The following is a 198,526-nucleotide window of genomic DNA, read 5'->3' as shown; positions in this document are numbered from 1 at the left end:
TGTCTTCGGGCAGGACGGATCTGCGCCAGCACTGCCACTGGCAAGGAGACGGCCGATCTTCGGATAGACAAACCCCTGGACAGTGTGACGGACGACCAAGTCAAAACGCGTTCGGCCAAGTGCTTTGCGGCTACCCTGTCCCTCCGCCCTGGGACATTAATTTTGGTGATGGGACCGTTCGCCATGGCAGATGTGCAAGCAACCGAAAAAACACCGCAGGCGGAACGTCGGGCACTTGCTCGGCGCCTCCGAAAGTCCTGATGCACTCACAATTGCGGAAGACCGCATCGCATCAGGCCCACGGGTGCAACGGGCACCCGGCGTTCCGCACGCCCTCTCACAAGGGGGTGGGAATGCAAGCAACGACGGCGCCCCCGCGCTGCAAATAACAGGGGTGACGACGTATGTCTGAAGCACCGTGGCTGTTTGACATTCACACCCGCAACGACGCGCAGGCGTCAATGGTGTCCCTCCCCCTTTGCGGGGAGGGTCGGCCGATAGGCCGGGGTGGGGGGCCACAAGCGACGCCCTCACGTGGGACACCCCACCCGTCACGTTTGTTCGCTTCGCTCTCAAACGCGCCACCCTCCCCGCTCGCTACGCTCGGGGGAGGGGAAAGGAAGCCCTACACCTTCACCATCCGCTTGCCCCGGTTCTCACCGGCCAGCAGACCGATCAGTGCCTGCGGCGTGTTCTCCAGCCCGTCGATAACGTCTTCCTGGACCTTGAGCTTGCCGGCGGCGACCCAGGACTGCAGATCGGTCAAAGCCTTTTCGCGCTGGTTCATGTAGTCCATCACGATGAAGCCCTGCATGATCAGGCGTTTCACCACGATCAGGCCGGGCACGCCGCGCGGGCCGGTCGCCGAGGGCGCGCCGTCATATTGCGAGATGGCGCCGCAGCAGGCGATGCGGCCGTTGAGATTCATCTGGGCGAGACAAGCCTCGAGAATATCGCCGCCGACATTGTCGAAATAGACGTCGATGCCACCCGGCGCTGCCGCCTTCAGCGCCTTGAACACCGCGCCGTCCTTGTAGTCCACCGCGGCATCGAAGCCGAGTTCTTTGGTCAGCCAGTCGCATTTGTCCTTGCCGCCGGCGATGCCGATCACACGGCAGCCCTTGATCTTGGCAATCTGGCCGACGATGGAGCCGACCGAACCGGCCGCCGCCGAGACGACGACGGTCTCGCCCGCCTTGGGCTTGCCGACGTCCAGCAGGCCGAAATAGGCTGTAAGTCCGGCGATGCCATAGACGCTGAGCAGATGCGTCATCGGCTCCATTGATGGCATCTTGTTGAGATGCTTGGCCGGCACCGCCGCGTAATTCTGCCAGCCGGTGTCGCCGAACACGATGTCACCCGGCTTCAGCGCAGGCGACTTCGACGACACGACTTCGGCGATGCCGCCGCCCGCCATCACCGTATTGGCCTCGACAGCCGCGCGATAGGTCGCGCCGTGCATCCACGCGCGATTGGCCGCATCGAGCGAGATGTATCGCACGCGCAGCAGCGCCTCGCCGTCCTTCGGCTCGGGAATCGGACCCTTTGATAGTTTGAAATGCTCGGGCCCCAATTTTCCTGTGGGCTTTTCGACGAGCAGCACCTGATGATTGACGGTGTCGGTCATGGCCGTTGTCTCCCTGTTTCTTCCTTTGTCGAAACTTGTTGCAGTCACCGCGTACAAAACAATCAGACTGCACAGTTTTTGTAGTTGGCGATGACGCTATGCGGCAGCGCGGCATTCCACAACGGCTATTTGCCGCCTGATGATACCGAAACGGTATGCGGCTGACGAAGCTTGTTGCGCGCTCTGATCAATATGACAGACTGTCGCAGTTGGGAATGTGTAACGGGGGTCGGTATGTCGAACAGGTTTACGCAATACATTCTGATCGCGATGGCGCTGGGCATCGTGATGGGCTCGCTGGTTTTCAACTATTTGCCCGATAGCCGCGGTGAGATCGCGGCCGACGTCAATCTGATCGCCATGTTGTTCCTGCGCCTGATCAAGATGATCATCGCGCCTTTGGTCTTCGCCACGCTGGTCGGCGGCATCGCCCATATGGGCTCGGGCTCCAAGCTCGGCCGCATCTTCGCCAAGACCATGGGCTGGTTCGTCAGCGCCTCCTTCATCTCGCTGCTGCTCGGCCTCGTGATGGTCAACCTGTTGCAGCCCGGCGCGAATTTCCCGGGAACGCTGCCGGCTGCGGGGCAATCGACGGGCCTGCCGGTGTCGGCTTTCTCCATTGAAAAATTCCTGACCCATCTGATCCCGACCTCCATCGCGGACGCCATGGCGCAGAACGAGATCCTGCAGATCGTCATCTTTGCCGTGTTCTTCGCAGTTGCGATGGGCGCCATGCCGGAACGCTCCAAGCCGATGCTGCAACTGATCGATGATCTCGGTCACATCATGCTGAAAGTGACGGGCTATGTGATGCTGTTCGCGCCGCTCGCGGTGTGGGCGGCGATCATGGCGACCGTGTCGAAGAATGGCCTCGGTGTGTTGTGGAAGCTGATCGTCTTCATGGGCGGCTTCTATCTGTCGCTGGCGATCCTGTGGGGTATCCTCGTGGTGGTCGGCTTCATCGTCATCGGGCCGCGCTACAGCCATCTGCTGCGGTTGATCCGCGAACCCTTGATGATTGCGTTTTCCACGGCAAGTTCGGAAGCTGCCTATCCGAAGACGCTGGAAGGTCTTAACCGCTTCGGGGCCTCGTCGCGCATCTCCAGCTTCGTGCTGCCGTTGGGCTATTCGTTCAATCTCGACGGCACGATGATGTACTGCACCTTCGCCAGTATCTTCATCGCGCAAACCTATCACATCGAGATGTCGCTCGGCACGCAGCTCGCGATGCTGGCAACGTTGATGATCACCTCGAAGGGCGTGGCCGGCGTGCCGCGCGCCTCGCTGGTAGTGATCGCGTCGACGCTCAGCCAGTTTAACATTCCCGAAGCGGGCCTGTTGATGATCATGGGTATCGATACGTTCCTCGATATGGGCCGCAGCGCCACCAATGTGATCGGCAACTCGCTGGCCACGGCGGTGGTCGCGAAATGGGAAGGCGAACTCGCGCCCGAACATGAGCTGGGTCCCGACGATGTGGTGCCTGGCGACATGATTCCCGGAGAAATCCCCGCCCTCGGACATGGTTGAGGTGCGTGATGCGCTACTATCTGACCGGTTCGATCACCGGGCTTCTGGCAGCTTTGCTGCTGGCGACGACTGCGCAGGCGCAAGCGCCTGCGGAAGGGCTTAGCCCCACGCTGGCGGCGATCAAGAAGGCGCATGTGGTCAAGCTCGGCTACCGCGAGAGCTCGCCGCCATTCTCGTTCCTCGATCAGGCGGGCCGGCCGATCGGCTACAGTCTCGAACTCTGCGAGGCCATCGTCGAGGATATCGGCATCGAGGTCGACGATCCCCAGCTCAAGATCGAATATGTAAAAGTAACGTCGGACGATCGCATTCCCGCCGTGGTCGACGGCAAGATCGATCTCGAATGCGGCTCGACCACAGCCAATGCCGAACGCCGCAAGCAGGTCGCGTTCTCGCCGCTGATGTTCGTCGCCGGCACCAAGCTGATGGTGCCGAAAACCACCACGGGTACCGCGCCGACCGACTTCAAGGGCAAGACCATCGTCGTCACCAAAGGCACCACTAACGAACAGGCGATGCACGCGGTCGACAAGAAGTTCAATCTCGGTCTCAACATCGTGGTCTCGCCCGATCACGAGCAGAGCTATCAGATGCTGGTCGACGGCAAGGCCGATGCCTTTGCGACGGACGATATCCTGCTGTCGGGTCTGATCGCGCGGCACAAGTCGCAGGACAAATTCCGCGTGGTCGGCGATTACCTGTCCTATGATCCCTACGGCATCATGTTCCGCAAGGGCGAGCCGCAGCTTGCGGCTGTCGTCGAACGTGCGTTTCGCCGGCTCGGCTCTAATCGTGATCTGATCCCGCTCTACAACAAATGGTTCGTCGCCCGCCTGCCGACCGGCGAGCGCGTGGGCGTTTCGATCTCGCCGCAGCTGGAAGAGAGTTTTAAAGTGCTGGACGATTCAGCGGGCGGGACGAATTGAGGCTTAGCGTTCTTCATTAGGTCTGCGGTACTATCAAGTGTCGTCCCCGCGAAGGCGGGGACCCATAACCTCCGAGGCTGAGGTTAGAAACTACCGTAGCCACCGTGCCAAATCTTTTAATCGGCGTGTATGGGTCCCCGCCTTCGCGGGGACGACGGCTGAGAGGTCGCTCAATCTCTCAAAAAAACACCAGATCCTGCGCCTTGCCGCCGCGCAGCACCGTCGCATATTCGATCGCCGCGAACAGTCCACCCGCCACATAGATCTTGCGCGGCACGGCGCGCGCCAGTTGCTGGCTGAGGCGCACCGCGTCTTCCATGGCATTGGCCACATGAATGCGCGCGGCTGGATGGGCCTTGCGCGCTGCAGCGCCGACCACGCGCGCGTCTGCGCCCTTGTGATAGGCGCGGGTGCACACGATCGTATCGAAGACGGGCGCGAGATGCTTGGCGATATCGTCGACATTCTTGTCGCCGGACACGCCGAGCACCAGCAACCAGTTGTCATCGCCATGAATGGCGCGAAGGCTCTTCAGGGCCTGTGCCACGCCATCAGGCGTATGGCCGACATCGATGATGGTCAGGGGATCGCGCTGAACGATCTCGAGCCGTCCTGGCCATCTGGTATCGCGCAGCCCGGTCCGGACCGCGAGATCGATGGCGCTGGTGGTCGCATCCGGATGCATGCGCTGCATCCAGAGAATGAACAGCGCAGCCGCAATGGCGGCGTTGTTGAGCTGGAACTCGCCGGCCAGCATGAGTTCGAGCGCGCGCAGATCGAATGCGCCCAGCCGGCAGTTGAAGGCCTGAGCCTTGGCTGATGCAAAGACGTTACTGATCGTGATCTCGTCGCCGATATGCAGGCCGGTGACGTTGCGGTTGCGATTGTACTCGGCGAGATTGCCGCGCATGGGCAGGCAGTTCTCGCCGTAGACGACGGTGCCGCCCGAAATACAGGCATCGCTCTTGTCGCAGGCGATCAGCTCCAGCGAGTTGCCGAGCAGGTTGACGTGTTCGAGATCGACCGAGGTGACGCAGGTGATGTCGGCGCCGACCAGCCGAACCGGATCGTAGCGTCCGCCGATGCCCGCCTCGAAAACGGCGAATTCGCATTCGGTCTCCTGGAAATACAGGCAGGCCAGCGCGAACTGAGCCTCGAAGGCACCGAAGGTCTCATGCAGCGTGTGCTGCTTGAGATCTGCGATAGCAGTGGCCACGCGCAGGACAAGGGCTTCGAGCAACTCGTCATCGACGGGCACGCCGTCAATCTGGAAGCGCTCGTTGAAGCGATAGAGATGCGGTGACGTGAACAAGCCCGTCCGCAGGCCGAAAGCGCGTCCGATGCTGGCGCAGAATGCCGCTGTGCTGCCCTTGCCGTTGGAGCCGGTGACGACGACGGAATGTTTGCGCAGCCTGACACGGTCGATGGACAGCGCGTCGAGCAGCATCGCCAGCCGGGCGAGGCATAGGCCGTCGCCATATTTGGGCAGGTTAAACATCGAGCAGGCCAATCGCCGTAAATGTATGCCGCCAGATGCGCAGGATCAGATCCTCGCGACCGCTGTCTTCGAGAAAGCGGATCGAGGGATTGGCATTGACCTCGATTACGCGCAAGGCCGCAGCATCTCCGTCGATATCCGTAAACAGGTCGACCGCGCCAGCGCGCAGGCCCAGCGCCATGGCGGCCTGCAGCGCCATCGCAAAGGCAACAGTTTCGTTGCTCGGCGCCGCAAAGCTCATGCTGCCGCCTGCGCTGCGATTCATCCGGCCGGGAATCGCGCGTCGCTCGCCATATGGCAGCACGCGATCGAGGGAGGTGTCGTCGGGACCTGTGGCGGCCGAGGAAATCCCGTGGCGGTCCAGCGCGGACGTCTCCGCGGCGATCAATTGCCTGAGCGTCGCCTTGCCGTCGCCGGTCACAAAGGGCGCCGTCTTCTGCGCGCAATACACGACCTCGTCGTCGAGGATGAACACGCGATATTCCTGGCCGGTATAGATGCGCTGCATCAGGATTGCGTCATAATACTGCGCGACCTGCCTGAGATAGGCCATCAGCGCGTCGCCGCCCACGACAATCTCCGCAAAGTCGCCGCGCGATCCCATCAGCGGTTTGATGAAGGCCCGGTCGCCGAGTTCGGCGAAATGCCAGACGGCGTCAGCATGTTCGTGACCGGGCGGGCGATGGGCGCGATAACGCTCATGCAGGAAGAAGTATTTCCCGCCCAAAGTCGGGACGCCGGCGCGCTCCATCAGCACATTGGCGAAATACTTGTCATTCGCCAGCGTCGCAGCCGTGGCGTTGTTCTGCGGAAAGAACGAGCCGCGTCCGGCGCCGAAGGATGCGCTCCTGCCGTTGTGGCCGACGGTAAAGATCAGGCCCGTTCCGCCATCGACGTCGGCGAAATCCAGCCCGAACTGGCGGCAAGCGTATTCGGCATAGATCGACTGGTCGGGATAGGATGGGGGCTTTCCGCCCCGGATGTCGCGAAGGGATGTCATCAAGGACCAGGCCGACGATTGAACGAAAAGCCGCCTGCGACGACTTTAACGAGGTGGCCGGAAACTACCGGATCGGGATCGGGTGATCCAGCCGGATACCATTAACGGCGTCCGGCAAGAAACTGAACGAAACCTCCCATATCGGGTAATTTAATGTCGTGGCCAGATGGGCTGCTGCTGCATGGGTAACCTGCTTTGGAAATTAATCGACCGCCTCCCTCAGTCCGCAATTGCACTTCATGGCTTCTTTGACTAATTGTCATTCGCAGCTGCGAGAACCAAAATTAGCCAATAGCCGCAATGGTTTCTCGGCATCGTGACGCGGCAAACAATGGACTTGTTCTAAAAAAGCCCGCACTGGAAAATCAGATCTCATGAGCGCCTTTCACAGAGAGAAAGTTCTTTCCGTCCAGCATTGGACCGATACACTTTTCAGCTTCAAAGCCACCCGCGACACCTCGTTCCGCTTCCAGAACGGCCAGTTCGCCATGATCGGCCTGGAAATCGATGGCAAGCCGCTGCTGCGCGCCTATTCGATGGCCAGCGCGAACCACGAGGAAGAGCTGGAATTCTTCAGCATCAAGGTGCCGGACGGTCCGCTGACCTCGCGCCTGCAGAAGATCAAGGAAGGCGACACCATCCTGGTCGGTCGCAAGGCAGTCGGCACGCTGATCACCGACAATCTTTTGCCCGGCAAGCGCCTGCTGATGCTCTCCACCGGCACCGGCCTCGCGCCGTTCGCCAGCCTGATCAAGGACCCGGACGTCTATGAGCGCTACGAGCATGTGGTGCTCGTGCATGGCTGCCGTCAGGTTTCCGAACTCGCTTACGGCGAGCGCCTGGTCGCCAAGCTGGCCGAGGACGAGCTGTTCGGCGAGCTGATGAAGGACAAGTTCACCTATTACCCGACGGTCACTCGCGAGCCGTTCCGCAACCGCGGCCGGATCACGGACCTGATCGCGTCGTCGCAGCTGTTCAACGACATCGGCCAGGGCCCGCTTTCGATCGAGACCGACCGCATCATGCTGTGCGGCAGCCCGAGCATGCTCGAAGATCTCAAGATCATGTTCGAAGAGCGCGATTTCATCGAAGGCAGCGGCTCGAAGCCGGGCCACTTCGTGATCGAGAAGGCGTTCGTCGAGCGCTAAGGCAGCCCGAGACTATCAAAATTCACTGCACTGCAAAACCCGCGCTCCGGCGCGGGTTTTGTCGTCTGGGGCCCTCGCTTTTTGCAACGATTCATTGAGCGTGGCGCGATAGATTAGGCATTCTGGCGCGATGCTCTGCGGCAACGCGCTTGTGATGTTTGCGTCATCGGGTCTGTGTAACGCTAGCGCCATTCATGTCAGGCAGGATTTTTATGGAAACGTTGATGCTTCCCCTCTCGCCGCGCTTCATCGTTTTGACGATCTGCAGTGTCGCCACCTTGCTGCTGGTCGGCATTGGCATTCACGACCCGAAAGTCATCCCTCTCGTTGTCATCCCGGTCATCGTCTTCGGCGGCCTGACCATGCTCGGCATTCACGACGTGCTGCAGAAGGATCATGCGGTTCTGCGCAACTATCCGATCTCGGCGCATATCCGCTTCCTGCTCGAAGAAATCCGTCCGGAGATGCGGCAGTATTTCTTCGAGAGCGAGAAGGATGGCATGCCGTTCAGCCGCGACACGCGCGCGGTGGTCTATCAGCGCGCCAAGATGGTGCTCGACAAGCGTCCCTTCGGCACCCAGAAGAACGTCTACGAAGAGGGTTATGAGTGGATGCACCATTCGGTCGCGCCGCGGCCGCATGCGACTGAGCAGTTCCGCATCACCATCGGCGGCCCGGATTGCCTCAAGCCCTATTCGGCCTCGGTACTGAACATCTCGGCTATGAGCTTTGGTGCACTCAGCCCCAATGCGATTCGCGCGCTGAATGCCGGCGCCAAGCGTGGTGAGTTCGCGCATGACACTGGAGAAGGCGGCGTCAGTCCGTATCATCAAGAGAACGGCGGCGACCTGATCTGGGAGGTTGGCTCCGGCTATTTTGGTTGCCGCACGCGTGATGGCAACTTCGATCCCGACGCCTTCGCGAAGCTTGCCGTCAACGATCAGATCAAGATGGTCGAGCTTAAGATCAGCCAGGGCGCAAAGCCCGGCCATGGTGGCGTGTTGCCGGCGGCAAAAGTGTCGGAAGAGATCTCGCGCATCCGCGGCGTCGCCATGGGCGAGGACTGCATCTCGCCGGCCTATCACAAGGCGTTTTCAACGCCGATCGAGATGATGGAATTCATCGACAAGATGCGCCGTCTGTCCGGCGGCAAGCCCGCCGGCTTCAAGCTGTGCATCGGCCATCCCTGGGAATTCCTCGCGATCTGCAAGGCGATGCTGCAGACCGGCATCTATCCGGATTTCATTGTGGTCGATGGCAATGAAGGCGGCACGGGCGCGGCGCCGCTGGAGTTCATGGATCATCTGGGCATGCCGATGCGCGAGGGCGTCAACTTCGTGCACAATGCGCTGATCGGCATCGGCGCGCGTGACCGCATCAAGATTGGCGCCTCCGGCAAGATCGCGACGGCCTTCGATATCGCCCGCGCGATGGCGCTCGGCGCCGACTGGTGCAATTCGGCGCGGGGCTTCATGTTCGCACTGGGCTGCATCCAGTCACTGAGCTGCCACACCGATCGTTGTCCCACAGGAGTCACGACGCAGGACCCCACGCGCAATCGCGCGCTCGCCGTGCCGCAGAAGACCGATCGCGTTTACAACTATCACGAGGCGACGTTGCATGCGCTGGCTGAGCTGATCGCGGCAGCCGGGCTCGCTCATCCGCAGGATATTCGCCCGATCCATTTCTCGCACCGCGCCTCCAGTACCGACGTCCTGTCCTTCACGCGGATGTATCCGGCGCTGCGCCACAATGAGCTGGTCGATGGCACCGGCGACAAGCGTTTTCGCGATGCATGGGAGATGGCGCAAGCAAGCTCGTTCCTGCCGGCGGCCCTGGAACGTTCGGCCTAGATCTCGTAGCCCGGATATCGCTGCACTCATCCGGGCTACAAACGGCGCAGGATGTGTGGTCAGAACTCGCCGTGCAATCGGCCAGAGAAGATCGAGACCGGTCCGCGATCCTTGTTGTAGGCAGGGTTCGCAATCAGCTGGTAGTCGGCCGTGAGGGTGAAGTTCTTGTCGATGGCATAGGCGTAATAGGTTTCGAGAATGCGCTCGGTGCCGTAATTCAGCCGTCCGTCGCCGATCAGCAATCCGTTGCCGCCAGCGGCGAGGAAGTCGCGATGCGCAGCGGACAGGCCGTTGATCGCGCCGCCAAGGCCGATCGTGTCATTGGCGCGGCCCCAATGGCTACCCTTGATCGAGACGCCGGCAGAGACGCTGCGGTCGATATCGGTGAAGGACAGGATCTCGTTCTGGCCATCGTTCCAGCTGACGCGGCCGAAGATGCCGACGTCAGTGGCAACCTGCTGCTCACCGTTGACGTAGAAGCCGTATTTATCGCTGGCGCGGCGGATCGAGGACATCACGTCGTTGATATCCAGCGTGGGATCATTGGCCTCGATCGCCAGCGCGCCGCGATAGCTGCCGGTATTGCCGCGATTGATGAAGGCACCGACGCGCAACTTGCCGGGCTGGTCGAAGATCTGGTGACGCTCCTCGAATTCGACGACCGCGCCGCCAGTCTTGAACGTTAGGACGTCGTTGTTAGGCTGCGCCGGCACCTGAAACAGGCCGGCTCGGATCGCCCAGTCCTTGCGGTTCAGTTCAACGATGGCGCCGCGGGTGAAGCCCGGCAGGTCGGCTGGAAAGTCGTAAGCGGCCGATGACCACATTGCCCAGTTCATGAAGTCGGCGCGCGGATCCTTGGCGTAGGAATTGCCATCGAAGAAATCACCCACCGCGAAGCGTCCGACCGTGAGCGTGATGCGGTCGATATCGCGCTTGCCTGCCAATTGATTGGCGGCGTCGGGGACGTCTTCCTGCTCGCCGCCGAGGCCAAGCGTCTGGCGGAAGTAATAGCGCTGCATCCGAAAGCGCGGAAACGGCGCGCCGCCCTTTTGCGCCTCGCCATTGGGGAAGCCGGCGAGGCCGAGCGTGGAGTTGAGACCGAAGCCCTGCGCCAGCTCGGGATTGAGATAGAGCTCACCGCCCTGCCACAGTCGCCAGCCGAGGAACGCCGTCGTCGTAAAGGTCTCGCGCCCTTGGCCGCCGCCAGGAAGGCTGTTGGTGCCTTCATAGGGCGAGCGAATCCGCGGATAGGCGGATGCGATGAAAGTGGTCTGGGCGTGAACGTTCCAGTCTGTCGATTCCGGCAGCACAGTCTTGCCGGTGATGGGAGCTGACGGCAACCATGGCGGCGTGTCCCACAGCCGATAATTCAAGCCGACTTTGACGGTGTGAATATTCGGATCAACGCTCACATTCGGCAGTCCGGCATTGCCGAGGTCATAGGTCTGCCGCATCAAATCGAGATAGGCGTATTCGGCCTTCGCGGTCCAGTTGCCGCCAACGGCAAATTCGACGCCTGCGCCCGCGGTCCAGCCGAAATGATCGCGACTCGCGGAGGCGATGAGATCGCCGTCGGCATCGTTGAGATTGAGTTTGGTGCGTCCCCACGCCACGCCGCCGGTGACGTAAGGCATCAGCGCGCCGAAGGCGTAGCCGATGCGGCCGCGTGCGGTTGCAAAATAGTCGAAGGTCGTATGGAAAGGCGCCGGCATCAACCGCGCTGCGTCCTGCGGACTGCTGAACGTGGCGTCGGCCTCGAAGCCCAGCACGACGTTGTTGCTGAGCTGCCTGTTGTAGCCGATCTGGTAGCCACCGATCAGGCCAGTCGGCGAAGGCGGCAGGAAAACGCCCTGCGCGGGCAGCGCATTGCTGCCGGGACCAAAGCTGCCGCCGCCATAGCCGATGTGACCGCCGAGATAAAACCCGGTCCAGTCGTAAACCAGGCGGGGCGCTTTCAGCGCCAAGCCGGGCGGAATATCGGCCGCTATCGCAGAGCCATCGAACGCCAATGCGCCCAGCGCAAAACCGGCCAAAACGCGCTTCACGACAATACTCGCGATCGGTCGGGGTACTTCATGCGGCCGTCATTTCTCGCTTTAGGTCGCCGCCGATCATGCGACGAACCGTTTGATATTCCACAAAAATAGTCGATTCGCCCATAACAGTGGGGGTGTGTCGAAGGTCGTCATGAGACAAAACGAAACAGAACGAGCAACCCGTCGATTCTCGGACTATAATTGCAACTAATTCGCAATAGCAAGAAGCAACTGGAGAAGCATGTTTCAGTGGCAGCCGATCATGACGGTTGGATAACAGCAGCTGGCCGGCACGGCTCGAAAGGCATTTGGCGAGCGCAAAAAAATGACCCGCTCGGGGGGACAACCGAGCGGGTCTGGTGCGACACGGGGTGGATGAGGCGCCCGTGTCGGACGCAAATCCACGTCAGTCGATCAAGAGATTAGTAGTTGCAGGTCCGGACGCGGCCGACATAGTTGCCGTAGCCGTCATACTGGCGGACCCAGCCGCAGCGATATCCGTAACCGTAGTAGCCGTTGTTGGCGGCGATGGCGCTACCGACGACCGCGGCGCCGACTACACCGGCAGCGATGCCGAAGCCGATACCCGGGCCCTTGGCCTGAGCCTGCTGGGACGATGCCATGGTGCCGGCAGCGGTGAGAGCAACGAGAGCGAAAGCAGCAATCTTGGACTTGATCGACATGGGATAACTCCATCCTGTTGAAGTGCAGCCATCGTGGCCTGCATGCCAATCAGTCGGAGCCCAAACGGATCAGGTTCGAGGCCCGGTCGAACTATTTGGTTTCAGGCAAATTCTTTTGGTTTCAGAATCGTGTCGTCATCCGCGCGGAATATGTCGTCGCGTGAAGCGCGCAATCCGCGGTTAACCACATCTCACGCGCCAGAATCCGGTTCGCGATCAAACGCTGTCACGTCGAAGCGATGCATGTCCGCGAGCAATTCGCAGAATGCTTTTGCGCCGTGTGTCAGCAGTTTCTCGCCCTTGTCGGCTGATGCCTGCGTGGCGTCGCCAATAGCGCCGCTGGGATGGAGGTCTTCGGCCTGCCACGCGAATGGCGCGGGTCGGCTCGCCGACAGCCAGCGATAGGTCTTCTCCATCGCGATCGCTGACGACGCGAAATTTGCGATCTTGTCGTTGCGCACATGCTGCGGATAGCGCGCCAGCATGATCGATGTTTCCACGGCGCCGCCATGAATCCCGTGACGCAATTCTTCGTCGGTGAACAGGCCATCCGGCGCACCGAACCGATTCCATCCGGTGGTGGCGACCAGCATGCCGTATTCGGCGCGCAAGTCCTGCGCCGCGAGCGTCATCGCTGCGCTGTTGCCGCCGTGACTGGTGACGATCACGAGTTTCTGAACACCAGCGCGCGTGACGCTCTCGCCGATCGCTGTCCAGGTCTGCAATGCGATCTCGGTCGGCAGGGTCAGCGTGCCGGGAAAGGCGAGGTGCTCGGTCGAGATCCCCACAGGTTGAAGCGGCAGAAATGTCGCCGGAATATCGGCAGGCAGCAGGCGCTGGACCTCTGCAAGATAAGCCTCCGCAATCATGACGTCGGTGCCGAGGGGCAGATGCGGTCCGTGCTGCTCGGTCGCGGCCAATGGCAGCACTGCAATCCAGGAGGCCGGATCGCTCTTGGCGATGTCGGGCCAGTGAATGGCAGTCCAGTCGCGGGGCGGCATGTTGGCAGTCATCGAGGTGCGTTTCTTTGGTCAATTTTGCAGGGTAGTCTCGCAGCAGATTGCTTCCTATCATGGGCCATAACGGTCGACGGAGTCCAATATGAGCCCGATATCCCTGCTGCGCGCGTTAACCATTGCCGCACTGGCCGTGATGGCCGCGCGGTCGCCCGCTACAGCGGAAACCAGGCTCGACAAGGTCAGTTTCGGAACCAACTGGGTGGCCGAGGCCGAGCATGGCGGTTTCTTCCAGGCGGTCGCGGACGGCACCTACAAGAATTACGGGCTCGACGTCACCATCGTGCCGGGCGGGCCGAACGTGAACAATCGCATCCTGTTGATCTCGGGCAAGCTCGACTTCTTCATGAGCGCCAACACGCTGCAATCCTTCGATGCCGTCGCCAATAATGTGCCGGTGGTCGCTGTCGCGGCAATCTTCCAGAAGGACCCGCAGGTCTTTCTGGCGCATCCCAATCCCAAGGTGACCAAGCTCGAAGATCTCAAGCCGATGACGCTGCTGATCTCGAAGGAGGGCGTCGCCGGCTATTTCCAATGGATGCGATCCGAGCTTGGCTTCAGCGCGTCCAAGGTCAAGCCTTACACCTATAATGCGCAGCCTTTCATCGTCGACAAGAACAGTGCGATGCAGGGCTATGTTACGTCCGAGCCGTTCGTGGTCGAGAAGCAAGCCAATTTCAAGCCAACCGTGATGCTGCTCGCGGATTACGGTTTCGATGGCTATTCGACCTTGATCGAAACGCGCCGCGAATGGGTCGATAAGAAGCCGGACCTTGTCCAGCGTTTCGTCGATGCCTCGATGATTGGCTGGTACAACTATCTCTATGGCGACAACAAAGCCACCAATGAGGTCATCAAGAAGCTCAACCCGGAAATGACCGATGACCTGCTGGCCTATTCCATCGCCAAGATGAAGGAATACGGCATCGTCGACTCAGGTGATACGCTCAAAGACGGTATCGGCGCCATGAGCGAAGCGCGTGTTGCCAGCTTCTTCGACAAGATGTCACGCGCAGGCGTGGTCAAGCGCGACATCGACTATCGCAAGGCCTATACGCTACAGTTCATCAACAAGGGTGTCGGTCTCGATCTCCGGCCGAAGAAGTAGCCCGGCAGATGGTCGAACCTGCCTTGTCGTCGAGCGATGCCCCCACCGCCGTCCGCCTGCGCGGCGTCGCGAAGGTCTATGACAACGGCACCGTGGCGCTGGGGCCGCTTGATCTCGATATCCGCAAGGGCGAATTCGTCTCGCTGTTGGGCTCGTCCGGCTGCGGCAAATCCACCGCACTGCGCCTGATTGCCGGTCTGATCGCGCCGTCAGCGGGCACTTTGGATGTGGCCGCACACAGCAGCGGTCACGCCATCGGTTTCGTGTTCCAGGAGCCGACACTGATGCCGTGGAGCACGATTCGGGAGAATGTACGGCTGCCTCTGAAGCTGGCGTATATGCCGGATGCTCAATCGAGCGCGCGCGTGAACGAGGTGCTCGCACAGGTCGGTCTCGCGGACTTCGCTGACGCCTATCCGCGTGAATTATCGGGTGGCATGAAGATGCGGGCGTCGCTGGCCCGCGCGCTGGTGACCGAGCCGGATATCCTGCTGATGGACGAGCCCTTTGCGGCGCTCGACGAGATCACGCGCTTCCGGCTCAACAACGACCTGCTGGCGTTGTGGCGCGAACTCGGCAAGACCGTCATCTTCGTCACCCATTCGGTGTTCGAGTCGGTTTATCTGTCGCAGCGCGTTGTGGTGATGACCTCGCGGCCTGGTCGCGTCAGCACCGAATGCCGTATCGAATCCGCCGAACCGCGCGACGACGCGTTCCGCACCTCGATGGCTTATGCCGGCTATTGCCGCGATGTTTCGCAAGCACTGATGGCGGCCAGTGACGCGGCATTCAACGCGACAAAGGCGCGGGCATGAAAGGGCTGGAGCCACTGCCCACAGTCGATCGCGGTTCGGTCGTGCCGGGCAGCGATACGCAATGGCAGCGCATCGTCTGGCCGGTGGTCGTGTTTGTCGCCGGAATCGTTTTGTGGGATCTCGTCGTTCGGATCGGCGAAATCCCGCCCTATCTGCTGCCCGGTCCCGTGCTCGTCTTTCAGACGCTGATCGCCGATTGGTCGATCCTGTCTGAATCCCTCGGCGTGACGCTTCTGACCGCGCTCGAAGGTTTCATTGCCGCAGCTGTCGGCGGCATCGCGTTGGCGCTGTTGTTCAACCAGTCCAAATGGCTAGAATATTCGCTGTTGCCCTATGCCATCGTGCTGCAGGTAACGCCTGTCATCGCCATCGCGCCGTTGATGCTGATCTATCTGCCGCAGCAGACGGCCGTAGTTGTCTGTGCCTGGATCGTGGCGTTCTTCCCGGTGCTGGCCAATACGACGCTCGGTCTCAATTCGGTGGATCGCAATCTGGCCGGTCTGTTTCAGCTCTATCGCGCATCGCGTTGGCAGGTGCTGCGCTATCTGAAGCTTCCGGCGGCATTGCCATTCATACTTGGCGGATTGCGCATTGCGGGCGGATTGTCGCTGATCGGCGCGGTGGCGGCGGAAATCGCCGCAGGTGCGGCGGGCGCTGGTTCAGGCCTCGCCTATCGCATTTCGGAATCCAGCTATCGCCTCAATATTCCCCGAATGTTCGCCGCGTTATTGTTGCTGTCCGTTGCGGGGATTGTGATTTATATGCTGCTCGCGCTGGTATCCCACATTGTGTTGCGGCGCTGGCATGAGAGTGCACTGCGAAAGGAAAAATAATGGGGACGGGAATCTCTTCGGACAAAATCGACCTGCTGATCTACGGACCGACGAAGCCGCTGATCAATAACGGTTTCTCGGATCAGTTCGTATTGCATAAATATGAAACCCAGCACGATCTCGAACGGCTGCCGGCGGGTGTCGCCGAGAAAATCCGCGGTATCGCCGTAACTGGCCTGGTGCCAACCAACAGCGCCGTGCTGGCGAAATATCCCAAGGTCGAGATCATCTCCTCGTTCGGCGTCGGCTACGATCACATCGACGCGAAATATGCCGCCGAGAACAACATCCTTGTTACCAACACGCCGGATGTGCTGACCGAGGAAGTCGCCGATACGGCGCTCGGCCTGTTCATCGCCACTGCCCGCGAATTCATCAAGGCGGATAAATATGTCCGTTCGGGCCTGTGGCTGACACAGCCCTATCCGCTCACGGTCGGCTCGCTGCGCGACCGCAAGGTCGGCATGGTGGGCATGGGCCGCATCGGTCAGGCCATCGCGCGCCGTCTCGACGCCTCGCTGGTACCGGTGGTCTATCACTCGCGCAACCCCGCCGCTGGCGTCTCGCACAAGCATCATCCGAACCTGATCGAGATGGCGAAGGCGGTGGATACGCTGATCGTCATTACGCCGGGCGGACCGTCGACGGCCAATCTCGTCAACGCGGAAGTCATGCAGGCGCTCGGTCCGCGCGGCATCATCATCAATATCGCGCGCGGTTCGGTGATCGACGAGCCTGCACTGATTGCGGCCCTCAAATCGGGCACCATTCTGGCCGCTGGCCTCGACGTGTTTGCGCAAGAGCCCAAGGTGCCGGACGAGCTGAAGTCGATGCAGAACGTCGTGCTGCTGCCGCATGTCGGCTCGGCGTCGGTGGTGACGCGCAACGCGATGGATCAGCTGGTGGTCGACAACCTCAAGCTCTGGTTTGCCGGCAAGGCGCCGACGACACCGATTGCGGAAACGCCGATAAAGGGACGCTGATCGTGAGACTCGCGTCGGGGCGCTGTCGATACTTTGCGCTGGTAGTTGCCGGCGCGCTGCTCGTCGGCGCACCGGCGCGAGCGCAGGACGCTGCCACCCTTCGAAAAAACATGATCGGGCAGTGGGAGCTCTCCACCACCGAACGCAGCAAGACCTGCGTGGTGACGCTGAAGAACGACACGTCACCACAGGGGCTGAAGCTCGAACTCGAACCGGATTGCGCGAAGGCATTGCCCTTCACCAAGGACATCGCAGCCTGGAACATCAAGGGGCTCGATATCGTCCGGCTGCAGAATCCCACAGGCGAAGCGGTGATCGATTTCACCGAAGTCGAGAGCGGCATTTTCGAGGGCATTCGTACGGGTGAGGGCGTCTATATTCTGCAAAATCTGGCGGCAGCCCGCTCGCTGACCAAGTCGATGGACCAGATGATTGGCGACTGGTCGATGGTGCGCGGCAGCGGCCGCGTGGTCTGCGGTTTGACGCTGACCAATACCGAGACGACCCAGGATAATTTCGCCGTGTTCCTGAAGCCGCGCTGTGAACCCCTGGTGGCGAATTTCAATCCCAAACAGTGGCGCCTCGAACGCGGCGAATTGCTGATGATGTCAGCATCGGGCGAGACCTGGCATTTCGAGGCTGACGACAACGCGCAGTGGCGCCGTGTGCCGGATAGTGCTGATCCGCTCATCCTGCTGCGACAGTAAATTTATCGCTCTGGTGAAGGACGCGTACCACTGCGGCTGGGGCAGCGGATTCCGGAAGTCGTTATCTTCAGCGGATCGCTGCCAGCCAGGCGTAAGACTGTTCCTCCCGAAACTCTGTGGAGCGACAGTAGAAGACTGTTTGATATTGCACTGCGTGACCGGCCTGTCTGCCAAATTCGCTGAGTTCGAAATCTCAGTCGGGTTCGAACCTATTTCCGTTGTGAATGACCAAGATGAAATGGTTCAAACCCGATTGGAGGGTGAGATGAAATTTTTCGCCTTGGCTTTTTCGTGCCTTTTATTTTTCTCAATGCCTGCCAACGCAAATGACGCAGGCACCTTTAATGCAATGGTCGCATTGGCGAACAAGGGAGATGCAGAGGCGCAATATCATGTGGGCATGATGTACAATAATGGCATCGGCACACAACAGGACCGTAGGCAGGCCTTTGGGTGGTTTCAAAAATCGGCTGCGTCGAACGACCCGTTGGGAGCCTATAAGCTTGGTTGTTACTATGACGGGCAAGGCGCAGGCATCGTGGAGCCTGACTCGGATCAAGCTTTGAAATACAAGCTTGTTTCTGCCGAAGCCGGCTACGCGCTTGCGCAGCACGATGTCGCTAATCTGTATGACAAGCGAGGAAATTCAGAAGAAGCGCTCAAGTGGTGGAAGAGGGCGGGCGATCAGGGATATCCCGGTGCACTCTTTGGTTTGTCCCGTTTGTATTCTGCCGGAAAAGGAACGCCAAAGGATCTGTCTTTGTCGTATGCGTATTTCAAACTCTCGAAGCTGGCGCCCGCGAAAAATGTGAATGAGATGGCTGCACTGTTGTCCGAACAAGAACTCAAGAACGCAGAAAAACTGGTGTCCGAATGGAAGCCGCGGACAACTGCTTTAACACTCAAGGCAAAGAGTGGTATTCGAGCAGCAGAAGAATACGTCAAAACCACCAAGAACTAAGTGTTCTGATTGGCCTTAGATCAGCTTCAGCCCCTTAAGGCTGGCATGGCCGTGTTTGCCGACGATGATGTGATCATGCACCGCGATGCCGAGCGGTGCGGCAACATCGATCACCGCCTTGGTCATCTGCACATCGGCCTGCGACGGTGTCGGGTCGCCGGAAGGATGATTGTGCACCATGATGATCGCTGTCGCGGATAGTTCGAGGGCACGCTTCACCACCTCACGCGGATAGACCGGTGTGTGATCGACGGTGCCGACCTGCTGCACCTCGTCCGAGATCAACTGGTTGCGCTTGTCGAGGAACAGGATGCGGAATTGTTCCTTGTCGGCAAAGGCCATGGCCGTGCGGCAATAGTCGATCACCGTGGCCCATGACGACAACGCGGTGCGCTGTTTCAATTGCCCCCTGGCGACGCGGCTGGTGGCAGCGGCGATCAGCTTGATCTCGGTGATGGCGGCTTCGCCGAGGCCGTCGACCTCGCGCAGCCGCATGTCCGGGGCATGCACGGTCTCGGCGAAGGAGCCGAATTTCGTGATCAGCGATTTCGCCAGTGGCTTCACATCCCGGCGCGGCAGCGCACGGAACAGCACCATTTCCAGCAGCTCGTAGTCGCTCAGCGCATCGGCGCCGACGCTCCGAAAGCGCTCCCGCAGTCGCTCTCGGTGGCCATGATAATGTGGCGCTTCGGCAAGACCCGGCGGCACAGTCGGATCGATGGGGCTAACGGGCATGTGGCGCAAACGCTCGCATGGACATTATCCGCGAGCATGCCGTGCCCGGCTGCATTTGCAACTAGAAAGTGTTCGATGTCGTGTGGCGATTTGAAGTTTAGGCGGCGGGCGTCGGCGGCTGTTCGTTATGCCGCTTGGACAGCGTGAAAATCTCGACGCCGGTCGCCGTCACGCCGACGGTGTGCTCGAACTGCGCCGACAGCGACCGGTCGCGGGTCACGGCGGTCCAGCCGTCGGACAGAACCTTCACATGTGGCTTGCCGAGATTGATCATCGGCTCGATGGTGAAGAACATGCCGGGGCGCAAGGTCACGCCTTCGCCGGGGCGGCCGACATGGATGATGTTCGGCTCGTCATGGAACATGCGGCCGAGGCCATGGCCGCAGAAGTCGCGCACCACACTCATCTGCTGCGGTTCGACGAAGCTCTGGATCGCATGGCCGATGTCGCCGGTGGTATTGCCCGGCTTGACCACGGCGATGCCGCGCATCAGCGATTCATAGGTGACCTCGACCAGTCGCTCCGCCTTGCGGGCGAGTTCGCCGACGCCATACATGCGGCTGGAATCGCCATACCAGCCCTCGACGATGAAGGTGACGTCGACATTGACGATGTCGCCTTCCTTCAGCGCGCGGTCGCCGGGCATACCGTGGCAGACCACGTGATTGATCGACGTGCAGGTCGAATAGCGATAGCCGCGATACATCAGCGTGGCCGGAAAGGCGCCATGGCTGAAGGCGAATTCCCGCACGAAATCGTCGATCGCCGAAGTCAGCACACCCGGCTTCACCAGATCGGTCAGCTCGTCCAGGCACAGCGACACCAGCGCGCCGGCCTTGCGCATGCCAGCAAAAGCGGCGGGACCGTGCAGCTTGATCTGGCCGGTTTTGCGCTGGGAGGTTTCGGAGGCTTCGACGTAGCTCATCAGGTGATCTTGCCAGGCAGGATGCGACGGGAATGCGTGATTTGAGGCCCTAATTTAATGGCTGGGGCGGTCAGCGCAAGCCAAAGCAGCCCCTCCAGGACCTCATCGCTCGGTCCCCAAGCCGGCCATATTCATGGCTGAATCGGCACTCGGCCGGCCAGAACGATGCTGCCGTGGTCGATCCGGCAGGTATAGGCGACGGCTTCGACGCCTGCGTTGCAGGCTTTGTCGAAGGCGCTGCCATAGGCCGGGTCGATATCCCGCGCCAGCGCAAAAGCCGTGGACGAGCCGATCTGGACCACGAACAGCATCATGGCCCGGGCGCCTGTGGCAACCATGGCGGCCAGTTCGTCGAGATGGCGGGCGCCGCGCGCGGTGACGGAATCCGGGAATTCCGCCAATCCCGGCTGGCGCATCATGTGGACGTTCTTGACCTCGACATAGCAGGGCGACCGTGACGGGTGTTCCAGCAGGAAATCCACCCGCGACGCAGCGCCGTATTTCACCTCACGGCGGATGGTGTCGTAGCCGGCGAGTTCGGGGATCGCGTTGGCGGCGAGGGCCTCCGCGACAATGGCATTGGGGTGCATTGTATTGACGCCGACCAGTTCCGGGCCATTGCCGAAATCGGCTTCGATCAGCTCCCATGAAAAAGGCAGCTTGCGGGTCTTGCTCGGCGACTTCGACAGCCAGACCCGCGCGCCCGGCGCCTGCAGGCCGAGCATCGCGCCGGGATTGGCGACATGGGCGGTGATCATGCTGCCATCGGCGAGCTCGACATCGGCAAGGAAGCGCTTGTAGCGCCGCAGCAGCGTCGCCGGAACCAGATCGGCCTGTAGCTTCATCGGAACTACTCCGGACCGGATGCGACTTCGACAATGGTTTCGACCGGTAGTGCACCGCCACGGATCTTCAGCTCGCGGACCGGATAGGGCACGCGGATGCCCTCACGCTTGAAGGCATCCCACAGTCCCAGCATCACCTCGCTCTTCACGGCATCCATGCCGTCGGGCGAGTCAATCCAGAAGGTCAGTGAGAATTTCATGCCGGCTTCGGCAAATTCGGTGAGGATGCAGTTCGGCGTCTTGGCCGTATTGGCCCGTGGCGATGCCGTTGCGACGTCGATAGCCAGCTTGCAGACGACGCGCGGATCCGCATCGTAATTGGCGCTGAAATTGACCTTCACCAGCGTGTCCTTGTCCGTATAGGTCCAGTTCACCACCTTCTGGGTAATGAGGTCCTCGTTAGGGATCAGGAACTCGCGGCCGTCGCCCGCGGCGACCGAGATGTAACGCGTATTCATCGCACTGATGCGGCCGGAGCTGTCGCCGATGGTGACGAGGTCGCCGGGCTTCACCGATTTGTCCGCCAGCAGGATCACGCCGCTGATGAAATTGGCGACGATTTTCTGCAGGCCGAAACCGATACCGACACCGACTGCACCGGAGAACACGGCGAGCGCCGAGAGGTTGATGCCGACCGCACCCATGACGAGAGCGACGGCGAACACCATCAAGAGCAGGCGCACCAGCTTGATCAGCAGGACCTGGATCGAGGGCGTGAGGTCATGGGACTGCCTGATCCGGCCTTCCAGAAAATTGCTGGCAATATTCGACAGCCATAGCGCTACCGCGAGCAAGACTCCGAGCTTGATCAAGAGTAGCGGGGTCAGCCGGAGGCCGCCGAGGTCGATTCCGTTCGCATCCAGCATGGTGATGGTCGGCTGCAACTGGCCGACAATGCTGAGGGCCGCCACGAACCAGGCCGAGATCGACACCAGCCGGACCAAGAATTCGTTACGGATCACGCTGGTGACAAGCCGGATCACTAGCCACGCGAGTGCAAGCTTCGCGGCCACCGACAGCAAATAGCTGCGGCTCGGCCATGTCACGCTCAGCATGATCACGCGGTCGAGGGTCATCAGGATGGCAAAGGCGCCGGTGGCCGCGCTGCCGACGAGAATGCGCATGAACATGCGCAGCGGCGCCGGCCAGCCCATCGCCAGCGAGGTCATATCGACCCGTGAGCGGATTGCGGCCCCGATGGCGAAGGCAATGCCACCACCGGCCATCATCAGTCCGAGCTGCAGATAGAACCACGGCGAGGTTACCTCGGCGCCGAACGATCGTGCGGTTGCCAGCACGAATTCGTGGGTGTCGGTCAGGTCAAGCATCGCGCGGCTCTCGTCTTCGTGAATGTATCGTGTGGTGTGGAATCATCGCTGGACGGCGCATTTGATTCGGATGGGCAGAGATTCACACAAGCACCACGTCGACGCCATCGAGCGGAGCTTCTGCCTTGAGCAATTCCCGAGAAATATACCTGCAAATAGGTATCACGCAGAAAACGTTTGGCGTCTCGGGATGACGACGATAAGCATGGATTTACAAGTATTTCCGGCCTCGGAGCCTCATGGCGTCACTTGATTCCGTCAGCATTGCCATCCTTCTCGGCGCAGTTCTGGTCATGGCCGGCATCCTGTCCAGCCTGCTCGCGCTTCGCTTCGGCGCGCCCTTGCTGCTGTTCTTCCTGTTTATCGGCATGGTGGCCGGCGAAGCGGGCCCCGGCGGACTGCGGTTTGACGACGTCCATACAACCTATGTGGTCGGCTCGGTTGCACTCGCGCTGATCCTCTTCGACGGTGGGTTGAAGACACGATTTCAGGCCATTCGCGCAGTACTGGCCCCATCGATGGTGCTGGCTACGATTGGCGTGTTGTTGACGGCGTTGATCACGGCGCCGGTCGCCAAATATGCCCTCGACCTGAACTGGACCCAGGCGCTGCTGACCGGCGCGGTGGTGGCTTCCACCGACGCGGCGGCTGTCTTTCTGCTGGTCCACGCGCAAGGCCTGCGCCTCAGACCAAGGGTCGGCGCGACACTCGAAGTTGAGTCCGGAACGAACGATCCGTTCGCCGTCTTTCTGACCCTGACGCTGGTCAAGCTTCTGTCGCTAGGGGACGCCTCTGCCGGTCACGTGGCAATGGAATTTGTTCAGGAAGCCGTGCTGGGCACCCTGATCGGCGTCGTCGGTGGCCGGTTGGTTGTCCTGGCCATGAATCGCGTGGCGTTGCCGCAGGGGCTGCATGCGCCCTTCGTCTGCACCGCGGCTTTGGTGATCTTCGGGCTGGCTCAGATCGCTCACGCCTCGGGCTTTCTGGCGGTCTATCTTGCCGGCATCATCATTGGCAATCGTCCGACACGGGCGCATAATTCCGTGGTGACGTTCCTCGATGCTGCGACGTGGCTGGCGCAGATCGTGATGTTCGTCATGCTCGGTCTTCTGGTGTCGCCGGAGCGGCTGGTGGGCAGCATCATTCCGGCGGTCGGCGTTGCCCTGGTTCTGATGTTCGTGGCACGCCCGGTCGCGGTCTTCCTGTGTTTGCAGCCCTTCCGCTTCAACTGGCGCGAAAAGATGTTCGTTTCGTGGGTCGGTCTGCGCGGTGCCGTCGCAATCTTCCTTGCCTCGATCCCGATGCTGGTTGGTCTGCCCAAGGCGTCGTTGTATTTCGACGTCGCTTTCGTGGTCGTGATCATCTCGCTGTTGTTTCAGGGATGGACGCTGGCTTTTGCCGCCCGGAAGCTGCATGTCGCTCTGCCGCGCACCGACAGGGGGCCGCGCCGTATCGAACTCGATTTGCCAGGTCAGCTCGAACAGCAACTGGTCGGCTATGCCGTGCGCCCGAAGAGCCTCTACCTGAAACGCAACCTTATTCCGTCATGGTCGAAGCCGACGCTGGTCATTCGCGATGAGCGCATCCTGACGCCGGCGGAGGCCGAGCCTGTTACGGCCGGCGATTACATCTATCTGCTGGCGCCGCCGGAAAAGGCCGAGGCGCTGGATCGCTTCTTTGTCGACATGCCGCCCAGTACAGCACCGGACCCGCATCTGCTTGGTGACTTCATGGTGTCTGGTGAAATCACTCTCGGCGACCTTGCAGCGATCTACGGCATCGCCGTTGATCCAGCCCAGGCATCGCTGACGCTGGCGGATTATTTCGATATCCATCTCGATCATGCGCCGACTGTTGGCGCCGCCTTGCCGATCGACAGTATCGATCTCGTCGCGCGCAGCCTTGGCGGCGGGCGTGTCAACGTGGTCGGTCTGCGTCTGCCCGAAGATGAAGATCCCGCGCCGCCGAAGTTGACACGCAGGCAAGCCCTCAAGGCGAAACTGAAACGAGGCTGGACCACGCTGTCCGGCGCCTGATTGGCTCAGGCTGCCGGGATGATACGCGGCAGGATCTCGGTGCCACCGAAGGCCGCGACACGGCCACGCCTCAGCATCACGACCTGCGTCGCCAGTTGCCGCATCTCGTCGGCATCGTGACTGACGAAGACCATCGGCACATCGCCTGCATCGCGCAGCCGCTTGAGGTAGGGAAGGATCTCCGCCTTCCGCTCCTCGTCGAGCGCCCCCATCGGTTCGTCGAGCAGTAGCAGCCTCGGTTGAGATAGCAGCGCCCGTCCCAGCGCCACGCGCTGGCGTTCGCCGCCCGAGAGGCCACCGGGACGGCGATCGAGCAGATGTCCGATATCAAGCATCTCTGTAATGCGTGTTTCCTCAGCGGGATCGCGTGTCAGACGGTTCATCCGGCGACCGTAATCGAGGTTCTGTGCGACGCTCAGATGCGGAAACAGTCGCGCATCCTGAAACACGTAGCCGATGCGGCGCCGATGCGGCGGGACGTGGATGCGCGCGCTGCCGTCATAGAGCACGTCACTATCCACGGCGATGATGCCGCGATCCGGCTGCACGAGGCCGGCAATCATGCTGACCAGCGAGGTCTTGCCCGCACCTGAGGAGCCGAACAGGCCCGTCACGCGGCCTTCGCTGGTGAAGGCGACGTCGACTGAAAATTCGCCGAGTTGTTTGAACACATCAACGCGCAGCACGATCAGTTTCCGTGCAGCCGTTGCGTCGCGCGGCGCGCGAACCATTCCGAAGCGATAAGCGCCAGCACAGCGATGCCGATGGAGATCATCACCAGACGTGAGGCTGCCGCGTCACCGTCGGGCGTCTGGATCAACGAGTAGATCGCGGAGGAAATCGTCTGGGTCTCGCCGGGAATGTTTGAGACGAAAGTAATGGTGGCGCCGAATTCGCCGATGGCCTTGGCAAAGCCGAGGACCATGCCGGCCAGGACGCCGGGCAGCGCCAGCGGCAAGGTCACGGTCGCAAACACCTTCCAGGGCGATGCGCCGAGCGTGCTCGACGCCTGTTCGAGCCGCCGGTCAACCGCCTCAATCGAGAGCCGGATCGGCCGCACCAGCAGAGGGAACGACATCACGCCGCATGCAAGCGCGGCACCCGTCCAGCGAAAGGCGAAGACGATGCCGAGATGTTCGGCGAGCCAGGCGCCGAGAATGCCGCGCTTGCCGAGCAGCAACAGCAGCAGATAGCCGGTGACGACGGGCGGGAGCACCAGCGGCAGATAGATTATGGCGTCGATGATCGGCTTGCCCCAGAAGTCACGCCGAGCGAGTAGCCAGGCGACGCCGATTCCAATCGGCGTCGAGATCAATGTCGCGATCACGGCGACCCTGACTGAAAGCAGGATCGCCGTCCATTCTTCAGGGGAGATGTTGGACACGTGTCAGGACGTCGGCTTGACCAGGAAAGTGAAGCCGTACTTCTCGAGAACCGTCTTTGCGGCCGATGACCTCAGGAAGGTCAGGTAGTCGGCGGCTTCGCTCTTGGCGGTGGTGGTCGCAGCTATCGGATAGATGATCGCAGGATGCGAGTCCGACGGGAAGGTGCCAATGATCTTCACGCCCGGATCGATCTTGGCATCGGTCGCATAGACGATGCCAAGCGGAGCTTCACCGCGTGAGACCAGCGTCAGCGCAGCGCGCACGCTCTCGGCCATGGCGAATTTCGACTCGGCGGCGGTCCAGCTGCCGAGCTTCTCAAGCGCGGCCTTTGCGTATTTGCCGACCGGGACCGACTTCACATCGCCGGTGGCGATCTTGCCGTCGCCGGCGAGCTTGGCGAGATCGAAGCCTTGACCGATGGTGACGTTGTCGAGCTTGGCGTCCTTTGCGGCGATCAGCACGATGCTGTTGCCGAGCAGGTCGGTGCGCGTGGCGACGTTGATGTTCTTTTTGCCGATGGCGTAGTCCATCCAGTCGGTGTCGGCGGACACGAAGACGTCGGCCGGCGCGCCCTGTTCGATCTGCTTGGCGAGCGCCGAGCTTGCAGCATAGCTGGCGGTGATCTTCACGCCGGTCTTGGCAGTGTAGGCGGCATCGAGCTCGTCGAGCGCGTTCTTCATCGACGCTGCGGCGAACACGGTGAGGGTTTTGTCCTGCGCATGGGCAGGCGTGAAGGTCGATCCGAGCAGGATCGAGAACGCAGCGAAAAGTCCGGCAAAACGGTTCATGTGGCGCTCCATGCGTGAGCGCAGCGCAAAGTGCGCGCAACTCAGGCGTTGGTTGGGTGGGACATGCGACAGGCGGAAGCGCCGTTCCGGCAATCCCGAGGACTTACGGTCCGCAGGGGATATCGCTGGGGAATAATATCAGGCTGGCCAAGGGGGTAAAGGCCCTTGGGCGCGGAGGCCTCTAAGGCTGCCGTCACTCGGACGGCAGCACGGCCAGGCTGATGGTGTTTTCAGTCACGCCGCTGACCTGGATCACGAACGGACCTGCAGCAATCGTACTTTATGGTCTTGCGGATGCCGGTGCAGTCGGTCGCGCCGCTGAACTCCATCGGCTTCAGGATCTCACCATCCTGCACCACGTCGACCCACGCCGCCGACGACAGGCTGATGGTGTATGTGCCAGCCTTTGGCGCCTTCTGGAAGCGCGCAAAGCCTGCAAATGTGCCGTCTTTCGGCCTTCGCTCTGGGGACGTCGGCAGCTTCGCCTCAGCGGGTGTCTTCAAATCAAGGATCGCTGCGGCGGGAATTGCGAGGTCGGCGCCAGAGGCAATCTTGAGGCGATCCTGCGCCGTCTGTGCAGCGCGCTCCTTGTCGATCGGCCACTTGAATTTGTCACAGCCGCCTGGCTCGGCAGCCCATGCAGGCGCCGAACCGCGATCATGACGTCGGAGGCTTTCACCACGACGATGCATTTGCCGCCGGCCTTGAGCGCCAGATCGTCAACGGCTTCGTTGGTGATTGACGAGGTCACGACCTGGCCGCCGCCGATGTCGACGCGGACATGCGACGTGGTCGCGCCCTTGGTGACTTCGAGGACAGTACCCTTGATCTGGTTGCGTGCACTGATGCGCATGTTGGATCTCGCCGATTGGGCCGGGCAGCTGACAGCCGCGGCTGATCTGGAAGGAGTTCGGGAGGGGCGCCCGTTGTTGATCGTCGGCTTACGGCACAACGATGGCATGTTCTAACCCGGTTTCACGACAATGCGATAGCCAATCGGCCGATCACGGTGCCGTCAGAACCTGTCGGCACGCAGCCGGCATTTCTGCGAGCGTCATCGGTGGCTTCGGCTTGGGCGGAACCGGCGGCGGTTTTGGATGCAGCACGGCATCGCTGAACCAGTAAGCCAGATCGCCGGCGCTGCAGCCCTCGGAATCAGTCGGCGGTGGCTGGGATTCGCATTCGGCACTGCCGACCGGGCATTTGATGCGGACATGGAAGTGATAATCATGGCCGTACATCGGCCGCACCTTCGACAGCCAGCTGCGGTCGCCCTTGGCTTCGCGGCACAGCGCCTTCTTGATGGCGGCGTTGACGAAGATGCGTTCCACGCTGGGCTCCACCGCCGCGGCGCGGATCACCGGCAGATGGGACGGCGTCCAGGTGGTCGGATCGATGTCGAGCCGGTCGTGCCGCACCATCATCACCGCCGACATCTCCTCACGCTCGTTGCGCGAGAGCTGGCGGTTCGGCATCGGCGTCAGCCAGATATCGGCATCAAGCCCGACCTGATGGCTGGCATGGCCTGTGATCATCGGGCCGCCGCGCGGCTGCGACATGTCGCCGACCAGGATGCCTGGCCAGCCGGCGTTCTTGTTAGCCTTGACCGATAGCCGCTCCAGCAGCTCGACCAGTTGCGGATGCGCCCAGTTGCGATTGCGCGATAGCCGCATCACCTGCCAGGTCGGCCCGTTGATCGGCAGCGCTTCGGCGCCTGCGATGCAGCCCTTGGCGTAGAAGCCGACCACGCGCACCGGCGATTTCGTCGGCAGCACCTTGCGGCCGAATAGTTCTTTGGCGCCGATGGCCGGGTCGTTCGGATTGGCCAGCGGGGGCAGCGGTTTCAGATCGACGCTGCCTTTGGTTTGCGCCAACGCCAGCGGCGTTGAAGCAATGACGGCGGGCAGGAATATGAGGCTGAGAATCAGGCGAAGGCTCATGCTGCGACTATAGCTGAAGCTGTCGATGAGGTGAGTGACCTGCGGCACGCATGATTTTAACGCGCGGGTAACCATGTCTGACGCTGGCGCTTTTTTTTGCGTTTGGGTTTGCTGGTCCTCCCGTTGCGACCGGCTCAGCCGTTTTATCAGCGTTTCGAGCCGCTTGCGTCTCTCACTTGGCGGGGATGATCGCGCGTGACCTGGTAACGTCCAGACATGGGTAGCCATAGGCCCACGGTTTTTGCCTGTTGTGAAGGCATGGGATGTGTACAGGCGCGCAGTTCAGACGGTAATCGGTTGCTGTGAACGGGCATTGATACCGTTTTTTCAGACACTTCTTGCACATATTGTCACACGCGCGTTGCGAGTGGATCATTGATGCCGAAGTTCCGGCCTGAAGCGAAAAAGAAAGCGAAAGCCGGACTGGCGTCTCGGATCACCCGGCCGAGCCGGGCGATCGCGGCTGCTCCGAAACTGGCGCCGAAAAAGGGTCTTGTCAGCGGTCCCATTCGCGAGATCGTGCGCCAGCGTGCCCAGGCCGAGGCGGCGATCGCGGAAGCCCGCAAATCCCACGAGCGTCTGCGCGAGGCGATCGACATCCTGCCGCAAGGCATCGTGTTTCTCGATTCCGACGGGCGCTACATCCTCTGGAACAAAAAGTACGCGGAAATCTACAACCGCAGCTCGGATCAGTTCGTGCCGGGTGCGCGTTTGCAGGACACGATCCGCGTCGGTGTCGAGCGCGGCGACTATCCTGAAGCCATCGGCCGCGAGGACGAATGGATCGCGGAGCGCGTCGCCAAGCTGTTCCATCCAGGCGAACGTCACGAGCAGGTTCTGGCCGACGGCCGCGTTGTCCTGATCGAAGAGCGGCTCACCGAAGACGGCGGTGTCATCGGTCTGCGCGTCGACATCACCGAGCTGAAACAGCGCGAGGCGTCGTTCCGCCTGCTGTTCGAGAGCAATCCGGTGCCGATGATCGTCTGTGCACTCGATGACGAACGCATCCTCAGCGTCAACGACGCTGCGATCGAACATTACGGTTACACGCGTCCGGAATTCGAGAAGCTCACCATCCGCCAGTTGCAGGCCTTCGAGGCCGCCCCGCCCTGGGTCGGCGATCACGCCAATGACGAGCAGGCCGCACGAACCTGGAAACACGTCAAGGCCGACGGCTCGCTGATCGATCTGGCGATCTATTCGCGGCACCTCGTCTACAACGAGGAGCCAGCCGTGATGCTGGCGCTGATGGATATCACGGAGCGCAAGCGTGCCGAGATGCGGCTGGCTTTCATGTCGCATCATGATGGCCTCACCGGCCTGCCGAATCGCAACCTGCTGCGTCAGCGTCTCGACGAGGTCCTCGCACATACGCGGCGCACCGGCGAGAAGGTCGCGGTGCTGTTTCTCGGCCTCGACAACTTCAAGGGCGTCAACGACACGCTCGGCCATGGTATCGGCGACAAGCTGTTGCGCGGCGTGGCGCGGCGGCTGCGCTCGTCGTTGCGCGAGGAAGACGCGTTGGCGCGGCTGAACTCCGACGAATTCGCCATCATCCAGACCGGCATCAACCGTCCCGAGGATGTCGTGCTGTTGGCGCGCCGGCTGCTCGACGCCGTCGGTGAGACCTATCTGCTCGACGGTCATTCGGTGGTCATCGGCGCCAGCATCGGGATCGCGATGGCGCCGAGCGACGGCGACGAATCCGAGCGGTTGCTCAAGAACGCCGACATGGCGCTGTCGCGCGCCAAGAACGACTCGCGCGGCACATTCAGCTTCTTCGAGTCCGGCATGGACGCCCGCGCGCAGGCGCGCCGCAAGATCGAAATCGATTTGCGCTCCGCCATTCAGGACGATCAACTGCGGCCCTTCTACCAGCCACTTATCGATCTCAAGACCGGCCGCATCACCGGCTGTGAGGCGCTGGTGCGCTGGCCGCATGCGGAGCGCGGCATGATTTCGCCGGCAGATTTCATCCCGGTGGCAGAAGACACCGGCCTGATCAATGCGCTCGGCACGCAGATCCTGCGCCGCGCCTGCAATGAGGCTGCGCGCTGGCCTGATGAAGTGCGCGTCGCAGTCAATCTGTCGCCGCTGCAGTTCCGCGTTGGCAATCTGCTCTCGGTGGTGATGGATGCGCTGAAGCATTCCGGATTGCCGCCGCGGCGGCTTGAGCTTGAAATCACCGAGACGCTGCTGCTGGAAAAGAGCAATCAGGTGCTGGCGACCCTGCACGCGCTGCGCGCGCTCGGCGTGCGCATCTCGATGGACGATTTCGGAACCGGCTATTCGTCGCTGAGCTATCTCAGAAGCTTTCCGTTCGACAAGATCAAGATCGACCAGTCCTTCGTGCGTGATCTCGGCTCCAATCGCGATGCGCAGGCCATCGTGCGCTCGATCATCAGCCTTGGCATGGGCCTCGGTGTCACCATCACGGCGGAAGGCGTCGAGACAGAATCCGAACTCGCCTGCCTGCGCAGCGAAGGCTGCCATGAAGGGCAGGGCTTCCTGTTCAGCCGGGCGCGGCCGAATGAGGAGATTGTCGAGCTGCTGCGCGCTCAGGCCATTGCTGCGCCGGATGCGGAACTGTCCGTCCGCGCGCAGGTCGCATAAGGCACGCGCCGATCTCCGCTTCGGTGAGGGTGCGGACGACCCTTCATCCCGTTTCCCATTGCGAGAATGGAGCGCCGGGAGGCGCCAGGGGTTTGCGAGACCCCTTGAGGCTGGCCTTGCGAGGGCCGGCCCGCACGTCAGCACCGGCGGGATTGCGAGTCCCGCAGGGAAGACGCGCGCGTTACGACATCGGTGGGGGTGCGAAGCCCGCCGAGCGAACGCTGCGCCTCCCGGCGCTCCACCAGCAGCTGCCCGGATCACCGGGTCGCCGCTGCAGTCTGATCGATGCTGTGTGTCATGAGCACGCAGCAATCGAGCAGGCTGGAAGCGAGGTAACTCAATCTAGGACTAAAGTCAAGATCAGTTTAAGCTCGGAGGGATGCCGAAAAATCCCTAGTTGGAAATCTTCGCTTTCGAGCGCTTCACGATATTTTCCATCCGCGCAGAATCCTTGGCGATAACAGCTCCGAACTGATCGGGCTTGTCTGCGATCACGGTCAAACCAAGGCCTTCCAGGCGAGCCGAAACAGTTGAATCTCGCAACGCCTCCACGATCGATGCGTTGAGCTTCTCAATCACGTCCTTGGGGGTCGCCGATGGAGCGACAAAGCCGTACCAGTTGCCCGCGAGGAGATCGGGATAGCCTGCCTGCGGCGACGTCGGCACATTGGGCAGCTGTTTGCTTGGTTCAGGCGCGGTCACGACGATGGGCCTCAGCGCTCCGCTTTGTACCTGCTGGACCGTGTTCGACAGATTATCGCACATCATGGACACCTGACCACCGATGACATCCTGAAGTGCCGGAGCTGCGCCCTGATACGGGATGTGGACGGCATCGATGCCTTCGAGCACCTTCAGCGTCTCGCCGCACAGATGGCTCGTGCTGCCGATACCGGCTGACGCAAATGTCAGCTTGCCCGGCTCGGCCTTGGCCAGCGCCACCAGTTCCTTCAGCGAGTTCGCCTTGACCGAAGGATTGACGACCAGGATGTTCGGCGTCGAAGCGCCATTGGTGATGGGCGCGAAATCCTTTTCGGAATTATAGGCGGGCTTTTCATAGATCCACGGATTGATCGCCATCATGCCGGTTGTCGCGAGCAGAATCGTATAGCCATCCGCCGGCGAAGCGGCGACGCGAGCCGCCCCGATCGAGCCGTTGGCGCCGCCGCGGTTCTCGATGATCACGGTGACGCCGAGCGACTTCGACATCAGCGGAGCCACCAGTCGTGGAATCGCGTCCGCCGTGCTTCCAGCCGGATAAGGGACCACGATTGTGATCATTTTTTCCGGAAAGCCGGCCGCTGCCGCGCCGGGCACGCCCAAGGCGACAGGCGCTACCAGCGCCGCCAAAAGAAACGTCGTCCACTTCATCCGTAAATCCTTGCTTGGCATTCTGAAACTCCTGCATGACATCTTGGGAACCATGGTGTTGGCTCCTCCAGGCTTACTGGCGCTTCCACTGCCGCGGTTCTTATCCAGCCGAGTGACCGGTTGCCGTCGACATCGTCTCAGAGAGAGTTGCTGATCACCCAGGGCGGTGCTCAGCCACATGCAACGCACCGGCCCGCTCAAGCGAGTCGAGCATCGCGATCCGGCGCAATAGCGCTCGTGCCTTTTCCGGATCGGCGGCTGCTGCGCGAATGTCGTCGCGGAAACGCGCGCGATCGGCTTCGTCTTTCGCTTCGAGGTTCTTCTTGTTGCGGATGGTGTCGCCCTGAATGGCCTGCATCGTGACCGTCCGGCGCTGCAGATCGTAATCGGCGAGAATGCTCTCATCAGCCGTGCCGTTGATGACTGGGCCCAGCTTCGCGGTCAGGTTCAATGCATCATGAATGCCGCCATTCATGCCCATGCCGCCGAGCGGGTTGTTGATATGGGCGGCGTCACCGGCCAGAAACGTGCGGCCTTTCTGGAAATTCGCGGCGACGCGCTGGTGCACACGATAGAGCGTGGTGTGGAGGATGGGGGCGTCCAGCTCTGTGGGAACGATCCGCCGGATCGACGCCGTCACATAGGCTTCGGACAGTGCTTCCTCATCGGATGTTTCCGCGGCCACCGGCATCATCACGCGCCATGCGCCGAGGATACGCAGAAGGAAGTACCAGCGTTCGGGATCGGCGACATAGCTGACCGACGAGACGCCCGGCCGAAGCGCGGTGAAATCGACCGGTGTCGTCATCACCAGGAAACGCTCGGGCCAGGTGAAGCCCTCGAATTCCATATCCTGGCTGCGGCGGACGATGCTGTTCGCACCATCGGCGCCGATCAGCCAGGCGCATTCATGCGTGGTGTCGTGGCCGTTGGCCGTGACCACCACCTTGACGGTATCGCTGCTCTGCTCGACCGATCTGACCTCGCTGCCGAACGCGATCGAGAACAGCGGATTGCCGGACAGGGCATCCAGAATGATGCGCGTGAGCTTGAATTGCTCGGCTTGCAGGCGGAACGGATGCCGCACCAGATCGGAGATCGCCGCGAAATCGAATGTTCCGAGCACACCGTCCTCGGACGAGCTGTACTGCACTGTCGGTGCCTTCAGCCCCTGTGCAATCAACGTGCTGGCGAAACCGAGATTGTCGAGCATGTCCAGCGTGGGCGGATGGAACGTCGATGCGCGCGACTCGCTGCTCAGCGCGTCGTTCTTCTCGAGCACCAGAACCGGAATGTTCTGTCGCACCAGATCTGCGGCAGCCACCATGCCGACCGGCCCTGCACCGGCGATGATGACGGGAAGCTTCGCATTACTCATATCAAGACCTCTTGCGGGGATTTCAGGGAGCATCGGCTCTGATCGGCGGCCCCTCTAAGAGGCTGCCGTCATCATCTCTGTGGCTCTCAGGCGGGATCGTAGTAGTGCATTTCGAGAAGCAGGCAGCCGCCCTCGGATTTGAACGGACCATGCCACGCGCCTGGCGGTCTGACGGCGTAGGTGTAGCCGGCGAACGGCGTGCCGCCTTGCCCGTTCTCGTCATTGCCAACGATCAGGTCGCCGGAGACGAGAAAGACTTCTTCCCAGTGGTCGTGAACGATCTGCTGTGTGGTGAAGAGACCCGGAGGGAACTTCAGCAATCGCGTCCGGCTGCCGCGTTTGTTCGCGGTATCGAGCGATCCGGACAGGATCTTCTCCAGCGCGCCCGACGCGGGATCGTAGCCCTCGGGCAATTGCCAGCCGCTCTCCATGTCGAGCGTGTGGAATTCGTCATGCAATTTGTTGACTGCCACTGATGTGCTCCTTGAAGTTGATGACCGAAGCACCTGTGCGGGGCACCGCGCTGCAGTCTGCATGTCTTGAGACCGTTGCCGGGGCGTGACCTCGCCAGAGGTCGCTGCCGCCATGACTTTTGTCACCCGCGGGGAGATTGTTGCCTTGTGCTTAGGCGTGCAAACAATTTAATCTGCGGACGTCTTGCGTTTTTGGAATGAACTATGCGCCGCAGAATACCGAGCCTCGGCGCGCTGATGGCGTTCAGCGCGGCTGCCAAACACCTCAGCGTCACCCGTGCCGCCAGCGAACTCGCGCTGACCGAAAGTGCGGTGTCGCGCCAGATTGCGCAGCTGGAGACGCAGCTCGGCGTGAAACTGTTTCATCGGATCAAGAAACGCATCACGTTGACGCGGGCAGGGGCGGCCTACAGCACCCGCGTGGCGCAGACGATCGAGCGGATCGAGCGCGATGCGCTCGAGATCATGGGCTATGAGGCCGACGGCATGGTTCTGGACGTCGCGGCGCTGCCCACTGTCGGCGCCCAGTGGCTCATTCCGCGCCTGCCGGATTTCTATGCGCGTCATCCCGGCGTCGCCGTCAATGTGAGCGCGCGCAACACGCGCTTCTTCTTCAGCGAGACCGCGCTCGATGGTGCCCTCTACTTCGGCCAGCCGGACTGGCCCGGCACGCAGGCAGACCATCTGTTCGACGAAATTCTTCTGCCGGTCGGATCGCCGACGCTGATCGGCAGGCGCGGCGAATTGCCGCCGAGCAAGGTCGCCGAGCTGCGGCTTCTGCATCTCGTCACACGCGCCGATGCATGGCGTCGCTGGTTCGATGCTGCGGAGCTCGGCGGCACGAATGTGATCCGCGGGCCGCGTTTCGATATCCAGTCCACTTTGATCAGCGCGGCAAGCTCGGGTCTTGGTGTTGCCCTGCTTCCCGAATTCCTGATTTCCGACCAACTCAGGTCGGGCAAATTGAAGGTGTTGTCGAGCCTGACCCTGAAAAGCGTCGGCTCGTACTATTTCGCCTGCCCGGAGGAGAAAGCCGGGAATCCTTTGCTGCAGGCATTCCGGGCGTGGTTGCTGTCGCAAGCCCAGGCGTCTGCGCATCCCGGCTCCTCGCCAGGAGCTTTGCCAAAAGAGACTGGTCGCCTCGCGGATCGACGCAGCGCAACGACCGCAGGTGGCAAAGGATAATGATTGTGGGCTCTACCGCGCGCTCTCGTTGAGAGTCCAGTAACAGGTCTCCGGTCTGAACCGCGGCGTCTACCGGCAGCACGTGCTTTTGGACGATACCGGCGCGCAGCATGCACTGGCTTCCTTCTGCGCCTCCAGCCAGCGGTCGCGTGGCTTGCAACTCGCCGGACGCGGGGCAAGCGCCACCGTGAGAACGTCGCCCTGTATGCGCGGGGTATCCGCGCAGTGTAGTTGCATCGGCGCGATGCCATCGCTCACTTCGAAAGTCAGTCGCGCATTGATATCGAGAGCGACATGGTCGGAGACTTTCCGGATGATGGCGGCGAATTTAGCCGCCGTCATATGGGTCCGGCCACTTTCGACGATGTCCCACAACTGTACGAAGATCTCCGACCACGCTTCGGGATTGCCGCCGCAATCAAGTGCGGAAAAGGCGCCCGCCTTGACTTCGGTGACGTGGTAGCCCGCCTGAATGCTGTGACCGCTATAGGTGAACACCAAGGGCAATGCCGGTGCCGCGTCGCAGGCGGCGAGGAGCGCCCCGATGCTGATGTCGTCGGCGGCGATCTGCGGCGAAGGCGGAATTTCCGGCTTGGCAAGGTCCAGCATCGATGTTACTCCATGATTTGATATTTTTAGGATTATTGAAATATGGAAGAACGTCAAGCCCTGTCGGCTTTTGCAGCGCTGTCCCAGGAGACACGGCTTCGCATCGTGCGCCTGCTCGTGCAGGCCGGTCCCGCGGGGATGCCGGCCGGCGCCGTCGCGGAGGCGGCAGGCGTGTCGGCCTCGAATGTGTCCTTCCATCTGAAGGAGCTGACCCAGGCTGGCCTTGCCAGCGCGAAGCGGGAGGCCCGCTCGATTGTCTACACCGCCGATTACGACGCGCTGTCGGGCCTCATCCAGTTCCTGATGCGGGATTGCTGCGCGGGTCATCCCGACATCTGTATGCCGGCCACGGCGTCCGCATGCACCTCGGACAGCAAGGAGCTGTCACGTGCCTGATAGCGTCGACGTCATCATCTATCACAACCCGGATTGCGGCACCTCGCGCAACACGCTGGCCATGATCCGCAATGCCGGCATCGAGCCGCATATCATCGAGTATCTGAAGACACCGCCGTCGCGGGTCATGCTCGTTCAATTGCTCGCGCGCGCCGGCATGTCGGTGCGCGAAATCCTGCGCGAGAAGGGAACGCCCTATGCCGAGCTGGGCCTCTCCGACGCCAGTCTGACCGACGCACAGTTGCTCGACGCCATCGAAGCCCATCCGGTTCTGATGAACCGCCCGATCGTGGTCTCCGCGCTGGGTGTGAGGCTCTGCCGGCCATCTGAAGCGGTTCTGGACATCATGCCCACTCCACAGCTTGGAGCGTTCTCGAAAGAGGATGGCGACCGGGTCGTGGATGTGAGCGGCCAGCGGATCACAGGACAGCGTCATGACCAGTGAGGCCATCGGCAGGCCGGTTTCCGCTCCAGCCATGGGTTTGTTCGAACGCTATCTCACGATCTGGGTGGGCCTGTGTATCGTCGTCGGCATTCTGCTGGGCCGATGGATGCCGGCCGTTTTCCATGCGCTCGGCTCGGCGGAGATTGCACAGGTCAATCTGCCGGTGGCTGTTCTCGTCTGGCTGATGATCATTCCCATGCTGCTCAAGGTGGACCTCGGAGCGCTCGGTCACGTTGGCGCACACTGGCGCGGCATTGCCGCGACCGTCGGAATCAACTGGCTGGTGAAGCCGTTCTCGATGGCGCTGCTCGCCTGGCTGTTCATCGGCCATCTGTTCAGGCCGTATCTGCCCGCGGACCAGATCGACAGCTATACGGCTGGTCTGATTCTGCTTGCAGCTGCGCCTTGTACGGCGATGGTGTTTGTCTGGTCGAATCTGGTCGATGGCGAGCCGAACTTCACGCTGGGACAGGTCGCGCTCAACGACACCATCATGGTGGTCGCCTTCGCTCCGATCGTCGGCCTTCTGCTCGGACTATCATCCATTATCGTGCCCTGGGGCACGTTGCTGTTGTCCGTCCTGCTCTACATCATCGTGCCTGTGGCAATCGCGCAATTCTGGCGGCGCGCATTGCTGGCGAGGGGAGGCGAGGCGGCGCTATCGCAGGCACTGTCGCTGCTCGGTCCGGTATCGCTGGTCGCGCTCCTGCTAACTTTGGTGCTGTTGTTCGGCCTGCAGGGCGAGCAGATCACCCGGCAGCCGATGGTCATTGCGCTGCTCGCCGTCCCTATCCTGATCCAGGTCTATTTCAATGCCGGTCTCGCCTACTGGCTCAACCGCCGCCTCGGTGTCGCCTGGTGCGTGGCCGGCCCCTCCGCCCTGATCGGCGCATCGAACTTCTTCGAGCTCGCGGTGGCCGCGGCGATCGCACTGTTCGGTTTTCAATCGGGCGCGGCACTGGCAACGGTCGTCGGCGTTCTGATCGAGGTGCCGGTGATGCTCTCCGTGGTTCACATCGTGAAGGCGACACGGGACTGGTACGAGCGGGGAGCTGTGAACTGAGGTGGCAGTCGTTCGTTGGCAAGTCGTATCCGCGCTCGGTACGACGCAGACACTGGCATGGGCTTCCAGCTACTATGTTCCGGCCGTGTTCGCGGATCCCATTTGCGACGACCTGCATCTGTCCAGGACGTGGTTCTTCGCCATGTTCTCCGTGGCGCTGCTGGTGTCGGGTTTGCTCGGGCCGCTCGCCGGCCGCATGATCGACCGCAGCGGTGGCCGGGACGTGCTTGTCGCCACCAATCTGATGTTTGCGGCGGGGCTGGCCTTGCTTGCGGTTGCAACGGGACCGATCACGCTGGCCCTGGCCTGGCTGGTCATCGGCGCCGGCATGGGTTTCGGCCTGTATGAGGCTGCGTTTGCGACGGTTGCGGGATTGTGGGGACGACAGGCCCGCAGTGCGATCACCGGCATCACCCTGTTCGCCGGTTTTGCGAGCACCATCGGCTGGCCGCTCAGTGCCGCGATGATCGATGCCTTCGGCTGGCGCGGCGCCTGCTTCGCATGGGCCGCGTTGCACATCGTCATCGGTCTGCCGCTCAACCGCTTTCTCGTTCCGAAGGCGCCGCCGCATGCGCATCTGGATGAGCCTGCCGTCCCCACATCAGGCATTCCATGGGCGATGATCGTTCTGGCGGGCGTCTTCGGTGCGACCTGGTTTGTCACCACCGCCTTTGCCGCGCACATGCCGCGCCTGCTGGAAGCGCTCGGGGCCACCCCGGCGCAGGCCGTGCTCGCCGGGGCTTTGATGGGGCCTGCGCAAGTCGCAGCCCGGATCGGGGAATTCGGTCTGCTACGACATGCGTCGGCGATGATATCCGCACGCCTGGCCGCGGGCCTGCATCCCGTCGGCGCCGGATTGCTGATCCTGTTCGGAGCGCCCGTCGCGCTGCCATTCGCCCTTCTGCACGGTGCCGGAAATGGCCTGTTCACGATCGCGCGCGGAACGCTTCCGCTGGCGATGTTTGGCGCCGTCGGATACGGCATGCGAACCGGCTGGCTGGCCGCGCCGGCGCGCATTCTGCAGGGGGCAGCGCCGCTGCTGTTCGGCCTTGTGTTGGATCACGGTGGCCCGCGCGTCGCGCTGGCGCTCACAGGCGGGCTTACGTCGCTCGCATTCCTGGCGCTGTTTTGGCTAAGGACCCCAGCGGCGAAGCCGGCAACGAGTGCCATCGTTTAAAAAATGCGATGAAAACTAACGTGTCGCCCGGCCAGGCGTGCAATTGCGCGCCAGGCCGGGCGACGGCCGTTGTTGCTGATGCGAAAGACCCTCAGTCCTTCTTCACATACTGGCAGCCGCCATCCTTCATCGGCCGGAACACCTGATCGCCGGGGACTTCCGCGAGGACCTTGTAGTAATCCCACGGCGCCTTGGATTCTTCGGGCTTCTTGACCTCGAGCAGGAACATGCTGTGCACCATGCGGCCGTCCTCGCGCAGCACGCCGTTATCGGTGAACGCGTCGCGCACCGGCATCTCGCGCATCTTCGCCAGCACCGGCTTGGTGGCGCGGGTGCCGGCCGCCTGCACGGATTTGAGATAGTGCAGCGTGGCGCTGTAGGTCGCAGCCTGGTTCATGGTCGGCATCCGCTTCATCTTGTCGAAGAACTTCTTGCCGAAGGCGCGGGTGCGATCGTTGAGATCCCAGTAATAGGCCTCGGTGATGATCAGCCCCTGCGCCATCTTCAGGCCGAGCGAGTGGATGTCGGAGATGAACATCACGATGCCCGCGAGCTTCTGGCCGCCGGCGACGATGCCGAACTCGGACGCCTGCTTGATGGTGTTGATGGTGTCGCCACCGCCATTGGCCATGCCGATGATCTTGGCCTTGGACGATTGTGCCTGCAGCAGGAAGGACGAGAAGTCCGCGGTATTGAGCGGATGCTTGGCGCTGCCGACCACCTTGCCGCCCGCGGCGCGCACCACGTCGCCGGTGTCACGTTCGATGGAATGGCCGAACAGATAGTCCGCTGTGATGAAGTACCAGGAGTCGCCGCCCTGCTTGACGATGGCGCTGCCGACCGTGTGAGCGTTGCCATAGGTGTCGTAGGTCCAGTGCGCGGTATAGGGCGAGCACGACTTGCCGGTGATGTCCGACGACGCGGCGTCGGTGACGATCATGATTTTCTCGAACTGCTTCGACATCTCCATGCCGGCCAGCGCAGTGGCCGACGTCGGCATGTCGATGATCATGTCGACATTCTCGGCCTCATACCATTTGCGCGAGATGGTGGCGGCGACGTCGGCCTTGTTCAGCGCATCTGCGGTGACCAGCTCGATTGGCTTGTCGAACATCTTGCCGCCGAATTCCTCGATGGCGATCTTGGCCGCCTCGACATTCCCCTGGCCGCCGATGTCGGCATAGACCGAGGCGAAGTCGGCGAGCACGCCGATCTTGAGCGGAAGCGTGTTGGCTTGCTGGGCCAGCGCGGAAGCGCCGAAAAGCAGCGAAACAGCAAACGTCGTAGCCGCAACCGTGCGGTGCGCGATCATTCAATCCTCCCCAAATTTTATACGCGCCGTTTTCGGCGTCGTGACAGCAGCATGAGGGGAGGATGGCGGGGTGGCAAGGGCGGCGTGAGGGATGTTTGGTCGCAGAAATCTGCCGCATTGCGGCGGGCGGAAAATTGGACCGGCGGAATCCGTTCATTCACGGCGCTATTTGTTCCCGGACGACAGCCAGTTGTCGCCGCGCTCATTCAGCCTGAGATGACCTCGCTGAAGGCCTGCGCTTGCGGAGATGATAGGTCAGCGCCAGTCCGACGCAGTGACTCAGAGCTTGTTCCGGCACGGGATCATCGACGTGCAGCACGATGCTGCGGTTGCCTTCGAAGCTTAGCTCCGTTGGATACAATTCACGAAAGGTCGCGACCAAATCGGTCTGGCAGTGAAAGAACAGCGCGTACTGCGCTGTGGCCCCCATGCAATCAAGCCGGATGGTGCTGCCGCTTTTCGTCTCGCTTGTCAGATAGCTGGGCTGATTCCACTTGAGGGTCTCCTGCAGCGGACCGACGCCATCGATTTCCGCGGCAGTCTCGAAGATCAGTTGCCGGAGGGCCATAAGCCGGGCCTTGATCGCCGGAGGATGCTGGTCGAATGCTGCTTTGACAGCTGGATCTGAAAAACCTTGGGGAGGTCGCTTCGCCGTTCTGTTCGCATCCCGTATCGCAGTCATATGCGGTACCTCTGGTCAAAACGACGGGCGGTTGATCCTCAGCTATCCACCTTCAGCGCCGCGATAAATGCTTCCTGCGGGATGTCGACCTTGCCGAACTGCCGCATCTTCTTCTTGCCTTCCTTCTGCTTCTCCAGAAGTTTGCGCTTGCGGCTGATATCGCCGCCATAGCACTTCGCGGTCACGTCCTTGCGCAGCGCGCGGACGGTTTCGCGGGCGATCACCTTGCCGCCGATCGCCGCCTGGATCGGGATGACGAACATGTGCGGCGGAATCAGTTCTTTCATCTTCTCGACCATGGCGCGGCCGCGGCCTTCGGCGCGGGTGCGATGCACGAGCATCGACAGCGCGTCGACCGGCTCGGCATTGACCAGGATCTGCATCTTGACGAGATCTGCGGCCTTGTAGTCGGTCAGATGATAGTCGAACGAGGCGTAGCCCTTCGATATCGACTTCAGGCGATCGTAGAAATCGAACACCACTTCGTTGAGCGGCAGCTCGTATTTCACCATCGCGCGGGCGCCGACATAGGTCAGCTCTTTCTGATTGCCACGGCGTTCCTGGCAGAGCTTCAGCACGCTGCCGAGATATTCATCGGGCGTCAGGATCGTGGCTTCGATCCACGGCTCCTGGATCTCGGCGATCTTCACCACATCCGGCATGTCGATCGGATTGTGGATCTCGATCTCCTCGCCGTCGGTAAGGTGCATCTTGTAGATCACGCTCGGCGCGGTCGCGATCAGGTTGAGATCGAACTCGCGGCTCAGGCGCTCCTGGATGATTTCCAGATGCAGCAGGCCGAGAAAGCCGCAGCGGAAGCCGAAGCCCAGCGCAGCCGAGGTTTCCATTTCGAAGGAGAATGACGCGTCGTTCAGCCGCAGCTTGCCCATGGCGGCGCGCAGCGTCTCGAAGTCGTCGGCATCGACCGGGAACAACCCGCAGAACACCACGGGGATCGCGGGCTTGAAGCCCGGCAACATGTCGGTGACCGGCTTGCGATCGTCGGTGATGGTGTCTCCGACGCGGGTATCGGCGACTTCCTTGATGGCGGCCGTAATGAAGCCGATCTCGCCGGGACCGAGTTCGTCCACATTGACCATCTTCGGCGTGAAGTAGCCGACGCGCTCGACATCATAGGCGGCGTTGGTGCCCATCATGCGGACGCGCTGGCCCTTCTTCATGACGCCGTCGACGACGCGGATGAGGACGACGACGCCGAGATAGACGTCGTACCAGCTATCGACCAGCAACGCCTTCAGCGTGGCGTCGCGGTCGCCCTTCGGTGGCGGCAGCCGGTGCACGATGGCTTCCAGCACGTCAGGCACGCCCAGACCCGTTTTTGCCGAGATCATCAACGCGTCCGAGGCATCGATGCCGATGACGTCCTCGATCTGCTTCTTCACCTGCTCGGGTTCTGCCGCGGGCAGATCGACCTTGTTGAGGATCGGCACAATTTCGAGATTGGCGTCGAGTGCGTGATAGACGTTGGCGAGCGTCTGCGCTTCCACGCCCTGTGAGGCGTCGACCACCAGCAGCGCGCCTTCGCAGGCGGCCAGCGACCGCGAGACCTCGTAGGCGAAGTCGACGTGGCCGGGCGTGTCCATCAGGTTGAAGATGTAATCCTTGCCGTCGTTGGCCTTGTAATGCAGGCGGACGGTCTGCGCCTTGATGGTGATGCCGCGCTCGCGCTCGATATCCATCGAATCGAGCACCTGCTCCTTCATCTCGCGCGCCTGCAAGCCGCCGGTGATCTGGATCAGGCGATCGGCCAGCGTCGATTTGCCATGGTCGATATGGGCGACGATGGAGAAGTTGCGAACGTTCGAAATCGGGGAGGTTGTCATGCGCGCGGGATAGCATTCAGGCCCCGATGCGGCAACCTTAATGCGGGTTTCGGCCTGATTCCCGGCCCTGTTTCCGTCACGGCATCCTGATTTTACTCCGGCCCGAAACACGCTAGGCAGGGGCCCATGAGTACAATCGCTTCCTCTACCCCCGCCAAACGCCGGGGCTTGCTGTCGATCGGCCGCCGCGGCGCTGCGCGGCTCGTTGCCTGGGCGTGTGATCCGCAATTGAGCGTCCTGCTGGTGCTCGGCTTCACGATCGCCCATGTGGTGCTGTGGACCGCGATCCTGACCCAGGTAAAGGCGGCGCAGGACATCCATTTCGACGTCTCCGAGGGCTATGCCTGGGGGCAGAAGTTCCTGATGGGCTACGGCAAGCATCCGCCGCTGTCGGGCTGGATCTCGGGCGTCTGGTTCAAATTTTTCCCGCCGGTGGACTGGGCGACCTATCTGCTCGCCATGGTCACGGTCGGCATAGGCATGATCCTTTGCTGGGCGATCGCGCTGCGCGTGGTCGATCGCCGCCGTGCCTTTTTCGTGCTGCTGATGGTCGCGATCTATCCGATCTTCAATTTCAAGGGCTTCAAATACAATCCGGACCTGCTGCAGCTGGTAACTTTGCCGCTGGTGGTGCTGGCCTATTTGCACGCTTTCGAGAAGCGCTCGATTCGCTCCGGTGTATTGCTTGGCCTCGCCGCTGCGCTGGCGCTGATGACCAAATACTGGGTGGTGACGATGATCGGGGCCATCGGTCTGGCCGCGCTGATCCATCCGCAGCGGATGCTGTTCCTGCGCTCGCCGGCACCATGGATCGCCATCGCGACGATGGCGGCGGCGATGATTCCGCATCTCGACTGGGTGCGGCAGGTGGAATACGCGCCATTTCGTTACGCCGGCAATACCTATGCGATCTCGTCACGCTGGGAGAGTTTGCAGCTGGCGTGGGGCTATGTTGGCCACAATATCGCGCTGCTGCTGTTGCCGCTGGGTCTGGCCGCTGCGGTGCTGGCCTGGGGGCCACGCTGGTGGGCGTCGGTGGCGCGCGATCCCCGCGCATTCGTCAAGCGACCGTGGTCACTGACGACCAATCCCGGTGTCCGCAAGGATCAGGCCCTGAATATCTGGCTGATCCAGGCCATTGTCGCCGTCGGGCCGCCGATCGGTGCGTTGTTGTTCGACGTTTATATCAAGACTGATTGGGGTATCTCGCTGTTCTTCCTGGTGCCGCTGGCGGTCATTGCGATCCCGGCGCTGAAGATGCCGCGGGTCGCGCTGGTACGGCTCGCTGCGATCTGGCTGGTGCTGTCGCTGGTCACGCTCGCCGCCGCATCGCAGATCGCCATCGCGTCACTGCCGCGCGATGCCAACGGCAATTTCGCTCACATCTCCTACTCGCAACTCGCGCGCGAACTCACCGAAGTCTGGCACAAGCGCTTCCACACGCGCTGGAGCGAGGTCGTGGGCTTCGTCGATGTTGCCGAGCAGATGACGTTCTACAGTCCCGATCATCCGCTGCCGCTGACGCCTTACGAGCCGTGGCCGTCAGGCGTGACGTCGATGGCCGAAGCGAAGCGTAACGGCTTCATCGGAATCTGCATGGTCGGTGACTGGAAATTCGATCGCTGCGAAGCGTGGATGAAGGACAATCTCCCGAATGCCGAACGTATCGTGATGTCGACGCGACGCTTCTTCAAGGGCAATGTCGGCACGACCACGCGGTGGAATGTCTATGTGGTGGCGCCTGGCGCAATGAAATAGCCGTTCGCTGACGAAGCAGCTTTCGGCGAACCGCTACTCTTCGCCGAACTTGTTGGTCACAAGCTCGGTGATCGCATCCAGCGCCGCTTGAGCTTCGGCGCCTTTGGCAGTGACCGTGATGCTGGTCCCGGGTCCGGCGGACAGCATCATCAGGCCCATGATGGATGTACCGCCAACGGTCTCGCCGTTGCGTGTCACCGTGATGTCGGCATTGAAGCGTTCGACCATCTGCACGAATTTGGCAGAGGCGCGCGCATGAAGGCCACGCTTGTTGGTAATCGGAATCTCGCGGGAGACGCTGCCGGACACAGTCGTATCGTCTGGGCTGTCGCTCATTTGCCGGCGAGAACGCGGCTGGCGATGGTGACGTATTTGCGGCCGGCTTCCTGCGCCATGGCGATCGCATCGGGCAGCGTGCGCTCTTCGCGCACCTTTGCGAGCTTCACCAGCATGGGCAGGTTGATACCGGCGAGAACCTCGACCTTCGGCCGGCTCATGCAGGAGATCGCCAGATTCGATGGCGTGCCGCCGAACATATCAGTGAGGATGGCAACACCATCGCCGCTGTCGACGCGATTGACCGCTTCGATAATGTCGCTGCGACACAAATCGGAATCGTCTTCGGCGCCGATCGTCACGGCTTCAATTTGTTTTTGCGGACCCATTACGTGCTCAAGCGCCGCCTTAAACTCGTCGGCAAGGCGCCCATGGGTCACAAGTACTAGACCAATCATCGGAAACTCCTCGTGGGTGCTTTTGGTGCACCGCACGAAAGGGCCACTTTGACCATCCAGAGCCCCTATGCAAGAGGGCTCTTCGCGAATCTCCCTTAAATTGCACGGATGCGGCGGGAAGTAGCGCGGGTCTATTCGGTGGCGATAGTGGGACTAATATGGTTACCAATTCCCTTCGAGCAATCGTCCAAAGGTCGCACCGCGGCTAAACCATCGTTTGTAATAAGCGCGGCTACGACCAATGGTAGTGGTGAAAAGCCTGTCCCGACCGGGATTCGGGGCAATTCAACGCCCTCCAGTGTGGTTTTGAGCGCTTCCGGCTCTGGCAGGCGCGCAGCGTCGGTGGCGGCGAGATCGACCACCAGCCCGACGATGGCACCGGTAGCGCAGTCCAGACGCCGGATTCCCAGCCCCCTGACCTCAAGCAGCCCAACCAGTTCGGGCGCCGGCCGTACCCACAGTTTTCCATCCCTGACATCCAGATGCACCCGGTCGTCGCCGACCAGCATGGCCTCGGGAAGCTGTCCGCTCTGAGCGGCGAGGATCAGGTCGAATACCAGCCGCGATTTTCCGGAACCGGACGGCCCCCGGATCAGGACCGCGCGCTCATCGACCAGTACGGCGGAGGCATGGATGCTTTTGCCATCCGCGCTCATGTGGCCGGCAACCGTACCACGAAGCGCGCACCGAGCACCGGGATCTCGCCGTCGGCATTGGCCGGGCCGATGCGGTTCTCCGCCCAGATCGTACCGCTATGGGCTTCGACGATCTGCTTGGAAATCGACAGGCCCAGACCGGAATTCTGGCCAAAGCCCTGATGCGGGCGGTCGGTGTAAAAGCGTTCGAAGATCCGTTCGAGTGCATCCAGTCCGATGCCGGGGCCGTCGTCATCGACGACGATCTCGATCTTGCCTTTCAGGCGACGGCAGACGATCCGCACCTTGCCGCCCGGCGTCGAGAATGACTGCGCATTGGTGACGAGATTGGTGATGACCTGACCGAGGCGGGAATCGTGGCCCGGCACTGAAAAGGCGTCGGTGGCAGCGCCTTCGAAGCGGACTTCAACGCCGACGTCATGACCGAGCTTGGTTTCGTTGGCGACCGAGGTCAGCGTGGTCAGCAACCGTCGGACATCGACGGGCGCCGTGTCGTTGCGCTGGAGTTCGGCATCGAGACGGCTGGCGTCGGAAATATCCGAGATCAACCGGTCAAGCCGCCGCACGTCGTGTTCGATCACCGCGAGCAGGCGGCCGCGGCTGTTGTCGTTCTTTGCCAGCGGGAGTGTTTCCACGGCGGAGCGCAGCGAGGTCAAAGGATTCTTGAGCTCGTGGGAGACGTCGGCCGCGAACATCTCGATCGCCTCGATGCGGTTATAAAGCGCATCGGTCATGTCGCGTAGCGCTCCGGAGAGATGGCCGATCTCGTCGCGGCGGCGTGTGAAATCCGGGATCTCGACACGGGTGCGGATGCGGCGACGAACGCGTTCGGCGCTGTCGGCAAGACGTCGCACCGGACCTGCAATGGTCGATGCCAGCAGCAGCGACAGCACGATCATCACCACGGCCGCGACCGCAAAGACTTTCAGAATCGCCAGACGTTCGGCGGTCACCATCTGATCGATGTCGTCGCCCTGGGTCGACAGCATCAGCGAACCATGGACGGCGCGGAAGCGCTGCACTGGCACGGCGACCGAGACGATGACTTCGCCCCGTTCGTTGATGCGCACCATGCTGCTCTTCAGACCGTCGAGCGACTGTTGCACTTCCTGATAGCCGTTGCCGTTTTCCGGACCAAGTTCGCGATACAGCGGAAGGTCGCCGCGATTGAGCCAGGTTCGGACCGCGATCATTGTGCGTTCGGCAAAGCCGGGCTTTTCGGTGGTCGGGGGCGGCAGTTCGAAACGCAGCACATCACCGCGACCATAAAGGCTGCGGCTGTCGAGGATCAGCACGCCATCGCGGTCGTAAATGCGCGCACGAGTCTTGGTCGGGGAGATCAGCCGCCGCAGCACCGGCGCGACGCGCTCGGGATTGATCGGAAAATCAAGGCCGGAGAGTTCGTCCGGCACGCCATAGGTTTCGCCGGGCTTGAGATCCAGCAAGCGGTCGGGATCGATCGTGATCGTATTGGTTTCGACGGTGGCCGAAGCGGCAATGGCGCTGGCGATGATTTCGGCCTGTACCAGCAGGCTCTGCGCGCGTGCGTCGATCAGGCCGGCGCGAAACTGCGAGAGATAGAGAATGCTGGCGACCAGCGCGCAGAGGCCGGCGAGGTTGAGCGAGACGATGCGGCGCGTCAGGCTCGAAAAGGTCAGCGCAACGAAGAACTGCCGGGCACGGCGCAGCCAGTCGAGCGGGCGCTGCCAGCCGCGACGGGTGCGATCGGCATCGCCGCCTGTCGCATTCGGCGACGTGCCGTCGGCGTCCAGGCTTTCATCAGGCTGCGTACGATCCAGCAATGCCAAAACTGCCCGGTTGTTGTCGATATCTGCGATACGTCACGCGGCGCTCATTGTTGCGTGTGCGGATGCGCATTCTAGCGCAGCACGGCTGAGCCGTCAGGCCCCCAGCCGTGCCGCGGGAACCCTTACAGATCAGGTTTCCTTGAAGCGATAACCGACGCCATACAGTGTCTCGATCATCTCGAAGTCGTCGTCGACGACCTTGAACTTCTTGCGCAGCCGCTTGATGTGGCTGTCGATGGTGCGATCGTCCACATAGACCTGATCGTCATAGGCGGCATCCATCAGCGCGTTGCGGCTCTTCACCACGCCGGGGCGCGTCGCCAGCGCCTGCAGGATCAGGAACTCGGTGACGGTCAACGTGACCGGCTCGTTCTTCCAGGTGCAGGTGTGACGTTCCGGATCCATCCGCAGCAAACCGCGATCGAGCGCCTTGGCGTCGGTCTCCTTCGGAGCGGCAGTCGGGTCCTTCGGCGCGGCGCGGCGCAGCACGGCCTTGACGCGCTCGACCAGCAGACGCTGCGAGAACGGTTTGCGGATAAAATCGTCGGCGCCCATTTTCAGGCCGAACAGCTCGTCGATCTCCTCGTCCTTCGACGTCAGGAAGATCACCGGCAGATCGGACTTCTGGCGCAGACGGCGCAGTGTCTCCATGCCGTCCATGCGAGGCATCTTGATATCGAGGATTGCGAGGTCCGGCTGGCTCGTGCGGAAGCCATCGAGTGCGGAAGCACCATCCGTATAGGTCATGATGCGGTAGCCCTCGGCTTCCAGCGCGATCGATACGGATGTGAGAATGTTACGGTCGTCGTCGACCAGTGCGATAGTTGGCATGAGCCTGCTTTCCGAAGCGGGATGGGCTATCCGGCAGAATTCAACAATCCGCCGTATGAGGTGGCCTTAAGAACACAGTCAACGAGCAATGCAAGCTGGGCTGAAGTGTGGCCGAGTTCCCTGAACGCTTGAATGACGCGTGGGTTCCGTAGATGTATAGACCTCCCGGGGAAGAAGAAATAGCCACTTTTTGCAATGAAATACGGGATTTAACCATGCAGCCGACCCCTGATTTCGACCCCTCGCGCGTCACCCGGTCGCTGTTGCGGCGCAGTCGGCAGGGGGCGCTGGCTACCCTGGCCGTCGGTTCCGGCGATCCTTATTGTGCGCTGGCCAATGTCGCCAGCCACCCGGACGGGTCGCCGATTCTCCTGATTTCCCGGCTGGCGCTTCATACCCGCAATATTCTGGCCGATGCCCGCGTCTCGCTGATGCTGGACGAGCGAGCGCCGGGGGACCCCCTGGAGGGCTCACGCATCATGCTCGGAGGTATCGCGCAGGAGGCCAGCGACAGCGAAAAATCGCTGCTGCGTCGGCGCTATCTCAGCGTCCATCCATCCGCGCAAGTCTTTGTGGATTTTAAGGACTTTTCGTTCTTCCGGATCAAGCCGAAGAGTGCCCATCTGGTGGCCGGCTTTGGCCGCATTAACGACCTGAAGCCACAGCAATTCCTGACCGATCTCACCGATGCCGAAGGCATGCTCGAAGCCGAGGAGGGCGCCGTTGCTCATATGAACGCCGATCATCTCGATGCGCTTAATCTCTATGCAACGAAGCTTCTCCACGCAGACGCAGGCGACTGGCGGTGCACCGGATGCGATCCGGATGGCATGGACCTGCAGAACGGCGCGACGGTGATCCGGCTGGACTTTCCGCGGCGGATTGTCACTCCGGGTGCATTGCGGCAAGTCCTGAAGGAACTCGCAGAGCAGGCCCGCGCTTTGAAGAATTGAGCGGTATCAAGTGCCGTGCTGGAATAAACCAAATATGCGGACAGCAGCTTGGCATTTCACATCTTCGTCACTATTAGATCGCCGGGTTACGGCCTCGGTGGTTATAATGACGGCTACCGCTGCTGACGTGCGATTGAAGACAGTTGCACAGGTCGGATATGCGGACTCAAGGAGGAATATTCCGTGCAAGAGACGGGCGTACGCAACGGTGCCTATGGCGCCGACAAATTCGGACTGAAAAATCTCAAAGCGGTGAACTGGAATCTCGGCGCGCCGCAGCTTTACGAATATTCGCTGCGTAACGGCGAAGCCGAATTGTCGTCCGATGGCGCGCTCTGTGCTGACACGGGTGAATTCACCGGCCGCAGCCCGAAGGACAAGTTCACCGTCAAGGACGCTTCCACCGAACAGATGTGGTGGGCTGGCAATCAGGCGATCACGCCGGAGCAGTTCGAAGCGCTCTATATCGATTTCAAGAAGCACGCCGAAGGCATGACCCTGTTCGCGCAGGACCTTTATGGCGGCGCCGATCCGAGTTTCCAGATCAAGACCCGCGTGTTCACCGAACTCGCATGGCACTCCCTGTTCATCCGCACGCTGCTGATCCGTCCGGAAGCCGCTGCGTTGAAGGACTTCGTGCCTGAACTCACCATCATCGACCTGCCGAGCTTCAAGGCCGATCCCAAACGTCACGGCTGCCGCTCGGAAAACGTCGTGGCAATCGATTTCGCCCGCAAGATCGTCCTGATCGGCGGGTCTTATTATGCCGGCGAAATGAAGAAGTCGGTCTTCACCACGCTGAACTACTATCTGCCCGCCAAGGGCGTGCTGCCGATGCATTGCTCGGCCAATGTCGGCCCCGACGGCGACAGCGCGATCTTCTTCGGCCTGTCCGGCACCGGCAAGACCACGCTGTCGGCCGATCCGAAGCGCACGCTGATCGGCGACGACGAGCATGGCTGGGGCAAGGATGGCATCTTCAATTTCGAAGGCGGCTGCTATGCCAAGACCATCAAGCTCTCCGAAGAAGCCGAGCCCGCGATCTATGCGGCGAGCAAGCGCTTCGGTGCGGTGCTGGAAAACGTCGTGCTCGACGCCAATACCCGCCTGCCGGATTTCGATGACGGCTCGAAGACCGAGAACACCCGCTCGGCCTATCCGCTCGACTTCATCCCGAATGCGTCTCGCACCGGCCGCGCGCCGCAGCCGAAGAACGTCGTGATGCTCGCCGCCGACGCGTTCGGCGTGCTGCCGCCGATCGCCAAGCTGACGCCGGCGCAGGCGATGTATCACTTCCTGTCCGGCTACACCGCCAAGGTCGCCGGCACCGAGCGTGGTCTCGGCAACGATCCGGAGCCGGAATTCTCGACCTGCTTCGGTTCGCCGTTCCTGCCGCTCGATCCGTCGGTCTATGGCAACATGCTGCGTGACCTGATCGCCAAGCACAATGTCGACTGCTGGCTGGTCAATACCGGCTGGACCGGTGGCAAGTATGGCGTCGGTTCGCGCATGCCGATCAAGGTGACCCGCGCGCTGCTGACTGCGGCGCTGAACGGCTCGCTGCGCAACGTGGAATTCCGCACCGACAAGTATTTCGGTTTCGCAGTCCCGACCGCGCTGGATGGCGTGCCGTCGGAAATCCTCAATCCGGTAAACACTTGGAAGGACAAGGCCGAATTCGACGCGACTGCGCGAAAACTGGTCGGCATGTTCCAGAAGAACTTCGCCAAGTTCGAAGCCCAGGTCGATGCGGATGTCCGCGCCGCTGCGCCGGATGTGAAGCTGGCCGCGGAGTAAGTTGCTGCTTCAAGATTGAGTGCGAAAGGGCGGCCGCAAGGCCGCCTTTTTCATGTCAGGCAGAACCTATCAGTCATTATGCCTGGCCATGACGAAACCGTTAGTCGGAATGCGATGCACGACCAGCTAGAACGCGAAGGCTGGATTGCTTCGTCGCAAGGGTTCCTCGCAATGACGGCTGACAGGTAAGGACACTTCAAATGAAAAACGTCATGCTCACCTGGCCGTTCTGGGCGCTGCTGTCCGCGGGCTTTGCGGCGCTCACGGCGATCTTCGCCAAGGTCGGCATCGAGAACGTCAATTCGGACTTCGCGACGTTCATCCGCACCATCGTCATTCTCTTTGCCGCTGGCATGATGGTCTATGTCACCGGCAACTGGCAGCCGCCGTCCAATGTATCAGCGAAGACGTGGGTGTTTCTGGTGCTGTCTGGTTTCGCGACCGGAGCATCGTGGATCTGCTACTTCCGCGCGCTGAAACTTGGCAATGCCGCACAGGTCGCGCCGATCGACAAGCTCAGTGTGGTGTTCGTGGCGGTGTTTGCCGTGTTGTTTCTCGGCGAGAAATTGTCGCTGCCGAACTGGCTCGGCGTCATCCTGATCGCCTGCGGCGCGGTGCTCGTTGCGTATCGCGCGTGAGCACTGTCGCGCTTACGTTGCCTTTCGTGCCTGCAGACTCGGTGTGCCCGGCAGATCGCCAGCAACCGGCACGCCCCAGATATCATCGGCATATTCGCGGATGGTGCGGTCTGACGAGAACCAGCCCATCCTGGCGGTGTTGAGGATCGCGGCCCGGCTCCAGGCTGAGCCGGCCCTCCACCGCGTGTCGATGCCGCGTTGGGCTTCGTAATAGGAATCGAAGTCGGCCGAGACCACATAGTGATCGAGGTGGCGCAACGCGTGGCCGACGGAAGCATAGCGGCCGGGATCGTCCGGCGAGAATGCGCCGGTCTCGATCGCCTGGATCGCGCGGCCGAGATTGGGCGACTTGTTGATGACGTCAGAGGCATCCAGGCCCTTGGCACGGCGCTCGACAACTTCGGCGGCGGTCATACCGAAGATCGCGATATTCTCCGGGCCGACATTGTCGCGGATTTCGATATTGGCGCCGTCCAGCGTGCCGATGGTCAGCGCGCCGTTCAGCGAGAGCTTCATATTGCCGGTGCCGGAGGCTTCCATGCCGGCGGTCGAGATCTGCTCGGAGAGATCGGCCGCAGGAATGATGACTTCCGCCAGGCTGACATTGTAGTCCGGCAGGAACGCGACCTTCAGCTTGCCGCCGATCGTCGTATCGTTATTGACGATATCGGCGACGTCATTGATCAGGCGAATGATCAGCTTGGCATAGCGATAGCTCGCTGCCGCCTTGCCGGCGAAAATCTTGACGCGCGGCACCCAGTCCTTGCCCGGCTCGTCCTTGATCGCCTGATACAGCGCGACTGTTTCAATGAGGTTGAGCAGCTGTCGCTTGTATTCGTGGATGCGCTTGATCTGCACGTCGAACAGCGCCGACGGATCGGCCTGAACGCCGAGCTTCTCGCCAATCACGCGCGCGAGCGCGAGTTTGTTGTGATGTTTGACCTTGCGGAATTCCTGCTGGAACGCGGCGTCGCCGGCAAAAGTCTCGAGCTTGATCAGCCGGGTGGGATCGTCGAGCACGGCTTCGCCGCAAGTGGCGCGCAACAGGTCGGTGAGCTTCGGATTGGCCAGCATCAGCCAGCGGCGGAAAGTAATGCCGTTGGTCTTGTTGGTGATGCGGCCGGGATAGAGCTGGTTGAGGTCGTGGAACACGGTCTCCTTCATCAGCTCCGAATGCATCGCCGAGACGCCGTTGATGCGGTGCGAGCCGATGAAAGCGAGATTGCCCATGCGCACGCGGCGACCTGACGTCTCGTCGATGATCGAGACCGAAGCGCGATAGGCGGTGTCGCCGGGGCGCGTCGCATCGGCGCGGTCGAGATGCGCTTCGTTGATACGATAGATGATTTCAAGATGCCGCGGCAGCAGACGCTGGAACAGTTCGACCGGCCAGGTCTCCAGCGCTTCGGGCAGCAGCGTGTGGTTGGTGTAGGACAAGGTCGCGTTGGTGATCTGCCAGGCGGCATCCCAGCGCATATTGTGCTGATCGACCAGGATGCGCATCAGCTCGGCGATGGCCAGGCTCGGATGCGTGTCGTTCATCTGCACCGCCGCCTTGTTGGCAAGGCCACGCAGATTGCCATCGGAATGGAGGTGACGCTTGACCAGATCCTGCAGCGAGGCGGAGACGAAGAAGTATTCCTGGCGCAAACGCAATTCGCGGCCGGCGGCGCTCTCGTCGTTCGGATAGAGGAACTTGCAGATCGCCTCGGCGCGCGCCTGTTCGGCGCTGGCGCTGACATAGTCGCCGGTGTTGAAGACGTCGAGCCGCAGCGGATCCGGCGCGCGCGCCGACCACAGCCGCAGCGCGTTCACATGCTGGCCACGCCAGCCGACGATGGGTGTGTCATAGGCAACGGCCTCGACGGTCTCGCCGGGATGCCAGATGACCTGCTTGCGGCCCTTGCCGTCCTCGACGGTCTCGATGCTGCCACCGAAATAGACGTTATACGTGACTTCCCGCCGCGGTAGTTCCCACGGATTGCCAAAGCCGAGCCACTCGTCGGGATATTCCTGCTGCACGCCGTGCGAGATGACCTGACGGAACAGGCCGAAGTTGTAGCGGATGCCGTAGCCAAAAGCTGGAATGCCGAGCGTTGCCATGCTCTCCATGAAGCAAGCGGCGAGGCGGCCGAGGCCGCCATTGCCGAGCGCTGCATCGGGCTCGCATTTGCGGAGTTCGTCGAGGCCGACACCAAGATCGCCGAGCGCGGCTTCGAACAGCGGCAGCAGGCCCATATTGTTCAGCGCATCGGTGAACAGGCGGCCGATCAGGAATTCCAGCGAGAGGTAATAGACCCGCTTGCGGCCGGCGTCGTAGCTCTCTTTGTCCGAGCTCAGCCAGCGATGCACCATGCGGTCGCGCAGCGTCAGGGCGGCAGCCTTGTACCAGTCGTGCTTGGTGGCGAATGCGGCTTCCTTGCCGATTGCCAGCCTCAATTTGACGAGAATAGCGCTCTTGATGTCGGCAAGCGCCAGTTCATCGACAGCCGTATTCTCGGGCTGGAATTTTGCTGGGACTGATAGATCTGACAAACCGGCCATCCTGAGCTGTGTCACTGACCAAAATCATACGCGCATTTGGCTGCTCCCGGAACCCGTGGGGGTGGCGAGCTTTTGCCATGGAGCTGCCCGGGATTTGGGCAGGCATGCGAGAACCGAATTTATAAAAATTGGAACAAATTAAGAACAAATTAGTAAGCTATTGATATTCCGAGGTGATTCGTTGCCTTCGCCTACAATATCTATGGTCTGTTCAAGCTCGCGAGGACTAGATGTCCACCATTGCCTTCGATCAGTTTGCTCTCACCCGCATAGCCGACTTTGCGCGGTCGCTGTCGCGGCTGCATTTGATGGCGCGCCGGCATCCGATCGATGACGATCAGATCGATCGCGAGTTCAACACCGTTTGCCTCTCGGTCTGGGGCTATACGACGGACGACATCAGCGATGACCTGTTCTCGCTGGAAGATCACGCCTGGCTCGATCAGCTTGACGAGGCACATGCGCGGATCTTTGCTGCCGAGCAGGGCTACGACCTCGTCGACGACCACGGTATGCTGACGGACTGGTGGGGCTATTGCTGGATGATCCTCGCCGAGAAGCGCGGATTGCTGACGCCGGAGAATCGTGCGGCGGCGCGTGCCGAGATCGAGGAGAAGTATCTCTCGGCGCCGAACGTGATCGGCGTCATCGTCGGTCGATGATCTATTGAAGCTCGGCGCGCTTGGCGCGGGCAGCCGGCGCGCTCTTCGGCACGACGGTCGTGGCAGCAGCCGGCGCTACATCACGCGCGGCTTCCGACATCGGCGCTTCGTCGGTGATCATTTCGGCGGAGACTGGTGCGACTTTCATCTCGCCGAGCCGGGCACGGACATCCGAGGTCAGGCCGGGATAGTTTGCCACCGGCGTGAATTCCGCGGTCTGGGTGTTACCGGTGCGGACGCCCGAGAAAGCGACGAGACCGTTGGTGGTGGCGATGACATCGCCGGGACGCAAAGAAGTGTCCAGCGTGAGATCGACCGGCGCGAGGCCGGAGGGATCGCGGCCGTTGCAGGTGCAGTCGGCCTTCAGCGCCTTGCGATAGGCGAAGGCGTTTTCCAGATCGTTGTAGCGCTCGCCAGTGCTCGACGAGGCGCTTTCGATGCTGCTGCCGAACAGGACCTTGGTGGTCGCCGCCGGGCAGAATGCCTGGCACATCTGAGCCGCGCTCATGCCGCGACCGAGCGGAAAATACTTGCCGTCGCAGGTGCGCACGCAGAAGGCCGGGCCGGAGCCGCCGATAGATGCGCTGCGCTGCGGTGGCGGCGCTTCGGCCGGGGTGTTGAGGCCGAATGGATCCGAGAAGAAATTGCTCTCCGGCGCGGGCGCGCCGCGGCGCTGCTGCTGTTTCTGCGGCTGGCCGCCGCCGAACAGGAAATCGAAGAAATTCTGCGCAGATGCCATCTGTGGGGTCAGTGCGACGAGGCTCATGGCCGTCAGCAGCAGCAGGGGACGCACGACACGCGAGGATGTTCGATTGTGACGCAACGCCAGCTCCGCGACCGCATGTCAGTGCCCGAGCGAAAACGCTCCGGTGCGGTGTCATGTTAGGGCGTCATGGTAAATGAATGGTAACCAGCGCGGCGCGCTAGATGAAAAACACCCATGTCATCACCAGGAAGACCGGGATCAGCACCGCACCCGACCACAGGATGTAACCGAAGAAGCTTGGCATTTTTATGCCCGCGTCGCGGGCGATGGCATAGACCATGAAATTCGGCGCGTTGCCGATATAGGTGTTGGCGCCCATGAACACTGCGCCTGCTGAAATCGCCGCCAGCGTCGCCGCGCCCGATGCCATCAATGTCTTGGCGTCACCGCCGGTGAGTTCGAAGAACACCAGATAGGTTGGCGCATTGTCGAGGAACGACGACAGGATGCCGGTGAGCCAGAAATAGGCGGCATTGTTCGGCGTACCGTCGGCATGGCTGACGAGCGCCACCAGCGACGCAAACGGGCCATTGGCACCAGCCTGCAGCATGGCCATGACCGGCACGATGCAAATGAAAATGCCGGCGAACAGCAGTGCGACTTCCTCGATCGGCCCCCATTTGAAATCGTTCGCCTTGCGGTGCTCGGTCTTTGTCAGCCACAGCGACGCAAATGTCACCAGCACGAAGATCACGTCGCGCAGCAAATCCTGCAATGCGAGCGGCGTGCCGAGTACGGTGAAAGTGATGCCGGGCTTCCAGCTTGCGCTCATCAGGATTGCGCCGATGATCACGACCAGCAGCAGCAGGTTGATCTTGCCGTGCAAATGCAACGGCGAATCCGGCGTCGGATCTTTCTTCGCAGGCAGATTGCCTTCGCGGTGATGCAGCCAGACATCGAGCACCATGAAGATCGCCAGCACGATGCCGGCCGCGAACAGCGTTTCCGGAAAAATGTGCACCGTGGTCCAGAAGAAATCGACGCCGCGGAGGAAGCCGAGGAAGAGTGGGGGGTCGCCGAGTGGTGAGAGCGAGCCGCCTATATTCGAGACGAGGAAGATGAAGAACACCACCACGTGGGCGTTAGTGCGACGATCGTCATTGGCGCGGATCAGCGGCCGGATCAGGATCATCGACGCGCCGGTGGTGCCGACGACGCTGGCGATCAGCGTGCCGAAGCCCAGCAGCGCCGTATTGGTGAAGACGCTGTTATGCAGGTTGCCTTCGACATAGATTCCGCCGGCCACGGTGAACAGCGCCAGCAGTAGCAGAATGAACGGCAGATATTCGAGCAGCACGGTGTGGGAGAGCGTGTGCACCACGGTCGTTGCATCAGTCACGAAGAACAGCGGCACGATCACCAACGTGGCCCAGAACGCGGCGAACTTGCCGTAATGGTGCTCCCACAGATGGTGATAGAGCACCGGCCCCGTGGCGATGCACAACAGGATGCCGGCAAACGGTAATGCCCACAGCAGCGACAGCCTGGTGCCATCGAGGCCGCCCTCGGCTGCGTGCGCCATATCGGGCGCAAGCGTGACAATGAGGAGCAAAGCAGCGAGGGCGATGAAGCGAAGCAAAAGGTGACCTTTCACTGCGTCCTTGCGCGCATTGTGCGCGAACGGAGCCGATGAAGGATCAACCCTTCAGAAATTCCCCGGCCTTGTAAAGCGAGCGAAACGCCACGCCGGCCTTGGCAAAGGTTTCGGCTGCGCCTTCATCGCGATCAACCATGGTGAAGACCAGCACGACTTCGCCGCCGGCCTCGCGCACCGCATCGAGTGCCTTCACGGCAGAGCCACCAGTGGTGGTCACGTCCTCGACGATGACAATGCGTTTGCCTTCCAGTGTCTCGCCCTTGGCGAGACCTTCGACAGCGAGACGTGCACCGTGCTCCTTCGGCTTCTTGCGGACGAAGAAGGCCGCGATCGGATGGTTTTTCAGCCAGGAGAGCTGCGCCAGCGCGCCGGCCAGCGGCACGGCGCCCATCTCAAGCCCGCCAACATAATCGAGATTGTCGTCGCGCAGCGCGTCATAGGTTAGCTCGGCCAGCAGGGCCGCGCCTTCCGGGTGGCACATCGTGGGCTTCAGGTTGAAATAGAAATCGCTCTTGCGGCCTGAAGCCAAAGTGATCTCACCATAACCGAACGAACGGTCGCGGATGATCTCGAAGAGGCGGGCGCGGGCGGCTGATTTGGTCAATGGCATGTCTCTGCTGAAACGGTCTCTGTGCTGAACCGGGCGCAATCTATCGACGCTTTCCGGCACATTCCAGACTGGCGCGGGCCTCGTCAACACTCTCGGGCCGTTTTACCGCCCATCGAGACGATGCTACAGACCGGGCAACAAGATCAGGCAAGACCGGAAGAGGAATCGCATGACTATCGAGCTGCACACCTGGAATACGCCGAACGGCCGCAAGGTCTCCGTCGCGCTGGAGGAAATGGGCCTGCCTTACAAGGTCTTCCCGGTGCATATCGGCAAGGGCGAGCAGATGAAGCCCGAATTCCTGAAAATCAGCCCGAACAACAAGATCCCGGCCATCGTCGATCCCGACGGGCCGGATGGCAAGCCGGTCAGCGTGTTCGAATCCGGCGCCATCTTGCTCTATCTCGGCGAAAAGACCGGCAAATTCCTGCCGAAATCTCTCGGCGAGCGGATTCCGGTGCTGGAATGGCTGATGTGGCAGATGGGGGGCTTCGGTCCGATGCCCGGCCAGGTGCATCATTTCATCGCGCTGGAAGATGAGACCCAGCGGGCCTACGGGTTGAAGCGCTATTCCGATGAGACGCGCCGGCTCTATGGCGTGCTGGATCGTCGCCTGGCCGACCATGAATTCGTTGCCGGCGCGCTCTCGGTGGCTGATTTCGCCATCCTCGGCTGGGCCTGGCGGCATGAGCGCCACAAGGTGTCGTTCGCCGATTTCCCGAATGTCGGCCGCTGGTACGACACGCTGATGGCGCGTCCGGGTGTGAAGCGCGGCATGGACGCGAAGCTGGATTGAGGTCGGCTCCCTCTCTCCGCCCTTTGCGGGGAGAGGGCTGGGGTGAGGGGCATGGCGCTGACGTCACAACGTCCGTGCTACTCGCGTATTACGCAACGCGTGGTTCGACTTTCCGATCCGATAGACTGTTCGTGAGGCAGGCCCGGTGTCCTGCCCCTCACCCGCGCGCAAAGGTGGGCGCGACCTCTCCCCGCAAAGAGCGGGGCGAGGTTAGGAAGATCACGCCTTCCGCGTTTCCAGTGCCATGCGCACGGCGAGGCCGGCCAGCACCGTGCCCATCAGCCAGCGCTGCAGCTTGAGCCAGGTCGGTCGCTCGCCGAGAAACAGCGCGATCGACCCGGCGCCGAGCGCGATCAGCCCGTTGACGCCGACGCTGATGATCGTCTGCGTCGATCCGAGCACCAGCGACTGCGTCAGCACGCTGCCGGCCGTGGGATCGATGAACTGTGGCAGCAGCGCCAGATACAGCATCGCGATCTTTGGATTGAGCAGATTGGTGACGAAGCCCATGACGAACAGCTTGCGCGGGCTGTCGATGGCGAGCTTCTTGACCTGGAACGGCGAGCGTCCGTTCGGCTTCAGCGCCTGCCATGCCAGCCACAGCAGATAGGCCGCACCGGCGAGCCTCAGCGCGTCATAGGCGTAAGGGACTGCGAACAGCAGCGCGGTGATGCCGAAGGCCGCGCACAGCATGTAGAAGATGAAACCCAGTGCGACGCCGCCAAGCGACACCATGCCGGCCGCAGGCCCCTGCGTGATCGAGCGCGAGATCAGATAGATCATGTTCGGCCCCGGCGTCAGCACCATGCCGAGCGAGACGAGGGCGAAGCCGAGCAGGGACGTGAGATGGGGCATGGGACTACTCGCAGGCTGGGAATGGTCGTTGTGTAGTCCATGCGATGGCGTCGGACCATTTCGGATTCAGCATCGCAGATAGTCGAAATCCATCTGCAATGCCGTTCGTGGGCGGTAAAACTAGTGCGCCTCTTCCCAGTTATCCGCCGCGCGCGCATCGACCTGCAGTGGCACCGACAGCAGCACCGCCGGGAACGGTGCGTCCTGCATGGTGTGCTGCACGATCGGCAGCGTCGCCGCGACTTCGTCGTCGGGCACCTCGAAGATCAGTTCGTCATGCACCTGCAGCAGCATCTTGGCTGAGAGCTTCTTCTCCGCCAGCGCGTCCTCCATCCGCGTCATGGCGCGGCGGATGATATCGGCAGCGGTGCCCTGCAGGCGGGCGTTGATCGCGGCGCGTTCGTTGAAGGCGCGGATCGAGGCGTTCGAGGCCTTGATGTCCGGGTAATGACATTTACGCCCGAACAGGGTCTGCACATAGCCGTGCTCCCGGCAGAAATCGCGCGTCTGGTCCATATAGGCGCGGATGCCCGGGAAGCGCTCGAAGTATTTCTTGATATAGGCGCCGGCTTCCTCGCGGGGGATGCTGAGCTGGTTGGCGAGGCCGAACGCCGAAATGCCGTAGATAATGCCGAAATTGATCGCCTTGGCGCGGCGGCGGATTTCCGCCGGCATGTCCTTGACCGGCACGCCGAACATTTCCGAAGCCGTCATGGCGTGAATGTCGAGGCCGTCCTGGAAGGCCTGTTTCAGCACAGGGATATCGGCGATCTCTGCCAGCAGTCGCAATTCGATCTGCGAGTAGTCGGCCGACACCAGCTTGTGGCCGGGCGCGGCGATGAAGGCACGGCGAATCTTGCGGCCATCCTCGGTACGAACAGGGATGTTCTGCAGGTTCGGTTCGTTGGACGATAGGCGGCCCGTGGTGGTCGCCGCCAGTGCGTAGGTGGTGTGAACGCGATGGGTCTGCGGATGCACGTAATTCGGCAGCGCGTCGGTATAGGTCGAACGTAGTTTCGATACCTGACGCCAGTCGAGTATCTTGCGCGGGAATTCGTGGCCTTGTTCGGCGAGGTCATCGAGCACCTGCGCCGAGGTCGACCACGCGCCGGTCTTGGTCTTGCTGCCGCCCGGCAGACCCATCTTGCCGAACAGGATATCGCCCAATTGCTTGGGACTCCCGATATTGACCTCCTCGCCGGCGATCTCCCGGATTTCGGCTTCGATGCGGGCAGCAGTCTGCGCGAAATCGGCCGAGAGTTTTGACAGCACCTGACGGTCGATGGAGATGCCGCGGCGCTCCATGCGGGCCAGCACGGAAATCAGCGGTCGCTCCAGCGTCTCATAGACGGTGGTCATGCGCTCGGCCGCAAGGCGCGGCTTCAGCACATTCCACAGCCGCAGCAGCACGTCGGCGTCTTCGGCGGCATAGGCCGTGGCGCGGTCGATCTTGACCTGTTCGAACGTCAGCTTGCCCTTACCGGAGCCGATCAGTTCGCCAAAGGTCAACATGGCATGGCCGAGCCAGATCTCGGCGAGCGCATCGAGGCCATGGGCGTTGCGCCCGGCGTCGAGCGCATAGGACATCAGTTGCACGTCGTCATGATTGCGCAGCGTGATGCCGTGTTGTGCGAGCAGCACCGCGGTAAACTTGATGTTGAAGCCGATCTTCAGCAGGCCCGCGGATTCCAGTACCGGTTTCAGCGCAGCAAGCGCATCGGCGGCCTTGATCTGGTCGGGCTCGAGATCGGCGGCGAACAGGCCTGCGCCGTCGCCGGACTGGCGATGGGCCAGCGGCACATAGCAGGCATCATTCGGACCGAGCGACAGCGCGATGCCGACCATGTCGGCCTGCATCGGATCGATCGACGACGCCTTGCATTCGAATGCGACGTGACCGGTATCGAGGATGCGGGTGATCCATAGCTCGAGCTCTTTCAGGGAGCGTACAGGCTGATAGGCCTCGCGCTTCACTGGCATCTTGCGCGCGGCTTCGGCGCGGGCCTTGGCCAGCGAGATCGGGGTGAGCACGTCCTTGCTGCCTGGACCGGTCGCATGAGCACTACCGCTCACGGGGCTGGTTGCGCCTGTTTTGCCTTTCACTGTGGGTGTAGATTCGGTGTTCCCGAACAGATCGCCGCCTGCTCTATGAGCGGAGGGCGCGGAGCTGCTCTTCGTTGCGCTGTCGGCATCCACATCCGCCGGATCGATCTCGGCATATTCAGCGACACGGCGCGTCAGCGTCGAGAATTCCATCGCCTTCAGGAACGCGATCAGCTTGCGCGCGTCGGGCTCGTGCACCGCGAGGTCATCGAGCGGCACGTCGAGGGCGACCTTGTCGTCGAGCAGCACGAGCTGCCGCGAGATGCGCGCCTTCTCGGCGTGCTCGATCAGTGACTCACGGCGCTTCGGCTGCTTGATCTCGCCGGCGCGGTTCAGCAGCGTTTCAAGATCGCCATATTCGATGATGAGTTGCGCAGCGGTCTTGATGCCGATGCCGGGGACGCCGGGCACGTTGTCGACGCTGTCGCCGGCTAGCGCTTGTACTTCGACGACCTTGTTCGGCGGCACGCCGAATTTCTCGATCACCTCCGCAATGCCGAGGCGACGATCCTTCATGGTGTCGTACATGGTGACCTGTTCGGTCACGAGCTGCATCAGATCCTTGTCCGACGATACGATGGTAGCGGTCGCGCCGCGTTCACCGGCTTCGCGGACATAGGTCGCGATCAGGTCGTCGGCCTCGAAACCACCTTGTTCGATGCTCGGCAGGTCGAAGGCGCGCACGGCGTCGCGGATCAGCGCGAATTGCGGGATCAGGTCGTCCGGCGCCGGTGGCCGGTGCGCCTTGTATTCGGGATACAGCTTGTTGCGGAAGGTCACTTCCGACTTGTCGAAGATGATCGCCAGATGCGTCGGCCGGTTGTCCGGCGGCATGTCGCGGATCAGCTTCCACAGCATGTTGCAGAAGCCCAGCACCGCATTGACCTGCAGCCCGTCGGATTTGCGGTTCAGCGGCGGCAGCGCGTGATAGGCGCGGAAAATATAGGACGAGCCGTCGACCAGAAAGACATGGTCACCCTTCGCGAGGGCCTTGACGGTGGCGGGCTTGGCGGCGGCTGTTTCTGAGGTTTTCGGCATGGCCGCAACTTAAGGATTTTCGCCGGAAATGACAGTCTGTCGGCCGGTCATCCCGCCGGTTTTTGTCATGTGGTCCGGCTTGCGTCGCGCCCTGTTCCATGTGCCCTTGCGCCGGTCATTGCCAATCGAAGGACCCTTCATGCCTGAGCTCGCCGAACTGATGGACAAGATGAAGGGCGTGGAGGCCGAGATCGAGGCCGAGCTGACCCGCCGGCGGGAAGAGCTGCGCTTCCGTTTCGAGCGGCGCAAGATTGTCTTCGAGCAGGATATCGAGAAGCTGCAGCGCGCCATCAAGGTGGGCGCGTCGAAATACCTCTTCAGCGCCAATCCGCTGATCGTATTGTCCGCTCCGGCGATCTATTCACTGATCATCCCCTTCGTACTGATCGATCTCTGGGTGATGGCCTATCAGGCGGTCTGCTTTCCGATTTATGGCATCCCCAAGGTGCGGCGGCGCGACTATCTGGTGTTCGACCGGCATCACCTCGCTTACCTCAACATCATCGAAAAGGTGAACTGCGCCTATTGCTCATACTGTAACGGCGTGGCCGCCTTCGTGCGCGAGGTTGCCGCGCGCACCGAGGTTTATTGGTGTCCGATCAAGCATGCACGCCGCGTGCTCGGCCCGCATCCGCATTATGTCGGATTTGCGGATTTCGGCGATGCGGAAGGTTTCCGCGCCAAAATTGAGGGTATGAAGGACGGCGTGAAGCTCGATGACGGAAGGTCGCCGACGGCGGTGTAAGTTCTACTCCGCCGCCTGCAGCGTCGCGCTTTTCTTCTTCGGCGCAATCCAGAACGCTGCCGGGCGTTCGAACAGGAAGTTCGCACGGACCATCAGTGCAAGCCGCCAGATCACCAGCGCGCCGATGACGCCGCAGAGTGTCACCAGCAGCGAGATCGTGCCGATGTCGAACGGGCTGAATTTCAGCAACAGCGCGCGGGATGTCGCCATCGGCAGGAAGAAGGCGAGATAGATCACGATGGAATGCTCGCCGAAGAAGCGGATGAAGCCGAGCCACTGCATCTTCGCCAGCAGCGTGCCCATCACGATGATCGCGACCGCGCCGGCAAAGCCGAGCAACAGCGAGATCACGGGCCATTCGCTGCAGCCGTCATAGACGAGGGCGGCATTGACCAGCGCCCAGGCGGCGAGGCCGACCAGCGCCATCGCCGGCTTGGCCCGAGCCCGATCGGACAGCGCGAAGACCTGTGTCGCAAACAGATAGCCCGAATAGAAATAGACGAAGCGCGCGCAGAACTCGTCGATCATCGTCCAGCCGGTGCTGATATGCGCCATCTCCAGCGCGGCGGCGATGCCCCAGATCAGCAGCGGCGGCACGCGCCGCGCCAGCTTGGTGACGATGAAGAACACCGGCAGCATATAGATGAACCACAGCGTACCGAACGGCTCGATGTAGGAGATCAGATAGAGATTGGCGACATAGGCCCAGCCGTGTTCGGCAGCAAAGCCGGGCGCCTTGAAGCCGAACTGGATGGTCACCCACAGCACGTAGAAATACAGGAAGTGGACGACCTTGCGGTCGAGATAGGTCCGCCAGTCGCGGTCGATGACACGGGCCAGAAAGAGCCCGGAGATCAGGAAGAAGTCCGGCATCCGGAACGGTTTGGCAAAGGCCACCAGCAGATGCATGTAGCCGGTCTGGCCGGCGGCCAGTTCGACACCCAGCACCGAATGCATCATCACCACCATGATGATGCAGATGCCCTTGGCGTAATCGACCCAGTCGATTCGCTCTGTCCCTGACAGCGCCGCGCGATCGGCGACGGCGAATGTGCCACTGGTGGTCATCGGTATCCCCTGTTCGGCGCTTCTTTTGGCGGGATCATGAGACGAGATCGGTTTCAATTGCCTTTCTCTGAACCCCAAATATGCCCCGCAAATGGTCGCGGCAGGGCGAGTTTGGCGGGGTGGTTAACGCAGGTTAAGGAATGTGGGATGGTCCGCCGCTCCGCTGCCGCGTATGACAGCCGGGACCATTACAGAGCCTGATTTGACCCGAACCTTCGATACATCCCTGCCCATCGACGCTGTGCTCGATGAGCTGTCAGGCGCGCTGGACGCCGGCAACGCCGCGGTGCTGGTGGCGCCGCCGGGCGCCGGCAAGACCACGCGCGTGCCGCTGGCGTTGCTCGATGCGCCGTGGCTGAAGGGCAAAAAGATCATCATGCTGGAGCCGCGCCGCATTGCAGCCCGCGCCAGCGCCGAGCGGATGGCGAAAACGCTGGGCGAGCGCGTCGGCGAAACCGTCGGCTATCGCGTCCGCTTTGGCTCCAAGATCTCGCGCAACACCAGGATCGAAGTGGTCACCGAAGGCATCTTTTCGCGGCAGATCCTCGACGATCCCGAGTTGAAGAATATCGGCGCGGTGCTGTTCGACGAATTTCACGAGCGTTCGCTCGATGCCGATATGGGACTCGCTCTGGCGCGCGACGCGCAGACCGGATTGCGCGAGGATCTGCGTATCCTGGTGATGTCGGCAACCATCGACGGTGCGCGCATCGCGAAGCTGCTTGGCGACGCGCCGGTCATCGCCAGCGAGGGCCGCGCTTATCCGGTGGAGACGCGCTATCTCGGCCGCAAGCCCGATATCCAGCTCGAGCGGCAGATGGCCGACGCCATCGCGATCGCCTTGCGCGCCGATCCCGGCTCGGTGCTGGCGTTTTTGCCGGGCGCTGCAGAGATCCGTCGCACGCAGAATTTCCTCGCCGAGCGCGTGCAGGACGCATCCATCGAGATCGTGCCGTTGTTCGGTGCACTCGATGCCGGCGTGCAGGACCGTGCCATCCAGCCCGCGCCCAAGGGACAGCGCAAGGTGGTGCTGGCGACCTCGATTGCCGAGACCTCGCTGACCATCGAAGGCGTGCGGATCGTGGTGGATTCCGGCGTCGCGCGCGTGCCGCGCTATGAGCCGGACATCGGACTGACGCGGCTGGAAACCGTGCGGGCCTCGCGCGCCGCCGTCGATCAGCGCCGCGGCCGCGCCGGACGTACGGAGCCCGGCATCTGCTACCGGCTATGGGACGAACCGCAGACTGCCTCATTGCCGGCCTATACGCAGCCCGAAATTCTCAGCGCCGATCTGTCGACGCTGGTACTCGATCTCGCGCAATGGGGCGTCAGCGATCCCGCACAACTGACTTTCCTCGATCCGCCCCCGGCGCCGGCGCTGAAGGAAGCGCGCGGCCTGCTCGGCGAACTCGGCGCGCTGGATGGCGATGGCCGCATCACCGAGGAAGGTCACGCGCTGCGTGCGCTGGCGCTGCCGCCGCGACTGGCGCGCATGATCGTGGATTCGGCGCGCTTCGGTCATGGCGATGAGGCCGCCGAGATCGCCGCCATCCTCACCGAACGTGGTCTTGGTGGCGACAGTGTCGATCTCGACCACCGCCTCGATCAATTCCGCCGCGACCGCTCGCAGCGCGCCGGCAGCGCCCGGCAGCTCGCAGAGCGCTGGGCGTCGCAGGTCGAAGGCAACGGGCGCGGCGCTTCTGCTCCCTCCCCCCTTGCGGGGGAGGGTCGGGGAGGGGGGTCCACAAGTGAGGTCGGAGCGTGGGGCACCCCCATCCCCGACTCTTCCCCGCAAGGGGGGAGGGGGCTCGACCGCCGCAGCCCAACCTCGGATACGCTGACCACCGGCACTATGCTCGGCTTTGCATTCCCGGATCGCGTGGCCAAGAATCGCGGCAATGGCAGTTTCGTGCTCGCCAATGGTCGTGGGGCGTCGATCGAACAAAGCGCGGCGCTCGCGCGGGCGCCCTATATCGCGGTGGCCGAGCTCACCGGCACCGCCGCCAATGGCCGTATCCTGCTGGCGGCACCGATCGCGCAGGCCGATATCGAGGCGCGTTTCGCCGATCAGATCGAGAATACCGACGATGTCAGTTTCGATCGGGCGTCGATGTCGCTGCGCGGCCGTCGCAAGCGTGTGCTGCATGCGATCACGCTGTCCGAAGCGCCGTTCACGCTGAAACCGTCCGAAGACACCGCGCGCGTGTTCGCCGACGGTCTGGTTGCCGCGGGCATCGATCGCCTGCCATGGTCCAAGGCGCTGCAGCAGTGGCGGGGGCGCGTGATGTTCCTGCGTGCGTCGGAAGGCGACGCCTGGCCCGATCTGTCCGACACTGCGCTCGCTGCGGCGCGCGAAAGCTGGCTGATGCCGGCGCTGTTCGACAAGATCTCGCTGAAGGACTTTTCGGCGGGCGATCTGTCCGACGCCGTGATGGGTCTGCTGCCCTGGGATCTGCGTGCGCGGCTCGACAAGGAAGCGCCGACGCATTTCGAGGCGCCGACGGGGACGGTACTGGCGATCGATTACGAAGCCGAGCAGGGGCCGACCATTGCCGTCCGTCTACAGGAATTGTTCGGGCTCAACACCCATCCGTCGGTCGCCAAGGGCAAGGTGCCGCTGGTGCTGGAATTGCTGTCGCCGGCGCAGCGGCCGGTGCAGGTGACGCGCGATCTACCGGGCTTCTGGCGTGGCAGCTACCTCGACGTGCGCTCGGACCTGCGCGGCCGCTATCCGCGACATCCCTGGCCGGAAGATCCCGCCAATGCGCTGCCGACGCGCCGCGTGAAGCCGCGCGGGACTTGACCGGATTCACTTGTTCACACGGGCGGCATTTCATGAATTATGGGACAGAATGGTCCCGCTGGACAAAATCGTTGATCGATTCCGGCCTGAGCAGGCGTCCGCGTCTGGTTTTCGTAGCTGGACGTGAATGCAGCTTGGACTTGAAGAAGCTACACACAGAGCTTTCTGTCTTCTAGCTTGCGCGTATTTGCAATCGATCGCCGAGGCGATTGATAGTTCGTGAGGAAATCGTGATCATCAGATCCGTAGCGCTACGCACGCCGTCTCAATGCCTGACCAATGAAGACATCCTTCAGCGCATCCGCGAGTATAATGTGCGGGCTCCGTCAGACGACGTGTTACGTTATTGCAGAAAAATTGGTGCGATGTTCGAGAACGTTGGAGCCGAGACCCGATATATCCGCGATCGGAAAGGCGGGGAAAAAGGCTTCGATCTGATCATGGACGCGATGCGCGCTGCCCTTGAAGAAGCGAGCATGACCGCGGCCAAGATAGATCTGGTCATATTTTGCGGCGTTGGGCGCGGCTTTCTCGAGCCCGCAAACGCGGCATTCATTGCCAAGGCGCTCGGGGGTACGTGCCAGGCCTTTGACATCAGCGAGGCGTGCATGAGTTGGGTTCGCGCATTGCAAGTCGCGAACGGCTTTCTTGCGGCAATGTCCTATTCAAACATTCTTGTCGTAAATGCCGAATTTGGTGTTCACGAGCATGGCCTGCCCGGCATCCTGGGAATTCGCTCTGACGCGCATCTCGAATTCAGCTTTCCGTCGCTTACAATCGGCGAGGGCGTGTCGGCCACGGTTCTGTCGCGTTCTGAAAACCGGTGGAATTTCAAATTCAAGTCAATTCCGAAATATGCGTCGCTGTGCAACCTGCCACTGGATGGCTTCGAGGATTACTGCGAGCCCGATCCGCGCATCGGAGCAAATGGCAATCATCAACTCGCTGCCTACGGACAACGTCTGGGCCTGGTGGCAATCCGGGAAATGATTGCATTTGTCCGGCAGAACTACCAGAATGCGACTAATATTGCTGCCGTCGATGCTTGGCTGCCGCACAATCCAGGCGAGGCGGGACTGGCGCTGATGGCGACGCGGCTCGGTCTAGGGAGCAAGCTCCATACGGGCATTTTTCGAAAATTCGGAAATCTGGTTTCCGCCTCCATTCCGGCAGCGCTCTATACGGCAACCAGGGACGGGCGGTTGAAGCGAGGCGACCGTATCGTGTTTTGCCCGGCCTCGGCAGGGATGTCTTTCGGGCTGGTCGAAGGTGTGTATTGAGTTCGATGTTTCAGGGGATTTCGTATGCCTGAAGACGATCAGAATGCGGCAGGCGGTCAGAAAGGTGCTGACAACGCGACAGCAAAAGACACCGTAAACGCAGGACGCGATCCGAAAGAATGGACGGCGGATTTCAGCAATCCGATCGTCGTTCTCGCAATGCTGATCCTGCTCAGTCTTTTCGTCATGATTGGAGCGTCCATATTCGGAATCGATCATGGATTTCTCGTCGGCATGGCCAAGACCGATCTGGCACGCGGGTTGATCACCTATCTCTTTGCGGTCGTCACGATCGGCATTGCCGTTGCTCTCGTTCTGTCGACATTGGTCGGGCCAGAGCCGACCGATAAAAATGATGGAAGGTTTCAAAGAGGCAAGGAAGTTCTCTCGCTTCTGCTCGGAGTGTTTGGCACGATCGTCGGCTTTTACTTCGGTTCCGAGACATCGAGCTCTGCAAAGGAAGCGCCGTACCAGCTCTCGAGCATCGACATTTCGCCTCAGCCGGTGGAGCCCGCGGGCCAAATCACCGTGAGGGCGGTGGTGAAAGGCGGCAATTCGCCAATCCGTTTCGGTGTGGGGCAGAGTTCCGACACCATCGAGATCAAGGACCTCGTTCTCGACGGCGGATGGATCGTCAAGCCGCTCCAGCTCAAGCCTGCGAAGCCCGGCGAAAATCAGACGATCCGCCTGCTGGTAGAAGATGCGCAGGGAAAGCGGCTCGAGCAGGTCGCTCCGATCAGGCGAAGTGCACAAAACCAGCAGCCGCAGGCCGCGCCCGATAAATCCAAGGGCACAGCTCGGCGACAAAGTGCCGCTCATTAACGCTTCGCTCATCCTTTTCGCGAAAATAGCAGTCTGTAAGACCGTCCTGAAGACCGTCCTGAACGGACGGTGGTGAGCCCGTGTGATGAACTCGCGGTTCCCCTGATGGCGTTCAGTGAGGTTGCGTATGCGTAGTATCATGTTCTTCGCGGCGATCCTGATCGGTCTGGGCACCGTGATGGCGCAGATGGCCGACAAGATGACGGCGACGACGCCGGCCATGGCGAAGGCGTCATCCCCCGCACCCACCACACAGGCCAATGCAAAGGCCGGTGTCCGTAGCCTGTCGATTGCGCGCGATGCGCGCGGTCACTTCCAGACTGAGGGGAGCATCGAGGGCCAGCGCATCGGCTTCATGGTCGATACTGGCGCGTCCGTCATCGCATTGAATGAAAAGTCGGCGGCGCGATTTGGTCTGCGTCCGTCGCGTGCCGATTATAACGCCACGGTGACAACGGCGAACGGAACGCTGAAGGCTGCGCGCACGCGAATCGCTGTCGTGCAGGTCGGTGAACTCACCGTGCGTGATGTCGATGCGATGGTGCTGCCCGATGAGGCACTGTCCGAGAATCTGCTCGGCCTGTCGTTTCTCTCGAAGTTGAAACGCTTCGAATATGCAAATGGCCGGATGGTACTCGAACAGTAGTACCTCATATCCCCACGCATTTACGCCGCAGCCCAATTCTAAACAAACTCGCATCCTTGAATGCCCATGCGTCTTCCCACAGGCGTGCGCAAAGGCTAAGCCTGCGCATTCAAGATTGATCCCAATTGATGCGAGGTCCTGCGATGTTTCCGAAGCCGAAGCCCTTGCTCGTGCCGAATACCTACGCTTACGAATCCGAGCCGATGGTAAAGGCCACGGGTTTTCGCGAATATGACGCGCGCTGGCTGTTCGGCAAGGAAATCAACCTGATGGGCATTCAGGCGCTGGGCATGGGGCTCGGCGCGCTGATTGCAGAACTCGGCCAGAAGCAGGAAATCGTCACCGGACACGATTTCCGTGGCTACTCCGCCTCGATCAAATACGCGCTGATGACGGGCCTGATGGCCGCCGGCTGCAAGGTCCATGATATCGGCCTCGCGGTAACGCCGATGGCCTATTTCGCGCAGTTCGATCTCGACGTGCCCTGTGTCGCCATGGTGACAGCCTCGCATAACGACAATGGCTGGACCGGTGTGAAGATGGGCGCCAGCAAGCCGCTGACCTTCGGTCCGGACGAGATGGCCCGGCTGAAGGAAATCGTGCTCAATGCCGAGTTCAAGAACAAGGCTGGCGGCTCCTATCAATTCCACGAAAACTATCCGGCGCGCTATATCGCCGATCTCACCAATCGTCCGAAGCTGAAGCGCAAGCTGAAGGTCGTCGTGGCCTGCGGCAACGGCACCGCTGGTGCTTTCGCACCCCAGGTGATGGAAGGGATCGGCTGCGAGGTGATTCCGCTCGATACCGAGCTCGATCACACCTTCCCGAAATACAATCCGAATCCGGAAGACATGGAAATGCTGCACGCGATCCGCGATGCGGTGCTCGAACACAAGGCCGATGTCGGTCTTGGTTTCGACGGTGATGGCGATCGCTGCGGCGTCGTCGACAACACCGGCGAGGAAATCTTCGCCGACAAGGTCGGCGTGATGCTCGCGCGCGATATGTCCGCGGTTCACAAGGATGCGACCTTCGTGGTCGACGTGAAATCGACCGGACTGTTCGTGACGGATCCGGTGCTGCAGAAGCAGAATGCCAAGACGACCTATTGGAAGACCGGCCACTCCTACATGAAGCGCCGCACCAATGAGCTGAAGGCGCTCGCTGGCTTCGAGAAGTCCGGTCACTTCTTCTTCAATGCGCCCGTGGGCCGTGGCTATGACGACGGCCTCGTCTCAGCGATTGCGGTCTGCGAAATGATGGACCGCGCGCCCGGCAAGACCATGGCCGATCTCAAGGAGGCGTTGCCGAAGACCTGGTCGTCGCCGACGATGTCACCGCATTGTGCCGACGAGACCAAATATGGCGTCGTCGCTGCGGTGGTGAAGCATTTCGAGGATGCGCAGAAGAAGGGTGACAAGGTCGCCGGACAATCGATCCGCGATCTCGTGACGGTCAACGGCGTGCGCGTCACCTGCGAGGACGGCAGCTGGGGTCTGGTGCGGGCGTCATCGAACAAACCGGAGCTGGTGGTCGTTGTCGAAAGCCCGGTCTCCGAAGCGCGGATGCACGACATGTTCGAAGCCATGAATGTGGTGCTGCGGACGCATCCGGAAGTCGGCGCGTATAACCAGACGATCTAATTTCTGCTGTTATCGCCCGGTCAAGCCGGGCGATAACAGTTAGTGGAAGATCGTGCAGAGCTACAGGCGGGCTGCCTGATCCGCCATGATCATCTCCGACATCTCCCTGGCCGCCTGCGTCACATAGCGCTCCTTGTGGCGCAGCTGGATGAAGCGCCGTGTCGGCAGCGAGGCTTCGAGGGCGATGAGATCGCCGCTGCCGATCAAGGCGGCGGCAACCAGGCGTGAGATGATGCTCGCACCAGCGCCGGCCACGACGGCCGCGCAGACGGCTTCGTTCGACGGTAGCTCCATGGCAATACGGATGTCATCGGGCGCGATTCCTGATTGGTCCAGTACCGATTGCGCAATGGCGCGCGTGCCGGAGCCGACTTCACGCAGCACCCATTGCGTCTCGGCGAACTGAGCTGGCGCGATCGTGCGTTGTCGCGCCCATGGATGCGATTGACCGACCACCAGCACAAGTTCGTCGTCGCCCACGGGCTGGGTCGCGAGCGCCGGATCGTCAACCGCGCCTTCGACGATGCCGAGATCGACTTCGCCGTCGCGCACCCAATCGGCCACCTGTTCGGTATTTCCGATGCGGAGGCTGAGGTCGATTCCGGGGAAGCGCTGGCGATAGTGCGCCATGACAGGCGGCAGAAAGTAGTTGCCGACGGTCTGGCTCGCGGCCAGCGCAAGGGAGCCGCGCGTCATGCCAGCCATATCGGTGAGGACGGTCGTCGCGGCGGCAGCGCGTGCCAGCACGGCCCGGGCTTCGATCAGAAAGGCGCGGCCAATCTCGGTCAATTCGATGCGGCGGCCGACGCGGTGAAACAGCTGCGTCGCATAGCGCGCTTCCAGCGCCGCAATGGCGGCGCTGGTGGCAGATTGGGTAAGATGCAGACTCTCGGCAGCCCGCGTCATGTGCTCGTGTTCGGCGACGGCGACGAAGATCCGGAGCTGTTCGAGCGTCATGGCATCTCCATCATGTAGTCAGTTTCACCAGCATGAGGCTGAAGCCGGCAATGAACAGGAAGGCTGCAGCACCCAGCAGCAGCGGGCGCAGGCCCTTGGCGCGCAGCTTCTGGATATTGGTTTCCAGCCCCATGGCGGCGAGCGCCATGGTCAGCAGGAAGGTCGTGATCGGAATGATCACGCTCATAGCTGCATGCGGCACGTCAACGAGGCTATTCAGGATCACCATCGCCACGAAGCCGAAGGCGAACCACGGCATCGGCACCTTGGCGCTGCCGGATTCCGCGCCGATGGAACGTGCGCGTCGCGTCGCCAGCAGGCCGAGTGCAATCACCACCGGTGCCAGCATCATCACGCGCGCGAGTTTCGCGACGGTACCGAATTCGCCGGCGTCGCGGCTCTGCTGGAAGGTGGCCGCGACCACCTGCGCGATCTCGTGGATCGATGCGCCAGCCCAAAGCCCGAAATGATGTGGGTCGAGCTGCAGCACGCTACCGAGTAGCGGATAGACGAACATGGCGATCGAGCCAAAGATGGTGACGCAGGCGACCGCGTAGGCGACATCCTCATCGGGCGCGCGGGTCACGGTGTTGGTTGCGATCACGGCGGACGCGCCGCAGATCGATGTGCCGGCGGCGATCAGTTCGACCAACCGGCGATCGAGACCCATCGTGCGGCCAAGCCATGTGGTGAAGATGAAGGTTGCAAGGAGCGTCGCCGCGATCACCGCGAAGCCGATGCCGCCAACTTCCAGCAACTGCGCCGCGGTGAGCTGCAGGCCGAGCAGGATGATGGCGAAGCGCAGGATGCTGCGCATGGAGAAACTGATGCCGGCTTTGGCCGCAGCCGGCGCGCCGGATGTGTTCTGGATCGCGATACCGATGCCGATGGCCAGGATCATCGGACTGGCGAGGCCGATATAGGGGATTTCACGCAAGGCGAGTGCAGTGCCGGCGATGGCGCCGGTGAGCGCCAATCCGGGAAGAAGCGGGAGGTTGCGAGCAGCAAGCGGGCTGGTACGGTTCGCATCTTGGGCAAGAACGGTCATGGGCCAAACTCCGGTTTGGCCACATCCTCATGCCGTTTGATCAATAAATCTAATTGATCATTATTGTTGATTCAATCGAAGTGTATGATTGATCTGTTTCGGCGTCGTCGCCCGGTCCGACAGGGCGACGACAGCGCGGTATTTCTCAAGCAGCCGGCATGGGCGGCACCGGCAGTGCCGTGACCGACTTGATCTTCTCCATGGCGAAGCGCGAGGTGACGTTCTTCAAGGCCACGGCACTGATCAGCTTCTTGTAGAAGATGTCGTAGCTCTGCATGTCGGCCACGACCACGCGCAGCATGTAGTCGACGTCGCCGGCCATCCGGTAAAATTCCATGACTTCGGGCATGGCGCTCACGGCATCGGCGAACTTCTTCAGCCAGGCGTCGGAATGGTCGCCGCTCTCCACCGAGACAAACACCGAGATACCGAGGCCGATCTTGTTCTGATCGACCAGGGCAACCCGGCGGAGGATCACGCCATCGGCCTCGAGGCGCTGGATGCGCTTCCAGCACGGTGTCGACGAAAGCCCCACGCGGTCGCCGATCTCGGCCACCGACAGCGAGGCGTCTTCCTGCAGGACGGTCAGGATCTTGCGATCGATCGCATCGAGGCGGCGGGTGGATTCAAGGGGCTGGTCGGCGACATCGGTCATGGGAAGAACTTTGTTCTAATTATGGGGTCGAGTAACCTCATATATAGAACATTCTTCCAAGGCAAGCCCTGTACCGCCTCAGCTAAGGGCGCCGACTCTGGATTCCCTCAAAAGCTGTTCGACTTCAGCACGTTGCGGGCAGGCAAAAGCACCGCCATAGCGGGTGCATTTCAGGGCCGCGGCGGCGGAGGCGAAGCGCAGCGCCTCCGGTACCGACTTGCCGCCCGCGAATTCCAGCGCGAAGGCGCCATGGAAAATGTCGCCGGCGCCGAGGGTGTCCACGGTGTGAACGGGGAAGGCCGGGGTTTCCTTGGGATGTCCCTGCTCGTCGAGCCACAGGGTGCCCTTGGGGCCGCGGGTGACAGCAAGGAAGGACGAGGTGAGCGTCGCCATCTTCTGCAGCGCCTTGAGATTGTCGGTGATGCCGGCGGTCGATTGCAGCGCATCGTCCGAAAAGATCAGGTGCGAGGAGGCGGTCAGCAGGCCCTCGCGCTGCGACAGCGTGCTGTCGATATCGACGACGACGGGAATGCCGCGATGACGTGCCTCGATGCACAGCTCGGTGGCGAAGCCGGCGCAGCGGCTCTCGACCAGAATGGCGCTGCAGTCCTGCAGCAGCAGGTCGTGGTCGGGCAGCTTTACCTTCCAGAGTTCGGGATCGCGGAAGGTGACGATGGTGCGCTCGCCCGAAGGGTCGATCATGACGGCCGAGATCGGTGTCACCAGACCCGGCATATGCACCAGATGCGCGGAGTCGATGCCTTCCTTGGCGAGGTCGTCGAACAGAAACTGGTCGGCGGTCTCGTTCTTGTCGCCCATCGGCCCGGTCATCGACGCCCGGCCACCCAGCCGGCTGACGCCGATGGCGGCGTTGAGCGCATTGCCGCCGATGATCTGGGCGAAACGTTGGGAGGGGAATTTCTGGCCACGCCCCGGGACGGCTTCGACGGCAAAGGTCAGGTCGCGAACCGGCAGGCCGATACACAATACGTGGACAGGCGTGGCACTCATGAGGGATTCCCCGTGGTCAGGCTTGGTCGGGATGCAGCCAGCGACCGAGCAGATGATGCGCGATGGCGAATGGGTGCGGCCCCGCGAGCCCGTCCGGGTGTTCGCGTTTCCACATCAGCATCGCCTCGTCACGGTCAAACCACCGGGCGTCCTCAAGTTCCATCTTGTCGACGGTAATCTCGTCGCTGATGGCGCGCGCCGAACAGCCGATCATCAGGGATGACGGGTAGGGCCAGGGCTGCGTCATGTAATAGGTGACGTCGGTACAGCGGATGCCGGATTCCTCGAAGATCTCGCGCTTCACCGCGTCCTCGATGGTCTCGGCCGCTTCGACGAAACCGGCAAGGCACGAATACATGCCCGGAGCGAACTGCTTCTGGCGGCCGAGCAGGCACTTGTCGCCCTTCTCCACCAGCATGATGACGACAGGATCGGTACGCGGGAAATGCTCGGTCTTGCAGCTCGGGCAAACGCGCTTCCAGCCGCCTTCGGCCATCGACGACTTGGCGCCGCAATTGGCGCAAAACCCGTGGCGCTGATGCCAGGAGACGAGCGACTTGGCCTGTGCAACCGCCGAGAGTTGTTCCGGCGGCACCATGCCCTGCATGGCCATGCCGCGGAGTTCGCTGACGACGACATCGTCGCGGGTCAACAGCTTTTCGACGGCGGGTGCGCCGATGCCCATGCCGAACACAGCATCGCCATCACGCAGGCCCAGAAAGATAGTGCCAGGATTGGCGCCGAATTTCAGCGCCTCGTCGATGGTCAGCAGCGCGCGCTGGGCATCGCCATCCTTCTTCATGACCAGCGAGTCGCGGTAGATCACATAAGCGCGCGAGGAGCTTTTGCCCTCCAGCGCGAACAGTTTCTCGTCGCTGAAGCGCAGATGCGCGGCGCGGTCGAGCGTGTTGGAGACGAAGGCCGGATGGCCGAGCGGAAACAGCTTGCTTGTCATGATGGTCAACCGAGCCAGATCTTGCGGCGGAGTTCTGAGATGAAGCGCTGCACTTCTGCCGCGTCATGGGCGAGTGGCGGCATTACGCCCCAGATCGGCCGCGGCCAAGCGGCATCGGTCTTGCGGCGCGCGATGATGTGGACGTGCAACTGCGGCACCATGTTGCCGAGCGCCGCGACATTGAGCTTGTCGCATTTGGTGATTTCTTTGAGCGCCCGGCCGACACGGTTGATCTCGGTCATCAACTGGCCCTGCGCGACCTCGTCGAGATCGATGATCTCGGTCGTGTCGGCGCGGCGCGGCACCAGCATCAGCCAGGGGTAGTGCGCGTCCTTCACCACCAGCACGCGGCTGAGAGGGAGGTCGCCGATGTCGATGGTGTCTTGTTGCAGCTGCTCGTGCAGCGACCAGGAGGAGGGAGCGGCCATTCTGACTCTCGATTAAGGCGCACAGCGTCGCAGGAAGCGGCTGCGCAGACAACTCCCGTCATGGCCGGTTTTGCGCGTCTGGACCACGTTTTCTTGCGACTTTCCTGCGCAAAACTTGCGGCGGACTTGCGACACGCGCCGCGCTTGCTTTCCGACCATTTTGGCCCCAAATAAGCACCGGGAGATTGGCGGTGGACGAGCCACTCGCCAATCGGGTCAGGTCCGGAAGGAAGCAGCCCTAACGAGATCCGGATCGGGTCGCTCGTCAGTCTCCTACTTGTTTTATCGAGCAAATTCAGCGTCCTGCACATGGGTCGTTTGCTCGGTGGGCGCCTTGTTCGATGAGTGAGGCAGCATCGAAGGCCGGAACCTGTGTCCCGTTCCGCCTATGATGCGCCAGATGTTCCGCAAGCCGGCTTTACGAGACAACACATTGCGGATTCCTCGATGACCGACGCTGGCACGTCCCCTCCTGATGATCACCAGAGCGGTTTCGATATGGGCGCTGCCCCGGCGCCTGCTGCCGCCACGCCCTATCGCGTGCTCGCGCGTAAATACCGCCCCGGCAGTTTCGACGATCTGATCGGCCAGGAAGCGCTGGTCCGCACCGTCTCCAATGCGTTCGAGACCGGCCGCATTCCGCAGGCGTGGATCCTTACCGGTGTCCGCGGTGTCGGCAAGACAACGACGGCGCGTATTCTGGCGCGCGCGCTGAATTATGAAATGGCCGATGGCTCGGTCAAAGGCCCGACCATCCATATGCCGACGCCGGGCATCCATTGCCAGGCGATCATGGAAAGCCGGCATATCGACATTCTCGAAATGGACGCCGCGAGCCACACCGGCGTCGACGATGTCCGCCAGATCAATGACAGCGTGCGCTATGCGCCCTCCAGCGCGCGCTACAAGGTCTACATCATCGACGAAGTCCACATGCTGTCGACCGCCGCCTTCAACGCGTTCCTGAAGACGCTGGAAGAGCCGCCGGAACACGCCAAGTTCGTGTTCGCCACCACCGAAATCCGCAAGGTGCCGGTGACGGTGCTGTCGCGCTGTCAGCGCTTCGACCTGCGCCGCGTCGATGCCGATGTGCTAATGACGCATCTGTCGAATATTGCTGGTAAGGAAAACGTCGAGGTCGAGCCGGAAGCGCTGGGCATCATCGCCCGCGCCGCCGAAGGCTCGGTGCGCGATTCACTGTCGCTGTTCGATCAGGCGATTGCGCATGCCGCGGGCACGGTCCGCGCCGATGCTGTGCGGCAGATGCTCGGCCTCGCCGATCGCACCCGTGTCATCGACCTGTTCGATTCGCTGGCGCGTGGCGACATCGCCAGCGCATTCAAGGAATTTCGCGAACAATACGACGTCGGCGCTGATCCGATTGTGGTGCTGAGCGATCTTGCCGAATTCGTCAATTTCGTCACCCGCGTGAAGATCGTGCCGGCAACCGCCGACAATGTCGCGTTTGGAGAGACCGAACGTCTGCGCGCACGCGATTTCGCCTCGAAGCTGTCGATGCGGGTGCTGTCGCGGATGTGGCAGATGCTGCTCAAGGGCATCACCGAGGTGCAGGGCGCGACGCGTCCCGCCGCCGCCGCAGAGATGGTGCTGGTGCGCATCGCTTACGTTGCCGATCTGCCGACGCCGGATGAAGCGATCCGGATGCTCGACCAGAATGGCGGGACGTCGCCGATGATCCCAACGAATGGTGGAGGCCGTGCCGCGCCATCGTCCGCTCCGTCGGCATCTTTGCCGTCAGCGCAGATGCCGTCCGCCATGCCGACGATGTCAGCGAGCGCGTCGCGTGGTCCGACCATGCAGCGCGGCGGCGCGGAACCATCGCCGCGGCCGCAAGTCGGCATGGCAGATGCACCGCCCGCAGCGGTGCTGAAGATTTCCACCTTCCCTGAACTCGTGGCACTGGCCGGCGAGAAACGCGACCTGATGGTGCGCGGGGCGCTCGAAGCCGATGTGCGCCTGATCAAGATCGAAGACGGGCGGCTTGAGCTGGCGATGGAGCGCACCGCGTCGCGCACGCTGATCAACGATCTGTCGCGGAAGCTCGAACAGTGGACCGGCCGGCGTTGGGCCGTGATCGTGTCCAACGAGCAGGGACAGCCGACGCTGCGCGATCAGCAGCTCGAGCAGAAGAACGAACGCCAGCGCGCGGCGGAAGCCGATCCGCGGGTCAAGGAAGTGCTGGCACGGTTTCCGCGTGCGAAGGTCGAGGTTCGTGTCATCGCCCCTGAGCCGCCGGACTTCAACGGCAGCGATAGCGACCTGATCAGCGATGACGCGACCGACGGTCTCAACGACGACGATTAATCGAACTGCGAAGGAAAACTCATGGCTGATTTTCTCGGCATGATGAAACAGGCAGCGCAGCTGCAATCAAAGATGAAGGCGATGCAGGACGAGCTCGACCATGTCGAGGTCGAAGGTATCTCCGGCGGTGGCCTCGTGTCCGTGCGGATGACCGCGAAGACCGAAGTGAAGGCCGTGAAGATCGATCCCTCGCTCGTTAAAGCCGACGAAGTCGAGATCCTTGAGGATCTGCTGGTCACAGCGCTCGGTGATGCGCGCCGCAAGGCGGAAGCTGCGATGCAAGAGAAGATGCAGGCGCTGACCGGCGGCCTCGATCTGCCGCCGGGGATGGGCCTTACCTGAGATGGCATCCACGGCCGGTCCGGAAATCGAGCGCCTGATTCAACTGCTGGCGCGGCTGCCCGGTCTTGGCCCGCGCTCGGCCCGGCGTGCCGCGCTGCATCTGATCAAGAAGCGCGAGGCGCTGATGACGCCGCTGGCCGGTGCCTTGCAGGTGGCGATCGACCGGATTCAGGTCTGCAAGGTCTGCAGCAATATCGATACGCAGAATCCCTGCACGATCTGCACGGACCCGCGCCGCGATCCCTCGACCATCGTGGTGGTCGCCGATGTCGCGGACTTGTGGGCGCTCGAACGCGCCCATGCGACGACGGGCAAGTATCATGTATTGGGTGCAACGCTGTCGCCGCTCGACGGCGTCGGCCCGCAGGATCTGACCATCGACGCGCTGGTGTCACGTGCGCATGATTCAGAGGTGAGCGAAATCATCCTGGCGCTGAATGCGACGGTGGATGGGCAGACCACGGCGCATTACATCACTGACCTCTTGCAAGAGGCGAATGTGAAAGTCACGCGGCTGGCACATGGCGTGCCGGTTGGTGGTGAACTCGATTATCTCGACGAAGGCACGCTGTCGGCCGCGATGCGACAGCGGACGCTGTTTTAAGACTGGAAGAGCATTGATGACACGATATGACTTGAAGGCTTTGCCGACCTGGGCCGCTGCGATTTGCGCGGCCGGCCTGTTTGCGACGGCTGCCAGCGGCGCGACGGAAGCGCCGGCTCCGCCAGCCGCACCGGTGGCACCGAAGACCATGAAGATCGGCGATGTGCTGACCGGGCAGCTCAACGCCATGCGCAGCCGCGATGCCAAGGGCAAGCGCACCAATGTGTATCAAGTGGTCAGCGAGCCGCGTCGGCTGCCGGCGCCTGCAGGGCTGTGCAATCTTGAGACCGGACCCGAGACGTTCGAGATCGTCGTGGCCAATGACGCGCAGGCCACGCAGCTGAAGAAGCTTGTCGGCAAGGAAGTTGCGCTCAAGGTTGCTGAAGTCACCTGCGCCGAGCAGGCCGGGCAGATGAGTGAAGCGCTGGTGACGAAATGGAGCGTGGTGACGAAGCCGAACTGAGTTCGCTTCGGTTAAACCCGTACCGGCCCCAGCATCTCGAAATGCGCGCGGCGCTGCAGCCAGATCAGGAGGATCAGGCTCGGCACCGCGACGACCACGCTGATGACGAAGAACATCGGCCATCCCGTCGCCTGCGCGACGTAACCTGCACCTGCCGACAGATAGGTCCGCCCCACCGCAGCGAGCGCCGTGAGCAGCGCATATTGCGTGGCTGTGTGCAGCGGGTTTTTGCACAGCGCCGAAAGGTAGGCGACGAAGATCACCGTACCGATGGCGCTGGTGAAATTCTCGACCGAGATGGCCAGTGCCAGCGCCCATTGATTGACGCCGACGATGGCGAGCCACGAGAATGCCAGGTTGGACAGCGCCTGCAACACAGCGCCGATCCACAGGCTCGCCGCCAGCGAATAGCGCCGCGCCACGAAGCCGCCAGCGAAGCCGCCGATCAGCGTGGCGGCAAGGCCGACGCCTTTGACGATGGCGGCGTAGTCGTTGCGGGTGAAGCCGAGATCGATCACGAACGGCGCGGTCATGGTGCCAGAAAAGGCGTCGGTGAATTTGAACAGCACGACAAAGGCCAGCGCGGCCCAGGCGTCCTTGCGGGCCAGAAACTCGGAGAACGCGCCGATTGCAGCCTGCAGCACGCGCGTGAAGGCGCTTTCGCCGCGCGTGGCGGCTTCGGCCTGCGCGGATTGCTCGGGCTCGGTGGCCGCAAGCGCTGTGACCGTGCCGACCAGCACCATCGCCGCCATTGCCACATAGCCCCACATCCAGGCGGTGGAGCGCGCGATGCCCGTGCTCTCGAAGGCGCTGACCAGAAACAGCACGCCGGCGGTCGAGATCAGCATGCCGATGCGATAGGCCGCGACATAGGACGCCATGCCGGCCGCCTGTTCGCTCTCCGGCAGGCTCTCCACACGAAACGCATCGACGACAATGTCCTGCGTCGATGACATGGCAGCGACCAGCAGGGCGCCAAGGGCCACGAACAGCGGCGAGCGCGACGGATCGGTCAGCGCCAGCAGCAGGATCGCGCCGATCAGCAGCAGTTGTGAAAATACCAGCCAGCCGCGGCGGCGGCCGAACTGTCGCGTGAAGAAGGGCACATGCAGCGCGTCGACCAGCGGCGCCCAAAGGAACTTCAGCGTGTAGGGCGTGCCGACGAGGGCGAACAACCCGATGGTACCGAGATCGACGCCGGATTCGCGCATCCACACCAGCAGCGTCGAGCCGGACAATGCAAGCGGCAGACCCGACGACAGGCCAAGCAGCAGCACGATCAGCACCCGCGGCTGCAGATACACCGCCATGCTCTCGCGCCAGGTGGCACGGGGCTTCAAGGCGAGGGCGGCTTCGGACGAGTCAGGCGCGCTGGTCATGGGGAAGGGTTAGCAGATTCGGGGGAAAGCGGCCTGTGGCTTCGTATCCTTCCCCTCGGTTGTCATCGCCCGGCCTGGCGCGCAATTGCGCGCTAGGACCGGGCGATCCAGTATCCGGCGTTGGTTGTGTTTGGCAGCGTCGTACGAGCGTAAGGTCGGTGTATACTGGGTCAACCGGTCAAGCCGGGTGACGACAAGTGAGTTTGGTGCAACGGCAGTGGCGAGTCCTGACGATGCGTGCCTACAACTTTTACGTCTACATTCTGGCAAGCGACATCGGCGGAACGCTTTATATCGGCGTGACGAACGATCTCATTCGCCGCGTATACGAACACAAAACGAAAGCCGCAGAGGGATTCACGAAGGCCTATGGCATCGACCGGCTCGTCTACTACGAACGCTTCGACAATATCGAACACGCCATGCACCGCGAGAAGCGGCTCAAGAAGTGGATGCGGGAATGGAAGATCGCACTGATCGAGAAAGATAATCCCAATTGGGATGATCTGTATCCCCTCATCTGCCGGTGAGGGCGCAATAACTCAGTTGCCTCTCGGCACCACTTTCTCAGTCGTTATCGCCCGGCTTGACCGGGCGATCCAGTATACACTGCCCTTAACGTTGATACTTCATAGCAAACTACAACCGCCGCCGGATACTGGATCGCCCGGTCCAAGCGCGCAATTGCGCGCTCGGCCGGGCGATGACAGTTGGAGTTCTGGAGCTATTCCCCCGCCTGCAGCTTGCGCGGCAGTGGCGCGAACATGTCGGGGGCGGCGGTCTTCGCGATGACCGGGGCTACCTCGGCCGCCGGCTCGCTCTTGCTGAAATCTAGTTCCTCGATGCGGCCGGCGCGCTTCTCGATCTTGTCGGCGGAGATCAGGATCTGGCGGACGTCCTCATTGGCCTGCCCGAAATGCGTCTGCAGCTTCATCACGCGATCGCGCAACCGGGTGAGGTCGTCGCCCAGATTCAGGACCTCGGTGCGGATCTGGTCGGCGGCGTCGCGCATCCGCGCGTCCTTCAGGATTTGCTGCATCACTTGGATAGCCAGCATCAGCAGCGACGGCGACACCAGCACGACGCGGGCGCGATAGGCTTTCTGGATGATGTCATCGAAACCGTCGTGGATTTCAGCATAGACGGATTCCGACGGCACGAACATCAGCGCCGTATCCTGCGTCTCGCCGGCAACCAGATACTTCTCGGCGATGTCGGTGACATGTTTCATCACGTCCGCGCGCAAGCGCTGCGCTGCGTATTTCTTCTCGTCATCGCTGCGCGCGTCATGCAGCGCTGTGACGGCTTCCAGCGGGAATTTCGCATCGATGCACAGTGGACGCTGATCCGGCAGGAAGATCACGCAGTCCGGCCGTTTGCCCGACGATAGCGTGTGCTGGAACGCATAGGCGCCGCTCGGCATGCCGTCCTTCACGATACTTTCCATCCGCGCCTGACCGAACGCGCCACGCGACTGCTTGTTGGCAAGTACGTCACGCAAGGTCGTCACCTGCGAGGTGAGGTCCGTGAGGTTCTTGTGGGCGTTGTCGATGATGCCCAGCCGCTCATGCAGCGCGCTCAGGCTTTCCATCGTGTTGCGGGTGGTCTGTTCCATGGATTGGCCGACGCGATGGGTCACCGAGTCCAGCCGCTCGGACACCGCGCGTGCCATGTCGGCCTGACGGCCGGCCAAGGCCTGGCCCATGGCGTCGACGCGGCCGGTGGCCTCGTTCTGCGCCTTCAGCACTTCGCTGAGGCGTTCTTCCAGTTCGTCGGCGCGGATCGCCTGGGCCATGGCCATGGCGGCGCCGCGGCTACCGGAACGAGCGATGATGATGGCGATGGTGAGCAGCAAACCCAGCGCCAGAGCACTGAAGCCCATCAATGCCACGCCGGCGGTGACCGGCATGTCGCCGATCATGAAAAGAATCTCGTTCATCCCATCCTTGTAGCCGATTCGGTCGGTTGCGCGAACGAAGAGGGAACGTTTATGGTTAATGCAAAATGAATTTTCCTGGTTAAGCCAAGCCTAAGAAATGTGGTTAAGCAGACCTTAACCGGCATGGTTAACCGCGCCTCAATTTTCATGGTTAGCGGGGAGTTAACGTCCTTCAAAGTCCAGCCTTTCCAGCGGATTGACCCGGACCGGCGCGCAGATTAAATCGCCGCCATGGCCATTCGTGAAATCATTATCCTGCCCGACAAACAGTTGCGGCTGATCTCCAAACCAGTTGAGAAGGTGACGTCTGAGGTGCGCAAGCTCGCCGACGACATGTTCGAGACGATGTATGACGCACCCGGGATCGGGCTGGCGGCGATCCAGATCGCGGTTCCGCTGCGGCTGATCACCATGGACATCGCCAAGAAGGACGATGAGGAGGACGGCAAGAAGCCGCGCGTCTTCATCAATCCGGAGATCATCTCGGCCTCGGAAGAACTCTCGGTTTATGAGGAAGGCTGTCTGTCGATCCCTGAATATTACGAGGAAGTGGAACGCCCGGCGACGGTGCGGATCCGCTATATGGACCTCGACGGCAAGACCATCGAGGAAGAGGCTTCTGGCCTGTTCGCGACCTGCATTCAGCACGAGATCGACCATCTCAATGGCGTGCTGTTCGTCGATTACCTTTCGAAGCTGAAGCGCGACCGCGTGCTGAAGAAGTTCACCAAGCTCGCCAAGCGCGCGGAGTAGGTTTCTCCGCGCAACGCTGCAACAGATCGGCTCCGACCTATGTCGCTTCGTTTGATCTTCATGGGCACGCCGGATTTCGCGGTGCCGACGCTGCTCGAACTCGTGGCCCATGGCCATGAGATCGTGGCGGTCTATACCCGCGAAGCAAAGCCCGCGGGCCGTGGCATGAAGCTGCAGCCGACGCCCGTGGCGCGCGAGGCGGAACGGCTCGGCATTCCCGTGTTCACGCCGAAAACGCTGCGGACGCCGGAAGCCGAAGCCGAGTTCCGGTCGCATGAGGCCGAGGCTGCGGTCGTCGTCGCCTACGGCATGATCCTGCCGCAGAACATTCTCGATGTGCCGCCCCTAGGTTGCTTCAACCTGCACGGCTCGCTACTGCCGCGCTGGCGCGGCGCGGCGCCGATCAATCGTGCCATCATGGAGGGCGACGCCGAGAGCGGCGTCATGGTGATGAAGATGGATATCGGCCTCGACACCGGCGATGTCGCCATGGCCGAGCGTCTGGCGATCACCGATGCGATGACGGCGCTGGACCTGCACGATGCGCTGGCGCCGCTTGGTGCCGACTTGATGGTGCGGGCCATGGGTGCGCTGGAAAGGGGACGGCTGAGCCTGACCCCGCAGAGCGCAGACGGCGTCACTTACGCGGCCAAGATCGACAAGGCGGAGGCCAAGATCGACTGGTCGAAGCCGGCGCGCGAGGTGCTCAGGCATTGCCATGGGCTGTCACCGTTTCCCGGCGCGTGGTGCGAAGTGCCGATCGAGGGCGAGGCGGTACGCGTGAAGGTTCTGCGCTGCGAGCTTGCAAAGGGCGCGGGTGCGCCCGGCGAGATCATCGACGATCAGCTCACCATCGCCTGCGGCGAGGGCGCGATCCGGATCATCGACCTGCAGCGCGCCGGCAAGCAGCCGATGAAGGCCAGTGAATTTCTGCGTGGCACGCCGCTGAAGCCGCCTCTGCAGGTGGGCTGATGCCGCGCTACAAGATGATCATCGAATATGACGGCGCGCCATTTTCCGGATGGCAGGTGCAGGCCAACGCGACGCTGACCGTACAGGGCGCGCTGGAGCGTGCCGCCGAGGCCATCTGCGGCGAGCCGATCCGCGTCCATGGCGCCGGTCGCACCGATGCCGGCGTCCATGCGCTCGGCCAGGTCGCCCATTGCGACGTGCCGAAAGTGCTGGTGCCGGGTCGCTTTCGCGATGGCATGAATGCCCATCTGCGGCCGCATCCGGTCGGCGTGCTGTCGGCGGATATCGTGCCGGATGATTTCGAGGCGCGGTTCTCGGCCATCAAGCGCCACTATGTCTATCGCATCGCCAATCGTCGCGCGAACCTCGCCGTCGATGCCGGCCGGGTCTGGCGCGTGCCGCGCCCGCTCGATGTCGCTGCCATGAGCGAGGCTGCGAAGCGTTTGCTCGGTCGACACGACTTCACGACCTTTCGCGATACCGAATGCCAAGCCAAGTCGCCGATCCGCACGCTCGATCAGCTCGATGTGGTGCAGAACGGTGAGGCGATCACTATCACGACCTCCGCACGCTCGTTCCTGCACAGCCAGGTGCGCTCGATGGTTGGCTCACTGGTCTGGGTCGGCAACGGCCGCTGGACGCCGGACGATCTGGCTGCGGCGCTTGCCGCGAAGGACCGCAGCGCCTGCGGCATCGTGGCGCCGCCGGATGGGCTGTATCTGGTAAAGGTCGACTACTAGACCTTCACGCCCTTCATCGCGTCCCAGAACAGATCCTGTCCATTCGCGACATTCGCCGTCCAATGCTCATGCGCAAAATCATTGGCGTCGTCGGTGATGAATTTGAAGGCGCGCCAGGGAATGCCGTGGCGCAGGCAGACCTGCGCGATGGCAAACAGTTCCATATCGACGATATCGACATTGTTCGACACCAGCCAAGGATCGGTGGAGGTGACGAAACTGTCACCACTGCCGCAGATTACGCCGCGCTGACCCGAGACCAAGCGGTCGAGATCGGGCGCAAAGGGCGTGCGGCCGCGCGGCGCCAACGGCTCGGCATTCATGTCGCGCTGGATCACGTCGCTGACCTCGACGAGGCCGTTGAGTTTGGTGTTTAGCTTGCCGGCGGTGCCGTAGTTCACGACGAGCTTGGGCTGCATGGCCTGCACCGCCTGAAGTGTTGCGATCGTGGTGTTGATCTTACCGACGCCGGTGAAAATCACCTCGATCTCGGCAGGCGCGCGTGATTTGTCGAGCTCGCTTTCGAGCGCGGTGAGGACGAGAATCTTGCCGTTCATGCGAAATACCGATCCAGCACGCCACGATAGATTTGGGTGAGCTTCTCCAGATCGGCAACCTTCGTGTGTTCGTCGATCTGATGCATGGTCTGCCCGACCAGGCCGAATTCAATCACCGGGCAGTAGTTCTTGATGAAGCGCGCATCCGAGGTTCCGCCGCCCGTGTTGAGATCCGGTGTGCGGCCGGTGACATCCTTGATCGCGGCGACGACCGTATCGGTAAAGGCGCCGGGCTTTGTGACGAAGCTGTCCGAATTGCTCGGCTCCCAGATCACATGCGCGCGAATGCGATTGCCGGCGGCAGTTGCGACGCGTGCATCGATCAGGTCGCGCAATGACGCCTGCGTGTGGTGGTCGTTGAAGCGGATATTGAACTTCGCCCGCGCTTGCGCGGGGATGACGTTGGTCGCCTTGTTGCCGACATCCACCGAGGTGAATTCGAGATTGGACGGCTGAAACTGTGCATTGCCCTGATCCAGCGGGTCGCCGCTCAGTGCCGTGATGAGTGCGGCGATATCCGGCACCGGATTCGACGCGCGATGCGGATAGGCGACATGGCCCTGCACGCCATCGACGACCAGCGTGCCTGATTGCGACCCGCGGCGTCCGATCTTGATGGTGTCGCCCATCTCCTCGACATTCGAGGGCTCGCCGACGATGCAATGATCGAACTGTTCGCCACGCTCGGCCGCCCATTGGAGCAGCTTCACGGTGCCATTGACGGCAATGCCTTCTTCGTCGCCGGTGATCAGGAAGGAGATCGAACCGCCGCCATCCTTTTGCGGCTTGCCGTCATTCGCCGCCAGATAGTCCAGCACGGCGGCGACTGACGCGGCAATGCCACCCTTCATGTCCACCGCACCGCGGCCGTAGAGCAGGCCGTTCGTCACGTCGCCGGAGAAAGCGCCATGGGTCCACGCCGCTTCATCACCGGGCGGCACCACGTCGGTATGGCCAGCAAAACAGATATGCGGCGCGGAAGTCCCGATACGGGCATAGAGGTTTTCGATATCGGCGCTGCCTTCCTCGCTGAAGGTGACGCGATGGACTTCGAAGCCGGCCGGCGTCAGCAGGCTCTCAAGCACGCCGAGGGCGCCGGCGTCAGCAGGAGTGACTGAGGGGCAGCGGAGAAGATCTTGAGCGATGGAGAGAACGTCGGTGGACATCAGACCCTTGGTGCAGTGGCAAGCGCGGCAAGCGGATCGGGACCGTATTCGTTCGGCCCGGCGGTGCCGCGCAGGAAGCCCAGTTCGACGATGGCCCAGATGGTCACGGCGAAGCTGGCGATATGAAAGACGAAGCTGGTGCTCGCGCTGCTGGTGCTGCCGATGCCGCTCAGGACGCTGGGGCCGAGCCAGAACACCAGGATCCACCATCCGCTCTTCTCGCGGTCATGCAGCCGCTTGATGCCGGTGGCGATGCCGGACCATGTACCGGCGGTGATGAGGACAATGGCGGCCAGCCACAGCAGCAACGCGCCACCGACCATGCTGAACAGGCGATCGGTGTCAAAGCCGCCGAGCCACATCACGGCAGCAGCTACGAAGGCGATCCAGGCCACTATGTAGATCAGGATCGCGAGCCAGTATTTGCCGCGGTTGATCCGTCCCTTGAAGCTGAAAAGCAGCGTGGTCCAGTCCATGGCAGCCCCCAGGTCAACGGATCGGTCCGGTCTGCGCGATGCTACGCGCAAACCGGTCCGAACGACAATCAGTCGCGCAGCAACTCGTTGATGCTGGTCTTGGAGCGGGTGCGCTCGTCGACACGCTTCACGATCACGGCGCAGGCGGTGGAGGGGCCGATCTGGCCGTTCTTCATCGGCTTGCCGGGCAGGTTGCCGGGGACCAGCACCGCATATTCCGGCACTTCGCCGACGAACACTTCGCCGGTTTCGCGATCGACGATCTTGGTCGATGCGCCCAGGAACACGCCCATGGCCAGCACCGCACCCTTGCGCACGATCACGCCTTCAGCGACTTCCGAGCGGGCGCCGATGAAACAGTCGTCCTCGATGATGACCGGGCCGGCCTGTAGCGGCTCCAGCACGCCGCCGATGCCGACGCCGCCGGAAATGTGCACGCGCTTGCCGATCTGGGCGCAGGAGCCGACCGTCGACCAGGTGTCGACCATGGAGCTCTCGTCGACATAGGCGCCGAGATTGACGAAAGACGGCATCAGCACGACGTTCTTGGCGATGAAGGCCGACTTGCGCACGATAGCGCCCGGTACAGAGCGGAAGCCGGCGTCGCGGAAGCTGTTGTCGCCCCATCCCTCGAACTTCGAGGGCACCTTGTCCCACCAGGCCGCGCCGCCGGGACCACCAGAGATCTGCGCCATGTCATTGAGGCGGAACGACAGCAGCACGGCCTTCTTCAGCCACTGGTTCACGGTCCACTTGCCGTCGTCTGCACGCACGGCGACGCGGGCCTCGCCCTTGTCGAGCAGGTTCAGCGCCTGATCGACAGCGTCGCGGACTTCACCCTTGGTCGCAGCGTTGACGTTATCGCGCGCGTCGAAGGCGGCATTGATGGTGGATTCGAGGGCGGTCAGCGACATCGCGGTTTCCTTGGGCAGATCGTGGGTAAAAGGTGATTTCTTGGAGCTTTTGTCGGGATTCGGCCGGGGAGAGTCAAGGTCGGGAAGAGGGCCGTCCGCGTCAAACTCAGCCTGTCATCACCCGCGAAAGCGGGTGATCCAGTATACGGCGGCGGGACGGCTTCATCACTTCTGCTGGTGCCTACTGGATCGCCCGGTCCACGCGCGCAAGTGCGCGCCAGGCCGGGCGATGACAGGTGAGGGGATGTGCCGCTGTTCGAGATCAGCGCGCTTTGTTCAGCGCTGCCAGGAACCCCGTCAGATCGTCGGTGACGTGGTCGACATGGTCGTCGTCGCGGCCTTCCAGCTCCCAGTCCTCACGCACGACTTCCTTGGCGCCGTCGGGCACGATCAGCACGGTCGTCATGCCCAGTTTGTGCGGCACCACGAGGTTGCGGGACAGGTCCTCGAACATGGCGGCCTTGGAGGGATCGACGCCGTGCAGGCGGAGGAACTTGTCATAGGTCTGCTGCGCGGGCTTCGGTTCAAGATCGGCGGCGATGATGTCGAAGATCGCTTCGAACTGGTCGGCGAAACCGAGGCGCTCCAGCACGGCGCCGGCATGGGCGACCGAGCCGTTAGTCAGGATCAGCTTGCGGCCTGGCAGTTGTGCGATCGCGGCGCCCATCACCGGATTGGGCTCGAGCGGCGAATGATCGATCTCGTGGACGAAAGCCAGAAAGTCGTCGGCGCGCACACCGTGCTCGGTCATCATGCCGCGCATGGTGGTGCCGTAGCGCTTGTAATAATCCTTCTGAACCTTGAAGGCCTCGTCGGGCGAAATCTTGAGAAAATTCGCGACGAAGTCGCGGATCTTGCCATCGACCTGCTGCCACAGGTTCACGTGGTGCGGATACAGCGTGTTGTCGAGATCGAACACCCATGTCTCGACATGGTTGAAGGCGCGCGGCGATTTGGTCGGCAGGGTCATTGATTGTCTCTGTTGTCCGGTCGTCACGGTGTCCCAAAGCGCAGCGTCCTGCCGCCGCCGGACATATCGACGATGGCGAAGCCGGCGCTGGTGAGGCCGCGGGTATTGCAGTCGTTGTGTTCGCGGATCTCGAATTTGCTCTCGCGCGTGCACAGCATGCGAACGCCGCCCCAGTTCAGCGGCTTGTCGTTGAGCTTAATGGCGCGGCCATTGTCGTCGACGGCCTCGGCGAAACTGAGGATCTGGCGGGGTTGGCCGACAATATCCGGTCGCAGGCATTTGCCTGGTTCGATGCGATACCAGCCGCGGCTGACAACGCCCTTGCCGTCATCGGTCGCGACCGAGGCCATGACCTTGTAGGACGTGTCGTTGCACCAGGTCAGGCCTGTTGCGGAGGGCGCCTGCACGGCGGCGATCATTGTCTCGAAGAAATTCGGCGTTGAAACCACATCGGCAGCAAGACTACGGCTCTTGAGGAAGGACGAGAGCGCGCTCTGGGTCTTCGGCCCGTCCACGCCATCGATCGGTGCGGCGTCATAGCCCGCGATCACCAGCAGGCGCTGGATCGCGGCGAGCTTGGCCTGTTCGTCGTCATATTCGCTGTCTTCGGCGAGATAGGCGACCATGTTGCCGTCGTCGGTCTGCGTCGGCTTGATCATCGTGAACGGCACCTGTGACTGCCCGGCGCGGCATTGCCGGGCAGCGGCGATCACGAAGTTATCCGGCGCGATGCACAGGTTGTCGGTGCCGTTCTGCGCCACGGGCGAGGCGCCGTAGATGCTGAGCGCGCGGGCATGCAGCAGGATACGGTCGGCCGTCAGCGTTCCCTGTACGACGACGCGGCACTGCGCGGGATCGATGCGAAACCAGCCGCGCGTCGCGGTGGCGCTCTTGTCGTCGATACCGATGGCGGCTTCGACGACATAGCTCATGCGGTTGCAGAGTTTGAGATCGGCGCGGGCGGGGGAGGTGAGGGCCACGAGAAAGAGGAGAGCTGCGAAGCCGCCCAATACCCCGTCCCTCATGGTGAGGAGGCGCGTCTTCCGCGCCGTCTCGAACCATGAGCAGACTTGGCGAAGAGTCCGCGGCCATCCTTCGAGACGCACGCTTCGCGCGCTCCTCAGGATGAAGGGCGGAGTCAGGGCAGAGTGTGTGTCTGCCCTGTCCATCACTTGTGGATCAGCGTGCCCGTGCCCTGATTGGTGAAGAGTTCGAGCAGCACGGCATGGGGAGTCTTGCCATCGATAATGACGACGCCTTCGACACCCTGTTCGAGCGAATAGATGCAGGTCTCGACCTTCGGGATCATGCCGCCGGAAATCGTGCCGTCAGCGATCAGCTTGCGGGCATCCTTGATCGACAATTCCGGGATCAGCTTCTTCGACTTGTCGAGCACGCCCGGCACGTCGGTGAGCAGAAGCAGGCGCTTGGCCTTCAGCGCACCGGCGACGGCGCCGGCAAAGGTGTCGGCATTGACGTTGAAGGTCTTGCCGTCCTTGCTTGCTGCGAGCGGCGCCAGCACCGGGATCAGCTCATAGCCGATCAGCTGGTTGAGCAGCGTGAGATCGACCTTTTCCGGCTCGCCGACAAAGCCGAGATCGACCACCTTCTCGATGTTAGAATCGGGATCGACCATGGTGCGCGTCGCCTTCGACGCGGTGACCATGTTGCCGTCCTTGCCGCATAGGCCGACGGCCTTGCCGCCGGCTTCGTTGATGTAGCTGACGATCTGCTTGTTGATCGAGCCGGCCAGCACCATCTCAACGATCTCGATGGTCGCTGCATCGGTGATGCGCAATCCGGCGGCGAATTCCGATTTGATGCCGAGACGCTGCAGCATCTGCGCGATCTGCGGGCCGCCGCCATGCACGACCACCGGATTGATGGCGGTCTGTTCCAAGAGGACGATATCGCGGGCAAATGCGCGGGCCGTATCCTCGGCGCCCATGGCGTGCCCGCCATATTTGATGACGATCGTCTCTTCGTCATATTGCTGCATGTGGGGCAACGCCTCCGACAGGATGCGGGCCTGGTCGAGAGCACTGATGATGGGCGCGTCGGTCATGAAGCGGATCTCACGGTGAGCAATCTGCGGCGCGTTCTAGCCGATTGATTGCCGCCGCGCAAAGCATCGCTGCTCTGTCCAGTGGCCCGGCGTCAGGTGGGGCGCGGCCAAGCTGCGGATACCGCCAGCGCCAGCCAGCTCAGGATCAGCAGGGTGCCGCCGGTCGGCGCGGCCATTGTGAACAAGCCGTGACCGACATATTGGCGCAGGGTCAGGTCGCCGGCGAAAATCGCGGCAGCGATGACGAAGCCGAAGGCGGCCGTCAGGCCGATCTGCAGATGGGCGATGCCGCGCTCGATCAAAGCGACGGCGCCGAGAATGGCGGCGGCATGAAACAGCAGCATCGAGGAGGCCGAGGCCAGCCGCGTCGCGTCCGGCTGATGCGCCGAAGCGGCAGCCAGAATGACGCCGTCCGCGCCCATCACGCCAGCCAGGATGACAAGAATGCGAAACAGGCTAAAGCGGGTCATCAGTTGCGCTCGTTCAACAGGCGGACCATTGCAGCCCGCAATTCGGCCATGCCGTCACCGGTGCGCGACGATGTAACCAGCACGTCCGGAAAGGCTGCCGGATGAGTCCGCAACTCGGTGCGGACCTCTTCAAGGGTCTTTTCGAGTTCGCTCTTCTTCACCTGATCAGCCTTGGTCAGCACGATCTGGTAGCTGACCGCCGAACGATCGAGGGACTTGAGCACGTCGAGGTCGACATCCTTCAGGCCATGCCGGGAGTCGATCAGGACGTAGACGCGCGCGAGGCTCGCCCGGCCCTGGAGGAAATTGTAGATCAGCTTGGTCCAGGACGCGATCTTGACCTTGGGCGCCGACGCATAGCCATAGCCGGGCATATCGACGAGCCGGAAGTCGGAGCCATCGGGACCTTCGAAGAAGATCAGCTCCTGGGTGCGGCCCGGCGTATGCGAGGTCCGCGCCAGCGCGTTGCGCCCGGTCAGGGAGTTGATCAGGCTGGATTTGCCGACATTGGAGCGCCCGGCAAAGGCCACTTCCATTCCTGCCATCGGCGGCAGCGTCTCGATCGAGGGCGAGGCCCAGATGAACGTCCATTCGCCTGCAAAAAGCAGGCGGCCCTGTTCGATCAGCTTCGCATCGGTGTCAGTGGTCATGCGAAGTGGCTTTCTGTGCTGCTCCGGCCCTCATGGTGAGGAGGCGCGCAAGCGCCGTCTCGAACCATGAGCGCCCCGCCCTCGCCCTTCGAGACGCGGCCAAGTGGCCGCTCCTCAGGATGAGGGCTCCAAGGGTTACGTCTTCTTTTCAGCCGGCTTCTTCGCGAAGGTCGACTTCACGTTGTCGAACAGTTCGACCTTCACGCCGTTGCGATTCATGATGTAGGCCTGCTGCAGCACCGAGAGGGTGTTGTTCCATGCCCAGTAGATCACGAGGCCTGCCGGGAAGCCGGCCAGCATGAAGGTGAAGATCAGCGGCATCCAGTCGAAGATCATCTTCTGCGTCGGATCCGGCGGTGTCGGATTCAGCTTCATCTGGAACCACATCGTGATGCCCATGATGATCGGCCAGATGCCGAGCGCGAGGTAGTGACCGAACACCGGAATCGTCGTCGGATCGAAGGGGATGAGGCCGAACAGGTTGAAGAGATTGGTCGGATCATGCGCCGACAGATCCTTGATCCAGCCAAAGAACGGCGCGTGGCGCATTTCGATGGTGACGAACAGAACCTTGTAGAGCGAGAAGAACACCGGGATCTGCAACATGACGGGAAGACAACCGGCGATCGGGTTGATCTTCTCCTTCTTGTAGATCTCCATCATCTCCTGCTGCTGCTTCATCTTGTCGTCAGGGAAGCGCTCCTTGAGTGCCGCCAGCTGCGGCTGCACGGCCTTCATCTTCGCCATCGAGGCGTAGGACTTCGAGGCCAGCGGGAAGAAGATGATCTTCACCAGCACGGTGACGAGCAGAATGGCGATGCCGAAATTGCCGAACAGGTGGAAGAACCAGTCGAGCGCCAGGAACATCGGCTTGGTGATGAAGTAGAACCAGCCCCAGTCGATCAGAAGGTCGAAGTGGTTGAGGCCGAGCGCCTGATTGTAGCCGCCGAGGCCGACCGCCAGCGGGAAGTTGATGCCGACAGTGGCCGCTTCCTTGGCGCCGGCGAACAGGCGGGCATTGGCCGTGCCGGTGCCGCCGATGGCGATGGTCTGCGCGTCCTGCAGATAATCGGTCTGGTAGGTCCGCTGGGTGCCGGTCAGGTTCGACGAGAAACGGGCCTGCAGCTGCGCATTGGTGTCGGGCAGAAGTGCCGAAGCCCAGTATTTATCGGTGATGCCGAGCCAGGCATTGGTGACCTTGAAATTCACCGCCTTGGCTTCGTCGATCTTCTTGTAACCGTATTCCTGCAGACCCTGGTCGCCGAGATAGCCGACGAGACCTTCATGCAGGATGTAATAGCCTTCGACATGCGGCGTGCCGTGGCGCGAGATCAGCGCGAACGGATACAGCGTCACCGGCGCGTTGCCGATATTGCTGACGTCATCCTTGACCGAGAACAGGTAGCGGTCGTCGATCGAGATGGTGCGGGTGAAAGTCAGGCCGTCGCCGTTGTTGTACTTGAGCACGACAGGCGTGGTCGGCGTCAGGGCGTTGGAGCCTTCCTGCTGCCACTGGGTGTTCTGGTCTGGAATCTTGGTGTTTGCACCGGCGGCGGCGACCCAGCCGAACTCGGCATAATAAGGCGCGGCAGTGCCGGAGGGAGAGAACAGCACGATCGCCGGCGACTTCGGATCCACGGTGTCGCGGAACTTGGTCAGCGAGATATCGTCGAGGCGCGCACCCTTCAGCGCGATGCTGCCGGAGATGCGCGGCGTGTCGATCTTGACGCGCTGCGACGCTGCAATGGCGCTGTCGCGGCTGACGATCGGAGCATTGGCCGGCGCCACATTCGTGGGTGCGCCGCCTGCGGCGGTGGAATTCGCGGTCGGCGTCGTGCTGCCGGGCGTGGCGTTTGGCTGTGCGGTCGGGTTGGCGAGCTGGGTCTGCGTCGCGGTCTGTGCGCGCTGCTTCTCCATCTGCGGGATGTTGTAGAAATATTGCCAGCCGATCAGCACCAGGCCGGACAGAATGACGGCAATGATGGTGTTGCGATTGTCGGTCATCGTTCAGGTCTCGTCATTCAAATGCGGGTGCGGCTCTCGCTTCCGGCTGCGCGCTTGTCGCAGGCTGAAAGCGTCAGGTCACGCTGGTTTTAGAAGATTGCGTCTTAGAAGATTGCCGATCGAGGCGGTGCAGCGCCGAGCGGAGGTCGTCGAGCATCATCGTGAAATCGCGTTGGAGCGCGACACGACGGCCGACTAGCACATAATCGCTGTGGGGTCGCATGGATAAGACATCGACGCGCTTCACCAGTTCGCGAAGCCTGCGCCGGATACGGTTCCGCTCGGTGGCGGTTCCGTTTTTTTTGGTCACGGTAAAGCCGACCCTGATCGGGCCGTCGTCGTCACGTCGCCGGGTTTGCATCACAAAGGCAGGGCTGTTCACCCGCGGCCCATTGGCAGCGGCGAGAAAGTCCGCCCGCTGCCGTAACCGGTCCATGATGAACTCTCGGAAGAGATCCGATCAGGCGCTGAGGCGCTTGCGACCACGTGCGCGGCGCGCAGCCAGAACCTTGCGGCCGCCAACGGTCGCCAAGCGAGCGCGGAAGCCGTGACGGCGCTTGCGCACCAATTTGCTGGGTTGATAAGTCCGCTTCACGGGTCGTTCTCCGCTGACCGGGCAATTCGCCGAGTAATTTGAGGTAAGTCCTAAGATGTTGGCTCAACGAGCCATTTCCGGCCCAAAGACGAGCCGCACCCGATCCAAAACCGGGTCATCGCGGACAGTTGGCGGGCTTATACGGGAGCGTCCTGTTTTCGTCAATGTTGCCCTGTAGCGGTGTTCTGATCCGCCAAATTCTTGGAACTACGGGATTAATCCCAATTTCCCGGTGTTTTCAGGTTGTTGGCGGTTGTGAAATTGCTCTATGGCTTAAGCGTGTTCGCTGAGCGGACAAATTTAAGAACTGGTCGCAAACATCATCGTAACAAATCGTCGTTGGACCCGTATCTCTCGATAGTTCAGCGTCAGACCGTAAGATCAGAGGCCAATATTGTGTCTTCGGCCGGCGAAAAGCCCATCGAGCCCGCGTTCAGGCTCGGCCCCATGCGACGGCTGGGGCTGTCGGGCAAGCTGTTGCTGCTCACCATTCCGCTGGTGCTGATTGCCGAAATTCTCATTTATGTGCCCTCGATCGCCAATTTCCGGATCAACAGGCTGAACGACAGGCTGGCCGCGGCCAATACGGCAGCACTGGTGCTGGATGCCGCGCCGCTCGGCATGGTCCCGGAATCGCTGTCGCGACAAATCCTGAGCAGCATCGGCGCCCGTGCGGTGGCCATCAAGATGGGCCAGCAGCGCCGTTTGCTCGCCAGCGCGGATCTTCCGTCGCAGATCGACCATGACATCGATATGCGGTCGATGACGGTGTGGTCCGCGATTGTCGATGCGTTCGAGGTCATGCTGGAAACTGGCGATCAGACGATGCGCATCATCGGGCCGGCGCCCGGCGGGGCGCAATTCATTGAAGTAGTGGTCGATGAATTGCCGCTGCGGCAGGCGATGTATCGTTTCTCCAGCAATCTATTGTGGGTGTCGCTCGGACTGGCGATTCTCTCTGCCGGGCTGGTCTATCTGGCGCTGCATTATCTGTTCGTGCGGCCGATGCGGAATTTGACGGCCAATCTCGTCGCTTTCCATGAAAACCCCGAGAGCTCGGCGCGGATCATCGTGCCGAGCCAGCGCGCCGACGAAATCGGCGTGGCGGAGCGCGAATTGTCCGACATGCAGCGCGATCTCGTTTCGATGCTGCATCAGAAGAGTCGTCTCGCTGCGCTCGGCCTCGCGGTCTCGAAGATCAATCATGACCTGCGCAACCTGCTTGCGTCGTCACAATTGCTGTCGGATCAGCTCGCCAGCGTGCCAGATCCGCGCGTGCAGCGCTTCGCGCCGAAGCTGATGCGCTCGCTGGAGCGCGCCATCGCCTTCTGCCAGTCGACACTCTCTTATGGCCGCGCGCAGGAAGCTGCCCCCGATCGCAAGATGATTCTCGTTGAGCCGGTGGTCAACGAAGTCCGCGAATCGGCCGGGCTTGCGACCGACGTGTCGATCGGCTGGGTCAACGCCATCGAGCGCGGGCTGATGATTGACGCCGATCCCGACCAGTTGTTTCGCATTTTGCTCAATCTGGTCCGCAATGCGGCCCAGGCGCTGGAGGGGCAGCCGCAGAGCGACGTCGCCCCGCAGCAGATTCGCATTACTGGTCGCCGCGAGGGCGCTGTCACGATTCTCGAAGTGTCTGACACCGGCCCCGGCGTTCCGCAGCGGGCGCGCGACCACCTGTTCGAGGCATTTCAGGGCTCGTCCCGCCCCGGTGGTAGTGGGCTGGGCCTCGCGATCGCGGCCGAACTGGTCCGCGCTCATGACGGTGATATTCACCTTGTGGAAGGCACTTTGGGCGCCACCTTCCGGATCAGCCTTCCCGACCGGCCGGTGGAACTGCACAGCATCCGTAACGAACGCGCGCGGGCCTGAGCCGTCTTTTCCGGGTATGTCACGGGAGTGAAATAAGCGGCTCAGGGCGCTTGCCAAGCCGGGCTCGACCCGGTAGCTATGGCCCGCTTTCGCAAACATCGTTTCCGAAACGCATCCGGTGCTGGCGGCTTTGGCCCCACATCGCGGCACGCGCCCGTAGCTCAGCTGGATAGAGCACGTGACTACGAATCACGGGGTCAGAGGTTCGAATCCTTTCGGGCGCGCCATTTCCGCTTCATTGTGATGCGCCAATCATCGTCGCCATTGCTGCGCTTCTCGTAGCTTACGGGATACTTGCCACAACGTCGGGCCGGTTTTTCGCGAGCCAGGCTACGGCCTCGGGTCCATCAACGACGCACTCGAAGGTTTCCCAGGTGGGGTCCTCCAGGGATTCCGGTTGCAGTCGCTTCGCTGCATACTCAACGAGGTCGTGCAAGCGTTCGTATCCTCGTCGGCTCTCGAGGGAATCTGCAATCGCTGTGCTGGCCCATCCGCGTTCGGCCAAATCGATAGTGCTCGGAGCGTTAGCCTCGCTGAACCAGGGTGTGGCATCGAACTCGATGCAGCGGACACTATCAGCGGTATGGCAAGTAGCGTCGATCATTGGGGTCCTCCATTCGCTGGCTAACAACCTGCGCTAGCATTGCTCTTTAGAGTTTCATATCGCTGCCCCGCACGCCTCAGCCTTTGACCAAGTCCCCCAGCAGGTTTGCCGCCACCATCAGCTTGGCGAGCGTCAGGCCGCCAGCAGCAATCTCCTCGACTGCGCGGCGGATGCGCGTCGCCTCGGGATGAGCTGCAAGCCAGGTCTCCGCAGCCTGCTGGCCGGATTGGCCGGTTGCCAACATATCCGCAGCGAGGCCTCTTTCGGCAGCCGCGATCAGGTCGACGGCGCGGTCGATGGCGAGGCGTTCGAAACGATCGCTGGCGGGCACGCTGCGCGCGGCAGCGATGATGCGGTCGAGACGGAAATTGGCCTCGGCGGCAAAGAACGTCGCGGTGGCATCGCCGATGCTGCGGCCGGTGCGCTCGGCGACCGTCACGATGTCCGGCGCCGAGACCAGGGTGTCGAGATCGGCCAGTTCGCCGGCGAGGCCGGACGGGACGCCGGCATCGGTCAGCTCCTGCCGGCGCTTGCCGCGCGCGGCCTGCAAGTCCGGTGGCAGGGTGTTGTCGAGAGAGGCGCTGATCTCGCGGATACCCGGGCCGAAACGTGCGATCACCGCCTCGAGGCCATCCTTGAAATCAATATTGCGCACGTACCAGACCATGCGGGAAAGCAGAAGGTCCTGGACCGCCTCATAGAGGGACAATTGCAACTGCCCTTCGATGCAGGCGTCGAGCGTATCGATCGCATCATTTAGCCACTTGAGCCCGTAGGATTCATCCACCGCCACATAGGCCATGACGATGGTGGGGATATCGGCATCGGTTTCGTCGATCAGGCGCACGATACACGCCGGGCCGCCGCGGTTGATGACCGTATTGACGAGGCTGGTCGCGATGATTTCGCGTCGGAGGCGATGGAACTCTACCGCTGTCGGGAACCTGTCCTGAACCTGGCCCGGAAAATACCCGGAGAGCTCGCGGGCGAGATAAGGATCGTCCGGCACGCTGGTGCCGAGCAGGTCGTCGTAGAGCGTCAGTTTGGCGTAGGCGAGCAACACGGCAAGTTCAGGCCGCGTCAGGGACTGCCCGCGTCGTGTGCGCTCGGTGATCGCGGCGTCGTCGGGCAGGAATTCGACTGCGCGGCTGAGCAAGCGGCGCTGCTCGAGCGACTGCATCAGGCGAGTGAGGAAGCCGGTCTCGGCCACGCCCTTGCGTTCGGCGAGCGAGAGCGCGAGCGTCTGCAGATAGTTGTTGCGCAGGACCAGCGCGCCAACGTCGTCGGTCATCGCGGCGAGCAGGGTGTTACGGTCAGCCGGGCTGAGGCGTCCCTCGCGCTCGGGGCGGGCCAATGCGATCTTGATATTGACCTCGACGTCGGACGTATTCACGCCGGCCGAGTTGTCGATCGCGTCGGTGTTGAGCTTGACGCCCGTCTGCGCCGCTTCGATGCGGCCGCGCTGAGTGACGCCGAGATTGGCGCCTTCACCGATCACCCTGGCGCGAACGTCGGTCCCGGTGATGCGGATCGGATCATTGGCGCGGTCGCCGGCCTGATCGTCGCTCTCCACCGACGCCCGGATATAGGTGCCGATGCCGCCAAACCACAGCAGGTCTGCGCGCGTCTTCAGGATCGCCGTCATCACCTCGAAGGGCGTCGCCTGCGGCTTGTCGAGATCGAGCAAGGTGCGCACTTCCGGTGCGAGCGGAATCCCCTTGAGGGAGCGCGAGAACACGCCGCCGCCTTGCGAGATCAGCGATTTGTTGTAGTCCTGCCAGCTCGATCGCGGCATGTCGAACATGCGCTTGCGTTCGGCGTAGCTGATCGCCGGATCGGGAGAGGGATCGATGAAGATGTCGCGGTGATCGAACGCCGCAACCAATTTCGTCGCGGGCGAGAGCAGCATGCCATTGCCGAAGACGTCGCCGGACATGTCGCCGACGCCAACTACAGTGAAAGGCATGGTCTGAATGTCGGTGCCGAGCTCGCGGAAGTGGCGTTTGACCGCCTCCCAGGCGCCTCGCGCCGTAATCCCCATCTTCTTGTGGTCGTAGCCCTGGCTGCCGCCGGAGGCGAAGGCATCGCCGAGCCAATGGTTCTTCTCGGCCGAAATCGCGTTGGCGATGTCGGAGAAGGTGGCGGTGCCCTTGTCGGCGGCGACGACCAGATAAGGATCGTCGCCATCATGCCGCAAGGTCGAGTCGGGCGGGAGGAGGTCGTCGCCGTCGAGATTGTCGGTGAGTTCGAGCAGCGAGCGAACGAAGATGCGATAGGCTTCGGTGCCTTCCGCGAGCCACGCATCGCGGCTGGAGGGCGGCGGCAGGCGCTTCGGCACGAAGCCGCCTTTGGCGCCGACGGGCACGATCACGGCGTTCTTGACCTGCTGGGCTTTGACCAGGCCGAGAATCTCGGTGCGGAAATCCTGCGGCCGATCGGACCACCGCAGTCCGCCGCGCGCAACCTTGCCGAAGCGCAGGTGAATGCCTTCGACGCGGGGAGAATAGACGAAAATCTCGTAGAGCGGTCGTGGAGCCGGCAGGTCCTCGATTCCGCGCGCGTCGAACTTGAATGAGATCACCGGACGCGGATGTCCGTCCTCGCCGACCTGCCACAAATTGGTGCGGATGGTGGACTGCACCAGATTGGTGAAACGGCGGAGGATGCGGTCTTCGTCGAGCGATGCGACGGATTTGAGCTGCTCCTCGATATCGGCAAGGAGGGCGGTCTCCCGGGCCGAGCGCTCGGCATCAGTAAGGGTGAGGCGTGGATCGAGGCGGGCCTGGAATAGCGCGACGAGGTTGGCGGTGATCGCTGCGTTCTTGCGCAGAGTCTCCCACATATAATCCTGGCTGAACGGCGCGCGGATCTGGTGCAAATAGCGGGACAGCGCCCGGATGGTTGAGACTTCGCGCCAGCCCAGGGCCGTACGCAGGATCAGCCCGTTATATCCGTCGGATTCGGCTCGATCACCGACCACCGCCATGATCGAGGCTTCGAGCCGATGGCTGAATTCCCGGTTGATCTCGATCGGCTGGCCGTCGCTGGTCTCGATCGTCATGTCGTGCAGCCACACCGGCTCAGGCCTGGCACCGGGCACGATCTGATAGGTACGTTCATCGACCACGCGCAGGCCGTGATTTTCGATCACCGGCACGCGATAGGACAGCGACAGCGGCGCGGCATCCGAGAACACCTTCAGGCCGAAGCGTTTGGGATCGTCCTCGCCCTCGAAGCGATGAACCGAAATCGTCACCGGGCGGGTTGGCGTGAGCCTTTCGATGGTGGCGATATCGGCTATCGCCTGTTCCGCCGTGGAAACCTCGGTATAGCCGCCGGTAAAGGCCTGGGCATAGCGATTGGCGAGCATGCGGGCCCGCATGCCATCGGTAGACGCAGTCAGCGCGGCCTTCAGCTTGTCGGCCCAGGTCGCGGCAATGGCGCTGATCCCGGCTTCCAGCGTGGCGCGCTCGACGGCAGGAGTCTTACCTTCATAGCGTCCGATGATGTAGTGAACGCGCGTCAATGCTCCTTCGGGGAAAGACACGTAGGAGGCGGCCTGCATCCCTTTGTAGATCTGCGACAGGAAGGCGCCGACGCGCATGCGCACATCAGTGTCGTATTTGTCGCGCGGAATGAAGACGAGGATGGAGACGAAGCGATCGAACTTGTCGACCCGAGCGAGCGCCCGGACGCGGGGGCGCTCATAGAGGATCAGGATCTCCATGACGAAATTGAAGAGGGTGTCGACGTCGACCTGGAATAGTTCGTCTCGCGGATATTCCTCGAGGATGTGCATTAGCGCCTTGCCCGAATGGCTGTTCGGATCGAAGCCGGCGCGCTGGAGCACCCGCGATATCTTGTGGCGAACATAGGGGATCTGTCGTGCCGAGCGGGTATAGGCGCCTGAGGTGAACAGGCCGACGACTCGTAGTTCACCCTCGAGCCGGCCGTCGGGCGCATAGAGCTTGATGCCGATATAATCCATCCGGATGCGGCGATGAACGCGGCTACTCACATTGGCCTTGATGACGATGAGTAGGGTCGGCTCGCGCATGAACTCGCGAATTTCCGACGTCATCACCACCATTTCGTTGCCGCGGCGCAGGACCTTTACATCGGGGTCACGGAGGATGCCGAGGCCCTCAGCGGTCGTGATGTCGTCCGACGCATCGCTGTCGGGCGAGAAGCGATACTCGCGCACGCCGAGAAAGGTGAAATTGTCCGCGCACAGCCATTGCAGGAACTGGTTGGCCTCGGCGACCTCGTCGATCGGCAGCGGCGGTGGATTGGAAGAGAAAGTCTTGATCGCGTTCTCGACGCGGTCGCGCATGACGCGCCAGTCCGCGACGCTGGCGCGCACGTCGCTTAACGTCCTGGTGAGGCCGTCAATCAGCCTCTCGCGGTCAGCGTCGGCGTCGAGGCGGGTGATGTGGAGGTGAATCAGGCTCTCGCGCGCGCCCTTTGCCCCTTCCGGCAGCGCTTCACCGTGGAAGTGCAGGAGCTTGCCTTGGTCATCGCGCTCCACCGCGATGATGGGGTGAGCGACGAGGGTGACTTCGATGCCCTGCTCGGCGAGCTCCGCCATGATGGAATCGAACAGGAAAGGCATATCGTCGTTGAGAATTTCGAGCACGGACATCTCGCGCCCGTCCGGCATCATCGGATTGACGACGCGGATATCGGCACGACCCGCCGTGCGTCGCTGTATATGCTCCCAGGCTTGCTCCGCCAGGAAGGCAAGCGAGGAGGCATCGTAACTGGCGAGGTCCTCGGCATTGGTGTAGCCGAACATAAGCTCGGCAAAGGTTCGGGGAGCCTTGCCCGGCTGCACGCTTCCCGCCGCGTCGCGGATCAGAGTTGCCCGGGCCTTGTCGTCACGCCACGCCATAGCGTCCTCCACGTCCCAGCCAACTCACCGCAATTACGGTCGGCCGTTGTTTTTGGAGTGCATCTCTTCGTGCGCCATCGTTTCCCGACCGCGTTTCAATCGCACAGGTGAAATCTTCGGTCGTGCGGTCTTGACTATGTTAGCACCCCGGAGCCGTCGTGGCGCGCGGAGTTGTGAGGTGTGTCTTGAGGCCGGAATCGATGCGACGAGCCTCGCGCCATGAGGCATCTTATAAAATCACAAGCAATTTCAACAATATATGAGTTTGTGGTTATACTCCGAATGGCGCGCCATTTTGCGCGGGCAACGGGAGGGGGGGCGCAGTTTTATCCCGAATGGACCGCCAGACTTCTCCGTTCAGATTAGAACAGCTAGCCGTCGATTGGCTGCTCAATCGCTGCATATGTCGCAAGCGGACCTTTGCCTTGGATTGGGCGACGCGTGCTTGCTTATCGGATTTTCTGCTCGACCTCGTAAGCTGCCTTCAAAAGCGTTTCGACAACTTCCTGCTCGCGTCGCGGGCCGAGCCGTGTTCGGACGGTCGATATGGTGAGGGCCGCCGCCGGGTCGCCGTCGGCTGTCTTGATCCAGGTCGAAATCGATTTCGTGCCCTGGACCAACCCGACTTCGCGCACGCCATAGCCCCTGCGCCGGGCGTCGGCGATCTCTGACAACACAGTCTGCCGATCGGTCCGATATCCCGCAAATCGAGGCTCATTCGTCATAGCGATCCGGCGTGATTCTTGAGCCGGTAACGCGGCCAGGATGGCAACGCCTGCGCTGCTGACGCCGAGGGGCCGCCGCGCACCGACGGCGATCGAGAGTACCTGGATCGGATATGAGCCAATTCTCCTATCCACGCATAAAGTGTCGTTGCCGGTGCGCACCGTTAGAAACAGTGTGTCGCCGACCCGTTGCGATGTTTCGCGCAAAATGTCGTCCGCTGCGGCGAGCAATGGCGAGCGCGATGGGCGAGCGAGTGCCAGTTCAGGGACCTGCGTGCCGATTGCATAGCGACCCGAGCGCTCGTGGCGCTCGACGAGCCCCTCCTCCATCAGGACATGGACGATCCGGTGTACGGTCGGGCGCGATAGACGCGTCGCTTGGACGACTTCATTCAACGGCAATCCGCTCTCACCGCCCGCTGCAAGCACGCGAAGGAGGAAGAGCGCGCGCCGGATCGCCTGCGCGCCTTGTCGCGGCTCCGGATCGAGTGTTGTTGGCAATCCGTTGTCCATAATGTGGACAATAACCGCACATTGCCATCGACAAGTAAAGCGGCTGAACCAATGGTTCGCCGCAAGAGCGCTGGTCCCAATCGGCGTCGAACATACGGTCTGCGGCGTGAATGCCGCATCTGGCGGGAGGAAATGATGAGGTCGCTATGGATCGCTGCAGCCATTGTTGCGACGCTGGTTAATGGCGCGGCGACGGCTCAGGAATGGCCCACGCGCATTGTCAAACTGATCGTGCCCTATCCGGCCGGCGGCAATGTCGATAGCGCGGCGCGCATCGTCGCGGATCGGCTGCAAGAGAAATTGGGCCAGCCCTTCGTGATCGAAAACAAGTCGGGCGCTGGCGGCATGATCGCCGGGGAGGCGCTGGCGAAAGCGCCGAATGATGGCTACACGCTCATGGTCGGCGCCAATGGTCCGGTTCTCTTCGCTCCCGAAATCAACAAGCGCGACGCCTACAACTGGAAGCGCGACTTCCTGCCGATCTCGAGCATCTCGATGACGCCGCTGGTGCTCGAGGTTCATCCTTCCGTGAAGGCTACGTCGTTCGCCGATTTGCTCGAACTCGCGAAGCGCGATCCGGGCAAGCTGACGATGGCCTCTCCGGGGCCGGGCACCACCAATCACCTGCTCAGCGAACTCATGCAGTCCAAGCTCGAGATTCGTTGGGTGACGGCGCATTATCGCGGCAACGCGCCCGCGACCAATGACCTGCTCGGCGGCCAGGTTCAGTTCGCATTCGATCAACTGTCGGTCAGCCTTCAATATATCAAGAGTGGAATGTTGCGCGCCTTGGCGGTCACGAGCCCACATCGACTGAAGACGCTTCCGGACGTGCCCACTTTCGCCGAGCTCGGCTATCCGGATTTTGACGGCCAGACCTTCACGGGGCTGTTTGCTCCGGCGAACACCCCCGCTCCGGTCGCCGATAAATTGAACAAAGCGCTGGCTGAGATTCTCAAGGAGCCAGGCGTGGTCGACAAGTTCGAAAAACTTGGCGCCGAAGCGCTCCCGATGACGCCGGGTGAGTTCAGAACCTATCTCGATCGTGAGGACGCCAAGTGGATTCCGGTCGTGCGCAAGGCCAATGTAAAGGCGGATTGACGAATGAAGATCGATCCCGCTGAACTTGGCGCCGAAAAGGCCTATCGTCTGCTCACCGGCATCGTCGTCCCGCGACCGATCGCATGGGTGACCAGCCTGTCGCAGGCAGGTACCGTCAACCTTGCGCCGTTCAGTGCTTTCACCTTCGTCTCGCCCAAGCCGCCGATGCTGGCAATCAGCGTCGGCCGCAAATCAGGCGTCTACAAAGACACGGCACGCAACATCCTGGATCGCGAAGAATACGTCATTCACATCGCGGATTCGCCGTTGATGTCTGCGGTTCACGAAAGCTCCGCCGAACATCCGCCGGAGGTGAGTGAGGTCGAAGTCCTCGGTCTCGAGACGACCCCCAGCGACCATATCGGGGTGCCGCGGCTGACGGCGGCACCTATCGCGATGGAATGCCGATTTCGGCAATGCCTCGAATTCGGCGATACCCGCAGCCGGTTGATCGTCGGCGAAGTGGTCGCATTTCACATCAAGGACGATCTGCTCGCCAACGGCAAGATCGAGACCGAGAGTCTCGATCCGATCGCCCGCATTGCCGGTCCGCGTTACGCGCGGCTAGGCGAGATCTTCACGTTGAAGTCCGTATTCCAGACATCGAAGTAATTGGAAGAATGCCGCGGGCGCAGCTCGAGCAGCCGGTCCGGTACCGCCATCCGGCGGCAATCGATCCAGTGAATTATTCAGGAGCCTTCATGAAACTATGCAGCTATTCGACCGGCGGAAACAGCCGCTACGGCGTGGTGGCCGATGTCGGCGTTATCGATCTCAGTGCATTGCTTGGATCGGAGTTTCCCGATCTGCGCAGCTTGATCGCCGGCAACGGGCTGGCGAAGGCGAAACAGGTGAGCGCCGGCCGCAAGCCCGATCATCAATTGTCGGATCTGGTCTTGCTGCCGCCGATCCCGGCGCCGGAGAAGCTGTGGTGCATCGGGGTCAACTATAAGGACCGCAATGCTGAATACAAAGACAGCTCGGATTTGCCGAAATATCCGAGCCTGTTCGTCCGCAACCCGTCGTCGGTGGTCGGCTCCGATCAGCCGATCGAAAAGCCGAAGGTCTCCGAGCAGCTCGACTACGAAGGCGAGCTCGTGATCGTCATCGGCAAGGAAGGTCGTCACATTACGCGAGAGAATGCGTGGTCGCACATCTTCGGCATGACTCTCTGCAACGAAGGCTCGGTGCGGGACTGGCTGCACCACGGCAAGTTCAACGTCACCCAGGGCAAGAATTTCGATCGTTCCGGTAGCGTCGGGCCGTGGATCGTCACGGCCGACGAATGCGATCCGCAGGGGACGCACGATATCGTCACGCGGGTGAACGGGGAGGAGCGTCAGAACGACTCGACCGAGCGGCTGATGTTCACCTTCGACTATCTGATTTCCTATCTGTCGACATTCGCCACCTTGAAGCCCGGCGACATGATCGCGACCGGAACGCCGACCGGCGCCGGCGCCCGCTTCAGGCCGCCGCGTTGGCTCAAGCCAGGCGATGTCGTCGAGGTCGAGTCCAGGCAGATCGGCATTCTTCGCAACGTCGTCGCAGAGGAGAAATAACGGTGCTTGATCAGACGGTCATCGATACGCTGGCGCGTCGCCTCGACGAAGCGGAGCGGACCAAGACGCTCATCACCATGTTCACCGCCGACTATCCCGATCTCACCATCGAGGATGCCTATGCGATCCAGCGGACCTGGACGGCGCTGCAGCTTGAACGCGGGCGAGTGATCAAAGGCCACAAGATCGGCCTGACCTCGAAGGCGATGCAGAACGCGGTCAGCATCTCCGAGCCGGATTACGGCGTGCTGTTCGCCGACATGTTCTATCAGGATGCCGGCACCATCCCTTATGAGCGGTTCTTCGCGCCGCGCGTCGAGGTCGAACTGGCCTTCGTGCTCAAGACCGATCTGCGCGGGCCGGATTGTACGATCTTCGACGTGCTGAACGCGACAGCCTACGTCACTCCGGCGCTCGAAATCCTGGAAACGCGCATGCACCGCGTGCATCCGCAAACCAAGAAGCCCCGCACGGTGGTGGACACGATCTCCGACAACGCAGCGAATGCCGCGCTTGTGGTCGGCGGTCGTCCATTCCGTCCGCTGGATGTCGATCTGCGCTGGGTCAGCGCGCTGCTGTTCCGGAATGGCCAGATCGAGGAGACCGGCGTCGCCGCCGGCGTGCTGAACCATCCGGCAAACGGCATCGCGTGGCTCGCCAATCGCCTCGCGCCGCACGACGAATATCTCGCTGCAGGCGAGGTGGTGCTCGCCGGATCCTTCACGCGTCCGATCGAGGTCAGCCGCGGCGATACGATACATGCCGATTACGGGCCGTATGGCTCGGTGTCGTGCCAATTCGTCTGACCGTTATCCGGAGACTGCAGCCATGACATCTTCCAGGCGCCGCCGCAGCGTTCATATCGGCGAGTTTAAGCACGCAAATCCGATTCCCAATGCCTGCCGCATCAACAATCTGCTGATGTCCGGCGTCATCCTCGGCCGCGATCCCAAGACGAGCGAGATGCCACCCGATCTCGAAAGCCAGTGCGCCAACATGTTCGCGCATATGAAGGCGATCGTGGAAGCCGGCGGCGGCAGTACTGACGACATCATCAAGATGACGGTCTGGCTCAAGGATCGCAGCAATCGCGGGCCGGTCAATGTCGAGTGGCTCAAGATGTTTCCCGACGAGCATTCGCGCCCAGCCCGTCATGCGCTCTCCATGGAGATGGAGGGCGGCGCCCTGGTGCAATGCGATTTCACTGCGGTGATCGATTAAAGGAGCGACAGATGCCCGACTATCTTCCATTTGATCCAAACCCGCGCACGCCATCCCGCAAGCCGCCGCCGAAGAGCATCGACAGTCAGTTCCATGTGCTTGGTCCCGTGGAACGCTATCCCGTCCGGCCCGGCGCGGCCTATCAGATGCCGACGGCGACTTGGGAGGCTGCGCTCCGGGTACACAAGGCGCTTGGTATCGAGCGTGGCATCATCGTGCAGACGACGACATATGGTGCCGATCATTCGGTGGTTCTGGACGGGCTGGCGGCGATGGGGCCGAACTACAAGGCCTGCGCGAATGCGCTGGTTTTCGCCGAACGCGACGATGCATATCTCGCCAAGCTGAATGACGCCGGCGTCGGCGGGGCGCGGTTCAGCTTCCGCAAGGAGCTCGGCGCCGTGCTTTCGGACAGCGACTACGAGCGCGCGATCGCACGTATTTCCGAACTCGGCTGGTACGCTAAATTCCAGCCGGAGAAGGACGGCATCGTCGCCAATCTCGACAAGATCGCGTCTCTCAAGGTGCCGGTCCTCATCGATCACATGGGCCGCCCGGATCCAACCCTCGGCAAGAACGATCCGAACTTGCGTGCGGTTCTCGATCTGCTGTCGAAGGGCAATTTCTGGGTGATGCTCTCGCTCGGCGAAAAGACGTCCAGGAAAGGTCCGCCGTGGGACGACGTCGTTCCCATCGCGCAAGCCTATCTCGAAGCCGCGCCCGATCGCTGCGTCTGGGCAAGCGACTGGCCGCACCCTGTATCGGTTGTCCAGCCGCCGAACGACGCCGACCTGCTTGAATTGCTCTATCGCTACGCGCCGGACGATGCCTTGCTGGAAAAGATACTGGTCACAAATCCAGCAAAGCTGTTTGGGTTCTCCTAATAGATCGTGGGCGGACACCCTGCCGGGAGCGGAGTCCGCTTCCGGCAGGATATGCCGATCGCCCCTCATTCGGGCGGATTTCATCCGCGCGGGGTGGCTCGACGTATTCTGAAGCCGATACGTGCGTCTCCGGTCGTTTGTTTCGACCTACGGCTTATCGCGACCCCACGGGAAGAGAGAGACCGGAAAATCGGCCGCATAGCGCCGCCCTTTCGGTGGACGGGGAGGGTCCTGCCGAGGATTCGGGTCCGGCTCCAGCACCTTGCGATAAAGATGCCAGGTGGCATGACCGAGTAGGGGCAGAACAACGGCGAGACCGACGAATAACGGCAGCGAACCGGCCACCAGCAGCGCGGCCACAATCAGACCCCATGCCGCCATCGTCACAGGATTTTTCATCACGACCCGCAGCGAGGTCTGAACTGCGTCTGTCACGCTCGCATGTCGGTCGAGCATCAGCGGAAACGCCACGACGCTAACGCACAGGGCTATGATAGCGAACAATAGTCCGACGCCGCAGCCCTGGACGATCAGTTGGTGCCCCTCTGTGGTTGTGAAGATGCGCGATGCGAAATCGGGAATGCTGGCCGCAGGGGCATTGCCGAACTTGGAGACGTAAATCGCATTCGCTGTGGTCACCCAGACCACGAACAAAATGAGCAGGAGCGTGCCGAGGCCAAGCATGGCCCCGAAGGACGGCGAGCGCAGCACGCCGAGTGCATGCCATGCCGACGCCTCTTCGCCGCGTTCGCGGCGGCGGCTGAGTTCATAGAGACCGAGGGCTGCAAAAGGACCAATCAACGCAAAACCGGCGGCTAGCGGGAAAAGCAGCGGTAACACCGAATAGCCAAGGGTCATTCTGGCCAGCACAAGCCCGAGAACAGGATAGATGACGCACAGAATAATGGCGTGACTCGGAACCGCCTTGAAGTCCTCCCAGCCCAGCCGCAACGCGTCATGCAGATCGGACAACCCGATCTTGCGAATGACGGGCGCGGCAACGCTATCGGAAGCGCCAGGTGCTGTCTGCGAGATCTTGTCAGAATACGGAGTAGCCATGGTCACGATCTCCCATGCGTTCGCACCGGCGAGATCGGGTCATTTTCAAATGACGAGCATTCGCCTTCGTGCGCAGAAATCGCGACTGGTTCTGGAAGACGGCCAAGTTCAACGAAGAGAGCTTTGCCGAGCAAAACCTGTCGCAACCTGTGCAGCAAGTTTAGCGCAATCCGGAAAGAATAGCACGCACTGTTCGGTGAATTCTTCCTTTGTAAGGTTTACGTTTCACCGCGTCGCTGATGGCAATTGACGCATCACTTTGTCTGTCATGCGGACGCACGGCGTCGTGCATTGCAGTGCGATATAGGAATCCGTTGTGCGTGCCATTGCTCAGCGGTTCGATCATGGTGCTGTCGCGAGGAATAAGCCGGTCTATTGACAATCAAGCCTGCCGGGGAACATCCTGTAGTGGCAAGTGCCCGTAGTTCGATCACACCAGCGATCGCAATTTTTCGAATTCGATGTTGCGACCGGTTAGAGGGCAAGGCGGCCAGCATTGTGATGGCGAGCTCGAAATCAGCCATCGATGCAGACGTGAACTGCGCCCTTTTCTAAGTCTTGTCCGCAGCCTCTAGAGGCAAGGATGAACAAGGGATGGCTGTAGCATTCATACTGCTGTTGGTCGCAGTCGCTTCGGTGCTGTTTCACCTCCTTAGCCCATGGTGGTGGACGCCGATCGCATCGAACTGGAGTTACATCGACGACACGATCACCATGACGTTCTGGATCACCGGAGCGGTCTTCTTCGCGATCGTCGCATTCATCGCCTATTGCATCTTCCGTTTTCATCACAAAGAAGGAAGACAAGCGGCCTATGAGCCCGAAAACAAAAGGCTCGAATGGTGGCTCACCATAGGGACCGCGATCGGTGTCGGAGCGATGTTGGCGCCCGGTTTGGTTGTCTGGCATCAGTTTGTGACGGTGCCGTCCGATGCAACAGAGATCGAGGTCATGGGCCAGCAATGGCGCTGGAGCTACCGGCTGCCAGGAAAGGACGGCCGGCTCGGGACGGTCGATGCCCGCAACGTCAGTGCCGAGAATCCACTGGGCTTGAATCCGAACGATCCCAATGGTCAGGACGACGTTGTGGTTGAGAACGACGATTTGCATCTCCCGATCGGGAAGCCGGTCAAGGTATTGCTCCGTTCAATCGACGTTCTGCACGATTTCTACGTGCCTGAGTTCCGGGCGAAGATGGATATGGTGCCGGGCTCGGTCACATACTTCTGGTTCACTCCCACGCGCACAGGAACATTCGAGGTTCTTTGCGCGGAATTGTGCGGCATCGCGCATGCACAAATGCGGAGCAACGTCATCGTCCAGGAAGAGAGCGAATATCATGCATGGCTGGAGAAGCAGCAGACATTCGCAGCGTTATCCGGCCACCGACCCATCACGAAGGCGACTTACAAGACCCGCGGCAAATAGCAGGACCGGCGCGGCGGCGTTGCACGTTGTAACACTTACGATGAGCGACGATCAGAGGATTAATCCGGGAGGACATTTTAATGGTTGATGTCCCGTCTGATGTACTCGCAGGAATTCCGCCGGCCGAAGTGGGTGAGGTCGATCTCTATCACCCAAGAAGTTGGTGGACGCGATATGTCTTCTCGCAAGATGCCAAGATCATTGCGGTCCAGTATGCGATGACAGCAATGGCCATCGGTATGGTCGCGCTGGTGCTGTCGTGGCTGATGCGGCTGCAGCTCGGATTCCCCGGAACGTTTTCGTTTATCGATCCGAGCCAGTATCTTCAGTTCATCACCATGCATGGCATGATCATGGTGATCTACCTTCTCACGGCGCTGTTTCTCGGAGGCTTCGGGAATTATCTCATCCCGCTGATGGTCGGTGCTCGCGACATGGTGTTCCCCTATGCGAACATGCTGAGCTACTGGATCTATCTGCTTGCCGTGCTGGTGCTGGTTGCGACCTTCTTTGTACCGGGTGGGCCGACCGGCGCTGGCTGGACGCTGTATCCGCCGCAGGCCATTCTTTCCGGAAGCCCCGGACAGGAAGCAGGCATCATCATGATGCTGGTGTCGCTGATCCTGTTCATTATCGGCTTCACCATGGGCGGCTTGAATTACGTCGTGACGGTGCTGCAGGGTCGCACGCGCGGAATGACGCTGATGCGGCTGCCTTTGACGGTGTGGGGCATTTTTACAGCGACCGTGATGGCGTTGCTCGCATTTCCAGCCTTGTTCGTCGCCTCGGTGATGATGCTGTTCGATCGGCTTCTTGGCACCAGCTTCTTCATGCCAACGCTCGTGGAGATGGGTCAGCTGGGGAAGTACGGCGGTGGCAGTCCGCTGCTGTTCCAGCACCTGTTCTGGTTTTTCGGCCACCCCGAAGTCTATATCGTTGCGTTACCTGCTTTTGGCATTGTCTCTGACCTCATCAGTACTCATGCGCGAAAGAATATTTTCGGTTATCGCATGATGGTGTGGGCGATTGTTGGAATCGGAGCGATGAGCTTCGTGGTGTGGGCGCACCACATGTATGTCAGTGGTATGAATCCGAAGTTCGGATTTTTCTTCGCAACAACGACCCTCATCATCGCGATCCCCACGGCGATCAAGGTATACAACTGGATCCTGACCCTGTGGCGTGGCGACATTCATCTCACCGTTCCGATGCTGTTCGCGCTCGCATTCATTATCACGTTCGTCAATGGCGGTCTGACTGGCCTGTTCCTTGGCAACGTCGTCGTGGACGTTCCGTTGTCCGATACCATGTTCGTGGTCGCCCATTTTCACATGGTCATGGGGGTTGCGCCGATCATGGTCGTGTTTGGTGCGATCTATCACTGGTATCCGAAAGTGACGGGACGGATGCTGAACGAGACGCTGGGGCGCTTCCATTTCTGGGTCACGTTCCTTGGAGCTTACGCGATCTTCTTCCCCATGCATTATCTCGGGCTGCTGGGTGTGCCGCGCCGCTATCACGACATCGGTGGGACGGCATTCGTCCCGGCGTCGGCCCATGACCTGAATGCATTCATGAGTATCGCTGCGCTCATCGTCGGCTTTGCCCAGCTCGTATTTGTGTTCAACATGATCCGGAGCCTGTCCAAGGGCGAGGACGCCGGCGGCAATCCGTGGAACGCGACCACGCTCGAGTGGCAAACGCCGCAGACGCCGCCGGCACATGGCAACTGGGGCAAGGAACTCCCGGTCGTCTATCGCTGGGCTTATGATTATAGCGTGCCCGGCGCAGCACGGGATTTCATCCCCCAGAATGAACCGCCGGCCAGTTCGACGCCGAAGGGAGCGCATCCATGACGGCCATCGTCCTGTTCATGGCTGGAATAGCGGCCATTGCGGGATGGTGGCTCTCGCAGCAACGGCTTGCGGCCAAGCCCTGGCTGGAGGAGGGGGCGGTCGGCGATTTTCCCGGCGGAAGTTCGATGTCGTTGCCGGCGGCGAAAATAGGTTTGGGTGTGTTTCTCGCGGTCGTCGGGTCGTTGTTTGCGCTCTTCGTCAGCGCTTACTCCATGCGCATGCAACTGATCGACTGGCGGTCGCTGCCCGTGCCCGGGTTGCTGTGGTTCAACACCGGTGTTCTGATCGTGAGCAGCGGCGCACTGCAATGGGCGCAGGTTTCCGCACATCGCGACGACAGCGAAAATGTGCTGATCGGCCTGCTTGCAAGCGGCCTTTCCGCCGTCGTTTTCCTGATAGGTCAGTTGCTGGTGTGGCAGCAGCTCAACACGGGGGGCTACTTTCTGGCGGCCAATCCTGCCAACGCTTTCTTCTATCTGATCACCGCAGTCCATGGACTGCACTTGCTCGGCGGTCTCGTCGCTCTGGGCAGAACCATCGTCAAGGCATGGCGTGGTGTTGAAATCCCGCGCCTGCGTTTGAGTGTGGAACTGTGCACGATGTATTGGCATTTCCTGCTTTTGGTCTGGTTGATCCTGCTCGCTCTGCTGACAGGCTGGGCGGATGACTTCGTTACCATCTGTCGCCAGTTGCTGACATAGGGAAGGCATCGATGCGATGACAGAGACTGTGCTGACAAACATCGAAAAGCGCCGAACGACGACCGCAGGCTGGCAAGGTATTGTCGCCGACTGGTCCTCGGATCAACGGGCATTCAAGAATGTATCCTGGGGAAAGGCCATGATGTGGATCTTTCTCCTCAGCGATACCTTTATCTTCGGTTGCTTCCTGCTGTCGTACATGACGGCGCGCATGTCCACGACGGTGCCCTGGCCAAACCCGAGTGAAGTCTTCGCTCTGACGATTGCAGGACAACACATCCCGCTCATTCTGATTGCCATCATGACCTTCGTGCTGATCAGCAGCAGCGGGACCATGGCGATGGCCGTCAATTTCGGCTACCGCCACGATCGCCGCAAAACGGCGATTCTGATGCTGGTGACCGCCGCGTTCGGTGCGACATTTGTCGGAATGCAGGCTTTCGAATGGACCAAGCTGATCATGGAGGGGGTGAGGCCCTGGGAAAATCCGTGGGGGGCAGAGCAATTCGGCTCATGCTTTTTCATGATTACAGGATTCCACGGAACGCACGTAACGATTGGCGTGATTTTCCTGATCATCATTGCGCGAAAGGTCTGGCGCGGAGATTTCGAGACTGAACGTCGGGGCTTTTTCACAAGCAGGAAGGGGAACTACGAGATCGTCGAAATCACCGGCCTGTATTGGCATTTCGTCGATTTGGTATGGGTGTTTATCTTTGCCTTTTTCTATCTTTGGTGAGGGAAAAACATGGCTGAAGTCACGCTACATGCAACACCTCATGCAACTCCCGCAGCACATGCCGAGGGACACCAGCACCCGATCAAGCTTTATCTCGTGGTCTGGGGATGGCTGTTTGTCTTGAGTACATGCTCTTACCTCGTCGACTACTTTAACCTGCAGGGATATCTGAGGTGGTCTCTCATCGTGGTGTTCATGATATTGAAGGCAGGCTTGATTGTTGCGGTCTTCATGCACATGGCGTGGGAGCGTCTGGCTTTGGCCTATGCCATCCTGCTCCCGCCGTTGGTGTTGTTGGTTTTTGTCGGGATCATGGTGTTTGAATCGGACTACACGTTGTTGAGTCGGATCATTTTCTTCAAGACTGGGGCGTGAAGATGAACGGGGGTCTCGTGCGCAAGGAGGACTTCCATGACTACATATATCATGCTTGCAAACTGGACTGATCAAGGTATCCAACACGTCAAGGACTCGCCGCGTCGTCTCGATTTGGCGAAGAAAGCTCTCAAGGATATGGACGGAGAGTTCAAATCGTTCTTTCTGACCATGGGCGACTATGACATCGTCGCGGTTTACGAAGCGCCGGACGATGCCGTCGCCGCGCGATTCAATTTGCAGCTGGGCATGCTGGGAAACATTCGAACGCATACATTGAAAGCGTTTCCCGAAACGGCCTACCGGGAGATCATAAAGTCGCTGGACTGATTGCGGATCGGAAACGCGTCCGCGAGGTGCTACGCGCCGGTCAAATGATATGTCGACCGGAACGACGGCCGAGATGGCGCCCGCTGGCGGAAAGTAGGCGGGCGAGACATTAGTGAAGACGAGGTGGTGCGCAGATGCAATTTACCGTTGGATTCAAGCTGAAGGGCAAGGCGGGCCATGTCGTCGTGGACGCCGAGGACGCGCTTGTCGCCGCTCTGAAAGTCAAGGCGGAGCTCCCGGAAGCGATGACGATGTATGTGCGCCCGCAAAACCGGCGCGGCGACGCACGACACCCGTCACATGTGCCTGTCGACGAGCGCGCCGAGGATACTCATTGACGGTAAATTGGGGGATGAGCAAGCCAGCGCAAGCCATGGTGCTTTCGGGCCATGTCAGACTTAAGCTGGCGCTGAAGCACAAGAAGTAGATTCACGGTACTCCGCCCGGCCGCGGCGTCATATGGCTGAGCAGATCCATCGGCAACGGAAAGACCACGGTCGATGACCGCTCGCCTGCAATGTCGTGCAACGCCGCAAAATAGCGCAGCTGCATCGCCTGCGGCTCCTGAGCAAGGATCCGGCCGGCCTCGACGAGCTTCTCAGCGGCTTGCTGCTCGCCTATCGCATTGATCACTTTCGCCCGCCGCAGCCGTTCCGCTTCGGCCTGCTTGGCGATGGCACGCACCATGTTCTCATTGAGGTCGATATCCTTGATCTCAATGTTGGTGACCTTGATGCCCCACGCGTCAGTCTGCTGATCGAGGATCTCCTGAATGTCGGCATTGAGTTTGTCGCGCTCTGCGAGCATTTCATCTAGCTCATGCTTGCCGAGCACCGAGCGCAGCGTGGTCTGCGCTAACTGGCTGGTTGCGGCCATGAAATTTCCGACCTTGATGATCGCACGTTCCGGATCGACGATGCGGAAATAGAGAACGGCGTTCACCTTGACGGAAACATTATCGCGGGAAATGACGTCCTGCGGCGGCACATCCTGCACCATCACCCTGAGATCGGCCTTCACCATCTGCTGCACGAACGGAATAAGGATGATGAGCCCCGGACCTTTCACGCCGGTGAACCGTCCGAGCGTGAAGACGATGCCGCGCTCGTATTCCCGCAGGATGCGAATGGCGGAGGAGAGAAAGGCGATCACGATGATCGCGAGCAGCGAATAGGCTATGTAATCGAGCATCATCGCACACCTCCTTCACCGGCGCTGAGTGCCGGCGGGCGACGCACCATCAGCGTCAGATCCGTGATGCTGGCGATCTCGACCGTCTCTCCGGGCTTGAATGTTTCCATGCCGCGGGCTCGCCAGCGCTCACCCTGCGTGAAGACGTGACCTTCGATGTCATTCCAGTCGAGAACTTCGGCGGGCAGGCCGCGCATGGCCTGTGCGCCGATTCGTGCCGGAGCTTTGCGGGCGCGCCGGAGCGAGCCGAGCACAATGAGCAGCAGTCCGATGAACATCGCCGCCACGATGCCGACGAGCGTCCATGACAGCCGGTATCCGGGCGCGTCGATCCTGAACAACATCAACCCACCAAGGACCAGGGCAATGGCTCCGCCGAGGCCAAGAACCACGGTCGGGTTGAAGGCCTCGATAATCAGAAGCACGATCCCCAACATCATCAGCCCAAGGCCGGCATAGTTGATCGGCAGCAGGTTGAAGGCATAGAGGCCCAGCAGCAGACAGATCGTACCGACCACGCCGGGCGCGACGGCGCCAGGAGACATGAATTCAAAAATCAGACCGTAGATGCCAACCAGCAGAAGAATGAAGGCGACGTTGGGGTTGGTGATCACAGACAGAAATTGCGCGATCCATCCGGAGTCGATCGTCTCGATCGTCGCATCCTTTGTCGCCAGATGCCGTCTGTCGCCACCGGGAAGCTCCACGACGCGACCATCGACCTGCCTGAGCAGTTCGACCGGGTCGCGCGCAATGAGATCGATGACATTCGCTTGCAACGCAGCACTGGCGGAAAGACTAGCTGCCTCCCGGACAGCCTTCTCGGCCCAATCGGCGTTACGTCCTCGCAACTCGGCCAGGCTGCGGATAAAGGCGACGGCGTCGTTCGTCGCCTTCGCCATCGTCGCGTCCTTCGGCTCCGTTTGCTGGGCACTGTCTTTCTTGTCCTTGCCGTCTTTATCAGGGGTGATGTCCGGCAGGCCTGGCACCGGACTGCCGATTTGCACGGGCGTTGCCGCGCCGAGGTTGGTGCCCGGCGCCATTGCGGCGATATGCGTTGCATAGAGAAGATAGGTGCCGGCGCTGGCAGCATGGGCTCCCGACGGGGCGACATAACCTATGACAGGAACGGGCGATGCCAGCACGTCGGCGATGGTCTCGCGCATGCTGGTGACGAGACCGCCCGGCGTATTCAGACGCAGAATAACAGCTTCGGCACGCCGTTCGCTTGCCTTGGCGAGTGCGTCTTTCACATAATTGGCGGTTGCCGGTCCGATCGCACCGTCGATTGCGATCGTCAGCACAAGTTTCCCGCTCCCCTCCGCCGAGATAGGCGTGGTGGGGGAGACAGCCAGAGCGACAACCGCAATTGTCGCGGCAAGAGTAGCCCGTACGGTCTGCACAGCCTGGACTCCCTTATCAAGATGATGTGGGGGGTCCTGGCAGAATCTCAATACGACCGGGATTGGCGAGCCATCGCCCGTTGTCGAGACGAAATTGAGGGCTGCGCAAGACGAGAAGAATCGTCGATATTATCAGGCAGTCTCAATGGCATAAGAAGTTCGCAGTTTCGATCCACGCCCTTGCTTCGTCTCCAAACAATGGCGCGACCGCGTAGGCACGACCTTCTTCATCGCGGCTCGATGAGCAAAGTTCTGTCATCGAACTGTTCGACGATCGTGCCGACTGGCCGCGCCCCTCCGCCGGATCGCAAGAGGAGCGCTCGCCGTGTTTCAGTGATGGGCCGAAACGCTCTTGACGCATTCGGACAACAAATCACCTGACGCAGAATGGCTGACGTCGCCCAGACTGACGATACCGACCATCCGTTTACTCTTGTTGATCACCGGCAGCCTGCGGACCCGCAGTTTCTCCATGTGACGTATTGCCTTTGCGAGATCGTCGTCCTCCCGGCAACAATGGATACCTTCGGTCATCACATCGCGCGCCGTCGCGCGGCCGGCATCGAAGCTGTTCCTCGCGAGCCCTTTGCAGACAATGTCGCGGTCGGTCACCATCCCAATCAGGCGGTCGTCCTCGCCAACCGGAACGCAGCCAATGTCATGCCCCCGCATCAATTTCGCGAGTTCGGTGACAGGGGTATCGGGGCTGACCCAGTCGACACCTTTGTGCATCACCTCTTTGACTTTCATGGCGAACCTCCGTTCGTAGAGTTCAGGTGAATTGATGCAATGCAGTATGTCTCGCCTCCCTCCATGTCCTCCAACTATACAATCAATTACGTGCGAGGTCGCAGAAGAAAACATCATTCCTGCGCGATCAGACTGGACAAACGCGGCCGCTGTTTCAATCCATCCTCCTGAACAGCGCGCATTCGACGCAAGGCCCGGATCATTCACGGTTGCAAGTGGATTAATGGAACCCAAATAATCCAAACATGTCTCATTGGACAGGGAGCGGTCCTATCCACTAGTTTGGCAGGCGGCGGTGTTGCACACCTCCGGACGAGATCATTGGGAATGAAAGAGAAAAAGGATATCGTAGAAAACTGGTTGCCGCGTTACACCGGCACGCCGCTTGCTGAGTTCGGAGAGTATGTTCTCTTGACCAACTTCGACAACTACGTCGAATGGTTCGCCACGGCGTATGGCAGTTTGGTAAAGGGCGCAGATCGACCGATGCCCAATGCGACTGCCGATGGTATCACTCTGATTAACTTCGGCATGGGAAGCCCGAATGCTGCAACCGTGATGGATCTGTTAAGTGCCATCGCGCCGAAAGCCGTGTTGTTTCTCGGCAAATGCGGTGGGTTGAAACGCAAAAATAAAATTGGCGATTTGGTTCTACCGATTGCGGCCATTCGGGGCGAAGGCACCTCAAATGATTATTTGCCCCCGGAGGTTCCTGCGCTGCCCGCGTTCCAGTTGCAACGCGCGGTGTCGACCATGATCCGCGATCTCGGTCACGACTATTGGACCGGCACCGTGTACACGACCAATCGTCGTGTCTGGGAACATGATGATCGCTTCAGGGATATATTGCGTCGTACACGGAGCATGGCGATCGACATGGAGACCGCAACAATCTTTGCTGCGGGATTTGCCAATCACATTTCGACTGGCGCACTGCTTCTCGTGTCCGATCAGCCAATGATTCCCGAGGGTGTGAAGACCGAAGCGTCGGATCAGGAGGTGACCGCGAACTATGTCGAACGGCATATCAGGATCGGGGTGGAGGCCCTGAAGCTTGTGCGGCGCCGCGGCCGCAGCGTCAAGCATTTGCGTTTCGAAGACGATTTCGATGCAGGGCATGAGACGTAAAGAGGCGTCGCACCGCTGCAGCTACAGTTTAGCAGCGGCATAATCTTCCTATTCGGGACCGCGACGGTCGCCGCGGATCGTCCGACTAATTCTCAGTCATGCGCGCTAAAGCGCCCGTGCTGCGCGTTGGCCATCAGGCGAGCAAACTGCGCGTGACCCATATGAAGCAGCGTCTCGTGATCGCCAGCTTCCAGATAGACCTCCGGCTGCGCCTGGATGCTGTCGTCAACGATGATATCCAGCCCGTAGCACTTACCGACGGCAGGAACTGCACCGTGTGCGCAGTCGCGGAACAGCTGATGGATCTCGGTTTCATCGGCCATGTGGACATTGTCGCCGAGTGATGTCCTCAGGTCCGACAGGCGGAGGTGATGCGATGCGGGCAAGACGGCCAGTATATATTCTCCGTCACGCCGCAACACGATGCCCTTGGCGAGGCGATCGCCCGAGATGTGGCATGCCTCAGCCGTGCCGGACGACGTCATGCGGAGTTCGTGCGGGATCACTTCGTATTGGATGTTTTCAGCGGCCAGGTATTTTTGCAGGGTGGGAGCAATGGTCATGGCGTGACCTCCGGGGCAAAATGCAAGCCATCCATCGTAAGGTCTTTGTCTGCAGACTCTCGCCGTGCGATGGGCGGCTGCGTGGTTATAGGCTCAGCATAGGCCTCCCATCCGACAGCTGCAATTCGTTATCGATGACCAACTCTCTCGCGAGATAGTCAGGACCCCGCGCTGTCGATGGTGAGTGCGCGAGCGCCGCGACACTTCTTCCCCAAACGAGAGTGGCTGCTGTCCATTTGAGCGCATGAGGTGTTCAATCGAAATTATGTATCTGTTTCAACAGCATAAGGGTTCGCAGTCTTATTCTGAATGGCGTGCCATTTTCCAGAACGCTCAGCATTCACAGACAGGCCGCTCGATCACGATGTCGATCATGTGGTGGCGCGCATCTCGCAGCCGCTAATCCCAACTGCTTGTTGTCACCACGGAGCGCTGAAGTGTGTGGCGCGCGCAGCGTGTGCGGCCGGTTGGTTGCGAGGGCATGATCACCGGGCTAGCCTATGGGCAGGACAAGCCCAAAGGTGAGAGCATATGACCCCGCGCGAACGTCTCGACCAATTGCACCCGGAAATGACCGCATGGCGCAGGGATTTCCATGCGCATCCGGAGATTGGCTTCGAGGAGGAGCGCACCAGTGCGCTGGTGGCGGAGCGGCTGTCGGAGTGGGGTATCGAGGTGCATCGTGGCCTCGGCGGCACCGGTGTGGTGGGCGTAATCCGTGGCCGTCATCAGGCGGCGGGTAGCAACCGGGCCATTGGCTTGCGCGCCGATATGGACGCGCTGCCGATGGAGGAGGGCAATGGTTTTGCCCATCGCTCGCAGAATGCCGGCCGTATGCATGCCTGCGGCCATGACGGTCACACCACGATGTTGCTTGGTGCTGCGAAATATCTTGCCGAGACGCGCAATTTCGCCGGCACGGTGCATCTGATCTTTCAGCCGGCCGAGGAAGGCCTCGCTGGCGCCAAGGCGATGATGGACGACGGGTTGTTCGAGCGTTTCCCGTGCGATTCCATCTATGCGATCCACAACAGCCCGGACATGCCGCTCGGCAGCGTCAAGGCGCTGACCGGCACGGCGCTGGCGGCGATCGATTATTTCAAGGTGACATTGCGTGGCCGTTCCTCGCACGGTGCGCATCCGCATCAGGGGATCGATACGGTGGCCATGGCAGCGCAGGTGGTGAATGCGCTGAACGCGATTCCGTCCCGTCAGGTCGATGCGCTGGAATCCGCCATCATCAGCATCGGCCAGATCCACGGCGGTACCTCGGACATCGTTCTGCCCGAGACGGTGGAGTTGCGCGGCTCGGTACGTACGCTGAAGCCCGAGGTGCGCGAGCGCGTCGAGGAGTTGTTCATGCGCGCGGTGACGCTGACCGCGCAGGCCTGCGGCGGCACGGCGGAGATCGAGTATCGCCACGCCTATCCGGCCACGATCAACACGGCCGACGAGACGGTGCGCGCTGCAGAAGCGGCGGCGGCGGTGCCGGGCGTTACCGAGGTGCTGCGCGAAGGCAATCCAATTCTTGCCGGTGAAGATTTCGCGTTCATGCTCGAACGCAACCGTGGTGCCTATCTGATGTTCGGGCAACGCACCGCCGACAAGGGCGGAGTGCCCGTTCACAATCCCGGCTACGATTTCAACGACGATCTCCTGCCGATCGGCGCGAGCTATCTCGCCGGTCTTGTGGAGCAGGAACTCGCATAAAACGAGTCGTTGCTGTTGACGCGGTCTGTCTAGGTCGCGCCGCTCTTCGGAATGGTGCGGCCGATGACGCGCAGAAGGTCTGCGCGCACCGACTCGATGTGACGTTCAAGGAAACGGCAGGCGTCATCGATCTTCTGGCTGCGGCACAGAGCGATGAGTTCGGCGTGTTCTTTCTCAGCGATGCCCATCGCGGTGGTCGTCGAGAGTTGCATGCGCGTGTAGCGGTCGCTGGTTTGCAGCAGCGCCATCACGATCGACTGCGTGCGCGGCTGCCGCGCCCGGACATACATCGCCATGTGGAAATCGGCGTTGAGCTGTCCCCATTCGCTGATATTGCCGGCGGCAATCGCCTTCTCGAAGCGGTGCTGGATGTCGTCGAGTGCAGCGAAGTCGTCGTCGACAAAATGCGGCGCGGACTGCGCCAGCATCCGTGGCTCGAGGATGACCCGGAGATCGAACACGTCGTTGATTTCGTCGAGCGACAGTTCCGAGACGATGGCGCCCTTCTGCGGGACGATCTTCACCAGCCCTTCGGCCTCAAGCTGAAACAGGGCTTCCCGCACCGGAATCCGGCTGACGCCATAGGCCTCGCCCAAAGCGTCCTGGCGCAACTGCGCGCCAGCCGGATGGGTGCCGTCGAGGATGGCCTGCCGGAGTTGATCCGCGATCATGGCCGACAGGGTGCGGTGCTTCAGCGGCGCGCTCATTGATTTATCGAGCCTTTTCTCTGGATTTCGGCCGGATTGATCTCAGATCTCGTCCCGTCTTCGCTGCCGCACAAAAACTCCTCAAGGCGCGAATTTGTGCAAATCAGCGTTTGACAGGGAAATTGTATAAATTATACGATCCAAAAATCATATCACAATCGTGACAGCGGGGGCAGTTTATGAGTGACCAGACGATGTCGACGGCCCCAGCCATCGGAGCCCGCCGGGTCATCCTGGTGGCGTCCGCCGGGCTGCTGGCCTTCGAGCGGCTGGCTCTGATAGGCCTGATGTATCTGCTGACGGCGCTGATCCTGGTGAATGTCGTCACCCGCTATTCGCACTTCCCGATCTACTGGATCGATGAGTCGGCGGTGTATTCGGTGGTCTGGCTGACCTTCATCGGCGCCTCCGCCATGACCCGTCTGCGGCTCGATTTTGCGGTCACCATGATGACCGAGCGCCTGTCGGCCAGGAGCCAGCAGATATTCAAGATTATCGCCACGAGCACGGTGATCGTGTTCGGTATCGGTCTGATCGTCACCTGCATGCTCTGGATGGACCCGATCGGCCTTGCGCAAGCAGGCTTCGACGCGAAGAAGTTCGCGGGCCAGACCTTCAATTTCCTCTACACCGAGCGAACCCAGACGCTGAACTGGCCGACCTGGGTGCTCTATCTGACGCTGCCGATCTTCGCGGTGTCGATCACCATCCATGGCATCGCCAACCTGCTTGAGGACCTCGGCCTCGTCGCCAAGGTGCCGCCGAAAGGCTTCCAGCTCTCCGAACTCGACGGGGTGAACTGATATGATCACCTTCGCTGCATTCACGGTGATCATGCTGGTCGGCGTGCCGATCGGCCTCTGTCTCTGCCTCGCCGGCTTCGTCTACATCATGGCGTCCGGCAATCCGGTGCTGTTCCAGTCCTATCCGCTGCAACTGTTCGGCGGCGTCGACAGCTACGGTCTGATCGCGATCCCGCTGTTTATCCTGATCGGCGAGATTATGAATGGCGGCGGCATCACCAAGCGCATCGTCGACATGGCGATGGCCTTTGTCGGCTCACTGAAGGGCGGACTGGCTTACGTCAACATTCTCGCCAACATGTTCATCTCCTCCATTCTCGGCTCGGCGACCGCACAAGTCGCGATCATGGCGCAGATCATGGTTCCGGAAATGGAGAAGAAGGGCTACGACAAGACCTTTGCTGCCGGCCTCACCGCCTATGGCGGCATGCTCGGCCCTATCATTCCGCCCTCGGTGATGTTTGTGGTCTACAGCGTGTTGGCGCAGGTGTCGGTCAGCGACATGTTGATCGCGGGCATCATTCCCGGTGTCATCCTCACGGTGATGTTTTGTGTCGTCATCGCGCTGATGGGCTACGTCTACAACTATCCGCGTGCGGACTATCAGACGCCGAAACAGCGTGTGATGACCATCCTGCGCACCTCGCCGACCCTTTTGATTCCCATCGTCATCGTCGGCTCCATCCTCGGCGGTCTGGCGAACGCAACGGAATCGGCTGCCGTCGGCGCTGTCGCCGCTGCTGTTGTCGGCAAATACTGGACCAAGGAATTCGAATGGTCGCAACTGCCGCAGATGATGCTGCGCTCGGGCATCTATTCGGCGATCGTGCTGTTTCTCGTTGCCGCTGCCGCCGTGTTTTCCTGGGTTCTGATCTTCGGCAAGGTGCCGCAGGAGACCGCGGCCTGGATCCAGACCGTCGCCAAGGATCCGATCAGCTTCATGCTGATCTGCAATGTCATCCTCTTGGTGATCGGCACGGTGATCGACGGCGTGCCCGGACTGATCATGACTGTGCCGATCCTTCTTCCCGTGGCCACCGAGATCTATCACATCGATCCTAGGCACTTTGGCGTCGTCGTCGTGATCAATCTCGTACTAGGCCTGCTGTCGCCACCTGTCGGGCTCTGCTTTTTCGTCGCCGCTGCCGTCACCGGCGCCAAGCCCGGCAAGATGTTCATGGTGACGCTGCCGTTCTTCTTCATCTCCTGCATCCTGTTGGTGCTGCTCTCGCTCTATCCGTATCTGTCTCTCGCCCTCATCAAGTAAGCCCCATACTCATCAAGGAGCCTCCGTCATGACCATCTCACGTCGTCGCTTCCTCGCCGCATCGGCAGCTGCTTCGGTATTTGCGCCGTCGCTCGCATTGGCGCAGGCCAAGGAACTGCGTCTCGGCCTGATCACGCCGAACGGCCATTCCTGGAACAAGGCTGCGCTGAAGCTCGCCGATCAGCTCAAGGAAGAGACTAAGGGCCGTCTCACCATGACGGTGTTTCACTCCGGCCAGCTCGGCAACGAAGCAGCGATGATGCAGCAGTTGCAGACCGGCGCGCTCGATATGGGCTTCATCCAGGCTGCCGAACTCGGTTCGCGCGTGCCGCATATCGCGGCGATCAACGCGCCCTATATCGTGCGCTCCACGCCAGCCGTGGCGAAATTCGTGCGTCATCCGGCGGCAGTCAAACTGTTCGACGTGCTTCCTGCGGAAACCGGCACCATTGGCCTCGGCTGGGGCATCACCGGCATGCGCGCGGTCTTCGCGGTCAGGGATCTCAACACGCTCGCTGACATCAAGGGCATGAAGCTGCGTATCAATCCGACGCCGGTCTATCGCGACTTCTACTCATCGCTCGGCGCCGCACCGACGCCGATTCCGACGCCGCAGGTGTTCGACGCCATGTCGAACGGCCAGGTCGATGGTCTTGAAGCCGATCTGGAATTCTCCTGGAACCAGCGCTTCGACAAGGTGTCGAAGTCGATCCTGCAGATGAATGCCGTCTTCATGCCGATGGCCGCGGTTGTGTCCGGCCGCGTCTGGCAGTCGCTGCCGGCCGCGGACAAGGAGCTGATCATCAAGGCGGTGAAGTCGACGCTCGATGCGCAGATCGACGAATTGGCCGCGGGTGAGCCGGCACTGATCGAGAATTTCAAGGGCACGTCGGTGCCGGTGCGTCAGGTGGCCGTCAAGGATACCGAAGCCGTCATCGCTGAATTCGACAAGATCTGGCTGCCCAAAGCGCCTGTGCTCGCCGAGCTGCGCAAGGTCGGCGCGACGATCTGATCCTCTAATTCTTGCCCATCATCCTCATCAGCCGGCGCGCTATGCGCGCCGGCATCACACGGAGTTTTGCCATGAGTCCCCGTATTTCCTGGGAAGGCGTCTTCCCGGCAGTCACCACCCAATTCCATGACGATCTGTCGCTCGACATCGACGCCACCGCGAAGGTCATGGACGGCCTGATCCGCGACGGCGTGTCCGGCCTGATCATCTGCGGATCGGTCGGCGAGAACACCTCGCTCGAGCGCAAGGAAAAGATCGCGATCATGGAAGCGGCCAAGTCGGTCGCGAAGGGCCGCGTGCCTGTGCTGTGCGGTATCGCGGAGTTCACCACGGCCTTCGCGGTGGATACCGCAAAGGAGGCTGCGCGTGTCGGCATCGATGGCATCATGGTGATGCCCGCTTTGGTTTATTCGTCAAAGCCGCACGAGACTGCCGCGCACTTTCGTTCGGTCGCCACGGCCACCGATCTGCCGGTCATGCTCTACAACAACCCGCCGATCTACAAGAACGATGTCACCCCCGACATTCTCGCCACACTGGCCGATGTCGATACGGTCGTCTGCTTCAAGGATTCGTCAGGCGATACACGCCGCTTCATCGACACGCGCAATATGGTCGGCGACCGCTTCGTGTTGTTCGCCGGCCTCGACGACGTGATCGTTGAGAGCGTGGCGATGGGCGCCGTCGGTTGGGTGTCGGGGATGTCCAATGCCTTCCCGCGCGAAGGCGAGACGCTGTTCCGTCTGGCCAAGGCCGGGCGCCTCAAAGAGGCGATGGCGATCTATGAATGGTTCATGCCGCTGCTGCATCTCGATGCGCGCCCGGATCTCGTCCAGTGCATCAAGCTGTGCGAAAACATCATGGGCCGCGGTACCGCACTGACCCGGCCGCCACGTCTGGCGCTGCTGCCGCATGAAAAGGCGGAAGTGGAGGGGATCATGACCAAGGCGCTGCGTCACCGTCCGATGCTGCCGGATGTCGGCCTCAAGGCAGCTTAACGACTCGTCGCTATCTGAAATTTATCGGCGCGTCAGTCGTGGCGCGCCGATGTCTTATGTAGCGATACCTTCGCACAGTTAGATATCTTCGTCGTCGCGATCGCGTTTCGGCGTGGCGATATCGCCGTCTTCCTCGTCGTCGTCAGGCCGCGGCGGCGTGGGGACGGGTTTTTGCTTGTCGTCCTTGGCCGGTTTGTCGTCGCGGGCTCCGCCCACTCGTCCGCTCATCATTTTCCCCGCCGGATTGCTTATGTTGACCTCATTCTGACCGTGATTGAAGCAGATATTGCCGTAATCCCGCAATTGCCCTGTGTTTTTCCGCATGACCGTGTAAACGGGGGCGAAGCCTGCCCGCTTTGAAATCGGGCGAATCTTGTTCTGGAGTGACGATGAAAAAACCGAAGTTAGAGCTCGACGAACCGCAGGCGCGCAAATTCATTCGCGCCGACAGGGCGCCGACCGAAGGTTATTCACTGGTGGTGGATGGCCATTTCAAATCCCACCACGATACGGTCGAAGCCGCGGAAGAAGCCGGCATGAAGCTGAAGAACCAGTTTCAGATGCTTCAGATCCAGGTCTACGATTCTGCGACCAAGACCCGTACCATGATCGAATGGCCTGCGCCGAGCGCGGCCTGAGATAGATCAGACCCTGCGAAAGCAGGTCCTGCGATAGTCAGGTCCTGCGGCCGCCGCTGCGCTGATCGGCGAGCCACGCTGCCAGGGCTTGTGCTTTTTCCGCCGATTTGCTCGACGATGTCTTGCTCGAAGACGTCTTGCCCGATTTCGTTGCGGTCTTCTTCTTGGCCGGCGCGGGGGGCGATACCGCTTCGCGGGCAAGGCGCATGGCCTTCAGTCGGGCCATGTTGTCGAGTACCGCTTTGGCCGCGGCGTCGCGTTCGGATTTCGTCGCTTTGTCGTCAGTTGGCATCAGCTCGTTTTCTTTTTTCTGGTAGCTTTCGGTTTGGGTTCGGGCGGGTTGGCCAGTTCTTCGGCTTCCCTGGCAAGGCGAAGCGCGCGCAGTTCCTCGGTCCGCTTGCGGATGGCGACATCGGCGGCCGCAATGTCGGCCATCGCCTTCACGCCTTCGGCTTCCTGCGCCGCCTTGCGGGCGAGCCGGATTTCCTTCAGTTCTGCGGGTGTCTTCTGTTCCTGTTCGGTGTCCATCAACGCCTCGGGTTAGGCCGCGCGATCGGCGCGCAGCGAACTCTGTGTCATTCTTATCACGTAGATATAGGAAGCGGCACCCCTGCTGCCACCTAACTGGCCGCTGCAGTTAATCGCTTTGTGCCGGAAATGCGGCGAATTCGACGCGAATGAGGCCAGGTTGCGTCCGTCAGGCCTTCCTGAGACAATCCGGTGGTAATCCGGACTGCAAGAATCTCCATGATCCGCACACTGTTCAACGATGGCGCCGACAACCTGCGCGGCCGCATCATCGCCATCTACGCCATTCTGATCCCGGCCAATGTGCTGGCCTGGATATGGGCCCTGATCGCCTTCCGCGACCAGCCGGTTCTGCTGGGCACCGCGCTGCTCGCCTACACCTTCGGCCTGCGCCACGCCGTTGACGCCGACCACATTGCAGCCATCGATAATGTGACGCGCAAGCTCATGCAGTCCGGCAAGCGGCCGCTGTCCGTGGGCCTGTTTTTCTCGCTCGGTCACTCCACTGTGGTCGTCGTAGCATCCATCTTCGTGGCGCTGGCAGTGTCGGCACTGCAGGAGAAATTCGCGGACTTCAAGGAAATCGGCGGCCTGATCGGCACGAGCGTCTCGGCTTTCTTCCTGCTGGTCGTGGCAGTGGCCAATATCTTCATTCTCGTATCGGTGTATCGCCTGTTCAAGGCAGTGAAGCGCGGTGAGCGATTCATCGATGAAGATCTCAATGTTTTGCTTTCGCAGCGCGGCGTCATCGGCCGCATGCTGCGTTCGGTCTTCGCCGTGATCTCGAAGAGCTGGCACATGTATCCGCTCGGCATCCTGTTCGGTCTCGGCTTCGACACCGCGACCGAAATCGCGCTGCTGGGTATCTCCGCCTCGCAAAGCGCCGATGGCATGTCGATGTGGTCGATTCTCGTGTTTCCTGCACTGTTCACGGCGGGAATGTCGCTGGTCGATGCGACGGACTCGGTCTTGATGGTGCGCGCCTATGGCTGGGCTTTCGTGAAGCCGATCCGCAAGCTGTATTACAACATGATCATCACGCTGGTGTCGGTGATCGTGGCGCTGGTGATCGGCGGCGTCGAGGCGCTCGGCCTGATTGGCCGCAAGCTCGATCTGTCAGGTAGCTTCTGGGACGGCATCGAAGCGCTGAACGAGAATTTCGGCGCGCTCGGCTACCTCATCATCGCGATCTTCATCCTGAGCTGGATGATCTCGGTGATCGTCTATCGCATCAAAGGCTATGACGACATCGAGGTTCGGGTTCACGAGGCCTGATGCGGCGTCGCTATTTGGGCGCCATCTTTTCCAGCGCGGCGCGCTTCCACAGATCCCAGGCCCGGCCATGGATCTGGTCGATCACAGCCAGCGTTTTCTGGCTTTCCTCGCCCAGCAGATAGCTCACGGATCCGCCAAGCGCGAGCGCCTGCGACTGCAGCTGCGCATTGACGTTGCTGTAATGGGCCCGAAACACTGCCATCGGAATTGTGCTCGCCACGACGACACTGCCATGGCCCCGCATCAGTGCCACGCTGCGGTCACCGAGCGTACTGGCTAGCGCCTTGCCCAGCTGCGCGTTGCTGACCAGCATGTTGCTCATGCCGGCGCTATCGCGGATCTCGAACACCGGCACGTCGGGAAACAGGAAGGCGCCGAGGTGGAACACCGGCCGCAGCGGCGTGCTGCTGACGCTGAAGGGGATGATCCCGGGCGAATGCGTATGGACGACAGCTTTGACATCGGGCCGGGCCTTGTAGATTTCGCCGTGGATGAAGCGTTCGAGAAAGCTGGCGCGTCCCTTCGCGTCGACGGGATTGGAGTCGAGATCGTATTCCATGATGTCGTCGGCCGTGACCAGCGCTGGCGCCACGGAGCGCCCCATCAGGTAGCGATTGGGATCGGTCGGGTGGCGCATGCTGACATGGCCGAAACCGTCGATCACATTGAGATCGGTTAGGACGCGGTTCGCCACTACTAGGTCTTGCATCAACGCCGGATCGACGGGGCCGGCAGATGTTGGCGCGGGGGGCTGTGCTGCGGTTTGTGCGGAGGCCGGTTGCAGGGAGAGTGCGAGCACAATTGCCAGCAGCATTGGCACAGCCGATCGTGTCGACGCCATGGTAGTCCTCCCCCTGTCGAGCGGCGGGTTGGTCCGCCTTGCTCGCTATATTATGCGGCCAACACCGGGCCGCCAGCTTTCTTCCACGCATCGATGCCGCCGTCCAGATGTGCGGCATTGTCGATCCCCGCATCCTTCGCGGCATTGACCGCCATGGCCGAACGTTCCCCAAAGGCACAGAAGAACACGATGCGGCGCTTGGTGGCAGTGGCGACCTCCCGCAACATGCCGCCGGGCTTGAGGCTGTCCGATATCGAAGGGTAGGGCGCATGCAGCGCGCCAGCGAGCACGCCGTGCTTGGCGCGCTCGCTGCTCTCGCGCAAGTCAACCAGCAGGATGGCGGGATCGCCGAGGTGAGCAATGGCCTCTCGCGGAGACAGCGCCAGGCCTTGCTTCTTCAGCGCGTCCGGCTTCAGCCCGACCTTCATATTGGCCGGGATCACCACATCCATCAGCTTCGGGTTCGGCAGGTTGAGCTTGCCCATTAGCTCGATGTAGTCCTCCACGGACTTCACCTGCAGCCGCGGATTGTAGCGCTTCTCTTCGCCGATGGTGCTCACGGTGTCGCCCTTGTAGTCGTGCGCCGGGAACACCATCGTCTCGTCGGGCAGCTTGAGCAGGCGGTTGAACAGTGAATCATATTGCGCCCGCGCGCTGCCGTTCTGGAAATCGGTGCGGCCGGTGCCGCGGATCAGCAGCGTGTCGCCGGTGAAGACGCGGTCGCCCATCAGATAGCTGTAGGAGTCATCGGTGTGGCCGGGCGTATACATCACATCGAGCTCGACGCCTTCGATCGTCACCTTGTCGCCGTCGCTGACACGCATGGCGACGACGTCGGCCTTGCTCTGGTCGCCCATGATGGTGACGCAATGGGTGCGATCGCGCAGTTCGGCAAGGCCGGTGACGTGGTCCGCATGGAGATGCGTATCGACCGCCTTCACAAGCTTCAGGTCGAGCTCGCGCAGCAACTGACAGTAGCGATCGACCTTTTCCAGGACCGGATCGAGGATCAGCGCCTCGCCGCCGTGGCGGCTGGCAAGCAGGTAGCTATATGTGCCGGACACACTGTCGAACAGCTGACGGAAGATCATAGGCGCACCAATTCTGCGTGGTCGATCCTTCTTCAGATCGGGTATTCGTCAGAATATTAACCCATTTGGCTGCGTTTGGACGATCTCTTTCTTCTCTTGTTCGTGAAGGCAAGTTCGGGATACTGCCCGCAGCAGTGAGGGCCTGATGGCGGAATATGTGGTCGAATTCGGTCGGGATGGCCGACGCGTGGAAGATGATGGCCGGCTCGATGCCGCAGCTTTCCATCGCAACCACGAGGCGATCTGGCGGGTTCTTGCGACTTTCCTGCAGCAGGCTTGCGGCGACGTTGTGGAAGTCGGCAGCGGCACCGGCCAGCATGTCATTCACTTCGCTGGACAAACGCCCGACATTACCTGGTGGCCGAGCGACCTCAACGACGCTCATCTCAAAAGCATCGCCGCCTGGCGCACCCATGCGAAATTGACGAATGTCAGACCGCCGCTGCGGATCGATCTGACCGATCCGGCATGGTGCCCGGAGATGGAGAACGGCAACGGCCCGGATGCTCTGCTCGCGGTGTTCTGCGCCAATGTCGTCCACATTGCGCCATGGCCCGTCGCCGAAGGTTTGATCGCGGGCGCAGCAAGATATCTGCGGCCGGATGGACGTCTCTTTATCTATGGCCCGTTCAAGCGCGGCGGCAAACATACGGCCGTGAGCAATGCCGTGTTCGACACCAGCCTGCGCGACGGTAATCCTGACTGGGGCGTGCGCGATGTCGAGGATCTGGAGCACGTCGCGCAGGGCGTCGGCCTTCGGCTGGCTGAGGTCATCGAGATGCCCGCCAACAATCTGATCCTTGTATTTGCCCGGTTGCCCGGATGATCAGCGCATGGTGCGTGCGCGCTGGCGTGTGTTGATCTGCCGCAGGGCGGTCGTCATAGTCGTGGCGAATAAAGACCCGGGACGAACCGGGCCACATCCGGGCGGATTTCCCCATGATCGACGCGGCTACACCAGAGATTCACGATGACGCGCGCGCACGTTCCAACGTGATGCGGCTGGCTGCGGCGCAGGCGCTTGGCGGTGCCAATTCGGCGGTCATCTTCGCCACCGGCGCCATCGTCGGTGCAACACTGGCGCCCAGCGTCTCGCTGGCGACGGTGCCGATCTCGGTCTATGTCGTCGGACTTGCCTGCGGGACGCTGCCGGTCGGCATGATCTCCCGCGCCTATGGCCGCCGCGTCGCCTTCATCATCGGCAGTGGTGCCGGTGCGATCTGCGGCCTGCTCGGCGCCATCGCGATCCTGAAAGCATCATTCGCCCTGTTCTGCTGCGCGACATTCTTCGGCGGCTTCTACGGTGCTGTCGCGCAATCCTATCGCTTCGCCGCGGCCGATGGCGCCAGCCCATCCTATCGCCCGAAGGCTGTCTCCTGGGTGATGGCTGGTGGCGTATTCGCCGGCGTGCTTGGCCCGCAGCTCGTGCAATGGACCATGGATATCTGGTCGCCCTATCTGTTTGCTGCGAGCTTCGCGGCGCAGGCGGTGGTTGCCCTGATCGCGATGGCGCTGCTCTCGACCGTGGATGCGCCGAAGCCTGCGCCTGCGGACATGCATGGCGGCAGGCCGTTGCTGGAGATCGTGCGGCAGCCACGCTTCATCGCAGCCGCGATTTGCGGCGTGGTGTCGTATTCGATGATGAATCTCGTGATGACCTCGGCGCCGCTGGCGATGAAGCTTTGCGGGCTGACGCTGAGCGATTCCAATTTCGGCCTGCAGTGGCACATCGTGGCGATGTATGGGCCGAGCTTCTTCACGGGCTCGCTGATCGCGCGCTTCGGTGCATCGAAGGTGGTGGCCGCAGGGCTGGCGCTGGAGGCGATCGCCGCGGTGATCGGCATCGCCGGAATCAGCGCGATGCATTTCTGGGTCTGTCTCGTCGTGCTGGGCATCGGCTGGAATTTCGGTTTCATCGGCGCATCCGCGCTGGTGCTGGAGACCCATCGGCCGCAGGAGCGCAACAAGGTGCAGGCCTTCAACGACTTTCTGGTGTTCGGCCTGATGGCGGTTGGCTCGTTCTCCTCCGGCCAGCTGCTGGCGAATTATGGCTGGCCCACCGTGAATGCCGTGGTCTTCCCGCCGGTCATTCTCGGCCTGGTCGCGCTGATCATGGCCGGCTTCGTCAAGCGCCGGGCGTCGCAGCAGGCCGCGGCGTTTCCCGATCCGGCTATCTAACCAAGGCGCATCACACACTTGCCGGCCTGGCGATCAACATCGCCCAAGCCGGCATTTGTGAACGACACTCCGAGACGTCCGGACGTCGTCAGGCCGTTCCTGTGTTTCCAGTGATCGAGGCAGCAACCAGTTTCTGGGTGATGCCTTGTCCGCTAAGCAAGCGGACAGCCGGACTTCTTGTTTCGGGAAAGATGGCCAGCAGGGTGTTCGACCCGCTCACTTCAGACCAGCCAAGCTCCTGCGCGTGAATCGCAGCACGCTGAGACACACGCACAAATGCTGCCGTCGGCTGGCCATTCTTGCCGGTCTCGATCATCAGATTTTTCAGTTCCTTATCGAGGTAGCGGATCAGGTCGGCTTTCAACGTGCCGAAATCGGCATTGCATTCCCGCAGCACCGCGGCGGCATCGGTGTCATCGACCAGTGCAAGTAACAGGTGCTCCAACGTTGCATATTGATGGCCTCTCTGGTCGGCATATTCGATAGCGCGTCGCCGTGTCGCGTGAAGCGCGGACGAAAGCGGCAGCGTCGACAGGTCGATAAGGGCATCGGCGCTTTTCAGCCTCTTTACAGGGTCGAGAGTCGCTAACAGCTTCTGCTTTTCGCTGATAGGCAGGACGATATGCGAGGCGATGACGTCGGCAACCCGTCCGGGGTCGAGGGTTCTCTCCAGCGGCGGCCAAATCGGTGGCACGCGAATGTCGTGAGCCGAAACGTAGCTCTCGAACCGCTTGACTGCCTGCTGGATCAGTTCGGGCTCATCAGGAATCGGACCCTCACTCACGCCTGTAACATCGGCTCTATACGAGCCAGTCTCGCCTACGAAACGCTGAATCACGACGCGTTGACGCCCCTGTGCCAGAACTCTGAGCGTGCCGTCATCAAGCCTTTGAATTTCAAGCAACTGGGCGAGAACGCCAATGTCGTAGATGTCCTCGAAGCCAGGTTCGTCAACAGTTTCGTTCTTTTGAATAGCAAGCACGACCTCCCGCTGCCGCGCGAAGGCATCTTTCAGAGCGAGTATTGTTTTCTCCCGCCCGACAAAAAGCGGGTAGGTCGTTGTCGGGAATGGAACGAGATCTCTCAGTGGAATGGCCGGGTAGCTTGATATTCCGGTTTGAAGCTTGACGGTTGCCGTTTCCGGAGACGTTCGACCGACTTGCAACATCGCGGACAAGGTATTCCAGTCAGCGACACCCAATACTCTCGATATCAGCTCCAGGCTTTCGCTGTGACTGATCGTGACGGCTTTGGTGGTGAGGTTTTCGCGCAGGGTCTGCGCCATAGCTTTTGCATCGCGAAAATCGCGCATCTGTTTCGTCCTTTGCATGAGCGAACCAGGAGGCATCAGGTGGTTGCGTTGCTGACCCGGTCGCTCGGACAAAGGGTGTCGGCAAAGGAAGCGATACGTTCACCGTCCCGTTCAGGGCGCAACCGGCAGGTCGTATCAACCAAGGTAAAATTGGCTCAAACGCGTCTAGCTGTCAATGAGGTGCAACTGTCGGCTGCGTTCACGCGACAGTGAGACTTGTATCAGTCGACATCGGCCAATTGGTCCGCGGTCTCGAACGCATCGCGCGGCCATGAGATTTGCACCACCGCGCCGTGATCGGGAAAGACACGATTGCTGAACGTTACCCTGGCGCCGGTACGCTCGAGCAGCGTGCGCGCGATGAACACGCCGAGGCCGAGGCCGCGGTGTTCGCCCTCCTCGGCGGGGCGCCGACGCGACAGATAGGGCTCGCCGATCCGCTTCAGCAGGTCTGGCGGAATGCCCGGGCCATCGTCCGAGATCGAGATCACGATACTTTCCGCATTCCACCAGGCGTTCACCTCGACCTGCTCCCGCGCGAAATCGACCGCATTCTCCAGAATATTGCCGACGCCGTAGAGGATCGCCGGATTGCGCATGCCGGCCGGTTCCGGGGCGTTGGCGACGGCGATGCGTATCTTGATGGCAATGCCAAAGTCGCGATGCGGCGCCACCGCTTCCTCGATCAGCTGCGAGAGCGGCATGCGGTCGAATGGCGCGCCGCTCGAATTCAGCTGCGTGATCTTGGAAAGAATCTCGCGGCAGCGCTGCGCCTGTTCGCGGACGGTCTTCAGGTCATCGGCAAGTTCCGGGTTGTTGTGGATGTTCTTCTCGAGCTCCCGGGAGATCAGGAAGATGGTCGAGAGCGGCGTTCCCAATTCATGCGCGGCAGCGGCGGCGAGACCGTCGATCTGGGTCAAATGCTGCTCGCGCGTCAGCACCAGTTCGGTGGCGGCGAGCGCGTCCGAAAGCTTGCGGGCTTCCTCGGTGACCTGAAATGCATAGAGGCTGGTCACGCCGATGGCAGTCAGGATCGAGAACCAGACGCCGAGCAGATAGATTTGCGGCAGCACCAGCGGTTCTGCGGAGTCCCATGGTAGCGGCAGATGAAAGAAGGCCAGCACGGTGGCAGAGGCTGCCGCGAGAACGCCGAGCGCGATGGTGAACCGCGTCGGCAATGCCGTCGCCGAGATCAGCACCGGTGCCAGAAACAGAAACGAGAACGGATTCTGCAATCCGCCGGTGCAGTAGAGCAGGCCCGCGAGCTCGATGATATTGAGCGCGAGCAGGGCAGCTGCGAAGAGCGGTTCCAGGCGGTGGACCGGATTGAACAGCGTCTGCAGCACGAGATTGAGGGTCGCCGACAGGCCGATGATCGTCACGCAGGGAATGATGGCGACGTCGTATTCGAGCCCCTGCACCACGACGAAGATCGCAGCCAACTGGCCGAGCGCCGCGAGCCAGCGCAAACGCAGGATCGTGTCGAGGCGAACATAACGGCGCGGCTGGCGAAAGTCGGAGGCGGAAATATCGGTCATATCAGGACATTAGACGCCCCGGGCGATGACCACAAACCCATGCGGGCTGCGGCCACTTGAAGCGCCCAAGCTTGCCTTCGCCGCCACAATGCCGCATGGAACGGCAGCAATGACGATTGAAGACACCAAGTCAGGTCATGCGGCGACGGTTGATCGCAATGCTGCGGCGGCGATCGACGTCGCTCATCTCGTCAAATTCTACAAGACCAACTGCGCCGTGGACGACATCTCGTTCAAGATCGCGCGCGGCAGCATCACCGGTCTCCTGGGCGGCAATGGCGCGGGCAAGACCACCACCATCGCCATGATCATGGGGCTGACGCTGCCGACCTCGGGAAAGGTGTCGGTGCTCGGCTGTGCGATGCCGGCGCAATCAGCCGAAGTACTCGGTCGGATGAATTTTGAAAGCCCTTACGTCGATATGCCGATGCGGCTCACGGTCCGGCAAAACCTCACCGTGTTCGGAAAGCTCTATGCCGTGCCGGACCTCAAGGGCCGCATCGCGCAACTGGCTGAAGATCTCGATCTCAAGGATTTTCTCGACCGCGCCAGCGGCAAGCTCTCTGCAGGCCAGAAAACGCGCGTCGCGCTGGCCAAGGCGTTGATCAATGCGCCGGAGCTGTTGCTGCTCGATGAGCCGACGGCCTCGCTCGACCCGGATACGGCCGACTGGATCAGGCGGCATATCGAGACCTATCGCAGGAGCAACAACGCCACGATCCTCCTGGCCTCGCACAACATGCTGGAAGTCGAGCGGCTATGCGACCGCGTCATCATCATGAAGAAGGGCCGCATCGAGGACGACGATAGCCCGGAGCAGATTTTGCTGCGCTATAACCGCACGACGCTGGAAGACGTGTTCCTCGACGTCGCGCGCGGTCGCGACCGGGAGCAGGCGCCATGAGCCTCGTAGAGCGGTCACACGGCATCGCCATGCATCGCATCAATGCGATGGTGCTGCGCTACTGGTATCTGCTGGTGTCGTCGTGGCCGCGGATGCTGGAACTGGTCTATTGGCCGGCGCTGCAGATCATCACCTGGGGCTTCCTGCAGAATTACATCTCGCAGAATGCCGGGTTCTTCGCCCAGGCCGGCGGCACGCTGATCGGCGCAGTGATCCTGTGGGACATCCTGTTTCGCGGCCAGCTTGGCTTCTCCATCTCCTTCCTCGAGGAAATGTGGGCGCGCAATCTCGGTAACCTGATGATGAGCCCGCTGAAGCCGATCGAGTTTCTGATCTCGCTGATGATCATGAGCCTGATCCGCCTCGCCATCGGCATCATCCCGATGGTGATTCTCGCAATGTTCTTCAAATTCAACCTGTTCGCGCTCGGCCTGCCGCTGATCGCGTTCTTCTGCAACCTGATCTTCACCAGCTGGTCGCTCGGTATCTTCGTGTCGGGTCTGGTACTGCGCAACGGCCTCGGCGCCGAGAGCATCGTCTGGACGCTGATGTTCGGGCTGATGCCGCTGGCCTGCGTCTACTATCCAGTCTCGGTGTTGCCGGCGTGGCTGCAATACATCGCCTGGATCTTGCCGCCGACCTATGTGTTCGAAGGCATGCGGGCGCTGCTGTTCGATCACACCTTCCGCGCCGACCTGATGTTGACTGCGCTGGCCATCAACGTCGTGCTGTTTATTGTTTCATTCGCGATATTTCTTGGGCTTTTGAACAGCGCCAGGCGCGCCGGAACGTTGATCTCCGGCGGCGAATGAGACCATTTATCAAGGGATAACCGCCGTTTTTACCGCCAATGGCCTGAAAGCCATGCGTGCGGCGCATTGACGCTTTCTTACGCAGACACCAGTATATACTGCAGCGCAAAAGCGGATGCTAAACGAGTGAGGACAGATGCCGATAGGTGAATTTGGCAGGCCGCCAGCCCTGCCGTCCGAGACGAGCCCGGCTCTGACCACCCCGATGTACTGGATGTATGAGATGGCCTACGCGTCGCTCAATCCGGCGCGCGCGATGACAGACGCTACCAGGATGCTGTTTCAGAATCCGCTGAATCCGTTTTCGCAGACTGAGTTCGGCAAGTCGGTGACGGCGGGCTGCGAATTGTTCGAACGCACCACGCGCCGCTACGGCAAGCCGGAATGGGGCCTGCACGATACCGACGTGAACGGCGTGCGCACGCCGATCGAGATTCGCTCGGTGTGGGAAAAGCCGTTCTGCCGTTTGTTGTATTTCGATCGCAAGCATCCGCGTCCGCTGCGCGCACCGCAGCCGCGCGTGTTGATCGTGGCGCCGATGTCCGGCCATTATGCGACATTGCTGCGTGGTACCGTCGAGGCCTTCCTGCCGACCCATGAGGTCTACATCACCGACTGGTCGGATGCGCGTCAGGTACCTCTGGCCGCGGGCCGCTTCGATCTCGAAGACTACATCGACTATGTGATCGAGATGTTCCACGTGCTCGGCGGCAACGTCCATGTTCTCGCCGTCTGTCAGCCCGCCGTGCCGGTGCTTGCTGCGGTGTCGGTGATGGAAGCCGAGAACGATCCCTATGTGCCCCTGTCGATGACGCTGATGGGCGGCCCGATCGATACGCGCCGCAATCCGACCGCTGTGAACAATCTCGCTGCCGAAAAGGGCATGGATTGGTTCCGCAACAACGTGATCACCAAGGTGCCGTTTCCGCATCCAGGTATCATGCGCGACGTTTATCCAGGCTTTTTGCAGCTCAGCGGCTTCATCAGCATGAATCGCGACCGCCACGTGGAAGCACACAAGAAGCTGTTCGAGAACCTGGTGAAGGGCGATGGCGATCTCGTGGACAAGCATCGCGAATTCTACGACGAATATCTGGCGGTGATGGATCTGACTGCAGAGTATTACCTGCAGACCGTCGACACGGTGTTCGTCAAACATGCGTTGCCGAAGGGCGAGATGACCCATCGCGGCAAGCCTGTTGATCCGTCGAAGGTCGTCAACGTTGCGCTGATGACCGTCGAAGGCGAGAACGACGATATTTCCGGCCTCGGTCAGACCGAAGCGACGCATATGTTGTGCAGTTCGATCCCCGATGAGCGTCGTGTGCATTACGTTCAGAAGGGCGTTGGACACTACGGCGTGTTCAATGGATCGCGATTCAAATCTGAAATCGTGCCGCGCGTATCCGACTTCATGCTGAGCGCAGCAAGCGCGCGCCATCGCGCCGCTGCTGCGGAGTGATTCAACACGCGCACATGCGGTGACGATGCATCGTCATCGCATGTGCGCGATCACCATCGATGAATCGAAAACAACATCGTTGAAATGCGCGATCATCGCGTGTGAGTTGCGATGGCGCGCTTTCTAAGCCCTTGAAAATAGGCATGGAAACCGGATTTTCCGCCTATTTCTAGCAGCGGTGCGCGATTCACTCTTAGATTCCGAAATTCAACGTTCTTTTGAATCCAGATTCCTGTTCCGGACCCCATCCGGTAGGGGACAAATCGCCTTTTGACCCCGTATATTGGGCAAATGATTTGTTTTTGCGCCGAGCAATTCCCGTGGCGGCGGTTATGGCAGAATCCGGTCGATCTACTGACGACCGGGACTACTGACATGGCCTTCCGCGCACTTCTCTACCGCCGCCCCACCGAACCAGACACGCTTGCCGTCAAACACGGCTCCCAGATCTTCGCCATACGCCTGCGCAGGCACCGCCGTGCGACGCGTTACACGCTGCGCATTCATCCGAGCGAGCGCGAAGCCATCCTGACCATGCCGCCGCGTGGGTCATTGGCCGATGCAAAGGACTTTGCACAACGTCATGGCGCCTGGATCGCCGCGCGTCTTGGTCGTTTGCCGAAGGCAGCACCGTTCGAACACGGCACAACGGTTCCGTTGCGGGGAACTCCGCATAGAATCGTGCACCGTGCGGGGCGGGGGACGGTATGGACCGAGACCCGCGACAACGGCGAGAAGATCATCTGCGTCGCCGGCGATGTCGAGCATATCGACCGACGTATCCACGATTTCCTCAAGCGCGAAGCCAAGGCCGATCTCGTCAAGGCATCGAACCGCTATGCGGCGCAGCTGAACGTCAAGGTGAAGCGGATCTCGATCCGCGATCAGTCGAGTCGCTGGGGGTCCTGCACCACCGAGGGCTCGCTGTCGTTCTCGTGGCGTCTGATCCTCGCGCCGCCCTTCGTGCTGGATTATCTCGCGGCCCATGAAGTCGGGCATCTCGTCGAGATGAACCACTCGGTGAAGTTCTGGCGCGTGGTCGGGCGCATCTGCCCGGCGACCGAACGTGCCAAGGCCTGGCTCGATACCCATGGCAACGACCTGCATCGCTTCGGCGTGCAGGACTGAGCTTCTGTCCCGGCCGCGGTGCTGTGCATCGTGTCCGGGACGCTCGCTCACTATCTCCCGAACAGTCGCTCCGTCAGCCAGCCATCGAGCCCGCTCGCGGCTTCAGGCCGCACATTCTGTTGTGGCTGCTGGCGCGCGGCGGGGTAGTTGGTTTGCGTTGGCGCCGGCGGTTGCGGACGATAGCCGTTATAGACGGGGGCGCTTGGCACGTAGCCGCGTTCCGGTGGCGCTGATGGCGACGGTGCGCTCGATCCGGGCAGCAGGCTCGACAGCGCCTGGCCGATCGGATTGGTGCTGAACGAATTCGACGGCGCTAGGCCCGGCACGGGCTGCGGCTGCAGGCCCTGATGCGCCGTCTTCATGAAGCGCGACCAGATCTCCACGGGCAGTCCGCCGCCGGTCGCCTTCTTGGTCGGCGAATTGTCGTCATTGCCGAGCCAGACGCCGGTGACGAGCTGCGAGGTGTAGCCGATGAACCAGGCGTCGCGGAAATCCTGGCTGGTGCCGGTCTTGCCGGCAGCGTACCAGCCCGGCAGTTCGGCCTTCTTGGCGCTGCCGGATAAAATCGTCTGCTGCATCATCGTGTTCATCATCGCCACAGCGCGGCCGTCGATCACCTGGCTCGCCGTCTCCGCCGGCCGCGTATAGAGCGTCTTCTTGCCTTCCACGGTGCGGATGCGGTTCACCACATGGGGCGAGACGGCGAGGCCGCCATTGGCAAAGGGCGCATAGGCGCCGACCAGTTCGGTCATCGACACTTCTGAGGTGCCGAGCGCGATCGAGGCATTGGCTTCCAGCTTGGAGGCGATGCCCAGCCGATGCGCCGTGCGCACCACGCTGGCCGGGCCGACCTCGATGCCGAGCCGCACGGCCACCGTGTTCAGCGACATCGACAGCGCCTGGGTCAGGGTCACCGAGCCGAAATATTCGTGGGTGTAGTTCTCCGGCTTCCAGCCCTTGATATCGATCGGCGCGTCGGTGCGGATCGTCTCTGGCGTCAGCCCCGCCTCGATGGCGGTGAGATAGACGAACGGCTTGAAACTCGATCCCGGCTGGCGCTTCGCGGTCACCGCGCGGTTGAACTGGCTCTCCGAGTAGTTCCGGCCGCCGACCATGGCGCGCACCGAGCCGTCCGGCGTCATCGCCACCAGCGCGCCCTGCGTGACGTTGAACTTCACGCTCTTCGCAGCGAGTTCGTCGATGATCGCGGCTTCGGCCACGCTCTGCAGCTTGGGATCGATGGTGGTCTCGACGATGATGCTCTCGTCGACCTGGCCGACGAGATCGTCCAGCACTTCGCCGATCCAGTCGGCGACATAATTCACCGTGCCGGCGCCGACCGGCTTGACGTTGTATTGCGGCACGCCAGTCGCGCCTTTGGCCTGGGCTGCGGTGATGAATTCGGCGTCCTGCATCGCCGCCAGCACCACCTTGGCGCGCGCCTCGGCGCCTTCCGGATTGCGGTTCGGGGCGAGGCGCGACGGTGACTTCACCAAGCCCGCCAGCATCGCCGCTTCCGCCACCGTGACGTTCTTGGCCGGCTTGCCGAAATATTTCTGCGCCGCAGCTTCGACGCCGTAGGCGCCGGAGCCGAAATAGACCCGGTTGAGATACAGTTCCAGGATCTCCGCCTTGGAATGCTTGCGCTCCAGCCAGAACGCCAGCTCCACTTCCTGCAGCTTGCGCGCCATGGTGCGCTCCTGCGTCAGGAACAGGTTCTTGGCGAGCTGCTGCGTCAGCGTCGAGCCGCCCTGCGACACGCCGCGATGCATCAGGTTTGTCGCCGCCGCGCGCGCGATGCCGATGGGATCGACGCCGTAATGCGAATAGAACCGCCGGTCCTCGATGGCGATGAACGCCTTCGGCAGATAGGGCGGCAGATCCTTCAGCGACACATTGGCGCCGGCCTGTTCGCCGCGCGTCGCCAGCACCGTGCCGTCCATGCCGACGATCTGAATCGTCGGCGGGCGCTTCGGAATTTCCAGCGATTGGATCGGCGGCAGATGCGCGCCGACATAGATCACGACGCCGACAATGGCGATCGCCGCCCACAGGCCGAGCACCGCGCCCCAGTAGAACAGCCGCTTGACGCCTTTGCCGAGGCCGCCGGAGCTGCGCGCCTTGCTGGATGTCCGGGATTTGCGCGGCTTGTCGCCGCCGCCATTTGAGCTTTCGCGTTTCGGCGCCTGCTTGGGCGTTTTCTTCGGCCGGTCATCGCCGCCGCCGGGCACGCGATCATCCGCCGTGAGGCGCAGATCCGACAGCGCCGCACCGAGCCCAAAGGTCGGCTCCTTGCGCCCGCTCTTTTTCTTGCCCCACGCCATACGCAAACACCACGCCACCCGATACCGCGAGCCTAGCCTCCGCGGTTTAAGGGGCGGTTACGCAGAAGTTAACGTAAGGGAAACGCGGTTCCATTCTCACCTCTCCCCGCGCTTTGCGGGGAGAGGTCGAAAGCTTCGCGCAGCGAAGGTTTCGGGTGAGGGGCCATGCACGATGCGCAACAGATGCGCGGTCTTCGCGGGTCGTTCTGTACGAAGAGCGTTGCCGATCCGAGAGTGATCCTTTCGCGGAGGCCTTGTGCCACGCCCCTCACCCGGAGTCGTCGCTTCGCGCCGTCTCCGACCTCTCCCCGCAGAGAGCGGGGCGAGGTTAAGAGGACACGCCTCACGCGCTCACGCACCGATTCACCTGTCAAACAGCCACGTCCAGCAAAAAGGGAAAATCTTACCACCGCCCACGCGCCGTCCGTATCGCGCCCGTGGCGCAAAGCGGGTGGACCGATTTTCCCCCGCGACAAATGAGGGGGATGACGCGCCGAAAGGCGCAATTGGGTCGTTCTCGCGTTTCGCTTCGGCCTTGCGAAGGCCCTTGCGATCCGCGCATCGCCTTTCGGCGCGCCATCGCGGCTTTTCTGTTCGAGGGACCGCGCTTCCGGGTACTGGGCAGGACTAATGAAAGTCCTCCGTTCCGGTCAGGCTTTCGCCTGCCTTCACCCGCACCCGTCCAGCCGTTTCCGGCAGAGCCCCGTAGTGGGCCCGGACGGTGACCCCCGACCTCCCGAGTCCGTGCTTGCGAGGCACGTCCGCGGGCGCCGCATCCAAACTCCACTTCGAAAGCGCCCTCGAGAAGCGCCCCTCGTGAGTAGGACGGAAGGAATATAGTCTGATCCGTAAAGGTGTCAACTGGTGAACAGCTAAAAAGTTAGTTCAATCTTGTTCTCGCGTACTGGTTGAGGCATTCTAACTTGAGGGTCTGGGGAGGCTCCGAGTGGGGCTTGTAGATGATCGATCACGAGTTTGGAGGTCAGCACACCGAACTCAAGCTATCCATCATTGAAGGATATCTACGTGCATTCACGACCGCTCTAAGGCCTCACTTTAAGAACCTTTGGTACATCGACGCCTTCGCTGGGACAGGCAGTCGCACAGTGCGAACAGAGCGAAAGGGAGCCTCTCTAGTTGAGGCACCAGCCGACGAGGTGGTTGAGCGCCGGCGCGGCTCGGCTCAAATTGCTATCGATACGCGCCCACTCTTCGATTTTCTCGTATTTATCGAAAAGAATAAAAATTACGTAGCTGCACTAAACGATCTAGCTGCACACAATCTTCAGCGGAAGATTGTGGTCGCGGAAGAAGATGCCAATACAGCACTGCGACAACTGGTGGACAACAACAGATGGGATGACAAGAGAGCTGTGGTCTTCCTTGACCCATACGGAATGGAGGTCGAATGGTCCACACTAGAAGCACTTGCTTCAACAGAAGCAATTGACGTTTGGTTCTTGTTCCCACTAGCAGGTCTATTTAGACAGGCAACGCGTCGCCTACCGGATATCGATGAATCTAAGCGTGCTGCGCTTACGCGTATGTTCGGCTCTGCAGCGTGGGAGTCGGAGTTATATCCTGTTGAGGCCGCCGACCTGCTGGGTGCCATTCCAGAACGGCGAAGGGACTTGGACCCACGCGGACTTGAAGCTTATGTTCAGAAGAGGCTCAGCACCATATTTAGTAAAGTTCTCAAACCGTTGGCATTGCCCGTTCGCAAAGGGCCACAGATGTTCTCGCTTTTCCTCTGCATCTCAAACAAGACGCCAAAAGCAATCGGCTTGGCAACGAATATCGGGAGTCATCTTTTAGACCCGAAGCGGCATCTCATCAAAAGTTCGACCACGAAGTAGGCGGCCAGCTGCTTTCTTGTTCTTCCCGCCCCACTGCTTAAAGAAGAATGCTGCCCCTGACCGCCGGCACATAGCTTCGATCTCATCTACCCATTCGAGTTTCATCTCGCGTGAGCGCGGGCCGCTCTCCCCGCCAACGATCACCCAATGAATTCCTCGTAGGTCGCCCGCGGCAACAGATCCAATGAGTGGTTCTAGCGATACAAACCGCACTGCTGCCGGCACGGCTCTAATCGCATCTAGGCGATTGAGAACGCGGCCATCTTCGACGCTTGTGCCAAGCCACACATTCGGAAGTACGGAAAAGCCCGGATGGTTGAGAATCTGCGCCATCCGCTCCGGGCGCTTTGTCAAAATCTGATAGGTGTGGCGCGGCGTGTCTTGCATCACCTTCCAGACACGACGGATAAACTCGACTGGCACATCGTCGTGAAACAGGTCGGACATAGAATTCACAAAGACCTTGCGCGGCTTCGACCATGATCGCGGCGCATCGAGTGATTTTTCATCGAGACGAATTTTCCCGGTCCAAACGGCTCTGCCTCCGCTCTTGCGAGTAAGCCCTTTGTATTTTTCAGCGCCCATCGCATCGAGTCTGGCGGCCATCCGCATTGCGTAGCAGTTTGTACATCCAGCTGTCAGCACGGTACATCCGGCGACCGGATTCCACGTTGCGTCAGTCCACTCGATTGATGTGTCAGCCATAGGAGCCTCTCAAGTTCCTATAGAATCTCAAGAAAGTGGTTAGATTTAGTTACTCAGTCTTCCAAACCTACTCAATAGAGGCGGCGAAAATCTGCGCTCGCGATGTCTCCCACATCATCGCCGCATTGACCTCACTAAACTACCACACCCACTCCAGACCTTCTGCACACTTCCCCGCTAATGCTTCGCTCCTTCCCAACCGGAAAGGACCAACCATGCGCATCATCACAGCGACGGCCATCGCGGCCATTCTTTCGCTCGGCACGCCGGGTTTCGTGCTCGCACAGGGAGCGGCGAACCAGACTGAAAAGGCGCCGGCCAAGTCCGGCGGGCAGACCAGCGCCAAGATTTCCAGCATTCAGGTGGTGGATGTGAAGCAATTATCGGATGCGGTGAAGGCGCAGGTCGAGGAGGTCGTGTCGAAATCCAGCGAGGAGGACCTGAAGGCGCTGCGCGCCTCGATCGATGCCTCGCCGGCTGCAGCCAATGCGCTCAAGGAAAAGGGCATCAGTTCGGCGCAGGTGGTGGCGATCAATATCGCCGACGGCGTGCTGACGATGTTTGCGAAGACGGCGTAGGTGTCGTTGGGCGGATGGACCTGTCGCCATAGGCGGAGCGGGATCATCCGCCCCTCGCATTCAGATATCAAGTCACCAGGATAACACGATGCAGGTGCTGGTTTGGGGTGCCGGCTGCACTGACTATCTGGTGATGCACTTGCGTAATGACACGCGCCTGGTTCTGAAAATCGATGAAGTGGCCGACTGCAAACCCCATGAATGGCGACGTGTCGGTCATGCGCAGGATGACCTGGCCATTGATTGCGCCAATCGTGACCGCGACTTCGTACTGCATGCTATCCCCCATAGAGCAGCGGCTAACTTCCAAGATCGGCGGTGGTGTTGGCAAGCTGTCTCTCACCGTTCGGCGGATCGCGCCTTCGGCTAACCAGCCTGCGAAAAGCCACGCGCAGGGATACCCGCGCGTGGCTTTGTCGTGTGCAGCCTAACCCGCCGAGTCATCCTCGATGATCGGGCCGAACAGTTCCCAGCGCTCGCCGTTGAAGCGCTGCATCTGCAGCTGCTTGTTGACGCGGTAGTCGGTGGGCGAGGTGGAGAGGCTCATGCCCGGCAGGCCGAGGTCGGTCTTGAAGCCCGAAATGCTGCTGGCCTGCTTCATCACATTGGCGCGGGTGAGGTCGTCGCCGCAGCGCTTCAGCACTTCCACCATGAGCTGGGCATTGCCGTAGCCATAGGTGTTGAAGTTCGAGTTCTTGTCGCCGTCGGGATAATATTTGTCCATGAAGGCCATGTAGCGCTTCATGCCCTCGTCATCCTTCCACTGCGGGTCCAGCGGGTCCTTGCCGTAATTGGTCGAAATGAGACCCTTGGAATTGTCGAGCCCCGCAGGCACCAGCACCGCGCCCACCGATGTCGCATTGATGTCGACGATGTGGATCGGCTTCCAGCCGAGATCAGCCACCTTCTTGATCGCCTGCGCGGCGAATTTCGGCGTCGAGGCGTTGAACAAGAGGTCGGCGCCGGAGGACTTCAGCTTGACGATCTGCGAGTCGATGGTCGGGTCGGCGAGCTCATAGGAGGCCTCCGAGACGATCATCGACGCGGCCTTGTCGCCGAGCCCGGCCTTCATGCCGGTGAGATAGTCGCGGCCGAGATCGTCGTTCTGCCACAGGATGGCGATCTTGGCGGTCGGATGGTTCTTCAGGATGTATTTGGCGTAGATCCGGCCTTCGGTCTGGTAGTTGGGATTGTAGCCCATGGTCCAGGGGAAGTTCTTCGGATCGGTGAAGCGCGTGGCGCCGGTGGCGGCGAACAGTTGCGGCACCTGCTTCTGGTTCAGATATTTCTGCACGCCCGCATTGGACGGCGTGCCGATGATCTGGAAGGTCAGCAGCACCTCGTCGGATTCGACCAGCTTGCGCACCTGTTCCACGGCCTTGGGCGGCGAATAGGCGTCGTCATACTGGATCAGGTTGATCTTGCGGCCGTTGACGCCGCCCTGGTCGTTGACCATCTTGAAATAAGCGAGCTGCGTTTTTGCGATCGACGAATAGGCCGAGGCGGGGCCTGAGAACGGCACGGTCTGGCCGATCTTGATCTCGGTATCGGTGGCGCCGGGATCGTATTTCTTCTGCGCGGATGCCGGATTGATCGCGGCCGATGTGGCCGTGAGCGCAATCGCCGCCATCCCGACAAATTTAGCCGTCGTGGCGAAGCGATGAAGAAGCGAAGTTCTCATGTCGTTGCCTCCCTGATGATATGTCATTCGACAGTCGTTCCCGTGCGGGCGCCGTCGTTACCGGGGAGTGTGAGGCAAGGATTTTGAGTTGGCAAGGCGAGGAGATGGGCACTTTCCCTCACCTCTCCCCGCTCCCGGCGAAGCGAAGCTTCGCTAGGCGGGGAGAGGTCGCCGCGCCTTCGCGGCGGGTGAGGGCGGAGCGCCGATGTTGATGCCAATTCGGTAGGCGCGGTTCGGACGATCAGTGCGATCCGCGGGCGAGCGTTTGTCGCCGGCCGCGTGCCATGCCCCTCATCCCACCCTTCTCCCCGCAAGCGGGGAGAAGGAGCCGCGCGGCGCTCCAGGCTAACTTGCGAGTGACAACACGATCAGCGCCAGCGCCGCCGGCGCGGCCTGCACATAGAGAATGCGCTTGCTCACCGTCGCTGCGCCATAGGCACCGGCGACGATCACGCACAGCAAAAAGAACGCCTTGATCTGGAATGCGAAGGCTGGCGTGGAATGCAGCAGGCCCCAGATCAGACCGGCGGCGAGGAAGCCGTTATAGAGGCCCTGATTGGCGGCGAGCACCGCGGTGATCTCGGCCTTCTCCGGCGTATTTTTGAAGGTCTTCAGGCCCTGCGGCTTCTGCCAGAGAAACATTTCCAGCACGAGAAAGTAGATATGCAGCGCCGCGACCAGCACGGTCAGAAGATTACCGATGAAATTCATGAGAGTCCCCCGTTAGTATCCCCAGCGTCATTCCCGGCAAACCAATTGGTTTGCCTGAGGGCGCGAACGCCTCTTGGCGGTCGCAAACCCGGAATCTGGATGTGCTCATACCATAACAAGATTCCCCGCCACTCCCATTGGAGTGGCTGAGGTTCGCATTCTCAACTTCGCTGAGAAAGCGCCCCGGAATGACGAAGGTAGATAGCCCGGAATGACAGTGTGGGACCGAAACTATCCCACCGCCGGCTTCGGCAGCGATGCCGGGTCCAGCCACGGACGCGCGGATGACGCGAGGCCGGTAAGGCGACCCTGAATGTAGTCGCAGCCCCAGTCGCGCAGCATCAGGCCGGACTCCTCGTCCTGCACCCATTCGGCGACGGTCTTGATGCCGAGCCGGTGGCACAGATCGATCAGGGTCTGCACGAAAGCGCGGTCGTCGGCGGAATGTGCGATGTTCTGCACGAAGGCGCCGTCGATCTTGACGATGTCCACGCCGAGCTTGCGCAGGTTGCGGAACGAGGTGTAGCCGGCGCCGAAATCGTCGATGGCGATGCGGCTGCCGAAATTCTTCAGCCGCGTGACGAAGCCGCGGACGTCGTCGAGGTCCTGGATGGCCACGGTCTCGGTGATCTCGACGATCAGCCGCTGCGCGACGCCGGGATGCGCCGCCATCATCGACTCGATGGAGGTCCACCAGTCCGGATCCATTGTCGTATCCGGCGAGATGTTCAGCGAGAGCTGCACATCCGGCGCGGCGGCCAGCTCGGCGACGACCAGTTCGAGCACGCGGTGATCGACCAGCCGGATCAGCCCCAGCTTCTCGGCCACCGGCACGATATCCGGCGCCAGCAGTAATTGCCCGTCATCCTGCTTCATGCGCACCAGCGCCTCGTAGAAAGCGGGGGTACGGCTGTCGGCATGCATCACGGGTTCGAAGGCGGTGACGATGCGGCGCTCGTTCAGCGCAGTCACGATCTCGTCGGTGACGCGGATATTGACGCGGCGCTGCGCATCGCGCTCCACATTCGGCCGCCACAGGGCAAAGCTGCCGTGGCGGCGGCGCTTGGCGCCGTTCAGGGTTTCCTGCGCGCGGTTGACGGCTTCGTTGACGTTCTGCGCATAGCGGGGAACGCTAACGGCGCCGATGGTGGCGGTCACCGAGACCGGGCCGGACTGGGTCGGAATGACGTCGTCGCGGATGCCGACCAGAAAACGCTCGGCGGCGATCGTGGCATCGTCAACAGTGCAGTTCTTCAGGATCAGGCCGAACTTGTTGCCGGAGAAGCGGCCCATCACGTCGCCGCCGCGCAGCCGCGCGCGAATCCGCCTGGCGATCTCGACGATCACTTCATCCGCGATATCGAAGCCGAAGGCGTCGTTGATCCGCGCCAGATGATCGATGCCGATCAGCATGAAGGCAAAGGACGAGCGGAAGCGGGTGGCTTCCTCGATCGCTTCGGCAAGCGACGCCAGAAGATGCGCACGATTGAGTTCGCCGGTGACGGGATCGTGCTGCGCCAGTTTCAGCAGTTGTTCGTCGCGGGCATGGCGTTCGTTGTCGATGCGGACGACGCCTTCGACACGCACCGCCTTGCCCGCGGCATCAGCACGGCAATTGCCACTCTCCTCGATCCACAACACGGCGGCCGTGGTCGAGGCGCGTAGTCCGTATTCGATCCGGTAGGTGCCGCCGCCGGAAGCGAGTGCCTTGGCCAGTGCCTCGGTGCGAATGCCGCGTTGCGGCTCGATTAGCGTCGCAAGCTCGGCGCCGCTGGCGATGGTCGCGGGGGAAATGTCGGTGAAGATGGCGGCGGCCTGGTCGGTCCAGGTGATCCGGTCGCTGGCGATGTCCCAGATGAAGGCGGCCTGGCCGAGTGCGGCCAGAATCTCTGCTGCCTGCGGCTCGGAAGTGCGACCTGCCTGCAAGGAAGAATCGGCACTCTGGGAAACAGCGGATGTCAAAGTCGCCTCGTTTTGGGACGTCATCGGGTGATTCGCCCCCCGACAATACGGCTCAGATCGCTACAATCGTTAGTCAAAGTTCCTAAAGACTTAAGAAAGTGTAGCCGGGCAGGCCTTCGCAAACCTGATGAGGCCCCGATCTGAGCTGTGGAGGGCCGCGGCACGACCCTTGCGACGCAGAGGGTGGAGGGGCAACCCTCGTCCCGTATTGAGACGCGAGCACTGTTAACGATGTCGATTTCCGCGACCCGCGCTTACGCCACGACGCCGCAGCCGATGCGGCGCGCCGGCGATTTCGTGGTCGAGAAAGATTCGGTCATCGTGGATGCCGTCGCGCTGACGCGGCTTGAGCCGGTGCAGCATACCGCCCCGGTGTCGTCGCGCGTGGCACGACCCGACGCATCCTTCATCGCACATCTGATCGCGACCGCCGAGCAGGCGCCGCAAACGCGGGTGCTGCGCCGCGCTGATGTGGCGGATGTGGAGGCGGCTTACCGGTCGGTGGCAAATATGTATGTTGCGGGATCGGCGATCAACCGCACGCAGCGTATAGCCTGACTCGGCACTCTCCGCTTACGTCTTCGGCTTGTCTTCCGGCGACGCGACGCCACCCGGCTGCAAATCCGGCGATGTAATCTGCGGCGACGTATGTGCCACGACTTCCGGTGGGACCGGGGTCGGTTCAAGTTTCGGCTCGATCCGTTCGACCTTCGGCTCCGGGCGATCGGTCAACACGGCTTCGGCAACTGACGTCGCGGCCGGAACGGGAGCGGGCGGATGCGTCGGAGCGACCGGGGCTGGCGCGGGCTCATAACGCGGTGCCGGCTCCGGTGCATAGACCGGCGCGGCGGCGCGGCGCGGACGGCGGGCGCGCAGCGAGATGCCGGCGAGAAAATCCACCATCGCCGTCAGGGTGATCAGGAAGAAGGTCGCGTTGCCGAATTTCGGCAGCATCACGAATTCAGTAGCTGCCGCGCCGAACACCAGCAGCGACAGGAAATGATCGGTGAAATATTTCGGCGCCGGGCGCGCGGCGCGCATCACTTCGAGCCACAGCAAGAGAATGCTGAGCGCAACGAGCAGGTCGTTGAGCGTCACCATCCAGATGTCTTTGGACATCAGCGTGATCGGGAAGAGGGGGATCGGGCCCGACAGCGCGAGGTCGGGCATCAGGAAGGCGATGATGTTGCAGATCGCCACTGGAATCAGCAGCAGCGGGAAACCGATCGACGCCATCGAAGGCCTTCTTTGCGAGCGAGAGAACCAGAACGTATGTGGGCGATGCAAGACATCACCAAGGTGACGACATCACCGAGGTGACGCGCGCGCATCACCGGGACAACGCATTAGCTCCAGAGTTGGAGCGAATTCGGGCGGAAGACCAGTTCAGAATTATTGTCTGAACAGTTTTCTCGACTTGCCCGCTGGCGCTTCGACCCGCCTGACCCGGACCTTACGTGGACGAGCGAAGGCGGCGCCACCTGACGCGGCGCTGCCCTCCATCCAGTGGTCAGGATTCTTTCTTCACCTTCAGAACCTGACGACCCTTGTACATGCCGGTCTTCAGGTCGAGGTGGTGCGGACGGCGCAGTTCGCCGGAGTCCTTGTCCTCGACATAGGTCGGGGTCTTGAGTGCGTCAGCCGAACGACGCATGCCACGCCGCGACGGCGATGTTTTTCTTCTCGGAACGGCCATAGGAAAAGTCCTTGCAGGTTCTTGGCAGATGGTTTCGATCGGCGCCCGGTGACAGGCGGCCAGCACAGAACGCGCGGGCAAAATCGCTGATAAGGCCGGGCTTATAACGGAATGACGACGCGATGGCTAGGGCGGGGCCGCGGGAATTTTACGGCAAATGGGGCCCCGAACTCGTCGTTCCGGGACAGGACCGGCGGCGAAGCCGACGGGCATGGGCCCGGAACCTCGAAGTGTTTTGAACATATCGGGATTCCGGGCTCGTTCGCAGCTGACGCTGCGCCCGCCCCGGAATGACAGCCTAATTCCAGCACCTCTGCAGCTCCGCCGCCTGCGCCCGTGCCACATAGGTTCCCGCCAGCCGCCGCACCCCCGGCCCCGGCGTCCGGGCACTGCGGGTGACCGGATTGGGCAGGATCGCGGCCAGGAGCGCGGCTTCCCGGGCCGACAGGCTCGAGGCCGGCCGATTGAAGGCATATTCGGCGCCGGCCTGGGCGCCAAACTGCCCGGATGGGCCCATTTCGGCGATATTCAGGTAGATTTCCAGGATCCGCTGCTTGGACAGCATCAGATCGACCCACATGGCCAGCGGGATTTCGAGGCCCTTGCGGATCACGCTGCGGCCCGACCACAGGAATAGGTTTTTCGCCACCTGCTGGGTGATGGTGGAACCGCCGCCGGAGACTTCGCCGTCCTGGGCGTCCTCAATGGCGTTTTGCAGGGAATCCCAGTCGATCCCGCGATGGCTGCAGAATTTGGCGTCTTCGGACGCGACCACGCTGCGCGGCAGGGCCGGCGACATGGCCTTGAGGTCAACCCAGGTCCGCTCCACGGGGGAACCGGTGATCCAGCGCCAGGCCATCAGCGCCGAAATCGGCCGGCCGACGGCATAAAGCGGCGTCAGCAGATAGGGCAGCGCGAGGAGCAGGATCCCGATCAGGATGAGGCGGCGGATGAGGCGCAAGAGGGGCGTTCCCGGTCGGAGCTATGCCGCTGATAAAGCGGGCTTTCCCCGCTCTTTTCAAGCCGGTTAAGCTTGCCGCGACCAATCGCGGCGGGACGCCGCAGGCGCAATTGACGTGGCCTTTGCCATAGAGGATTGTCCGGCCAAATTGTTCTGGAGCTATTCTTAATGTCGACCGGTGCTTCCACCAAAGATTTTGCCTCGCGCCTGGACCAGACCGCGGACGATACCGAAGCCGTACTGACCAAAGTGCTCGCCGATGGCGTGCTACCCGATGAAATCGCCCGGCCGAAGCGGCTGATGGATGCGATGCGCTACTCCTCGCTCGGCGGCGGCAAGCGGCTGCGACCGTTCCTTGTGGTCGAGAGCGCAGCGGTATTCGGCGTGCATCGCGAGCAGGCGCTGCTGGTTGGCGCCGCTCTCGAATGCATCCACTGCTATTCGCTGATCCACGACGATCTACCGGCGATGGACAACAGCGACCTGCGCCGCGGCCGTCCGACCCTGCACAAGGCCACCGACGACGCCACCGCGATCCTCGCCGGCGACGCGCTGCTGACGCTGGCCTTCGACATCGTCACCCGCGACGAGATCCATTCCGATGCGACGGTGCGCCTGCTGCTGACCCGGGCGCTTGCCCGCTGCGCCGGTTTGGGCGGCATGGTCGGTGGCCAGATGCTCGATCTCGCCGGCGAAGGCCGCTTCGGCGACAAGGGGCCGGTCGACGTCGCGCGTGTTCAGCAGATGAAGACCGGTGCGCTGCTGCGTTACGGCGTCATCGCCGGCGCGCTGCTCGGCCAGGCCACGCAGAAGGAATACAAGGCGCTCGACGATTACGGCCGCGCGCTCGGCGAAGCCTTCCAGATTGCCGATGATTTGCTCGACGTCGAAGGCGACGCTGCCGCACTCGGCAAGCCCGCAGGCGCCGATGCCGCGCTCAACAAGACGACGTTCGTGACGCAGCTTGGCGTCGAAGGCGCCAAGAAGCGTGTCGCCGATCTGATCGCCACCGCCGACGCATCGCTGTCGATCTTCGGCGCCAAGGGCGACGTGCTGCGCGCTGCTGCCCGCTTCGTGGCCGAGCGCAAGAACTAAGGAAGCCCTGATCATGTCGGAGACGGGCAAGGATCTCGATGAGCTCCTTGTCCGTTTTCGCAAGATGCCGGCGCCGATCCGCGTCGTCTACGGGCGACCGCGCACGTTTCTGGCGCTTTTGATCGGCGTGATCGCGTTCTTTGTCCTGCCGTCCTCGCTGCGGCTGGTGACGCGCCTGCTGATCGGCTGGGACGTGTTCATCGCGTTCTATCTCATGCTGGTCTACGGCATGATGCTGTCAAGCGGCGGTCAGAAACACATCCGCCGCAACGCCGCCCTGCAGGACGATGGCAGTTTCATCATCCTGCTGGTGGCAGCCCTGGGCGCCTTCGCCAGCATCGCGGCCATCGTGTTCGAACTTGGCGAGGGCCATCGCACGGGCTGGGAATTGACGCTGGCGATCGTCACCATCGCCTCGTCCTGGGCCGCCGTGCACACGACTTTCTCGCTGCACTATGCCCATCAGTTCTATCGCGGAGCCAAACCCGGCGGCCTGGCATTTCCGTCGGGCGATGACGACACGAAGGAGCAGCCCGATTATTGGGACTTCGTGTATTTCTCCTTCGTCATCGGCATGACCGCGCAGGTCTCCGATGTTGGCATCACCGTGAAGAGCATCCGCCGCACCGCCACGGCCCACGGCATCGTCTCCTTCATCTTCAACACGGCGCTGGTGGCGCTGATGGTCAATATCGCGGCAAGCGCGATCTGAGCTTCGACCTCTCCGCCGTCATTGCGAGGAGCGAAGCGACGCGGCAATCCAAAAGGCCACAAGCGAAGTAAGACTGGATTGCTTCGTCGCAAGGGCTCCTCGCAATGACGATCGCATTGACCTCACTTCTCATCCGGGCAAATTAGGCACGCAAAGGATGTCGCCCGCGTGGAAGCCAAATTTCAGATTTTCCTGGTCCTGATCGCCGCCCTCGCAGGTACGGCGTGGCTGGCCAAGCGCATCAGCATTGCCCCGGCGATCCTGCTGCTGCTGGCCGGCATTGCACTGGCCTTCGTGCCGGGCATGCCGTCGATCGAATTGCCGCCGGATGTCGTGCTGCTCGGCGTGCTGCCGCCGCTGATCTATTCGGCCTCCGTCGCCATGAGCTGGCGCGAATTCCGCGCCAATCTGCGCATCATCACGCTGCTCGCGGTCGGCTGCGTGATCTTCACCGCGTGCCTCGTCGCCACGGCGACGCATTATCTGATCGGGCTGCCGTGGTCCGTCGGCTTCCTGCTCGGCGCCATCGTCGCGCCGCCGGACGTGGTGGCGCCGCTGGCGATTGCACGCAAAATCGGCCTGCCGCGCCGCATTCTGGTCGTGCTGGAAGGCGAGGGTCTCGCCAATGATGCGACGACGCTGATCCTGTATCGCTTTGCAGTGGTGGCGATCACCACCGGGGCGTTCTCGCTGCCGAAGGCGGCCGGTACCTTCGTCGCCATCCTCGCCTGCGAACTCGTTTTCGGCCTCGCCATCGGCTGGATCAGTCTGCGCATGCGTCACCGCGCGCGCGATCCGCAGGTCGAAATCACGCTATCGCTGCTGACACCCTATGTCGCCTATCTCATTCCCGAACATTTCGGCGGCTCCGGCATCATCGCCACCGTCGCCTGCGGTCTCTACATTTCCTGGAACGGCCCGCTGCTGATCTCGGCGGCGACGCGTCTGCAGGGCATCTTCTTCTGGGACTTGGTGATCTATCTGGTCGAAGGCCTGCTGTTCCTGCTGACCGGCTTCCAGATGCGGGCGCTGATCGAGAAATCGAAAGCGTTTCCGTTCGCAGAGATCATGTGGGCCACGGTGCTCGTCACCGTCGTGATTATCGTGGCGCGTTTCGTCTGGGTCTATGCGGCGATCTATGTGCCGCGCTGGCTCAGCGCGGATCTGCGCAAGCGCGATCCCGCGCCGAACTGGCAATGGACCTTCGTCGTCGCCTTCACCGGCGTGCGCGGTGCCGTATCGCTGGCCGCAGCGCTGGCGCTGCCATTCACGCTGGTCTCGAACGAAGGCTTTCCGTCGCGCGACCTGATCCTGTTCGTCTCCTTCAACATCATTCTCATCACGCTGGTTGGCTTCGGCCTGTGCCTGCCCATCGTGGTGAAGTGGCTCGGCGTGACCAAAATCGGCCGCGAGGAATATATCGCCGAGCACGAGGCTGAACTCGCTACGCGCCGCGAGGCGCTAGCGACAGCCCTGGCGCGGCTCGATGCCATGACCGACGATCGGGAGCTGTCCGACGAAGTCGTGAAGCTGCTGCGCGCGCGCCACGAAAGCCGCTCGAACCAGCTGCCCGGCGAGCTCGATCCCGACGTCGACGTCTCGGCGGTCGGCATCGATCTGGTGCGCGAACTCATCAAGGCGGAGCGCAAATTCATCCACGCGCAGCTGCGTGACGGCAAGATCACCGACGAGAGCCGCCGCCGCATCGAGCGCGATCTCGATCTGGAAGAGGCGGGGCTGAGCAATCGCGAGTTTCGGCGAATTCCGCTATAGCGCGGTCAAACGAAAATGGCCGGGACGATGCCCGGCCGTTCAATTCAACCTACGTAATTGTGCGACTTACTCGGCCGCGGTGACGACTTCCGGCGCCTTGGCGTTGGCGCCGTAGCGCTGATCGATATAGTCGATCACCAGCGCCTTGAAGTCGGCCGCAATGCTCGGGCCGCGCAGGGTGCGGAATTTCTCGCCGTCGACGAACACCGGAGCGGCGGGGCTTTCGCCGGTGCCGGGCAGTGAGATGCCGATATTGGCGTGCTTGGATTCGCCGGGGCCGTTGACGATGCAACCCATGACCGCAACGTTGAGGTTCTCGACGCCGGGATACTGCGTCTTCCAGCCTGGCATCGAGTCGCGGATGAAATCCTGGATCGAGCGCGCCAGTTCCTGGAACGTGGTCGAGGTGGTGCGTCCGCAACCGGGGCAGGCTGCAACCAGCGGCACGAAGGTGCGGAAGCCCATGGTCTGCAGCAGCTCCTGCGCGACCTGAACTTCCAAAGTGCGATCGCCGCCGGGCTCGGGGGTGAGCGAAATGCGGATGGTGTCGCCGATGCCCTGCTGCAGCAGGATGCCGAGCGCGGCCGAGGAGGCGACGATGCCCTTCGAGCCCATGCCGGCCTCGGTGAGACCGAGATGGATCGCATAGTCTGAGCGCGAGGCCAGCGTCTGATACACGGCGATGAGGTCCTGCACCGCCGAGACCTTGGCGGACAGGATCATCTTGTTCTTCGGCATGCCGAGTTCTTCGGCGCGGGCAGCCGACAGCAATGCCGACTGCACCATCGCTTCACGCGTCACCGCGCGAACGTCTTTCGGATTCGCGGACAGCGCGTTCTCGTCCATCAGCTTGGTGAGCAGTTCCTGATCGAGCGAACCCCAGTTCGCGCCGATGCGGACGGCCTTGTTGTTCTTGTTGGCGATCTCGATGATGTCGGCGAACTGGCTGTCACGCTTGCTCTTGAAGCCGACATTGCCGGGATTGATGCGGTATTTATCGAGTGCCGCGGCGCAGGCCGGATATTCGGCGAGCAGCTTGTGGCCGATGTAATGGAAGTCGCCAACCAGCGGCGTGGTGATGCCCTGCTTGTCGAGCGCTTCGCGGATATGCGGAACGGCGGCGGCTGCTTCGTCGCGGTCGACGGTGATGCGGACCATCTCCGAGCCCGCGCGCGACAGCGCTGCGACCTGGTCGATGGTGCCCTGGATGTCGGCCGTGTCGGTGTTGGTCATCGACTGCACGACGATCGGGGCGCCGCCGCCGACAGCGACGTTGCCAACCATGACCTGTGTGGTGAGGTGCCGGGGCGCCGGACCGGCGATATCAGACGGAATTTCAATCTTGTTCATGGGGTCTCGAATATCAGATTTAGATGACATCCAGCAATGCGTTAGTGGCCTAGGCCCTGACCGGTCGGTTAACGAGGACCAGCCCGGCGACGACCAATAGCGCAGCGAGGCCGAAGGCGGGGGTCAGGTGGTCGCCCATGATGAGATAGCCTGCCGCGACGCCAAACAAAGGGGTGATGAAGGTAAAAGCCGACAATTTGCTGGCGGAATAGGTCTTGATCAGCCCGAACCAGAGCAAAAACGTGAATCCGACCACCCAGAAGGCCTGAAACGAGAGCAGGGATAGCGCCAGAGGACCGGGAACCCGGGTCACGGTCTCGCCCGCCAGCAGCGCCGCCAGGCCCAAAATCGGGACAGACAGCCCGACCTGGTATCCCAATGCCTTTTCAGGCGCGACGTAGAGCAACGGGGTCGTTTTGACCACCAGCGTGGTTGCGGCCCATAGCCCCGCACCGGCGACGATCATCAGATCCCCGATCAGCACATCGGCGGTGACGTCGGGCTGCGGGACGCCGATCGCCACGGCGACACCGGCAAAACTCACCGCGAGTCCGGCCCATTGCACCGGGCGCAGGCGTTCGCCCAGGAATTGATAGGAGCCGAAGGCCACGAAGAACGGCATCGTGTAGAGGAAAACCGCGGCGCGTGAGGCCGTCGTGAATTGCAGGCCGTGAAAGATCAGCACGAATTCGATGCCGAACAGCACGCCGGCAAACAGGCCGGCTTTCAGCGTGCCGTCGCGTTCGAACAACTTGACGCCGCGCATGCGCGCAATGGCCAGGATGACCAGCAGTGCGCCGGCCGAGCGCAGCATCGCCTGCGTGTAAGGCGGGATATCGTGCAGCACCAGTTTGATGGCGATCTGGTTGAAGCCCCAGGTCAGGCACAGCATCAGCACGAGGGCGATGGCGCCGGCGGTGAGTGCGCGTCCGCCGGGTGGGCTGATGATGGTTTCTGCAGACATGAAGCCTCGGACCCGGCTTGTCGCCGTGTTGTTATGGGATCGTCACGCCTGACAGTGCGCGCAGGTTCCGGTGATTTCGACAACAGACAGTTTTGGGACGAAGCCAGTCGTCCGTGCGGCATCATTCAGGCTCTGCGCGACCTTCGTTGCCGGCACTTCGCCGACCGACCCGCACTGGTCACAGATCAGAAACGCGACCATCGAGGCCGTGCCGTGGTCGTGCGCGCAGGCCAGAAAGGCGTTGCGGCTCTCGATGCGGTGAACGAGGCCGTTCTCCATCAGGAAATCAAGTGCGCGATACACGGTGATGGGTGCCGGACGCGAAGTGGTCTTGGCAAGCTCATCGATGATCTCGTAGGCCCCAAGCGGCCGATGGCTCGCGAGCAGCGCTTCAAGCACCTGCCGGCGGATCGGGGTCAGCTTTTGCGATCGGGCCGCACAGACATGCTCGGCATGATGCATCGCGTCCGCCGTACAGCGGTCGTGATCGTGGCCAGGAGCCGGGAAAGTTGGTTTCGGAACTGCCATATGGAGGTAGCTTAACCCGTTGGGTGTGATTGTGCCCGTCTTTTTGGCGTTGGGCCCCAGTCTTACACCAAATCCAGCGGTAAACGACGAACGTTCCCTGCAGATGGGGCGCCAACCGGTCGATTGCAAAGGTTGAAGGAGTATACCGTACCGGATCAAGTCGCGCTTCTGCGCAGATCCGATGGCGAGGTGGCATATCGGCGCCGGAATGTCCGGTTGAAATACGACAAATCGTTGAAGCCGGCCTCGTCCGCGATCTTCCCGATCCGCTCATCGGCCCGCAATGGGTCGAGTAGCAATGCATGAGCAAGGGCCAGACGCCGTTCGAGCAAATATTCCGACAGGCTGAGGCCGTGTTCCCGAAACAGCTTGCGGACATAGTCCGGCGAGATTTTCTGAGCCGCCGCCAGCGTTTCGGCCGAGAGGTCGTGATTTCCGAGGCCTGCTTCGATGGCTGCCTTGATCGCCTGCAAGCGCAGCATGCGGGTGCTGGAAGGTGGAGATATCTCGGAGCGGTTCTCGCAACCGATTGTCAGAAGTGCGATCAGGCTACACAGATCGGCCACGACATGGTGTTGAAGATGGGTCGGGGCGGACCCGTCGAGGTCGATTGCTTCCTGACAATGCGCCATCATTAGCCGCAACGTCCGAGCCTCCAGGAGGACAGGTCGCATGAGCCAGGCGCCGAGATTGGGCACCTTGATCGACAGCGCAGCACGGTCGATCTGAACGATCAGATGCTGCGTCTCAGAAGATGACGTATGCCGACCAGCGTCCCTGGTTGTCATCAAGACCGCATGGTTCTGCTCGATGATCTCTTCGCGGCCATGCTGCGATGCGCGAGCCCGACCTTTCAGAACGACTGCAAACACAACATCGTCAGGCGATGACGCAGTCGCAGCATCCGGCATGCGGTCGTTCGCCGGAAATCCTGTGCCGATAAAAACAATCGCGCCGGGCAACCTGTGCAATGCAGTATCGGTTGAAAACGGGGTGTCCGTCGGAAGAGGGGATTCGACGTTGAATGTCAGGCGCCCGAATTGGAGCTGCGGTGTCGGCAGATTTTCGGAAGCAGCCGCGATTAATGAATCGGGCGTTTCGGGACCGGGCCCTGAAGTCACGAGGATCAGTCCTGTAAGCATTGAACTACATCTTGGTCGTGCCAGTACGGATCGCGTTCATATTCATCGCGTTACTGCGTCTTTGGGCGGTTTCTCTTTTGATAGTTCGCGATGCGCCATGTGGCCTGAACGCAACAAGCAGAACGAATTGCGGTGCCAGTCTCACCCAGTCCTGCCGCGTCGCGTCCGTTCCAAGTCGCTGATGTCTCATTCAACTACACATCATCGAAGCAGGGCCTTCGGCCTGCCTTTGTTGACCTGTTGTTGAGGAGACTGATGGTGAAACGCACCGTATTGGCCGCTGCAGGCCTCGCCATCATGGCGTTTTCGTCGACCGCCGGCGCTGCGGATCTGTCGCCCCGCATGTATACCAAGGCGCCGGTTCTGGTGGACCCCGGCATCAACTGGACCGGATTTTATGTCGGCCTCAACGGCGGCTACAGCTGGGGCAAGGGCGACGCCACTTTCCTGCCGGGTACCGCCTTTGCATCGCCGGTCAAGCAGGATGTCAATGGCGGCCTCGGCGGCGGCCAGATCGGCTATAATTGGCAGCTCGATCGCACATGGGTCGTCGGTCTCGAAGCCGATATCCAGGGGACCGGTGAACGTGGCAGTGCGAACTCTCCGGTGAGTTCGCTGCGGACCACGTTGCCTGGCGGTGACTTCAATCTGCTCGCACTGACCTCGGCAAACAGCTCATGGAGCTTCCCGTGGTTTGCGACCTTCCGCGGCCGCGTCGGCCTGCTGGCAACGCCGGATCTGCTGCTCTACGGCACCGGCGGTCTGGTTGTCGGTGAGGTCAAGTATTCGACACAGACGACAGTAACGGGCCAGATCTTCGGGCCGGGCTCTGCTGGCACGACACCGGCTAGCGCCGCCGTGACGATTCCCGGCACGCTGCTGTCGGAATCGCAGACCCGTGTCGGCTGGACCCTGGGCGCCGGTCTGGAAAAGAAGTTCGGCACCAACTGGTCGGCCAAGCTCGAATATCTGTATCTCGATCTGGGCTCGGCGACCTATTTCGGAGGGACGGCCAACCAGACCTCGGTCGGCTTCCATGACCACGTCTTCCGCGCCGGCATCAATTACGCCTTCAGCCCCGCGGTCGTCGCCAAATACTGATCCTTTCGATCCTCCTGACGACCTCAAGCCCGGCCTCGTGCCGGGCTTTTTGCTGTGCCGCCCATTTTGGGGAGGCCCGGGAGACTTAGCCATGCACTAGTCGCGGGGCTGCGTCGTATCGTCCACCGATGCGTTATTCATAAGCTTGCTTATAATAAGCTAAGTTTACGGAGCGCCTCCATGTCCTGCCAGCCTGACACCGGCACCGATTTCCTGTCCGCTTTGTTCGAGACCCAGCGCATGTTGCGGCTGCTGGCCGACAAGGAAGCGCGCCAGTTCGGCATGACCCGCGCCCAATGGGCGGTGCTCGCCAAGGTCGAGCGCAATGAGGGCCAAAAACAAACCGATCTCGCCGACGCCATGGAAATGGCGCCGATCAGCCTGACGCGGCTGATCGACAAGCTCTGCGACAGCGGCCTGATCGAACGCCGCAATGATGACACCGACCGCCGCATCAAGCGCCTCTATCTCACCGAGGCCGCGCGCCCGCTGACGGCAAAGCTGGCGGTGCTGCGCGGCAACCTGATGCAGGTCGCGTTCGGCGGCGTGAGCGAGGCCGACATGCACCAGCTGGTCGCGCATCTGGAAACCATCAAAGACAATATCCGCGCTGCGCTGAGCCCCGCAGCCACAAAGACCAAGGAACAAGTCTATGGCTGAGCCCGTGCTGAAATTTCCCGACAAGGATGCGCCCGAGGGCGGATCCGATGGCGCCGCGACCACGCAGCGTCAGGGCGCGAAAGGTTTCCTGAAGCGCTATCGGCGAACGTTGCTGCTGGTCGTACTGCCGGCCATCGTTCTTGTTGGCGGCGTCGCCTTCTATCTGTCGGGCGGTCGCTATGTCGGCACTGACGATGCCTATGTCGGTGCGCAGAAGGTGCTGATCACGCCGGACATCTCCGGCAAGGTCGACAAGGTTGTGGTGCGGGAAGGCCAGCATGTCAAAGAAGGCGATGTGCTGTTCGAGATTGACCCGGTGCCGTTCCGGCTGGCGCTTGACGATGCCAGGGCCAAGCTGGCGCAGGCAAAGACCACCTATGACAACCTCGTCAGCAACGTGAAGATCTACGGCCAGATGCAGGATCTGGCGCAGCAGGGCGTCGACTTCAAACAACGCGACGTCGAACGCAAGTCGACTCTGGTCAAGAGCAACTTCGGCTCGCAGCTCGATCTCGACAATGCGGCGACTGCGGCGGTGACCGCGAAGGCGCAGCTCGAACTCCTGAGGCAGCAGCTTGCGACCTCGATGAACCAGTTGCTCGGCAATCCCGATCTGCCGCTAGCCCAGTTCCCGCCTTACGCGCAGGGGCAGTCGGCGCTCGATCAGGCGCAGCGCAATCTCGACCACACCGTGCTGAAGGCGCCGATCTCCGGTGTCGCGACGCAGGTCGATAACATCCAGCTTGGCCGCTTCGCGATGGCCGGCACGCCGATCCTCACGGTGATCGACGACAACAGGCCGTGGGTCGATGCCAATCTGAAGGAATCCGATTTCACTTACATCGCCGTTGGCCAGACCGTGGAGATCGATGTCGATGCGTTCCCGAACCACGCCTTCAAGGGCACCGTCGGTTCGCTGAGCCCCGGCACCGGCGCGCAATTCGCGATCCTGCCGCCGCAGAACGCCACCGGCAATTTCGTCAAGGTCGTGCAACGTGTGCCGGTGCGGATCTATCTCGATTACAACGATCCGTTCGTGAAGCGGCTCAAGGCAGGCATGAGCACTTACACGACTATCGACACCGAGCATCACCGCTCGCTGGCCGGCCTGCTCGGTCTGTCATCGGCCAAGGCTGCTCAGGACTGATCCCATGAGCACGTCGACGCCATCTCCCAGTGCGGTCCCCGGCTTTCGCCGGAACATGGTGACGATCTGCGCCATGACTGCGACCATCATGCAGGCGCTCGACACCACGATTGCGAACGTTGCGTTGCCCTATATGCAGGGCACGCTGTCGGCGTCGCAGGATCAGGTCAACTGGGTGCTGACCTCCTACATCGTGGCTGCGGCGATCATGACCGCGCCGGTCGGCTGGATCGCCAACCGGTTCGGCCGCAAGAAGATCTTCATCGTCTGTTCGGCGGGCTTCACGGTCGCCTCGGTGCTGTGTGGCCTCGCACAGGACATCAACCAGATGGTCGGCTTTCGCCTGTTGCAGGGCGTGTTCGGCGCGGCACTGGTGCCACTGTCGCAGGCGGTGATGCTCGACAGCTACGCGCTGCATGAGCGCGCCAAGGCGATGTCGATCTGGGGCATGGGCGTGATGCTCGGCCCGATCATGGGGCCTTCATTGGGCGCGTGGCTGACTGAAACCTATTCCTGGCACTGGGTGTTCTTCGTCAATCTACCCTTCGGCATCGTCACGGTGTTTGGCCTGCTGGCCTTCATGGACGAGACCAGGACCAATGCAGAACTGAAATTCGACTGGTTCGGCTTTGGCGCGCTGGCCATCGGCATCGGTGCGATGCAGCTCGCGCTTGACCGCGGCGAGCAGCTCGGCTGGCTCGAATCCAACGAAATCGTCATCGAGGCGATCGTTTCGGTCATCGGCTTCTATTATTTCTTCGCGCATTCCTTCACGACCTCGAAGCCGTTCATCCAGTTCGCGATCTTCAAGGACAAGAATTTTGTCGGCGGCTGCGTGTTCATGGCCGTCATGGGGCTGGTGCTGTATTCGACCATGGCACTGTCGTCGCCCTATCTGCAGAACGTGATCGGCTATCCGATCCTCACAGCAGGTCTGTTACTGGCGACGCGTGGCTCCGGCACCTTCGTGGCGATGATGCTGGTCGGGCGCATCATGAAATATGTCGAGGCGCGCACACTGATCATGGTGGGAATGGCGCTGATGTCGGTGTCGCTGTTCTTTACGTCGATGTGGACCGACCAGACCGGCGTGCCGGAGATCGTCATCGTTTCGATCGCGCAGGGGTTTGGCCTCGGTCTGGTCTTCGTGCCGCTGTCCACCGTGGCGTTCCTGACACTGCCAAATCATCTGCGCACCGACGGCACCTCGATGCTCACACTGCTGCGCAATGTCGCGAGTTCGATCGGCATCTCCATCGTGATCGCTCAGCTGACGTCAGGCACCCGCATGGCCCATGCGGTGCTGGTGGAGCACGTCACGCCGTTCAACAACGCGCTGCAGATGCCCAATGTCACCGGCGCGATCAACCTCGCCACCGATAGCGGCCGCGCCATGATGGACGCCATCGTCACGCTGCAGGCCACGATCATCGCCTTCGGGCTGGATTATCAGATGGTGATGCTGGTGACGCTCTGTGCGATCCCGATGGCGCTGATCATCGGCTCGTCCAAGGCGACGTTGCGCGCGCAAGCGGCGAAGCCGGGTGCGGATGAGCATCCGGCGGTGATGGAATAAAGCCGGCCGTCAGCCGAGCAACTCGCGACAGTCGAGATCGTCGACTGCCAGCATGATGCGTTCAAGGTTGTTCCACCAGATCACCGGCGGGATGTTATTGGCCTCCTGCCATACCGGGGTGGTGATCTGCCACAACACGGACAGGCGGTAGTCGTCATTCAGCGCACGCCGGTCGTAGCCGCGCACGCCCCGTGCCACCAGTTCGGCGTGGTAGTGGTCGAGCAAAGGTCGCTCAAAGCGCCGCCGTAGGTCGGGATACCAGTGCATCGCCATCATATAAGCGAGATCGTCCGATGCCGTGTCAACGCGCCAGCTATCCCAATCGAATTGCAGCGCCTCATCGCTGTTCTCATCTTTCGGCAGAAAGATGTTCCAGACATGGGAGTCACCCTGGACGATCGTCATGTTGGAGTGGGAACGGTAGCGTGCCTGCAGGCGCGGCGCCGCGTCGAGCAGCCGTGCGTAGAGCTCGCGCCGCTCGGGTGACAGGCGATCGCCCTGGCGCTCGGTGAATTTTTCCAACTGGCGCGTGAGCGTCTGCACCTGCTGATCCAGTTCGGTGGGCTCCTGCCATGCCCCGATTGTGACGCCGAGGCGGGCATCATTCCACCACGCCGCGTGAAAACGTGCCCGAGACCGAACGATCTGCTCGCATTGTGCGAATGTCGGCGGCTGCGGCCAGGTGGTGGCGACAAAGTGAGACTCAGTGAGGTCTTCGAGCAGCAAATGCCAGGCCTTGGTGTCGGCATCGCTGATCGCTTCGTAGCAACGCGGCACAAGATGCTCGGACATGGCCGAACCAACGGTGTTGTAGAATGCAACTTCGTTGCGGCCGGCATGCCAGAACGTCGCCGCGCGTTCGGGGACGACGGTCTTGAGAATGATGGAGCCCGGTGCATCGGTGTCGTCGCCATCGTAGCTCAGGCGCAGCCGGTCGATCCGAGACAGCACCGTATTGAACGAACGCTCCACGGTGACATCGCGAACGCGACCGTCTCCGAGCACGCCGGACTTGCGAAGCGCGGCGGTGAGATGTTCGGCATCCGCCGCTGGTAGCGGTGAGACTGCTGTCATGGTGGTACACGTCCCGCAAATGAGGAAGCGTCGACGCCGCCATGTTACACGCCGAGGCACAATTTTCGAGCCTCGGCTTGTTGACCGTATTCCCGAGCGGACGATCATCCGGCGGTGATGGAGGGTTCGCGCGTACGACGCGTGAATTAACATCATGTTATGCAAAGTGCCGATTTTGGTATTTGACGGCACATCCTGATCCCCGCAAGAAGCGAATGGGGCAGCGCAGTGGATGTGCGCCGTTCGTCTGGCGAATTTGATCTGGCGGACGCGTGCGAACTGATTGTCGTCCCGTCAAACACAATAAAAATTGGGGAAACACCATGCGATTTCACCACACCGGCCTCCTGGTCGCCGCTGTTCTTGCTCTCTCGATCGTCGAAAGTTCGGCACAAGGTACCGTGAAGATCGCCGACATCGCCGAACTCTCGGGTGCTGCGGCACCGGGCGGCAATAACTGGAAGAACGGTGCGGATCTGGCAGCTAAGCAGATCAACGCGGCCGGTGGCATCCTCGGCAAGAAGGTCGAGATCGTGCATCTCGACACGCAGTCCAATCCCACCATTGCCCGTTCGCAGGTCCAGAGAGCGCTTGATGACAATCCGTTCGCGATCCTGGGGCCGACCGCATCAGGCGCCGTGAAGGTGACGATGCCGCTGGTCGAGCAGGCCGAAATTCCGCAACTGGTTGCGGCGCAGGCCGCCGACCTGACGCAGAGCGGCAATCCGTTTCTGTTCCGAATGAATCTCGGTCAGCAGACCGGCATGGTGAAAATCGCCGACTATGTCGACACGGACCTGAAGGCGAAGAAGGTCGCCGTGGTCTGGATCAAGAACGATTACGGCAAGGGCGGTCGCGACATCTTCGTCGACCAGATGAAGAAGCGCGGCATCGAGGTGGTGGTCGATCAGTCGACCGAACCCGGCCAAGTCGATTATGCGGTCGATGCGCTGAAGGTGAAAAATTCCGGCGCGGATGTCGTGTTCGTCTACCTGACCTATGAGGAAAGCGCGCGTTTCCTGGTCGAAGCCCGCCGGCAGAAGATTACCCAGCCGTTGGTCGGCGAGACCTCGCTGCTCGGTCAGATCGTCGTCAACCTGGCGGGTGAAGCGGCCAATGGTGTGCGGGGCCTGCTCGGCCTCTCCCCGGATGCGCCGCTGGAGCCTGTGAAGGCCTTCAAGGAGGCTTACACCAAGGAATACAATTCACCGCCGGACTTTACGGCGATGGGCGGGTATATCGCCGTCAATGTGATCAAGGCTGCGACGGAGAAGGTCGGCAAGTTCGACAGCGCGGCAGTCGCCAAGGCGATGCATGGCACAATCGATGTCGCTCAGCATCCCGGCGTGCTGATGACGACAACCTGGGACAAGAATGGTGACGTCGAGCGCGACACCTTCATCGGTGAACTCGTCGATGGAAAGACCAGGATCATCCGCACGTTGCCGGCCGCGAAGTAATCCAGGCATGACCACTCCGATCATTCAGGCCGTCATCAACAAGCAGGACCAGCTCGGCGAGACGCCGCTGTGGTGCGAACGAACACAGAAACTGTGGTGGCTCGATATTGAGCGCCCCAGGCTGCAATCGCTCGATCCGGCGACCGGCGCCTATCAGTGCTTCCCGTTCAAATGCACCTTCGCGGGCAGTCTTGCGCTCTGCGCCAGTGGCGATTTCCTCATCGCCCTGGACAACGACCTCTACCGGTTCGATCCGGAGAGCGGGAAGCTCGACTTTTTCGTAGCTGTCGAGCCCGCGACACCGAAGACCCGGCTCAACGACGGGCGGGTCGATCGTCAGGGCCGCTTCTGGGTCGGCACGGTCGACAACCAGTTCAAGGAACCGCTCGGCAGCCTCTATCGCGTCGATCCGTCGGGCAAGGTGACGCGGATGTTCGAGGGGATCATCTGCAGCAACACGCTGGCGTTCTCGCTGGACGGGCGCACGCTGTATTTCTCCGATACCCGCCAGTACGTAACCTGGGCGTTCGATCTCGACACCAAAACCGGCGATCTCAGCAATCAGCGGGTGTTTGCGGACTACATCGCCGACAAGAGTCGTCCGGATGGCGCCTGCGTGGATTCGAAAGGCTATCTCTGGAACGCGATTTTCGCCGGCCATCGCATTATGCGCTACGCGCCGGATGGTCGCGTTGATCGGGTCATCGAGATGCCCGTCACGAATCCAACCTGCGTCTGCTTCGGCGGCCCCGATTTTGCGACGCTCTATGTCACGTCGGCGACGAAGATGATCGAGGCGGATATGCTGGCGAAGGAGACCCATGCCGGCGCGGTGCTTGCGCTCGATGTCGGTGTGCGCGGGTTGCCGGAAAGCAGGTTCGATATCTGATCAGGGTTGTTGCTCATTGAGGAGATGCGGGGTTCGAAGAAGAAGGCCGGCCATACCCGGCCTTCTTCTTTGTGTGACGATGGCGAAGACTCACACGTCGAAGAACACCGTCTCGTTGGCGCCTTGCAGGTGGATATCAAACCGATACACGCCAGGCGCCGTCTTCTTCGCGATGATCGTTGCACGGCGGTCGGCCGGGACGAGGTTCATCACCGCGTCATCAGCCGTCGCGGCTTCGTCCTCGAAATAGATACGCGTCATCGACTGCATCGTCATGCCGCGGCCAAACACGGCCATCACGATATGCGGCGCCTGTTCTTTGCCATCGATGCCCGGCACGGCGCCTGGCTTTACAGTGTCGAACGAATATTCGCCGGCATCGGTGGTGCCGGAGCGACCGAAACCCTTGAAGCTCGAATTCGGCAGCCCGCGGGTATCTTGCGGATCGGCGAAACGGCCCTGCGCATCGGCCTGCCAGATTTCCAGTACGGCGTCGGGCACCACCTTGCCGTCGCCGTCATAGATCACGCCTTCGATGCGGATCTTGTCGCCGGTGACGTCGGGTGTCAGCAGGTTGCTGGTGAAGGCGTCGTTCCAGGCGTATTTGCCGTTGGGTGTCAGGCCGTAGGCATAGAACGGACCGACGGTCTGCGACGGGGTAATTCCGGGCATCAGTGATTCTCCGTCGGGGTGGCGTTGCGGCCGCGCAGCACGATGTTGAAACGATAGGCCAGCGCCCAGCCAGGCTCAGTGACGTCGAGGTCGAAATCCGACACCATGCGCAAGCGCGCCTTTTCGTCTGTGACCGAGTTGAAGATCGGGTCGAACGGGAACAGCGGATCGTTCGGGAAATACATCTGCGTCACGAGGCGCGAGACGAAGGAATGGCCGAACACCGAGAAGTGGATGTGCGCAGGGCGCCAGGCATTATGGTGATTGCCCCACGGATAGGCGCCGGGCTTGATAGTGACGAACTTGTAGTTGCCCGCGGCGTCGGTGACGGTGCGGCCGGCGCCGGTGAAGTTCGGATCGAGCGGCGCGGGATGCTGGTCCCAGACATGCACGTAACGTCCGCAGGCATTGGCCTGCCAGAGTTCGACCAGCGTGTTCGGCGCGCCGCGGCCGTCCTCGTCCATCACCGTGCCGTGCACGATGATGCGTTCGCCGAGCGGCTCGCCCGCATGCATGGTGGTGAGGTCATGATCGCCGGGGCGTACCGTCTCGTGGCCGTAGACCGGTCCTGTCGTTTCCGACAGTGTGTGCGGCATCAATATCCGCTGCTTCTGCGGCGCGCGCTTGATGGTGCTCTTGTAGCCGGGTGAGAGGCGCGGCGCGTGCGCCGCATTGCTCTCGATGGGATAGATTAGCGTCATGCTGTTTTTCCCTCTTTTGCCGCCGCGGATCCCGCGGCGGCGGTCTTGAAAACGTCGTTGTTAGTTGAGCTTCTCGATCGCCATGGCGACGCCCTGACCGACGCCGACGCACATGGTGGCCAGCGCCAGCTTGCCGCCGCGCTTCTCCATGCCATGCACGGCGGTCATCGCGAGACGGGCGCCGCTCATGCCGAGCGGGTGGCCGAGCGCGATCGCGCCGCCGTGTGGGTTGACGAAATCAGCATCTTCCTTGACGCCGAGCTGGCGCAGCACGGCGATGCCCTGCGAGGCGAAGGCCTCGTTGAGCTCGATCAGATCGAAATCGCTGATCTTCAGACCAAGGCGTTCCATCAGCTTCTTGGTCGCCGGCACGGGGCCGATGCCCATGATACGCGGCGCGACGCCGCCCGAGGCGAGGCCGAGAATGCGGGCGCGGGCCTTGAGGCCGTGCTTCTCCACAGCGGCGCCCGAGGCGAGGATCATGGCGCAAGCGCCGTCATTGACGCCCGAGGCGTTGCCGGCGGTGACCGTGCCGTCCTTGCGGACAATCGGGCGCAGCTTGGCGAGGCCTTCCAGCGTGGTTTCGGGGCGCGGATGCTCGTCCTTGTCGACGGCGATCGGGCCGGCCTTGCCGCCGGGCACCATCACCGGGATGATTTCTTCGGCGAAATAGCCCGAAGCGATCGCCTTTCCGGCGTTCTGCTGCGAGCGGATCGCAAAGGCATCCTGGTCGGCGCGCGAGATCTGGAAATCCTGCGCGACGTTCTCCCCGGTCTCCGGCATAGCGTCGACGCCGTACTTTTCGCGCATCAAGGGGTTGATGAAGCGCCAGCCGATGGTGGTGTCGAAGATTTCCGCCGAGCGGGAGAAGGCTTCGGTGGCCTTGCCCTGCACGAATGGCGCACGGGTCATGGATTCGACGCCGCCGGCAATGGCGAAATCGATTTCACCGGCGCGGATGGCGCGGGCGCCGGCGCCGACTGCGTCGAGGCCGGAGGCGCAAAGGCGGTTCAGCGTGGCGCCGGGAACGGAATCCGGCAGGCCGGCCAGCAGCGCGGCCATGCGGGCGACGTTGCGGTTGTCTTCACCGGCCTGGTTGGCGCAGCCGAAATAGACTTCCTCGACGGCAGCCCAATCCACACCGGGATTGCGGTCCATCAGAGCTCTAATGGGGGCGGCGGCGAGGTCGTCGGCGCGAACTTTGGCAAGGGAGCCGCCGAAACGGCCGATGGGGGTGCGGACGGCGTCGCAAATGAAGACATCGCTCATCAATTCTCTCCCTGGAGACTGCATCCGCGCTCGATTGCCGGATTTTCGCGGTGGTTTTAAGAACCCCCGCTGACCCGGTCAAATGCTGCTGCTGGATGGCAGCGTTGTCCTTGGAATTGCGGATATGAGATCGCAGTTGACTTGTCAACTGCCTCTCCGCGGTGGGGAAAACTACGGTTTGCGACAGCCGCGGGTGGGATCGGCGGAGCAAAATTTGCTAGCGTCCGGCGCCATGACGATCCAGCAGCCCATTACCGCCCCAGAACCCGCTCCCCGCGTGGATGACACCGCAAAAGTGTCTCCCATGATGGAACAGTACCTTGAGATAAAGGCCGCCAATCCCGGCCTCTTGCTGTTCTACCGGATGGGCGATTTCTACGAGATCTTCTTCGAGGATGCGGAGGTTGCCTCGCGCGCCCTGGGCATCGTGCTGACCAAACGCGGCAAGCATCAGGGCATGGATATCCCGATGTGCGGCGTGCCGGTGGTTCGCGCCGATGATTATCTGCACCGCCTGATCTCGCTCGGCATCCGTGTCGCCGTCTGCGAACAGATGGAGGATCCGGCCGAGGCGAAGAAGCGCGGCGGCAAGAGCGTGGTTCGCCGCGACGTCGTGCGCGTGGTTACGCCGGGCACGCTGACCGAAGAAAACCTGCTCGACGCGCGGGCCAATAATTATCTGCTGGCGATTGCGCGCAGCAAGGGCTCAAGCGGTGCGGATCGCATCGGTCTGGCCTGGATCGATATTTCGACTGCCGAATTCATTGTCACCGAATGTGCGACAGGCGAACTCGGCGCGACGCTGGCGCGGATCAATCCGAACGAGGTGCTGGTTACGGATGCGCTCTACAGCGATCCTGATCTCAGCCAGTTGCTGCGCGAATTGCCGGCGGTGACGCCGCTGACCCGTGACGTGTTCGATGGTGCCACCGCCGAGCGCCGGCTGTGCGATTACTTTGCCGTCGCCACCATGGACGGCCTCAGCGCCATGTCGCGGCTGGAAGCGACCGCTGCGGCGGCGTGCGTCACCTATGTCGAGCGCACGCAAGTCGGCAAACGCGTGCCGCTGGCGCCGCCGACCCACGAAGCGGTCGGCACCACCATGGCCATCGATCCGGCGACCCGCGCCAATCTCGAACTGACGCGCACGCTATCAGGCGAGCGCAAGGGCTCGCTGCTGGATGCGATCGACTGCACCGTCACCGCCGCCGGTTCGCGCCTGCTGGCGCAGCGCCTCGCCGCGCCGCTTACCGATGAAGTGGCGATCGGCCGCCGGCTCGATGCCGTCGCGAGTTTCGTATCGGACAGCGGGCTGCGCGACGATCTGCGCTCGGCCCTGAAGTCTGCGCCTGATATGTCGCGCGCACTGGCGCGGCTTTCGGTCGGCCGCGGCGGTCCGCGCGATCTCGCCTGTCTGCGTGATGGTGTGCTTGCCGGCGATCAGGTGCTTGATCGTCTCGGCGTCATCGACAATCTGCCAGCGGATATCACGGCTGCCATGGCCGGCCTGCGCCGGCCATCGCGCGAACTCGCCGCGACCTTTGCGCGGGCGCTGGCCGACGATCTTCCGCTGCTGAAGCGCGATGGTGGTTTCGTGCGCGAAGGCTTCGAAGCTGCGCTCGACGAGACCCGAAATCTGCGCGACGCCTCGCGTCTCGTGGTCGCCGCGATGCAGGCGCGCTATGCCGATGACACCGGCGTGAAGGGCCTCAAGATCCGTCACAACAATGTGCTCGGCTATTTCGTCGAAGTCACCGCGCAGCATGGCGACAAGTTGATGCAGGCCCCGCTGAACGCGACCTTCATCCATCGCCAGACACTGGCGGGGCAGGTGCGCTTTACCACGTCCGAACTCGGCGAGATCGAGGCCAAGATCGCCAATGCCGGCGACCGTGCGCTTGGGTTAGAGCTCGAAATCTTCGAACGGCTGTCGGCGATGGTCGCCGAGGCGTCGGAAGATCTGCGCGCTGCCGCCCATGCCTTCGCACTGCTGGATGTGGCGACCGCGTTGGCGAAACTGGCGGTCGACGACAATTATGTCCGCCCCGAAGTCGACAACTCGCTGCTCTTCGCCATCGAGGGCGGCCGGCATCCTGTCGTCGAACAGGCGCTGCGCCGCGACGGCCAGCCGTTCATCGCCAATGCCAGCGATCTGTCGCCCGGGCCGGGGCAGAAGTCCGGCCAGATCTGGCTGATCACTGGTCCGAACATGGCCGGTAAGTCGACCTTCCTGCGCCAGAACGCATTGATCGCGCTGCTCGCGCAAATCGGCAGTTTCGTGCCGGCCTCGCGCGCCCGCATCGGCATTGTCGACAGGCTCTTTTCGCGCGTCGGCGCTGCGGATGATCTCGCGCGCGGTCGTTCGACCTTCATGGTCGAGATGGTCGAGACCGCCGTCATCCTCAATCAGGCCACCGAACGCGCGCTGGTAATTCTCGACGAAATCGGCCGCGGCACGGCGACCTTCGACGGCCTGTCGATCGCCTGGGCCGCGATCGAGCATCTGCACGAAAGCAACCGCTGCCGCGCATTGTTCGCGACCCATTATCACGAGCTCACGGCGCTCTCCGCTAAACTGCCGCGGCTGTTCAATGCCACGGTGCGGGTCAAGGAATGGCATGGCGACGTGGTGTTCCTGCACGAGGTGCTGCCGGGCTCGGCGGATCGCTCCTATGGCATTCAGGTGGCCAAGCTCGCGGGCCTGCCGCCGGCGGTGATCGCGCGCGCGAAGTCGGTGCTGGCCAAGCTTGAAGCGCAGGATCGCGGCCAGAGCGCCAAGGCGCTGATGGATGACCTGCCGCTGTTCGCGATCACAGCGCGTGCACCGGTCGAGGCGGCTCCTCCGTCGGAGGCGGAATTGCTGATGGACGCCGTGAAGGCGCTGCATCCCGACGAGATGTCGCCAAGGGATGCGCTGGATGCGCTCTATGCGCTGAAGGCGAAACTGCCGAAGTAACATTCGCCATCGTCATGCCCGGCCTTGTGCCGGGCATCCACGCCTTGTTTCTCTGCGCCAAGACGTGGATGGCCGGGACGAGCCCGGCCATGACGGGGTTTTACACGTAGCGCACCCGCCTGCGGCCCCACGCCCACAGGCCGAGATTCCACACGACACAGGTGGCGAGCGCGAGGCTCAGCGCGTTCGCCGAGCCGAAGCGCAGCGCCGTCTCGTGCATCACGGCCACCGCGATACCGAAACCCATCAGGCCCCAGCCACCATTGGCGATCACGGCGGCGGTGGGCGGGCCACCGATCCGCGGATGCAGGATCAGCATCAGGCTGGTGAAGACCACGGGATAAAGTGCGAGAATGCCGCTGCCGGTCGGGCCGATGGTCGAGGACAGCGTCACCACGGTGGCGACCAGCGTTGCGACGAGAGCGGCACGCAGCGGGATGTCGTACCAGCGCCTGGTGATGAGCGGCATCCTCGCATGGCGAAACCGCGCCATCAGCGGCAGGCAGATGCCGAAGGCCACGACATTGGCCGCGATGCCGCCAAGCAAAGTCCATTCGAACTGCCGCACCAGCAGGGCGAGGGCGAACCACACCAGCACAGCGGCGCCGAGGCTGACGATCACGTTGTGGCGTTGCGCCAGCAGCACGTAAGTCAATCCGAGAAACATCGTTGCGCCATTGATCGGCAGGCTGGCCAATGCACCTTGCGCGATGAAGGCGGCGTCATGATCGAGCGCGAGAAAGACGTAGGACGGTCCCGCCGAGATCGGCAGCGTCGCTACCAACGCGCCGATCACCGGGCCGGATCGTTCGGTGATGATGGAGGCCGTGATCACGAAGGCGGCGGTGATCGCCATGCGCAGAGTGAGCGCCAGGAGGAAGGCAAGTTCGGGGGACATGGCAGCCTGACGAGAGGAGGTGCTTGGCCTCCTCTTTCTTGGTGAGAGTCGTCTGGCCTGCTTACACCCTGTTGAGGGACACCGAAACCTTTGGGCCATGCTTGATGGTCTGGTAGACCACGCAATAACGCTCGGTCAGTTTCAGCAGCAGATCGAGCTTGTCCTGCGGCGCGTCGGTGGCGACGTCGAAGCGCAGGCGGATTTCGGCGAAGCCGACCGGGGCTTCCTTGTCGACGCCGAGCGTGCCGCGGAAATCGAGATCGCCCTCGGCTGTCACATTGCCGGACTTCAAGGGAATTTCGACCGCGGTGGCCACCGACTTCAGCGTCACGCCGGCGCAGGCCACCAATGCTTCCAGCAGCATGTCGCCCGAACAGAGTTCGAGACCCGAGCCGCCCGTTGCGGGGTGCAGGCCGGCAGCGGCGATTTGCCGGCCGGTCTCGACTTTGCAGGCGATGCCGTCACTGTCGATCGAGCCCTTGGCCTTCAGCGTGATGAAGGCGGCCTTGGGATCGGTCTTGTAGAGCTCCTTGATGGGGGCCTGGGTGGCGCGAAGCGCGGCGGCGTCCATGATATCTCTCCCTGAGATTTTGTTAGTTGCAGCTTTTATTAGCTCGCGGTGCTGTTGTCACCACCACGCGCCGACGGTCTCGGCGGGAGCGCTATCGGGCACGTCACGATCCAGCGATCGATCCAGTGCGGTAAGCACGCGGCGCTTCACAGCGTCGAACAGCGGCGATGCGCGGTCGCGGGGACGGGCGAGGCCGACATCGATCTCGGCGAACAGCCGACCAGGCCGCGGACGCATCACCAGCACGCGGTCTGCCAGCACAACGGCTTCGTCGACATCATGGGTGACAAGGACCAGCGTCGGCCGCGTGTCGGCCCACAGATCAAGCAGATGATCCTGCAGATCGCGGCGCGTGAAGGCGTCGAGCGCGGAGAACGGCTCATCCAGCAACAGCACCTCCGGCTGCGGCACCAATGCACGGGCGATGGCCACGCGTTGCGCCTGCCCGCCGGATAGTTCGCGCGGCCATGCCTTTGCTTTGTCCGACAGGCCGACGCGCGCCAGGGCCTGTGCGACTTTCTCGCGGCGTGCGGCGACAGGAAGCTCGGACAGTCCGAAGCCGATATTGTCGGCGACGGTCAGCCACGGCAGCAACCGCGGTTCCTGGAAGATGATGCCGATTTTCTCATGCGGCGCGCTGATATCGATATTGTCGATGCGGATGCTGCCGGTCGAGGCGCGATCGAGCCCGGCCACGGCGCGCAGCAGTGTCGATTTTCCACAGCCGGAGCCACCGATGATGGCGACGATTTCGCCCTGCGGGATTTGCGCGGTGAAGCGCTCCAGCGCATGGACGCCGTTGGGATAGGTCTTGCCGACCTTGTCGAGCGCGAGCATCAGGTCTCTCCGCCCGATCGGAACGCATCCTGCCAGCGCAGCAGTGGTGCGGTGACGAGTTCGATCAGCCAGTCGGTGGTCTTGCCGAGCAATGCGAAAATGGTGATGGCGGCGAGGATCTGCGCGGGCTTGCCGAGCTGCTGGCCGTCGATGAGGAGATAGCCGAGCCCTTCGGAGGCGCCCATGAATTCGGCGGCAACCACAAACATCCAGCCGAGCCCGAGGCCGACGCGCAGCGCGACCACATAGGCGGGCAGAACCGCAGGCAGCAGGATCCGGCGGATCATGGTGGGGCCGGAAAGGCGGAAGGTGCGGCCGACCTCGACGATCTTGCGATCGACCGAGAGGATCGCGCCCATCACGCCGAGATAGACCGGAAAGAACACGCCAACGGCAATCAGCGCGACCTTCGACGTCTCAAAAATGCCGAGCCACAGGATGAACAGCGGCACCCAGGCAATCGATGGAATGGCGCGCAGCGCCTGAATGGTGGGATCGAGCAGTCGCCGCGCGATTCCCCAATAGCCGGAGATAGCGCCGAGCAGCGTGCCGGCGACAACGCCGAGGCCGAAGCCGGCGGCAACGCGCGACAGCGTCGTGGTGATATGGCGCCAGAGTTCGCCACTTCGGGCGAGCTCCATGATGGTGGCGAAGACTCGCGACGGCGGCGGCACCAGCCGGCCGTTCGACCAGCCGGACCAGACGGCCAGCTCCCATGCCAGCGCCAGTGTGAGCGGGAGCACAACGCCGAGCGCCGGCTGCGCGAAACGCTGCCAGCGCCTGTTGGATGCGGATTTTTCACGCGTCGCCGTTACGTCGGGTGCGGTCGTGTCGAGCGTCATGGCCATAGCTGAAGCGCGTCTCGATTTGGTTTGCAAGATGGTCAAAAGCTTCACCCTCCCTTTGCGGGGAGGGTGAAGGGTGGCTTCGCAGATGCGAGAGCGTCAGCTCTTTGGCAGCGGCACCTGATCGTCGATCAGTGCATCCACCGTCGCCTTCACATCGACCTTGGCGTCGATCACGCCGGCCTGCTGCAATGCGAGGCCTGCGGCGAGGATCGACTCGCGCTGCGGTGCGCCGATGCGGCTGTGGGTCAGTTCGGTGCGTTCCTTGAGCTGCTTGTCGACCACGGCATCGGGCAGTTTGGTGACGCCGATGAAAGCCTTCTTCAGCTCGGGATAATTCTCCAGCGAATATTTGCGGGCGTCCTCATAGACGGCGAGCACGCGGCGCGCGGCATCCGGATAATCTTTCAGGAATTGCTCGCGCACATTGAGGATGCCCCAGGTGTTGGCGTCCGGCTTGCGGAAGAACAGCTTGGCGCCGTCCTCGACCTCGGCCTGCGCCATCATCGGGTCGAGTCCGGCCCATGCATCGACGTCGCCGCGGATCAGCGCGGCCTTGCCGTCGGCATGCTGCAGCAGAACTGGCGTGATGTCCTTGTCGGTGAGGCCGGCGCCGAGCAAAGCGCGGACCAGGAAGATGTGGGGATCGGTGCCGCGGGTCACCGCGACCCGCTTGCCCTTGAGATCGGCGACGGAGGCGATCTTGGAGTCCTTGCCGGTCACCAGCGCGGTCCATTCCGGCCGCGAATAGACATAGACCGACTTGATCGGGTTGCCGTTGATCCTGGCGACCAGCGCAGCCGAGCCCGCGGTCGAGCCGAAATCGATGGACCCCGCATTGAGGAATTCGAGCGCCTTGTTGGAGCCGGCCGACTGTACCCAAGTGATCTTCACGCCGTCCTTGGCGAATTCCTTCTCCAGCAGGCCGTTCTGCTTGAGGATGATCGAGACCGGATTGTAGGTCGCCCAGTCGAGCCGGATTTCCTTGAGCGGTTCGGCGGCGAAGCTAGCTCCGGGCAGCAGTGCAGCCGCAGCAATCAGACCGGCGACAGCGCGCCGTGACATCGTGAACATTCTGGTCTCTCCCTGATGAACTGTCGAAACGTGAGGTTCGAAGGCGACTTGCATCCTGCGGGCGTCATGGCACCATGCTGGGGTCGCTCTCTGTGCGAAAACGTGCTTTAATTTCAATTAGTTATGGCGTTCCGTCAACGAGAAGATATGATGCGCCAAGGACACCGCCGCGAGAACGTTGTTGCCCGGATTGCGCAAAAGGCAGCATGGACTAGCTGTGGGGCTACAATCACCGTGACAGCGCTTGCGCCGTCCGATATCCGGGTTGTTCATGGACAGCGTTGCTACACAAGACAGACCGACGACCGAAACCGACTTCGACACGACGCGGATTACCGCCGAGATCGATGCGCTTGCAGTGCAGCATCGCGGCAAGAACGATTTGTTTCGCGCCGCGGTCGCCAAGCTGCTGAAGGCCGAACTGCTCAAGGCCAGTGAAGCCGCCGAGGCCGTGTTGCTGAAGGACCGCCACGGCCGACGCTGTGCCGAGCAGCTCTGCCACGTGCAGGATGAAATCATCCGCATGCTGTTCGCCGCGGCGACGAAGCATCTCTATCATTCGCCAATCCCGTCTGGTGCCGAACGGATGGCGGTGGTCTCCACCGGTGGCTATGGCCGTGGGCTGATGGCGCCGGAATCCGACATCGATCTGTTGTTCATCCTGCCCTACAAGCAGACCGCCTGGGGCGAACAGGTCGCCGAAGTCATTCTCTATTGCCTGTGGGACATGGGCCTGAAGGTCGGCCACGCCACGCGCTCGGTGGATGAATCGATCCGCCAGGCGCGCGGCGACATGACGATCCGCACGGCGATCCTGGAAACGCGCTTCCTCACCGGCGATCAGGCTCTGTACGACGAACTGGTCACGCGCTTCGATGCCGAGGTGGTGCAGGGCACCGCCGCGGAATTCGTCACTGCCAAGCTCGCCGAACGCGAGGAGCGCCATCGCCGCGGCGGCCAGTCGCGCTATCTGGTCGAGCCCAACGTCAAGGACGGCAAGGGCGGTCTGCGCGATTTGCACACCGTGTTCTGGATCGCGAAATACGTCTATCGGGTGCGCGATAGCAAGGAGCTGGTCGCGCGCGGCGTGTTCGATCCGCAGGAATACCGCACCTTCAAGCGTTGCGAAGACTTCCTGTGGTCGGTCCGCTGCAATATCCACTTCCTGACCAAACGGCCGGAAGAGCGGCTGTCCTTCGACCTGCAGCGCGAGATTGCGGTCCGCCTCGGCTATACCTCGCATCCCGGCATGCAGGACGTCGAGCGCTTCATGAAGCACTACTTCCTGATTGCCAAGGAAGTCGGCGATCTCACCGCGATCCTGTGCGCCAAGCTCGAAGACCAGCAGGCCAAGCCGGCGCCGGCGCTGACGCGCATGATGGCCAAGCTGCGGCCCGAGATGCATCGCCGCCGGCTGCCGGACAGCGATGCCTTCATCATCGACAACAACCGCATCAACCTTGCTGCGCCTGACGTGTTCAAGGAAGACCCGATCAATCTGATCCGATTCTTCCGACTGGCGCAGAAGCACAATCTGGCCTTCCATCCCGATGCGATGCGGACCGCGACGCGCTCGCTCCGGCTGATCACGCCGGAGATCCGCGAGAACGCCGAAGCCAACGCGCTGTTCATGGAGATCCTGACCTCGGACAATGCCGAGATCGTGCTGCGGCGGATGAACGAGACCGGCGTGCTCGGTCATTTCATTCGTGCCTTCGGCCGCATCGTGTCGATGATGCAGTTCAACATGTATCATCACTATACGGTGGATGAGCATCTGCTGCGGTGTGTCGGCATCCTTCAGGAGATCGAGCGCGGCGGGAATGACGAGTTCGTTGTCGCCAGCGATCTGATGCGTAAGATCCGCCCGGAACATCGGGCGGTGATCTATATCACGGTGTTGCTGCATGACATCGCCAAGGGGCGTCCGGAGGATCACTCCATCGCCGGCGCCAAGGTGGCGCGGCGACTGTGCCCGCGGCTCGGATTCAATGCCGCCGACACCGATCTAGTTGCGTGGCTCATCGAAGAGCATCTGACCATGTCCACGGTGGCGCAGTCGCGCGACCTGTCGGATAGCAAGACCATCGAGAATTTCGCTGCCGTCGTGCAGTCGGTCGAGCAGATGAAGCTGCTGACGATTCTCACCACCGCCGATATCCGCGGCGTCGGTCCCGGCGTCTGGAACGGCTGGAAGGCGCAGCTGATCCGGACGTTGTACTACGAGACCGAGCCGGTGCTGACCGGTGGTTTCTCCGAGGTCAATCGCGCGCAGCGCATCGCCTCGGCGCAGGCCGAATTCCGCCGTGCCTTCACCGAGTGGCCCGAGCAGGATCTCAACGCCTATATTCTGCGGCACTATCCGGCCTACTGGCTCAAGGTCGAGCTCGACCGCAAAATTCGCCACGCGCGCTTCCTGCGGGCATCGGAAGAGGCCGGGCACAAGCTCGCGATCAATGTCGGGTTCGATGAAGCCCGCGGCGTCACCGAGCTCACGATTCTGGCCGTCGACCATCCCTGGTTGCTGTCGATCATCGCCGGCGCATGCGCCGCAGCCGGCGCCAACATCGTCGACGCGCAGATTTACACCACGACCGATGGCCGCGCGCTGGACACCATCGCGATCTCTCGGGAATACGATCGCGATGATGACGAAGGCCGCCGTGCAACACGAATCGGCGACATGATCGAGGACGTGCTCGAAGGCAAGGTGCGGCTGCCGGAAACCGTGGCGAAGCGCGCCTCGACGAAGGGCAAGATCAGGGCTTTCACCGTCGAGCCGGAAGTTATCGTCAACAACCAGTGGTCGGATCGTTACACGGTGATCGAGGTCTCGGGGCTCGACCGGCCGGGCCTGCTGTATCAACTGACCACGGCGATCTCGAAGCTCAACCTCAATATCGCTTCGGCGCATGTGGCGACCTTCGGCGAGCGCGCGCGCGACGTATTCTACGTCACCGATTTGCTCGGCGCGCAGATCAATGCCCCGACGCGTCAGGCTGCGATCAAGCGCGCATTGATCCATCTGTTGGCAAACGGCGATATCGCGGAGAAGCCGGCGGCGTAGTTACTTCACCGCAACGCCTTCGTGCTCCAGCAGCCAGCGCTTGCGGGCGATGCCGCCGCCATAGCCGGTGAGCGAACCGTTGGCGCCGATCAGGCGGTGGCAGGGCACGACGACACTCAGGGGATTGGCGCCATTGGCGTGGCCGACCGCGCGCATCGCATTGGGCACGCCGAGTTGCGCGGCCAGCGTGCCGTAGCTGAGTGTGCTGCCTGCAGGGATTTTTCGCAGTGCCGTCCAGATACGGTTCTGAAACGGCGTGCCGGGGATGTGGCAGGTGATGCCATCGAGCTGGTTGAGTTCGCCGTTGAAATAGCGTGAGAGTGCGCTGCGGATTTCGGATGGTGCCGAGTTCTCAATCAGTTCGACCGTCCCATAATAACGACGCAGCAAAGTCAGCAAGCGCTCTTCGTAATCGATCCAGTCGAGTGCGCAGAGTGCGCCACCGTGGTTCGTCACCAGCAGCGCGATGCCGATCGGGGTGTCGAGCCGGTCGAGAGTGAGTGGGGTGGGTTGCTTCGCCATGGCGATGTTGCGCTCATCAAATGGAAACGCCGACCGTAGGTGTAGCTACGGCCGGCGTCATTCCGATTTCCGATAAGTGAGCCGCGAATTATTCCGGCTTCGGCTCGTGCGACATGCGCTCGAGGCGTTCCTGCATTTCCTTCATCTGGCGACGCAGGTCATCCATGGTGTCGGCAGGCTCAGCGGTCGGCTCCGGCGCCTTTTCCGGCTCCGGCGACGCAGCGCCGCCGCGCGGCGGCACGAACGGCTTGAACATCGCGAAGGTCTGCTGAAACAATTCCATGTTGCGACGAACAGTTTCCTCAAGTGGCGCGAACGGCGTCATGCTGAACGTGTTCGTCATCTGCTTGCGGAATTTCTCCTGCTCGCGCGTCAGGCTGTCGATGGACTGCTCAAGATACTTCGGCACCACCATCTGCATGCTGTCGCCATAGAAGCGGATCAACTGGCGCAGGAAAGTGGTTGGCAGGAGATTCTGGCCAGCCTTGTTTTCCTGTTCGAAGATGATCTGAGCCAGCACCGAGCGGGTAATATCGTCGCCGGTCTTGGCGTCATAGACGAGAAAATCCTCGCCGTCCTTTACCATCGCAGCGAGATCTTCAAGCGTCACGTAAGTGCTTGTTCCGGTATTATAAAGCCGGCGGTTCGCATATTTTTTGATTGTCGTGGGTTGATCTGATTTCGCCATGGGGGCTCACACATACGGACCGAGGACAGGGAACCTTACGGCAGCGCGCCATAAGGTTGTCGAACAACGCAATGCAATAAAGTAAGCACTTTCAAAGGGGCTCGGCTACCGTTTTGTGCGTCACGGTTAAAATGGCAGCAGTCTTGTGCTATGCAAAGCGACATCCGTGCCATTTTGCGTGCGTTGCGGCCGTAATTTGGCTTCTGACCAATTGACAGTCCAACCCTCAGTTAACAGGATAGTTTGCAACGCGGGCCCCGCCATTCTGGCTCTGACCGTCGAAAAAACCTCAACACAGGAGATGTCCATGTCAGACGATGTCGTCATCGTCAGCGCTGCCCGCACACCCGTCGGCAGCTTCAACGGCGCTTTCGCGACCATGCCGGCGCATGATCTCGGCGCCATCGCCATCAAGGCGGCGCTAGAGCGCGGCAAGATCGATCCGGCCCGAGTCTCCGAAGTCATCATGGGACAGATCCTCACTGCTGCGCAGGGCCAGAACCCCGCGCGTCAGGCCTCGATTGCTGCCGGCCTGCCGGTGGAAACTTCGGCCTGGGGCGTCAACATGCTGTGCGGCTCCGGCCTGCGCACCGTCGCGCTCGGCTATCAGGCGTTGCTCAATGGTGATTCGGAAATCGTCGTTGCCGGCGGTCAGGAATCCATGAGCATGGCCCCGCATGCGCAATATCTGCGCGGTGGCGTGAAGATGGGTCCGGTGGAATTCGTCGACACCATGATCAAGGACGGTCTGTGGGATGCCTTCAACGGCTATCACATGGGTAACACCGCCGAGAACGTGGCGAAGCAGTACCAGATCACGCGCCAGCAGCAGGACGAGTTCGCTGTTGCATCGCAGCAGAAAGCGGAAGCTGCGCAGAAGGCCGGCAAGTTCAAGGACGAGATCGTTCCGGTCACCATCAAGGGCCGCAAGGGCGACGTCATCGTCAGCGATGACGAATATCCGCGCCACGGCGCCACCATCGAGGCGATGGCCAAGCTGCGCCCGGCCTTCGAGAAGGACGGTACCGTCACTGCCGGCTCGGCATCGGGCATCAATGACGGCGCTGCTGCCGTGGTGCTGATGACCGCCAAGCAGGCTGCCAAGGAAGGCCTCAAGCCGCTTGCCCGCATCGTGTCGTGGGGGCAGGCCGGTGTCGATCCGAAGATCATGGGCACTGGCCCGATCCCGGCATCGCGCGCTGCGCTGAAGAAGGCCGGCTGGACCATTAACGATCTCGACCTGATCGAAGCCAATGAAGCTTTTGCTGCGCAGGCTTGCGCGGTGAACAAGGACCTTGGTTGGGATACGTCGAAGGTTAACGTCAACGGTGGCGCGATCGCGATCGGTCATCCGGTGGGTGCATCCGGTGCGCGCGTGCTGGTCACGCTGTTGCACGAGATGGAAAAGCGCGACGCGAAGAAAGGCCTCGCCACGCTGTGCATCGGCGGCGGCATGGGCATCGCGATGTGCATCGCACGCGACTAATCCTTACGCGTCGCGTGCCGAAAACATCGGCTCGCGCGTGCACTGCACACACTGCTACAACAAAATGCCCGGCGCTTTGCGTCGGGCATTTTCGCTTGATGGTCCAATTCTGCTTGATGTTCAGCGTATCGCGAGATTAATTCGAAGCTATAACTACAAAAGAGATTGGTGGAGGGATCGATCATGGCGCGCGTAGCATTGGTGACCGGTGGAACACGAGGGATTGGCGCTGCGATCAGCAAGGCTTTGAAAATTGCGGGATACAGCGTCGCGGCAAGCTATGCCGGCAACGATGCCGCCGCCGAGAAATTCAAAAGCGAGACGGATATCGGCACCTACAAGTGGGATGTCGGTTCGTTCGATGAATGCGCCGCGGGCGTGAAAAAGGTCGAGGCCGATCTGGGACCGGTGGAAGTGCTGGTCAACAATGCCGGCATCACAATGGACGGTGCCTTCCACAAGATGACGCCGGAACAGTGGAACAAGGTGGTCAACACCAATCTCGGTTCGCTGTTCAACATGACCCGTCAGGTGATCGAGGGTATGCGTGAACGCAAGTTCGGCCGTGTCATCAACATTTCATCGATCAACGGCCAGAAGGGCCAGTTCGGTCAGGTCAATTATTCCGCCGCCAAGGCCGGCGACATCGGCTTCACCAAGGCATTGGCTCTCGAGAATGCCAAGCTCGGCATCACCGTCAACGTGATCTGTCCTGGCTACATCAACACCGAGATGGTGCAGGCCGTGCCGCTCGCCGTGCTCGAGAAGAGCATTTTGCCGCAGATCCCGGTCAATCGCCTCGGCGAGCCCGAGGAAATCGCGCGCGCTGTGGTGTTCCTAGCCGCAGACGAGTCCGGCTTCTTCACGGGCTCGACCATGACCATCAATGGCGGGCAATATCACGCCTGAGCGGACGCGGTTTCCATCCTGAGGAGCCTGCCCTTGCGGGCGTCTCGAAGGATGTGCGACATGCGCCGCCGCCGCGTTTCTGGCCTTCGTCGTACATCGGCTTTACGGAGGACGCCGCATCGCAGCCAAGGATATGATCTGGAAGCCGGGCTAGTCGGGCTTCCAGCCCTTCGGGGCCAACTCAAACGTCGCGAAATCGAAACCCGGTGCCACGGTGCAGCCGACCAGTGTCCAGTCGCCAGTGGTGGAGGCGGCCTGCCAGGCATGCGGTGGGACAATGCCTTGCGGCTCTTGTCCAGCGGCGACGTCCGGCCCGAGCGTGATCGTGCGCTGGCCGGCGTCGCTGGCGATTTCCAGCGTAAGCGGAGCGCCCGCATGATAGTGCCAGATCTCCACGGCATCGATGCGATGCCAATGTGAGCGTTCGCCTGATGCCAGCAGGAAGTAGATCGCCGTTGATGCCGCCCGCCCGCCGGAATCTACGCGACTGTCGCGAAACGTCTCGCGGTAGTGGCCGCCTTCGGGATGCGGCTGCAGGCCGAGCGTTGCGATGATCGCGGCTGCAGTTGGCGTCTTGCCTGTCATCAGGACTTGTTCTTGCGTTCACGGAGTTCGCCGAAAACGTCGTCCTCGCTGAATCCCTTGAGGCGGACCGCGGCGCCGATGGCCGGATCGTCAGCGCGCAGAAACACGTTGGTCTTCTTCTCGAGCCCGAGCAGGACGGGGATGGTCGGCTTGCCGACGGCGCGCAGCTGCGCCACTTCGTCGGCGCGATTCTTCAGCGCTTCGTTGTTGGCGTCGATGCCGAGGCAGAACTTGACGTTGGCCGCGGTGTATTCGTGGCCGCAATAGACCCGGTAGTCGTCGGGCAGTGTGCGCAGCTTCTTCAGCGACTGCCACATCATCGGATAGGTGCCTTCGAACACCCGCCCGCAGCCGCCCGAAAACAGCGTGTCGGCCGAGAACAGCGCCAGCTCGCTGTCAAACACGTAGCAGATATGGTCGAGCGTATGGCCGGGGGTCTCGAACACCCGTGCGGTGAGCGCGCCGACCTGCACGGTATCGCCTTCGGCGACGCGGACGTCGACTTCAGGAATTGCCGTGCCCTGATCGTGCGGCGCTGTGACCTTGCAGCCGTAGGTCTTCTTCAGCTCGGCGATGCCGCCGACATGGTCCGCATGGTGATGAGTCACCAGAATATCAGTGAGCTTCCAGCCCTCGCGCTGCAGCACCTTCATGATCGGGCCGGCCTCCGGCGCGTCGATGGCGGCGGTCTTCAGGCTCTGTGGATCATGGATCAGGTAGCCGAAATTGTCGGACAGGCAGGGGAAGACGCGAATTTCAGCAGCCATGGTAACTCCGTTGGATCACGTCGTGATGCGCTCGCACATACGTGCGGCAAATTGATGGGGATGAATATGGGCGATGCATGACGGTCAGCGCGGTGTCACACATTGGCGCGCGGGCTGGCCGGCAATCTGCAGCGTGATAGTGGTCTGGCCCTTGCCGGCAATCCCGACATTGCCTTCGCCGTAGCGGAAGCCCGAGCCGGATTGCTGGATCGGCATGCGGAGCGTTTCGCCATTGGGATAGAACAGGGTGATCGACTTGCCACCGGAATTGTAATCGACGGAGATCTTGTTGCCGCCCGGCAGCGCAGGGGTGCAGATGTAATCGACCGTCGCCGGATTGGCTTCGGCGGAGAATGGCGCGAGTGCTGCCACGGCCAGACCCGCGGCCGTCGCGGCCGTCCTTGTGATCGTTTGACCTCGCCGTGACAGCATTTTTGTCTCTCCTGCAACGACGTCGTGGCGCCCGTTTCTTCGAATAGGCCGCAGCGGGGCCGGCCTTGTCAATTGGTGCAACTGGCCGCCCGCGATGGTCTGGATATGTGGCGTTAACGCTGCCCCGGCAATGCGTGATTCGGGGGATCGTGGGCCGCCGCAACGTGTTAGAAAGCCACCATGACCATCGATGTGATCGATCTCCGGGATTTCTATTCGCGCCGCCTTGGCATCGTGGCGCGGCGGTTGATCAATCGCGGTATTCAGGCGCATTGGCCGGACGCGGAGGGTCAGCGCGTGCTCGGTCTGGGTTACCCCACACCGTATCTCGGCCTGTTCCGGGAGAATTCCGAACGCTGCATCGCCTTCATGCCGGCGGCGCAGGGGGTGCTGAAATGGCCGACGGCAAAGCCCGCGCTGGCCACGCTGGTCGACGAATTCTCGCTGCCGCTGCCGGATGCCGCCGTCGATCGCATCATCCTGGTGCACGCCCTGGAAATGTCCGACGATCCCGAAGGTCTGCTCCGCGAGGTTTGGCGCGTGCTTGCGCCGTCCGGCCGGTTGATGGCGGTGATTCCGAATCGCCGGGGCGTCTGGACCCGTACCGACTCGACGCCGTTCGGTCACGGCCGCCCCTATTCGCGCTCGCAAATCACACAGTTGCTGCGACAGACCTGGTTTACGCCGACGGCGTGGAGCGAGGCGCTATTCATGCCGCCGGTAGGAATGGGCTGGTTCCTGCGCTCGGCGATGGCCTGGGAGCGGATCGGCGCGGCGCTGTCGATGCCGTTCGCCGGCGTGCATATCGTCGAAGCCACCAAACAGGTCTATCGCGCGATCCCCGCCAAGCGCGAACGCACGCGGCTGATTCCGGCGCTGCAGCCGGTACTGGTGCCGACCTCCGGGATGCGGCGCGACGATGAGACGGATCATCTTGGCGAGGCCGAGTCGCACTCGCGCTGAGCGCTATTTTTCCGCGAGCGGATGCAGGTCTCTGACTAGGCTCTTGAGCCGCTCCTCCACCACATGGGTGTAGATCTGCGTCGTCGAAATATCGGTATGACCGAGCAGCGTCTGCACGATGCGAAGATCGGCGCCGTTATGCAGCAAATGGCTGGCGAAGGCGTGGCGCAGCACGTGCGGCGAGACCAGCCGCGGCGCGATGCCGGATGCAGCCGCGAGTTCTTTCAGGTCGCGCGCGAAATGCTGTCGGGTGAGATGGCCGCTCTCGCCAAAAGACGGAAACAGCCACTTCGAGGCGGCACTCTTTTTTGGTTGAGACTTCTGCAACTCGGCCATCGCGGCGAGATACTCGGCCATTGCCTGTTTGGCAGTTTCATTAAGCGGTACCAGCCGCTCCTTGTTGCCCTTGCCGCGCACCACGATCATGCGGGCATCGCGGCGTGCAGCGGTGAGCGGTAGCGAGACCAGTTCGGACACACGAAGCCCGGTGGCGTAAAGCACTTCGAGCAGACAATAGAGCCGGGCATCGCGCAGCCGCTGCTGCGCCGAAGCCTCCGCGTTCTGCGCTTGCGTGCGCGCCTGCACCAGCATGCGGTCGACATCGGCAATCGACAGCACTTTGGGCAGGCTGCGGCCGCGCTTCGGGCCGGACAGGATGGCGGCCGGGTCGTCGGTGCGGATTTTTTCGCTGAGCAGAAAGCGAAACAGATGCCGTATGGCGGACAGCCGCCGCGCCACGGTGGTCGATTTGAAGCCGCGCTCGTCGAGGTCTTCGAGATAGTCGCGCAGTAACTGGGTGTCGGCTGCCATGAAGCTGGATTTCGCCCCGGCAGCAAATTCGGAGAAGTCTTCGAGGTCGCGGCGATAGGCGTCCAGTGTATTGACGCCAGCACCTTGTTCGGCGGCGAGCATGTCGAGGAACAGATTGGAGAGCTTGGCGTCTGAGGAAGTGGTCATGTGCCATCATAACCCATGATCCGGGCTGCAGCAGCGGTTTTCACTGGCTGCAGCAACCCGGAGCGAATGCAGATCCACAAAGATCAGGCAAGCTGTGTGATCGATGTGGCCTGCGACCACATCACCATCCACTGCCGGTCACGCATTTCATAAGCATCGGTGTGCCAATAGTCGCCTGGCGGGACCTTGTGGCCTCCGAAAACCACCTCAATGCGGGCGCGATACCGTATCACGGCACTCGTGCCATACAACCGCACGGCGATTTCACCGGGCGTCCAGGTCAGATACTTGATGTGGCCACCCGCAACGGCACCAAGATATTCGGCTTTTGACAGTGCCGCGCCGATCGGCGTGATCAGCTGGAAGTCTGCAGCGTGCAGCGGCTCGGCCGCTGCCATGTCGGCGCTCACAAGCGCACGAAGCCGCGCGCGTTCGATGCTGCGGATATCTTCAGCGTCTGGGTGCTCTTTCGGGGCGACGATGGATGAGGTCATAGGTTGGTTCCGTTGTTGTGCATTGTGGGAATTCAGGAGGCCGCGAGCAGGCCGTGGTCGATCAGGCTTTGTGCACTGGCGCGAATGGCCTCGTCGGCGGACCTTGGTTGCCAATCCAGCATTCGCTGCGCCTTCGCGGCACTGACACTCAGATCGACGTCGAGTTCGTGTACGATCATGCGCGACCGTGCGCTGAACGGCGCCATTGCTTTGATCATCCAGTTTGGCACCTCGCCCGAGGGCAGAGCCGGCGCATAATTCGGAAATGACTGCGCCAGTACGGCCGCCATGTCGCGCATCCATAGAAACTGCCCCGCCGCGATGAAGCGCTGACCTGACGCATCCGGATGGGTCATCGCCCTGATATGTGCATCAGCCACATCGCGGACATCGACCACCGCGATGCCGAAACGCGGCACACGTTTGAGCTTGCCGCTCATCATCTGCTGAACCAGCCCGATCGACGTGCCGTAATCCGGACCCAAGAGAGGCCCGAAAATGATGCCGGGATTGATGACGGCGAGATCCAGTCCGGTTTCCGCAGCAAAGGTCCATGCCGCCCGTTCGGCCAGCGTCTTGGATTTATAGTATGGCGTTGCCCGCTTGCCCGTCGGATCGGTCCAGTTGTCTTCGGTATACGGCGCCTTGCCGCTACCGTGATTGGTGGCCGCGATCGAGGACGTCAGCACCACCCGCGTCACGCCTGCGCGGTGCGCGGCACGTAGTACCCGTAACGCGCCGTCCCGCGCGGGTTGGATCAGTTCATTTTCATCCTTCGGAAGGCCTGCCGGAAACGGCGATGCCGTGTGGATCACATAGTTGCAGCCTGTGACGGCGGCATCCCATCCGATGTCGGAGCAGAGGTCGGCTTCGGCGAAACTGAGCGAGTGCGAGTCGGTTGGCGTCGCACAGATCTGCTTCGCGATCCGGTCGCAGCCGCTCATGCGACGAACGCTACCGCGGACAGCGTAGCTCTTGGCCAGCAACTGCCGGGCGATATGTCCGCCCAGAAAGCCGCCGATGCCCGTGACAAGAACAATGGTCTCTCGATTGCCGACCGATCCCGAATGCATGTTCGCTCCTGTCCCCTGTGGAATTCGTGAATTGGACAATTGGACTATTATTGTCTAATTGTCTTTTGACGCTTTGGACACGAACTGTCAATCTGTCTGAATGAGCGAACGAGATGCCAAATTCGATCACATTCTGGATGCTGCGCTGCCAGTGTTCGTCCGCCATGGTTTTCGCAAGGCGTCGATGGCCGACATCGCGCGTGCGGCAGGAATTTCGCGGGCGTCGCTCTATCTGAGCTTCAACAGCAAGGAAGATCTGTTTCGGGCGGGCTCGACGCGCGCCCATGCGCGGACCATGCGCGATGTCGAGGCGGCACTCTCAGGCGATGGTGACGTGTTCGGCCGCATCGAGACGGCGATGGCCGTGTTTCAGCGCGAACTGATCGCCCCTTTCGCGGGCAGCGCCGACGCCATTGAGCTGTTCGACGTCAACATGGCTCTGGCCAAAGATATCACGCTCGCCGCGCGGGCCCGACTGGTTGCTCTACTGGCGCAGGCGCTGAGCGATGCCGAGACCGCGGGCATGATTAATCTCGGCTCATTGCAAGCCAGACCCGCCGACGTCGCGGGAGTCATTGTCGCCGCGATCGATGGCATCAAGCACGCGGAGGGAGCCGGTCCGAAATTCGCGGAGGACATGCAGCTCTTCATGCGCCTGCTGCGCGCAGCTATTTCTTGAGAAACTTGTCCGGCTGGATGGTGACCGTCATGTCCCGCGGCTTCGGATTGACGAAATTGGCCAGCGCGAAGATCACGCCATAGACCACGCCGACGATCACCGCGACCACCGTCAAAAAGCGGAACAGGCTGGGCATGATCAGGGAACTCGGCGGCGAAATGGGGTGATTCGTTCCGCCTGAGGCGGTCACCTTGTCCGGATACAGACTGCAAGAGGTGCTGGCAACGCTGGCGCTGGGGGTAGTATAGGTGACCGGAATGCGGCAAACCTCTGCGATCCCTTGTCGCTCACTGATTTTGCAGGTGTTTTTGATGTCCGAGACCATCTTGCCGGCCATTGCCAGCGCACCCCAGGAGGCCGCCATCGTCGCGGCGCTGGGAAAGCGCTCGGTCGTGCTGGTGGGCATGATGGGGGCGGGCAAATCGACCATCGGCCGGCGCATGGCGACGCGGCTGCGGCTGCCTTTCGTCGACGCCGACAACGAGATCGAGGCGGCGGCCGGGATGTCGATCCCGGACATTTTTGAAGTCCACGGCGAACCGCATTTCCGCGACGGTGAGGCGCGGGTGATCGCCCGGCTGCTGGACAGCGGACCGATCTTGCTGGCGACCGGCGGCGGCGCGTTCCTGCGCGAGGAGACCCGTCAGCGCATCCGCGACAAGGCGATCTCGCTGTGGCTGAAAGCTGACGCCGACGTGATTCTGCGCCGGGTCCGGCGCCGGGAGAACCGTCCGCTGCTGAAGACCGCCGATCCCGCCGCGACCATTGCGCGGCTGATCGAGGCGCGCCATCCGTTCTACGAGCAGACCGACATCACGATCGACTCGCGCGACGTGCCGCATGAGAAGATCGTCGAGGAAGGCATCATCGCGCTGCATGAGCATCTGTTCCGCCCGCACGCAGCTTCCGCCATTTCCGAACCGACAGGCGATCCCTTGAGTTCTCAACTATGACCGCGCCCTTGAAGCATTCCGATCCGATCATCCCCGACCCTATCGTCGTGGACGTCGCGCTGGCTGAGCGCACCTATGACATCGTCATCGGCCGCAATGTACTGCCGTCGCTCGGCGCGCGCATTGCGAAGCTGCGACCGGGCGTGCGCACGGCGATCGTCACCGACAGGACCGTTGCCAAGCATTGGCTGACTGCAACGGAAGCCTCGCTGGCGGCGGCTGATATTCCGACCTCGCATATCATTGTTGAGGAAGGCGAGGGGTCGAAGAGCTATGCGGGCCTGGAGAAAGTTTCCGAAGCACTGATCGCGGCAAAGATCGAGCGCAACGATCTCGTCATCGCGCTCGGCGGCGGCGTCGTCGGCGATCTCGCGGGCTTTGCTGCAGCGATCGTGCGCCGCGGCGTCGATTTCGTGCAGGTGCCGACCTCGCTGCTGGCGCAGGTCGACTCATCCGTCGGCGGCAAGACCGGCATCAACTCGCCGCAGGGCAAGAATCTGCTTGGCGCGTTCCATCAGCCGGTGATGGTTGTGGCCGATACGGCGGTCCTCGATACGCTGTCGCCACGGCAATTTCGTTCGGGCTATGCGGAAGTCGCCAAATACGGTGTGCTCGGCGATCACCAGTTCTTCACCTGGCTGGAAGCCAACCATGCCGACATCATGCGCGGCGGTGCAGCGCGCGAACACGCCATTGCCACCTCCTGCCGCGCCAAGGCCGGTGTTGTGTCGCGCGACGAGCGTGAGAACGGCGAGCGCGCACTGCTCAATCTCGGTCATACCTTCGGGCATGCGCTGGAAGCGGTGACCGGCTTCTCGGACCGGTTGTTCCATGGCGAGGGCGTGTCGGTCGGCATGGTGCTGGCTGCGCAACTGTCGGCGCAGCTTGGAATGATCGCGGAGAGCGATGCGACCCGCGTGCAGCATCATCTCGCCGATGTGGGTCTCCCCACGAAGCTGCAGGACATTGCCGGCTTCGCGCAGGAAGGCCTCGCGGACGCGGATACGCTGATGGCGCTGATGGCGCAGGACAAGAAGGTGAAACGCGGCAAGCTCACCTTTATTTTGCTGGAAGCCGTCGGCCGGGCCGTCATTGCAAACGATGTTGATCCCGCGACGGTTCGCGCCTTTCTGCATCAGAAGCTGACGGGATAGAACTGACCGTGTCCGGTTTGGGAGTTACCAAAGCCGGCGCCGTCGCAGGACTTTCATGAATTCGATTACCGTCAATCTGCTGATCGCGATCTTCCTGCTCGCCGCCAACGCGTTTTACGTGGCGGCGGAGTTCGCGCTGGTCAAAAGCCGCGGCTTCCGCGTCAAGAGCATGGTCGAGCAGAACCGCTTCGGCGCACGCCTGCTGCAGAGCATGATGGGCAATATCGAAGCCTATCTGGCCTGCTGCCAGCTCGGCATCACAATGGCTTCTCTCGGCCTTGGCTGGGTCGGCGAGCCCACGGTGGCGGCACTGCTGAAGCCGGTGCTCGATCCGCTCGGCCTCTCGGAATCCGCGCTGCACTTTACCTCCTTCCTCACCGGCTTCCTTGTTTTCTCCTCGCTGCATATCGTGATCGGCGAGCAGGTGCCGAAGACGCTGGCGATCCGGCAGCCGGAGCCGGTGTCGCAATGGATCGCCTATCCGCTCTACGCATCCTACATCCTGTTCTATCCGCTGAACTGGCTGCTCAACGCGGCGTCGCGTGGCACGCTGGCGCTGCTCGGCGTGCAGGAAGCATCGCCGCACGAGATTCTCACCGGTGTGGAGATCGAAGGTCTTGTCGGTGAATCCGCCGAACATGGCGGCATCGCGTCGGGCGAGGCTGAGTATATCCAGAACGTGTTTCGCTTCGGCGATCTCGCGGTGTCCGATGTCATGGTCCATCGCACGGCGATGGTGACGCTGAATGCGGACCTGCCATCCGAAGAGCTGGTGCGCGAAGTGCTGGCCACTGAATACACCCGCATTCCCCTCTGGCGTGAGAAGCCGGAAAACATCATCGGCGTGCTCCACGCCAAGGACCTGCTGCGCGCGATCCGCGCCGTCGATGGCGATACCGCAAAGATCGACGTAGCTTCGATCGCGCTGCCGCCGTGGTTCGTCCCGGAGATGCGTCCACTGTCGGATCAGTTGAAAGCCTTCCGTCGCCGCAAGACTCACTTTGCGCTCGTGGTCGACGAATATGGCGAAGTCGAAGGCATGGTGACGCTGGAAGACGTGTTGGAAGAAATCGTCGGCGACATCGCGGATGAACACGACGTGGTCGTCGCGGGTGTGCGCGCGCAGGCCGATGGTTCGGTGGTGGTCGATGGTTCGGTGCCGATCCGCGAACTCAACCGCGCCATGGACTGGCATCTGCCGGATGATGAAGCCACCACGGTGGCCGGCCTTGTCATTCACGAGGCGCGTTCCATCCCCGAACGCGGGCAAAGCTTCACGTTCTACAACTTCCGCTTCCGCGTGCTGCGCCGTGAGCGCAACCGCATCACCGCGCTGCGCATCGGGCCGGTGCCGACCGAGCCGGAAGTGCCGGAGAAAAAGCCGCGGGCCGGGACCTCGTTCTAGGCCATCGCCGGTCCAGTTCTTGCTTTTGCCTTCTTCCATGAGCTGCCATTCCATTGAATGGCGCAACTGGAGCGAGCGATGAACAAGTCCTGGCGATTGTCGTGCGTATTGGCCGCTGTATTGATGTCCGGCGCTGCGCTGGCCGACACCAACTGGCCGACGAAGCCGATCAAGGCGGTCAATCCGTTCGGTGCCGGCAGTGCGGGTGACGTGGTCCCGCGCCTTTTCTTCGAAAAACTGAGCACGGAGCTCGGGCAACCGATCGTGATTGAAAATCGCGTGGGTGCGGGCGGCTCGGTGGGCACGGGCGCGGTCGCGAAGAGCGATCCGGATGGCTACACCTTGCTGTCGCAGACCAACGCCATCTCCATTGCGCCCGCGATCTTCCCCAACCTCAACTACGACACCACCAGGGAGCTGTCCTCGGTGCTGATGATTGGCTATGCGGCCAATGTGATGATCGTGCCCAACGAACGGCCATGGAAAACGATTCAGGATTTCCTGGCTTCCGCGAAGACCAAGGGCACTGTGATCAATTACGGCTCGGTTGGCGTTGGCAGCGCCGTGCATATCAGTTCGGAAAAATTCCGCGCCGCCGGCGGTTTCGAGGCCACGCATATCCCGTATCGCGGCGGCTCGGAGGTGATCGCCGATATCATCGGCGGTCGCATCGATTTCTACTTCTGCCCGCTGGCCACGGCGCTGCCGCTGATCCGCGAAGGTCAGGTCCGCGCGCTGGTGGTGTCGACGCCGACCCGCGTGCGTGATCTGCCGGATGTGCCGACGCCGATCGACGCCGGGCTCAAGGATGCGGACAGCTCAATCTGGTTCGGCGTGTTTGTGCCATCGAAAACGCCGCCGGAGATCGTCGAGAAGCTCTATGTGACTGGCACCAAGGTGCTGAACACGGCTGACATGCAGGCTTCGCTGAAGAAGATTGGTGTCGAGCCGATGCCGATGAAGTCATCCGAGATGGATGCGCTGCTGGTCAAGGAAATCGCCGACAACAAGGTGCTGCTCAAAAGCGAGGTCGCGGCCAAGTAGGCGGACTGGCCGGCCTCGCCAGCACGGGTGAGGCCGGCATTGTCCTTTGTCTGGGCTGGATCACCGCGCGTTTGGGCGTTGTTTTAGGCTTCAAACGGTCCGAAACTTGCTTCGCTGTCGCCGATTGGCCCGATCATTGGGCGGCCATTCCCCCTCGAATGGTATTATTGGAGCAAGTAATGAATAAGCTTATGCGGTGGTCGTGTGTTTTCGCCGGTGTGCTGCTGTCGTCTATCGCGGTGCAGGCCGAAAGCAACTGGCCGACCCGGTTGATCAAGGCCACCATCCCGTTCGGCCCCGGCAGCGCCACCGACGTGGTGCCGCGAATCTTCTTCGAGCGTCTTGGTCCTGAGCTCGGTCAGACGATCGTGGTCGAGAACCGTGTCGGCGGCGGCGGCTCGATCGGCACCAATGCAGTGGCGAAAGCGGAGCCGGATGGCTACAGCATCCTGGCGCATTCCTCGGCGCTGGCGATCACGCCGGCGATCTTTCCGAACCTGCCTTATGACACGTCGAAGGACCTGTCGTCGGTCATCATGATCGGCTCCAGCCCGCAAATCATGATCATTCCGAAGGAGCGGCCCTGGAAGACTGTGGACGATTTCCTCAAGGATGCGAAGGCCAAGGGATCGCAGATCAATTTCGGCTCGGTCGGTATTGGCAGCGCTGTGCATATAAGCGCCGAGAAATTTCGCATTGCCGGCAAGTTCGAAGCGACCCACGTGCCGTATCGCGGCGGCCCTGAAGTGATCGCCGACATTCTCGGTGGCCGCATCGATTTCTACTTCTGCCCGGCGGCGACCGCTCTGCCGCTGATCCGCGAAGGGCAGGTGCGTGCACTGGTTGTCTCCACCGACAAGCGCAGCAATGAACTGCCCGACGTGCCGTCGATGACGGAAGTCGGTCTGAAGGACGGCGTCAGCGAGAGCTGGATCGGCGTATTCGTGCCATCCAGGACGCCGCGCGAGATCGTCGACAAGATGCATGATGCTGGCGTCAAGGTGCTAGCCAAGCCGGAGATGCAGGCGGCGCTGAAGAAGATCGGCGTCGAGACCGTGCCGATGCAGCCGAAGGCGATGGACGACCTCGTGGCGAAGGAAGTCGTTGCGAATATCGAGCTCCTGAAGAACGTGAAGTAACAGGATGATCTGACCTCCCTCCGCAATCGGGAGAGGTCAGATCTATCCGCCGAGATACGCCTCGCGGATTCGCGGATCGTTCGCCAGGACCGAGGCCGAGCCTGACAATGTGATGGAGCCTGTCTCAAGCACGAAAGCACGTGCAGCGACTTCCAGTGCCATCGCCGAATTCTGCTCCACCAGCAGCACGCCCAGACCCGTTCGCTTGTTGAGTTCGACAATCTTGTCGAAAACCTGCTCGATCACGATGGGCGCAAGACCGAGTGACGGCTCGTCGAGCATCAGCAAGCTCGGCCGCGACATCAGCGCACGGCCGATGGCCAGCATCTGCTGCTCACCGCCGGATAGCGACCAGCCACCCTGTTTGATGCGTTCCTTCAATCGAGGAAACAGTTCGAACACCAGCGTCAGGTCGTCCTCGACCTCGGCCTTCTTGTAGGCGCGCGATGCTGTCCCTGTGATCAGGTTTTCGCGGACTGTGAGGCCCGGAAAA

Annotated in this window: 189 protein-coding genes, 1 tRNA gene, 1 other RNA gene and 2 pseudogenes (1 of these 193 only partly in view); 90 read left to right on the top strand and 103 right to left on the bottom strand. The window is 61.7% G+C overall.

Features of this window, described 5'->3' with window-relative positions; translation table 11 throughout:
- Nucleotides 1-625 precede the first annotated feature (625 nt).
- Entirely contained in the window at nucleotides 626-1,627 is a 1,002-nt protein-coding gene (locus tag BLW80_RS23175; protein ID WP_093759920.1) for an NADP-dependent oxidoreductase, read from the bottom strand.
- A gap of 234 nt (nucleotides 1,628-1,861) precedes the next feature.
- On the opposite strand from BLW80_RS23175, the gene BLW80_RS23170 reads away from it, so the two are divergent.
- Both BLW80_RS23170 and BLW80_RS23165 read left to right on the top strand, forming a co-directional pair.
- Nucleotides 1,862-3,157 carry a dicarboxylate/amino acid:cation symporter gene (locus tag BLW80_RS23170; RefSeq protein ID WP_089266305.1) on the top strand — a complete coding sequence of 432 codons (1,296 nt, stop codon included), beginning with the start codon at nucleotides 1,862-1,864 and terminating at the stop codon, nucleotides 3,155-3,157.
- A gap of 8 nt (nucleotides 3,158-3,165) precedes the next feature.
- On the top strand, nucleotides 3,166-4,083 hold the full coding sequence (locus BLW80_RS23165) for an amino acid ABC transporter substrate-binding protein (protein WP_093759918.1): 918 nt from the start codon (nucleotides 3,166-3,168) through the stop codon (nucleotides 4,081-4,083).
- A gap of 178 nt (nucleotides 4,084-4,261) precedes the next feature.
- Here BLW80_RS23165 and BLW80_RS23160 read toward each other — a convergent pair whose 3' ends face one another.
- Both BLW80_RS23160 and BLW80_RS23155 read right to left on the bottom strand, forming a co-directional pair.
- On the bottom strand, nucleotides 4,262-5,581 hold the full coding sequence (locus BLW80_RS23160; RefSeq protein ID WP_093759916.1) for a bifunctional folylpolyglutamate synthase/dihydrofolate synthase: 1,320 nt from the start codon (nucleotides 5,579-5,581) through the stop codon (nucleotides 4,262-4,264).
- On the bottom strand, nucleotides 5,574-6,581 hold the full coding sequence (locus BLW80_RS23155; protein WP_093759914.1) for an ATP-grasp domain-containing protein: 1,008 nt from the start codon (nucleotides 6,579-6,581) through the stop codon (nucleotides 5,574-5,576). The genes BLW80_RS23160 and BLW80_RS23155 overlap by 8 nt, the downstream gene beginning before the upstream one ends.
- 374 nt (nucleotides 6,582-6,955) lie before the next feature.
- On the opposite strand from BLW80_RS23155, the gene BLW80_RS23150 reads away from it, so the two are divergent.
- Nucleotides 6,956-7,729 carry a ferredoxin--NADP reductase gene (locus BLW80_RS23150; RefSeq protein WP_093759912.1) on the top strand — a complete coding sequence of 258 codons (774 nt, stop codon included), beginning with the start codon at nucleotides 6,956-6,958 and terminating at the stop codon, nucleotides 7,727-7,729.
- Between the two features lie 212 nt (nucleotides 7,730-7,941).
- On the top strand, nucleotides 7,942-9,582 hold the full coding sequence (locus tag BLW80_RS23145) for an FMN-binding glutamate synthase family protein (protein ID WP_093759910.1): 1,641 nt from the start codon (nucleotides 7,942-7,944) through the stop codon (nucleotides 9,580-9,582).
- Between the two features lie 59 nt (nucleotides 9,583-9,641).
- On the opposite strand, the gene BLW80_RS23140 is transcribed toward BLW80_RS23145, so the two are convergent.
- From BLW80_RS23140 to BLW80_RS23130, 3 genes are all read right to left on the bottom strand, one after another.
- Nucleotides 9,642-11,627, bottom strand: coding sequence for a carbohydrate porin (locus tag BLW80_RS23140; protein ID WP_244528396.1), 1,986 nt, complete (start codon nucleotides 11,625-11,627; stop codon nucleotides 9,642-9,644).
- Nucleotides 11,628-12,040: 413 nt separating this feature from the next.
- The gene (locus BLW80_RS23135) at nucleotides 12,041-12,301 is read right to left on the bottom strand and encodes a hypothetical protein (RefSeq protein WP_068733822.1); all 261 of its coding nucleotides are present in this window, start codon (nucleotides 12,299-12,301) and stop codon (nucleotides 12,041-12,043) included.
- 191 nt (nucleotides 12,302-12,492) lie between these two features.
- Nucleotides 12,493-13,314 (bottom strand): creatininase family protein, encoded by an 822-nt coding sequence (locus tag BLW80_RS23130; RefSeq protein WP_093759906.1) that lies wholly within the window; start codon nucleotides 13,312-13,314, stop codon nucleotides 12,493-12,495.
- Nucleotides 13,315-13,402: 88 nt separating this feature from the next.
- On the opposite strand from BLW80_RS23130, the gene BLW80_RS23125 reads away from it, so the two are divergent.
- The 6 genes from BLW80_RS23125 to BLW80_RS23100 all read left to right on the top strand — a co-directional run bounded on the left by BLW80_RS23125 (nucleotide 13,403) and on the right by BLW80_RS23100 (nucleotide 18,724).
- Nucleotides 13,403-14,425: an ABC transporter substrate-binding protein gene (locus tag BLW80_RS23125; protein WP_093759904.1), complete on the top strand. Its 1,023-nt coding sequence runs from the start codon at nucleotides 13,403-13,405 to the stop codon at nucleotides 14,423-14,425.
- Nucleotides 14,426-14,433: 8 nt separating this feature from the next.
- On the top strand, nucleotides 14,434-15,240 hold the full coding sequence (locus BLW80_RS23120) for an ABC transporter ATP-binding protein (RefSeq protein ID WP_093759902.1): 807 nt from the start codon (nucleotides 14,434-14,436) through the stop codon (nucleotides 15,238-15,240).
- Nucleotides 15,237-16,073 carry an ABC transporter permease gene (locus tag BLW80_RS23115; protein ID WP_093759900.1) on the top strand — a complete coding sequence of 279 codons (837 nt, stop codon included), beginning with the start codon at nucleotides 15,237-15,239 and terminating at the stop codon, nucleotides 16,071-16,073. Before BLW80_RS23120 ends, BLW80_RS23115 begins: the two co-directional genes overlap by 4 nt.
- Entirely contained in the window at nucleotides 16,073-17,056 is a 984-nt protein-coding gene (locus BLW80_RS23110; protein WP_093759898.1) for a 2-hydroxyacid dehydrogenase, read from the top strand. The genes BLW80_RS23115 and BLW80_RS23110 overlap by 1 nt, the downstream gene beginning before the upstream one ends.
- 38 nt (nucleotides 17,057-17,094) lie before the next feature.
- Nucleotides 17,095-17,763, top strand: a complete 669-nt coding sequence (locus BLW80_RS23105) for an AprI/Inh family metalloprotease inhibitor (protein ID WP_244528416.1) — start codon at nucleotides 17,095-17,097, stop codon at nucleotides 17,761-17,763.
- A 154-nt stretch (nucleotides 17,764-17,917) separates the two neighbouring features.
- Entirely contained in the window at nucleotides 17,918-18,724 is an 807-nt protein-coding gene (locus tag BLW80_RS23100; RefSeq protein ID WP_093759894.1) for a tetratricopeptide repeat protein, read from the top strand.
- A 15-nt stretch (nucleotides 18,725-18,739) separates the two neighbouring features.
- Here the strand turns inward: BLW80_RS23100 and radC are convergent, their stop codons facing one another.
- The 4 genes from radC to BLW80_RS23080 all read right to left on the bottom strand — a co-directional run bounded on the left by radC (nucleotide 18,740) and on the right by BLW80_RS23080 (nucleotide 22,557).
- The gene (radC, locus tag BLW80_RS23095; protein ID WP_093759892.1) at nucleotides 18,740-19,459 is read right to left on the bottom strand and encodes a RadC family protein; all 720 of its coding nucleotides are present in this window, start codon (nucleotides 19,457-19,459) and stop codon (nucleotides 18,740-18,742) included.
- 97 nt (nucleotides 19,460-19,556) lie between these two features.
- Nucleotides 19,557-20,384 carry a type I methionyl aminopeptidase gene (gene map / locus BLW80_RS23090; protein ID WP_068733840.1) on the bottom strand — a complete coding sequence of 276 codons (828 nt, stop codon included), beginning with the start codon at nucleotides 20,382-20,384 and terminating at the stop codon, nucleotides 19,557-19,559.
- A gap of 131 nt (nucleotides 20,385-20,515) precedes the next feature.
- On the bottom strand, nucleotides 20,516-21,229 hold the full coding sequence (gene sfsA / locus BLW80_RS23085) for a DNA/RNA nuclease SfsA (protein ID WP_093759890.1): 714 nt from the start codon (nucleotides 21,227-21,229) through the stop codon (nucleotides 20,516-20,518).
- A gap of 5 nt (nucleotides 21,230-21,234) precedes the next feature.
- Complete coding sequence (locus BLW80_RS23080) at nucleotides 21,235-22,557, bottom strand: mechanosensitive ion channel family protein (protein WP_093759888.1); 1,323 nt, start codon at nucleotides 22,555-22,557, stop codon at nucleotides 21,235-21,237.
- Nucleotides 22,558-22,796: 239 nt separating this feature from the next.
- Here BLW80_RS23080 and BLW80_RS23075 point away from each other — a divergent pair, with 239 nt between their 5' ends.
- Nucleotides 22,797-24,593 carry a potassium/proton antiporter gene (locus BLW80_RS23075; RefSeq protein ID WP_093759886.1) on the top strand — a complete coding sequence of 599 codons (1,797 nt, stop codon included), beginning with the start codon at nucleotides 22,797-22,799 and terminating at the stop codon, nucleotides 24,591-24,593.
- A gap of 5 nt (nucleotides 24,594-24,598) precedes the next feature.
- Here BLW80_RS23075 and modC read toward each other — a convergent pair whose 3' ends face one another.
- From modC to mepA, 6 genes and pseudogenes are all read right to left on the bottom strand, one after another.
- Nucleotides 24,599-25,279, bottom strand: coding sequence for a molybdenum ABC transporter ATP-binding protein (gene modC / locus BLW80_RS23070; RefSeq protein WP_093760100.1), 681 nt, complete (start codon nucleotides 25,277-25,279; stop codon nucleotides 24,599-24,601).
- A gap of 2 nt (nucleotides 25,280-25,281) precedes the next feature.
- A complete protein-coding gene (gene modB, locus BLW80_RS23065) occupies nucleotides 25,282-25,977 on the bottom strand; it encodes a molybdate ABC transporter permease subunit (RefSeq protein ID WP_093759884.1) in 696 nt (231 codons plus the stop codon).
- Nucleotides 25,978-25,980: 3 nt separating this feature from the next.
- Complete coding sequence (gene modA, locus BLW80_RS23060; protein ID WP_089263656.1) at nucleotides 25,981-26,766, bottom strand: molybdate ABC transporter substrate-binding protein; 786 nt, start codon at nucleotides 26,764-26,766, stop codon at nucleotides 25,981-25,983.
- Nucleotides 26,767-26,959: 193 nt separating this feature from the next.
- Nucleotides 26,960-27,458: pseudogene (locus BLW80_RS30845) on the bottom strand (hypothetical protein).
- Nucleotides 27,416-27,619, bottom strand: a pseudogene (locus BLW80_RS30840) (TOBE domain-containing protein); the annotation flags it as partial. The pseudogenes BLW80_RS30840 and BLW80_RS30845, both read right to left, overlap by 43 nt.
- Nucleotides 27,620-27,770: 151 nt before the next feature.
- Entirely contained in the window at nucleotides 27,771-28,706 is a 936-nt protein-coding gene (mepA, locus tag BLW80_RS23045) for a penicillin-insensitive murein endopeptidase (RefSeq protein WP_093760098.1), read from the bottom strand.
- A 378-nt stretch (nucleotides 28,707-29,084) separates the two neighbouring features.
- On the opposite strand from mepA, the gene BLW80_RS23040 reads away from it, so the two are divergent.
- The gene (locus BLW80_RS23040; protein WP_092140036.1) at nucleotides 29,085-31,319 is read left to right on the top strand and encodes a putative bifunctional diguanylate cyclase/phosphodiesterase; all 2,235 of its coding nucleotides are present in this window, start codon (nucleotides 29,085-29,087) and stop codon (nucleotides 31,317-31,319) included.
- A 393-nt stretch (nucleotides 31,320-31,712) separates the two neighbouring features.
- Here BLW80_RS23040 and BLW80_RS23035 read toward each other — a convergent pair whose 3' ends face one another.
- The 3 genes from BLW80_RS23035 to BLW80_RS23025 form a co-directional block, all read right to left on the bottom strand.
- On the bottom strand, nucleotides 31,713-32,690 hold the full coding sequence (locus tag BLW80_RS23035) for a Bug family tripartite tricarboxylate transporter substrate binding protein (protein ID WP_170849767.1): 978 nt from the start codon (nucleotides 32,688-32,690) through the stop codon (nucleotides 31,713-31,715).
- A gap of 154 nt (nucleotides 32,691-32,844) precedes the next feature.
- Nucleotides 32,845-34,068 carry an FAD-dependent oxidoreductase gene (locus tag BLW80_RS23030; protein WP_170849766.1) on the bottom strand — a complete coding sequence of 408 codons (1,224 nt, stop codon included), beginning with the start codon at nucleotides 34,066-34,068 and terminating at the stop codon, nucleotides 32,845-32,847.
- An 86-nt stretch (nucleotides 34,069-34,154) separates the two neighbouring features.
- Nucleotides 34,155-34,541, bottom strand: coding sequence for a cupin domain-containing protein (locus tag BLW80_RS23025; RefSeq protein WP_068733870.1), 387 nt, complete (start codon nucleotides 34,539-34,541; stop codon nucleotides 34,155-34,157).
- 204 nt (nucleotides 34,542-34,745) lie between these two features.
- On the opposite strand from BLW80_RS23025, the gene BLW80_RS23020 reads away from it, so the two are divergent.
- Nucleotides 34,746-35,726 carry a LysR substrate-binding domain-containing protein gene (locus tag BLW80_RS23020; RefSeq protein WP_093759874.1) on the top strand — a complete coding sequence of 327 codons (981 nt, stop codon included), beginning with the start codon at nucleotides 34,746-34,748 and terminating at the stop codon, nucleotides 35,724-35,726.
- A 69-nt stretch (nucleotides 35,727-35,795) separates the two neighbouring features.
- On the opposite strand, the gene BLW80_RS23015 is transcribed toward BLW80_RS23020, so the two are convergent.
- On the bottom strand, nucleotides 35,796-36,335 hold the full coding sequence (locus tag BLW80_RS23015) for a DUF6428 family protein (RefSeq protein ID WP_093759872.1): 540 nt from the start codon (nucleotides 36,333-36,335) through the stop codon (nucleotides 35,796-35,798).
- A gap of 42 nt (nucleotides 36,336-36,377) precedes the next feature.
- Between BLW80_RS23015 and BLW80_RS23010 the strand changes: the two genes are divergently transcribed.
- From BLW80_RS23010 to BLW80_RS22995, 4 genes are read left to right on the top strand one after another with little or no spacing between them, the layout of a single operon-like run.
- Nucleotides 36,378-36,731, top strand: a complete 354-nt coding sequence (locus BLW80_RS23010; RefSeq protein ID WP_089262883.1) for an ArsR/SmtB family transcription factor — start codon at nucleotides 36,378-36,380, stop codon at nucleotides 36,729-36,731.
- A complete protein-coding gene (gene arsC, locus BLW80_RS23005; RefSeq protein WP_093759870.1) occupies nucleotides 36,724-37,176 on the top strand; it encodes an arsenate reductase (glutaredoxin) in 453 nt (150 codons plus the stop codon). Before BLW80_RS23010 ends, arsC begins: the two co-directional genes overlap by 8 nt.
- A 31-nt stretch (nucleotides 37,177-37,207) precedes the next feature.
- A complete protein-coding gene (gene arsB, locus BLW80_RS23000) occupies nucleotides 37,208-38,239 on the top strand; it encodes an ACR3 family arsenite efflux transporter (RefSeq protein WP_093759868.1) in 1,032 nt (343 codons plus the stop codon).
- A 1-nt stretch (nucleotide 38,240) separates the two neighbouring features.
- Complete coding sequence (locus BLW80_RS22995; protein WP_093759866.1) at nucleotides 38,241-39,416, top strand: MFS transporter; 1,176 nt, start codon at nucleotides 38,241-38,243, stop codon at nucleotides 39,414-39,416.
- 91 nt (nucleotides 39,417-39,507) lie between these two features.
- Here the strand turns inward: BLW80_RS22995 and BLW80_RS22990 are convergent, their stop codons facing one another.
- The 3 genes from BLW80_RS22990 to lepA form a co-directional block, all read right to left on the bottom strand.
- On the bottom strand, nucleotides 39,508-40,728 hold the full coding sequence (locus BLW80_RS22990; RefSeq protein ID WP_093759864.1) for an ABC transporter substrate-binding protein: 1,221 nt from the start codon (nucleotides 40,726-40,728) through the stop codon (nucleotides 39,508-39,510).
- Nucleotides 40,729-40,930: 202 nt separating this feature from the next.
- Nucleotides 40,931-41,410: a DUF1801 domain-containing protein gene (locus BLW80_RS22985; RefSeq protein ID WP_093759862.1), complete on the bottom strand. Its 480-nt coding sequence runs from the start codon at nucleotides 41,408-41,410 to the stop codon at nucleotides 40,931-40,933.
- A gap of 38 nt (nucleotides 41,411-41,448) precedes the next feature.
- Nucleotides 41,449-43,254, bottom strand: a complete 1,806-nt coding sequence (lepA, locus tag BLW80_RS22980; RefSeq protein ID WP_093759860.1) for a translation elongation factor 4 — start codon at nucleotides 43,252-43,254, stop codon at nucleotides 41,449-41,451.
- Nucleotides 43,255-43,380: 126 nt separating this feature from the next.
- Here lepA and BLW80_RS22975 point away from each other — a divergent pair, with 126 nt between their 5' ends.
- On the top strand, nucleotides 43,381-45,012 hold the full coding sequence (locus BLW80_RS22975) for a glycosyltransferase family 39 protein (protein ID WP_093759858.1): 1,632 nt from the start codon (nucleotides 43,381-43,383) through the stop codon (nucleotides 45,010-45,012).
- A 33-nt stretch (nucleotides 45,013-45,045) separates the two neighbouring features.
- Here the strand turns inward: BLW80_RS22975 and BLW80_RS22970 are convergent, their stop codons facing one another.
- The 5 genes from BLW80_RS22970 to BLW80_RS22950 all read right to left on the bottom strand — a co-directional run bounded on the left by BLW80_RS22970 (nucleotide 45,046) and on the right by BLW80_RS22950 (nucleotide 49,041).
- Nucleotides 45,046-45,348 (bottom strand): HPr family phosphocarrier protein, encoded by a 303-nt coding sequence (locus tag BLW80_RS22970; RefSeq protein WP_093759856.1) that lies wholly within the window; start codon nucleotides 45,346-45,348, stop codon nucleotides 45,046-45,048.
- Nucleotides 45,345-45,746 carry a PTS sugar transporter subunit IIA gene (locus BLW80_RS22965; protein WP_068733893.1) on the bottom strand — a complete coding sequence of 134 codons (402 nt, stop codon included), beginning with the start codon at nucleotides 45,744-45,746 and terminating at the stop codon, nucleotides 45,345-45,347. Before BLW80_RS22965 ends, BLW80_RS22970 begins: the two co-directional genes overlap by 4 nt.
- 131 nt (nucleotides 45,747-45,877) lie before the next feature.
- Nucleotides 45,878-46,342 carry an HPr kinase/phosphorylase gene (locus BLW80_RS22960; RefSeq protein WP_374725710.1) on the bottom strand — a complete coding sequence of 155 codons (465 nt, stop codon included), beginning with the start codon at nucleotides 46,340-46,342 and terminating at the stop codon, nucleotides 45,878-45,880.
- Between the two features lie 56 nt (nucleotides 46,343-46,398).
- Nucleotides 46,399-48,204 (bottom strand): sensor histidine kinase, encoded by a 1,806-nt coding sequence (locus BLW80_RS22955; protein WP_093760096.1) that lies wholly within the window; start codon nucleotides 48,202-48,204, stop codon nucleotides 46,399-46,401.
- 135 nt (nucleotides 48,205-48,339) lie between these two features.
- Entirely contained in the window at nucleotides 48,340-49,041 is a 702-nt protein-coding gene (locus tag BLW80_RS22950) for a response regulator transcription factor (protein ID WP_068733897.1), read from the bottom strand.
- Nucleotides 49,042-49,256: 215 nt separating this feature from the next.
- Here BLW80_RS22950 and BLW80_RS22945 point away from each other — a divergent pair, with 215 nt between their 5' ends.
- From BLW80_RS22945 to BLW80_RS22935, 3 genes are all read left to right on the top strand, one after another.
- Entirely contained in the window at nucleotides 49,257-49,994 is a 738-nt protein-coding gene (locus BLW80_RS22945; RefSeq protein WP_093759854.1) for a HugZ family pyridoxamine 5'-phosphate oxidase, read from the top strand.
- Nucleotides 49,995-50,177: 183 nt separating this feature from the next.
- The gene (locus BLW80_RS22940) at nucleotides 50,178-51,791 is read left to right on the top strand and encodes a phosphoenolpyruvate carboxykinase (protein ID WP_093759852.1); all 1,614 of its coding nucleotides are present in this window, start codon (nucleotides 50,178-50,180) and stop codon (nucleotides 51,789-51,791) included.
- A 200-nt stretch (nucleotides 51,792-51,991) separates the two neighbouring features.
- Complete coding sequence (locus tag BLW80_RS22935; RefSeq protein ID WP_093759850.1) at nucleotides 51,992-52,429, top strand: EamA family transporter; 438 nt, start codon at nucleotides 51,992-51,994, stop codon at nucleotides 52,427-52,429.
- A 12-nt stretch (nucleotides 52,430-52,441) separates the two neighbouring features.
- On the opposite strand, the gene BLW80_RS22930 is transcribed toward BLW80_RS22935, so the two are convergent.
- Entirely contained in the window at nucleotides 52,442-54,973 is a 2,532-nt protein-coding gene (locus BLW80_RS22930) for a glycogen/starch/alpha-glucan phosphorylase (RefSeq protein WP_093759848.1), read from the bottom strand.
- A 230-nt stretch (nucleotides 54,974-55,203) separates the two neighbouring features.
- Between BLW80_RS22930 and BLW80_RS22925 the strand changes: the two genes are divergently transcribed.
- Nucleotides 55,204-55,635 (top strand): hypothetical protein, encoded by a 432-nt coding sequence (locus BLW80_RS22925; RefSeq protein ID WP_089262853.1) that lies wholly within the window; start codon nucleotides 55,204-55,206, stop codon nucleotides 55,633-55,635.
- Between the two features lies 1 nt (nucleotide 55,636).
- Here the strand turns inward: BLW80_RS22925 and BLW80_RS22920 are convergent, their stop codons facing one another.
- From BLW80_RS22920 to pyrE, 3 genes are all read right to left on the bottom strand, one after another.
- Nucleotides 55,637-56,458, bottom strand: a complete 822-nt coding sequence (locus BLW80_RS22920; RefSeq protein ID WP_502688623.1) for a DUF2865 domain-containing protein — start codon at nucleotides 56,456-56,458, stop codon at nucleotides 55,637-55,639.
- Between the two features lie 100 nt (nucleotides 56,459-56,558).
- The gene (locus BLW80_RS22915; RefSeq protein ID WP_093760092.1) at nucleotides 56,559-57,923 is read right to left on the bottom strand and encodes a sodium:proton antiporter; all 1,365 of its coding nucleotides are present in this window, start codon (nucleotides 57,921-57,923) and stop codon (nucleotides 56,559-56,561) included.
- A 115-nt stretch (nucleotides 57,924-58,038) separates the two neighbouring features.
- A complete protein-coding gene (pyrE, locus tag BLW80_RS22910) occupies nucleotides 58,039-58,602 on the bottom strand; it encodes an orotate phosphoribosyltransferase (RefSeq protein WP_170849765.1) in 564 nt (187 codons plus the stop codon).
- Nucleotides 58,603-58,777: 175 nt separating this feature from the next.
- On the opposite strand from pyrE, the gene BLW80_RS22905 reads away from it, so the two are divergent.
- Entirely contained in the window at nucleotides 58,778-59,404 is a 627-nt protein-coding gene (locus BLW80_RS22905) for a glutathione S-transferase family protein (protein ID WP_093759844.1), read from the top strand.
- Nucleotides 59,405-59,623: 219 nt separating this feature from the next.
- On the opposite strand, the gene BLW80_RS22900 is transcribed toward BLW80_RS22905, so the two are convergent.
- Both BLW80_RS22900 and polA read right to left on the bottom strand, forming a co-directional pair.
- Entirely contained in the window at nucleotides 59,624-60,259 is a 636-nt protein-coding gene (locus tag BLW80_RS22900) for a LysE family translocator (protein WP_089262849.1), read from the bottom strand.
- Nucleotides 60,260-60,379: 120 nt separating this feature from the next.
- Nucleotides 60,380-63,400, bottom strand: coding sequence for a DNA polymerase I (gene polA / locus BLW80_RS22895; RefSeq protein WP_093759842.1), 3,021 nt, complete (start codon nucleotides 63,398-63,400; stop codon nucleotides 60,380-60,382).
- Between the two features lie 139 nt (nucleotides 63,401-63,539).
- Here polA and BLW80_RS22890 point away from each other — a divergent pair, with 139 nt between their 5' ends.
- A complete protein-coding gene (locus BLW80_RS22890; RefSeq protein ID WP_093760090.1) occupies nucleotides 63,540-64,145 on the top strand; it encodes a hypothetical protein in 606 nt (201 codons plus the stop codon).
- A gap of 3 nt (nucleotides 64,146-64,148) precedes the next feature.
- On the opposite strand, the gene BLW80_RS22885 is transcribed toward BLW80_RS22890, so the two are convergent.
- Nucleotides 64,149-65,213: an acyltransferase family protein gene (locus tag BLW80_RS22885; RefSeq protein WP_093759840.1), complete on the bottom strand. Its 1,065-nt coding sequence runs from the start codon at nucleotides 65,211-65,213 to the stop codon at nucleotides 64,149-64,151.
- A gap of 202 nt (nucleotides 65,214-65,415) precedes the next feature.
- Between BLW80_RS22885 and hrpB the strand changes: the two genes are divergently transcribed.
- The 5 genes from hrpB to BLW80_RS22860 all read left to right on the top strand — a co-directional run bounded on the left by hrpB (nucleotide 65,416) and on the right by BLW80_RS22860 (nucleotide 72,407).
- Entirely contained in the window at nucleotides 65,416-68,016 is a 2,601-nt protein-coding gene (hrpB, locus tag BLW80_RS22880) for an ATP-dependent helicase HrpB (protein WP_244528392.1), read from the top strand.
- 230 nt (nucleotides 68,017-68,246) lie between these two features.
- The gene (locus tag BLW80_RS22875) at nucleotides 68,247-69,296 is read left to right on the top strand and encodes a 3-oxoacyl-[acyl-carrier-protein] synthase III C-terminal domain-containing protein (protein ID WP_139285893.1); all 1,050 of its coding nucleotides are present in this window, start codon (nucleotides 68,247-68,249) and stop codon (nucleotides 69,294-69,296) included.
- A gap of 24 nt (nucleotides 69,297-69,320) precedes the next feature.
- A complete protein-coding gene (locus BLW80_RS22870; RefSeq protein ID WP_093759834.1) occupies nucleotides 69,321-70,118 on the top strand; it encodes a hypothetical protein in 798 nt (265 codons plus the stop codon).
- Between the two features lie 127 nt (nucleotides 70,119-70,245).
- A complete protein-coding gene (locus BLW80_RS22865) occupies nucleotides 70,246-70,764 on the top strand; it encodes a TIGR02281 family clan AA aspartic protease (RefSeq protein WP_093759832.1) in 519 nt (172 codons plus the stop codon).
- A 143-nt stretch (nucleotides 70,765-70,907) separates the two neighbouring features.
- On the top strand, nucleotides 70,908-72,407 hold the full coding sequence (locus BLW80_RS22860; protein ID WP_093759830.1) for a phosphomannomutase/phosphoglucomutase: 1,500 nt from the start codon (nucleotides 70,908-70,910) through the stop codon (nucleotides 72,405-72,407).
- A gap of 60 nt (nucleotides 72,408-72,467) precedes the next feature.
- Here the strand turns inward: BLW80_RS22860 and BLW80_RS22855 are convergent, their stop codons facing one another.
- The 6 genes from BLW80_RS22855 to BLW80_RS22830 all read right to left on the bottom strand — a co-directional run bounded on the left by BLW80_RS22855 (nucleotide 72,468) and on the right by BLW80_RS22830 (nucleotide 77,461).
- Entirely contained in the window at nucleotides 72,468-73,364 is an 897-nt protein-coding gene (locus BLW80_RS22855) for a LysR family transcriptional regulator (protein ID WP_093759828.1), read from the bottom strand.
- Between the two features lie 10 nt (nucleotides 73,365-73,374).
- Nucleotides 73,375-74,412 (bottom strand): YeiH family protein, encoded by a 1,038-nt coding sequence (locus tag BLW80_RS22850; protein WP_093759826.1) that lies wholly within the window; start codon nucleotides 74,410-74,412, stop codon nucleotides 73,375-73,377.
- 145 nt (nucleotides 74,413-74,557) lie between these two features.
- Nucleotides 74,558-75,067: an Lrp/AsnC family transcriptional regulator gene (locus BLW80_RS22845; RefSeq protein WP_089262825.1), complete on the bottom strand. Its 510-nt coding sequence runs from the start codon at nucleotides 75,065-75,067 to the stop codon at nucleotides 74,558-74,560.
- A 78-nt stretch (nucleotides 75,068-75,145) separates the two neighbouring features.
- Entirely contained in the window at nucleotides 75,146-76,078 is a 933-nt protein-coding gene (locus BLW80_RS22840) for a sugar kinase (protein ID WP_093759824.1), read from the bottom strand.
- Between the two features lie 16 nt (nucleotides 76,079-76,094).
- Nucleotides 76,095-77,033: an NAD(+) diphosphatase gene (nudC, locus tag BLW80_RS22835; protein WP_093760088.1), complete on the bottom strand. Its 939-nt coding sequence runs from the start codon at nucleotides 77,031-77,033 to the stop codon at nucleotides 76,095-76,097.
- 5 nt (nucleotides 77,034-77,038) lie between these two features.
- On the bottom strand, nucleotides 77,039-77,461 hold the full coding sequence (locus BLW80_RS22830) for an HIT domain-containing protein (protein WP_068732762.1): 423 nt from the start codon (nucleotides 77,459-77,461) through the stop codon (nucleotides 77,039-77,041).
- A 180-nt stretch (nucleotides 77,462-77,641) separates the two neighbouring features.
- Here BLW80_RS22830 and ffs point away from each other — a divergent pair.
- The 5 genes from ffs (at nucleotide 77,642) to BLW80_RS22805 (ending at nucleotide 81,195) form a co-directional block, all read left to right on the top strand.
- An RNA gene (gene ffs / locus BLW80_RS22825) (signal recognition particle sRNA small type) lies at nucleotides 77,642-77,738 on the top strand.
- A 170-nt stretch (nucleotides 77,739-77,908) separates the two neighbouring features.
- On the top strand, nucleotides 77,909-79,786 hold the full coding sequence (locus BLW80_RS22820) for a DNA polymerase III subunit gamma/tau (protein ID WP_093759822.1): 1,878 nt from the start codon (nucleotides 77,909-77,911) through the stop codon (nucleotides 79,784-79,786).
- Between the two features lie 21 nt (nucleotides 79,787-79,807).
- Complete coding sequence (locus BLW80_RS22815; protein WP_093759820.1) at nucleotides 79,808-80,128, top strand: YbaB/EbfC family nucleoid-associated protein; 321 nt, start codon at nucleotides 79,808-79,810, stop codon at nucleotides 80,126-80,128.
- Nucleotide 80,129: 1 nt separating this feature from the next.
- A complete protein-coding gene (gene recR, locus BLW80_RS22810; RefSeq protein ID WP_089262818.1) occupies nucleotides 80,130-80,732 on the top strand; it encodes a recombination mediator RecR in 603 nt (200 codons plus the stop codon).
- 16 nt (nucleotides 80,733-80,748) lie between these two features.
- Nucleotides 80,749-81,195 (top strand): hypothetical protein, encoded by a 447-nt coding sequence (locus BLW80_RS22805; RefSeq protein WP_170849764.1) that lies wholly within the window; start codon nucleotides 80,749-80,751, stop codon nucleotides 81,193-81,195.
- 11 nt (nucleotides 81,196-81,206) lie between these two features.
- Here BLW80_RS22805 and BLW80_RS22800 read toward each other — a convergent pair whose 3' ends face one another.
- A complete protein-coding gene (locus BLW80_RS22800) occupies nucleotides 81,207-82,574 on the bottom strand; it encodes an AmpG family muropeptide MFS transporter (RefSeq protein ID WP_093759818.1) in 1,368 nt (455 codons plus the stop codon).
- Between the two features lie 233 nt (nucleotides 82,575-82,807).
- Here BLW80_RS22800 and BLW80_RS22795 point away from each other — a divergent pair, with 233 nt between their 5' ends.
- A complete protein-coding gene (locus tag BLW80_RS22795) occupies nucleotides 82,808-83,104 on the top strand; it encodes a GIY-YIG nuclease family protein (RefSeq protein WP_093759816.1) in 297 nt (98 codons plus the stop codon).
- 194 nt (nucleotides 83,105-83,298) lie between these two features.
- On the opposite strand, the gene BLW80_RS22790 is transcribed toward BLW80_RS22795, so the two are convergent.
- Complete coding sequence (locus tag BLW80_RS22790; RefSeq protein WP_093759814.1) at nucleotides 83,299-84,513, bottom strand: DNA recombination protein RmuC; 1,215 nt, start codon at nucleotides 84,511-84,513, stop codon at nucleotides 83,299-83,301.
- 231 nt (nucleotides 84,514-84,744) lie between these two features.
- Here BLW80_RS22790 and def point away from each other — a divergent pair, with 231 nt between their 5' ends.
- From def to truA, 3 genes are read left to right on the top strand one after another with little or no spacing between them, the layout of a single operon-like run.
- Nucleotides 84,745-85,266, top strand: coding sequence for a peptide deformylase (gene def, locus BLW80_RS22785; RefSeq protein WP_089262812.1), 522 nt, complete (start codon nucleotides 84,745-84,747; stop codon nucleotides 85,264-85,266).
- Nucleotides 85,267-85,305: 39 nt separating this feature from the next.
- A complete protein-coding gene (gene fmt / locus BLW80_RS22780) occupies nucleotides 85,306-86,238 on the top strand; it encodes a methionyl-tRNA formyltransferase (RefSeq protein WP_093759812.1) in 933 nt (310 codons plus the stop codon).
- Entirely contained in the window at nucleotides 86,238-86,978 is a 741-nt protein-coding gene (gene truA / locus BLW80_RS22775; protein ID WP_093759810.1) for a tRNA pseudouridine(38-40) synthase TruA, read from the top strand. The genes fmt and truA overlap by 1 nt, the downstream gene beginning before the upstream one ends.
- Here truA and BLW80_RS22770 read toward each other — a convergent pair.
- The 12 genes from BLW80_RS22770 to rpmH all read right to left on the bottom strand — a co-directional run bounded on the left by BLW80_RS22770 (nucleotide 86,975) and on the right by rpmH (nucleotide 96,845).
- A complete protein-coding gene (locus BLW80_RS22770) occupies nucleotides 86,975-87,535 on the bottom strand; it encodes a phosphorylase family protein (protein WP_089262806.1) in 561 nt (186 codons plus the stop codon). The two genes, truA and BLW80_RS22770, sit on opposite strands and share 4 nt — an antisense overlap.
- The gene (dapE, locus tag BLW80_RS22765; RefSeq protein WP_093759808.1) at nucleotides 87,532-88,701 is read right to left on the bottom strand and encodes a succinyl-diaminopimelate desuccinylase; all 1,170 of its coding nucleotides are present in this window, start codon (nucleotides 88,699-88,701) and stop codon (nucleotides 87,532-87,534) included. The genes BLW80_RS22770 and dapE overlap by 4 nt, the downstream gene beginning before the upstream one ends.
- Nucleotides 88,701-89,177: a DUF805 domain-containing protein gene (locus tag BLW80_RS22760; protein WP_093759806.1), complete on the bottom strand. Its 477-nt coding sequence runs from the start codon at nucleotides 89,175-89,177 to the stop codon at nucleotides 88,701-88,703. Before BLW80_RS22760 ends, dapE begins: the two co-directional genes overlap by 1 nt.
- A gap of 68 nt (nucleotides 89,178-89,245) precedes the next feature.
- Nucleotides 89,246-90,091 carry a 2,3,4,5-tetrahydropyridine-2,6-dicarboxylate N-succinyltransferase gene (gene dapD, locus BLW80_RS22755; protein ID WP_093759804.1) on the bottom strand — a complete coding sequence of 282 codons (846 nt, stop codon included), beginning with the start codon at nucleotides 90,089-90,091 and terminating at the stop codon, nucleotides 89,246-89,248.
- A gap of 262 nt (nucleotides 90,092-90,353) precedes the next feature.
- Nucleotides 90,354-91,061, bottom strand: a complete 708-nt coding sequence (locus BLW80_RS22750; protein ID WP_093759802.1) for a pyrimidine 5'-nucleotidase — start codon at nucleotides 91,059-91,061, stop codon at nucleotides 90,354-90,356.
- Between the two features lie 23 nt (nucleotides 91,062-91,084).
- Nucleotides 91,085-92,086, bottom strand: coding sequence for a DUF1036 domain-containing protein (locus tag BLW80_RS22745; RefSeq protein ID WP_170849763.1), 1,002 nt, complete (start codon nucleotides 92,084-92,086; stop codon nucleotides 91,085-91,087).
- A gap of 143 nt (nucleotides 92,087-92,229) precedes the next feature.
- Entirely contained in the window at nucleotides 92,230-93,126 is an 897-nt protein-coding gene (argB, locus tag BLW80_RS22740; protein WP_068732793.1) for an acetylglutamate kinase, read from the bottom strand.
- Nucleotides 93,127-93,218: 92 nt separating this feature from the next.
- A complete protein-coding gene (locus BLW80_RS22735) occupies nucleotides 93,219-93,596 on the bottom strand; it encodes a DUF423 domain-containing protein (RefSeq protein WP_093759798.1) in 378 nt (125 codons plus the stop codon).
- Nucleotides 93,596-94,246 carry a ribosome biogenesis GTP-binding protein YihA/YsxC gene (gene yihA, locus BLW80_RS22730; RefSeq protein ID WP_089262794.1) on the bottom strand — a complete coding sequence of 217 codons (651 nt, stop codon included), beginning with the start codon at nucleotides 94,244-94,246 and terminating at the stop codon, nucleotides 93,596-93,598. Before yihA ends, BLW80_RS22735 begins: the two co-directional genes overlap by 1 nt.
- A gap of 135 nt (nucleotides 94,247-94,381) precedes the next feature.
- Nucleotides 94,382-96,250 (bottom strand): membrane protein insertase YidC, encoded by a 1,869-nt coding sequence (yidC, locus tag BLW80_RS22725; protein ID WP_093759796.1) that lies wholly within the window; start codon nucleotides 96,248-96,250, stop codon nucleotides 94,382-94,384.
- A 73-nt stretch (nucleotides 96,251-96,323) separates the two neighbouring features.
- A complete protein-coding gene (gene rnpA, locus BLW80_RS22720) occupies nucleotides 96,324-96,686 on the bottom strand; it encodes a ribonuclease P protein component (protein WP_089262790.1) in 363 nt (120 codons plus the stop codon).
- Between the two features lie 24 nt (nucleotides 96,687-96,710).
- Nucleotides 96,711-96,845 carry a 50S ribosomal protein L34 gene (rpmH, locus tag BLW80_RS22715; RefSeq protein ID WP_011471298.1) on the bottom strand — a complete coding sequence of 45 codons (135 nt, stop codon included), beginning with the start codon at nucleotides 96,843-96,845 and terminating at the stop codon, nucleotides 96,711-96,713.
- A 447-nt stretch (nucleotides 96,846-97,292) separates the two neighbouring features.
- On the opposite strand from rpmH, the gene BLW80_RS22710 reads away from it, so the two are divergent.
- Both BLW80_RS22710 and BLW80_RS22705 read left to right on the top strand, forming a co-directional pair.
- Nucleotides 97,293-98,720 carry an ATP-binding protein gene (locus BLW80_RS22710; RefSeq protein WP_089263645.1) on the top strand — a complete coding sequence of 476 codons (1,428 nt, stop codon included), beginning with the start codon at nucleotides 97,293-97,295 and terminating at the stop codon, nucleotides 98,718-98,720.
- A 150-nt stretch (nucleotides 98,721-98,870) separates the two neighbouring features.
- A tRNA-Arg gene (locus tag BLW80_RS22705) sits at nucleotides 98,871-98,947 on the top strand.
- 453 nt (nucleotides 98,948-99,400) lie between these two features.
- On the opposite strand, the gene BLW80_RS22695 is transcribed toward BLW80_RS22705, so the two are convergent.
- Both BLW80_RS22695 and BLW80_RS22690 read right to left on the bottom strand, forming a co-directional pair.
- Nucleotides 99,401-104,227, bottom strand: a complete 4,827-nt coding sequence (locus BLW80_RS22695; RefSeq protein WP_093759793.1) for an NAD-glutamate dehydrogenase — start codon at nucleotides 104,225-104,227, stop codon at nucleotides 99,401-99,403.
- A 437-nt stretch (nucleotides 104,228-104,664) separates the two neighbouring features.
- On the bottom strand, nucleotides 104,665-105,453 hold the full coding sequence (locus tag BLW80_RS22690; protein WP_093759791.1) for an IclR family transcriptional regulator: 789 nt from the start codon (nucleotides 105,451-105,453) through the stop codon (nucleotides 104,665-104,667).
- Nucleotides 105,454-105,588: 135 nt separating this feature from the next.
- Between BLW80_RS22690 and BLW80_RS22685 the strand changes: the two genes are divergently transcribed.
- The 6 genes from BLW80_RS22685 (at nucleotide 105,589) to BLW80_RS22660 (ending at nucleotide 110,221) form a co-directional block, all read left to right on the top strand.
- The gene (locus BLW80_RS22685) at nucleotides 105,589-106,554 is read left to right on the top strand and encodes a Bug family tripartite tricarboxylate transporter substrate binding protein (protein ID WP_093760083.1); all 966 of its coding nucleotides are present in this window, start codon (nucleotides 105,589-105,591) and stop codon (nucleotides 106,552-106,554) included.
- A 3-nt stretch (nucleotides 106,555-106,557) separates the two neighbouring features.
- Nucleotides 106,558-107,166, top strand: a complete 609-nt coding sequence (locus BLW80_RS22680; RefSeq protein WP_068732840.1) for a flavin reductase family protein — start codon at nucleotides 106,558-106,560, stop codon at nucleotides 107,164-107,166.
- Between the two features lie 89 nt (nucleotides 107,167-107,255).
- Nucleotides 107,256-108,116 carry a fumarylacetoacetate hydrolase family protein gene (locus BLW80_RS22675; protein WP_093760081.1) on the top strand — a complete coding sequence of 287 codons (861 nt, stop codon included), beginning with the start codon at nucleotides 107,256-107,258 and terminating at the stop codon, nucleotides 108,114-108,116.
- Nucleotides 108,113-108,922 (top strand): 2-oxo-hept-4-ene-1,7-dioate hydratase, encoded by an 810-nt coding sequence (hpaH, locus tag BLW80_RS22670; protein WP_502688628.1) that lies wholly within the window; start codon nucleotides 108,113-108,115, stop codon nucleotides 108,920-108,922. Before BLW80_RS22675 ends, hpaH begins: the two co-directional genes overlap by 4 nt.
- A gap of 22 nt (nucleotides 108,923-108,944) precedes the next feature.
- Nucleotides 108,945-109,337 carry a RidA family protein gene (locus tag BLW80_RS22665; RefSeq protein ID WP_068732845.1) on the top strand — a complete coding sequence of 131 codons (393 nt, stop codon included), beginning with the start codon at nucleotides 108,945-108,947 and terminating at the stop codon, nucleotides 109,335-109,337.
- Between the two features lie 11 nt (nucleotides 109,338-109,348).
- Nucleotides 109,349-110,221 carry an amidohydrolase family protein gene (locus BLW80_RS22660; RefSeq protein ID WP_068732846.1) on the top strand — a complete coding sequence of 291 codons (873 nt, stop codon included), beginning with the start codon at nucleotides 109,349-109,351 and terminating at the stop codon, nucleotides 110,219-110,221.
- 147 nt (nucleotides 110,222-110,368) lie between these two features.
- Here the strand turns inward: BLW80_RS22660 and BLW80_RS22655 are convergent, their stop codons facing one another.
- Nucleotides 110,369-111,280, bottom strand: a complete 912-nt coding sequence (locus BLW80_RS22655) for a DUF2189 domain-containing protein (protein ID WP_093759787.1) — start codon at nucleotides 111,278-111,280, stop codon at nucleotides 110,369-110,371.
- A gap of 160 nt (nucleotides 111,281-111,440) precedes the next feature.
- Nucleotides 111,441-111,626: a hypothetical protein gene (locus BLW80_RS30015; RefSeq protein WP_139285891.1), complete on the bottom strand. Its 186-nt coding sequence runs from the start codon at nucleotides 111,624-111,626 to the stop codon at nucleotides 111,441-111,443.
- Nucleotides 111,627-111,874: 248 nt separating this feature from the next.
- Between BLW80_RS30015 and coxB the strand changes: the two genes are divergently transcribed.
- The 7 genes from coxB (at nucleotide 111,875) to BLW80_RS22620 (ending at nucleotide 117,047) form a co-directional block, all read left to right on the top strand.
- Nucleotides 111,875-112,708 carry a cytochrome c oxidase subunit II gene (gene coxB / locus BLW80_RS22650; protein WP_089262772.1) on the top strand — a complete coding sequence of 278 codons (834 nt, stop codon included), beginning with the start codon at nucleotides 111,875-111,877 and terminating at the stop codon, nucleotides 112,706-112,708.
- Nucleotides 112,709-112,788: 80 nt separating this feature from the next.
- The gene (locus BLW80_RS22645) at nucleotides 112,789-114,564 is read left to right on the top strand and encodes a cbb3-type cytochrome c oxidase subunit I (protein ID WP_093759785.1); all 1,776 of its coding nucleotides are present in this window, start codon (nucleotides 112,789-112,791) and stop codon (nucleotides 114,562-114,564) included.
- Nucleotides 114,561-115,265: a cytochrome c oxidase subunit 3 gene (locus tag BLW80_RS22640; RefSeq protein ID WP_093759783.1), complete on the top strand. Its 705-nt coding sequence runs from the start codon at nucleotides 114,561-114,563 to the stop codon at nucleotides 115,263-115,265. The genes BLW80_RS22645 and BLW80_RS22640 overlap by 4 nt, the downstream gene beginning before the upstream one ends.
- 16 nt (nucleotides 115,266-115,281) lie before the next feature.
- Entirely contained in the window at nucleotides 115,282-116,004 is a 723-nt protein-coding gene (locus BLW80_RS22635; RefSeq protein WP_093759781.1) for a heme-copper oxidase subunit III family protein, read from the top strand.
- A 9-nt stretch (nucleotides 116,005-116,013) separates the two neighbouring features.
- Nucleotides 116,014-116,379, top strand: coding sequence for a cytochrome C oxidase subunit IV family protein (locus BLW80_RS22630; RefSeq protein WP_093759779.1), 366 nt, complete (start codon nucleotides 116,014-116,016; stop codon nucleotides 116,377-116,379).
- 36 nt (nucleotides 116,380-116,415) lie between these two features.
- Entirely contained in the window at nucleotides 116,416-116,709 is a 294-nt protein-coding gene (locus tag BLW80_RS22625) for a GYD domain-containing protein (protein ID WP_093759777.1), read from the top strand.
- 134 nt (nucleotides 116,710-116,843) lie between these two features.
- Nucleotides 116,844-117,047: a hypothetical protein gene (locus BLW80_RS22620; protein ID WP_089262760.1), complete on the top strand. Its 204-nt coding sequence runs from the start codon at nucleotides 116,844-116,846 to the stop codon at nucleotides 117,045-117,047.
- 91 nt (nucleotides 117,048-117,138) lie between these two features.
- Here the strand turns inward: BLW80_RS22620 and BLW80_RS22615 are convergent, their stop codons facing one another.
- The 3 genes from BLW80_RS22615 to BLW80_RS22605 all read right to left on the bottom strand — a co-directional run bounded on the left by BLW80_RS22615 (nucleotide 117,139) and on the right by BLW80_RS22605 (nucleotide 120,053).
- Nucleotides 117,139-117,903, bottom strand: a complete 765-nt coding sequence (locus tag BLW80_RS22615) for a slipin family protein (protein WP_093759775.1) — start codon at nucleotides 117,901-117,903, stop codon at nucleotides 117,139-117,141.
- Nucleotides 117,900-119,303, bottom strand: a complete 1,404-nt coding sequence (locus BLW80_RS22610) for an NfeD family protein (RefSeq protein WP_093759773.1) — start codon at nucleotides 119,301-119,303, stop codon at nucleotides 117,900-117,902. The genes BLW80_RS22615 and BLW80_RS22610 overlap by 4 nt, the downstream gene beginning before the upstream one ends.
- Nucleotides 119,304-119,633: 330 nt before the next feature.
- Complete coding sequence (locus BLW80_RS22605; protein WP_089262754.1) at nucleotides 119,634-120,053, bottom strand: CBS domain-containing protein; 420 nt, start codon at nucleotides 120,051-120,053, stop codon at nucleotides 119,634-119,636.
- Nucleotides 120,054-120,380: 327 nt separating this feature from the next.
- Between BLW80_RS22605 and BLW80_RS22600 the strand changes: the two genes are divergently transcribed.
- Nucleotides 120,381-121,181: an AMP nucleosidase gene (locus BLW80_RS22600; protein ID WP_089262752.1), complete on the top strand. Its 801-nt coding sequence runs from the start codon at nucleotides 120,381-120,383 to the stop codon at nucleotides 121,179-121,181.
- 92 nt (nucleotides 121,182-121,273) lie between these two features.
- Here BLW80_RS22600 and BLW80_RS22595 read toward each other — a convergent pair whose 3' ends face one another.
- Nucleotides 121,274-121,744: an aminoacyl-tRNA deacylase gene (locus BLW80_RS22595; RefSeq protein ID WP_089262750.1), complete on the bottom strand. Its 471-nt coding sequence runs from the start codon at nucleotides 121,742-121,744 to the stop codon at nucleotides 121,274-121,276.
- A 531-nt stretch (nucleotides 121,745-122,275) separates the two neighbouring features.
- On the opposite strand from BLW80_RS22595, the gene BLW80_RS22590 reads away from it, so the two are divergent.
- The gene (locus BLW80_RS22590; RefSeq protein WP_093759771.1) at nucleotides 122,276-123,454 is read left to right on the top strand and encodes a M20 aminoacylase family protein; all 1,179 of its coding nucleotides are present in this window, start codon (nucleotides 122,276-122,278) and stop codon (nucleotides 123,452-123,454) included.
- Between the two features lie 29 nt (nucleotides 123,455-123,483).
- Here BLW80_RS22590 and BLW80_RS22585 read toward each other — a convergent pair whose 3' ends face one another.
- Complete coding sequence (locus tag BLW80_RS22585; RefSeq protein ID WP_093759769.1) at nucleotides 123,484-124,161, bottom strand: GntR family transcriptional regulator; 678 nt, start codon at nucleotides 124,159-124,161, stop codon at nucleotides 123,484-123,486.
- 179 nt (nucleotides 124,162-124,340) lie between these two features.
- Here BLW80_RS22585 and BLW80_RS22580 point away from each other — a divergent pair, with 179 nt between their 5' ends.
- The 4 genes from BLW80_RS22580 to BLW80_RS22565 all read left to right on the top strand — a co-directional run bounded on the left by BLW80_RS22580 (nucleotide 124,341) and on the right by BLW80_RS22565 (nucleotide 128,241).
- Entirely contained in the window at nucleotides 124,341-124,964 is a 624-nt protein-coding gene (locus tag BLW80_RS22580) for a TRAP transporter small permease (protein WP_093759767.1), read from the top strand.
- Nucleotide 124,965: 1 nt separating this feature from the next.
- Nucleotides 124,966-126,231 (top strand): TRAP transporter large permease, encoded by a 1,266-nt coding sequence (locus BLW80_RS22575; RefSeq protein ID WP_093759765.1) that lies wholly within the window; start codon nucleotides 124,966-124,968, stop codon nucleotides 126,229-126,231.
- A gap of 28 nt (nucleotides 126,232-126,259) precedes the next feature.
- Nucleotides 126,260-127,243, top strand: coding sequence for a TRAP transporter substrate-binding protein (locus tag BLW80_RS22570; RefSeq protein ID WP_093759763.1), 984 nt, complete (start codon nucleotides 126,260-126,262; stop codon nucleotides 127,241-127,243).
- A gap of 71 nt (nucleotides 127,244-127,314) precedes the next feature.
- Nucleotides 127,315-128,241: a dihydrodipicolinate synthase family protein gene (locus BLW80_RS22565; protein ID WP_089263644.1), complete on the top strand. Its 927-nt coding sequence runs from the start codon at nucleotides 127,315-127,317 to the stop codon at nucleotides 128,239-128,241.
- Nucleotides 128,242-128,319: 78 nt separating this feature from the next.
- Here BLW80_RS22565 and BLW80_RS22560 read toward each other — a convergent pair whose 3' ends face one another.
- Nucleotides 128,320-128,469 (bottom strand): hypothetical protein, encoded by a 150-nt coding sequence (locus tag BLW80_RS22560; RefSeq protein WP_170849725.1) that lies wholly within the window; start codon nucleotides 128,467-128,469, stop codon nucleotides 128,320-128,322.
- Between the two features lie 161 nt (nucleotides 128,470-128,630).
- Here BLW80_RS22560 and BLW80_RS22555 point away from each other — a divergent pair, with 161 nt between their 5' ends.
- The gene (locus BLW80_RS22555; protein ID WP_068732883.1) at nucleotides 128,631-128,879 is read left to right on the top strand and encodes a hypothetical protein; all 249 of its coding nucleotides are present in this window, start codon (nucleotides 128,631-128,633) and stop codon (nucleotides 128,877-128,879) included.
- Between the two features lie 37 nt (nucleotides 128,880-128,916).
- On the opposite strand, the gene BLW80_RS22550 is transcribed toward BLW80_RS22555, so the two are convergent.
- Nucleotides 128,917-129,171 (bottom strand): hypothetical protein, encoded by a 255-nt coding sequence (locus BLW80_RS22550; RefSeq protein WP_089262737.1) that lies wholly within the window; start codon nucleotides 129,169-129,171, stop codon nucleotides 128,917-128,919.
- Complete coding sequence (locus BLW80_RS22545) at nucleotides 129,171-129,407, bottom strand: hypothetical protein (RefSeq protein WP_068732887.1); 237 nt, start codon at nucleotides 129,405-129,407, stop codon at nucleotides 129,171-129,173. The genes BLW80_RS22550 and BLW80_RS22545 overlap by 1 nt, the downstream gene beginning before the upstream one ends.
- A 219-nt stretch (nucleotides 129,408-129,626) precedes the next feature.
- Between BLW80_RS22545 and BLW80_RS22540 the strand changes: the two genes are divergently transcribed.
- Complete coding sequence (locus tag BLW80_RS22540) at nucleotides 129,627-130,682, top strand: HoxN/HupN/NixA family nickel/cobalt transporter (RefSeq protein ID WP_093759759.1); 1,056 nt, start codon at nucleotides 129,627-129,629, stop codon at nucleotides 130,680-130,682.
- Nucleotides 130,683-130,692: 10 nt separating this feature from the next.
- Here BLW80_RS22540 and BLW80_RS22535 read toward each other — a convergent pair whose 3' ends face one another.
- Nucleotides 130,693-131,523 carry a class II aldolase/adducin family protein gene (locus tag BLW80_RS22535; RefSeq protein ID WP_244528388.1) on the bottom strand — a complete coding sequence of 277 codons (831 nt, stop codon included), beginning with the start codon at nucleotides 131,521-131,523 and terminating at the stop codon, nucleotides 130,693-130,695.
- A 50-nt stretch (nucleotides 131,524-131,573) separates the two neighbouring features.
- A complete protein-coding gene (locus BLW80_RS22530; protein ID WP_093759757.1) occupies nucleotides 131,574-132,614 on the bottom strand; it encodes an MBL fold metallo-hydrolase in 1,041 nt (346 codons plus the stop codon).
- A gap of 145 nt (nucleotides 132,615-132,759) precedes the next feature.
- Between BLW80_RS22530 and BLW80_RS22525 the strand changes: the two genes are divergently transcribed.
- Nucleotides 132,760-133,440 (top strand): DUF938 domain-containing protein, encoded by a 681-nt coding sequence (locus BLW80_RS22525; protein ID WP_093759755.1) that lies wholly within the window; start codon nucleotides 132,760-132,762, stop codon nucleotides 133,438-133,440.
- A gap of 113 nt (nucleotides 133,441-133,553) precedes the next feature.
- Nucleotides 133,554-134,792 (top strand): MFS transporter, encoded by a 1,239-nt coding sequence (locus BLW80_RS22520; protein WP_093759753.1) that lies wholly within the window; start codon nucleotides 133,554-133,556, stop codon nucleotides 134,790-134,792.
- An 88-nt stretch (nucleotides 134,793-134,880) separates the two neighbouring features.
- On the opposite strand, the gene BLW80_RS22515 is transcribed toward BLW80_RS22520, so the two are convergent.
- Together BLW80_RS22515 and BLW80_RS22510 are read right to left on the bottom strand one after the other, a co-directional pair.
- Nucleotides 134,881-136,104 (bottom strand): LON peptidase substrate-binding domain-containing protein, encoded by a 1,224-nt coding sequence (locus tag BLW80_RS22515; protein ID WP_093760077.1) that lies wholly within the window; start codon nucleotides 136,102-136,104, stop codon nucleotides 134,881-134,883.
- Between the two features lie 221 nt (nucleotides 136,105-136,325).
- On the bottom strand, nucleotides 136,326-137,642 hold the full coding sequence (locus tag BLW80_RS22510; RefSeq protein ID WP_089262725.1) for an ActS/PrrB/RegB family redox-sensitive histidine kinase: 1,317 nt from the start codon (nucleotides 137,640-137,642) through the stop codon (nucleotides 136,326-136,328).
- Between the two features lie 109 nt (nucleotides 137,643-137,751).
- On the opposite strand from BLW80_RS22510, the gene BLW80_RS22505 reads away from it, so the two are divergent.
- The 4 genes from BLW80_RS22505 to BLW80_RS22490 all read left to right on the top strand — a co-directional run bounded on the left by BLW80_RS22505 (nucleotide 137,752) and on the right by BLW80_RS22490 (nucleotide 141,948).
- Nucleotides 137,752-138,546 carry an ABC transporter ATP-binding protein gene (locus BLW80_RS22505; protein ID WP_093760075.1) on the top strand — a complete coding sequence of 265 codons (795 nt, stop codon included), beginning with the start codon at nucleotides 137,752-137,754 and terminating at the stop codon, nucleotides 138,544-138,546.
- Nucleotides 138,543-139,358, top strand: a complete 816-nt coding sequence (locus BLW80_RS22500) for an ABC transporter permease (protein WP_093759751.1) — start codon at nucleotides 138,543-138,545, stop codon at nucleotides 139,356-139,358. The genes BLW80_RS22505 and BLW80_RS22500 overlap by 4 nt, the downstream gene beginning before the upstream one ends.
- A 136-nt stretch (nucleotides 139,359-139,494) precedes the next feature.
- A complete protein-coding gene (locus BLW80_RS22495; protein ID WP_089262721.1) occupies nucleotides 139,495-140,820 on the top strand; it encodes a polyhydroxyalkanoate depolymerase in 1,326 nt (441 codons plus the stop codon).
- A 291-nt stretch (nucleotides 140,821-141,111) separates the two neighbouring features.
- Nucleotides 141,112-141,948: a M48 family metallopeptidase gene (locus BLW80_RS22490; protein WP_089262719.1), complete on the top strand. Its 837-nt coding sequence runs from the start codon at nucleotides 141,112-141,114 to the stop codon at nucleotides 141,946-141,948.
- A gap of 50 nt (nucleotides 141,949-141,998) precedes the next feature.
- Here BLW80_RS22490 and BLW80_RS22485 read toward each other — a convergent pair whose 3' ends face one another.
- Nucleotides 141,999-144,272, bottom strand: a complete 2,274-nt coding sequence (locus BLW80_RS22485) for a transglycosylase domain-containing protein (RefSeq protein ID WP_093759749.1) — start codon at nucleotides 144,270-144,272, stop codon at nucleotides 141,999-142,001.
- Between the two features lie 959 nt (nucleotides 144,273-145,231).
- On the opposite strand from BLW80_RS22485, the gene tcmP reads away from it, so the two are divergent.
- Nucleotides 145,232-146,128, top strand: a complete 897-nt coding sequence (tcmP, locus tag BLW80_RS22480) for a three-Cys-motif partner protein TcmP (RefSeq protein WP_093759747.1) — start codon at nucleotides 145,232-145,234, stop codon at nucleotides 146,126-146,128.
- On the opposite strand, the gene BLW80_RS22475 is transcribed toward tcmP, so the two are convergent.
- Nucleotides 146,084-146,833 carry a DUF5131 family protein gene (locus tag BLW80_RS22475; protein WP_093759745.1) on the bottom strand — a complete coding sequence of 250 codons (750 nt, stop codon included), beginning with the start codon at nucleotides 146,831-146,833 and terminating at the stop codon, nucleotides 146,084-146,086. The genes tcmP and BLW80_RS22475 overlap by 45 nt on opposite strands.
- 215 nt (nucleotides 146,834-147,048) lie before the next feature.
- Here BLW80_RS22475 and BLW80_RS22470 point away from each other — a divergent pair, with 215 nt between their 5' ends.
- Nucleotides 147,049-147,411, top strand: coding sequence for a hypothetical protein (locus tag BLW80_RS22470; protein WP_093759743.1), 363 nt, complete (start codon nucleotides 147,049-147,051; stop codon nucleotides 147,409-147,411).
- Between the two features lie 67 nt (nucleotides 147,412-147,478).
- Here the strand turns inward: BLW80_RS22470 and BLW80_RS22465 are convergent, their stop codons facing one another.
- The 4 genes from BLW80_RS22465 to BLW80_RS22450 all read right to left on the bottom strand — a co-directional run bounded on the left by BLW80_RS22465 (nucleotide 147,479) and on the right by BLW80_RS22450 (nucleotide 151,789).
- Nucleotides 147,479-147,688: a hypothetical protein gene (locus BLW80_RS22465; protein WP_139285887.1), complete on the bottom strand. Its 210-nt coding sequence runs from the start codon at nucleotides 147,686-147,688 to the stop codon at nucleotides 147,479-147,481.
- Between the two features lie 150 nt (nucleotides 147,689-147,838).
- Nucleotides 147,839-149,041, bottom strand: coding sequence for an ABC transporter substrate-binding protein (locus BLW80_RS22460; protein ID WP_231081223.1), 1,203 nt, complete (start codon nucleotides 149,039-149,041; stop codon nucleotides 147,839-147,841).
- Nucleotides 149,042-149,437: 396 nt separating this feature from the next.
- Nucleotides 149,438-149,803: a DUF1304 domain-containing protein gene (locus BLW80_RS22455; RefSeq protein WP_093759737.1), complete on the bottom strand. Its 366-nt coding sequence runs from the start codon at nucleotides 149,801-149,803 to the stop codon at nucleotides 149,438-149,440.
- A 231-nt stretch (nucleotides 149,804-150,034) separates the two neighbouring features.
- On the bottom strand, nucleotides 150,035-151,789 hold the full coding sequence (locus BLW80_RS22450; protein ID WP_093759735.1) for a phosphodiesterase: 1,755 nt from the start codon (nucleotides 151,787-151,789) through the stop codon (nucleotides 150,035-150,037).
- A 207-nt stretch (nucleotides 151,790-151,996) separates the two neighbouring features.
- Between BLW80_RS22450 and BLW80_RS22445 the strand changes: the two genes are divergently transcribed.
- The gene (locus tag BLW80_RS22445; protein WP_093759733.1) at nucleotides 151,997-152,323 is read left to right on the top strand and encodes a hypothetical protein; all 327 of its coding nucleotides are present in this window, start codon (nucleotides 151,997-151,999) and stop codon (nucleotides 152,321-152,323) included.
- Nucleotides 152,324-152,338: 15 nt separating this feature from the next.
- On the opposite strand, the gene BLW80_RS22440 is transcribed toward BLW80_RS22445, so the two are convergent.
- From BLW80_RS22440 to mtgA, 3 genes are all read right to left on the bottom strand, one after another.
- Complete coding sequence (locus tag BLW80_RS22440) at nucleotides 152,339-153,001, bottom strand: hypothetical protein (protein WP_093759731.1); 663 nt, start codon at nucleotides 152,999-153,001, stop codon at nucleotides 152,339-152,341.
- 274 nt (nucleotides 153,002-153,275) lie between these two features.
- The gene (rpmF, locus tag BLW80_RS22435; protein WP_068732923.1) at nucleotides 153,276-153,461 is read right to left on the bottom strand and encodes a 50S ribosomal protein L32; all 186 of its coding nucleotides are present in this window, start codon (nucleotides 153,459-153,461) and stop codon (nucleotides 153,276-153,278) included.
- 298 nt (nucleotides 153,462-153,759) lie between these two features.
- Nucleotides 153,760-154,422: a monofunctional biosynthetic peptidoglycan transglycosylase gene (mtgA, locus tag BLW80_RS22430; RefSeq protein ID WP_093759729.1), complete on the bottom strand. Its 663-nt coding sequence runs from the start codon at nucleotides 154,420-154,422 to the stop codon at nucleotides 153,760-153,762.
- A gap of 168 nt (nucleotides 154,423-154,590) precedes the next feature.
- Here mtgA and BLW80_RS22425 point away from each other — a divergent pair, with 168 nt between their 5' ends.
- The 3 genes from BLW80_RS22425 to BLW80_RS22415 all read left to right on the top strand — a co-directional run bounded on the left by BLW80_RS22425 (nucleotide 154,591) and on the right by BLW80_RS22415 (nucleotide 158,002).
- The gene (locus BLW80_RS22425) at nucleotides 154,591-155,517 is read left to right on the top strand and encodes a polyprenyl synthetase family protein (RefSeq protein WP_089262697.1); all 927 of its coding nucleotides are present in this window, start codon (nucleotides 154,591-154,593) and stop codon (nucleotides 155,515-155,517) included.
- A 13-nt stretch (nucleotides 155,518-155,530) separates the two neighbouring features.
- Complete coding sequence (locus BLW80_RS22420) at nucleotides 155,531-156,229, top strand: DUF1345 domain-containing protein (RefSeq protein ID WP_093759727.1); 699 nt, start codon at nucleotides 155,531-155,533, stop codon at nucleotides 156,227-156,229.
- A 168-nt stretch (nucleotides 156,230-156,397) separates the two neighbouring features.
- Nucleotides 156,398-158,002 (top strand): Na+/H+ antiporter, encoded by a 1,605-nt coding sequence (locus BLW80_RS22415; protein ID WP_093759725.1) that lies wholly within the window; start codon nucleotides 156,398-156,400, stop codon nucleotides 158,000-158,002.
- Nucleotides 158,003-158,068: 66 nt separating this feature from the next.
- Here BLW80_RS22415 and ispG read toward each other — a convergent pair whose 3' ends face one another.
- The 4 genes from ispG to BLW80_RS22395 form a co-directional block, all read right to left on the bottom strand.
- Complete coding sequence (ispG, locus tag BLW80_RS22410) at nucleotides 158,069-159,352, bottom strand: flavodoxin-dependent (E)-4-hydroxy-3-methylbut-2-enyl-diphosphate synthase (RefSeq protein WP_093759723.1); 1,284 nt, start codon at nucleotides 159,350-159,352, stop codon at nucleotides 158,069-158,071.
- Nucleotides 159,353-159,401: 49 nt separating this feature from the next.
- Nucleotides 159,402-160,316, bottom strand: coding sequence for a DMT family transporter (locus BLW80_RS22405; protein WP_093759721.1), 915 nt, complete (start codon nucleotides 160,314-160,316; stop codon nucleotides 159,402-159,404).
- Nucleotides 160,317-160,358: 42 nt separating this feature from the next.
- Nucleotides 160,359-160,844 (bottom strand): Fur family transcriptional regulator, encoded by a 486-nt coding sequence (locus tag BLW80_RS22400; RefSeq protein ID WP_092139844.1) that lies wholly within the window; start codon nucleotides 160,842-160,844, stop codon nucleotides 160,359-160,361.
- A gap of 155 nt (nucleotides 160,845-160,999) precedes the next feature.
- On the bottom strand, nucleotides 161,000-161,755 hold the full coding sequence (locus tag BLW80_RS22395; protein WP_170849762.1) for a helix-turn-helix transcriptional regulator: 756 nt from the start codon (nucleotides 161,753-161,755) through the stop codon (nucleotides 161,000-161,002).
- A 486-nt stretch (nucleotides 161,756-162,241) separates the two neighbouring features.
- Between BLW80_RS22395 and BLW80_RS22390 the strand changes: the two genes are divergently transcribed.
- From BLW80_RS22390 to BLW80_RS22375, 4 genes are all read left to right on the top strand, one after another.
- Nucleotides 162,242-163,087: an outer membrane protein gene (locus BLW80_RS22390; RefSeq protein ID WP_244528386.1), complete on the top strand. Its 846-nt coding sequence runs from the start codon at nucleotides 162,242-162,244 to the stop codon at nucleotides 163,085-163,087.
- A 180-nt stretch (nucleotides 163,088-163,267) separates the two neighbouring features.
- The gene (locus tag BLW80_RS22385) at nucleotides 163,268-163,747 is read left to right on the top strand and encodes a MarR family winged helix-turn-helix transcriptional regulator (protein WP_093759716.1); all 480 of its coding nucleotides are present in this window, start codon (nucleotides 163,268-163,270) and stop codon (nucleotides 163,745-163,747) included.
- A complete protein-coding gene (locus tag BLW80_RS22380; protein ID WP_093759714.1) occupies nucleotides 163,740-164,894 on the top strand; it encodes an HlyD family secretion protein in 1,155 nt (384 codons plus the stop codon). The genes BLW80_RS22385 and BLW80_RS22380 overlap by 8 nt, the downstream gene beginning before the upstream one ends.
- Before the next feature lie 4 nt (nucleotides 164,895-164,898).
- The gene (locus BLW80_RS22375; protein ID WP_093759712.1) at nucleotides 164,899-166,470 is read left to right on the top strand and encodes a DHA2 family efflux MFS transporter permease subunit; all 1,572 of its coding nucleotides are present in this window, start codon (nucleotides 164,899-164,901) and stop codon (nucleotides 166,468-166,470) included.
- Between the two features lie 9 nt (nucleotides 166,471-166,479).
- On the opposite strand, the gene BLW80_RS22370 is transcribed toward BLW80_RS22375, so the two are convergent.
- A complete protein-coding gene (locus tag BLW80_RS22370; RefSeq protein WP_093759710.1) occupies nucleotides 166,480-167,544 on the bottom strand; it encodes a protein kinase family protein in 1,065 nt (354 codons plus the stop codon).
- A gap of 323 nt (nucleotides 167,545-167,867) precedes the next feature.
- On the opposite strand from BLW80_RS22370, the gene BLW80_RS22365 reads away from it, so the two are divergent.
- On the top strand, nucleotides 167,868-169,004 hold the full coding sequence (locus tag BLW80_RS22365) for an ABC transporter substrate-binding protein (RefSeq protein ID WP_093759708.1): 1,137 nt from the start codon (nucleotides 167,868-167,870) through the stop codon (nucleotides 169,002-169,004).
- 7 nt (nucleotides 169,005-169,011) lie between these two features.
- On the top strand, nucleotides 169,012-169,893 hold the full coding sequence (locus tag BLW80_RS22360; RefSeq protein WP_093759706.1) for an SMP-30/gluconolactonase/LRE family protein: 882 nt from the start codon (nucleotides 169,012-169,014) through the stop codon (nucleotides 169,891-169,893).
- A gap of 90 nt (nucleotides 169,894-169,983) precedes the next feature.
- Here BLW80_RS22360 and pcaG read toward each other — a convergent pair whose 3' ends face one another.
- The 3 genes from pcaG to pcaF are packed head-to-tail and all read right to left on the bottom strand — an operon-like array spanning nucleotide 169,984 to nucleotide 172,535.
- On the bottom strand, nucleotides 169,984-170,565 hold the full coding sequence (gene pcaG, locus BLW80_RS22355; protein WP_093759704.1) for a protocatechuate 3,4-dioxygenase subunit alpha: 582 nt from the start codon (nucleotides 170,563-170,565) through the stop codon (nucleotides 169,984-169,986).
- Nucleotides 170,565-171,266, bottom strand: a complete 702-nt coding sequence (gene pcaH / locus BLW80_RS22350) for a protocatechuate 3,4-dioxygenase subunit beta (RefSeq protein WP_093759702.1) — start codon at nucleotides 171,264-171,266, stop codon at nucleotides 170,565-170,567. Before pcaH ends, pcaG begins: the two co-directional genes overlap by 1 nt.
- A 60-nt stretch (nucleotides 171,267-171,326) precedes the next feature.
- The gene (gene pcaF / locus BLW80_RS22345) at nucleotides 171,327-172,535 is read right to left on the bottom strand and encodes a 3-oxoadipyl-CoA thiolase (protein WP_093759700.1); all 1,209 of its coding nucleotides are present in this window, start codon (nucleotides 172,533-172,535) and stop codon (nucleotides 171,327-171,329) included.
- Nucleotides 172,536-172,767: 232 nt separating this feature from the next.
- On the opposite strand from pcaF, the gene mutS reads away from it, so the two are divergent.
- Nucleotides 172,768-175,491, top strand: a complete 2,724-nt coding sequence (gene mutS / locus BLW80_RS22340; RefSeq protein WP_093759698.1) for a DNA mismatch repair protein MutS — start codon at nucleotides 172,768-172,770, stop codon at nucleotides 175,489-175,491.
- 100 nt (nucleotides 175,492-175,591) lie between these two features.
- On the opposite strand, the gene BLW80_RS22335 is transcribed toward mutS, so the two are convergent.
- The 5 genes from BLW80_RS22335 to BLW80_RS22315 form a co-directional block, all read right to left on the bottom strand.
- Nucleotides 175,592-176,389, bottom strand: a complete 798-nt coding sequence (locus BLW80_RS22335) for a hypothetical protein (RefSeq protein ID WP_093759696.1) — start codon at nucleotides 176,387-176,389, stop codon at nucleotides 175,592-175,594.
- A 61-nt stretch (nucleotides 176,390-176,450) separates the two neighbouring features.
- Nucleotides 176,451-176,960 (bottom strand): OsmC family protein, encoded by a 510-nt coding sequence (locus BLW80_RS22330; RefSeq protein WP_093759694.1) that lies wholly within the window; start codon nucleotides 176,958-176,960, stop codon nucleotides 176,451-176,453.
- A 57-nt stretch (nucleotides 176,961-177,017) separates the two neighbouring features.
- Nucleotides 177,018-177,797, bottom strand: coding sequence for an ABC transporter ATP-binding protein (locus tag BLW80_RS22325; RefSeq protein WP_093759692.1), 780 nt, complete (start codon nucleotides 177,795-177,797; stop codon nucleotides 177,018-177,020).
- On the bottom strand, nucleotides 177,797-178,645 hold the full coding sequence (locus BLW80_RS22320) for an ABC transporter permease (RefSeq protein WP_093759690.1): 849 nt from the start codon (nucleotides 178,643-178,645) through the stop codon (nucleotides 177,797-177,799). Before BLW80_RS22320 ends, BLW80_RS22325 begins: the two co-directional genes overlap by 1 nt.
- A gap of 96 nt (nucleotides 178,646-178,741) precedes the next feature.
- Nucleotides 178,742-179,716: an aliphatic sulfonate ABC transporter substrate-binding protein gene (locus BLW80_RS22315; RefSeq protein WP_093759688.1), complete on the bottom strand. Its 975-nt coding sequence runs from the start codon at nucleotides 179,714-179,716 to the stop codon at nucleotides 178,742-178,744.
- A gap of 271 nt (nucleotides 179,717-179,987) precedes the next feature.
- Between BLW80_RS22315 and BLW80_RS22310 the strand changes: the two genes are divergently transcribed.
- Nucleotides 179,988-182,783 carry a [protein-PII] uridylyltransferase gene (locus tag BLW80_RS22310; protein ID WP_093759686.1) on the top strand — a complete coding sequence of 932 codons (2,796 nt, stop codon included), beginning with the start codon at nucleotides 179,988-179,990 and terminating at the stop codon, nucleotides 182,781-182,783.
- On the opposite strand, the gene BLW80_RS22305 is transcribed toward BLW80_RS22310, so the two are convergent.
- On the bottom strand, nucleotides 182,784-183,305 hold the full coding sequence (locus BLW80_RS22305; RefSeq protein ID WP_093759684.1) for a methylated-DNA--[protein]-cysteine S-methyltransferase: 522 nt from the start codon (nucleotides 183,303-183,305) through the stop codon (nucleotides 182,784-182,786).
- An 88-nt stretch (nucleotides 183,306-183,393) separates the two neighbouring features.
- Entirely contained in the window at nucleotides 183,394-183,993 is a 600-nt protein-coding gene (gene phaR, locus BLW80_RS22300) for a polyhydroxyalkanoate synthesis repressor PhaR (protein ID WP_089262652.1), read from the bottom strand.
- Between the two features lie 307 nt (nucleotides 183,994-184,300).
- Between phaR and BLW80_RS22295 the strand changes: the two genes are divergently transcribed.
- Together BLW80_RS22295 and phbB are read left to right on the top strand one after the other, a co-directional pair.
- Entirely contained in the window at nucleotides 184,301-185,479 is a 1,179-nt protein-coding gene (locus BLW80_RS22295) for an acetyl-CoA C-acetyltransferase (protein ID WP_089262650.1), read from the top strand.
- 183 nt (nucleotides 185,480-185,662) lie between these two features.
- Entirely contained in the window at nucleotides 185,663-186,388 is a 726-nt protein-coding gene (gene phbB / locus BLW80_RS22290) for an acetoacetyl-CoA reductase (RefSeq protein ID WP_093759682.1), read from the top strand.
- Between the two features lie 150 nt (nucleotides 186,389-186,538).
- On the opposite strand, the gene BLW80_RS22285 is transcribed toward phbB, so the two are convergent.
- The 3 genes from BLW80_RS22285 to BLW80_RS30470 all read right to left on the bottom strand — a co-directional run bounded on the left by BLW80_RS22285 (nucleotide 186,539) and on the right by BLW80_RS30470 (nucleotide 188,172).
- Complete coding sequence (locus BLW80_RS22285) at nucleotides 186,539-186,973, bottom strand: cupin domain-containing protein (RefSeq protein ID WP_093759680.1); 435 nt, start codon at nucleotides 186,971-186,973, stop codon at nucleotides 186,539-186,541.
- Entirely contained in the window at nucleotides 186,973-187,740 is a 768-nt protein-coding gene (gloB, locus tag BLW80_RS22280; protein ID WP_093759678.1) for a hydroxyacylglutathione hydrolase, read from the bottom strand. The genes BLW80_RS22285 and gloB overlap by 1 nt, the downstream gene beginning before the upstream one ends.
- Nucleotides 187,741-187,824: 84 nt before the next feature.
- A complete protein-coding gene (locus tag BLW80_RS30470) occupies nucleotides 187,825-188,172 on the bottom strand; it encodes an MliC family protein (RefSeq protein ID WP_170849761.1) in 348 nt (115 codons plus the stop codon).
- A gap of 180 nt (nucleotides 188,173-188,352) precedes the next feature.
- Here BLW80_RS30470 and BLW80_RS22270 point away from each other — a divergent pair, with 180 nt between their 5' ends.
- Nucleotides 188,353-189,135, top strand: a complete 783-nt coding sequence (locus BLW80_RS22270) for a class I SAM-dependent methyltransferase (RefSeq protein WP_093759674.1) — start codon at nucleotides 188,353-188,355, stop codon at nucleotides 189,133-189,135.
- Nucleotides 189,136-189,138: 3 nt separating this feature from the next.
- On the opposite strand, the gene xerD is transcribed toward BLW80_RS22270, so the two are convergent.
- The 3 genes from xerD to BLW80_RS22255 form a co-directional block, all read right to left on the bottom strand.
- Nucleotides 189,139-190,092, bottom strand: a complete 954-nt coding sequence (xerD, locus tag BLW80_RS22265) for a site-specific tyrosine recombinase XerD (RefSeq protein ID WP_093759672.1) — start codon at nucleotides 190,090-190,092, stop codon at nucleotides 189,139-189,141.
- A gap of 83 nt (nucleotides 190,093-190,175) precedes the next feature.
- Nucleotides 190,176-190,586: a nuclear transport factor 2 family protein gene (locus tag BLW80_RS22260; RefSeq protein ID WP_093759670.1), complete on the bottom strand. Its 411-nt coding sequence runs from the start codon at nucleotides 190,584-190,586 to the stop codon at nucleotides 190,176-190,178.
- 32 nt (nucleotides 190,587-190,618) lie between these two features.
- Nucleotides 190,619-191,659, bottom strand: a complete 1,041-nt coding sequence (locus tag BLW80_RS22255) for an SDR family oxidoreductase (RefSeq protein ID WP_093759668.1) — start codon at nucleotides 191,657-191,659, stop codon at nucleotides 190,619-190,621.
- A 100-nt stretch (nucleotides 191,660-191,759) separates the two neighbouring features.
- On the opposite strand from BLW80_RS22255, the gene BLW80_RS22250 reads away from it, so the two are divergent.
- The gene (locus tag BLW80_RS22250) at nucleotides 191,760-192,338 is read left to right on the top strand and encodes a TetR/AcrR family transcriptional regulator (RefSeq protein WP_089262634.1); all 579 of its coding nucleotides are present in this window, start codon (nucleotides 191,760-191,762) and stop codon (nucleotides 192,336-192,338) included.
- On the opposite strand, the gene BLW80_RS22245 is transcribed toward BLW80_RS22250, so the two are convergent.
- A complete protein-coding gene (locus tag BLW80_RS22245; RefSeq protein WP_089262632.1) occupies nucleotides 192,328-192,474 on the bottom strand; it encodes a histidine kinase in 147 nt (48 codons plus the stop codon). The two genes, BLW80_RS22250 and BLW80_RS22245, sit on opposite strands and share 11 nt — an antisense overlap.
- Before the next feature lie 175 nt (nucleotides 192,475-192,649).
- On the opposite strand from BLW80_RS22245, the gene BLW80_RS22240 reads away from it, so the two are divergent.
- From BLW80_RS22240 to BLW80_RS22220, 5 genes are all read left to right on the top strand, one after another.
- The gene (locus BLW80_RS22240) at nucleotides 192,650-193,291 is read left to right on the top strand and encodes a shikimate kinase (RefSeq protein WP_089262630.1); all 642 of its coding nucleotides are present in this window, start codon (nucleotides 192,650-192,652) and stop codon (nucleotides 193,289-193,291) included.
- Complete coding sequence (gene aroB, locus BLW80_RS22235) at nucleotides 193,288-194,445, top strand: 3-dehydroquinate synthase (RefSeq protein ID WP_093759666.1); 1,158 nt, start codon at nucleotides 193,288-193,290, stop codon at nucleotides 194,443-194,445. The genes BLW80_RS22240 and aroB overlap by 4 nt, the downstream gene beginning before the upstream one ends.
- 55 nt (nucleotides 194,446-194,500) lie before the next feature.
- Nucleotides 194,501-195,850, top strand: coding sequence for a hemolysin family protein (locus tag BLW80_RS22230; RefSeq protein ID WP_093759664.1), 1,350 nt, complete (start codon nucleotides 194,501-194,503; stop codon nucleotides 195,848-195,850).
- Nucleotides 195,851-195,928: 78 nt separating this feature from the next.
- Nucleotides 195,929-196,894 (top strand): Bug family tripartite tricarboxylate transporter substrate binding protein, encoded by a 966-nt coding sequence (locus tag BLW80_RS22225; RefSeq protein ID WP_093759662.1) that lies wholly within the window; start codon nucleotides 195,929-195,931, stop codon nucleotides 196,892-196,894.
- Between the two features lie 179 nt (nucleotides 196,895-197,073).
- Complete coding sequence (locus BLW80_RS22220) at nucleotides 197,074-198,033, top strand: Bug family tripartite tricarboxylate transporter substrate binding protein (RefSeq protein ID WP_093759660.1); 960 nt, start codon at nucleotides 197,074-197,076, stop codon at nucleotides 198,031-198,033.
- Between the two features lie 42 nt (nucleotides 198,034-198,075).
- Here BLW80_RS22220 and BLW80_RS22215 read toward each other — a convergent pair whose 3' ends face one another.
- A protein-coding gene (locus tag BLW80_RS22215; RefSeq protein WP_093759658.1) for an ABC transporter ATP-binding protein crosses the window boundary here: on the bottom strand, nucleotides 198,076-198,526 show its 3' portion. 260 nt of this gene lie beyond the right edge of the window; the window shows 451 of its 711 coding nt (coding positions 261-711); the start codon falls outside the window, past its right edge — the gene reads right to left on this strand; the stop codon is at nucleotides 198,076-198,078.

This window comes from Tardiphaga sp. OK245 (genome assembly GCF_900108575.1).
GTDB classification, from domain to species: Bacteria; Pseudomonadota; Alphaproteobacteria; order Rhizobiales; family Xanthobacteraceae; genus Tardiphaga; species Tardiphaga robiniae.
This window is presented reverse-complemented; position numbering and strand designations above follow the sequence as displayed.

Excerpts from the sequence above, each read along its gene's own strand:
- BLW80_RS22475 (WP_093759745.1), bottom strand. The coding sequence starts at position 146,833 with ATGGCTGACACATCAATCGAGTGGACTGACGCAACGTGGAATCCGGTC.
- BLW80_RS22760 (WP_093759806.1), bottom strand. The coding sequence starts at position 89,177 with ATGGACTGGACCACGCTGCTTTTCAGCTTCAAGGGACGGATCAACCGC.
- BLW80_RS22470 (WP_093759743.1), top strand. The coding sequence starts at position 147,049 with ATGCGCATCATCACAGCGACGGCCATCGCGGCCATTCTTTCGCTCGGC.
- BLW80_RS22935 (WP_093759850.1), top strand. The coding sequence starts at position 51,992 with ATGAAAAACGTCATGCTCACCTGGCCGTTCTGGGCGCTGCTGTCCGCG.
- BLW80_RS23115 (WP_093759900.1), top strand. The coding sequence starts at position 15,237 with ATGAAAGGGCTGGAGCCACTGCCCACAGTCGATCGCGGTTCGGTCGTG.
- lepA (WP_093759860.1), bottom strand. The coding sequence starts at position 43,254 with ATGACAACCTCCCCGATTTCGAACGTTCGCAACTTCTCCATCGTCGCC.
- BLW80_RS22975 (WP_093759858.1), top strand. The coding sequence starts at position 43,381 with ATGAGTACAATCGCTTCCTCTACCCCCGCCAAACGCCGGGGCTTGCTG.
- BLW80_RS22530 (WP_093759757.1), bottom strand. The coding sequence starts at position 132,614 with ATGATCTTCCGTCAGCTGTTCGACAGTGTGTCCGGCACATATAGCTAC.
- BLW80_RS23120 (WP_093759902.1), top strand. The coding sequence starts at position 14,434 with ATGGTCGAACCTGCCTTGTCGTCGAGCGATGCCCCCACCGCCGTCCGC.
- BLW80_RS22640 (WP_093759783.1), top strand. The coding sequence starts at position 114,561 with ATGACGGCCATCGTCCTGTTCATGGCTGGAATAGCGGCCATTGCGGGA.
- BLW80_RS23080 (WP_093759888.1), bottom strand. The coding sequence starts at position 22,557 with ATGCTTGACCTGACCGACACCCACGAATTCGTGCTGGCAACCGCACGA.
- BLW80_RS22945 (WP_093759854.1), top strand. The coding sequence starts at position 49,257 with ATGCAGCCGACCCCTGATTTCGACCCCTCGCGCGTCACCCGGTCGCTG.
- BLW80_RS22660 (WP_068732846.1), top strand. The coding sequence starts at position 109,349 with ATGCCCGACTATCTTCCATTTGATCCAAACCCGCGCACGCCATCCCGC.
- nudC (WP_093760088.1), bottom strand. The coding sequence starts at position 77,033 with ATGACAAGCAAGCTGTTTCCGCTCGGCCATCCGGCCTTCGTCTCCAAC.
- BLW80_RS22310 (WP_093759686.1), top strand. The coding sequence starts at position 179,988 with ATGGACAGCGTTGCTACACAAGACAGACCGACGACCGAAACCGACTTC.
- BLW80_RS22320 (WP_093759690.1), bottom strand. The coding sequence starts at position 178,645 with ATGGCCATGACGCTCGACACGACCGCACCCGACGTAACGGCGACGCGT.
- BLW80_RS23130 (WP_093759906.1), bottom strand. The coding sequence starts at position 13,314 with ATGACTGCCAACATGCCGCCCCGCGACTGGACTGCCATTCACTGGCCC.
- BLW80_RS23150 (WP_093759912.1), top strand. The coding sequence starts at position 6,956 with ATGAGCGCCTTTCACAGAGAGAAAGTTCTTTCCGTCCAGCATTGGACC.
- BLW80_RS22655 (WP_093759787.1), bottom strand. The coding sequence starts at position 111,280 with ATGGCTACTCCGTATTCTGACAAGATCTCGCAGACAGCACCTGGCGCT.
- modA (WP_089263656.1), bottom strand. The coding sequence starts at position 26,766 with ATGAACCGTTTTGCCGGACTTTTCGCTGCGTTCTCGATCCTGCTCGGA.
- BLW80_RS22425 (WP_089262697.1), top strand. The coding sequence starts at position 154,591 with ATGTCGACCGGTGCTTCCACCAAAGATTTTGCCTCGCGCCTGGACCAG.
- BLW80_RS22385 (WP_093759716.1), top strand. The coding sequence starts at position 163,268 with ATGTCCTGCCAGCCTGACACCGGCACCGATTTCCTGTCCGCTTTGTTC.
- BLW80_RS22685 (WP_093760083.1), top strand. The coding sequence starts at position 105,589 with ATGAGGTCGCTATGGATCGCTGCAGCCATTGTTGCGACGCTGGTTAAT.
- polA (WP_093759842.1), bottom strand. The coding sequence starts at position 63,400 with ATGCCGAAAACCTCAGAAACAGCCGCCGCCAAGCCCGCCACCGTCAAG.
- BLW80_RS22250 (WP_089262634.1), top strand. The coding sequence starts at position 191,760 with ATGAGCGAACGAGATGCCAAATTCGATCACATTCTGGATGCTGCGCTG.
- mutS (WP_093759698.1), top strand. The coding sequence starts at position 172,768 with ATGACGATCCAGCAGCCCATTACCGCCCCAGAACCCGCTCCCCGCGTG.
- ispG (WP_093759723.1), bottom strand. The coding sequence starts at position 159,352 with ATGAACAAGATTGAAATTCCGTCTGATATCGCCGGTCCGGCGCCCCGG.
- BLW80_RS22520 (WP_093759753.1), top strand. The coding sequence starts at position 133,554 with ATGATCGACGCGGCTACACCAGAGATTCACGATGACGCGCGCGCACGT.
- BLW80_RS22580 (WP_093759767.1), top strand. The coding sequence starts at position 124,341 with ATGAGTGACCAGACGATGTCGACGGCCCCAGCCATCGGAGCCCGCCGG.
- mepA (WP_093760098.1), bottom strand. The coding sequence starts at position 28,706 with ATGAGCCTTCGCCTGATTCTCAGCCTCATATTCCTGCCCGCCGTCATT.
- BLW80_RS22395 (WP_170849762.1), bottom strand. The coding sequence starts at position 161,755 with ATGCCGGATGCTGCGACTGCGTCATCGCCTGACGATGTTGTGTTTGCA.
- BLW80_RS22915 (WP_093760092.1), bottom strand. The coding sequence starts at position 57,923 with ATGGCGCACGCAGCCGAGGGCGGCCTCGATGGCACCAGGCTGTCGCTG.
- BLW80_RS22990 (WP_093759864.1), bottom strand. The coding sequence starts at position 40,728 with ATGATCGCGCACCGCACGGTTGCGGCTACGACGTTTGCTGTTTCGCTG.
- yihA (WP_089262794.1), bottom strand. The coding sequence starts at position 94,246 with ATGACCACTGACACCGATGCGAAGCTGATCGAACAGGGCCGCCTGCTT.
- fmt (WP_093759812.1), top strand. The coding sequence starts at position 85,306 with ATGTCGCTTCGTTTGATCTTCATGGGCACGCCGGATTTCGCGGTGCCG.
- BLW80_RS22260 (WP_093759670.1), bottom strand. The coding sequence starts at position 190,586 with ATGACCTCATCCATCGTCGCCCCGAAAGAGCACCCAGACGCTGAAGAT.
- BLW80_RS22365 (WP_093759708.1), top strand. The coding sequence starts at position 167,868 with ATGCGATTTCACCACACCGGCCTCCTGGTCGCCGCTGTTCTTGCTCTC.
- BLW80_RS22295 (WP_089262650.1), top strand. The coding sequence starts at position 184,301 with ATGTCAGACGATGTCGTCATCGTCAGCGCTGCCCGCACACCCGTCGGC.
- BLW80_RS22830 (WP_068732762.1), bottom strand. The coding sequence starts at position 77,461 with ATGGCCGCTCCCTCCTCCTGGTCGCTGCACGAGCAGCTGCAACAAGAC.
- BLW80_RS23015 (WP_093759872.1), bottom strand. The coding sequence starts at position 36,335 with ATGCTGGACCTTGCCAAGCCGGAAATTCCGCCTTCGCCGCAGATCGCC.
- BLW80_RS22665 (WP_068732845.1), top strand. The coding sequence starts at position 108,945 with ATGACATCTTCCAGGCGCCGCCGCAGCGTTCATATCGGCGAGTTTAAG.
- pcaF (WP_093759700.1), bottom strand. The coding sequence starts at position 172,535 with ATGAGCGATGTCTTCATTTGCGACGCCGTCCGCACCCCCATCGGCCGT.
- BLW80_RS22375 (WP_093759712.1), top strand. The coding sequence starts at position 164,899 with ATGAGCACGTCGACGCCATCTCCCAGTGCGGTCCCCGGCTTTCGCCGG.
- pcaG (WP_093759704.1), bottom strand. The coding sequence starts at position 170,565 with ATGCCCGGAATTACCCCGTCGCAGACCGTCGGTCCGTTCTATGCCTAC.
- BLW80_RS22690 (WP_093759791.1), bottom strand. The coding sequence starts at position 105,453 with ATGGACAACGGATTGCCAACAACACTCGATCCGGAGCCGCGACAAGGC.
- BLW80_RS22555 (WP_068732883.1), top strand. The coding sequence starts at position 128,631 with ATGAAAAAACCGAAGTTAGAGCTCGACGAACCGCAGGCGCGCAAATTC.
- phbB (WP_093759682.1), top strand. The coding sequence starts at position 185,663 with ATGGCGCGCGTAGCATTGGTGACCGGTGGAACACGAGGGATTGGCGCT.
- phaR (WP_089262652.1), bottom strand. The coding sequence starts at position 183,993 with ATGGCGAAATCAGATCAACCCACGACAATCAAAAAATATGCGAACCGC.
- BLW80_RS22870 (WP_093759834.1), top strand. The coding sequence starts at position 69,321 with ATGCCTGAAGACGATCAGAATGCGGCAGGCGGTCAGAAAGGTGCTGAC.
- BLW80_RS22305 (WP_093759684.1), bottom strand. The coding sequence starts at position 183,305 with ATGGCGAAGCAACCCACCCCACTCACTCTCGACCGGCTCGACACCCCG.
- BLW80_RS22525 (WP_093759755.1), top strand. The coding sequence starts at position 132,760 with ATGGCGGAATATGTGGTCGAATTCGGTCGGGATGGCCGACGCGTGGAA.
- BLW80_RS22560 (WP_170849725.1), bottom strand. The coding sequence starts at position 128,469 with ATGAGCGGACGAGTGGGCGGAGCCCGCGACGACAAACCGGCCAAGGAC.
- BLW80_RS22515 (WP_093760077.1), bottom strand. The coding sequence starts at position 136,104 with ATGCGCGATTTTCGCGATGCAAAAGCTATGGCGCAGACCCTGCGCGAA.
- BLW80_RS22370 (WP_093759710.1), bottom strand. The coding sequence starts at position 167,544 with ATGACAGCAGTCTCACCGCTACCAGCGGCGGATGCCGAACATCTCACC.
- BLW80_RS23125 (WP_093759904.1), top strand. The coding sequence starts at position 13,403 with ATGAGCCCGATATCCCTGCTGCGCGCGTTAACCATTGCCGCACTGGCC.
- BLW80_RS22925 (WP_089262853.1), top strand. The coding sequence starts at position 55,204 with ATGTCCACCATTGCCTTCGATCAGTTTGCTCTCACCCGCATAGCCGAC.
- def (WP_089262812.1), top strand. The coding sequence starts at position 84,745 with ATGGCCATTCGTGAAATCATTATCCTGCCCGACAAACAGTTGCGGCTG.
- yidC (WP_093759796.1), bottom strand. The coding sequence starts at position 96,250 with ATGACCGACAATCGCAACACCATCATTGCCGTCATTCTGTCCGGCCTG.
- BLW80_RS22860 (WP_093759830.1), top strand. The coding sequence starts at position 70,908 with ATGTTTCCGAAGCCGAAGCCCTTGCTCGTGCCGAATACCTACGCTTAC.
- BLW80_RS23010 (WP_089262883.1), top strand. The coding sequence starts at position 36,378 with ATGGAAGAACGTCAAGCCCTGTCGGCTTTTGCAGCGCTGTCCCAGGAG.
- BLW80_RS22505 (WP_093760075.1), top strand. The coding sequence starts at position 137,752 with ATGACGATTGAAGACACCAAGTCAGGTCATGCGGCGACGGTTGATCGC.
- BLW80_RS22950 (WP_068733897.1), bottom strand. The coding sequence starts at position 49,041 with ATGCCAACTATCGCACTGGTCGACGACGACCGTAACATTCTCACATCC.
- BLW80_RS22230 (WP_093759664.1), top strand. The coding sequence starts at position 194,501 with ATGAATTCGATTACCGTCAATCTGCTGATCGCGATCTTCCTGCTCGCC.
- pcaH (WP_093759702.1), bottom strand. The coding sequence starts at position 171,266 with ATGACGCTAATCTATCCCATCGAGAGCAATGCGGCGCACGCGCCGCGC.
- BLW80_RS22270 (WP_093759674.1), top strand. The coding sequence starts at position 188,353 with ATGACCATCGATGTGATCGATCTCCGGGATTTCTATTCGCGCCGCCTT.
- BLW80_RS22600 (WP_089262752.1), top strand. The coding sequence starts at position 120,381 with ATGAAAGAGAAAAAGGATATCGTAGAAAACTGGTTGCCGCGTTACACC.
- dapD (WP_093759804.1), bottom strand. The coding sequence starts at position 90,091 with ATGTCGCTGACCGCCCTCGAATCCACCATCAATGCCGCCTTCGACGCG.
- BLW80_RS22245 (WP_089262632.1), bottom strand. The coding sequence starts at position 192,474 with ATGCCCAGCCTGTTCCGCTTTTTGACGGTGGTCGCGGTGATCGTCGGC.
- BLW80_RS22680 (WP_068732840.1), top strand. The coding sequence starts at position 106,558 with ATGAAGATCGATCCCGCTGAACTTGGCGCCGAAAAGGCCTATCGTCTG.
- BLW80_RS23030 (WP_170849766.1), bottom strand. The coding sequence starts at position 34,068 with ATGAGTAATGCGAAGCTTCCCGTCATCATCGCCGGTGCAGGGCCGGTC.
- BLW80_RS22495 (WP_089262721.1), top strand. The coding sequence starts at position 139,495 with ATGCCGATAGGTGAATTTGGCAGGCCGCCAGCCCTGCCGTCCGAGACG.
- BLW80_RS22595 (WP_089262750.1), bottom strand. The coding sequence starts at position 121,744 with ATGACCATTGCTCCCACCCTGCAAAAATACCTGGCCGCTGAAAACATC.
- BLW80_RS22550 (WP_089262737.1), bottom strand. The coding sequence starts at position 129,171 with ATGCCAACTGACGACAAAGCGACGAAATCCGAACGCGACGCCGCGGCC.
- dapE (WP_093759808.1), bottom strand. The coding sequence starts at position 88,701 with ATGTCCACCGACGTTCTCTCCATCGCTCAAGATCTTCTCCGCTGCCCC.
- BLW80_RS23135 (WP_068733822.1), bottom strand. The coding sequence starts at position 12,301 with ATGTCGATCAAGTCCAAGATTGCTGCTTTCGCTCTCGTTGCTCTCACC.
- BLW80_RS22710 (WP_089263645.1), top strand. The coding sequence starts at position 97,293 with ATGCGACGGCTGGGGCTGTCGGGCAAGCTGTTGCTGCTCACCATTCCG.
- BLW80_RS22645 (WP_093759785.1), top strand. The coding sequence starts at position 112,789 with ATGGTTGATGTCCCGTCTGATGTACTCGCAGGAATTCCGCCGGCCGAA.
- BLW80_RS22380 (WP_093759714.1), top strand. The coding sequence starts at position 163,740 with ATGGCTGAGCCCGTGCTGAAATTTCCCGACAAGGATGCGCCCGAGGGC.
- BLW80_RS22635 (WP_093759781.1), top strand. The coding sequence starts at position 115,282 with ATGACAGAGACTGTGCTGACAAACATCGAAAAGCGCCGAACGACGACC.
- BLW80_RS22845 (WP_089262825.1), bottom strand. The coding sequence starts at position 75,067 with ATGACCGATGTCGCCGACCAGCCCCTTGAATCCACCCGCCGCCTCGAT.
- BLW80_RS22330 (WP_093759694.1), bottom strand. The coding sequence starts at position 176,960 with ATGGACGCCGCCGCGCTTCGCGCCACCCAGGCCCCCATCAAGGAGCTC.
- BLW80_RS22840 (WP_093759824.1), bottom strand. The coding sequence starts at position 76,078 with ATGAGTGCCACGCCTGTCCACGTATTGTGTATCGGCCTGCCGGTTCGC.
- BLW80_RS22460 (WP_231081223.1), bottom strand. The coding sequence starts at position 149,041 with ATGGCGGCGATTGCGCTCACGGCCACATCGGCCGCGATCAATCCGGCA.
- BLW80_RS22625 (WP_093759777.1), top strand. The coding sequence starts at position 116,416 with ATGACTACATATATCATGCTTGCAAACTGGACTGATCAAGGTATCCAA.
- BLW80_RS22565 (WP_089263644.1), top strand. The coding sequence starts at position 127,315 with ATGAGTCCCCGTATTTCCTGGGAAGGCGTCTTCCCGGCAGTCACCACC.
- BLW80_RS22965 (WP_068733893.1), bottom strand. The coding sequence starts at position 45,746 with ATGATTGGTCTAGTACTTGTGACCCATGGGCGCCTTGCCGACGAGTTT.
- BLW80_RS22450 (WP_093759735.1), bottom strand. The coding sequence starts at position 151,789 with ATGACGTCCCAAAACGAGGCGACTTTGACATCCGCTGTTTCCCAGAGT.
- BLW80_RS23020 (WP_093759874.1), top strand. The coding sequence starts at position 34,746 with ATGCGCCGCAGAATACCGAGCCTCGGCGCGCTGATGGCGTTCAGCGCG.
- BLW80_RS22605 (WP_089262754.1), bottom strand. The coding sequence starts at position 120,053 with ATGAAAGTCAAAGAGGTGATGCACAAAGGTGTCGACTGGGTCAGCCCC.
- BLW80_RS30470 (WP_170849761.1), bottom strand. The coding sequence starts at position 188,172 with ATGCTGTCACGGCGAGGTCAAACGATCACAAGGACGGCCGCGACGGCC.
- BLW80_RS22930 (WP_093759848.1), bottom strand. The coding sequence starts at position 54,973 with ATGGCCGGTTTGTCAGATCTATCAGTCCCAGCAAAATTCCAGCCCGAG.
- rpmF (WP_068732923.1), bottom strand. The coding sequence starts at position 153,461 with ATGGCCGTTCCGAGAAGAAAAACATCGCCGTCGCGGCGTGGCATGCGT.
- BLW80_RS22335 (WP_093759696.1), bottom strand. The coding sequence starts at position 176,389 with ATGTCCCCCGAACTTGCCTTCCTCCTGGCGCTCACTCTGCGCATGGCG.
- map (WP_068733840.1), bottom strand. The coding sequence starts at position 20,384 with ATGAGCTACGTCGAAGCCTCCGAAACCTCCCAGCGCAAAACCGGCCAG.
- BLW80_RS22750 (WP_093759802.1), bottom strand. The coding sequence starts at position 91,061 with ATGACCCTGCCGACCAAATCGCCGCGCGCCTTCAACCATGTCGAGACA.
- BLW80_RS22315 (WP_093759688.1), bottom strand. The coding sequence starts at position 179,716 with ATGTTCACGATGTCACGGCGCGCTGTCGCCGGTCTGATTGCTGCGGCT.
- BLW80_RS22735 (WP_093759798.1), bottom strand. The coding sequence starts at position 93,596 with ATGACCCGCTTTAGCCTGTTTCGCATTCTTGTCATCCTGGCTGGCGTG.
- BLW80_RS22240 (WP_089262630.1), top strand. The coding sequence starts at position 192,650 with ATGTCCGAGACCATCTTGCCGGCCATTGCCAGCGCACCCCAGGAGGCC.
- BLW80_RS22590 (WP_093759771.1), top strand. The coding sequence starts at position 122,276 with ATGACCCCGCGCGAACGTCTCGACCAATTGCACCCGGAAATGACCGCA.
- BLW80_RS22745 (WP_170849763.1), bottom strand. The coding sequence starts at position 92,086 with ATGAGGGACGGGGTATTGGGCGGCTTCGCAGCTCTCCTCTTTCTCGTG.
- BLW80_RS23160 (WP_093759916.1), bottom strand. The coding sequence starts at position 5,581 with ATGTTTAACCTGCCCAAATATGGCGACGGCCTATGCCTCGCCCGGCTG.
- BLW80_RS22360 (WP_093759706.1), top strand. The coding sequence starts at position 169,012 with ATGACCACTCCGATCATTCAGGCCGTCATCAACAAGCAGGACCAGCTC.
- BLW80_RS22790 (WP_093759814.1), bottom strand. The coding sequence starts at position 84,513 with ATGAACGAGATTCTTTTCATGATCGGCGACATGCCGGTCACCGCCGGC.
- gloB (WP_093759678.1), bottom strand. The coding sequence starts at position 187,740 with ATGGCTGCTGAAATTCGCGTCTTCCCCTGCCTGTCCGACAATTTCGGC.
- BLW80_RS22545 (WP_068732887.1), bottom strand. The coding sequence starts at position 129,407 with ATGGACACCGAACAGGAACAGAAGACACCCGCAGAACTGAAGGAAATC.
- BLW80_RS22805 (WP_170849764.1), top strand. The coding sequence starts at position 80,749 with ATGACACGATATGACTTGAAGGCTTTGCCGACCTGGGCCGCTGCGATT.
- BLW80_RS23155 (WP_093759914.1), bottom strand. The coding sequence starts at position 6,581 with ATGACATCCCTTCGCGACATCCGGGGCGGAAAGCCCCCATCCTATCCC.
- BLW80_RS23040 (WP_092140036.1), top strand. The coding sequence starts at position 29,085 with ATGCCGAAGTTCCGGCCTGAAGCGAAAAAGAAAGCGAAAGCCGGACTG.
- BLW80_RS22675 (WP_093760081.1), top strand. The coding sequence starts at position 107,256 with ATGAAACTATGCAGCTATTCGACCGGCGGAAACAGCCGCTACGGCGTG.
- BLW80_RS22615 (WP_093759775.1), bottom strand. The coding sequence starts at position 117,903 with ATGATGCTCGATTACATAGCCTATTCGCTGCTCGCGATCATCGTGATC.
- BLW80_RS23175 (WP_093759920.1), bottom strand. The coding sequence starts at position 1,627 with ATGACCGACACCGTCAATCATCAGGTGCTGCTCGTCGAAAAGCCCACA.
- BLW80_RS22535 (WP_244528388.1), bottom strand. The coding sequence starts at position 131,523 with ATGGCGTCGACACGATCGGCTGTGCCAATGCTGCTGGCAATTGTGCTC.
- BLW80_RS22630 (WP_093759779.1), top strand. The coding sequence starts at position 116,014 with ATGGCTGAAGTCACGCTACATGCAACACCTCATGCAACTCCCGCAGCA.
- BLW80_RS22970 (WP_093759856.1), bottom strand. The coding sequence starts at position 45,348 with ATGAGCGACAGCCCAGACGATACGACTGTGTCCGGCAGCGTCTCCCGC.
- BLW80_RS22485 (WP_093759749.1), bottom strand. The coding sequence starts at position 144,272 with ATGGCGTGGGGCAAGAAAAAGAGCGGGCGCAAGGAGCCGACCTTTGGG.
- BLW80_RS22400 (WP_092139844.1), bottom strand. The coding sequence starts at position 160,844 with ATGGCAGTTCCGAAACCAACTTTCCCGGCTCCTGGCCACGATCACGAC.
- BLW80_RS22815 (WP_093759820.1), top strand. The coding sequence starts at position 79,808 with ATGGCTGATTTTCTCGGCATGATGAAACAGGCAGCGCAGCTGCAATCA.
- BLW80_RS22820 (WP_093759822.1), top strand. The coding sequence starts at position 77,909 with ATGACCGACGCTGGCACGTCCCCTCCTGATGATCACCAGAGCGGTTTC.
- BLW80_RS23075 (WP_093759886.1), top strand. The coding sequence starts at position 22,797 with ATGGCGTCACTTGATTCCGTCAGCATTGCCATCCTTCTCGGCGCAGTT.
- BLW80_RS22500 (WP_093759751.1), top strand. The coding sequence starts at position 138,543 with ATGAGCCTCGTAGAGCGGTCACACGGCATCGCCATGCATCGCATCAAT.
- BLW80_RS22420 (WP_093759727.1), top strand. The coding sequence starts at position 155,531 with ATGTCGGAGACGGGCAAGGATCTCGATGAGCTCCTTGTCCGTTTTCGC.
- arsB (WP_093759868.1), top strand. The coding sequence starts at position 37,208 with ATGGGTTTGTTCGAACGCTATCTCACGATCTGGGTGGGCCTGTGTATC.
- BLW80_RS22325 (WP_093759692.1), bottom strand. The coding sequence starts at position 177,797 with ATGCTCGCGCTCGACAAGGTCGGCAAGACCTATCCCAACGGCGTCCAT.
- BLW80_RS23165 (WP_093759918.1), top strand. The coding sequence starts at position 3,166 with ATGCGCTACTATCTGACCGGTTCGATCACCGGGCTTCTGGCAGCTTTG.
- BLW80_RS23145 (WP_093759910.1), top strand. The coding sequence starts at position 7,942 with ATGGAAACGTTGATGCTTCCCCTCTCGCCGCGCTTCATCGTTTTGACG.
- BLW80_RS22985 (WP_093759862.1), bottom strand. The coding sequence starts at position 41,410 with ATGACTGCGATACGGGATGCGAACAGAACGGCGAAGCGACCTCCCCAA.
- BLW80_RS22585 (WP_093759769.1), bottom strand. The coding sequence starts at position 124,161 with ATGAGCGCGCCGCTGAAGCACCGCACCCTGTCGGCCATGATCGCGGAT.
- BLW80_RS22885 (WP_093759840.1), bottom strand. The coding sequence starts at position 65,213 with ATGACCACCAGTGGCACATTCGCCGTCGCCGATCGCGCGGCGCTGTCA.
- BLW80_RS22405 (WP_093759721.1), bottom strand. The coding sequence starts at position 160,316 with ATGTCTGCAGAAACCATCATCAGCCCACCCGGCGGACGCGCACTCACC.
- BLW80_RS22390 (WP_244528386.1), top strand. The coding sequence starts at position 162,242 with ATGGTGAAACGCACCGTATTGGCCGCTGCAGGCCTCGCCATCATGGCG.
- BLW80_RS23170 (WP_089266305.1), top strand. The coding sequence starts at position 1,862 with ATGTCGAACAGGTTTACGCAATACATTCTGATCGCGATGGCGCTGGGC.
- truA (WP_093759810.1), top strand. The coding sequence starts at position 86,238 with ATGCCGCGCTACAAGATGATCATCGAATATGACGGCGCGCCATTTTCC.
- BLW80_RS22510 (WP_089262725.1), bottom strand. The coding sequence starts at position 137,642 with ATGACCGATATTTCCGCCTCCGACTTTCGCCAGCCGCGCCGTTATGTT.
- recR (WP_089262818.1), top strand. The coding sequence starts at position 80,130 with ATGGCATCCACGGCCGGTCCGGAAATCGAGCGCCTGATTCAACTGCTG.
- BLW80_RS22865 (WP_093759832.1), top strand. The coding sequence starts at position 70,246 with ATGCGTAGTATCATGTTCTTCGCGGCGATCCTGATCGGTCTGGGCACC.
- BLW80_RS22620 (WP_089262760.1), top strand. The coding sequence starts at position 116,844 with ATGCAATTTACCGTTGGATTCAAGCTGAAGGGCAAGGCGGGCCATGTC.
- BLW80_RS22770 (WP_089262806.1), bottom strand. The coding sequence starts at position 87,535 with ATGAACGGCAAGATTCTCGTCCTCACCGCGCTCGAAAGCGAGCTCGAC.
- BLW80_RS22575 (WP_093759765.1), top strand. The coding sequence starts at position 124,966 with ATGATCACCTTCGCTGCATTCACGGTGATCATGCTGGTCGGCGTGCCG.
- sfsA (WP_093759890.1), bottom strand. The coding sequence starts at position 21,229 with ATGAAGCTACAGGCCGATCTGGTTCCGGCGACGCTGCTGCGGCGCTAC.
- BLW80_RS22795 (WP_093759816.1), top strand. The coding sequence starts at position 82,808 with ATGCGTGCCTACAACTTTTACGTCTACATTCTGGCAAGCGACATCGGC.
- BLW80_RS22285 (WP_093759680.1), bottom strand. The coding sequence starts at position 186,973 with ATGACAGGCAAGACGCCAACTGCAGCCGCGATCATCGCAACGCTCGGC.
- BLW80_RS22540 (WP_093759759.1), top strand. The coding sequence starts at position 129,627 with ATGATCCGCACACTGTTCAACGATGGCGCCGACAACCTGCGCGGCCGC.
- BLW80_RS22455 (WP_093759737.1), bottom strand. The coding sequence starts at position 149,803 with ATGAATTTCATCGGTAATCTTCTGACCGTGCTGGTCGCGGCGCTGCAT.
- aroB (WP_093759666.1), top strand. The coding sequence starts at position 193,288 with ATGACCGCGCCCTTGAAGCATTCCGATCCGATCATCCCCGACCCTATC.
- BLW80_RS22905 (WP_093759844.1), top strand. The coding sequence starts at position 58,778 with ATGACTATCGAGCTGCACACCTGGAATACGCCGAACGGCCGCAAGGTC.
- BLW80_RS22440 (WP_093759731.1), bottom strand. The coding sequence starts at position 153,001 with ATGGCGTCGATCGGTTTCCCGCTGCTGCTGATTCCAGTGGCGATCTGC.
- BLW80_RS22490 (WP_089262719.1), top strand. The coding sequence starts at position 141,112 with ATGATTTGTTTTTGCGCCGAGCAATTCCCGTGGCGGCGGTTATGGCAG.
- BLW80_RS22570 (WP_093759763.1), top strand. The coding sequence starts at position 126,260 with ATGACCATCTCACGTCGTCGCTTCCTCGCCGCATCGGCAGCTGCTTCG.
- BLW80_RS22850 (WP_093759826.1), bottom strand. The coding sequence starts at position 74,412 with ATGACCGTTCTTGCCCAAGATGCGAACCGTACCAGCCCGCTTGCTGCT.
- BLW80_RS22445 (WP_093759733.1), top strand. The coding sequence starts at position 151,997 with ATGTCGATTTCCGCGACCCGCGCTTACGCCACGACGCCGCAGCCGATG.
- argB (WP_068732793.1), bottom strand. The coding sequence starts at position 93,126 with ATGACCGACGCGCCCATCATCAGTGCTCTCGACCAGGCCCGCATCCTG.
- BLW80_RS30015 (WP_139285891.1), bottom strand. The coding sequence starts at position 111,626 with ATGATCGAACCGCTGAGCAATGGCACGCACAACGGATTCCTATATCGC.
- BLW80_RS22890 (WP_093760090.1), top strand. The coding sequence starts at position 63,540 with ATGCCTGAGCTCGCCGAACTGATGGACAAGATGAAGGGCGTGGAGGCC.
- xerD (WP_093759672.1), bottom strand. The coding sequence starts at position 190,092 with ATGACCACTTCCTCAGACGCCAAGCTCTCCAATCTGTTCCTCGACATG.
- BLW80_RS22855 (WP_093759828.1), bottom strand. The coding sequence starts at position 73,364 with ATGACGCTCGAACAGCTCCGGATCTTCGTCGCCGTCGCCGAACACGAG.
- rnpA (WP_089262790.1), bottom strand. The coding sequence starts at position 96,686 with ATGGACCGGTTACGGCAGCGGGCGGACTTTCTCGCCGCTGCCAATGGG.
- radC (WP_093759892.1), bottom strand. The coding sequence starts at position 19,459 with ATGCCCGTTAGCCCCATCGATCCGACTGTGCCGCCGGGTCTTGCCGAA.
- BLW80_RS22255 (WP_093759668.1), bottom strand. The coding sequence starts at position 191,659 with ATGCATTCGGGATCGGTCGGCAATCGAGAGACCATTGTTCTTGTCACG.
- tcmP (WP_093759747.1), top strand. The coding sequence starts at position 145,232 with ATGATCGATCACGAGTTTGGAGGTCAGCACACCGAACTCAAGCTATCC.
- coxB (WP_089262772.1), top strand. The coding sequence starts at position 111,875 with ATGGCTGTAGCATTCATACTGCTGTTGGTCGCAGTCGCTTCGGTGCTG.
- BLW80_RS23035 (WP_170849767.1), bottom strand. The coding sequence starts at position 32,690 with ATGAAGTGGACGACGTTTCTTTTGGCGGCGCTGGTAGCGCCTGTCGCC.
- BLW80_RS22220 (WP_093759660.1), top strand. The coding sequence starts at position 197,074 with ATGAATAAGCTTATGCGGTGGTCGTGTGTTTTCGCCGGTGTGCTGCTG.
- BLW80_RS22225 (WP_093759662.1), top strand. The coding sequence starts at position 195,929 with ATGAACAAGTCCTGGCGATTGTCGTGCGTATTGGCCGCTGTATTGATG.
- BLW80_RS22900 (WP_089262849.1), bottom strand. The coding sequence starts at position 60,259 with ATGCCCCATCTCACGTCCCTGCTCGGCTTCGCCCTCGTCTCGCTCGGC.
- BLW80_RS22465 (WP_139285887.1), bottom strand. The coding sequence starts at position 147,688 with ATGCAGTACGAAGTCGCGGTCACGATTGGCGCAATCAATGGCCAGGTC.
- BLW80_RS22800 (WP_093759818.1), bottom strand. The coding sequence starts at position 82,574 with ATGACCAGCGCGCCTGACTCGTCCGAAGCCGCCCTCGCCTTGAAGCCC.
- BLW80_RS23110 (WP_093759898.1), top strand. The coding sequence starts at position 16,073 with ATGGGGACGGGAATCTCTTCGGACAAAATCGACCTGCTGATCTACGGA.